The 166488-nt window shown below is 61.8% G+C and carries 157 protein-coding genes, 1 tRNA gene and 1 riboswitch; of the genes, 71 read left to right on the forward strand and 87 right to left on the reverse strand.

Annotated elements, in window-relative coordinates; genetic code table 11:
• Nucleotides 1-510: 510 nt before the first annotated feature.
• Nucleotides 511-1728, reverse strand: coding sequence for a bifunctional glutamate N-acetyltransferase/amino-acid acetyltransferase ArgJ (argJ, locus tag ACFOKJ_RS04710; RefSeq protein WP_390276970.1), 1218 nt, complete (start codon nucleotides 1726-1728; stop codon nucleotides 511-513).
• A gap of 138 nt (nucleotides 1729-1866) precedes the next feature.
• Nucleotides 1867-3666, reverse strand: a complete 1800-nt coding sequence (recQ, locus tag ACFOKJ_RS04715) for a DNA helicase RecQ (RefSeq protein ID WP_390276971.1) — start codon at nucleotides 3664-3666, stop codon at nucleotides 1867-1869.
• Between the two features lie 139 nt (nucleotides 3667-3805).
• Here recQ and ACFOKJ_RS04720 point away from each other — a divergent pair, with 139 nt between their 5' ends.
• From ACFOKJ_RS04720 to ACFOKJ_RS04735, 4 genes are read left to right on the forward strand one after another with little or no spacing between them, the layout of a single operon-like run.
• Complete coding sequence (locus ACFOKJ_RS04720; RefSeq protein ID WP_390276973.1) at nucleotides 3806-4315, forward strand: surface-adhesin E family protein; 510 nt, start codon at nucleotides 3806-3808, stop codon at nucleotides 4313-4315.
• Between the two features lie 42 nt (nucleotides 4316-4357).
• A complete protein-coding gene (locus ACFOKJ_RS04725; RefSeq protein ID WP_390276974.1) occupies nucleotides 4358-5128 on the forward strand; it encodes a ParA family protein in 771 nt (256 codons plus the stop codon).
• 29 nt (nucleotides 5129-5157) lie between these two features.
• Entirely contained in the window at nucleotides 5158-7719 is a 2562-nt protein-coding gene (locus ACFOKJ_RS04730; protein WP_390276975.1) for an ATP-binding protein, read from the forward strand.
• 2 nt (nucleotides 7720-7721) lie between these two features.
• Complete coding sequence (locus ACFOKJ_RS04735) at nucleotides 7722-8642, forward strand: response regulator (protein ID WP_390276976.1); 921 nt, start codon at nucleotides 7722-7724, stop codon at nucleotides 8640-8642.
• Here ACFOKJ_RS04735 and ACFOKJ_RS04740 read toward each other — a convergent pair.
• Nucleotides 8600-10831, reverse strand: coding sequence for a DNA internalization-related competence protein ComEC/Rec2 (locus tag ACFOKJ_RS04740; protein WP_390276977.1), 2232 nt, complete (start codon nucleotides 10829-10831; stop codon nucleotides 8600-8602). The genes ACFOKJ_RS04735 and ACFOKJ_RS04740 overlap by 43 nt on opposite strands.
• Before the next feature lie 93 nt (nucleotides 10832-10924).
• On the opposite strand from ACFOKJ_RS04740, the gene ACFOKJ_RS04745 reads away from it, so the two are divergent.
• Nucleotides 10925-11713 carry a class I SAM-dependent methyltransferase gene (locus tag ACFOKJ_RS04745; protein WP_390276978.1) on the forward strand — a complete coding sequence of 263 codons (789 nt, stop codon included), beginning with the start codon at nucleotides 10925-10927 and terminating at the stop codon, nucleotides 11711-11713.
• Between the two features lie 87 nt (nucleotides 11714-11800).
• Complete coding sequence (locus tag ACFOKJ_RS04750) at nucleotides 11801-12196, forward strand: acyl-CoA thioesterase (protein ID WP_390276979.1); 396 nt, start codon at nucleotides 11801-11803, stop codon at nucleotides 12194-12196.
• 454 nt (nucleotides 12197-12650) lie between these two features.
• Here the strand turns inward: ACFOKJ_RS04750 and ACFOKJ_RS04755 are convergent, their stop codons facing one another.
• Nucleotides 12651-14066, reverse strand: a complete 1416-nt coding sequence (locus ACFOKJ_RS04755) for an MFS transporter (protein WP_390276980.1) — start codon at nucleotides 14064-14066, stop codon at nucleotides 12651-12653.
• 82 nt (nucleotides 14067-14148) lie between these two features.
• Between ACFOKJ_RS04755 and ACFOKJ_RS04760 the strand changes: the two genes are divergently transcribed.
• From ACFOKJ_RS04760 to ACFOKJ_RS04785, 6 genes are all read left to right on the forward strand, one after another.
• Nucleotides 14149-15102 carry a LysR family transcriptional regulator gene (locus tag ACFOKJ_RS04760; RefSeq protein WP_390276981.1) on the forward strand — a complete coding sequence of 318 codons (954 nt, stop codon included), beginning with the start codon at nucleotides 14149-14151 and terminating at the stop codon, nucleotides 15100-15102.
• Nucleotides 15103-15202: 100 nt separating this feature from the next.
• A complete protein-coding gene (locus ACFOKJ_RS04765; RefSeq protein ID WP_390276982.1) occupies nucleotides 15203-15670 on the forward strand; it encodes an outer membrane lipoprotein in 468 nt (155 codons plus the stop codon).
• Nucleotides 15671-15803: 133 nt separating this feature from the next.
• Nucleotides 15804-17432: a methyl-accepting chemotaxis protein gene (locus ACFOKJ_RS04770; RefSeq protein ID WP_390276983.1), complete on the forward strand. Its 1629-nt coding sequence runs from the start codon at nucleotides 15804-15806 to the stop codon at nucleotides 17430-17432.
• Between the two features lie 72 nt (nucleotides 17433-17504).
• Entirely contained in the window at nucleotides 17505-17708 is a 204-nt protein-coding gene (locus ACFOKJ_RS04775; RefSeq protein WP_390276984.1) for a SlyX family protein, read from the forward strand.
• A 150-nt stretch (nucleotides 17709-17858) separates the two neighbouring features.
• The gene (locus ACFOKJ_RS04780; protein WP_390276985.1) at nucleotides 17859-18401 is read left to right on the forward strand and encodes a hypothetical protein; all 543 of its coding nucleotides are present in this window, start codon (nucleotides 17859-17861) and stop codon (nucleotides 18399-18401) included.
• 190 nt (nucleotides 18402-18591) lie between these two features.
• Nucleotides 18592-19323, forward strand: coding sequence for a substrate-binding periplasmic protein (locus tag ACFOKJ_RS04785; RefSeq protein ID WP_390276986.1), 732 nt, complete (start codon nucleotides 18592-18594; stop codon nucleotides 19321-19323).
• Between the two features lie 5 nt (nucleotides 19324-19328).
• On the opposite strand, the gene arsB is transcribed toward ACFOKJ_RS04785, so the two are convergent.
• The 6 genes from arsB to ACFOKJ_RS04815 all read right to left on the reverse strand — a co-directional run bounded on the left by arsB (nucleotide 19329) and on the right by ACFOKJ_RS04815 (nucleotide 23230).
• On the reverse strand, nucleotides 19329-20396 hold the full coding sequence (arsB, locus tag ACFOKJ_RS04790) for an ACR3 family arsenite efflux transporter (protein WP_390276987.1): 1068 nt from the start codon (nucleotides 20394-20396) through the stop codon (nucleotides 19329-19331).
• Nucleotides 20393-20887, reverse strand: coding sequence for an arsenate reductase ArsC (locus ACFOKJ_RS04795; protein ID WP_390276988.1), 495 nt, complete (start codon nucleotides 20885-20887; stop codon nucleotides 20393-20395). Before ACFOKJ_RS04795 ends, arsB begins: the two co-directional genes overlap by 4 nt.
• Nucleotides 20880-21416: an ArsI/CadI family heavy metal resistance metalloenzyme gene (locus ACFOKJ_RS04800; protein WP_390276989.1), complete on the reverse strand. Its 537-nt coding sequence runs from the start codon at nucleotides 21414-21416 to the stop codon at nucleotides 20880-20882. The genes ACFOKJ_RS04795 and ACFOKJ_RS04800 overlap by 8 nt, the downstream gene beginning before the upstream one ends.
• A 14-nt stretch (nucleotides 21417-21430) precedes the next feature.
• Nucleotides 21431-21739: an ArsR/SmtB family transcription factor gene (locus tag ACFOKJ_RS04805; protein ID WP_390276990.1), complete on the reverse strand. Its 309-nt coding sequence runs from the start codon at nucleotides 21737-21739 to the stop codon at nucleotides 21431-21433.
• 68 nt (nucleotides 21740-21807) lie between these two features.
• Entirely contained in the window at nucleotides 21808-22293 is a 486-nt protein-coding gene (locus ACFOKJ_RS04810) for a GNAT family N-acetyltransferase (RefSeq protein WP_390276991.1), read from the reverse strand.
• Nucleotides 22294-22306: 13 nt separating this feature from the next.
• Nucleotides 22307-23230, reverse strand: a complete 924-nt coding sequence (locus ACFOKJ_RS04815) for a DMT family transporter (RefSeq protein ID WP_390276992.1) — start codon at nucleotides 23228-23230, stop codon at nucleotides 22307-22309.
• A 59-nt stretch (nucleotides 23231-23289) separates the two neighbouring features.
• Between ACFOKJ_RS04815 and dapC the strand changes: the two genes are divergently transcribed.
• From dapC to ACFOKJ_RS04855, 8 genes are all read left to right on the forward strand, one after another.
• Nucleotides 23290-24471 (forward strand): succinyldiaminopimelate transaminase, encoded by a 1182-nt coding sequence (gene dapC, locus ACFOKJ_RS04820; protein ID WP_390276994.1) that lies wholly within the window; start codon nucleotides 23290-23292, stop codon nucleotides 24469-24471.
• Nucleotides 24472-24525: 54 nt separating this feature from the next.
• On the forward strand, nucleotides 24526-25347 hold the full coding sequence (gene dapD / locus ACFOKJ_RS04825; protein ID WP_390277271.1) for a 2,3,4,5-tetrahydropyridine-2,6-dicarboxylate N-succinyltransferase: 822 nt from the start codon (nucleotides 24526-24528) through the stop codon (nucleotides 25345-25347).
• Between the two features lie 182 nt (nucleotides 25348-25529).
• The gene (locus tag ACFOKJ_RS04830; protein WP_390276996.1) at nucleotides 25530-26342 is read left to right on the forward strand and encodes an ABC transporter ATP-binding protein; all 813 of its coding nucleotides are present in this window, start codon (nucleotides 25530-25532) and stop codon (nucleotides 26340-26342) included.
• On the forward strand, nucleotides 26339-27124 hold the full coding sequence (mlaE, locus tag ACFOKJ_RS04835) for a lipid asymmetry maintenance ABC transporter permease subunit MlaE (RefSeq protein ID WP_390276998.1): 786 nt from the start codon (nucleotides 26339-26341) through the stop codon (nucleotides 27122-27124). Before ACFOKJ_RS04830 ends, mlaE begins: the two co-directional genes overlap by 4 nt.
• A gap of 13 nt (nucleotides 27125-27137) precedes the next feature.
• Nucleotides 27138-27632, forward strand: a complete 495-nt coding sequence (mlaD, locus tag ACFOKJ_RS04840) for an outer membrane lipid asymmetry maintenance protein MlaD (RefSeq protein WP_390277000.1) — start codon at nucleotides 27138-27140, stop codon at nucleotides 27630-27632.
• 28 nt (nucleotides 27633-27660) lie between these two features.
• Nucleotides 27661-28275 (forward strand): MlaC/ttg2D family ABC transporter substrate-binding protein, encoded by a 615-nt coding sequence (locus tag ACFOKJ_RS04845; RefSeq protein WP_390277002.1) that lies wholly within the window; start codon nucleotides 27661-27663, stop codon nucleotides 28273-28275.
• Nucleotides 28272-28571 (forward strand): STAS domain-containing protein, encoded by a 300-nt coding sequence (locus tag ACFOKJ_RS04850; protein WP_390277004.1) that lies wholly within the window; start codon nucleotides 28272-28274, stop codon nucleotides 28569-28571. Before ACFOKJ_RS04845 ends, ACFOKJ_RS04850 begins: the two co-directional genes overlap by 4 nt.
• Entirely contained in the window at nucleotides 28568-29377 is an 810-nt protein-coding gene (locus ACFOKJ_RS04855; RefSeq protein ID WP_390277006.1) for an MlaA family lipoprotein, read from the forward strand. Before ACFOKJ_RS04850 ends, ACFOKJ_RS04855 begins: the two co-directional genes overlap by 4 nt.
• 421 nt (nucleotides 29378-29798) lie before the next feature.
• On the opposite strand, the gene ACFOKJ_RS04860 is transcribed toward ACFOKJ_RS04855, so the two are convergent.
• Genes ACFOKJ_RS04860 through ACFOKJ_RS04870 form a run of 3 tightly spaced genes read right to left on the reverse strand, consistent with a single transcriptional unit; the run spans nucleotide 29799 to nucleotide 35373 of the window.
• Nucleotides 29799-31178: an efflux transporter outer membrane subunit gene (locus ACFOKJ_RS04860; protein WP_390277009.1), complete on the reverse strand. Its 1380-nt coding sequence runs from the start codon at nucleotides 31176-31178 to the stop codon at nucleotides 29799-29801.
• Nucleotides 31168-34296: an efflux RND transporter permease subunit gene (locus tag ACFOKJ_RS04865; RefSeq protein WP_390277012.1), complete on the reverse strand. Its 3129-nt coding sequence runs from the start codon at nucleotides 34294-34296 to the stop codon at nucleotides 31168-31170. Before ACFOKJ_RS04865 ends, ACFOKJ_RS04860 begins: the two co-directional genes overlap by 11 nt.
• Before the next feature lie 18 nt (nucleotides 34297-34314).
• Complete coding sequence (locus ACFOKJ_RS04870; protein ID WP_390277014.1) at nucleotides 34315-35373, reverse strand: efflux RND transporter periplasmic adaptor subunit; 1059 nt, start codon at nucleotides 35371-35373, stop codon at nucleotides 34315-34317.
• A 426-nt stretch (nucleotides 35374-35799) separates the two neighbouring features.
• On the opposite strand from ACFOKJ_RS04870, the gene ACFOKJ_RS04875 reads away from it, so the two are divergent.
• The 6 genes from ACFOKJ_RS04875 to ACFOKJ_RS04900 all read left to right on the forward strand — a co-directional run bounded on the left by ACFOKJ_RS04875 (nucleotide 35800) and on the right by ACFOKJ_RS04900 (nucleotide 41908).
• Nucleotides 35800-36447 (forward strand): TetR family transcriptional regulator, encoded by a 648-nt coding sequence (locus ACFOKJ_RS04875; RefSeq protein ID WP_390277017.1) that lies wholly within the window; start codon nucleotides 35800-35802, stop codon nucleotides 36445-36447.
• Between the two features lie 47 nt (nucleotides 36448-36494).
• Entirely contained in the window at nucleotides 36495-37400 is a 906-nt protein-coding gene (locus ACFOKJ_RS04880) for an ABC transporter ATP-binding protein (protein ID WP_390277019.1), read from the forward strand.
• Nucleotides 37400-38155 carry an ABC transporter permease gene (locus ACFOKJ_RS04885; RefSeq protein WP_390277021.1) on the forward strand — a complete coding sequence of 252 codons (756 nt, stop codon included), beginning with the start codon at nucleotides 37400-37402 and terminating at the stop codon, nucleotides 38153-38155. The genes ACFOKJ_RS04880 and ACFOKJ_RS04885 overlap by 1 nt, the downstream gene beginning before the upstream one ends.
• 60 nt (nucleotides 38156-38215) lie before the next feature.
• A complete protein-coding gene (locus ACFOKJ_RS04890; RefSeq protein WP_390277023.1) occupies nucleotides 38216-38461 on the forward strand; it encodes a BolA family protein in 246 nt (81 codons plus the stop codon).
• Between the two features lie 8 nt (nucleotides 38462-38469).
• Nucleotides 38470-39726 carry a UDP-N-acetylglucosamine 1-carboxyvinyltransferase gene (murA, locus tag ACFOKJ_RS04895; protein ID WP_390277026.1) on the forward strand — a complete coding sequence of 419 codons (1257 nt, stop codon included), beginning with the start codon at nucleotides 38470-38472 and terminating at the stop codon, nucleotides 39724-39726.
• 202 nt (nucleotides 39727-39928) lie between these two features.
• Nucleotides 39929-41908 carry a methyl-accepting chemotaxis protein gene (locus tag ACFOKJ_RS04900; protein WP_390277029.1) on the forward strand — a complete coding sequence of 660 codons (1980 nt, stop codon included), beginning with the start codon at nucleotides 39929-39931 and terminating at the stop codon, nucleotides 41906-41908.
• A gap of 100 nt (nucleotides 41909-42008) precedes the next feature.
• On the opposite strand, the gene ACFOKJ_RS04905 is transcribed toward ACFOKJ_RS04900, so the two are convergent.
• Nucleotides 42009-42566, reverse strand: a complete 558-nt coding sequence (locus ACFOKJ_RS04905) for an adenine phosphoribosyltransferase (RefSeq protein WP_390277031.1) — start codon at nucleotides 42564-42566, stop codon at nucleotides 42009-42011.
• A 9-nt stretch (nucleotides 42567-42575) separates the two neighbouring features.
• Entirely contained in the window at nucleotides 42576-43868 is a 1293-nt protein-coding gene (locus tag ACFOKJ_RS04910) for an NCS2 family permease (RefSeq protein ID WP_390277033.1), read from the reverse strand.
• A 170-nt stretch (nucleotides 43869-44038) separates the two neighbouring features.
• Here ACFOKJ_RS04910 and gmk point away from each other — a divergent pair, with 170 nt between their 5' ends.
• The 15 genes from gmk (at nucleotide 44039) to ACFOKJ_RS04985 (ending at nucleotide 61325) form a co-directional block, all read left to right on the forward strand.
• Complete coding sequence (gmk, locus tag ACFOKJ_RS04915; RefSeq protein WP_390277035.1) at nucleotides 44039-44665, forward strand: guanylate kinase; 627 nt, start codon at nucleotides 44039-44041, stop codon at nucleotides 44663-44665.
• A 59-nt stretch (nucleotides 44666-44724) separates the two neighbouring features.
• Nucleotides 44725-44931 carry a DNA-directed RNA polymerase subunit omega gene (gene rpoZ / locus ACFOKJ_RS04920; protein WP_390277037.1) on the forward strand — a complete coding sequence of 69 codons (207 nt, stop codon included), beginning with the start codon at nucleotides 44725-44727 and terminating at the stop codon, nucleotides 44929-44931.
• 8 nt (nucleotides 44932-44939) lie between these two features.
• Nucleotides 44940-47090, forward strand: coding sequence for a RelA/SpoT family protein (locus ACFOKJ_RS04925; RefSeq protein ID WP_390277039.1), 2151 nt, complete (start codon nucleotides 44940-44942; stop codon nucleotides 47088-47090).
• Between the two features lie 7 nt (nucleotides 47091-47097).
• The gene (gene thiS / locus ACFOKJ_RS04930; RefSeq protein ID WP_390277041.1) at nucleotides 47098-47304 is read left to right on the forward strand and encodes a sulfur carrier protein ThiS; all 207 of its coding nucleotides are present in this window, start codon (nucleotides 47098-47100) and stop codon (nucleotides 47302-47304) included.
• A gap of 37 nt (nucleotides 47305-47341) precedes the next feature.
• Nucleotides 47342-48139, forward strand: a complete 798-nt coding sequence (locus ACFOKJ_RS04935) for a thiazole synthase (RefSeq protein WP_390277043.1) — start codon at nucleotides 47342-47344, stop codon at nucleotides 48137-48139.
• Nucleotides 48140-48279: 140 nt separating this feature from the next.
• Nucleotides 48280-48492, forward strand: a complete 213-nt coding sequence (gene rpsU / locus ACFOKJ_RS04940; protein WP_088966472.1) for a 30S ribosomal protein S21 — start codon at nucleotides 48280-48282, stop codon at nucleotides 48490-48492.
• A 275-nt stretch (nucleotides 48493-48767) separates the two neighbouring features.
• The gene (locus ACFOKJ_RS04945) at nucleotides 48768-49214 is read left to right on the forward strand and encodes a GatB/YqeY domain-containing protein (protein WP_390277045.1); all 447 of its coding nucleotides are present in this window, start codon (nucleotides 48768-48770) and stop codon (nucleotides 49212-49214) included.
• A gap of 9 nt (nucleotides 49215-49223) precedes the next feature.
• Nucleotides 49224-51002, forward strand: coding sequence for a DNA primase (dnaG, locus tag ACFOKJ_RS04950; RefSeq protein WP_390277048.1), 1779 nt, complete (start codon nucleotides 49224-49226; stop codon nucleotides 51000-51002).
• A 69-nt stretch (nucleotides 51003-51071) separates the two neighbouring features.
• Nucleotides 51072-53000 (forward strand): RNA polymerase sigma factor RpoD, encoded by a 1929-nt coding sequence (gene rpoD, locus ACFOKJ_RS04955; RefSeq protein WP_390277050.1) that lies wholly within the window; start codon nucleotides 51072-51074, stop codon nucleotides 52998-53000.
• 717 nt (nucleotides 53001-53717) lie between these two features.
• The gene (locus ACFOKJ_RS04960) at nucleotides 53718-54245 is read left to right on the forward strand and encodes a fimbrial protein (RefSeq protein ID WP_390277052.1); all 528 of its coding nucleotides are present in this window, start codon (nucleotides 53718-53720) and stop codon (nucleotides 54243-54245) included.
• Between the two features lie 344 nt (nucleotides 54246-54589).
• Nucleotides 54590-55105 carry a fimbrial protein gene (locus ACFOKJ_RS04965; protein WP_390277054.1) on the forward strand — a complete coding sequence of 172 codons (516 nt, stop codon included), beginning with the start codon at nucleotides 54590-54592 and terminating at the stop codon, nucleotides 55103-55105.
• A gap of 55 nt (nucleotides 55106-55160) precedes the next feature.
• Nucleotides 55161-55901: a fimbria/pilus periplasmic chaperone gene (locus tag ACFOKJ_RS04970; protein WP_390277056.1), complete on the forward strand. Its 741-nt coding sequence runs from the start codon at nucleotides 55161-55163 to the stop codon at nucleotides 55899-55901.
• Nucleotides 55902-56008: 107 nt separating this feature from the next.
• The gene (locus ACFOKJ_RS04975) at nucleotides 56009-58525 is read left to right on the forward strand and encodes a fimbria/pilus outer membrane usher protein (protein WP_390277058.1); all 2517 of its coding nucleotides are present in this window, start codon (nucleotides 56009-56011) and stop codon (nucleotides 58523-58525) included.
• A 157-nt stretch (nucleotides 58526-58682) separates the two neighbouring features.
• Nucleotides 58683-59750, forward strand: coding sequence for a fimbrial protein (locus ACFOKJ_RS04980; protein WP_390277060.1), 1068 nt, complete (start codon nucleotides 58683-58685; stop codon nucleotides 59748-59750).
• Nucleotides 59751-60038: 288 nt separating this feature from the next.
• Nucleotides 60039-61325, forward strand: a complete 1287-nt coding sequence (locus tag ACFOKJ_RS04985) for a fimbrial protein (protein ID WP_390277062.1) — start codon at nucleotides 60039-60041, stop codon at nucleotides 61323-61325.
• Nucleotides 61326-61452: 127 nt separating this feature from the next.
• Here the strand turns inward: ACFOKJ_RS04985 and ACFOKJ_RS04990 are convergent, their stop codons facing one another.
• Entirely contained in the window at nucleotides 61453-62691 is a 1239-nt protein-coding gene (locus tag ACFOKJ_RS04990; RefSeq protein WP_390277064.1) for an N-acetylmuramoyl-L-alanine amidase, read from the reverse strand.
• Entirely contained in the window at nucleotides 62652-63140 is a 489-nt protein-coding gene (gene tsaE / locus ACFOKJ_RS04995) for a tRNA (adenosine(37)-N6)-threonylcarbamoyltransferase complex ATPase subunit type 1 TsaE (protein WP_390277066.1), read from the reverse strand. The genes ACFOKJ_RS04990 and tsaE overlap by 40 nt, the downstream gene beginning before the upstream one ends.
• 37 nt (nucleotides 63141-63177) lie before the next feature.
• Between tsaE and queG the strand changes: the two genes are divergently transcribed.
• A complete protein-coding gene (queG, locus tag ACFOKJ_RS05000) occupies nucleotides 63178-64227 on the forward strand; it encodes a tRNA epoxyqueuosine(34) reductase QueG (RefSeq protein WP_390277068.1) in 1050 nt (349 codons plus the stop codon).
• Between the two features lie 29 nt (nucleotides 64228-64256).
• Here the strand turns inward: queG and ACFOKJ_RS05005 are convergent, their stop codons facing one another.
• Complete coding sequence (locus ACFOKJ_RS05005) at nucleotides 64257-64718, reverse strand: GNAT family N-acetyltransferase (protein ID WP_390277070.1); 462 nt, start codon at nucleotides 64716-64718, stop codon at nucleotides 64257-64259.
• Nucleotides 64718-65137 carry a MaoC family dehydratase gene (locus ACFOKJ_RS05010; protein WP_390277072.1) on the reverse strand — a complete coding sequence of 140 codons (420 nt, stop codon included), beginning with the start codon at nucleotides 65135-65137 and terminating at the stop codon, nucleotides 64718-64720. The genes ACFOKJ_RS05005 and ACFOKJ_RS05010 overlap by 1 nt, the downstream gene beginning before the upstream one ends.
• A gap of 294 nt (nucleotides 65138-65431) precedes the next feature.
• On the opposite strand from ACFOKJ_RS05010, the gene ACFOKJ_RS05015 reads away from it, so the two are divergent.
• The 8 genes from ACFOKJ_RS05015 to ACFOKJ_RS05050 all read left to right on the forward strand — a co-directional run bounded on the left by ACFOKJ_RS05015 (nucleotide 65432) and on the right by ACFOKJ_RS05050 (nucleotide 75735).
• On the forward strand, nucleotides 65432-66181 hold the full coding sequence (locus tag ACFOKJ_RS05015) for an electron transfer flavoprotein subunit beta/FixA family protein (protein ID WP_390277074.1): 750 nt from the start codon (nucleotides 65432-65434) through the stop codon (nucleotides 66179-66181).
• 3 nt (nucleotides 66182-66184) lie between these two features.
• A complete protein-coding gene (locus tag ACFOKJ_RS05020) occupies nucleotides 66185-67117 on the forward strand; it encodes an electron transfer flavoprotein subunit alpha/FixB family protein (RefSeq protein WP_390277076.1) in 933 nt (310 codons plus the stop codon).
• Between the two features lie 326 nt (nucleotides 67118-67443).
• Nucleotides 67444-69228, forward strand: coding sequence for an acyl-CoA dehydrogenase (locus ACFOKJ_RS05025; protein ID WP_390277079.1), 1785 nt, complete (start codon nucleotides 67444-67446; stop codon nucleotides 69226-69228).
• A gap of 364 nt (nucleotides 69229-69592) precedes the next feature.
• On the forward strand, nucleotides 69593-70726 hold the full coding sequence (gene carA / locus ACFOKJ_RS05030) for a glutamine-hydrolyzing carbamoyl-phosphate synthase small subunit (RefSeq protein WP_390277081.1): 1134 nt from the start codon (nucleotides 69593-69595) through the stop codon (nucleotides 70724-70726).
• Between the two features lie 14 nt (nucleotides 70727-70740).
• Nucleotides 70741-71391: a leucine efflux protein LeuE gene (gene leuE, locus ACFOKJ_RS05035; RefSeq protein ID WP_390277084.1), complete on the forward strand. Its 651-nt coding sequence runs from the start codon at nucleotides 70741-70743 to the stop codon at nucleotides 71389-71391.
• 33 nt (nucleotides 71392-71424) lie between these two features.
• Nucleotides 71425-74634 (forward strand): carbamoyl-phosphate synthase large subunit, encoded by a 3210-nt coding sequence (gene carB / locus ACFOKJ_RS05040; protein WP_390277086.1) that lies wholly within the window; start codon nucleotides 71425-71427, stop codon nucleotides 74632-74634.
• A 145-nt stretch (nucleotides 74635-74779) separates the two neighbouring features.
• Nucleotides 74780-75256 carry a transcription elongation factor GreA gene (gene greA, locus ACFOKJ_RS05045; protein ID WP_390277088.1) on the forward strand — a complete coding sequence of 159 codons (477 nt, stop codon included), beginning with the start codon at nucleotides 74780-74782 and terminating at the stop codon, nucleotides 75254-75256.
• 47 nt (nucleotides 75257-75303) lie between these two features.
• Nucleotides 75304-75735: a DUF4149 domain-containing protein gene (locus ACFOKJ_RS05050; protein ID WP_390277090.1), complete on the forward strand. Its 432-nt coding sequence runs from the start codon at nucleotides 75304-75306 to the stop codon at nucleotides 75733-75735.
• Between the two features lie 66 nt (nucleotides 75736-75801).
• Here ACFOKJ_RS05050 and yhbY read toward each other — a convergent pair whose 3' ends face one another.
• Complete coding sequence (yhbY, locus tag ACFOKJ_RS05055) at nucleotides 75802-76128, reverse strand: ribosome assembly RNA-binding protein YhbY (RefSeq protein ID WP_390277093.1); 327 nt, start codon at nucleotides 76126-76128, stop codon at nucleotides 75802-75804.
• Between the two features lie 83 nt (nucleotides 76129-76211).
• Between yhbY and ACFOKJ_RS05060 the strand changes: the two genes are divergently transcribed.
• The 5 genes from ACFOKJ_RS05060 (at nucleotide 76212) to ACFOKJ_RS05080 (ending at nucleotide 82024) form a co-directional block, all read left to right on the forward strand.
• The gene (locus ACFOKJ_RS05060; protein ID WP_390277273.1) at nucleotides 76212-76832 is read left to right on the forward strand and encodes an RlmE family RNA methyltransferase; all 621 of its coding nucleotides are present in this window, start codon (nucleotides 76212-76214) and stop codon (nucleotides 76830-76832) included.
• 69 nt (nucleotides 76833-76901) lie between these two features.
• The gene (ftsH, locus tag ACFOKJ_RS05065) at nucleotides 76902-78806 is read left to right on the forward strand and encodes an ATP-dependent zinc metalloprotease FtsH (RefSeq protein ID WP_390277095.1); all 1905 of its coding nucleotides are present in this window, start codon (nucleotides 76902-76904) and stop codon (nucleotides 78804-78806) included.
• Nucleotides 78807-78915: 109 nt separating this feature from the next.
• Nucleotides 78916-79755, forward strand: coding sequence for a dihydropteroate synthase (folP, locus tag ACFOKJ_RS05070; RefSeq protein ID WP_390277097.1), 840 nt, complete (start codon nucleotides 78916-78918; stop codon nucleotides 79753-79755).
• A gap of 71 nt (nucleotides 79756-79826) precedes the next feature.
• Nucleotides 79827-81158 (forward strand): phosphoglucosamine mutase, encoded by a 1332-nt coding sequence (glmM, locus tag ACFOKJ_RS05075; protein WP_390277100.1) that lies wholly within the window; start codon nucleotides 79827-79829, stop codon nucleotides 81156-81158.
• Between the two features lie 245 nt (nucleotides 81159-81403).
• Nucleotides 81404-82024 carry a DedA family protein gene (locus tag ACFOKJ_RS05080; RefSeq protein ID WP_390277102.1) on the forward strand — a complete coding sequence of 207 codons (621 nt, stop codon included), beginning with the start codon at nucleotides 81404-81406 and terminating at the stop codon, nucleotides 82022-82024.
• 70 nt (nucleotides 82025-82094) lie between these two features.
• Here ACFOKJ_RS05080 and ACFOKJ_RS05085 read toward each other — a convergent pair whose 3' ends face one another.
• Nucleotides 82095-82421: an FKBP-type peptidyl-prolyl cis-trans isomerase gene (locus ACFOKJ_RS05085; RefSeq protein ID WP_390277105.1), complete on the reverse strand. Its 327-nt coding sequence runs from the start codon at nucleotides 82419-82421 to the stop codon at nucleotides 82095-82097.
• Nucleotides 82422-82574: 153 nt separating this feature from the next.
• Here ACFOKJ_RS05085 and ACFOKJ_RS05090 point away from each other — a divergent pair, with 153 nt between their 5' ends.
• A complete protein-coding gene (locus tag ACFOKJ_RS05090) occupies nucleotides 82575-83351 on the forward strand; it encodes a DUF2189 domain-containing protein (protein ID WP_390277108.1) in 777 nt (258 codons plus the stop codon).
• A gap of 13 nt (nucleotides 83352-83364) precedes the next feature.
• Nucleotides 83365-84318: a D-2-hydroxyacid dehydrogenase gene (locus ACFOKJ_RS05095; RefSeq protein WP_390277110.1), complete on the forward strand. Its 954-nt coding sequence runs from the start codon at nucleotides 83365-83367 to the stop codon at nucleotides 84316-84318.
• 102 nt (nucleotides 84319-84420) lie between these two features.
• Here the strand turns inward: ACFOKJ_RS05095 and ACFOKJ_RS05100 are convergent, their stop codons facing one another.
• Nucleotides 84421-84897, reverse strand: a complete 477-nt coding sequence (locus tag ACFOKJ_RS05100) for a DUF1841 family protein (protein ID WP_390277112.1) — start codon at nucleotides 84895-84897, stop codon at nucleotides 84421-84423.
• A gap of 52 nt (nucleotides 84898-84949) precedes the next feature.
• Between ACFOKJ_RS05100 and ACFOKJ_RS05105 the strand changes: the two genes are divergently transcribed.
• On the forward strand, nucleotides 84950-85435 hold the full coding sequence (locus ACFOKJ_RS05105) for a glutathione peroxidase (RefSeq protein ID WP_390277114.1): 486 nt from the start codon (nucleotides 84950-84952) through the stop codon (nucleotides 85433-85435).
• Between the two features lie 228 nt (nucleotides 85436-85663).
• On the opposite strand, the gene trmB is transcribed toward ACFOKJ_RS05105, so the two are convergent.
• Both trmB and ACFOKJ_RS05115 read right to left on the reverse strand, forming a co-directional pair.
• Nucleotides 85664-86344, reverse strand: a complete 681-nt coding sequence (gene trmB / locus ACFOKJ_RS05110) for a tRNA (guanosine(46)-N7)-methyltransferase TrmB (RefSeq protein WP_390277116.1) — start codon at nucleotides 86342-86344, stop codon at nucleotides 85664-85666.
• 89 nt (nucleotides 86345-86433) lie between these two features.
• Complete coding sequence (locus tag ACFOKJ_RS05115) at nucleotides 86434-87306, reverse strand: SDR family oxidoreductase (RefSeq protein ID WP_390277119.1); 873 nt, start codon at nucleotides 87304-87306, stop codon at nucleotides 86434-86436.
• 73 nt (nucleotides 87307-87379) lie between these two features.
• Here ACFOKJ_RS05115 and ACFOKJ_RS05120 point away from each other — a divergent pair, with 73 nt between their 5' ends.
• Nucleotides 87380-88408 carry a CDP-6-deoxy-delta-3,4-glucoseen reductase gene (locus tag ACFOKJ_RS05120; RefSeq protein WP_390277122.1) on the forward strand — a complete coding sequence of 343 codons (1029 nt, stop codon included), beginning with the start codon at nucleotides 87380-87382 and terminating at the stop codon, nucleotides 88406-88408.
• A gap of 103 nt (nucleotides 88409-88511) precedes the next feature.
• On the opposite strand, the gene yacG is transcribed toward ACFOKJ_RS05120, so the two are convergent.
• The 8 genes from yacG to ACFOKJ_RS05160 form a co-directional block, all read right to left on the reverse strand.
• On the reverse strand, nucleotides 88512-88697 hold the full coding sequence (gene yacG, locus ACFOKJ_RS05125) for a DNA gyrase inhibitor YacG (protein ID WP_390277124.1): 186 nt from the start codon (nucleotides 88695-88697) through the stop codon (nucleotides 88512-88514).
• 2 nt (nucleotides 88698-88699) lie between these two features.
• Nucleotides 88700-89458 (reverse strand): cell division protein ZapD, encoded by a 759-nt coding sequence (gene zapD / locus ACFOKJ_RS05130; RefSeq protein WP_390277127.1) that lies wholly within the window; start codon nucleotides 89456-89458, stop codon nucleotides 88700-88702.
• Nucleotides 89459-89483: 25 nt separating this feature from the next.
• Nucleotides 89484-90101, reverse strand: coding sequence for a dephospho-CoA kinase (gene coaE, locus ACFOKJ_RS05135; protein ID WP_390277129.1), 618 nt, complete (start codon nucleotides 90099-90101; stop codon nucleotides 89484-89486).
• Entirely contained in the window at nucleotides 90094-90948 is an 855-nt protein-coding gene (locus ACFOKJ_RS05140; protein WP_390277130.1) for a prepilin peptidase, read from the reverse strand. Before ACFOKJ_RS05140 ends, coaE begins: the two co-directional genes overlap by 8 nt.
• Entirely contained in the window at nucleotides 90948-92168 is a 1221-nt protein-coding gene (locus tag ACFOKJ_RS05145; RefSeq protein WP_390277131.1) for a type II secretion system F family protein, read from the reverse strand. The genes ACFOKJ_RS05140 and ACFOKJ_RS05145 overlap by 1 nt, the downstream gene beginning before the upstream one ends.
• A 17-nt stretch (nucleotides 92169-92185) precedes the next feature.
• Complete coding sequence (gene pilB / locus ACFOKJ_RS05150; RefSeq protein ID WP_449369331.1) at nucleotides 92186-93880, reverse strand: type IV-A pilus assembly ATPase PilB; 1695 nt, start codon at nucleotides 93878-93880, stop codon at nucleotides 92186-92188.
• Nucleotides 93881-94047: 167 nt separating this feature from the next.
• Nucleotides 94048-95040, reverse strand: coding sequence for a porin (locus ACFOKJ_RS05155; protein ID WP_390277135.1), 993 nt, complete (start codon nucleotides 95038-95040; stop codon nucleotides 94048-94050).
• A 729-nt stretch (nucleotides 95041-95769) separates the two neighbouring features.
• Nucleotides 95770-96738 (reverse strand): porin, encoded by a 969-nt coding sequence (locus ACFOKJ_RS05160; RefSeq protein WP_390277137.1) that lies wholly within the window; start codon nucleotides 96736-96738, stop codon nucleotides 95770-95772.
• A 301-nt stretch (nucleotides 96739-97039) separates the two neighbouring features.
• Between ACFOKJ_RS05160 and ACFOKJ_RS05165 the strand changes: the two genes are divergently transcribed.
• Complete coding sequence (locus ACFOKJ_RS05165; protein WP_390277139.1) at nucleotides 97040-98425, forward strand: cryptochrome/photolyase family protein; 1386 nt, start codon at nucleotides 97040-97042, stop codon at nucleotides 98423-98425.
• Between the two features lie 53 nt (nucleotides 98426-98478).
• Here the strand turns inward: ACFOKJ_RS05165 and metF are convergent, their stop codons facing one another.
• From metF to metK, 3 genes are all read right to left on the reverse strand, one after another.
• The gene (gene metF, locus ACFOKJ_RS05170; protein WP_390277142.1) at nucleotides 98479-99315 is read right to left on the reverse strand and encodes a methylenetetrahydrofolate reductase [NAD(P)H]; all 837 of its coding nucleotides are present in this window, start codon (nucleotides 99313-99315) and stop codon (nucleotides 98479-98481) included.
• 137 nt (nucleotides 99316-99452) lie between these two features.
• Nucleotides 99453-100853 carry an adenosylhomocysteinase gene (gene ahcY, locus ACFOKJ_RS05175; RefSeq protein ID WP_390277144.1) on the reverse strand — a complete coding sequence of 467 codons (1401 nt, stop codon included), beginning with the start codon at nucleotides 100851-100853 and terminating at the stop codon, nucleotides 99453-99455.
• Between the two features lie 103 nt (nucleotides 100854-100956).
• A riboswitch (S-adenosyl-L-homocysteine riboswitch) is annotated at nucleotides 100957-101021 on the reverse strand.
• Between the two features lie 116 nt (nucleotides 101022-101137).
• Nucleotides 101138-102307 carry a methionine adenosyltransferase gene (gene metK, locus ACFOKJ_RS05180; protein WP_390277146.1) on the reverse strand — a complete coding sequence of 390 codons (1170 nt, stop codon included), beginning with the start codon at nucleotides 102305-102307 and terminating at the stop codon, nucleotides 101138-101140.
• 70 nt (nucleotides 102308-102377) lie between these two features.
• Between metK and ACFOKJ_RS05185 the strand changes: the two genes are divergently transcribed.
• Both ACFOKJ_RS05185 and ACFOKJ_RS05190 read left to right on the forward strand, forming a co-directional pair.
• Nucleotides 102378-103262, forward strand: a complete 885-nt coding sequence (locus ACFOKJ_RS05185; RefSeq protein ID WP_390277148.1) for a lysophospholipid acyltransferase family protein — start codon at nucleotides 102378-102380, stop codon at nucleotides 103260-103262.
• Between the two features lie 10 nt (nucleotides 103263-103272).
• On the forward strand, nucleotides 103273-104139 hold the full coding sequence (locus ACFOKJ_RS05190) for a lipid A biosynthesis lauroyl acyltransferase (RefSeq protein ID WP_390277150.1): 867 nt from the start codon (nucleotides 103273-103275) through the stop codon (nucleotides 104137-104139).
• Nucleotides 104140-104412: 273 nt separating this feature from the next.
• Here the strand turns inward: ACFOKJ_RS05190 and ACFOKJ_RS05195 are convergent, their stop codons facing one another.
• The 18 genes from ACFOKJ_RS05195 to tpiA form a co-directional block, all read right to left on the reverse strand.
• Complete coding sequence (locus ACFOKJ_RS05195) at nucleotides 104413-104709, reverse strand: DUF2818 family protein (RefSeq protein ID WP_390277152.1); 297 nt, start codon at nucleotides 104707-104709, stop codon at nucleotides 104413-104415.
• A 10-nt stretch (nucleotides 104710-104719) separates the two neighbouring features.
• A complete protein-coding gene (gene nuoN / locus ACFOKJ_RS05200) occupies nucleotides 104720-106174 on the reverse strand; it encodes an NADH-quinone oxidoreductase subunit NuoN (protein ID WP_390277154.1) in 1455 nt (484 codons plus the stop codon).
• Between the two features lie 18 nt (nucleotides 106175-106192).
• Nucleotides 106193-107689 (reverse strand): NADH-quinone oxidoreductase subunit M, encoded by a 1497-nt coding sequence (locus ACFOKJ_RS05205; RefSeq protein WP_390277156.1) that lies wholly within the window; start codon nucleotides 107687-107689, stop codon nucleotides 106193-106195.
• Between the two features lie 40 nt (nucleotides 107690-107729).
• Complete coding sequence (gene nuoL / locus ACFOKJ_RS05210) at nucleotides 107730-109778, reverse strand: NADH-quinone oxidoreductase subunit L (protein ID WP_390277158.1); 2049 nt, start codon at nucleotides 109776-109778, stop codon at nucleotides 107730-107732.
• Between the two features lie 36 nt (nucleotides 109779-109814).
• Complete coding sequence (gene nuoK / locus ACFOKJ_RS05215) at nucleotides 109815-110120, reverse strand: NADH-quinone oxidoreductase subunit NuoK (protein WP_174875937.1); 306 nt, start codon at nucleotides 110118-110120, stop codon at nucleotides 109815-109817.
• A 23-nt stretch (nucleotides 110121-110143) separates the two neighbouring features.
• Complete coding sequence (locus tag ACFOKJ_RS05220) at nucleotides 110144-110788, reverse strand: NADH-quinone oxidoreductase subunit J (RefSeq protein ID WP_390277160.1); 645 nt, start codon at nucleotides 110786-110788, stop codon at nucleotides 110144-110146.
• A gap of 9 nt (nucleotides 110789-110797) precedes the next feature.
• Nucleotides 110798-111277, reverse strand: a complete 480-nt coding sequence (gene nuoI, locus ACFOKJ_RS05225) for an NADH-quinone oxidoreductase subunit NuoI (RefSeq protein WP_197693963.1) — start codon at nucleotides 111275-111277, stop codon at nucleotides 110798-110800.
• Nucleotides 111278-111306: 29 nt separating this feature from the next.
• Nucleotides 111307-112353, reverse strand: coding sequence for an NADH-quinone oxidoreductase subunit NuoH (gene nuoH / locus ACFOKJ_RS05230; RefSeq protein ID WP_390277162.1), 1047 nt, complete (start codon nucleotides 112351-112353; stop codon nucleotides 111307-111309).
• A gap of 3 nt (nucleotides 112354-112356) precedes the next feature.
• Nucleotides 112357-114714: an NADH-quinone oxidoreductase subunit NuoG gene (gene nuoG, locus ACFOKJ_RS05235; protein ID WP_390277164.1), complete on the reverse strand. Its 2358-nt coding sequence runs from the start codon at nucleotides 114712-114714 to the stop codon at nucleotides 112357-112359.
• Nucleotides 114715-114717: 3 nt separating this feature from the next.
• Nucleotides 114718-116013 (reverse strand): NADH-quinone oxidoreductase subunit NuoF, encoded by a 1296-nt coding sequence (gene nuoF, locus ACFOKJ_RS05240; protein WP_390277166.1) that lies wholly within the window; start codon nucleotides 116011-116013, stop codon nucleotides 114718-114720.
• Complete coding sequence (gene nuoE, locus ACFOKJ_RS05245) at nucleotides 116013-116513, reverse strand: NADH-quinone oxidoreductase subunit NuoE (RefSeq protein WP_390277169.1); 501 nt, start codon at nucleotides 116511-116513, stop codon at nucleotides 116013-116015. The genes nuoF and nuoE overlap by 1 nt, the downstream gene beginning before the upstream one ends.
• The gene (locus ACFOKJ_RS05250; protein WP_390277172.1) at nucleotides 116513-117766 is read right to left on the reverse strand and encodes an NADH-quinone oxidoreductase subunit D; all 1254 of its coding nucleotides are present in this window, start codon (nucleotides 117764-117766) and stop codon (nucleotides 116513-116515) included. The genes nuoE and ACFOKJ_RS05250 overlap by 1 nt, the downstream gene beginning before the upstream one ends.
• A complete protein-coding gene (locus ACFOKJ_RS05255) occupies nucleotides 117759-118352 on the reverse strand; it encodes an NADH-quinone oxidoreductase subunit C (RefSeq protein ID WP_390277174.1) in 594 nt (197 codons plus the stop codon). The genes ACFOKJ_RS05250 and ACFOKJ_RS05255 overlap by 8 nt, the downstream gene beginning before the upstream one ends.
• A 9-nt stretch (nucleotides 118353-118361) precedes the next feature.
• A complete protein-coding gene (locus ACFOKJ_RS05260; RefSeq protein WP_017509630.1) occupies nucleotides 118362-118838 on the reverse strand; it encodes a NuoB/complex I 20 kDa subunit family protein in 477 nt (158 codons plus the stop codon).
• Nucleotides 118829-119185 (reverse strand): NADH-quinone oxidoreductase subunit A, encoded by a 357-nt coding sequence (locus ACFOKJ_RS05265; RefSeq protein ID WP_390277177.1) that lies wholly within the window; start codon nucleotides 119183-119185, stop codon nucleotides 118829-118831. The genes ACFOKJ_RS05260 and ACFOKJ_RS05265 overlap by 10 nt, the downstream gene beginning before the upstream one ends.
• 93 nt (nucleotides 119186-119278) lie before the next feature.
• Nucleotides 119279-119364 (reverse strand) — tRNA-Leu (locus tag ACFOKJ_RS05270).
• A 13-nt stretch (nucleotides 119365-119377) separates the two neighbouring features.
• The gene (secG, locus tag ACFOKJ_RS05275) at nucleotides 119378-119722 is read right to left on the reverse strand and encodes a preprotein translocase subunit SecG (RefSeq protein ID WP_390277180.1); all 345 of its coding nucleotides are present in this window, start codon (nucleotides 119720-119722) and stop codon (nucleotides 119378-119380) included.
• Nucleotide 119723: 1 nt separating this feature from the next.
• The gene (gene tpiA, locus ACFOKJ_RS05280) at nucleotides 119724-120470 is read right to left on the reverse strand and encodes a triose-phosphate isomerase (protein ID WP_390277182.1); all 747 of its coding nucleotides are present in this window, start codon (nucleotides 120468-120470) and stop codon (nucleotides 119724-119726) included.
• 150 nt (nucleotides 120471-120620) lie between these two features.
• On the opposite strand from tpiA, the gene pstS reads away from it, so the two are divergent.
• From pstS to ACFOKJ_RS05305, 5 genes are all read left to right on the forward strand, one after another.
• On the forward strand, nucleotides 120621-121658 hold the full coding sequence (pstS, locus tag ACFOKJ_RS05285; protein ID WP_390277184.1) for a phosphate ABC transporter substrate-binding protein PstS: 1038 nt from the start codon (nucleotides 120621-120623) through the stop codon (nucleotides 121656-121658).
• A gap of 79 nt (nucleotides 121659-121737) precedes the next feature.
• Nucleotides 121738-122700 (forward strand): phosphate ABC transporter permease subunit PstC, encoded by a 963-nt coding sequence (pstC, locus tag ACFOKJ_RS05290; protein WP_390277186.1) that lies wholly within the window; start codon nucleotides 121738-121740, stop codon nucleotides 122698-122700.
• 51 nt (nucleotides 122701-122751) lie between these two features.
• The gene (gene pstA / locus ACFOKJ_RS05295) at nucleotides 122752-123615 is read left to right on the forward strand and encodes a phosphate ABC transporter permease PstA (RefSeq protein WP_390277275.1); all 864 of its coding nucleotides are present in this window, start codon (nucleotides 122752-122754) and stop codon (nucleotides 123613-123615) included.
• Nucleotides 123616-123628: 13 nt separating this feature from the next.
• Nucleotides 123629-124393, forward strand: coding sequence for a phosphate ABC transporter ATP-binding protein PstB (gene pstB, locus ACFOKJ_RS05300; RefSeq protein WP_390277188.1), 765 nt, complete (start codon nucleotides 123629-123631; stop codon nucleotides 124391-124393).
• Nucleotides 124394-124612: 219 nt separating this feature from the next.
• Nucleotides 124613-126061, forward strand: coding sequence for an inorganic phosphate transporter (locus tag ACFOKJ_RS05305; protein WP_390277190.1), 1449 nt, complete (start codon nucleotides 124613-124615; stop codon nucleotides 126059-126061).
• Nucleotides 126062-126137: 76 nt separating this feature from the next.
• Here the strand turns inward: ACFOKJ_RS05305 and recG are convergent, their stop codons facing one another.
• The 4 genes from recG to ACFOKJ_RS05325 all read right to left on the reverse strand — a co-directional run bounded on the left by recG (nucleotide 126138) and on the right by ACFOKJ_RS05325 (nucleotide 130689).
• Nucleotides 126138-128186 carry an ATP-dependent DNA helicase RecG gene (gene recG, locus ACFOKJ_RS05310; protein ID WP_390277192.1) on the reverse strand — a complete coding sequence of 683 codons (2049 nt, stop codon included), beginning with the start codon at nucleotides 128184-128186 and terminating at the stop codon, nucleotides 126138-126140.
• 132 nt (nucleotides 128187-128318) lie between these two features.
• On the reverse strand, nucleotides 128319-128750 hold the full coding sequence (locus ACFOKJ_RS05315; protein ID WP_390277194.1) for a DUF2147 domain-containing protein: 432 nt from the start codon (nucleotides 128748-128750) through the stop codon (nucleotides 128319-128321).
• A gap of 96 nt (nucleotides 128751-128846) precedes the next feature.
• Complete coding sequence (locus tag ACFOKJ_RS05320; RefSeq protein WP_390277196.1) at nucleotides 128847-129626, reverse strand: metallophosphoesterase family protein; 780 nt, start codon at nucleotides 129624-129626, stop codon at nucleotides 128847-128849.
• Nucleotides 129627-129846: 220 nt separating this feature from the next.
• Nucleotides 129847-130689, reverse strand: a complete 843-nt coding sequence (locus ACFOKJ_RS05325) for a PhzF family phenazine biosynthesis protein (protein WP_390277198.1) — start codon at nucleotides 130687-130689, stop codon at nucleotides 129847-129849.
• A gap of 299 nt (nucleotides 130690-130988) precedes the next feature.
• Between ACFOKJ_RS05325 and sstT the strand changes: the two genes are divergently transcribed.
• A complete protein-coding gene (gene sstT, locus ACFOKJ_RS05330; protein ID WP_390277201.1) occupies nucleotides 130989-132239 on the forward strand; it encodes a serine/threonine transporter SstT in 1251 nt (416 codons plus the stop codon).
• 30 nt (nucleotides 132240-132269) lie between these two features.
• On the opposite strand, the gene ACFOKJ_RS05335 is transcribed toward sstT, so the two are convergent.
• From ACFOKJ_RS05335 to ACFOKJ_RS05375, 9 genes are all read right to left on the reverse strand, one after another.
• Nucleotides 132270-133004 carry an acylneuraminate cytidylyltransferase family protein gene (locus ACFOKJ_RS05335; protein WP_390277203.1) on the reverse strand — a complete coding sequence of 245 codons (735 nt, stop codon included), beginning with the start codon at nucleotides 133002-133004 and terminating at the stop codon, nucleotides 132270-132272.
• The gene (locus ACFOKJ_RS05340; protein WP_390277205.1) at nucleotides 133001-134050 is read right to left on the reverse strand and encodes a nucleotidyltransferase family protein; all 1050 of its coding nucleotides are present in this window, start codon (nucleotides 134048-134050) and stop codon (nucleotides 133001-133003) included. The genes ACFOKJ_RS05335 and ACFOKJ_RS05340 overlap by 4 nt, the downstream gene beginning before the upstream one ends.
• A 10-nt stretch (nucleotides 134051-134060) precedes the next feature.
• Nucleotides 134061-134729 carry a class I SAM-dependent methyltransferase gene (locus ACFOKJ_RS05345; protein ID WP_390277207.1) on the reverse strand — a complete coding sequence of 223 codons (669 nt, stop codon included), beginning with the start codon at nucleotides 134727-134729 and terminating at the stop codon, nucleotides 134061-134063.
• A gap of 21 nt (nucleotides 134730-134750) precedes the next feature.
• Nucleotides 134751-135770: an N-acetylneuraminate synthase gene (gene neuB, locus ACFOKJ_RS05350; protein ID WP_390277209.1), complete on the reverse strand. Its 1020-nt coding sequence runs from the start codon at nucleotides 135768-135770 to the stop codon at nucleotides 134751-134753.
• Nucleotides 135771-135882: 112 nt separating this feature from the next.
• Nucleotides 135883-137148, reverse strand: a complete 1266-nt coding sequence (gene neuC / locus ACFOKJ_RS05355; RefSeq protein ID WP_390277212.1) for a UDP-N-acetylglucosamine 2-epimerase — start codon at nucleotides 137146-137148, stop codon at nucleotides 135883-135885.
• On the reverse strand, nucleotides 137135-138190 hold the full coding sequence (locus ACFOKJ_RS05360; protein ID WP_390277214.1) for a hypothetical protein: 1056 nt from the start codon (nucleotides 138188-138190) through the stop codon (nucleotides 137135-137137). Before ACFOKJ_RS05360 ends, neuC begins: the two co-directional genes overlap by 14 nt.
• 2 nt (nucleotides 138191-138192) lie before the next feature.
• On the reverse strand, nucleotides 138193-139221 hold the full coding sequence (locus tag ACFOKJ_RS05365) for a GNAT family N-acetyltransferase (protein ID WP_390277216.1): 1029 nt from the start codon (nucleotides 139219-139221) through the stop codon (nucleotides 138193-138195).
• Nucleotides 139222-139224: 3 nt separating this feature from the next.
• Nucleotides 139225-140418, reverse strand: a complete 1194-nt coding sequence (locus ACFOKJ_RS05370) for a LegC family aminotransferase (protein WP_390277218.1) — start codon at nucleotides 140416-140418, stop codon at nucleotides 139225-139227.
• Between the two features lie 6 nt (nucleotides 140419-140424).
• Nucleotides 140425-141423 (reverse strand): NAD-dependent 4,6-dehydratase LegB, encoded by a 999-nt coding sequence (locus ACFOKJ_RS05375; protein ID WP_390277220.1) that lies wholly within the window; start codon nucleotides 141421-141423, stop codon nucleotides 140425-140427.
• A 165-nt stretch (nucleotides 141424-141588) separates the two neighbouring features.
• Between ACFOKJ_RS05375 and ACFOKJ_RS05380 the strand changes: the two genes are divergently transcribed.
• A complete protein-coding gene (locus ACFOKJ_RS05380) occupies nucleotides 141589-142419 on the forward strand; it encodes a formate/nitrite transporter family protein (protein WP_390277222.1) in 831 nt (276 codons plus the stop codon).
• 43 nt (nucleotides 142420-142462) lie between these two features.
• Here ACFOKJ_RS05380 and ACFOKJ_RS05385 read toward each other — a convergent pair whose 3' ends face one another.
• The 17 genes from ACFOKJ_RS05385 to smc form a co-directional block, all read right to left on the reverse strand.
• Nucleotides 142463-143332 carry an NAD(P)-dependent oxidoreductase gene (locus ACFOKJ_RS05385; protein WP_390277224.1) on the reverse strand — a complete coding sequence of 290 codons (870 nt, stop codon included), beginning with the start codon at nucleotides 143330-143332 and terminating at the stop codon, nucleotides 142463-142465.
• A gap of 31 nt (nucleotides 143333-143363) precedes the next feature.
• Nucleotides 143364-143702, reverse strand: a complete 339-nt coding sequence (locus ACFOKJ_RS05390) for an EscU/YscU/HrcU family type III secretion system export apparatus switch protein (protein WP_390277226.1) — start codon at nucleotides 143700-143702, stop codon at nucleotides 143364-143366.
• On the reverse strand, nucleotides 143683-145008 hold the full coding sequence (gene fliK, locus ACFOKJ_RS05395; protein ID WP_390277228.1) for a flagellar hook-length control protein FliK: 1326 nt from the start codon (nucleotides 145006-145008) through the stop codon (nucleotides 143683-143685). Before fliK ends, ACFOKJ_RS05390 begins: the two co-directional genes overlap by 20 nt.
• On the reverse strand, nucleotides 145005-145373 hold the full coding sequence (locus tag ACFOKJ_RS05400) for a DUF2802 domain-containing protein (RefSeq protein WP_390277230.1): 369 nt from the start codon (nucleotides 145371-145373) through the stop codon (nucleotides 145005-145007). Before ACFOKJ_RS05400 ends, fliK begins: the two co-directional genes overlap by 4 nt.
• 91 nt (nucleotides 145374-145464) lie before the next feature.
• A complete protein-coding gene (locus ACFOKJ_RS05405; RefSeq protein WP_390277232.1) occupies nucleotides 145465-145788 on the reverse strand; it encodes a hypothetical protein in 324 nt (107 codons plus the stop codon).
• Entirely contained in the window at nucleotides 145775-146209 is a 435-nt protein-coding gene (gene fliS, locus ACFOKJ_RS05410; RefSeq protein ID WP_390277234.1) for a flagellar export chaperone FliS, read from the reverse strand. The genes ACFOKJ_RS05405 and fliS overlap by 14 nt, the downstream gene beginning before the upstream one ends.
• A gap of 8 nt (nucleotides 146210-146217) precedes the next feature.
• The gene (fliD, locus tag ACFOKJ_RS05415) at nucleotides 146218-148218 is read right to left on the reverse strand and encodes a flagellar filament capping protein FliD (protein ID WP_390277236.1); all 2001 of its coding nucleotides are present in this window, start codon (nucleotides 148216-148218) and stop codon (nucleotides 146218-146220) included.
• 15 nt (nucleotides 148219-148233) lie between these two features.
• A complete protein-coding gene (locus tag ACFOKJ_RS05420; RefSeq protein ID WP_390277238.1) occupies nucleotides 148234-148641 on the reverse strand; it encodes a flagellar protein FlaG in 408 nt (135 codons plus the stop codon).
• Nucleotides 148642-148712: 71 nt separating this feature from the next.
• Nucleotides 148713-150164, reverse strand: a complete 1452-nt coding sequence (locus tag ACFOKJ_RS05425) for a flagellin N-terminal helical domain-containing protein (protein ID WP_390277241.1) — start codon at nucleotides 150162-150164, stop codon at nucleotides 148713-148715.
• Between the two features lie 128 nt (nucleotides 150165-150292).
• Nucleotides 150293-152074 carry a tetratricopeptide repeat protein gene (locus ACFOKJ_RS05430; RefSeq protein ID WP_390277277.1) on the reverse strand — a complete coding sequence of 594 codons (1782 nt, stop codon included), beginning with the start codon at nucleotides 152072-152074 and terminating at the stop codon, nucleotides 150293-150295.
• 116 nt (nucleotides 152075-152190) lie between these two features.
• Complete coding sequence (locus tag ACFOKJ_RS05435; protein WP_390277243.1) at nucleotides 152191-152940, reverse strand: S-methyl-5'-thioinosine phosphorylase; 750 nt, start codon at nucleotides 152938-152940, stop codon at nucleotides 152191-152193.
• Nucleotides 152941-153236: 296 nt separating this feature from the next.
• Nucleotides 153237-153779 (reverse strand): hypoxanthine-guanine phosphoribosyltransferase, encoded by a 543-nt coding sequence (locus ACFOKJ_RS05440; RefSeq protein WP_390277246.1) that lies wholly within the window; start codon nucleotides 153777-153779, stop codon nucleotides 153237-153239.
• 68 nt (nucleotides 153780-153847) lie between these two features.
• Complete coding sequence (gene galU, locus ACFOKJ_RS05445) at nucleotides 153848-154720, reverse strand: UTP--glucose-1-phosphate uridylyltransferase GalU (protein ID WP_390277248.1); 873 nt, start codon at nucleotides 154718-154720, stop codon at nucleotides 153848-153850.
• Between the two features lie 54 nt (nucleotides 154721-154774).
• Nucleotides 154775-157210, reverse strand: coding sequence for an NAD-dependent DNA ligase LigA (gene ligA / locus ACFOKJ_RS05450; protein WP_390277250.1), 2436 nt, complete (start codon nucleotides 157208-157210; stop codon nucleotides 154775-154777).
• 85 nt (nucleotides 157211-157295) lie between these two features.
• Nucleotides 157296-158435: a cell division protein ZipA C-terminal FtsZ-binding domain-containing protein gene (locus tag ACFOKJ_RS05455; protein ID WP_390277252.1), complete on the reverse strand. Its 1140-nt coding sequence runs from the start codon at nucleotides 158433-158435 to the stop codon at nucleotides 157296-157298.
• 96 nt (nucleotides 158436-158531) lie between these two features.
• Nucleotides 158532-159242, reverse strand: a complete 711-nt coding sequence (locus ACFOKJ_RS05460) for an energy transducer TonB (protein WP_390277254.1) — start codon at nucleotides 159240-159242, stop codon at nucleotides 158532-158534.
• Nucleotides 159242-162661 (reverse strand): chromosome segregation protein SMC, encoded by a 3420-nt coding sequence (gene smc / locus ACFOKJ_RS05465; RefSeq protein WP_449369332.1) that lies wholly within the window; start codon nucleotides 162659-162661, stop codon nucleotides 159242-159244. Before smc ends, ACFOKJ_RS05460 begins: the two co-directional genes overlap by 1 nt.
• A 192-nt stretch (nucleotides 162662-162853) precedes the next feature.
• Between smc and ACFOKJ_RS05470 the strand changes: the two genes are divergently transcribed.
• Complete coding sequence (locus tag ACFOKJ_RS05470; protein WP_088966357.1) at nucleotides 162854-163414, forward strand: YqgE/AlgH family protein; 561 nt, start codon at nucleotides 162854-162856, stop codon at nucleotides 163412-163414.
• Entirely contained in the window at nucleotides 163407-163838 is a 432-nt protein-coding gene (gene ruvX / locus ACFOKJ_RS05475; protein WP_390277260.1) for a Holliday junction resolvase RuvX, read from the forward strand. Before ACFOKJ_RS05470 ends, ruvX begins: the two co-directional genes overlap by 8 nt.
• Nucleotides 163839-163919: 81 nt before the next feature.
• Here the strand turns inward: ruvX and ylqF are convergent, their stop codons facing one another.
• The 4 genes from ylqF to ACFOKJ_RS05495 all read right to left on the reverse strand — a co-directional run bounded on the left by ylqF (nucleotide 163920) and on the right by ACFOKJ_RS05495 (nucleotide 166027).
• The gene (gene ylqF / locus ACFOKJ_RS05480; RefSeq protein WP_390277263.1) at nucleotides 163920-164858 is read right to left on the reverse strand and encodes a ribosome biogenesis GTPase YlqF; all 939 of its coding nucleotides are present in this window, start codon (nucleotides 164856-164858) and stop codon (nucleotides 163920-163922) included.
• A gap of 3 nt (nucleotides 164859-164861) precedes the next feature.
• A complete protein-coding gene (locus tag ACFOKJ_RS05485) occupies nucleotides 164862-165074 on the reverse strand; it encodes a DUF3820 family protein (RefSeq protein ID WP_390277265.1) in 213 nt (70 codons plus the stop codon).
• Between the two features lie 61 nt (nucleotides 165075-165135).
• Entirely contained in the window at nucleotides 165136-165486 is a 351-nt protein-coding gene (locus ACFOKJ_RS05490) for a DUF4870 family protein (protein WP_390277267.1), read from the reverse strand.
• A gap of 13 nt (nucleotides 165487-165499) precedes the next feature.
• Nucleotides 165500-166027: a hypothetical protein gene (locus tag ACFOKJ_RS05495; protein ID WP_390277269.1), complete on the reverse strand. Its 528-nt coding sequence runs from the start codon at nucleotides 166025-166027 to the stop codon at nucleotides 165500-165502.
• Nucleotides 166028-166488: the final 461 nt, after the last annotated feature.

A 166488-nucleotide genomic window follows, 5' to 3' on the forward strand; every position in this document is an offset into this window, starting at 1 on the left:
GCCGCCAGCGTTCAATCTGAGCCAGGATCAAACTCTTTAGTTCAAATCCAAGCAATTTTTTGGCACGCAAGTTCAAAGAAACCGAATAACAGCCGAAGCTGACATTCGTGTCACTTTCTCTTGCAGTGCAAGTGTCTGGCTCGCCAGGCACTTACACCTATCGGTTATTTGGTTTGTTAAAGAGCGGGCTGACTTCGTTTCGTGTCGTCGTCAGCTGATGGAGCGAACTATACGCATCGCTTTTCGCCTCGTCAACAGTATTTTTTACAAAAACATGAGCATTTGAAAACAAGCACACCTAACACACTGTAAACAAACAAAAATACCAAATGAAAATCACAATTAACGTTTCATCAAACCCTACGATCTGGCCTGATTCGATGCTTACAGCAGCTACTGATGTGCAAATAGCCCGCTTTTCAGTAGTTTTTATTCGACTTGCCGCAAAATGATAAAGGGCCGCATTGGCGGCCCTGGTGCCAGCACCAGCACAGGCTGGTCTGCTATTGCTTAGCTACGGTAGTCAGCGTTGATCTTCACGTAGTCGTAGGAGAAGTCGCAGGTCCATACGGTGGCGCTGGACAGGCCACGACCGAGCACTACGCGCACCGTGATTTCATCCTGCTTCATCACACGTTGGCCGTCTTCTTCCTTGTAGTCCGGGTTGCGGCCACCGTCCTTGGCGACCAGTACGTCGTCCAGATACATCTCCAGGCGATCCACATCCAGGTCGGCGATGCCGGCGTAACCGATGGCGGCCAGCAGGCGGCCCAGGTTCGGATCGGAAGCAAAGAAAGCGGTTTTCACCAGCGGCGAGCGACCGATGGCATAACCCACTGCCTTGCATTCGGCAATGGTGCGGCCGCCTTCTACCTGTACGGTAATGAACTTGGTAGCGCCCTCGCCGTCACGCACGATGGCCTGTGCCAGTTCGATAGCCACGTCCAGCACCGCCGCTTTCAGCTGCTCGTAGGCGGCGGAGGTAGCGCTGTCGATGCGCGCCGCACTGCCCTGACCGGTGGAGATCAGCATGAAGCTATCGTTGGTGGAGGTGTCTCCATCAATGGTGATGCTATTGAAGCTGAGATCGGCCACCTCTTTTACCAGCTGGTTCAGCAGCGGACGGGTAACCGGCGCATCAGTGGCGATGAAGCCGAGCATGGTGGCCATGTTCGGGTGGATCATGCCGGCACCCTTGGCGATGCCGGTGATGTTCACCGTCTGGCCGTCGATCTGGATGGTGCGGCTGGTGGCCTTGGGCGCCACGTCGGTGGTCATGATGGCTTCGGCGGCATCGGCCCAGCTGGCGGCCTGGCGCTGCGGCAGCGCGGCAATGATCTTGTCTACCGGCAGCGGCTCCAGAATCACGCCGGTGGAGAACGGCAGAATCTGCTCCGGCAGGCAGTCGAGTTCTGCGGCCAACGCCTCACACACGGCGCGGGCGTTCTGGCGACCGGATTCGCCGGTACCGGCGTTGGCGTTACCGGTGTTGACTACCAGCGCACGGATCTGCACGCCAGCATCCAGGTGCTGTTTGCACAGCTGTACCGGTGCGGCGCAGAAGCGGTTCTGGGTAAACACACCAGCCACGGTATTGCCTTTGTCGAGGCGAATCACCAGCACGTCCTTGCGGCCCGGCTTCTTGATGCCGGCTTCGGCATAGGCCAGATCCACACCGGCAATGGGAGCGAGTTGGCTGTTGTCCACGGGCTTGAGATTGACTGGCATGGCGATTCTCCGAAATTTGATGTCGCAAGATTGTAACTGAATCGCCGGCCGCACATCACCCGTAGCAGGCATTAACGCTGTCGCGGATCAAAGGCGCAGGCCGATGAGGCGCGGTTAATCAGCGACAGGCGCTGCCTCTCAGCCTTCACCATGCTCGTGGATCAGCCCCAGCAGCGCCTCGCCATAGCGCGCGACTTTCAGTTCGCCCAGGCCATACACCTTTTTCAGCCCGCTCGGCGTTACCGGCCGCTGCTGTACCAGCTCCTGCAGGGTGCGATCGCTGCATACCGCGTAGGCTGGCACGTTGTGCTCGTCGGCGGTGGCCTTGCGCCAGCGGCGCAGCGCGGACCACAGTCGCTCTTCGCGCTCGGTGCGCAGCCAGCGTTCGCTGTGCACGCTCTGGCGCTGGCGGGCCTCGGCCAGCGGGCGCAACTCGATCTGCTGCTCGCCCTTGAGAATGGCGCGGCAGGTATCGGTAAGCAGCAGCGACTGCCCCCGCACGATGTCCACCTGCAGCAGCTTGCGCGCCACCAGCTGACGAATTACCGAACGCCATCCTTTCTGGTTAAGTTCCTTGCCGATGCCGAAGGTGGACAGCTTATCGTGCCCTGCCTGCTGCACATACTGGTTGGGACGCCCCAGCAACACGTCGATGATGTGGCCGGCCGGATAACGTTGGCCGCAACGGTAGATACAGGACAGCAACTTCTGCACCACCACGGTAGCATCGTAGGTGGCAGGCGGACGCAGGCAGTTGTCGCACTGGCCGCAGGGCTGCGCCGCCTCGCCGAAGTAAGCCAGGATCTGCTGCCGGCGGCAGCTGGGGGTTTCGCAGTAGCCCAGCATGGCGTCAAGCTTGGTCAGCTCCACCTGCTTCTGCTGCGCCGGGCTGTCGCCGCCCTCGATCATCTGCGTCAGCTGCACCATGTCGTTGAGGCCGTAACACAGCCAGCTGGTGGCCGGCAGGCCGTCACGACCGGCGCGGCCGGATTCCTGATAGAAGTTCTCCGGGCTCTTGGGCAGGTCGATGTGAGCGACGAAGCGCACGTCCGGCTTGTCGATGCCCATGCCGAAGGCGATGGTGGCCACCATCACGATGCCATCCTCGCGCAGGAAGGTGCGCTGGTTGCGGTCGCGATCTTCGTGGCTCATGCCGGCGTGATAGGGCAAGGCGCGTATGCCGTTTTCGCACAGCCACTGCGCGGTATCGTCCACCCGCTTGCGCGACAGGCAGTAGACGATGCCGGATACACCGGGGTAATCGTTCTCGATAAAAGCCAGCAGCTGCTTCTTGGCGCTGTCCTTTTCCACTACCTGGTAGAACAGATTAGGCCGGTCGAAGCTGGTGATGAACTGGCGCGCATCCTGCAGCTGCAGGTAGTGCAGCATGTCGGCGCGAGTTTCGGCGTCGGCGGTAGCGGTGAGCGCGATGCGCGGCACTTGCGGCCAACGCTGGAACAACTGACCCAGCTGCTGGTATTCCGGGCGGAAGTCGTGCCCCCACTGGCTGACGCAATGCGCCTCGTCCACAGCGAACAGCGCGATCTGCGGCAGGCTGGCAAGAAACTCCAGGAAGCGCGGCGACAGCAAGCGCTCCGGTGCCACGTACAGCAGGTCGAGCTGGCCTTCGCGGGCGAAGTGCGCAATGGCGCGCGCCTCGTCCTGCGTGGTAGCGGAGTTGAGGCAGGCAGCCGCCACACCGGCTTCGCGCAGCGCGGCCACCTGGTCCTGCATCAGCGCGATCAATGGCGATACCACCAGCGCAAGGCCGGGGCGCAGCAATGCCGGGATCTGGTAGCACAGGCTCTTGCCGCCACCGGTAGGCATCAGCACCAGCGCATTACCGCCGTCTGCCACATGGGCGATGATGTCGGCCTGCATGCCGCGGAAAGCCGGGTAGCCGAAGGTATTCTGGAGAAGGGAGAGTGCGTCCTGCATCGGGATTCTTCACGTGAAGCGCGCATTGTACGCAAAAAGCGCCTGATCGCGCGCTTTCCCCCGCCGGCGAAGGGAAACACTACTGCGCCAAGGCCTATCTATGCGAGACTTGCATAGTTAATGCAGCCTGAACCAGATCATGAAGTCTTATTTCCTGTTTGCCCTGGCCACACTGGCCCTGACCGGCTGCGCCACCAGCAGTGGCGTGGGCGGCAAAACCGGCGGTGCCAAAGCCGGCATCCTGACTCCGGCCAAACCGGCACCGCAACAGCGCGCCCCCGTCATCGCCAATGCAGAATGGATCATCCTGGGCGTATCCCCCAGTGGCAACATCCTGCATGAAATCGACCGCCTGAGCATTCAGCGCAAAGGCTCGCTGACCGTGTTCCGCGACCGCAAGACCATCTTCAACCCGAAGAAGGAAAACTTCCTGAACACACCGCAGCACAAGCAGTCGATCAACAGCTGGGAGGTGGACTGCATTGCTTCCACTTTCCGCCTGGCAGCCATGCAGCTGCTGGATGACAGCGGCCGGGTGATACTGAGCCGCAGCTATAGTGACAGCGAAATCCGACCGATGCCGGTGGTACGGCAATCGGCATCGTTCCAGCAAATGGAATACGTTTGCAAACAGGCGCTGGCCGTCTGAAGCAAGCACCGGCCACTGGCCGCGAACTGACAAGGGGTGATCATGCGCAGGGTGGTATTCAATCAGAAAGGCGGGGTGGGCAAATCCACCATTACCGTCAACCTGGCAGCCGCCGCTGCCAAGGCTGGCCGCAAGGTGCTGCTACTGGACCTGGACCCGCAAGGCAATGCCAGCCACTACCTGAGCGGCAGCAGCGTGCCACCGGAGCATGCCAATGCCGCCGCGTTTTTTGGCCAGATGCTGAATATCAGTCTGTTCGAGAAAAAGCCGGCCGAATTCGTGTTGCCCACCCAGCATGACAACCTGCACCTGCTGGCTTCACACCCGGAGCTGGCCGAGCTGATGGTGAAGCTGGAAGCGCGCTACAAGATGTTCAAACTGCGTGAAGCGCTGCTGCAGCTGGAGGCCGATTACGATGAAATCTGGATCGACACCCCGCCGGCGCTGAACTTCTATACCCGCTCGGCACTGATTGCGGCCAACCGCTGCCTGATTCCGTTCGACTGCGATACCTTCTCGCGCCAGGCCCTGCTGGGTCTGCTGGACAGCGCCGCCGAGATTCGCTCGGATCACAACCCGGAGCTGCAGATAGAAGGCATCGTGGTAAACCAGTATCAACCGCGCGCCAGCCTGCCGGCGCGCATGGTGCAGGAGCTGCGCGACGCCGGCCACCCGGTGCTGTCTCCCCCGCTGTCGGCGTCGGTGAAGATCCGCGAATCGCACGAGCGCTGCCTGCCGATGGTGTTCCTGGATGCGCGCCACAAGCTGGCGCAGGAGTTCAGCCAGCTCTACGCCAACCTGGCCCAGCACTGACACCACGACAACCGCCGGTCTTCCCGTCGATGAAAACCGAGCTCAAGCCAGCCACGCTACTGCTTTCCAGCCTGCTGCTGGCGCTATGCCTGTGGTTGCTGGCCATGCTGCTGTTGCAGCAGTCCAGCGAGAAAACCATGCGCAGCCGCCAGCTGGAGCAGGCCGGTCAACGTATCGCCCAGCTCAACCAGCAGCTGCTGCAGCTGATGCAGAACGGCCAGACCGCCACCGAGCTGCTGCTCAGCAGCGATGGCAATCATGCGGCCGACAGCAGTTTTGCCCGCTACGCGCCTTACGTACTGTCCGCCAACCCGGCATTTGATTTTCTGGCCGTGGTGGCAAGGGTGGACCAGCACCAGCGCGAGGCCGTGGAACTGAGCCAGGGCCTGCTGCTGCGGCAGTTCGATGGCAACCGGCTGGTGCCGGCCAGCGTGCGCCCGATTTACTTTCCGGTAGCCGAGCAATACCCGGACGACAGCCAGGCGCTGCCGCTGCACCTGGATCTGGGCGTGCAGCCCGAAGTACACAAGGCGCTGCAGCGCGCCTTCGCCGACGGTTTGCCGACACTGGTGCAACTGCATGCCGGCAGCCGGCAGCGGCTGGCGCTGTTCTTCAGCAGCAAGACCCGGTCGCAGCCGGTGCTGCTGGGCATCGGCATCAACCCTGCACAACTGCTGAGCAACAGCAGCCAGGGGGAGGCAAGAGAACAACTGCGGCTGCGCATTCTGATTCAGGATCGGCAGCAGCCGCTGCTGGCCGACAGCCATCCGGAACTCGCCAGCGTACAGCTGCCACTGCTGCGCGCCAGCCGCACCATAGGCGGCCAGCAGCTACGCTTCGAAATCATGCCGGTCGACAGCGGCGGCAGCGACAACAGCAGCCACCTGCTGGCCGGCACCCTGCTGCTGGCCGCCATTGCCCTGCTGGCGCTGGCCGGCCGCCAGCTGTCACGCCAGAACCGGCAAACCCTGCACTACCAGAGCGGCATGATAGGCCGCCTGCAAGATAGCAACCTGTCGCTGAAAACCCAGCTGGAACGCCAGCGGGAGCGCGTGCAGCCACTGCAGGAAACCGGGGAGCGCTACAGCGCCCTGCTGGCGCAGCAAAGCGATGGCGTGCTGCTGCTGAGCAATAGCGGCCACGTGCTGCTGGTCAACCCCGCAGCCGCCCGCCTTATCGGCCAGCAGCAGGATGCGCTGCTGCAATTGCCAGCCGGCGCGCTGATCAGCGAATTGCACCACCCGCCGCGCAGCAGCTTTGCCGAGCATGTCGCCCCGCTGCTGGGCCATCCGTTCGAGGCACTGCTGATCTGCGACCAGTCCTTCATGCTGCAGGTGGAAATGTCGATCAGCCAGATCCAGCCCGACCATGCCGCGGCGTTCTACCTGGTGGTGTGCCGCAATATCGCGGCGCGCAAGGAGCGCGAAGCCGCGCTGCTGCGTCTGACCGACACCCTGGCCGAGCAGGTGGAAACCCGCTCGCGCCAGCTGTCGGCACTGCTGGACGCCAGCCCGATGGCGATGGCCTACATTGTCGACCGCCATTTCAAGCAGGTGAACAAGGCATTTCTGAGCCTGTTCCAGCGCAGGGAAGACGAAATCCTGGAAGGCTCCACCCGCATCCTGTACGACAGCGATGAACAGTTCCTGCGCACCGGCCGCAGCGTCTACCCGGCGCTGAACAGCGGTGAAGTGACCCAGGACGACATCCTGCTGGTGCGCGGCGGCGGCGACACCATCTGGGTGCGCATGTTCGGTCGCGCGGTAAAGCCGGGCCAGCCTGCGCTGGGCTCGGTGTGGCTGTATCAGGATATTTCGGCGCAGCGCACCACCGAGGAGGCGCTGCGCCGCGCCCGTGACCTGGCCGAGGACACCAGCCGCGCCAAGACCGAATTCCTGGCCAATATGTCGCATGAACTGCGCACCCCGCTGCATGCCATTCTCGGCTTTGCCGAAATCGGCCAGCAGCAGGACGACCCGGCAGCGCTCCCCAAACTGCAACGCTATTTCGAGCGCATCCACCACAGCGGCAGCCGCCTGCTCTCGCTGCTGAACGAACTGCTGGACCTGTCCAAGATGGAGGTTGGCCGCATGGAATACGCCATGCAGCGCCACGATCTGCAACAGGTGATTCGCGAATGCGTGGAGGAAGTCCGTGGCCAGGCGGAACAGCATGCGGTGTCCTTGCTGTTCGTGCCGCTGCCGGATGAACTGCAGCTGGAACTGGACGCGTTCCGTATCGGCCAGGTGGTACGCAACCTGCTGTCCAATGCCGTCAAGTTCAGCCCGCCAGGCGGCCGGGTAAGCGTCACGGTGGACCCTGGGCTCAGCCCGGAATCGCCGGTATGCGTGGAAATCCACGACCAGGGGCCGGGCGTGCCGGAGCAGGAGCGCGACCATATCTTCGGCATGTTCATCCAGGGCAGCCTCACCAAGACCGGCGCCGGAGGCAGCGGGCTGGGGCTGGCCATCAGCCGCGAAATCGTGCTCGCCCATCACGGCAGCATCAGCGTGCGCAATGCTGAAGGCGGTGGTGCCATCTTCCAATTTACCCTGCCGCGCCGGCAGCACGGCCCACACAAGGAGAAATGAGCATGGGCAAGCGTTTGTTACTGGTGGACGACGAGCCGCTTAACCTGGAACTGCTTGGCGAGTTGCTGCAGGACGCCGGTTACGACACCGAAGCCGTGGCCAATGGCGAAGCCGCCTGGCAACTGCTGCAACAGCATGGCGAGCAATACGCCGCGGTGCTGCTGGACCAGATGATGCCGGGCATCAGCGGCTTCGAGCTGCTGCGCCGCATGAAGGCCAACCCGCACCTGGCCTTCCTGCCGGTAATCATGCAGACCGCGGTGGGTGCCGCCGCCAGCGTACAGGAAGGGCTGTCCTCCGGCGCCTTCTACTACCTGACCAAGCCGTTCTCGCGCGACATGCTGCTGGCGGTGGTGGCCGCCGCCACCGTGCACTGGGACCGTCACCAGTACTTCCGCGAGCTGGCCAGCCAGCAAATGGGGGCACTGCAGTTTCTGCAGCAGGCAGAATTCAGCTTTCGCACCCTGCAGGAGGCCCGCCATGTCGCCTCGCTGCTGGCCAAGACCAGCCCGGAACCGGAAAAGGTGGCCACCGGCCTGTTCGAACTGATCGTCAACGCCATCGAACACGGCAATCTGGGTGTGAGCTTCGAAGAAAAAACCCGCTTGCAGCAGCAGGAGCAATGGGAGCAAGAGCTGGAACGACGCCTGAGCGACCCGCAGCTGGGGCAGCGCAAAGTGCGCCTTAGCATGCAGCGCGACGCTCAAGCCCTGAGCTTTGAAGTGCGCGATGAAGGCGATGGCTTCGACTGGCAACAATTTCTGGCCCGCGAACCCGGCCAACTGCTGGCCAGCCATGGTCGCGGCATCATGATTGCGCGCCGGCTGTCGTTCGACGAACTGGAATATCGCGAGCGCGGCAACGTGGTACGGGCGGTAAGCTACCTGCCAGCCGCCTCGGCCGGCCAGGGCGGCAGCCAGTAAGCCGGCTGGCGCCTGGCGCGCAGAACCAGCCCCTGCCCCTGCCCCAGCCGCAACTGCAACGCGCCGTCACGGTCGGTGCGCCACACCGCCAGCCCCCGCTCGGCCAGGCGCTGCAACACCACGGGATGGGGATGGCGGTAACGGTTGCCATAGCCGGCACTGATGATGGCCAGCTGCGGCCGCACCGTATCCAGCCAGGCATCGGCACTGGCACTACGGCTGCCATGATGCCCAAGCACCAGCACCTGACTGCGCAGCGCCGCGCCATAACGCCGCACCAGTTCCTCCTCCACCGCCAGCGGCGCATCGCCGCTGAGCAGCACCGCCTGCCGCCAGGTTGCCACCCGCAACACGCAGCTGTGGCTGTTGTCATCTCCTGCGGTATCTGCATGCGGCCACAGCACATCAAAGCGCACGTCATCCCACACCCAGCTCTGCCCGGCGCGGCATGGCGTGGCGGCATGCTCCGGCACACTGCCCGGCTGGCCGCGCCAGATGCCGCGCACCGGCAAGGCGGCCAACACCCCGGATGCCGCACCATCGTGGTCGGCATCATGATGCGACAGCATCAGCGCCGGCCCCGTCGCCCCCAGCGCTCGCAGCACCGGCAACACCACGCGACCGGCATCTCCGGCGCCGGTATCGAACAGCAGATCGTGCTGCGCCGTCTGCAGCAGCACCGCCAGCCCCTGCCCCACGTCCAGCACCTCCAGCCACAACTCGCCAGCCGGCGGCCGTGGCGCGCGGTACAGCAGCAGCGGCAACAGCAGCAACACCCCGGCCAGACGCAGGCCGCGCGCCAGCGGCAGCAACAAGCACAGGCTGCCCAGCAAGGCAGCAGGCAGCAATAGCCACGGCAGGGCGGGAAACCACCACTGCGGCCCAGCTGCCAGCCAGTCCACCCCCAGCCAGAAACCATGTGCCAGCCAGCCGGCTGCCTGCGCCGGCCAGCCCCAGGGCAATAGCGACAACAGCGCCAGCGGCGTCAGCAACAGCGAAACCAGCGGAATCCCCACCGCATTGGCCAGCGGCGACAACCACGGCCATTGCCCGAACATGGCCGCCAGCGGCAGCAGTGATGCCAGCGTGGCGCGCCACTGCGCCCCCAGCAGCGCCGGCCAGTAGCCAGGGTGGGCGCGCAGGCCGGTTTCACCGGCAATCAGCGCCCCCACCAGGCCGAACGACAACCAGAAACCGGCGGCCAGCGCGGCAAACGGATCGAGCAACAACACCACGCTCAAGGCGGCCAACCATACCTGCCATGCCGACAGGCTGCGCAGTTGCCACAATGCCGCCACCGTGGCTGCCAGCATCCACACCGTGCGCTGGGTAGGTACCGAAAACCCGGCCAGCAGCGCATAGCCCAGCGCCGCCAACAGGCCGGCCAGCAGGGCGAGCCGCTGCGGCTGGCTCTGCGGCCACCGTCGCAGCAAGCGGCGAACCAGCCAGAACACCAAGCCGGCCAGCAGCGAAATATGCAGCCCGGACACGCTGACCACGTGCGTCAGCCCCGTGGCCGCCAATGCCTGCCACTGCGGCCGGCCAATATCCTGCTGCGCGCCCAGCGCCAGCGCCGCCACCAGCGCGGCATCCCGTCCCGGCCCGATCGTCCGGTACAGTCGCGCCACCAGCGCTTGCCGCCACCGATCCAGCCAGCCTGGCCCCCAGGTGGCCGTCGCTAGCGGCTGGCGCAGCTTGCCGATACTGCCGCTGGCCAGCACGCCCTCGCTCCAGTACCAGCGCGCGGCATCGAAGCCGGCCACGTTGGCCGCACCATGCGCCTGGCGCAGCCGCACCTGCAGCTGCCAGCGGCTGCCGGCCGGCCATTCCCTGCCGGCGTAATCGTTCAGCTCCAGCAAGGGTGGCAGCGGATGCGGCCCATCGGCATCCGGCACCAGCCGCAAGCGCACGCCGAATTCGCTGCGCCGCGGCAACTCCACCACCTGGCCACTGATCTGCAGCGGCACGCCAACCAGCGTCGCCGGCAGCCGCTGCGCCAGACGCTGATCGATGCGCCAGCCAGCCCAGGCCATGCCCAGCAGCAGGCACATCAGCAACAGCGGCAAGCGGCGCCGCCACCACAGCGGCCAACCGGCGATCACAGCGGCCAGCAGCAGATGCCAGTCCGGCGGGGCCGGCAGCCACACGCACAGCACCAGCCCCAGGCACAGGGCGATAAGCTTTTCCATCGCGCCATGCTATGCAATACGAATTATTGCCAGCAAGGTTGCCGCTGCCGGCGGCTTGCCGTATCTTCGCCGCCACTTGTCAGGAACCGCATCATGACCACCACCCCGCTGTACTGCGCCGAGCCGGCGCGCCGCGACACCGCGCAACAACTGGCTACCCGCTTTGCCCTGCCGCTGGTCAACCAGCGGCCGCAAGAAGGCTACTGGCTGGAGCTGGGGCCGGAGCGGCTGGAGCTGCTCACCAGCGGAAAGCACGGTGCGGTGTATGCCGAATTTGTCGACGGCGCCGCGCGCCACCGCCGCGAACAGGGCGGCGGCCGCGGCCAGCCGGTGGCCAAGGCCATCGGTCTGAAAGGGGCGAAGGATCTGCCGCGAGTGGTGGATGCCACCGCCGGCCTGGGCGGCGACAGCTTCGTGCTGGCCACGCTGGGCTGCGAGGTGACCCTGCTGGAGCGCTCGCCGGTAGCCGCCGCGCTGCTGCACGATGCGCTGGAGCGCGCGCGCTGGCACCCGGACACCATGGACATCGCCCGCCGCATGACCCTGGTGCATGCCGACGCCCGCAGCTGGTTGGCCGCACAGGCCGAACTGCCGGCGGAGCAACGCCCGGAGGTGGTGTTCGTCGACCCGATGTTCCCGGACACCGACAAGAAAAGCGCCGCCGCCAAGAAAGGCATGCAGGCGTTCCAGCACGTCATCGGCGACGACCTGGACAGCAGCGAGCTACTAGCCGCCGCCATTGCCGCCGCCACCGTGCGCGTGGTGGTGAAGCGCCCGCAACGCGGCCCGGCCATCGCCGGCGTCAAACCGTCGGCGGTGCTGGACGGCAAATCCACCCGCTTCGACCTGTACGTGATCAAGGCGCTGCGGCCAACGCCCTGATGCGGCCAGGCCGGTGCCAGACAAGTATTTCCCCGCTGCGGGCCAAGGCCCGCGCCTTACCTGCCAATTACCCGATGGAGCCAGTGGATGTCTGTTTTTAGTGTTGATTTCAAGGTGCGCGATTACGAATGCGATATGCAGGGCATCGTGAATAACGGGGTGTACTTCAACTACCTGGAACACGCCCGCCACGAGTTTCTGCTGGCGAAGGGCATCGATTTTGCCGAGCTGGCGCGCCAGAACATCAACCTGGTGGTGGTGCGCTCCGAGCTGGATTACAAGGCATCGCTCACCAGCGGCGACCAGTTCGTGGTCACCGTGGCGTTCGAGCCGGTATCCCGGGTGCGCTTCGGCTTCCGCCAGCAGGTGATCCGCCAGGCAGACAACAAGGTGGTGCTGGAAGGCCTGATCATCGGCACCGCCATCAACGAGCGCGGCCGCCCGGCGATTCCAGAGGCATTCGCCGAACAGCTGGCAGGCTGAACCGCCTCGCAAGCGATATGCGGCCAACCCGGCTAATGCCGTTCACTTAAGCAAGTGAACGGCATTTTTGTCTGTGCGTGCAGAGCGATGCCCAACGTTTACCGTGTTGCTTTGCTGTGTTGTCGGGCATGGAATCCGCTACGCGGATAATAATTTTGGTGCCGGTTCCGCCCGGCTGACAGGTTAAGGGGGCCACCGCGGCCCCCTTAACAATCCCCAGCACCCCGGCGGCTGCTCGAAACCCCGAGCAAAACGGCACGCCCCAGGCACCGCCGAACTCGCCGCGCGCTAGCGTCGCGCGGCTCAAACATGCGGCGGCTTAAGACCTGGGGCATACCCTTTTGCCCGGCTCGCGCCAACGGGCTTGGGGCAAATCGTTACTGTTCTAGTTCTCGACGAAATGGAAAAAGCCTTAAGTGAACAGCATTAGGCCACACCGGCCGCATTTTTTCGCCTACACGAAGCGCCGCTGCAAGCGCAGGAACAGCGCCAGCCCCAGGCCCATGGCCGCCAGCAGCCAGAAGAAATCCTGCCCCGCCTGCAGCAGCAGTGGCCCGCTACCGGCGCCTGCCAGCTGCGGCGCATGCGCCATGCTGCGCTGCTGCAGGATGATCACGCCCCACGACAGCCCCACCGCATTGGCCACTTCGCGCATGGCGTTCTTCACCTGGTAGGCGTGGCTGAACACCTGTTCGTCCACTTGGCTGAACGTCGCTGCCGCCGTGGTGCCGAGAAAGAACGGCATGAACAGGCTGTGCAGCAGGAACAGCCCGGCCGGCAGCAGCCAGGCCGGATTCCCCGGCTGCGCCAGCGCCAGCAGCACAGCCGCCGCCGCCAGCATCAGCCCGCCGGCAAACAGGTAGCGGCGCACATTCGGCCAGCGCAGCATCAGCGCCAGGTGCAGGATGGCGAACGGCAAGGCCAGCAGGCCGGTGATGCTCAGCCACAGGCCGCTGTGCAGCTGATCCATGCCCAGCCCCTGTGCCATGTACAGCGGCAGCACATAGGCAGTGCCGGATACCACCAGGTAACCCGCGCCATACACCCCCATGCCCCACAGGTAGCGCTCGCTGGTAAAGCGGTGGTAAGGCACCAGTGGCGTGCGCCGGCGCCATTCGTGGCGCAGATACAGCAGCAGCAGGCCACAGGCCGCCGCCCCCAGCGCCCACAGCGTGGCGCCGTCGCTCCACAGCGCGAAGCGTGCGCGCTCCAGCACGAACTGCAGCAGGAACACGCCGGCTGCCAGCAGGGCAATCGCCCAGGGGTGGGCGCGGTCCGGCCGTGCATTCGCTATCGGCTCATGCACCGGCACCGCGCGCCGCACCAGCCAGTCGGCCAGCCACACCAGCGGCAGCATGACCAGGAACAGCGCCTGCCAGCTGCCCACCGCCAGCAAACCTGCGGCCAACAGTGGCGCCAGCCCGGAGCCCAGCATGATGCCGCCAGGCAGGAACACCATGGCCTGCAGCCGCGACGGCCCCTGGTAATGCATGATCTGCACCCGCGAGGCGGTAAAGAACGCCGCGCCGCCCAGCGCCTGCACCATGCGCGCGGCGATGAAGGCCGCCGGAGTGCTAGCCAGCGCGCACAGCAGCGCCCCGCCGCCGAATGCCAGCAAGGACCAGCGCAACATGCGGCGGTAGCCCAGCCGCTGCACCCACCAGCGGTGGCCGAGAATCATCAGTACCGCCACGGCGGCATAGCAGGCCGCTGCCAGGCTGAACTGCTGCGGCGTGGCCCCCACGCCCGTGCTCACCGCATGCGAGCCGAACGCCAGCATCACGCTTTGCAGATACTCCAGCAGCACCAGCATGCTGATGGCGGCATGGTGCAAGGTGTAGCGGGGCGCGAGCAGGGAGGGACGGGACATGGCGGACAGCACCGGGAGAGAACAGGTCCGCATTATCGAAAACGGCGCATCATCAGGGAAATCGATTGTTATCATACACTTCATGAACAATATCGATTTCAGCCACGACACCCTGCGGCGTCTGGATCTCAACCTGCTGGTGGCATTTGATGCCTTGATGCAGGAGCGCCACGTCAGCCGCGCGGCGGCCAGGCTGTATCTGGGGCAACCGGCGATGAGCCATGCGCTGGCGCGCCTGCGGCTGGTACTGGACGACCAGCTGTTCGTGCGCAGCGGCAACCGCATGCAGCCCACCGCCCGTGCACTGCAACTGGCACCGGCGGTGCGCGCCTGGCTGCAACAGGCGCAGCAACTGCTGGCGCCAGCGGGGGCGTTCGACCCGGCTGCGGCCAACGCCAGTTTCCGGCTGGCGGCGCCGGATGGCATGGAGGCAATGCTGTACCCGTCGCTGATCGCCACCCTGCGGCGGCAGGCGCCGGGGGTGCAGCTGCGCTCGCAACTACTGGAAATCGACCAGCAGCTGGCGGCGCTGGACAACGACGAAGTCGACCTGCTGCTGACCGCGGCACCGCTGGCACTGCACGACTGGCACAGTCGGCTCGCCCTGCACCAAACCGGTTTCAGCGCGGTGTACGCCCCCGGACAACTGACACTGCCGGCCAGCCCTACCCTTGCCGATCTGGCCAGCGTGGAACAGGTGGTGAGCAGCTATCGCGGCACCGCTGCCGGCATCGTCGACCACCTGTTCGCCCAGCATGGCCTGCAGCGCCACATCGTGGCACTGTCGGCCAGCCTGATGGCCATCGGCCACATCCTGCAGCAGGCGCCCCTGCTGTCGATCCAGCCCACGCTGTACCTGCCGCTGTTCCGTCAGCAGGGCGACATCCACTGCGTGCCGCTCCCGGCGGACACCAGCATCCGCATCGACCTGGTCTGGCACCGCCGCAACGATGGCAACCCGCTGCACCGTTACCTGCGCGAGCTGCTCGTGCAGCACTTCCGGCAGCTGTTTCCGTCGGCAGCCGGAGAGAGCTAGCCTGAGTCACATTTGGTCACAAACCGTCATCCAGATTGCGCAAACCCCGCATCGATATTGTGGTCAAATAGCCGCCAATTCTGTCTACGGAGTCTCTGCCATGTCCCGCCTGCGTCTTGCCGCCACCCTGTCCCTGCTGTCCATCACCGCGCTCAGCGGCTGCGCCAATATGTACAGCTCCGAATCCGCTGCCGTGTACAGCAAGTCCGACATGCGCCAGGTCCACGAGGTGGAATACGGCAAGGTGCTGGATGTGAAAACCGTGAAAATGGAAGGCGACAAAAACGACCTGCTGACCCTGGGCGGCACCGCGCTGGGTGGCATCGCCGGCAGCAGCATCGGTCAGGGCCGTGGCTCCGCCGCCGGCGCGGTGATCGGCGCCATGGTCGGCGGCATGGCCGCGCAAACCATGCAGCGCGGCGCCACCAAGGATGCCTACGAGCTGACGGTGCAGACCGACAAGGGTCGCACCATCTCCATCGTGCAGGAAGCCGATGTACCGATCAGCGCCGGCCAGCGCGTGAAAATCCTCACCGGCAACGGCACCGCCCGCGTACTGCCGATGTAATCTCCCTGCCGCCGGGCCCCCGGCGGCAGTTTTCATTTCTCCCTGTCGTTTTTCCCCTCCGTTTTTCCCTGTCATGCAATTCCGGGCGCGGTTTCTATAATTCCGGCACAACGGAGCAGACAAGGAGAACGTCATGCGCTTTCTCGACCACCTGGGGCTGCGAGCCAAGTTCCTGGTCAATTTCCTGGGCAGCGGCGGCGTGCTGGTGCTGGCGATCCTGTACTGCCTGTGGCAGATCCGCGATATCAGCCAGGACACCCGCGTCATTACTACCAATGCACTGCCATCGCTGCAGGCGGTAGCGGACATCAGCCAGCTGCGGCTGCGCTACCGGGTGCGCAGCCTGGAATACATGCTGGCTAGCCAGCCGGAAGAGCAGCTCAAGATGAGCAAATCCATGGATGAGCTGGATGGCTCGCTGACCGAGGCCTTCAAGGCGTACGAGCCGCTGATCGGCAGCGAGGACGAGCGCAAGGTCTACCAGCAGGCCGTTCAGGCGGCGGCAGACTACCGTGCGGCGGTGGCGCAGGCCATTGCGCTGCGTGGCGCCGGGCAGGAGGACGCGGCACAGGCGCTGCGCAAGGGCGACTGGGTGAAGCGCGCCAACGCGCTGCGCGACCAGACCGATGCGCTGAGCAAGCTGAATGCGGCCAACGCCCAGGCGGCCGGCGAGCGGGCGCAGCAGGCGGCGCAGCAGAGTATCCGCAACGGCATACTGGCACTGCTGCTGGGCATTGCCCTGGCGCTGGTGCTGTCACTGTTGATGGCCGGACGCATTGCCGGGCGGCTGTCGCAGACCGTGGACGCGGCGCGGCGCATCGCCAGTGGCGATCTGCGCAGCGAGCTGCCCCCCGGCAGCCGCGATGAAGTGGGCAAGCTGATCCAGGCCATGTCGGACATGCAGCTGGCACTGCGCGAGACCATGCTCGGCACCCGCCGCAATGCCGACTCGCTGCGGCTGTCGTCGCAGGACCTCAACGACTCGGTGCAGCGCATGGAGCAGGCGGTGGAGCTGCAAAGCGAAGCCGCCGCCGGCATTGCGGCCAACGCCGAGGAGCTGACCACCTCGATCAGCCACGTGGCCGACAGCACGGTGGAGGCAGCAGGGCTGACCCACGATTCCGACCGCCAGGCGCGCCAGGGCTACGACTCGCTGCAGGGGCTGATCGACAAGATCCGCCAGGTATCGCAGGTAGTGGAATCCGCAGCCGAGCGCATTGCCCGGCTGCAGGAAGACTCGGCACGCATTTCCAGCATCGTGGCAGTGATCCGCGATATCGCCGACCAGACCAATCTGCTGGCGCTGAACGCCGCCATCGAGGCCGCCCGCGCCGGCGAACATGGCCGCGGCTTTGCCGTGGTGGCGGACGAGGTACGCAAGCTGTCGGAACGTACCGCCCAGTCCACCAGCGAAATCGTGCAGATGGTGGCAGCCATCCAGGACTCCACCCGCGAGGTGGTGCAGGAGGTGGGCAATAGCGTCAGCCTGACCAATGACAGTGTCGGCAATGCCCGCCAGGCCGGCGACATCATGGCGCAGCTGCAACAGATGTCGCAGCAGGTGGCCGGCATCGTCAACGAACTGAGCGCCTCGCTGCGCCAGCAGTCGATCGCCTCCACCGAGGTGGCGCAGCGCATCGAGGTGGTGGTCAACCACTCCGAGGACGTTACCCACATCGCCCACCACGCCGCCGCCACTTCCGGCGTGATGAAGGACGTGGTGGCGGACATGGAAAAAATGGTCGCCCGCTTCCAGGTGTGAGCGCGCCGGCATTCGGCACAACCCTGCGGCCAACATCGCCTACAATGCGCGCAGTTATCGCAAGGAGAAGGCATGGAATCGCGCATTACCGAACTGGAAATCAAGCTGGCACTGCAGGAGGAGCTGATGGATGCGCTCAACCTGACCGTGGCCCGCCAGCAGCAGCAGATCGACCTGCTGCAGGAACAGCTGCGCCACCTGTACCGCCTGCAGCAGGCCGGCAGCCAGCCGGAAGAGCAGCGTTCGCTGCGTGACGACATTCCGCCGCACTACTAACGGGCACCTCGAAAAACTCCAGCTTTCGTCGCGATACTGCGTTGCTCACGAAAAATGTCTCCTTACATATCAAAATATATGCTGCGTCGAAATTTTTCGTTCGCGCCTTGTCTCGCTTAAAAATCCGGGTTTTTCGAGGTGCCCTAAACCATGCAGACACCCATCACCCTTGCCCGCGCACTGGCGCCACGCCTGGCCGGCCTGTGCTGGGGCATAGGCGGCAGTACCCTGCTGCAACAGCTGGAACTGGTAGAGCAGCCACACGATCTGGACATCATCACCAGCGCTCAGGATTTTGCCGCCGTATGCGCGCAGCTTGCTGCCATCGGCAGCGCCATTCCCCCGCCCGCCGACCCGCGCTACGCCACCCGCCATGCGGCCAGCTTCGTCATGGCAGACGGCCTGCAGGTGGATGTGCTGGCCGAGCTGGCACTGCGCCTGGACAAGGGCGTGTTCCACTGGCCGTTCGATGCCGGCGCCATCCGCGAGGCCGACGGCCTGCCGTGGTGCCTGCCGGAAGACTGGGCGCTGCTGTACCGGCTGAGCGGATGCGATGAACAGGTGGAAGCGCTGGACGAGTGGCTGAACGAACACGGTGTGCAACATCCGCAGCGACTGGCGGCCAACCTGTTTGCCGGCTATCCGGAACAGCTGCTGCGGCCAACCCTGCCCTGGTGGCCATGGGACGAATGACAGGCGCCTCGAAAAACCCGGATTTCTAAGCGAGACAAGGCGCGAACGAAAAATGTCGACGCAGCATATGTTTGATATGTAAGGAGATATTTTTCGCGAGCAACGCAGTATCGCGACGAAAGCTGGAGTTTTTCGTGGTGCCCTGACAGTGTTTTGCTATGCTGCCTAGCTGCCAGCCCATTGCGCCGACATGAAGAAACCACTGCTTGCCCTGCTGTTGCTGTGCACCCCGCTTAGCCTGACCGCGCGCGAAATCGTGCTCACCGCAACCGAGTTCCCGCCCTACACCACCACCACCCTGCCGCAGGATGGGGTGATGGTGGCATTGGCACGCGCTGCCTTTGCCCGCCGCGGCTTCGAACTGAAAGTGGACTTTCGCCCCTGGGCACGGGCCTTGAACGAAACGCAAAGCGGCCGTTTTGCCGGTGTGATGGCGCTGTGGTATTCCGCCGAACGCGCCAGCAAGCTGTATTACAGCCTGCCGCTGTTCAGCACCACGGTAGGCTTCTACAGCCGCTGCGACCGGCCGCTGGAAGTGGCGCAGCTGGGCGCGCTGCGCAAGTTGCGCATCGGTACCGTGCGCGGCTACAAGAACCCGGACATGTTTGACCGCGCCGGACTGCAGGGGCTGGATGCCAATGATGATCTGCTGAATCTGCGCAAGCTGGCCGTGGGGCGGCTGGATCTGGCACTGATGGACCGCGAACTCGGGCGCTACCTGCTGCAACGCGAATCGGAGCTGATAGACGCCGAGCTGTGCTGGCGGGAGCCAGCGGTGGAGGTGATGCCGCTGCATATTGGTTTCAGCAAGCGCCACCCGCAGGGCGGCATGCTGCTCACCGAATTCAACAGCGGCATGACCGAGCTGCGCCAGAGCGGCGAGTATGCCCGCATCCTGCGCCGCTACGGCGTCACGCCCTGAGCTGGCTAACCGGCCTGGTACCAGCGCTGGCTACGGTTGACGATGGCCACCACCGACAACATCACCGGCACCTCGATCAGCACCCCCACCACCGTGGCCAGCGCCGCGCCGCTCTCGAAGCCGAACAACGCGATGGCGGTGGCGACTGCCAGCTCGAAGAAATTGCTGGCGCCAATCAGCGCCGACGGGCCGGCCACGCAGTGTGCCACCTTCAGTTTCTTGTTCAGCCAGTAGGCCAGCATGGAATTGAAATACACCTGGATCAGGATCGGCACCGCCAGCAGCGCAATCACCAGCGGCTGGGCGATGATCTGCGGCCCCTGGAAGGCGAACAGCAGCACCAGAGTCAGCAGCAGCGAGCCCAGCGACAGCGGGCCGATACGTGCCATCACCGCGGCCAACCTGGCTTCGCCGCCCTGCGCCAGCAGCACGCGACGCACGATCTGGCTGATGATCACCGGCACCACGATGAACAACAGCACTGATACCGCCAGCGTATCCCACGGCACGCTGATGCTGGACAAGCCCAGCAGCAAGCCGACAATGGGCGCAAAGGCGAACAGCATGATCACATCGTTGATCGCCACCTGGCTGAGAGTGAACTTGGCATCGCCACGGCACAGCCCGCTCCACACGAATACCATCGCGGTACATGGTGCAGCCGCCAGCAGGATCAGCCCGGCGATATAGCTGTCGATCTGTGCCGCCGGCAGCCAGGGAGCAAACAGCTGGCGCACGAACAGCCAGCCCAGCAGCGCCATCGAGAACGGCTTCACCAGCCAGTTGATCGCCAGCGTCACACCGATGCCGCGCGCGTGACGCATCACCTCGCCCATGGCGGCAAAATCCACCTTCACCAGCATCGGGATGATCATCAGCCAGATCAGCACCGCCACCGGCAGATTGACCTCGGCCAGTTTCATGCCGCCCAGTGCCTGGAACACGCCCGGCGCCAGCTGGCCGGCGGCGATGCCCACCACGATGCAACCCAGCACCCACCAGGTGAGATTGCGTTCGAAAAAACCGATGCCGCCCTGCGGCCCCGGCTGTGCAGTGGCTTGCTGTACGCTCATTGCTGACCGATCTCCACCAGTTTCTGTTTCAGTGCCAGCGCATCCAACTTGTCCACCGGCAAGGACATGAACAGCTCCACCCGCCGCTTCAGGATCATGAATGCCTTGGCGAACGCCGCCATCGCCTCTTCGTCGTTGCTACCCACGCCAGCCGGATCATCCACCCCCCAGTGCGCGCGCATCGGGTGGCCTGGCCATACAGGGCAGGCTTCGCCGTCGGCATTGCCGCACACGGTGAACACGAAGTCCATCTTGGGGGCTTCCGGCAGCGCGAACTCGTCCCAGCTCTTGCTGCGGTAGCCCTCGCTCTGCAGGCCATGTTTTTGCAGGGTCTTGAGCGCATAAGGATTGACCTTGCCGGTAGGCTGGCTGCCGGCGCTATATCCCTTGAAACGTCCCTGGCCCAGGTGGTTGATCAGCGCTTCGCCCAGAATGCTGCGCGCCGAGTTGCCGGTGCAGAGGATCAGTACGTTGTACACCTTGTCAGTCACGGGACTTCCTTTCCTTGGAAACAATGGCTTCGATGTTCTTGCGTCCGATCAGCTGGATCTTCTGCGGGGCTGGCGCACAGCAGGCTGCCTCGCTGATGGCGTTGCTGCTTGGTGCGCAGCAGCTGTCCGGGTTGGCCGCAGCAGCAAGCGGTGCGTCGTTGTAGGTAGGTGCGCTGTCCAGCGTGTGGTAAGTCTCCCAGGCAATGCCGGATGGGTCCTGCACCCAGTGCTTGTCGGACTTGGCATAGCAGCAGGTGGTGCCTTCCTCGCTCAGCGCTGCCATGCCGGCCGCGTCGATACGCTGCTTCAGCTCGGCCAGCTCGTCGGCGTTTTCCGCCTGGATGCCCAGATGATCCAGCCCCGCCCGGGCGCCGCGCTGGCTGATGGCGAAGTTGACGCGCGGGTCATCCAGCAGCCACTTGGCGTAATCCGGCTTGTGCACCGTCGGCTCGGCACCGAACAGCGCGTTGTAGAAGCGGATGCTGGTGGCCAGATCATCCACCGAGACGTGAATATGCAGACGTTTCATGACAGTTCTCCTATTCAGCAGCCGCAGCCATCGGCGGATGAGGCGCGGCAGCAGTTTTCGCTTAGATAGCTCAGCAGGCCGTTCATGGTGGCGAAGTTGGCCGCATAGATCACATAGCGGCCCTCCTGCCGGCCGGCGATCAGCCCGGCGTTGGTCAGCTCCTTGAGATGAAAGGACAGCGTGGCTGGCGCGCAATCCAGCGCACTGGCCAGCTCCCCGGCGGCGCGGCCAGCCGGGCCGGCTTCCACCAGCTGACGGAACACCGCCAGCCGCGTTTCCTGCGCCAGTGCGGCCAACATCTTGACGGCTAGTGTCGATTCCATATTTTGACAATCATAGAAATATTGAATGGATTTTGCCGGCCTCAACAGCTGCCGTCAACACAATCTGGCTAGGCCAGCGGCTTGTGCATCACCAGGATATCCACCAGGCCATGTTCACGGTGGCGATAGGCCAGCGGCACGCGGCCCACAATGGCAAAACCCAGCTTCTGCCACAGCGCCACCGCCACCGTATTGCTGGCCACCACGCTGTTGAACTGCATGGCGAGAAAGCCGGCCTCACGCGCCTGCTGCTGCGAGTGTTCGCACATGGCAGCGGCAATGCCACGGCCACGTGCAGCTGGCGCCACCATGTAACCGCAGTTGGCCACGTGGCTGCCAGGCCCGGCTGCATTGGCTTTCAGGAAATAGCTGCCCAGCAGCTCGCCGTCTTCTTCCGCCACCCAGGTCTGCAGCGGCAGCTCGCCCCACAGTTGCCAGCCCTGCTGCAGTGTCATGTCCGGCGCGAAGGCATAGCTATCCTGTGCCGCGATCACGCCCTGGAATACCGGCCAGAAGTGCTGAAAATCCACCGCCGTCATTTTGCGCAACAACATGCTGCCTCCTGGTTCAGTGCTCGGTAGCGGCCATGGCCGCAGCGGCTGCCGGCTTCTGCTGCACGATACGCCCGGACATCAAACTGGCACTGGCAATCAGCAGGCCGCCGATCAGCTCCTGCGGCCGCATCGCCTCGCCGGCCAGCAGGTAGGCGGAAATGGCGGCAAACACCAGCTCCAGCAGCATCAGCGTCATTACCTGGGTGGCCGGCAGTATCGACAGGCCATGCAGCGAGATGATGCTGGTGGCCAGCAGCGTACCGCCCAGCGCCAGCACGATCAGCAGCACATCCGGCTCGGCCAGCAGTGCCATTTCATTGAGCAGCTGGCCGCGCCACAGCAGCGATACCAGTCCGCAGCCGGCCACGCCCAGCCACACCATGGCCGATTTCAGCGCCACCGGCAGCGCATGTGCCTTTTTCGACAGCACATTGCCCAGCGCGAAGCTGATGCCACCCGACAGCGCCAGCCAGTCGGCACGGCTGGAGAAAAATTCGCCGGCGAACAGGCCGGGCCGGTACAGGATCACCACCATGCCGGTCAGCGACAGCGCCACCACCAGCCAGCCGATGCGGCTGAGCCGTTCGTGCAGCAGCAGCCAGGAGAACAGCGCGCTCCACAGCGGAGACAGGTAGAACAGCAGCAGCACGCGCATCACCTCGCCCTCGGACACCGCCCAGGTGTAGGCGAAATTGCACCAGCCATACAGAAAGGCGAGTATCAGCAATATCGGTTCGAACCGTGCCTCGCGGCGGAACACCTCGCGGTAGATCATCACCCCGATGACGGTGGCGACGATGTACACCGACAGCGAGGTGGCGGCGGTGGTGAAGCCGGCGGCGTGCAGGTGGCGGAACGGGTACCACATCAATCCCCACACCAGCGCCGTGGTAATGGCACAGCTGACGGCCAGCAGCTTTTGTTTTACAAAATCCATAGTGTTTTCTTACTATTGCTGTTTTTGTTGCACCGCAAATCCCGCGCAAGGAAACCGCGTTGAATCCGCATCTCGAACTGCTGCACCCCTACCCGTTCCAGCGCCTGCGCCAGTTGCTGGCCGGCGTGACGCCGCCGGCCGGCAAGCCGCACATCAACCTGTCCATCGGCGAGCCCAAGCACCCGACACCGGAGGTGGTGAAACAGGCACTGATCGGCGCCCTGGACGGCCTGGCCGCCTACCCCGCCACACTGGGCAGCGAGGCATTGCGCCGCAGCTGCGCCGACTGGCTGGCACGCCGCTACCAGGTAACCGTGGACCCGGCACGCGAGGTGCTGCCGGTATGTGGCAGCCGCGAAGCGCTGTTTTCCTTCGTGCAGGCGGTGATCGACCCGCGTGGCGAAACACAACCGGTACTGATTTCGCCCAACCCCTTCTACCAGATTTACGAAGGCGCCGCACTGCTCGCCGGGGCAGTTCCGCATTACGTGAACTGTGTTGCGGCCAACCGTTTCCAGCCGGACTGGAGCAGTGTGAGCGAGGACATCTGGCGCCGCACCCAGGTGGTGATCGTGTGCAGCCCGGGCAACCCCACTGGCGCGGTGATGTCGCTGGACGACTGGCGCGAGCTGTTCGCGCTCTCCGACCGCTACGGCTTCGTGATCGCCAGTGACGAGTGCTACTCCGAGATTTACTTCGACACCCCGCCGCTGGGCGGGCTGGAAGCGGCGCGCCTGCTGGGCCGCGGCCACGAGCGGCTGGTGATGTTCACCAGCCTGTCCAAGCGCTCCAATGCACCGGGGCTGCGCTCCGGTTTCGTGGCCGGCGATGCCGCCATCCTGGAAAAATTCCTGCTGTTCCGCACCTACCACGGCAGCGCCATGAGCCAGACGGTGCAGGAAGCCAGCATCGCCGCCTGGAACGACGAAGCGCACGTGGTGGAAAACCGCGCCGCCTACGCCGCCAAGTTCGCTGCGGTCACCGAGCGCATCGGCAAGCTCTTGCCGGTGAGCCGCCCCGATGCCGGCTTCTACCTGTGGGCGGAAGTGCCGGGCGGCGACGATGCCGCCTTCGCCCGCGAACTGTTTGCCCGCGAACACATTACCGTACTGCCCGGCAGTTTCCTGGCACGCGACGCCCACGGCGTGAACCCTGGCGCCGGCCGCGTGCGCCTGGCGCTGGTGGCACCGTTGGCCGAGTGCGTGGCTGCCGCCGAGCGCATCGAACACTTTGTACGCTGAATACTTACCGGATACCCCATGACCACGATCCATATAACTAAAGGACTCAACCACATGCACCCGATCCAGCCCATTATCGAGGCCGCGTTCGAAGACCGCGCCAACATCACCCCGTCCAGCGTATCGCCGGAACTGAAAGCCGCCATCGAGCAGGTAATCACCGAGCTGGACAACGGCCACCTGCGCGTTGCCGAGAAGATCGGCGGCGACTGGGTAGTAAACCAGTGGGTGAAGAAAGCCGTACTGCTGTCGTTCCGCATCCGCGACAACGAAGTGATGGACGACGGCGTGAGCCGCTACTTCGACAAGGTGGACACCAAGTTCGGCGACTGGAAAGAACAGCAATTCCGCGATGCCGGCTTCCGCGCCGTGCCGGGCGCGGTGGCGCGCAAGGGCAGCTTCGTGGCCAAGAACACCGTGCTGATGCCGTCCTTCGTCAACATCGGCGCCTACGTCGATGAAGGCACCATGGTGGATACCTGGGCCACCGTGGGCAGCTGCGCCCAGATTGGCAAGAACGTACACCTGTCCGGCGGCGTGGGCATTGGCGGCGTGCTGGAACCGCTGCAGGCCAACCCGACCATCATCGAGGACAACTGCTTCATCGGCGCGCGTTCCGAAGTGGTGGAAGGCGTGATCGTGGGCGAAGGCTCGGTGATCTCCATGGGCGTGTTCATCGGTCAGTCCACCAAGATCTACGACCGCGAAACCGGCGAAGTGCATTACGGCAAGGTACCGCCGGGCTCGGTGGTGGTATCCGGCAGCCTGCCGTCCAAGGATGGCAGCCACAGCCTGTACTGCGCGGTGATCGTGAAGAAGGTGGATGCACAGACCCGCAGCAAGACCAGCATCAACGATCTGCTGCGCGGCGTGTAAGCAAGTGCTGACAAATGCCCGTCCGCGCGCGTCATCTGTCGGGAAATGGTCACGGACGGTAACACTTTTCCAACAGTGTTAGCGCACTGGCATTTGTCGCACTGCACACAAGGCAGCTAAAATAGCGCACAGGGAGTCGTGAGTAACGGCTCCCTGTTTTTCTGTTACCCACGGGACTGAATGTGTCTTCCGACAGTTTTATCACCCTGCGCAATGTCAGCTTTGCGTACAACGACCGCCCCATCCTGCAGGATGTGTCGCTGTCGATTCCGCGCGGCAAGCTGGTAGCCATCATGGGTGGCAGCGGCAGTGGCAAGACCACGCTGTTGCGTCTGATTTCCGGCCAGATCCGCGCCCAGCACGGCGAAGTGCTGGTGGACGGGCGCGATGTTGGCCACATGAACAATAGCGAGCTGTACCAGCACCGCCGCCGCATGGGCATGCTGTTCCAGTTCGGCGCGCTGTTCACCGATCTCTCCGTTTTCGACAACGTGGCGTTTCCGCTGCGCGAGCTGACGCGCCTGCCGGAAAGCGTGATCGCCGACCTGGTGCTGCTCAAGCTGTCCGCAGTCGGCCTGCGCGGTACCGAGCGGCTGATGCCGGCCGAGCTGTCCGGAGGCATGGCGCGCCGCATCGCACTGGCCCGCGCCATGGCGCTGGACCCGCAGCTGATGCTGTACGACGAGCCGTTCACCGGTCTGGATCCGATCTCGCTGGGCACCATCGCGCTGCTGATCAAGAAGCTCAACGACGCGCTGGGCACCACCTCCATCATGGTGACGCACGACGTGCACAAGTCGCTGGATATCGTCGACCACGTGTACTTCGTGGCCAATGGCCGCATCGTGGCCGAAGGCACGCCGGACGAGGTGCGCCATGCCGAGTCGCCGTGGCTGGCGCAGTTCGTGGCCGGCGAGCCGGATGGCCCGGTACATTTCGCCTACCCGGCCAGCACCTCGCTGGCGCAATCGTTCGGCCTGCGGGAGCAAGCATGATGGACAAACTGCTTGCACCGTTCCGCCACCTGGGCGCGCTGACCATCAATGCCATCTGGCGGCTGGGTTTTGCCAGCCGTTTCCTGCTGGCCATCCTGCTGCAGTCCGGCCAGAGCCTGCTGCGCTTCCAGCTCACCATCCGCGAGGTGTACTTCGCCGGCGTGCTGTCGCTGATCATCATCGTGGTATCCGGCCTGTTCGTCGGCATGGTGCTGGGCCTGCAGGGCTACAACACCCTGGCGCGCTTCGGCTCTTCCGACGCGCTGGGCGCGCTGGTGGCGCTGTCGCTGCTACGCGAACTGGGCCCGGTACTGGCGGCGCTGCTGTTCGCCAGCCGCTCCGGCTCGGCGATGACTGCCGAAATCGGCCTGATGAAGGCTACCGAGCAGCTGGAAGCCATGAGCGTGATGGCAGTGAACCCGATTGCCCGCGTGGTGGCGCCGCGCTTCTGGGCCGGCGTGATCTCCATGCCCATCCTGGCCGCCATCTTCAACGTGATGGGCATCTTTGGCGGCTACCTGGTAGGCGTGGTGATGATCGGCGTGGACGAAGGCACCTTCTGGTCGCAGATGCAAAACAACGTCGACCTGCATTACGACGTGATCAACGGCCTGATCAAGAGCCTGTTCTTCGGCGTCGCCGTTACCCTGATTGCCGTTTTCGAAGGCTACGATGCCACGCCCACCGCGGCGGGCGTCTCGTCCGCCACTACCCGCACGGTGGTGACTTCCGCGCTGGTCATCCTGGCGCTGGATTTCATCCTGACGGCCTTCATGTTCTAGGAATCAACACGAAATGAAACGTTCTACTATTGATCTGTGGGTTGGCCTGTTCGTGGCGCTCGGTATCGCGGCAGTCACTTTCCTGTCGCTGAAGGTCGCCAACCTGACCCCGCAGAGCGACAGCAACACCTACACCTTGGTGGCCGAATTCGACAATATCGGCGGCCTGAAGGTAAAGGCGCCGGTGAAGTCGTCCGGCGTGGTGGTTGGCCGCGTCAGCAATATCGCGCTGGATACCAAGCGCTACGTGGCCAGCGTCACCATTACCGTCAACAGCCAGTACCAGTTCAGTCGCGACACCAGCGCCGAGATCCTGACTGCCGGCCTGCTGGGCGAGCAGTACATCGGCCTGACCCAGGGCGGCGATCCGGACAATCTGCAGAACGGCGATCGCATCACCATCACCTCCTCGGCGATGGTACTGGAGCAGCTGATAGGCAAATTCATGACCAGCTTTGCCGAAAAGCCGGTCGCAGGCGGCAGCAGTGACGCCAGCCAGAGCCAGTAACCAAAACAAATAACGAAAGACACCCATCATGAAAAAACTGTTCACCTCCCTGCTGCTGTTGCTGGGCCTGGCCGCACCGGCCATGGCCGCCGACGATGCCGTCAACCTGGTACAGGACACCTCGCAAAAGGCGCTGGACATCCTGAAGAAGGAAAACGGCAAGAACACCCGCCAAATCCGCGAACAAGTGGAAAACATGGTGGTACCGCTGATCGACTTCACCCGCATGACCGCGCTGGCAGTGGGCAAGGACTGGCGTGCCGCCAGCCCGGCGCAGCAGGAGCAGCTGTCCACCCAGTTCAAGGCACTGCTGGTGCGTACCTACGCCTCCACAATGATCCGCTTCAAGACCGCGCAGATCGACGTGAAGCCGGCGGCCCAGTACAACAACGGCGGCCGTGAGGCGGTGGTGAAATCCGAAGTGACCATCCCGGGCAATGCCGACAAGAAGAACGTCAGCATCGACTACACCCTGTACAAGGGCGCCCAGGGCTGGAAGATCTTCAACGTCAGCGTGGAAGGCGCCAGCCTGGTCACCGTGTACCGTACCCAGTTCGGTGAAGAGATCCGCAAGAACGGTATCGACGGCCTGATCAAGCAGCTGAAAGACAAGAACGACATCGGTAGCGGTAAACCGGCATGAGTCTCACCCGCCCCGCCCCCGGGCAGCTCGCCCTGAGCGGCACCCTCGACATGGACAGCGTGGCCCAGCTGCAGCCGCAGCTGCTGCAGGCCATGCAGGGCGGCAGCCTGCGCCTGGACCTGTCGGCAGTGGCCAAGGCCGATGCCGCGGCACTGGCCATGCTGCTGGGCGCGCTGCGCGAACAGCAGCGGCGCGGCGGAGAACTGTTGCTGGAAAACCTGCCCGCCTCACTGGCCAGCCAGGCACAGCTGTATGGCATCGCCGGCTTGCTGGGCATGTCCGGAGACGCATCATGAAACAGCACCTTGCCCTGACCGTGGCCAGCAGCCTGCTGCTGGCAGCCTGCGCCAGCACGCCCAGCCACCCGCAGGATCCGCTGGAGCCGATGAACCGCGCCATTTACCAGTTCAACGACAAGGCGGATCGCTACGTGATGAAACCGGTGGCCGAAGGCTATCGCTTCATCACCCCGCAGCCGGTACGCACCGGCGTGGGCAACTTCTTCAACAACCTGGACGATGTCTACAACATGGTCAATCACGGCCTGCAGCTGGAAGGCCGCAAGTCGCTGACTGATTTCATGCGGGTAGCCTTCAACAGCACCTTCGGCCTGTTCGGCCTGATCGACATCGCCACGCCGATGGGGCTGCAGCGCGAGCCGACCGGCCTGGGCGACACCATGGCGCATTACGGCTGGAAAAACAGCAGCTACCTGGTGCTGCCGCTGCTTGGCCCTTCTACCGTGCGTGACGGTCTGGGCACTGCGGCCAACCTTACCGTGGCCAATCCGCAAGACCTGGTATTCCATGTCGAGCGCGATGCCAATGCCGCCGGCGTGATCAATGCGGTAAGCAAGCGCGAGCAGCTGCTGGGGCTGGAAGACACCCTGCAACAGGCCGCGCTGGACCCGTATGTCTACATGCGCGATGCCTGGCTGCAGTACCGCAACAAGCAGGTGGGCTACCAGCCGGTTGCGGCACCGGGTGGCGAACCCACGCTGGAAGACGAGAACATCGACGACCTGGTAGCACCGGAAGCCGCCGCGCCGGAAGCGGCAGCCTCGGCGCCGCTGGCGCAGTTGCCGGCCTCCGCCGCGCAGTAAATCAGCAGTCAGTCCAAACAAAAACGGTCACCGCGAGGTGACCGTTGAGAGTGTCGACAAAGCCCTTTTGCCCCGCAAAAGGGCTTTGTTTTGTAAACAGCAAGGCTGCCGATGCAAACACTTAGCTGGAGCGGCCCGGCTTTGCCGGGTCCGGTGACGCGTACGTGAGTTGTTAGCCTGCAGCCTGAACGGTCACCGCAAGGTGACCGTTGAGAGTGTCGACAAAGCCCTTTTGCCCCGCAAAAGGGCTTTGTTTTGTAAACAGCAAGGCTGCCGATGCAAACACTTAGCTGGAGCGGCCCGGCTTTGCCGGGTCCGGTGACGCGTACGTGAGTTGTTGGTCTGCCGCCTGAACGGTCACCGCAAGGTGACCGTTTCTTCATACCGCCGAGCCATTTATGCCATGGCCCGGCTGCCCGGCTTATGCACGCCAGCCGCCGCCCAGCGCGGTATACAGGCTGACCGCCGCCTGCAGCCGCGTCAGGCGCGCATCGGCCAGCGCCTGCTCCAGCTGGAACACGCTGCGCTCGGCATCCAGCACCTCCAGATAGCTGCTGTAGCCGTTGTCGTAGCGCAGGCGCGCCAAGCGCAGTGCTTCGCGCATGGCATCCAGCTGCTTGCGCTGCGCCAGCTCGCTATCGCGGCTGCTGCGTACCGCGCTCAGCGCGTCCAGGGTATCGGCAAACGCCGACTGCACCGCCTTCTCGTAGCCGGCCAGTGCCTGCTGCTGACGCGCACTGGCAGCGGAAACCTCCGCCGCAATGGCACCGTTGTTGAAGATCGGCGCCGCCAGATTGCCGGCAAAGCTCCATACCTGCGCCGGGCCGCTGAACAGCTGCGCCAGTTTCACGCTCTCGCTGCCGATACCGGCCGACAGGCCGATGCTGGGGAAGTAGGCGGCACGTGCCACGCCGATGCGGGCGTTGGCCGCAATCAGCTGCTGCTCGGCCGCGGCGATGTCCGGGCGGCGCAGCAACAGGTCGGACGGCAGGTCGGCTGGAATCGCCGGCACTTCTGCCAGCCGGTCCAGCGGCTTGCCGCGCACCGGGGTCTGCAGCAGCTCGCGCGGGGCACGGCCTAGCAGTACCGCCAGCGCATGCTCGCTCTGCTTCACCGCCTGCGTGAGCTTGGGCACCGCCGCCTGGGCGGAGGCCAGCTCCGCTTCGGCTTGCTTCAGCTCCAGCTCCGAGGTCATGCCGCCGTTGAAACGCTTCTGGCGCAGGCGGAAGCTGTCCTCGCGCCCTTTCAGCGTGGCTTCGGCCGCCGCCAGCTGGCTATCAAAGGCCAGCAGCTGGAAGTAGGCATTGCTCACCTGTGCCGCCAGCGACAAGCGCGCGGCCGCCAGCGTGTATTCGCTGGCCGTCAGGTTGGCCGCAGCCGCTTCCCGCTGGCGGGACAGCTTGCCCCACAGGTCCAGCTCCCAGCTGGCGTTCAGCCCGGCGCTGTGCTGGCTGGCCAGCGCACCGGCGCCACTGCTGTACTGCGAGGTCTGCACACGGGAACTGCCGACATTGGCGGTGACTTGCGGCAGGCGGCTGGCGCGGGCGCTGCCCAGCGCGGCGGCGGCTTCGTCCACCCGCGCCGCGGTCTGGCGCAGGTCGCGGTTGTAGCGCAGTGCCTCGTCGATCAAGGCATCCAGCTGGCTGTCGCCAAAGCTCTGCCACCAGCGGGCATCCACCTGTGGCAGCTGCTGGCCGGCCGGCAGCGCGATGTCCGGACGCTGGTAGTCCGGGCCCACCGCGGCGCAGCCGGACAACGCCAGCGCCACCATGAGCGGCATCAGGGCGTGTTTAGGCGTCATGGTCGGCTCCTTCCTGTTTCTGTTTGCCTTGACTCAGTTGCATGATCAGTTTGAAAAACAGCGGAATGAACAGCGCGGCGATGAAGGTTGCGGCCAACATGCCGCCGATCACGCCGGTACCGATGGCGTGGCGGCTGGCGGAGCCGGCACCGCTGGAAATGGCCAGCGGCACGCAACCCAGGATGAAGGCCAGCGAGGTCATCACGATGGGGCGGAAGCGCAGCTTGGCCGCCTCGATGGCTGCCTGCGACAGGCTCATGCCCTCCTCCATCTTCAGCACCGCGAACTCCACGATCAGAATGGCGTTCTTGGCGGCCAGGCCGATCAGCGTCACCAGTGCCACCTGGAAGTACACATCGTTGGCGAGGCCACGCAGCCAGGTAGCCAGCAGCGCACCGAACACCGCGAACGGCACCGCAGTAAGCACCGCGATCGGCAGGCTCCAGCGTTCATACTGTGCCGCCAGAATCAGGAACACCATCAGCAGTGCCACCACGAACACCATCGACGACGAGCCGCCGGTGGATTTTTCCTGGAACGCCGAGCCGGTCCACGCCAGGGTGTAGCCTTCCGGCAGCACTTCCTTGGCCACCTGCTCCATGGCGGTCAGTGCCTGACCCGAGCTGTAGCCCGGCGCCGGGCCGCCCACGAACTTGGCGGACGGGAAGGCGTTGTAACGCTCGACGATTTCCGGGCCGGTGGTCTGCTGCACGGTCACCAGCGAGGTCAGCGGTACCATCTGGCCGCTGCGGGAGCGCACGAACACATTGGACAGATCCGCCACGCTGTCGCGGTAGCTGGCCTCGGACTGCAGCTGCACGGTGAAGATGCGGCCGAACTTGCTGAAGTCGTTGACGTAAAGCGAGCCGAAGGTGCTGCTCATGGCATCGAACACATCGCTCACCGCCACGCCCAGCGCCTTGGCCTTGTCGCGGTCCAGCTGCACGCTCAGCTGCGGCACCGCTGCCGAGAAGGTGGTCTGCACCCCGGCCAGCTCCGGCCGCTTGGCCGCTTCCATCATCAGCTTCTGCGCCAGGCCAGCCAGCTCGCCGGAGCTGGCGCCGGCACGGTTCTGCAGATAGGCCTCGAAACCGCCGGTGGACGACATACCGGAAATCGGCGGCGGGTTGAACGCCAGCACCAGGCCTTCCGGCACCTGCATGCCCTTGCCGAACACATCGCCCACCACGGCCTGCGCCGACATGCCAGGCGCCTTGCGCTCGTTCCATGGCTTGAGGGTGATGAAGGTCACGCCGGTGTTGCTGCGGTTGGAGCCGGACAGGATGTCGAAGCCGGCAAAGCTCATCACGTCCTTCACCGCCGGGTTGGCCGCAATCTGCTTGTCGAAGCGGTCCATCACTCCCAGGGTGCGATTGATGGCGGCACCGTCCGGCAGGATGGTGGCGGCAATGATGTAGCCCTGGTCTTCTTCCGGCGCCAGCGACGACGGCACCAGCTTGAACAACCAGATCGATGCGCCGATCAGCACCCCGAAGATGGCCAGCGCCAGCACCGCGCGGCGCAGCAGGAAGGCCACGCCACGGCTGTAGCGGCTGGTGAGGCGATCGAACAGGCGGTTGAAGCCCTCGAAGAAGCGGTTGCTGTGCTGGTGCTCCGGCTTGAGCATCAGCGCGCACAAGGCCGGGGTCAGCGTCAGCGCCACGATGCCGGAAATGGTTACCGAGATGGCGATGGTGATGGCGAACTGGCGATACATCTCGCCGGCGATACCCCCCAGGAACGCCACCGGGATGAACACCGCGCACAGTACCAGCACGATGGCCACCACCGGGCCGCTCACTTCCTTCATGGCCTGCAGGGTGGCCTCGTACGGCGGTTTGCCCTCCTGCATCATGATGCGCTCGACGTTTTCCAGCACCACGATGGCATCATCCACCACGATACCGATAGCCAGCACCATGCCGAACAGCGTCAGCGTGTTGATGGAATAACCCAGCAGGTACATGCCGGCAAAAGTGCCGACAATCGACACCGGCACCGCCAGACCCGGGATCAGCGTAGCGCGCCAGTTCTGCAGGAACAGGTACACCACGGCAAACACCAGCACCATGGCCTCGCCCAGCGTCTTCACCACCTCCTCGATCGACACTTCCACGAAACGGGTGGTGTCATACGGAATCACGTAGGACAGGCCCTGCGGGAAGCGGCTGGACAACTCGGCCATCTTGGCTTCCACCGCCTTGGCGGTATCCAGCTGGTTGGCGCCCGGCGCCAGGTTGATACCGATAGGAATGGTCGACTTGCCGTTGTACTTGCCGAAGAAGTCGTACGACAGCGCGCCCAGCTCCACCCGTGCCACATCCTTCAGCCGTACCTTGGCGCCTTCGCTGCCGGCACGCAGGATGATGTTCTCGAACTCGGCCACATCGGTGAAGCGGCCCTTGGTGGTGATGGTGTAGGTGAAGTCCGGCTTGCCCTCGGTTGGCGTGGCGCCGATCTTGCCCACCGCGAACTGTGCGTTCTGCTCGCGGATGGCGCTGGCCACATCGGTAGGTGTCATGCCCAGCTGCGCCAGACGGTCCGGCTTCAGCCAGATACGCATCGCGTAGTCCTGGCCGGCAAAGTTGGTCACCTGGCCCACGCCCGGAATCCGCTTCAGCTCGTCCACCACGTTCAAGAGCGCGTAGTTGCTCATGAACAGGGTGTCAAAGCGCTGGTCCGGCGAGTACAGCGCCACCACCTGCAGGAAGGTCGCTGCCTGTTTGCGCACGTTCACGCCCTGGCGCCGCACTTCTTCCGGCAGCGAGGACAGCGCCGACTGCACGCGGTTGTTGACGTTGATGGCAGCCTGGTCGGCATTGGTGCCGATCTTGAAGGTGACCGTTACCGTGAGATGGCCGTTACTGGAGCTGGACGACTGCAGGTACAGCATGTCATCCACGCCATTGATGGCCTGCTCCAGCGGCGAGGCCACGGTTTCGGCGATCACTTCCGCCGAGGCACCAGGATAGGCGGTGGTAATCGCCACCGACGGCGGCACGATCTGCGGATACTGCTCCACCGGCAGTGCGCGCATGCCGAAGAAACCGGCCAGCACGATGACGATGGACAGCACCGACGCGAAAATCGGCCGGCGAATGAAAAAGGCAGAGAACATGGTGTCAGCTCCCCCGCCTTAACCCTGAGCCGGCGCGGACGCCGGCTTGGCAGCCTGCGGCGCCACGGTTGCGCCCGGGCGCAGCTTGATCAGGTTGTCGACGATCACCTTGTCGCCGGCTTTCAGACCACCCTCCACGATGAAGCCACCGTTATCGGCGGTGGTGTCCGCCAGCTGCAGCGGACGCGGCTCCACTTTATTGTCCTTGCCCACTACCCACACCATCTTGCCCTGCTGGGTGGACAGCACCGCCGGCTGCGGCACCACCAGCGCGCCGACACGGGTAGCGCCCTTGAGCACCACGCGCACGAACTGGCCCGGACGCAGCTGGCCCTGCGGGTTGGCAAAAGTGGCGCGGGTAGCCGAGGTGCCGGTTGCCGGGTCGATCACGCGGTCGGCAAAGTCGATCACCCCTTCACGGCCGTACTGGCTGCCATCCGGCAGTTTCAGCGACACGGTATAACGGTTGCCGGCCGGGAGGCGCAGCTTGCCGTCTGCGGCCAGCTTCTGGGTTTTCAGTACATCGTTGTCGGACAGCGAGAACTTCACGTAGATCGGGTCCAGCTGCGAGATCTTGGTCAGCAGGCTACCTTCGGCAGACTGCACCAGGCTGCCCTCGGAGCGCACTTCAGCGCTGGTAATGCCGGAGATCGGCGCGGTCACCCGGGTGTAATCCAGGTTGATCTGCGCGGTCTTCAGCGCGGCACGTGCCGCGGCCACCGATGCCTTGGCGCTGGCCAGAGCCGCTACCGCATCGTCACGGTCTTTCTGGCTGACGGCGTTCTCCTTGAACAGCGGCAGCACGCGATCGTAATCCTGCTGCGCGCGAATCAGGCTGGCTTCCTGCAGCTTCAGCGCGGCAGCCGCCTGCTCCACCGCCGCCTGGTACGGCGCCGGGTCGATCTGGAACAGCATGTCGCCGGCTTTCACCGCCGAGCCTTCGGTATAGGCGCGCTTCTGCAGGATGCCGGATACGCGGGCGCGCACTTCCACCTCGCGCGAGCCGCTGGTCTGCGCCACGTATTCGGTGCTCACCGGCACATCGGCCGGCTTCATTTCCACGATGGAGACAGGCATGGGCGGCATATTGCCGCCCATGCCGCCCTGGGGTTGTTGTTGGCCGCAAGCTGCCAGCAGCAGCGCTACAGGCAGAAGAACGAGCGAATGTCGGGGCTGGGTGGTTATCACGTAGGGCTCCTTGATGGTGAGGGTCCTGATGGTGCGTTCTTGTTGCTTGAATTGTGGGGCTGGCAGCCGGGACAGCCATGGCATCCCGTTTACTGTAGTCAATGTGGCGCCAGCCATTTGTTTGCTGTTGATCTATCGAATCAGGCCAAAAACATAGCATCATCCATGACATGCGGATAGCACGGCAATGCACATTGGCAATTCGGCAAGAATGGCGAATAATACATACATTCACGCATGTATGTAAACAACGAAGCTGCAGGTTGACGCGTTTGCCGCTATCCTTACGCCCGCCGCAAAAACCCTGTCACCATCATGGCCCGCAAAACCAGAGAAGAAGCCGAACAAACCCGCCAGCTGCTGCTGGACACCGCCGAGCGCGTGTTCCACGAGCAGGGCGTGGCCGCGACCTCGCTGGCAGACATCGCCTCCGCGGCCGGCCTGACGCGTGGCGCCATCTATTGGCACTTCACCAACAAGCTCGACCTGTTCACCGCCATCTGCGACCGCATCAAACCAGAGCTGGACGCCATGGAGAGCATGCTGCATGACTCGCGCCTGACGCCGGCGGCCCGGCTGTGGCAGCACGCTATCGCCCTGTTCGACCTGGTCTACCGCGATGAACGCCTGCGCCGCATCTGCGCCATCCACCATATCGGCTGCGAGCAGGTAGGCGAAATGGCGCCGCTGCTGCTGGAGCAGATCAGCTGGAACCTGGAAAAACAGGGCCAGTTGCGCCTGGTGCTGGAAGAGGCGGCACAGGCCGGCCAGCTGCGCGACGGCATCCAGCCACGGCTGGCCGCACTAGGCCTGCACTCGCTGTACGGCGGCCTCTGCCACAGCTGGATGATCAACCAGCAAGATCACACTGTTCACCAGCATGTCTCTGCACTGTTAAGCCCTTATTTTGTCGGGATTTTCCGCGACCAGTGCTGGCTAGATGCTCCTGCAGCCAGCGATTGATTCGCGTATACTCGCGGGCTTTCCCGCTTTGACAGCCAGATCACCGCATGAGCCACGCGATCAGCATCGAATCGGTCAGCAAGCGCTTTGGCAGCCTGCAGGCACTCGATGACATCAGCTTTACCGTAGCACACGGCGAATTCTTCGCCCTCCTCGGCCCGAATGGCGCCGGCAAGACCACGCTGATTTCCGCCATGGGCGGGCTGTCCCGCCCGGACAGCGGACGCATCCGCATCATGGGCCACGACGCGGTGGCCGACTCGCGCGCCGCGCGCATGAAGCTGGGCGTGGTGCCACAGGAACTGGTGTTCGACCCGTTCTTCACCGTGCGCGAGACACTTACCTTCCAGTCCGGCTACTTCGGCATCCGCAACAACGACGCCTGGATCGACGAACTGCTGTTCAAGCTCGGCCTCACCGACAAGGCCGCCACCAATATGCGTGCACTGTCCGGCGGCATGAAGCGCCGGGTGATGGTGGCACAGGCGCTGGTACACCGCCCGCCGGTGATCGTGCTGGACGAGCCCACCGCCGGCGTGGACGTGGAGCTGCGCCAGAGCCTGTGGGCCTTCGTGCAGGAGCTGAACGACGCCGGCCATACCATCGTGCTGACCACCCACTACCTGGAAGAAGCCGAAACGCTGTGCAGCCGCATCGCCATGATGAAGAAAGGCAAGCTGATCGCGCTGGAAGCCAAGGACAAACTGCTGGCCCGCAGCGCCAGCCGCGAGATTGCGCTGAAGCTGTCGGCGCCGTTGCCGGCAACGTTGGCCGCAAGCTTCCAGGCGCGCGAAGCGGATGGCCGCCACATCCTTACCCTGCCGGATATCGGCAAGCTGGAGCAGGTGCTGCGCGAACTGCGCCTGGCCGGCGTGGAGGTGCGTGAACTGTCGGTGCATGAAACCGACCTGGAACAGGTATTCGTGGAACTGATGAGCGGAGCAAAGAACTGATGCAAGGCTTCCTGACCCTGTTCAAAAAAGAGATCCTGCGCTTCTGGAAAGTGGCGTTCCAGACCGTGGCGGCACCGGTGCTCACCGCCCTCTTGTACCAGCTGATCTTCTCGCACGTGCTGTCGCAGCACGTGGAAGCCTATCCGGGGGTGAGCTACACCGCCTTCCTGATTCCCGGCCTGGTCATGATGTCGATGGCACAGAACGCCTTTGCCAACAGCTCGTCCAGCCTGATCCAGTCCAAGATCACCGGCAATATCGTGTTCCTGCTGCTGCCACCGCTATCGGCACTGGAGTTCTTTGCCGCCTATCTGCTGGCGGCGGTGGTGCGCGGCCTGGTGGTGGGCGCCGGTGTGCTGCTGGTGACCGCCGGGTTCGGCCTGCCGCTGCCTAGCAACCCGCTGTGGGTACTGATCTTCGCCATGCTGGGCTGCGGCGTGCTGGGCACACTGGGCATCATCGCCGGCATCTGGGCCGACAAGTTCGACCAGTTGGCCGCATTCCAGAACTTCATCATCATGCCGCTGACCTTCCTCTCCGGCGTGTTCTATTCCATTGCCAGCCTGCCGCCGCTGTGGAAGGCCGTATCGCACCTGAACCCGGTGTTCTACATGATCGACGGCTTCCGCTACGGCTTCTTCGGCCAGGCCGACGTGTCACCGTGGCTGGCGGCCAGTGTGGTAGGTGGCAGTTTCCTGCTACTGTCCGCCTGGGCCTTGCATTTACTGCGCAGCGGTTACAAATTACGCCAATAACAACGGGGTGATGGCAGCGCCACTGCCTGCCAATCACCGCCTTTCAGACAGGAAACTTCCATGGTTAGTGCAAATTACATTCAGGACGTCATCAGCGCCGGCCTGGCCTGTGACTTCATTCAGGTCAACGGTGACGATGGCACCCACTTCGACGCGCTGATCGTCAGCCCGGAGTTTTCCGGCCGCAACCGCGTACAACGCCATCAACTGGTCTACCAGGCACTGGGCGACCGCATGCGCGCCGAAATCCACGCACTGTCGATGAAAACGCTGAGCCCCGAAGAGTGGGCACAACAACAAGGCTGATTCCGATAATGGACAAACTGGTAATCCAGGGCGGCACCGGTCCGCTCAAAGGCGAGATTCGTGTCTCCGGCGCCAAGAACGCTGCGCTGCCCATCCTGTGTGCCGGCCTGCTGACTGCCGACACCCTGAAGCTGGCCAACGTGCCGATGCTGCGCGATGTGTTCACCACCCAGAAGCTGCTGCAAGGCATGGGCGTGCGGGTGATGACCGACAACGTGCACGAAGTGGAGATCACCGCGGCCAGCCTGGACACCCTGGTGGCGCCGTACGAGCTGGTGAAAACCATGCGCGCCTCCATCCTGGTGCTGGGCCCGATGCTGGCCCGCTACGGTGAGGCTACCGTGTCGCTGCCTGGCGGCTGCGCCATCGGCAGTCGTCCGGTGGATCAGCACATCAAGGGCCTGGTGGCCATGGGTGCCGAGATCTCCATCGAACACGGCTACGTGAAAGCCAAGGCCAAGCGCCTGCGCGGCGCGCATATCGTGATGGATATGGTTACCGTGGGCGGCACCGAGAACCTGCTGATGGCAGCGGCACTGGCCGAAGGCACCACCATCCTGGAAAACGCCGCGCGCGAGCCGGAAGTGGTGGACCTGGCCAACTGCCTGGTGGCGATGGGTGCCCGCATCCAGGGCATCGGTAGCGACAAGATGATCGTGGAAGGCGTGGAGCGCCTGCACGGCGCCGAGTACTCGGTGATGCCGGACCGCATCGAGGCCGGCACCTTCCTGGTGGCCGGCGCCATGACCCAGGGCCACATCGTGCTGCGCAATGCCGCGCCGCGCGCCATGGACGTGATCCTGGACAAGCTGGTGGAAACCGGCGCGGTAGTGGAATGCGGCGATGACTGGATCTCGCTGGACATGAAGCGCCGCCCGAAAGCCGTCAACGTGCGCACCATGCCGCACCCCGGCTTCCCCACCGACATGCAGGCGCAGATGATGACGCTGAACACCATCGCCGAAGGTGCGGCGGTGATGACCGAGACCATCTTCGAGAACCGCTTCATGCACGTGCCGGAACTGAACCGCATGGGCGCCCGCATCGAAGTGGAAGGCAACACCGCCATCGTCAAGGGCGTGGACAAGCTGTCCGGCGCCACCGTGATGGCCACCGACCTGCGCGCCTCCGCCAGCCTGGTGATTGCCGGCCTGGTGGCCGAAGGCGAAACCATCGTCGATCGCATCTACCACCTGGACCGCGGCTACGAACACATCGAGGCCAAGCTCAACGGCGTAGGTGCCAACATCACCCGCACCAGCTAGCCCCCGGCACGCAAAACACCACAAAAGCCCCGCAAGGGGCTTTTATTTTTTTAAACGACAGCTACCAGCTTTGTTTCCAGGCATCTTCGCGTTTAAAATATTTGATCAAACAATGAGAAAATGCTGAATTGCAGCATTCAAATTGCCTAAAAAAGGCAAATCCCACAAAGATCGAGAAATAATTTAAACACGGAGAAACAGCATGCCAAGAAGCATCAAGGCCAAACTGCTGACCGGGGCCGGCATCCTCACCTTGATCGGCTTTGCCGCCATCACCGGGCTGAATGTCTGGCTATCCCTGCAACTGGCCGAAGACAATGTGCTGCAACAGGCCCGCACCCTGGCCGAGGGTGAGGCCAACAAACTGAGCCTGCAACTGGAGCGCAGCTACAGCGCGGTGGAAAGCCTGGCCGCCAGCATGCAGGCCCTGCCGGGCAGTAGCGCCGCACAACCCAGACAGCTGGCCAGCGAAGCCACCAAACGCCTGCTGGCCCATCACCCGGCAGCAGTCGGTATTTTCGCCTTGTGGGAACCAAACAAACTGGATGGCCGCGATGCCGAATTCGCCGGCAAGCCGGACAGCGACGCCAACGGCCGCGCCGGGGTGTACTGGTACCGCAAGGACGGCAAGGAGGACGTGGTCTGGGGCGCGGAAGGCGCTGATGGCGACGAGTACTACGCCGCCCCCAAGGCCCAGCGCCAGCCGGTACTGACCGAGCCATACGAAGACCGCGACATCAAGGTGCTGATGGCCACCCTGTCCTACCCCATCATCCGCGACGGACAGTTTCTCGGCGTCACCGGTATCGATATGTCGCTGCAACAGCTGCAGCAGATTGCCGATGCCGCCCACCCCTATGGCGACGGCTACATGACGCTGTATGCCAACAACGGCATGCTGCTGGGTGGCCCGGACAAGCAGCAGATCGGCAAGACCGATTCGGCCCTGCCGCCGGATGCACTCAGCGCCATCCGCCAGGGCAAGTCGCACGAATACACCCTGGACGGCACCCTGCACCTGCTGCAGCCGATCAAGGTTGGCCGCACCGCCCAACCATGGGCGCTGCGCATCTCGATTCCATTGCATAGCGCCTTTGCCGACACCCGCGCAGCCGCCATCAAGTCCGGCCTGCTGAGCGTGGCTGTCATGCCGGTGATCCTGCTGGCACTAGGCCTGCTGCTGAGCCGGCTGATCGCACCGCTGGGCCGGCTGCAAACCGCGCTGGCGGAGCTTTCCAGCGGCGATGGCGACCTCACCCGCCAGCTCAGCATCAGCGGCAAGGATGAAATCGGCGCCTCGGCCGGCGCCTTCAACCGCTTCAGCCAGTCGCTGCGGCAGATGCTGCTGGAGGTGCGTGAGCGCACCCACCAGGTACACGATGCCGTGGCGGCGCTGGCCAGCGAAACCAGCGACATCAGCAGCCACTCCGGCGAGCAGTCGCGTGCCGCCACCTCCACCGCTGGCAGCGTGGCCGAGCTGTCCGGCAGTATCAGCCGCATTGCCGATGCCGCCACCCAGGCCGAGCGCGCGGTGCACGATGCCGGCGATGAAGCCGAACAGGTGGCCGACAGCGTGCACTCCACCGCTCGCGAGATTGCGCGCATTGCCGACACCATCCGCACCGTCGGCGGCGTGCTGGATGATCTGGAGCAGCGTTCCGAGCAGATCAGCGGCATCGTGCAGGTCATCAAGGACATCGCCGAACAGACCAACCTGCTGGCACTGAACGCCGCCATCGAAGCCGCGCGCGCCGGCGAGCAGGGCCGTGGCTTCGCGGTGGTAGCCGACGAAGTGCGCAAACTGGCCGAGCGCACCGCCGGCGCCACGGTGGAAATCGCCAGCAGCATCCGCCAGATCCAGGAGGAAACCGCCAACGCCACCGGCAGCATGGATGCCGCCATCCGCCAGGTGGAAAACGGCGTCACCCTGGCCGAGCGCGCCGCGGGGGCCATCGAACAGATCCGCGAGCACAACCAGGGCATTCTCGGCACGGTGACCGATATCGCCCAGGCCACGGCGGCTCAATCCAGCGCCAGCCGCGAGATCGCCCAGCACATCGGACACATCCACGCCATGACCGCCGACACCGACGCCTCGCTGCAGCACGCCAACAACGCGGTGGGCGAACTGCGGCGCCTGGCCGACGAACTGCAGAACCTGCTGGCACGCTTCAAGCTGTAAGCACGCCGGGGTTGGCCGCAAGCGAGCATGCGGCCAACCTCCGCACAACAAAAAAGGCGCTGCAGATGCAGCGCCTTTTGCTTGCTTCCGGCAATCCGGCTTACAGGCCGTTGAACGAACACACGGTGAACAGTGGCACCTTGGCGTCACGCATCAGCTTGCCGCCACCCAGCTCCGGCAGTTCGATGATGGCGGCGGCTTCCACCACCTCCGCCCCCAGGCGCTGCAGCAGCTTGTAGCCAGCCATCATGGTGCCGCCGGTAGCGATCAGATCGTCCACCAGCACCACGCGGTCACCCGGCTTGCAGGCATCGGTGTGCATTTCCACCACCGCGTTGCCGTACTCCAGCTCGTACTCTTCCTCCACCGTGGTGAACGGCAGCTTGCCCTTCTTGCGGATGGGAATGAAGCCGACATTCAGCTCGTAAGCCAGCACCGAGCCGATGATGAAGCCGCGCGCATCCAGCCCGGCCACCATGTCGATCTTCTCGTTCATGTAGCGGTGCACAAAGATGTCGATCAGCACGCGGAAGGTCTTCGGATTCTGCAGCAGCGGCGTGATGTCGCGGAACATCACCCCGTCGTGTGGCCAGTTCGGCACGGTGCGAATCCAGCCCTTCAGATAGCTGGCGTAATCCAGATTGCTCAGGTTTTCCATCGTCCCGCCTTAGAACATCGCCAGTTTCACAACCCACAGCGCGGCAATCACCAGCACTGCCGGCTTCAGGTCGGCAAAGCGGCCGGCCAGAATCTTGATGGCAGCATAGCTGATGAAGCCGAAAGCGATACCGTCAGCAATGGAGAAGGTGAACGGCATCGCCACCGCGGTCATTACCGCCGGTGCGGACTCGGTCAGATCGTCCCAGTTGATTTCGGCCAGGCCGCGGGTCATCAGCACCGCCACGTAGCACAGGGCGGGCGCGGTAGCGTAGGCCGGCACGGTTTTCGCCAGCGGCGAGATCCACAGGCAGGCCAGGAACAGGATAGCCACCACCACGGCGGTGAGACCGGTACGACCACCCACCGCGGTACCGGCGGCGGATTCGATGTAGGCGGTAGTGGAGGAAGTGCCCATTACCGCACCGGCGGTAATCGCCACCGAGTCGGCCATCAGCGCGCGCTTCAGGCGCGGCAGCTTGCCGTCCTTGTCCAGCAGGCCGGCGCGGTGCGACACCCCCACCAGGGTACCGGTGGTATCGAACAGATCCACGAAGAAGAACACGAAGATCACGCCCAGCAGGCCGGCGGTCAGCGCGCCATTCAGATCCATCTGCATGAAGGTCGGCGCCATGCTCGGCACCGGCGCTACCACGCCTTCAAACTTGGACAGGCCAAGAATGATGGACAGCGCGGTCACCGACAGAATGCCGATGATGATGGAACCATGCACGCGACGGTATTCCAGCGCCACGATGATGAAGAAGCCCAGGATGGCCAGCAGCACGCGCGGGTCGTGCAGGTCGCCCAGCGTTACCAGGGTAGCCGGGTGATCCACCACCACACCGGCGTTCTTCAAGGCGATGATGGCCAGGAACAGGCCGACACCGGCAGAGATGGCGAACTTCAGCGACTGCGGAATGGCGTTGACGATTGCCTCCCGCACCTTGAACAGGCTTACCGCCAGGAACACGATGCCGGAAATGAACACCGCGCCCAGCGCAGCCTGCCACGGCACGCCCATGCCCTTCACCACGGTAAAGGTGAAGTAGGCATTCAGGCCCATGCCCGGCGCCAGCGCGATCGGGTAATTGGCCACCAGGCCCATGATGGCGGTACCCAGCGCCGCGGCCAGGCAGGTCGCCACGAACACGGCGTTGAAATCCATGCCGGTAATCGACAGGATCGCCGGGTTGACGATGATGATGTAGGCCATCGTCAGAAAGGTGGTAAAGCCGGCAATCACCTCGGTTTTCACGTCGGTGCCGTGCTCTTTCAGCTTGAACAAGCTTTCTAGCAGCATCTTGTGCGCTCCCTCGTCCTCGCAACGGACGTAACATGTTGAAAAACGCGCGATTCTACCTTGAAACGATTGTTTATGGTGTGGCCGCTTGGCCACCAAGCCGTCTTTAATCGCGCGGCGGGCTTGTGGTATCCTGAAATATTGCTTCCGCCAGTTCAGGATTCGTATCAATGTCGCAGCCTCAAGGCACCATCTACATCGTGGTGGCCCCGTCCGGAGCCGGCAAGACCTCGCTGGTCGCCGCCCTGCTCCAGGCCGAACCAGACGTCGAACTTTCCGTGTCCTACACCACCCGCGCCCCGCGCGAGGGCGAGGTGAACGGCAAGAGTTACCACTTTGTCGACCGCCGGCAGTTTGAACAGATGATCGCCGAGGGCGATTTCCTGGAATATGCCGAGGTGTACGGCAACTACTACGGCACCAGCGCCCGCTGGCTGCGCGAAAGGTTGGCCGCAGGTCGCGATATCCTGCTGGAAATCGACTGGCAGGGCGCGCGCCAGGTACGCGAGGTGTTCCCGGACGCCATCGCGGTCTTCATTCTGCCGCCGTCGATCGCGGTACTGGAAAGCCGCCTGCGCGGCCGCGCCACCGACAGCGAGGAGGTCATCGCCCGCCGTCTGTCGGAAGCCCGCTCCGAAATCGACCTGGTAGCCGAATACGACTACCTGATCGTGAACGACGACTTTGCCACCGCGCGCCAGGACCTGATCAGCGTCATCCGCTGCCAGCGCCTGACCGCCAGCAAACAACTGCAGCGTCACGGCAGCAGCATCGCCGCGATGCAAACCGCGCGCTAGGGCTTTATCCCGCGCGCGCAATCTTTTATCGTTACCCATCTAGCTAAGTGAGATCCACCATGGCCCGCATCACTGTTGACGATTGCCTGGAACGCATCCAGAACCGTTTCGACCTGACCCTGGCAGCCGCCTACCGCGCGCGCCAGATCGCCTCCGGCGCCACCTCCTTTGTCGAGCAAGGCCGTAACAAGCCTACCGTGGTCGCCCTGAAGGAAATCGCCGACGGTCACGTCGGCAGCGAGATCCTGCTGCGCAACAAGGCCTGAGTCTGCTCATGAGTCAGGAAACCGCCGCCATCGATTACCACGCCCTCGTCGAGTCCGAGGCGGCGGCCCTGTTCGAGGCGGCGGCGCAGTACCTGAAGCCGGAAGACGTACAACTGCTGCGCCAGGCCTTCCACACCGCCCGCGAGGCGCATGAAGGCCAGACCCGCAAGAGCGGCGAGCCCTACATCACCCACCCTCTGGCGGTGGCGAGCATCCTCACCGAATGGCGACTGGATGCCCAGGGGTTGGCCGCGGCCCTGATGCACGACGTGCTGGAAGACACCGGCGTCACCAAGCCCACGCTGGTAGAACACTTCGGCCGCACCATTGCCGACCTGGTCGATGGACTGTCCAAGCTGGAAAAGCTGGAATTCCAGAGCAAGGAAACCGCGCAGGCGGAAAACTTCCGCAAGATGGTGCTGGCGATGGCGCGCGATATCCGCGTCATTATCGTCAAGCTCGCCGACCGGCTGCACAATATGCGCACGCTGGACGCCATGCGCGAAGACAAGCGCCAGCGCATCGCACTGGAAACGCTGGAAATCTACGCGCCAATCGCCAACCGCATCGGCCTGAACAAGGTGTACCGCGAGCTGCAGGACCAGGCGTTCAAACACCTGTATCCGCACCGCTACCAGGTACTGTCCAAGGCGGTACGCGCCGCGCGCGGCAACCGCCGCGAAGTGGTGGACAAGATCCTGCGCGCGGTCAGCCAGCGCCTGGTGGAAGCCAATATCGAGGCCACCATCAAGGGGCGGGAAAAGAACCTCTACAGCATCTACAAGAAAATGCAGGAAAAACACCTGTCGTTTTCCGAGGTGCTGGATATCTACGGTTTTCGCATCATCGTCAAGGACACCCCCAGCTGCTATCTGGCGCTGGGCGCGCTGCACAGCCTGTACAAGCCCATCCCGGGCAAGTTCAAGGACTACATCGCCATCCCCAAGGGCAACGGCTACCAGAGTCTGCACACTACCCTGTTCGGCCCGTTCGGCACGCCGGTGGAAATGCAGATCCGCACCCGCGAAATGAACGCGGTAGCCGAGGCCGGCATTGCCTCGCACTGGATGTACAAATCCGGCGACGCCAGCATCGATGCCGCCAAGCAGCGCACCCACCAGTGGCTGCAGAGCATTCTCGACATGCAGGCGGAAAGCGAGGACGCGGTCGAATTCCTGGAACACATCAAGATCGACCTGTTCCCGGACGAACTGTACGTATTCACCCCCAAGGGCAAGATCATCGTGCTGCCGCAGGGCTCCACCCCGGTGGACTTCGCCTACGCGGTGCATACCGACGTGGGCCATCGCTGCATCGCCGCCCGCGTCAACCACAACCTGGTACCGCTGCGCACCGCACTGCGCAATGGCGACACGGTGGAAATCATCACCTCCACCCAGGCCAAGCCCAACCCGTCGTGGCTGAATTTCGTGCAGAGCGGCCGCGCCCGCTCCGGCATCCGCAACTATCTGAAGACATTGCAACAGCAGGACGCGATCCTGCTGGGGCAGAAACTGCTGCGCCAGGCTGCCAGCGCGCTGTCGCCGTTCGAGCTGGAGCTCACGGCAGAGCTGGAAGACGCACTGATGCGCCGCCTGGGCGAGCACAATCGCCGCTTCAACGACGTGCTGATCGACATCGGCACCGGCAAGCAGTTGGCCGCAGTTGTGGCGCGCAAGCTGCTGGAACTGTCCGGCCAGCAGCCGGACGAGAGCAGCATCGGCCCGATCGCGGTGCGCGGCAACGAAAGCGGCGGCATTCACCTGTCCAACTGCTGCAATCCGATTCCGGGCGACCAGATCGTGGGCGTGATCCGCAAGGATCAGGGCCTGATGATCCACCGCAGCGATTGCAACAACGTGCGCCGCATCGAGCCGGACAAGCTGCTGGAAGTACGCTGGGAAGCGCAGAAAGAGCGCATGTTCGGCGTCAACGTCAGCATCATCGCCTTCAACCAGCGCGGCGCGCTGGCCGATATCGCCGCCGCGATTTCCCATGCCTCGGCCAATATCGAGACGGTCGACACCCAGGACAACCACAGCAACGACGGCTACATCCATATCCACTTCCGCCTGCAGGTGGAAAACCTGCCCCACCTGGACAAGGTGCTGGCCGCGGTTCGCCTGGTGGATGTGGTGCAGCGCGCTGAACGACGCTAGACCCGCCATGCCCCTGATTACCCTCAACGGCGAAAGCCGCCAGCTTGCCCCATCCGTTACCACCCTGAGCGCGCTGATCGATGCGCTGGCACTGCAAGGCAAGCGCGTTGCCATCGAGCGCAATGGCGAGATCGTACCGCGCAGTCTGCACGCCACCACCCCCCTGCTGGATGGCGATGCACTGGAGATCGTGGTGGCAGTCGGTGGCGGCTAAGACAGACACCAGAATCAATATCTAAAAGGGACAAAGCGTGCAACAAGATGCATTGGTGATTGCCGGTAAGAGCTATCAATCACGGCTGCTGGTCGGCACCGGCAAGTACCGCGATTTCCAGCAAACCGCAGAGGCACTGGACGCCTCCGGCTGCGAAATCGTTACCGTCGCCATCCGTCGAGTCAATCTCGGACAGAACGCCAACGAACCGAATTTGCTGGACTTTCTGCCAAAAAACCGGTATACACTGCTGCCCAACACGGCGGGCTGCTACAGTGCGGACGATGCGGTACGCACCCTGCGCCTGGCCCGTGAACTGCTGGACGATCACAGACTGGTCAAGCTCGAAGTACTGGGCGACCCGACCAACCTGTTCCCCAACGTACGCGAAACGCTGAAAGCCGCCGAAACGCTGGTAAGCGAAGGCTTCGACGTGATGGTGTACACCTCGGATGATCCAATCATCGCTCGTGAACTGGAACAGATCGGCTGCTGCGCCATCATGCCGCTGGCCAGCCTGATCGGCTCCGGCATGGGAATTCTGAATCCGTGGAACCTGCAGCTCATCATTGAGCAATCGCAGGTTCCGGTACTGGTGGATGCCGGCGTCGGCACCGCCTCCGATGCCGCCATCGCCATGGAACTTGGCTGTGACGGCGTCCTGATGAATACCGCCATTGCCGGCGCACAAGACCCTGTGCGCATGGCAAGGGCAATGAAACTGGGAGTCCTGGCCGGGCGTGATGCCTACTTGGCCGGACGAATGCCTAAACGCTTTTATTCGGCGACGCCTAGCTCGCCACGTGAGGGGGTGATCTCTTCCCGTCAGGGATGATGCGCAGTGCACACATTTTATCTTTGCCGCGCATCCAGCTTTTACAAAAGCTACAACCTTGTTTAGAATAGTCATTTTCCTCGGGGCGGAAATGCATTGTCACGCCGCCTCAAGCCAAAGAATTTAAGGACATCTGCTACATGCCGACCATCCGCGTAAAAGAAAACGAGCCGTTTGAAGTAGCCATGCGTCGCTTCAAGCGCGCAATCGAAAAAACCGGTCTGCTGACCGAACTGCGTGCTCGCGAGTTCTACGAAAAGCCGACCGCAGAGCGCAAGCGCAAGAAAGCTGCTGCCGTTAAGCGCCACTACAAGCGCATCCGCAGCCAGCAACTGCCGCCGAAGCTGTACTAAGCTTCAACGGCCGCTCCCTAGAAAATCGCGGGACACCCTGCGATTTTTGAGCGCACTGACAAAGTCCTTCCGCATAGCGAAAGGACTTTGTTTTATTAACAGGAAGGCTGCCGCTGCAAGCACTTAGTTGGGGCGACCCGGCTTCGCCGGGTCCGGTTAAGGTGTAAACGAAGCGCGATATCAGCAGCCTGAAAACCGCAGGGGTGCCCTGCGGTTTTGTCATTTACGTTGGCCGCAAGCATGCGGCCAACTTCGCCTTTAGCCTGGATAAGATCATGAGCCTGAAAGCCCGCATTGCCGACGACATGAAAACCGCGATGAAAGCCCGCGACGCCGAGCGCCTGGCCGCCATCCGCCTGCTGATGGCAGCCATCAAGCAAAAGGAAGTGGACGAGCGCATCGAGCTGGATGATGCCGCCGTCACCGCCGTGATCGAGAAAATGGTCAAGCAGCGCCGCGACTCCATCACCCAGTACGAAGCCGGCAACCGCCCGGACCTGGTAGCCAAGGAGCAGGCCGAACTGGCCGTGTTGCAGGACTACATGCCGCAGCAACTGAGCGAAGCCGAAATCGAAGCCATCATCGATGCCGCCATCGCCAGCAGCGGTGCCGCCGGCTCCAAGGACATGGGCAAGGTGGTAGGTGCGGTGAAGCCGCAAGTGGCTGGCCGTGCCGACATGGGCGCGGTTTCCGCACGCATCAAGGCCAAGCTGGCCGGCTAAACACAAGGCATGATCCCGCAGGATTTCATTGATCAACTGCTTGCCCGCGTCGACATCGTCGACGTGGTGGATCGTTACGTCCCACTGAAAAAGGGCGGCCAGAACTACATGGCCTGCTGCCCGTTCCACAAGGAAAAGTCCCCCTCCTTCACCGTCAGTCCCAGCAAGCAGTTCTATCACTGCTTCGGCTGCGGCGCGCATGGCTCCGCCATCGGCTTCGTCATGGAGTACCAGGGCCTGCCGTTTGTGGATGCGGTGAAGTTCCTGGCGGAAAGCATCGGCATGCCGGTGCCGCAGGAAGAGCGTGCGGCCAACCCTGAGGCCGTTCGCGCCGCGCGCGCCAAGCAACTGTCACTGGAAGACGCCCTCAGTCGTGCCGCCGCCTTCTACAAGCAGCAGCTGAAAAGCGCGCCCAACGCCATCGCCTACCTGAAAGGCCGCGGCCTCACCGGTGAGATCGCCGCCCGCTACGGCCTGGGCTACGCCCCGGACGGCTGGCAGAACCTGGAAGCCGTGGTCAGCGACTACAACGACAGCGCGCTGGTGGACAGCGGGCTGGTGATCGTGGCCGAAGACAGTGGCCGGCGCTACGACCGTTTCCGCGACCGGGTGATGTTCCCGATCCGCAACCAGCGCGGTGCCATCATCGGCTTTGGCGGCCGCGTACTCGGCAAGGGCGAGCCCAAATACCTCAACTCGCCCGAGACACCCTTGTTCGAGAAGGGCCGTGAACTGTACGGCCTGTACGAAGCCCGCCAGGCCATCCGCAACGCCGGCGCGGTGCTGGTGGTGGAGGGCTATATGGACGTGGTGGCCCTCGCCCAGTACGAGGTGGGCTACGCCGTGGCCACGCTAGGCACCGCCACGACCGGCGAGCATGTACGCAAGCTGCTGCGCCATGCCGACCAGGTGTACTTCTGCTTCGACGGCGACAAGGCTGGCCAGAAAGCCGCCTGGCGCGCCCTGGAAAACAGCCTGCCGCAATTGGTGGACGGCAAGGCGCTGCACTTTCTGTTCCTGCCGCAGGAGCACGACCCAGACAGCTATATCCGCGAATTCGGCCGTGAAGCTTTCGAGCAGGCGCTGAAGGAACAGAGCATCCCTCTGTCCGCCTACTTCATCCGCCAACTGTGCAGCGACATCGATCTGGCCGCCCCCGAGGGCCGCGCCGAGCTGATCAAGCAAGCCAAACCCTTGCTGGAGCAGATAGCCGCCCCCATGTTGGGCTATATCATCAGAAAGCGCCTCGCTGAGCTAGCGCAAGTAGATGTCGACGAACTGGACATGCTGCTGGGCAAACCGCGCGCCGAGCGCAAGGGCCGTCGCCACTACCAGCTGCCGCGTGACTCCAACCGCCCCAGCAGCACGCCAATGGTGCGCCGCGAAATCAAATGGGCGCTGATGAACCCGGCCTGGGCGCACGACATCCAGGTACGCGAAAGCCAGCTGTACGAAGGCGAAATGGCCACTCTGGTCGCCATCATCGAGCGCATTCAGAGCAGCGAGCATGCACCCAGCAGCGCCCAGCTGGCGGAGTCATTCCGCCACAGCGAGCATGAAGGGGTGATTGACTCGGTGCTGCAGGAATCCCTGCGCGAGCCGGAAGAGTTCGCCAACCCTGATGAGCGCGACAAGGAAAACTTCATCCACGGCTTTGAACGCCTGATGGCACGCTACGACAACGAGCTGGTCACCGCGCTGTCCAACAAGGGCTATGAACACCTCAGCAAGGAAGAATTGCAATTGTTACGAACCTTGCTTGCCAGACGCACCAGGACAAGCCCCTGACCCGGACGGCGGCCACGGACTTGTGTTATAATCAATTGTTTTTTTCGGCTTTTTCGAGCAGGAAACCAAATGGCGTTATCTCCCGATACCAAGAAACAGAACAACGAACCGGCAACCGAGCCGATGAGCCTGGAAGAGCAGCGCAAACGGCTGCGCCAGCTGATCGCGCTGGGCAAGGAACGTGGCTACCTCACCTACGCTGAGATCAACGACCACCTGCCCGAAGACGTTTCCGATGCCGAACAGATCGAAAACATCGTCACCATGATCGGCGGCCTGGGCATCCAGGTGTACGAAGAAGCACCGGACGCCGAAACCCTGCTGATGTCCGACGCTACCCCACCGGTAGCCGACGAAGATGCAGTGGAAGAGGCCGAAGCAGCGCTGTCGTCCGTGGATTCCGAGTTCGGCCGTACCACAGACCCGGTACGCATGTACATGCGCGAAATGGGCTCGGTGGAACTGCTGACCCGCGAGGGCGAAATCGTTATCGCCAAGCGCATCGAGGAAGGCCTGAAGTTCATGATTCAGGCGCTGTCCGCCTGCCCGGGTTCGGTAGCCGAAGTGCTGGCGCTGATCGAGCAAGTGGAGGCTGGCGAGCTGCGCATCGACGAAGTCATCGATGCCATGATCGACCCGGAAGCGGAAACCGCCGAAGAAGTCGAATTCAGCGAGCCGGCCGTTGACGACGCCGAGGAAGAAGAAGACGCCGAGGAAGAGGACGAAGACGACAGCGTGGATGATGCCGCAGCCGTCAACGAAGCCAACCTGGAAGAGCTGAAGCAGGAAGCTCTCGCTCACTTCGCCCTGATGCGCGAACAGTACAACGCCCTGTTGGCCGCACGCGAAAAGCATGGCTTTGCCAGCAAGGAATACAAGGCAGCGCAGGAAGCCATTACCGAACTGTTCATGGGCATCCGCTTCTCCACTCGCCAGATCGAAAGCCTGTGCGACAAGCTGCGTGAACGCGTGAACGGCATTCGCAAGCTGGAACGTGAAATCCAGGATATCTGCGTGACCCGCGTACGCATGGGCCGCGACCATTTCATCAAATCTTTCCCCGGCAATGAATGCAATCTGGACTGGGTAGAGAAGGAAATCGATAGCGGCAAGAACTGGTCGGAAACCCTGACCCGCTTCAAATACGCCATCATCGAGAAGCAAAGCAAGATCGCCGACCTGCAACAGCAGGCACTGATGAGCATCGAGCAGCTGAAAGAAATCAATCGCCAGATGTCCTCCGGCGAAACCAAGGCACGCCTGGCCAAGCGCGAAATGATCGAGGCCAACCTGCGCCTGGTGATTTCCATCGCCAAGAAGTACACCAACCGCGGCCTGCAGTTCCTCGACCTGATCCAGGAAGGTAACATCGGCCTGATGAAGGCGGTGGACAAGTTCGAATACCGCCGTGGCTACAAGTTCTCCACCTATGCCACCTGGTGGATTCGCCAGGCCATTACCCGCTCCATCGCCGACCAGGCACGCACCATCCGTATTCCGGTGCACATGATCGAAACCATCAACAAGATGAATCGCATCAGCCGGCAGATTCTGCAGGAATCCGGCCGTGAACCGGACCCGGCCGAGCTGGCGGAAAAGATGGAGATGCCGGAAGACAAGATCCGCAAGATCATGAAGATTTCCAAAGAACCTATCTCGATGGAAACCCCGATCGGCGACGATGACGACTCCCACCTGGGCGACTTCATCGAAGACTCGGTAACCGTGGCCCCGGCAGAAGCCGCCATGTACGCCAGCCTGCGCGATGCCACCAAGGAAGTGCTGGACTCGCTCACCCCGCGCGAAGCCAAGGTACTGCGCATGCGCTTCGGTATCGACATGAATACCGACCACACGCTGGAAGAAGTGGGTAAACAGTTCGACGTTACCCGCGAGCGTATTCGCCAGATCGAGGCCAAGGCCCTGCGCAAGCTGCGTCACCCGACCCGTTCCGAGCGCCTGCGCAGCTTCCTCGATAACGAGCCGGGCAACCAATAACGCTTGCTTCTGGTATAATTCGCGTTTTCCGGGCCTGTAGCTCAGTCGGTTAGAGCAGAGGACTTAACGAAACAAGCCTAACCACGTTTGCGCAATAATTAGCGTGCATGGCAAGTTTCCCATGGGTTGCCTGCTGCCAAGTTCACTCTGGCAACAGGTAGAACTGGTCAAATTCGGTGAAAGCTACCCTCCTGCTGGAGCTGCCAATACCGAGCCAAGCTCCCGCCACGCGGGAGAAGGTGTAGAGACTAGACGGCCAGCCTGTAATGGGAAGGTATAGTCCAGACCACAAACCCGAAAGGGGCGGCGAAAGCCGTAGTGGTAAGCATAATCCTTTGGTCGAGGGTTCGAGCCCCTCCGGGCCCACCAATACCAAGCCCCCCAACCATCCTTGTTGGGGGGCTTTTTCTTATTCCCAGCTCTGCCATTGCCCCCACCGGCAACCCCAACACCAGCCAACAGTCGAAACTGATGACTATTGCCAGCATGCCCGTATCACAAACACTTCATTTAAGCACATTCCTAACGAGTAGATAGCCACCTGCGCATTACCATAGACAGAAGCAGTCAGAAGTCGATCAAACTTCTGCGGCAAGAATTACCCGCCACAATAGCCATTTTGATTTTATTTTTGCAATTATTAATTATTGGTTATTCAGTAAATTGACTTTATGCCATTGTTGACGGGTATTTTATTCTTTATTCTGGAGCCATCACATGAAAAAACTCTCTTCCGTACTAGCCATTGGCATGGTCCTGGCTGCCTCGTCGGCATTTGCATCCGATGGCACCATCAATATTACTGGCGAAGTCTCTGCTGTTACCTGCACCATTAATAGCGGCACGAAAAACATCACCGTCAATCTGCCAAAAGTACCCACCACTGCGCTTCCCAGTGGCCAAACTGCTGGCCGCACCCAATTCCAGATTGCCTTGACTGGCTGCACCAACAGCACCGGCAAGAGCGCGCGCGCCTACTTTGAACCGGGTACTGGCAGCGGCGTTAGTGCAGTAGGTCGCCTGCTCAATACTGGCACTGCCACCAATGTTTCGCTGGAATTGCTGGACTCCAACTATGCACTCATCAACCCCAACGACAACATCGACAAGCCTCAATCAGCCCAGCTGGTTCCACTGGTCAGTGGCGCTGGAACACTAACCTATTATGCACAGTATTACTCTTTTGGCACTGTCACCCCTGGTTCGGTAAATGCCAGCATCAACTACAGCATCCACTACCAGTAAGTTGATTTACCAGCCTTAGCACCAAAAAAGCCCATGCCAAACTGCATGGGCTTTTTGTTTCCAAACAAAGCAAAACTCCAGAAAATACATCGCCAGCAATAGAAAATTAGGAACAATCTTTAAGATCGATCCTAACAACAACGCACATCCAGCTCACTACTATTATCGCAAGCAAGCACCAGCAATTCAGCACGTAAAATACGGACCTTCTTATTTTATTGAGCTCACATTAAAAACAATTGCATTTTCTTACGCCGCACCAAATAAATAATATTTTCTGGTCGCCCCTACTGGGTGACCGTTTACCAACCGAACCCTGTTCGGATAACTTCATGGAGCTTTACATGAAAAAACTCGCTACCGTACTGGCTGTTGGCCTGGCCCTCTCCTCCGCCGCTGCCATGGCATCCGACGGCAAAGTGACCATCAACGGTGAACTGAAAACGCTCACCTGCACCATCAATGGTGGCGTTGGTGATATCGTCGTTACCCTGCCGACCCTGTCTACCGCCACCGTGACCGGTTCCGCTACCGGTGGCAGCACCGCATTCACAATGGATCTGACCGCATGCTCCGGCTCCACCGCCAAGGCTTTCTTCGAGCAAGGTCCTAACAACACCATCAATGGCAACCTGAAGAACACCGTTGCCGGTGGCGCCGCCAACGTTGAGATTCAGCTGAAAAACGCCAACGATGTCGTACTGGATCTGAACCAGCCGGCAGCAACCCAAGATAACGTCACCGCCGATATCTCCACTGGTTCCGGCAAGCTGACTTACTTTGCACAGTACAAAGCTGTTGGTACCACCACTGCTGGTCTGGTGTCCTCTAGCACCACCTACTCTCTGGTTTACAACTAAGCGCAATGCTTCCACCCGGGCCGCCCTGGCCCGGGTGATTTCTGGCTGATCCAAGATGAAAAAACTGCTTACCTTAGTTAGCGCGGTAACGGCAATAGTTGCGGCCGTGCCGGAAACCAGTCACGCCAATGTAGTGATTACCGGCACTCGCGTGGTATACCGCCAAAGCGACCGCGAAGTTACCGTCAAGCTCGATAATGTTGGTACCCAGCCGGCGCTGGTACAAGTCTGGGCCGACCGTGGCGATGAAAAGTCCAGCCCCACTAAGGCTGATGCCCCATTTTTGATCACTCCCCCCATTTCCCGGATTGACCCGGCCAAAGGCCAATCCATTCGCCTGATTTTTACCGGCGAAAACCTACCTGCCGACCGCGAAACAGTATTCTGGTTGAACGTGCTGGATGTGCCACCAGTACCCAAAGATGCGGATGCCAACTATATCCAACTGGCCATTCGTTCCCGCATTAAATTGTTTTACCGCCCCAGCAAGCTGCCCGGCACCCCGGACGAAGCCGCCCGCGGCTTGAAATGGAGCCTGGTGAGCCAGGGCAAGGGCATGGTATTGCGCGCGGAAAACAATAGCGCGTATTCGGTATCCATGAACTCCGCGGCAATCGAGGTAAGCGGCCAGCAGTACAAAACAGTTGGCGGCATGGTATTGCCATTTGGCTCGGCGGACTTTGTTGTTCCGGGCCTGAAAGGCAAACCAGCAGTCAACAGCAATTGCACCGTTAAATACGAAGCAGTAAATGATTATGGCGGCCCGGTAGAACTATCCGCGCAACCCAAACTATAAAGAACGATCCCGCGACAGCGTGCAGCACGCTCATCAGCAGGTAACAGAATATGAAAATGAAATCATGCCAGCGGCCCCGTCGCCATTATGTTCTCAAGCCGTTAACCATGCTGTTGCTGGGAGTGTTTGGCTATCAACTGCAGTCGGCTAACGCCGCAACAGCAGAAGCAACACAAGTCGCACTGAATGATGTCGAGTTCAACAACTCGCTGGTGGACTTGCCGGCGGAGAGCAAGGGCAGCATGCTGCAGCGTTTCAGCAATGCCAACACCGCCCTGCCTGGCAGCTACCGGGTGGATTTGTATGTCAACGACTACTGGGTAGCCCGCCGCGATATCCAGGTGCGCGATAACAAATCCGGCGGTAGCTATATCTGCTTTACTCCCGCCCTGCTCACCGACCTGAACCTGGACTACACACGCGTACCGGACGCCAAGACACTGCAAGCTCTGCCTGCGGGTGACTGCATCGATCTGGTTCAGCAATTGCCGGGAGCCGCTATCAGCTTCAACAGCGGGGAGCTGCGCATGGATGTCAGCATGCCGCAGATTTACCTGCGCCGTCAGGCACGCGGCTATGTCAGCCCGGACCTGTGGTCACCTGGTGTACCGCTGGCCGGTTTCCTGAATTACAACCTGAATGCCTCACGCAACAATCCGGATGACGGCGCCACCAGCAGCCAGTACTTCCTCAGCGCTCAGGCTGGTATCAATCTGGGCGTATGGCGCTTACGCCACAGCAGCGCGCTGACACAGCAACTGTCCGGCCCGGATCAGACCGCTCGCTACCAGCGGCTGAGTACTTACGCACAACGCGATTTGCCCGATTGGCACTCTACCCTGACCCTGGGGGAAACCTACACCCCTTCCGAATTCTTCAGTTCCGTGCCGTTCCGCGGCATGCTGTTACGCTCCGATGATCGCATGCTGCCAGATTCGCAAACCGGCTATGCACCAGTGATTCGTGGCGTGGCGGACAGCAATGCCACGGTGACAGTGAAGCAAGGCAAGAACACGGTTTACGAAACCACCGTTCCGCCGGGCCAGTTCCAGATCGACGATATGTACAACTCTGGCTATGCCGGCGATCTGGAAGTGACCATCACCGAAGCCGATGGCCGCGTCAAGCAATTCACCATGCCTTATGCCTCCGTGCCACAGCTGCTGCGCCCCGGCTTCAGCCGCTATAGCTTGGCTGCCGGTGAGTTGTATGCTGGCAGAGGTACACCGCACCCCAGCTTTGTGCAAGGTACCTACCAGCGTGGTATCAACAATAGTGTGACTATGTTCGGTGGCGCCCTCGGGTCCAGCCGCTATTTTTCTGCGGTAATGGGCGCAGCCGTCAGCTCCGACCTGGGGGCATTCGCGGTGGATGTCACCCATTCGCAAGCGCTGTTCGACTCCAATACCCAGGCGCTGCCACATCAATTGCAGGGCCAGAGTTATCGGCTGACCTATAGCAAGTTGCTGAATGCCACCAATACCAACCTGATGTTGGCCGCATACCGCTACTCTACCGAGGGCTTCATGGAGTTCAGCGACTTCAACTACGCTCAGCAATATGGTGCCCGCTATCAGCCGATGAAGAGTCGCTTCACCATCAACATGAACCAGCCGTTTGCCGAAGGTTGGGGCAGCCTGACACTGACCGGCGCGACTCAGGAATACTGGGATCGTAGCGGTCGCGATACTCAGTACATCCTGAATTACAACAACACCTATCGCAAATGGCTGAGCTACGGCGTCACCGCCAGCCGTACCAAGAGTGCCACTGGCGAACACACCAATCAGTACATGCTGAGTGTCAGCATTCCGCTGGAGAAAGTACCGACTTCGCCAATGCTTACCGCCAGTTACAGCAGCGATAGCGACCACAACCGCTCGCAGCAGGTATCCATCAGCGGCACTGCGGGCGAACTACGCAACCTCAGCTACTCGGCCTACGCCAACGGCAGCCACAGCAATAACAGCAATACAGAAAGCTATGGTGCCTATGCCAGTTATGCCGGCAGCAAAGGCACCCTGTCTGGCAGCTTCAGCCAGTCCAGCACCAGTTCACAGCAGATGCTGGGGCTCTCTGGCGGCATGGTATTCCACCCAGGCGGCATCACCCTGGCGCAATCAGTAGGCGAAACCATGGCGGTGATCGAGGCCAAGGGCGCCGAAGGAGCAGCGGTTGGCAATATGCCTGGTACCCGTATCGATGGCAGCGGCTATGCGGTTGCCACCAACCTGCAGCCCTATCGCATGAACGATGTCAGCATCGACCCAAAAGGCATGAGCGATGACGTGGAGCTGCAGTCCAGTTCGGTGTCTATTGCCCCGAACTCCGGCGCCATTGTCATGCTCAAGTTCCCCACCACCTCTGGCAAGGCGGTAATGGTGAACCTGAAGCTGAAATCCGGCGAGAGCGTGCCTTTGGGTGCGGACGTGCTGGCCGAAAATGGCGAAGGCATTACCATGGTTGGCCAGTCCGGCCGTACTTTCCTGCGAGGCCTGGAAGGCAAACTGCTGCAGGCGAAGTGGGGTAACGGTGACAAGCAGCGCTGCAACTTCCGCTATCAGTTGCCAGCGGATAGCCAGAACAACGGCGGCATCCGTAACGCTGAATCGGTATGTGAGTAAATTAAGCAAGTAAATCAACAGTAGCGGGCGCAGCCCGCTACCTGTAGTACCCATTTTGGGTTTTTACTGTAGCGATTGTAGTTGCGGCCAACATAGTTATTGTCATTATTTTTTGATGCGCCGCATATCTATTCATTACTATCAATATCGGATAATCATGAAAACCGCCAACAAATTCTTGATGGCAGGATGCGCTATTTTGGCGCTGCCAATGTCTGCTTATGCCTCGTGTAGCAATATTGGAGGCTACATTCCAGACCTAAGCTTTACATTACCCGCTTCGCTTAGCGTCCCACGTGACCAGTTCAATGTTGGTGATGCAATCTGGACTAGTGCACGGCTTGGAAATTCCGGCCCTATCAACACGATACAGTGCACTGGTGCCGCAACAGATTATTCATGGGGCGTGATATTAAGCGGCCCGATTACCGGATGGCCGATTGCCAGCAATGTTGGCGGTTCACCATCATACCCGGCCCCTAGTCGGGTGGTTTACCAAAGCAATATTCCCGGCATTGGCGTCGCCTTGTATTTCTATGATGATGCCAGTGTACCTGAGACACCATCGCGATTACCTCTTTACTCCTTTGGCAATAAAACCTACTGGAAGACACTATATGTCCCATGGACATATCGCAATGCTCATGACTTTCAGCTACAGCTAGTCAAGACTGGCCCTATTTCTGCAGGCGGGAGCCTCAATATGGCTGGTACCTATGCTGAAGTATGGTATGGGGGAGGCAATGCGCCAGGTGCGGCAGGTAGTGTCAAGTCGACAATATTGCGCTTTAATAGCGACTTTCCAATTACCGTTCCCACCTGCCAGCTTGCCAATTCCATTATCAACGTGCCACTCCCCAAGATTTCAGTCAAAGCGCTCGGCCCTGGTGTTGCCGCAGGCCGGACCAATTTTGATATCCCGATGAACTGCAGCGGCACCAAGGTGTACTACACGTTGTCTGGTAATTTCCAAGCAGACAACTATACATTGCTGATCCCCACCGGCACGGCAAGCGGTGTCAGGCTACAGTTGCGCGACCGGGCCACGAATAACGCTTTGGCGTTGGATGGCATTCAGAAATATTTCTTGGCAGATACCACAGGTCAAAGCAATGTCCAGCAAACTATCAAGCTGGCCGTCCAGTACCATCAGCCGGGTTCGGTTGCGGCTGCGACTCCCGGCACGGTGAATGGCAGCGTCGCGCTGAACATGCTGTATCAGTAACTTCCCCTTCCGGCTTTACTAGTCGGAGCCTTAACACGCCCCTGCGAATGCCGGGGCGTTTTTGTTTTTACCAGCTTGGCTGGCATCCGACAAAGCCGACGCCCCTCTCATACCGCTAAGTATGCATCATTCACTATGCGTACGACATGCCATTCACAGCAACACCGCGTCTGCATGCATTGTCATCCACGATGTCATGGCTATATTGCAATCACTGTTGACACACGAGGAGTGCAGCAGCGATTTCCCAAAATGTCATTGACATTCCCAATTTCATAAAAAATATCAATGGCATGGATAAAATTCTTATTTGAAATCGATAGGACTATTTTTAAGAGTTTGCCGCTACAGGCAAACAAGCGTTTGGCTTATTTTCGCAAAGCTGTGAAAATTCCGTCGTCAATTCGATATGTGATCGCTATGAAACTATCCGTCAAAACGCTTGTTCAGCATTTGCTGACAACTGGCTCTCCCACGCCAGCGCCAAGCTCCGCCCGCGTTTGTTGGCGGGTACCCTCCTCGCAGCCGTTGCGCGCACGCCGCTCACAGCGGTGGCTTGCCATCCCGCTGGCACTGCTGGCATATACCGGTGCTGCCAATGCGGGGTGCAGCAACATAGGGGGGATCTACCCAGGAGTCACCATCAATGTGCCGGCCAGCCTGAGTATTCCGCGTGACAAGGCAAATGGCTTGCTGTGGCAAAGTCCGCGACTAGGAAATAGCACTGTCAACACCATCGAATGCACCCCCACCGCGAGCGATTATGAGTGGGGCCTGGTAACAGGAGGGCCGCTGTCCGGTGCCACTGCCCAATCTGGCTACCCTGGTGGACTGCCAACCATATACAACACCAACATACCCGGCATCGGCATCGCCATCATGTTTTACGATAATGCGGCGAGCCCTTCCACTACCATTGCCAAGCCGGTATATACCACAGCGCAAAAAACCTACTGGAATCAGATTACCGGTACCTATTTCCGTAATTCGGCGGATTTCCAGGTCTCTCTATACAAAACCGGCCCGATTACGCCTGGCTTACTAAGCCTGTCAGGAACAGTTGCAGAGGTATGGTATGGCGGCAACAATGCCCCCAACGGCTCTGGTGGCGTACTTTCGGCGAAGATGTTCATTTCCAATGATGTCAATATCACCACCCTGACCTGTGCGATCAGCAACCCGAATGTCACCGTAGTGCTGCCCAAAGTTGCCAATACGGCTTTACCAGCGGCGGATACCGCTGCAGGCATCACGCCATTCGATATCAACATGGTTTGCAATAATACCAAGGTGTCTTACCGGGTAGATGGCAACCAGTACGACGCTGGCTACACCAGCCTGATCCGCCCAACTGGCACCGCCCAGGGCGTAGCAGTGCAATTGCTGACCCGGCAGAGTTCGCCAACCGTGCCGTTGCCATTGGGTACCAAGAAGCTGCTAACCGATACCACCGGCAGCAGCTATGTGCCGGTAAAGCTGCCCTTGGCCACACGCTATTATCGCCCTAGCGGTGCACCGGCGCTGCAGCCAGGTACGGTCTCAGCAACCGCAACCCTTACCATGTTCTACGAGTGAATCACTGCCCGGCCATGCCGTGCTTACAGATAACGTTTGTCTGCATATGCAAGTCAGTGCCGGGCAGCCGCTACCGCTGGTGGCAAGCCCGGCGCTCTAGCCCTGATGTTGAGCAAGCGGTTGGCACTCAGATTCTGGCGACCGCTGCCCCCTGGGCAAAATAGCTGCGCACACCGGACAGGATGGCATCGGCCATCTGCTGCTGAAAATCGGCGCTGATCAGTTTTTGCTCTTCTTCCGGGTGGCTGATGAAGGCGGTTTCCACCAGGATGGAAGGAATATCCGGCGCCTTCAGCACCGCAAAGCCGGCCTGTTCCACTTTGTCCTTGTGCAGTTTGTTGAGGCCGCCCATCTTGCTCAGTACCGACTTGCCCAGTTTCAGACTGTCGTTGATGGTGGCGGTCTGGGTGAGGTCGAACAGCGTGTGCGCCAGGTACTTGTCCTTACCGCCGATTTTCACGCCGCCCACCATGTCGGCGTCGTTTTGGGTCTTGGCAAGGTAACGCGCCATGGTACTGGTGGCGCCGTTTTCCGACAGCGCAAACACTGAAGAACCGCGAGCGGTACGATTATCCACCGCGTCGGCATGCACCGAGATGAACAGGTCGGCATTCAGCTTGCGCGCCTTGGCCACCCGCACCCCCAGTGGCAGGAACACATCCTCGTCCCGCGTCAGCACCGCGCGCATATTCTTCTCGGCATCGATCAGTTTTTTCAGCTGGCGGCTGATTTTCAATACCACGTCTTTTTCGCGAATGCCGCTGGGACCTACCGCGCCAGGGTCTTCGCCGCCGTGGCCGGGGTCGATGACAATGGTAAGGGTACGGTTGATGCCACCTTTGTCCTTGCCGCCACGCGGGGCGCTGTTGTCCAACTGCCCCTTGTTGTAATCCTCCAGCAGCGCCAGTAGCGGGTCGTCCTGCTGCGCATCCGCCGGGTAGAGATCCAGCACCAGGCGGTGCTGATACTCGCCTACCGGTTTCAGCGAGAACAGTTGTGGCCTCACCTCGTTACGCAGGTCGAACACCAGCCGTACGGTTTCAGCATTGAACTGGCCAGCGCGCGCCATGCGGATGAACGGGTCAGCCCCCTGGATCTGCTTACCCAGGTCCTGCAGCACATTGGTGAGCTGTACGCCGATCAGGTCCACCACCAGGCGATTGGGGTTGGCGAGGGAGAAATGCTTGTAACGCACCTCGCTGCTAGCTTCGATGGTGACGCGGGTATAGGTGGACGATGGCCACACTCGCACCGCCACGATCTGGCTGCCGGCGGCGATGCCGACCCGGCTGACGGTGAGCAGAAAGGTGGCAGCGGCGGCCCCTATCAGTTTGCGGCGGTCAAGGTCTGGAAGCGGCTGAGACATGCTGATCCTGTTTCACTGTGAGCGGCAAGACGGTAGTTGCGACCTTCGCCGGCGACGCCGAGTTCCAGCGTCAGGTCGGCTTGGGGCAGAACGCCCTCTGCTTTCTGTGGCCATTCGACGATACACACGGTATCCGCGGCAAGATAGTCGGCAAAGCCGGCGTCGTACCACTCCCGGGGATCGCTGAAACGGTATAAATCAAAATGATGCACCGTCATGGCCGGCAGCGGGTAGCTTTCCACCAGCGTGTAAGTCGGGCTTTTCACCCGGCCGGCGTGGCCGAGCCCGCGCAGCAGGCCACGGGTGAAGGTGGTCTTGCCGGCGCCAAGGTCGCCGTGCAGCTGCAACTGCAGCCCGGCCTGCAGGCAGGCAGCGACTTGCTGTCCCAGCTGCAGCGTGGCGGCCTCATCCGCGAGAAAGCCTTCGACACTGGTATGATCCGTCGCCATGAATGAAATGTCCGGTAAAAACGAGAATTATCGCCATTTGGCTCACCAAATCAAGGCATGGGCGCTAGAGCTTGGCTTTGCCGAGGCCCGCATCACCCGTGCCGTGCTGCCTGCAGAGGCGGAAACCACCTTGGCCGCATGGCTGGCCGAAGGCTGTCATGGCGAGATGGACTATATGGCACGCCATGGCGCCCTGCGCCTGCGCCCCACCGAACTGGTGCCGGGAACGCTGCGCGTGATCAGCCTGCGCATGCACTACTGGCCAGCCGAGGCGCGGCAGGCAGAGGCGATTCTGGCCGATGGCGCCAAGGCCTATATTTCACGTTATGCGCTGGGGCGCGATTATCACAAGGTAATTCGCAATCGACTGCAAAAACTGGCTGAACGCATCAGCGCAGCCGACCCGGCACATCAGTTCCGGGTATTTACCGACAGCGCGCCGCTGGCCGAGGTAGCGTTGGCCGCACAAGCAGGTATGGGCTGGCGTGGCAAACATACCTTGCTGATCAACAAGCAGCAGGGCTCGCTATTCTTTCTGGGCGAGATACTGACTAACCTGCCGTTGCCAGAGGACGACAGTGAACCCGGTCACTGCGGGCGCTGCACGCGCTGCATCGATATCTGCCCCACCGGCGCGATCGTGGCGCCGTACAAGGTGGACGCCAGGCGCTGCATCTCCTACCTCACCATCGAGCTCAAGGGCGTGATTCCCGAGCCGCTGCGGCCACTGATCGGCAACCGGGTATACGGCTGTGACGACTGCCAGCTGGCCTGCCCGTGGAACCGCTTTGCAGTTCCGACGGCGGAGGCGGATTTCGCCGTGCGCCACGGGCTTGATGACAGCAGCCTGCTGGAACTGTTCGGCTGGGATGAAGCAACCTTCCAGACACGTATGGCCGGCAGCCCGATCTACCGCATCGGCTACGCCAAGTGGCTATCCAATCTGGCAATCGGCCTGGGCAATGCGCCTTACGCCGCCGACATCGTGGCGGCACTGCAATCACGGCTGAACCATGCCGACGAGCGGGTGCAAGAGTCGGTGCGCTGGGCACTGCAACGGCAGTTGCAGGCGGCAGACAGGCAATAAGGTCGGCCGCATGCGGCCAACCCGGCACCTCACGGTAATGGCTTGGTGAAGTGAAACGAAGAGATCACGAAGCCATACTGCAGATACAGCTTGTGCGCCGCGGTGCGCCAGGTGCCGGAATCCAGTACCAGGTAACCACAGCCCAGCGCGCGGGCCTCCGCCTCGCACCAGTCCAGCATGCGGCGGCCCACACCCTGCGAGCGGACGTTCTCGTCGGTAACCAGATCGTCCAGGTACAGGCGCATGTCTTCGTAGGTGTTCTCGTAGACCCGGTACAGCCCAAGCGCCAACACGCGGTCATTGCCATCCAGTGCGGCAATCAGCCTGGCGCCATAGCTGCAGATGCGCGCCATCTTGCCAAGATAGGCATCCGCCGACTCCGGCAGCATCGGCCGCAGCTGGCGGTGCACCGGCAGGGCGTCAGCCAGCAGTGCAGGCTCCACGATGCGCCCGTGCTCGTCGCACAGGCGCACAATGCGCAGCGTACCCATCAGCCGGCGCGCGACGGTGCGATGACCAGCGATTCGCCTTCCAGCACTACCTTGCCCTTCACCAAACACTCGGTAGCGAACTTGACACGCTTTTTCACTGGGTCCAGCTCGGTAACGGTCACCCGCGCGGTAACGGTTTCGCCCAGCTTGACCGGCGCCTTGAACTTGGTGGATTGCGACAGATAGATGGTGCCGTTGCCCGGCAGGCGGGTGCCCACCACGGTGGAGATCAGGCCGGCGGTGAGCATGCCGTGCGCGATGCGGGTCTTGAACATCGAGGCTTCGGCATATTCCTGATTGATGTGCACCGGGTTGTCATCACCGGATACTGCGGCAAACATCAGGATGTCGGCTTCGGTGATGGTCTTGGCGTATTCGGCGCTGTCGCCGAGCTTGATGTCTTCGAAATAAACCGTCATGGAGGCTTCCTGTACAGAGTAAGTGAAAGGGCTGCGGCGCGGGTGATACCCCTGCCAGCGTTTGCTCCTGCCTGTATCTTGTTGTTATGACGACTTCAATGTTGCAGTGCATTCTTGCATGCTTTCCCTCAAATGCAAATTGTGGGGAAATCGCGTAATATCACCCCACCCCTGTTGTACTGCAGTTGCTTTGTAGTCAATCTACCAATTAAACGCTCGTTTTATTTCGTGGCTGACGCCTGTCGCGCGGCACCCGGAACGGGCTGTTTCAATCAGAGAGTTCGCTGGAGGAATATGAAAGCTCTAGTCGCTGTGAAACGCGTTGTGGATTACAACGTGAAAGTGCGGGTCAAGGCCGACGGCACCGATGTGGATGTCGCCAACGTCAAGTTTTCGATGAACCCGTTCGACGAAATCGCGGTGGAAGAAGCCGTGCGCCTGAAGGAAGCCGGCAAGGTCACCGAGATCGTGGTGGTATCGATGGGGGTGAAGCAGTGCGAAGAAACCCTGCGCACCGCACTGGCCATGGGCGCCGACCGCGCCATCCTGGTGGAAACCGATGCCGAACTGCAGCCGCTGGCGGTAGCCAAGCTGCTGAAGGCGGTTGCCGACAAGGAACAGCCGCAGCTGCTGATCGTCGGCAAGCAAGCCATTGATGACGATGCCAACCAGACCGGCCAGATGACTGCCGCGCTGCTGGGCTGGGCGCAAGGCACCTTCGCTTCCAAAGTGGATGTAGCTGCAGAAACCGTGGACGTGACCCGCGAAGTGGATGGCGGTCTGGAAACCGTCAAGCTGCGCCTGCCGGCAGTGGTAACCACCGACCTGCGCCTGAACGAGCCGCGCTACGTCAAGCTGCCCAACATCATGGCCGCCAAGAAAAAGCCGCTGGACAAGACCACCCCGGCCGATTTGGGCGTGGATGCCTCCCCGCGTCTGAAGACTCTGAAAGTGGCCGAACCGGCCAAGCGCTCCGCCGGCATCAAGGTAGCCAACGCTGCCGAACTGGTGGCCAAACTCAAGAACGAAGCAAAGGTGCTGTAAACCATGGCTATTCTCGTTATCGCTGAACACGACAACCAGAGCCTGAAAGCAGGCACCCTCAACACCATCACCGCCGCCGCCAAGCTGGGCGAGGTGCACGTGCTGGTGGCCGGCCACAACGCCGCGGCTGCTGCCGATACCGCCAAGTCCGTATCCGGCGTGGCCAAGGTTCTGCTCGCCGACAGTGCAGCCTACGCACACGGCCTGGCCGAGAATCTGGCGCCGCTGGTAGTGGATCTGGCCAAGGGCTACAGCCACGTGCTGGCGCCGGCGTCCTCTTACGGCAAGAACCTGCTGCCGCGCGTAGCTGCACTGCTGGACGTGGCGCAGATCTCCGACATCATCGCCATCGAATCCGCCGATACCTTCGTTCGTCCGGTTTACGCCGGCAACGTACTGGCCACCGTGCAGTCGTCCGACAGCATCAAGGTAATCACCGTGCGCACCACTGCCTTCGAAGCAGCTGCTACCGGTGGTGCGGCCAACGTGGAAAGCGTTGCCGCCGCTGCCGATGCCGCGCTGTCGAGCTTTGTCGGCCAGGAGCTGACCAAGTCCGACCGCCCGGAACTGGGTGCTGCCAAGATCATCGTATCCGGTGGCCGCGCGCTGGGTTCCGAAGAGCAGTTCAAGGCGGTGATCGAGCCGCTGGCCGACAAGCTGGGCGCTGCCGTTGGTGCTTCCCGCGCCGCGGTGGATGCCGGCTACGCGCCGAACGATTACCAGGTTGGCCAGACCGGCAAGGTCGTAGCGCCGCAGCTGTACGTGGCAGTAGGCATTTCCGGTGCCATCCAGCACCTGGCCGGCATGAAGGACTCCAAGGTGATCGTGGCGATCAACAAGGACGAAGAAGCGCCGATCTTCCAGGTGGCCGACTACGGCATCGTGGGTGACCTGTTCACCGTGGTGCCGGAGCTGATTGCAGAGTTGTCCAAGTAATACCCGGGCACCTCGAGAAACTCCGGCTTTCGTTGCGATTCTGCGTTGCTCACAAAAAATTCCTCCTTACATATCACCCATATGCTGCGTCGGAATTTTTTGCTCGCGCCTTGTCTCGCTTAGAAATCCGGGTTTTTCGAGGCACCCACTCGTAGCACCCATAAAACAAGGCATGGTGCCACGGTGCCACGCCATACAAGAAAGCCGGCCATGACCGGTTCGTCTGGGGAATACCAGCTGCCTTAGCGGCAGCGGGCATGTCCGTTGGCGGACAGCATGGCCGGCTTTTTTGCACGATGAAGGCTTTATATAGAGGAGCTGTACCCATGATCTACAAGGCACCAAGCAAGGACATTCGCTTCGCCCTCAACGAACTGGCGGAACTGCCGGCTATCTGCACGCTGCCAGGCTACGAAGACTGCAGCGTCGAACTGACCGACGCCATTCTGGAAGAAGGCGCCAAGTTCGCCGAAAACGTACTGGCCCCAATCAACCGCAATGGCGACAAGGGCGCCAAGTGGTCGCCGGATTTCAGCGTTACTGCAGCCGAAGGCTTCAAGGACGCATGGCAGCAGTATGTGGAGGCTGGCTGGGTGGGCCTGCGCGCCCCAGCTGATTATGGTGGTCAGGGTCTGCCGGCCCTGGTGGCGATTGCCGCCGAGGAAATGTGGTGTGCGGCCAACCTGGCGTTTTCGCTGGCACCGCTGCTGACCCTGGGCGCGGTGGAGGCCATCAACCACCATGCCTCCGACGAATTGAAAGCCGTCTACCTGCCGCGCATGTCCAGCGGCGAATGGACCGGCACCATGAACCTGACCGAACCACAAGCCGGCTCCGACCTGGCGCAGGTGCGCAGCAAGGCCGTGCCGGTGGGCGACGGCAGCTACAAGATCAGTGGCCAGAAGATTTTCATCACCTGGGGCGAGCATGATATGGCGGACAACATCGTCCACCTGGTGCTGGCCCGTCTGCCGGATGCGCCGGCTGGGGTGAAAGGCATCTCGCTGTTCATCGTGCCCAAGTATCTGGTGAATACCGACGGCAGCCTGGGCGCGCGCAACGACGTGCGCTGCGTGTCGCTGGAGCACAAGCTGGGTATTCACGGCAGCCCCACCGCGGTGATGAGCTTTGGTGATGAAGGCGGCGCCATTGGCTACCTGGTGGGCGAAGCCAACAAGGGCCTTGGCTATATGTTCACCATGATGAACCACGCCCGCCTGGGCGTGGGTGTGGAAGGCATGGCGGTATCCGAGCGTGCCTACCAGAAGGCGGTAGAGTATGCCCGCGAGCGCGTGCAGAGCCGCGCCGTCGGCAGCCCTGACCCGGCTGGCGTGCCCATCATCCGTCACCCGGACGTGCGCCGCATGCTGATGACCATGAAAGCGCAGATCGAGGCGCAACGTGCACTGGCTTACTATGCTGCAGCTGCCCTCGACCGCGCCGCGCGTCACCCGGTGGCCAGCGAGGCCGCGCGCAATCAGGCGCTGGTCAACTTCCTGATCCCGATCGTGAAGGGGTGGAACACCGAGCAGGCCAACGAAATCACCAGCCTGGCCGTGCAAGTACATGGTGGCATGGGTTTCATCGAAGAGACCGGCGTGGCGCAGTACTACCGCGATGCGCGCATCACCGCTATTTACGAAGGCACCACCGGCATTCAGGCGCTGGACCTGATCGGCCGCAAGACCGCGGCGGAAGACGGTGCCACCGCGCGCTGGCTGCTGGAAGAGGTGCGGGTGACTGCCGGCAAGCTGGCCGCAGCCGGTTACGCCAGCATGGCGGCCAACCTTGAAGCGGCGGCGAAAGAAGCGGAACGCTGCGTAGCGTTCATCCTGAACACCTTCGGCGACAAGCCTGCGTTGGCTGCTGCTGGTTCAGTGCCATTCCTCAAGCTGATGGGTATTGTGCTTGGCGGCTGGATGATGGGCCGCGCCGCGCTGATCGCCCGCGCGCAGCAGGGCGATGAAGGTGTCGATATAGAGTTCCTGGCCGCCAAGATCGTCACCGCGCGCTTCTACACCGAGCATCTGCTGCCGCAGGTGGCAGGCCTGGCTGCGGCTATCGTCGAAGGTGCCGACAGCGTGCTGGAACTGGACGAAAGCCTGTTCTAAGTTGATAGCTTCTGCCCCGGCAACGCCGGGGCGCAAAACGGCAGGCCCCTTCTGTCGCGCGAAAGGGGCATGCCGCCAGCTGAATTGCCAGCTGGGGAAGCACTGCCAGGGGCGGCCACGCCGGGTGGCAAGCGCGACATTGCTATCTTCAGGAGGGGGAATGTGTTGTATTGACGTACGCGTCAGCCTGGCTGACGCCAGCGTAAAACTAGGAATTTACCCCGATTGCCCGCCTGGACGGCTTGCCGAAAACGAATTTCGTGTTACAATCGAAAAGTTTATCCGAACGGGACATGCGCAAGCCGCGCGGTGTCCCGTTTGTTGTATAAGTGATTAAAAAAACACTATTTTCAGGAGCCAGCCAGTGACAACCGTACCCGCGATTCTTGCCTTGGCTGACGGCACGCTGTTCAAAGGCGTAGCCATCGGTGCCAATGGCCACACCGTCGGAGAGGTGGTTTTCAATACCGCCATTACCGGTTACCAGGAGATCCTCACTGATCCGTCCTATACCCGGCAGATCGTCACCCTGACTTATCCGCATATTGGTAACGTCGGCGCGAACTCGGAAGATACCGAGTCCCGCGCCGTTTTCGCATCCGGCCTGATCATCCGTGATCTGCCGCTGCTGCACAGCAACTTTCGCGCGGAAGACTCGCTGTCCGATTACCTCAAGAAGAACAATGTCGTTGCCATCGCCGACATCGACACCCGCAAGCTCACCCGTTTGCTGCGCGAAAAAGGCGCCCAGGCCGGCTGCATCATGGCAGGCGAGATCGATGAAGCCAAGGCTATCGAGCTGGCACGCGGCTTCGGCAGCATGGCCGGCCAGGATCTGGCCCAGGTCGTTACCTGCGAGCAGCCGTACCAGTGGAACACCCGCGAATGGCGTCTGGGCCAGGGCTACACCGCCCAGACCGACACCCCATTCCACGTGGTGGCTTACGACTACGGCGTGAAGCACAACATCCTGCGCATGCTGGCCGAACGCGGCTGCAAGCTGACCGTGGTGCCGGCCAAGACCCCGGCCAAGGACGTGCTGGCGCTGAATCCGAACGGCGTGTTCCTGTCCAACGGCCCGGGCGATCCGGAGCCATGCGACTACGCCATCACCGCCATCCGCGAGATTCTGGACACCAAGCTGCCGGTATTCGGCATCTGCCTGGGTCACCAGCTGCTGGGTCTGGCCACCGGCGCCAACACTTCCAAGATGAAGTTCGGCCACCACGGTGCCAACCACCCGGTGCAGGATCTGGACTCCGGCCGCGTGATGATCACCAGCCAGAACCACGGCTTCCAGGTGGATGAAACCAGCCTGCCGGCCAACGTTCGCGTGACGCACCGCTCGCTGTTTGACGGCACCGTGCAGGGTATCGCGCTGACCGATCGCCCAGCGTTCTCCTTCCAGGGTCACCCGGAAGCGAGCCCGGGGCCGGAAGACGTGGCCTACCTGTTCGACCGCTTCATCGCTGCCATGGCTGAACGCAAGACCGCCTGATCAAGGAGCGCATCATGTTTGGCATTACCGACCTGACCACTTACATCCTCGGCACCATCTTCATTGTGCTGCTGCCGGGGCCCAACTCCATGTACGTGCTGTCCGTTGCCGCCCAGCGCGGACTGCGGGCCGGTTTTGCCGGAGCCGCCGGCGTTTTTGTCGGCGACTTCATCCTGATGACACTCGCCGCCACTGGCGCGGCAGGCTTGCTGAAGACATATCCGGCAGTGTTCGCCGTGGTGAAATACCTCGGCGGCGGCTACCTGGCCTGGATCGGCATCAACATGCTGCTGAACGCGTTGCGCGCCATGCGCTCCGCAGGCAAGAACAGAGAAGAAAAACAGGCTCCGAAAGCCGTGAACGCAGCCGCGCCATTTACCCGCGCGCTGGTAATCAGCCTGATGAACCCCAAGGCCATCCTGTTCTTCGTGTCCTTCTTCGTGCAGTTTGTCGATCCTGCCTACGCCTACCCTGCCATCACCTTTGCCATTCTCGGCGGCATCCTGCAGTGCTTCAGCGCACTGTACCTGACCACCATCATCGTGGCCGGCTTCCGCCTGGCGGAGGCCTTCCGCCGTCGTCGCAAGCTGGCGGCGTCGCTGTCCGGCACGGTGGGTGCGATGTTTGTCGGTTTTGGCGCCAAGTTGGCCGCAGCGAGCCTGTGAACTGAAACATTAGAATTGAATTGAGCGAATACGATGCCGAAACGTACTGATATCAAGAGCATTCTCATCATTGGCGCCGGCCCGATCGTTATCGGCCAGGCGTGTGAATTCGACTACTCCGGCGCCCAGGCCTGCAAGGCGCTGCGCGAGGAGGGGTACAAGGTCATCCTGGTGAACTCCAACCCGGCCACCATCATGACCGACCCGAACATGGCCGACGTCACCTACATCGAGCCGATTACCTGGCAGGTGGTGGAAAAGATCATCGCCAAGGAACGTCCGGACGCGATCCTGCCGACCATGGGCGGCCAGACTGCGCTGAACTGCGCACTGGACCTGGCGCGCAATGGCGTGCTGGAGCAATACAAGGTCGAGCTGATCGGCGCCACCGAAGACGCCATCGACAAGGCGGAAGACCGTGGCCGCTTCAAGGAGGCCATGGCCAAGATCGGCCTGTCCTGCCCGCTGTCCTTCGTGTGTCACACCATGGAAGAGTCGCTGGAAGCGCAGAGCAAGGTCGGCTTCCCGACCCTGATCCGCCCGTCCTTCACCATGGGCGGCTCCGGCGGCGGTATCGCCTACAACAAGGAAGAGTTCCTGGCCATCTGCGAGCGCGGTTTCGAAGCTTCGCCGACCCACGAACTGCTGATCGAACAATCCGTGCTCGGCTGGAAAGAGTACGAGATGGAAGTGGTACGCGATCGCAACGACAACTGCATCATCATCTGCTCGATCGAAAACTTCGACCCGATGGGCGTGCATACCGGCGACTCCATCACCGTGGCCCCGGCGCAGACGCTGACCGACAAGGAATACCAGATCATGCGCAATGCCTCGCTGGCAGTGCTGCGTGAAATCGGTGTGGATACCGGCGGTTCCAACGTGCAGTTCGCGGTGAACCCGGATACCGGCGACATGATCGTGATCGAGATGAACCCGCGTGTATCGCGTTCCTCGGCACTGGCCTCCAAGGCCACCGGCTTCCCGATCGCCAAGGTCGCCGCCAAGCTGGCGGTGGGCTACACCCTGGACGAGCTGCGCAACGAGATCACCGGCGGTGCTACCCCGGCCTCGTTCGAGCCGTCCATCGACTACGTGGTTACCAAGATCCCGCGCTTCGCCTTCGAGAAATTCCCGCAGGCCGATGATCGCCTGACCACCCAGATGAAGTCGGTGGGCGAAGTGATGGCCATGGGCCGCACCCTGCAGGAATCGATGCAGAAAGCGCTGCGTGGCCTGGAGACCGGCCTGTCCGGCTTCAACTCGGTAACCAGCAATGAAGAAGCCATCCGCCACGAGCTGGGCGCACCGGGACCGGAACGCATCCTGTACGTAGCCGACGCTTTCCGTATCGGCATGAGCCGTGACGATATCTTCGCCGTCAGCAAGATCGACCCGTGGTTCCTGGCCCAGATCGAAGACCTGGTGGGCGAAGAGCAGGCACTGGCTGGCCGCAAGCTGGAAAACCTGGCCTACGACGAGCTGCGTCGCCTGAAGCGCAAGGGCTTCTCCGACCGTCGCCTGGGCGAGCTGCTGGGTACCGACCAGGCCGCCGTGCGCGCGCATCGCTGGAGCCTCAAGCTGCACCCGGTGTACAAGCGCGTGGATACCTGCGCCGCCGAGTTTGCCACCAACACCGCCTACATGTACTCCACCTACGAGGATGAGTGCGAATCCGCACCGACCGATCGCAAGAAGGTGATGGTACTGGGTGGCGGCCCGAACCGTATTGGCCAGGGTATCGAATTCGACTACTGCTGCGTGCATGCCGCGCTGTCGCTGCGCGAATCCGGCTTCGAGACCATCATGGTCAACTGCAACCCGGAAACCGTATCCACCGACTACGACACTTCCGACCGCCTGTACTTCGAGCCGCTGACGCTGGAAGACGTGCTGGAAATCTGCCGCGTGGAAAAACCGTTCGGCGTGATCGTGCAGTACGGTGGCCAGACGCCGCTGAAACTGGCGCGCGCGCTGGAAGCCAACGGCGTGCCCATCATCGGCACCAGCCCGGACATGATCGATGCCGCGGAAGACCGCGAGCGCTTCCAGCAACTGCTGAACGACCTGGGCCTGAAGCAGCCGCCTAACCGCACTGCCCGCAACCCGGTGGACGCGATGCGCCTGGCCGAGGAAATCGGCTACCCGCTGGTGGTGCGCCCGTCCTACGTACTGGGTGGCCGCGCGATGGAAATCGTGCACGAGCCGGCCGACCTGGAGCGCTACATGCGCGAAGCGGTGAAGGTATCCAACGACAGCCCGGTGCTGCTGGATCGCTTCCTGAACGACGCTATCGAAGTGGACGTTGACTGCATCTCCGACGGCACCGACGTGGTGATCGGCGGCATCATGCAGCACATCGAACAGGCTGGCGTGCACTCCGGTGACTCCGCCTGCTCGCTGCCGCCGTACAGCCTGTTCCCGGCGGTACAGGACGAAATCCGCCGCCAGACCGTAGCCATGGCCCGTGCGCTGAACGTGGTGGGCCTGATGAACGTGCAGTTCGCCATCCAGCGCGACACCATCTACGTGCTGGAAGTGAACCCGCGTGCCTCGCGTACCGTGCCGTTCGTTTCCAAGGTAACTTCCGCGCCGCTGGCCAAGATCGCTGCCCGCGCCATGGCCGGCATCAGCCTGAAAGAACAGGGCTTCACCAAGGAAGTGGTACCGCCGTACTACGCGGTGAAGGAAGCGGTATTCCCGTTCATCAAGTTCCCGGGCGTGGATACCATCCTGGGGCCGGAAATGAAGTCCACCGGTGAAGTGATGGGCGTTGGCCGCACCTTTGCCGAAGCCTTCGTCAAGAGCCAGCTGGCCGCCGGCGACCGTCTGCCGCGCACCGGCAAGGTGTTCCTGTCGCTGCGTCAGAGCGACAAGGAAGGTGGCGTGGAAGTGGCGCGCGAACTGCAGAAGCTGGGCTTCGGCGTATGCGCCACCCGCGGTACCGCCAAGGCGCTGGCCGAGGCCGGCATCGTGGTGCAGGTCGTCAACAAGGTGAACGAAGGCCGTCCGCACATCGTCGACATGATCAAGAACGGTGAAATCGACGTGCTGGTGAACACCGTGGACGAAAAGCGCCAGGCGATCCAGGACAGCCACGCCATCCGCCGCTCCGCGCTGCAGATGCGCGTGCCGCAGTACACCACCCTGGCCGGTGCCAAGGCAGTGTGCGTGGGCCTGTCGCACGTGGACGATTTCGATGTCTACAGCGTGCAGCAGCTGCACGCCGAAGTGCAGGGTTAAATGGCAATGCCTGCGGCCAACCTTTGAACCGCAGGCAAATACCCGTTACAATTCGCGCTGAAAACATTGTCCGCCAAGCCGCCGTCCTGTACGGCGGCTTGCGCTTTTATCATGGGGCGGCACTGCCCCCGGAGAATACAGAATCATGATCAAGACCCCGCTGACCGTGCGTGGCGCCGAGCTGCTCAAGGCCGAGCTGCAGCGCCTGAAAAGCGTGGAGCGTCCGTCGGTAATCGAGGCTATCGCCGAAGCGCGTTCCCATGGCGATCTGTCCGAAAACGCAGAGTACGATGCCGCCAAGGAGCGCCAGGCGTTCGTGGAAGGCCGTATCGCCGAACTGGAAGGCAAGATTTCCAACGCCCAGATCATCGACCCGAACGACCTGGATGCCGATGGCCGCATCGTGTTTGCCGCCACCGTAAAACTGCTGGATCTGGAAAGCGAAGACGAAGTGACCTACCAGATCGTGGGCGACGATGAAGCCGACATCAAGGACGGCAAGGTATCGATCAATTCGCCGATCGCGCGTGCGCTGATCGGCAAGGAAGCCGGCGATGTGGCCGAAGTGCTGGCACCTGGCGGCATCCGCGAATACGAAATCCTGGACGTACTCTATATCTGAGCGCCGCTTGTAGCGGTGCATGGCCAGTAGGCCGGCAGGGGGGATGCATGAACGGTTTGCGTGAAATTGCCCGCACCTTGTGGATAGGCGGGATGTGGGTGGTAGGCATCATCGTGGCGCCGGTGCTGTTTTCAGCGCTCAACAATGCCACCGCCGGCATGGTGGCTGGCCGCATGTTTGCTGCCATCGCCTGGGTCGGCCTGGTATGCGGCGTGTTCCTGATGGTGGAGCTGGTACTGCGCAACGGCGCCCGCGCACTGAAAAGCGGTCCGTTCTGGCTGCTGGTGGGCATGTTGGTATGCCTCATCATCAACCACTTTGCCGTGACCCCGATCATCGCCGGCCTGAAAGCGCAGATGAACCATGCGGCGGAAGGCCTGTTTGGTGGCGGCTTTGGCACCTGGCATGCCATTTCCAGCCTGATCTACCTGCTGCAGAGCCTGATGGGGCTGATGTACATCCTGAGTAACGATAACTGATACGGTAGCCAGCAAAAAAGCGGTGGCATGCCACCGCTTTTTTCTACATGCAAACCTGGCCGCAGCTTACGGGCGAGCCTTCAGCGCCTTCTTGCTTTTGGGCAGTTCGATCAGCTGCTTGTCGGACGGGCGATACAGTACCAGCAGCTTGCCGATGTGCTGCACCTGGCCGGCGTCAAGCTGGTCGCAGATCTGTTCGTACATCGCCACGCGCGCGTCACGGTCGTCGCCTTGCACGCGAACCTTGATCAGCTCGTGGGCATCCAGGCTGATGGCGATTTCGCGGATAACCGACTCGGTCAGGCCGTTGTTGCCGATCATCACCACCGGGTTGAGCGAGTGGGCCAGACCTTTCAGGTATTGGCGCTGGACAGGGGTCAGTTCGATTTTCATGTATTGCTTCAAGTTTCAGATTAAAAAGCAATTTTACTCGAATTTATCTTAATCCCCAACGGGGATTTTCGATGCAGGAATTCATCATGGCACGCAGTAAAACCAGTAATGCCTGGCTGAAAGAGCACGTCAACGACTCCTATGTGCAGATGGCGCAAAAAGACGGCTACCGTGCCCGTGCCGCCTACAAGCTGCTGGAGATCAACGACAAGGACAAGTTGATTCGTCCTGGCACCGTGTTGGCCGATCTGGGCTCGGCGCCCGGCAGCTGGTCGCAGGTGGCGGCACGCATCGTTGGCGACTCGGGCAAGGTGTTCGCGCTGGACATCCTGCCGATGGACCCGATTCCCGATGTGGCCTTCATCCAGGGTGACTTTCGCGAACAGGAAGTGCTGGATGAGTTTGTCGCCCTGCTGGGCGGACGCGAACTTGACCTTGTAATTTCCGACATGGCGCCCAATATCTCCGGGATGAGCAGTATCGATCAGGCCAGAAGTTTTCACCTGACCGAGCTGGCACTGGAATTTGCTCGTGAGCATTTGAAACCTGGCGGGCACTTTCTCGTCAAAGTGTTCCAGGGGAGTGAGTTCCAATCGTATATGCAGGCCATGCGCGAGTTGTTCACCGAGGTAGTGACGCGCAAACCCAAGGCCTCGCGCGATCGCTCCAGTGAAATCTACCTGCTGGGCAAGGGCCGTCGCTGACAGCCTCGCCTGCCGGGTTTACAATCAGATAACCATCTACCTTGTCAGGGCACATAGGAGCACGCTCTTGTGAACAATATCGGTAAGAACATAGCGATCTGGGTGATCATCGGTCTGGTGTTGATGACCGTATTCAATCAGTTCACCAAACGTCAGGAAACCCAGAACCAGGTCGAGTATTCGCAGTTCATGAGCGATGTCGAAACTGGCAAGGTGCAATCCCTTACCATCGAAGGCAATCCGCTGCGCGGGCAGTGGATTCGCGGCAAACGCAACGACGGCTCCCAGTTCAGCACTTTTGCGCCGCTGGATACCAAGCTGGTGGATGTGCTGATCAACAATAACGTGCGCTTCTCCGCCAAGCCGGAAGAAGAGCCGTCCATGCTGATGAACATCTTCATCAGCTGGTTCCCGATGCTGCTGCTGATCGGCGTGTGGTTCTTCTTCATGCGCCAGATGCAGGGCGGCGGCAAGGGCGGCGCGTTCTCGTTCGGCAAGAGCAAGGCGCGCATGCTGGACCAGGACACCAACACCGTGACCTTTGCCGACGTTGCCGGTTGCGACGAGGCCAAGGAAGAGGTAAAGGAGATCGTCGACTACCTGCGCGACCCCACCAAGTACCAGAGTCTGGGCGGCCGCATTCCGCGCGGCATCCTGCTGTGCGGCTCGCCGGGTACCGGTAAGACGCTGCTGGCCAAGGCCATTGCCGGCGAAGCCAAGGTACCGTTCTTCAGCATCTCTGGTTCCGACTTCGTGGAAATGTTCGTCGGCGTGGGCGCTTCCCGCGTGCGCGACATGTTCGAACAGGCCAAGAAGAACGCGCCGTGCATCATCTTCATCGACGAGATCGACGCGGTTGGCCGCCAGCGTGGCGCCGGCCTGGGCGGCGGCAACGACGAACGCGAACAGACCCTGAACCAGTTGCTGGTGGAGATGGATGGTTTCGAAACCAACCAGACCGTGATCGTGATCGCCGCCACCAACCGTCCGGATGTGCTGGATCCGGCGCTGCAGCGCCCTGGCCGTTTCGACCGCCAGGTGGTGGTGCCGCTGCCGGATATCCGTGGCCGGGAGCAGATCCTGGGCGTACACATGCGCAAGGTGCCTATCGCTGCCGACGTGGATGCGCCGGTAATTGCGCGCGGTACCCCGGGCTTCTCCGGTGCCGACCTCGCCAACCTGGTGAACGAGGCCGCGCTGTTTGCCGCCCGTCGCAACAAGCGGTTGGTGGACATGCTGGACTTCGAATCCGCCAAGGACAAGATCATGATGGGTGCCGAGCGCCGCTCCATGGTGATGTCCGAGGAAGAGAAGAAGAACACCGCCTATCACGAATCCGGCCATGCGGTAGTGGCCAAGCTGCTGCCCAAGTCCGACCCGGTGCACAAGGTAACCATCATCCCGCGCGGTCGTGCGCTGGGGGTGACCATGCAGCTGCCGGAAGAAGACCGCTACGCCTACGATCGTGGCTACCTGCTGGACCGCATCGCCATCCTGTTTGGCGGCCGTATCGCCGAAGAGTTGTTCATGAACCAGATGACCACCGGCGCCAGCAACGACTTCGAGCGTGCCACCCAGATGGCGCGCGACATGGTGACCCGCTACGGCATGTCCGACAAGCTGGGCCCGATGGTGTATGGCGAGAACGAAGGCGAGATTTTCCTCGGCCGTTCGGTAACCACTCACAAGAACCTGTCGGAAGCCACCATGCAGCAGGTGGATCAGGAGATCCGCCGCATCATCGACCAGCAGTACTCGCTGGCGCGTCGTCTGCTGGATGAGAACCGCGACAAGGTAGAGGCGATGACTGCAGCGCTGCTGGAGTGGGAAACCATCGACGCCGAGCAGATCAACGACATCATGGATGGCCGCCCGCCGCGCCCACCCAAGCCGGGTGGCGGTTTTGCCAAGCCGGAGCCGAAGACACCGCCGCCGGCACCTGAGGCCAGCGCCACGCCGGCACAGGAAGTGTAAGCGCCTCTGCGCTTGCCAACACCAAGGCCGCAGCCTTAAGCTGCGGCCTTGTTTTTTTGCTCACGCCGCGCCACTCGACGCGGCATCAGTCCTACGCGGTGCGGCCAACATGCAGCCATTTGTTTGCGGGCGTTTCACGCTCGATCTGACTCGTCCCCTGGTGATGGGGATTCTCAACGTTACCCCCGATTCCTTCTCCGATGGCGGCCGCTTTGACCGGCTGGATGCCGCCCTGGCGCACGCCGAGCAGCTACTGGCAGACGGTGCGGATATTCTCGACATCGGCGGTGAATCCACCCGCCCCGGTGCACCGTTTGTCAGCCCAGAAGAGGAAGAGCAGCGCGTGCTGCCGGTGCTGCGCAAGCTGGCGGGCCTGGGCGTGCCGCTGTCGCTGGACACCCGCCGCACCAGCGTGATGCGCGCGGCGCTGGCAGCCGGTGCCGTGGATCTGATCAACGACGTTTCCGCACTGGAAGACGACGGCGCGCTGCCGCTGGTTGCGGCGGCCCAGGTCGGCATCTGCCTGATGCACAAGCAGGGCAACCCGGACAATATGCAGCACAAGCCCGCCTACCAGGATGTGGTGGAAGAAGTCGGTGATTATCTGGCCCGCCGCGTGGCACTGTGCCGTGAGCATGGCGTGGCAGCCGAGCGCCTGCTGGCCGATCCAGGCTTCGGCTTTGGCAAGACGCTGGAACATAATCTGGCACTGCTGCGCGAACTGCCGCGGCTGGAGGCAATGGCTGGCGTGCCGCTGCTGGTGGGCATGTCGCGCAAATCGATGCTGGGCGCCATTACCGGCGAGCAGCAGCCAGATCAGCGCCTGGGCGCGAGCGTGGCGGCAGCACTGTTGGCCGCGCAGCGTGGCGCCAAAATCATCCGGGTACATGATGTGAAAGCCACCAGCCAGGCCTTGCAGGTGTGGCAGGCGCTGGAAGCAGCCGAATAACTGGCGCGACTGTCCGTCAGCAAGACGCAGGCGGTAGAATGGCCGCCATAACGCGATACAAGAGGCAAACAATGGGCCGCAAATATTTTGGTACCGACGGCGTACGAGGCGAAGTCGGCAAATACCCGATTACCCCGGATTTCGTGCTGCGCCTGGGCTACGCCGCCGGCAAGGTGCTGGTGGATCACGAGCGCCAGGAACACCCGACGGTGATCATCGGCAAGGACACCCGTATCTCCGGCTACATGCTGGAGGCGGCCTTGCAGGCCGGCTTCACTGCCGCCGGCGTCAATGTGCTGCTTACCGGCCCGCTGCCGACCCCGGGCATCGCCTACCTGACGCGCGCACTGCGGCTGTCGGCCGGGGTGATGATCTCCGCCTCGCACAATCCGTATCAGGATAACGGCATCAAGTTCTTCGCCGAGGGTGGCAAGAAGCTGGACGATGCGCTGGAGCTGCAGATCGAGGCAATGCTGGATTCGCCGATGGAAACCAGCCCGTCGCGCGAACTGGGCCGCGCTCGCCGCATCGACGGCGCCGCCGAGCGCTACATTGAATTCTGCAAGAGCACCTTCCCCAACGAGCTGGACCTGAAGGGCCTGAAGCTGGTGGTCGACTGCGCCCATGGTGCTACCTACCACATCGCGCCCAAGGTATTCCATGAGCTGGGTGCCGAGTTGATCACCATCGGCGGCGAGCCGAATGGCTACAACATCAACGATGGCGTGGGCGCTACCCACCCGGAAGCGGTGGCGGCGGCAGTAAAGGCGCATGGCGCCGACTTCGGCATCTCGCTGGATGGCGACGGCGACCGCCTGATGATGGCCGACCGTGATGGCCGCCTGTACGACGGCGACCAGCTGATCTACGTGGTCGCTAAAGCGCGTGCCGCACGAGGCCAGCTGCACGGCGGCGTGGTGGGCACGGTGATGACCAATATGGCGATGGAACTGGCGCTACAGCAGCAGGGCATCGCCTTTGGCCGCGCCAAGGTGGGCGACCGCTACGTGCTGGAAATGCTGCATGCCAACGGCTGGCAGGTGGGGGGCGAGGCTTCCGGCCACATTCTGTGCCTGGACAAGCACAGCACCGGCGATGGCATCATCTCCTGCCTGCAGGTGTTGGCCGCATGCCAGGAGCTGGATCAGGACCTGGCCACCATCTGCAGCGACTGGACACCGTTCCCGCAGACCATGATCAATGTGCGTCTGAACGGCCAGGACTGGCAGAGCACCAGCGCCGCGCGCCACGAAGCCGCCAAGGCGGCACTGTTCGGCCGTGGCCGCGTGGTATTGCGCCCGTCCGGCACCGAGCCGGTGGTACGGGTGATGGTGGAAGCGGACGATGCGGCACTGGCCGCGCACTGGGCCGAAGACATAGCTGCCGCCATTCGTGGCAGCTGATGACGAAAGAACGTTGTCCACAGCAAAAAAGCCGCCGCTGGCGGCTTTTTTGCTGGCAAAACCAATCAGCTAGCGCTGGCGTGGCAAACCGGTTTTTCTTGTGCTGCGGCAAGTTCCTTAAGCTGAGTGCCAGATGCCCTGTGTTATGATGGCTGCCGTTTCAGAACTGCCTCGACGTGCTGGCTGCGGTAGATGCCGGCCTGCGTTGATGCGGCTTCGACCGATCAACGGTTTGCCGGGCTGACATGGATATCCTGCAGATTCTCCTCGATTTGTTCACTGGTTACGGTTATCTGGCTGTTTTCCTCGTGTTGCTGGTATGTGGCTTTGGTGTGCCGATTCCGGAAGATATTACCCTGGTTGCCGGCGGCATCATCTCCGGACTGGGCTACACCAATGTGCACTGGATGTTCGTGGTGGGCATGGCCGGCGTACTGGTTGGCGACGGGCTGATGTTCTTTGCCGGCCGGCTATTCGGGCAGCGTGTACTCCGCTTCCGCCCGGTGGCCAAGGTGATGACGCCGGCACGTTTTGCCGCAGTACAGGAGAAGTTCGCCAAGTATGGCAACTGGGTGCTGTTTGTCGCCCGCTTCCTGCCCGGCCTGCGCACGCCGATCTTCCTGACCGCTGGCCTCACCCGCCGCATCCCCTACTGGCGCTTTCTGCTGATGGATGGCTTCGCCGCACTGATTTCGGTACCGATCTGGGTGTACCTGGGCTATCTTGGCGCCCGTAACCACCAATGGCTGATGTCCATGGTGCATCGCGGTCAGGCGGGCATCCTGATCGTGATCGGCCTGCTGGCGCTGGCGCTGGCCGTGGTATGGTGGCGCAAGCGCCGTGCGGCCCAGCAGCAGTCTTCCTGAGACGCCGACCTGCCCGCCATGAAAAATCCCCGCTAGCTAGCGGGGATTTTTGTTGCTGTACAACGCAGGATCAGTCCACCTGCAACAGCTCCACTTCGAATACCAGAGTGGCGTGCGGCGGAATCACGCCACCGGCGCCACGTGCGCCATAGCCCAGATCGGACGGGATGGTGAGCTTGCGCTTGCCGCCCACTTTCATGCCCTGCACGCCCTGATCCCAACCCTTGATCACGTAGCCGGCACCCAGCGGAAAGCTGAACGGCTGGAAACGGTCCTTGCTGGAGTCGAATTTGCTGCCATCGGTCAGCCAGCCGGTGTAGTGCACGGTCACTTCCTTGCCGGCCAGAGCCTCGTTGCCGTCACCCACGACCAAGTCTTCGATGATCAGTTCTGCCATTGTTATGTCCTCGTTGCTGCGGAGAGTCTTGAGCCGGGCATTTTACCCTGTGTACGGCCTGGCGATAAGCCGAATGTTGTCTTTACAGCTCAATGGCTTATAACGATATGAGTCGCGGTTCCACCACGCTCCGACCAATAAAGGGGACAAACCATGGACATTACTCATCTGCCCAGCCAAGAGCATATCGTTGTCCGGCACGTTGCCGTATCCGAACCCCTGCAATGGCTGAAGCTGGGGTGGCAGGATCTCAAACGCGCGCCGGCCGATGCCATGTTCTATGGCGCAGCCTTTGTGCTGATGGGCTATTTGCTCAATACCTATTTCAACTACGCCCCGGAATACATGATTACCCTGGCGGCGCTATTCCTGCTGGCCGGGCCGTTCATGGCCATCGGCCTTTACGATATCGCCCGCCAGCTGGAAGCCTTCAACGGCGGGCGCATCCGCCTGGCGCACAGCATGGCGGCCTGGCGGGTGAATCTGCCCGGCTTCACGCTGTACGCAGCCTTGCTGGCCGTGATGGTGTTCGGCTGGTTCCGCGTGTCGCTGCTGATGTTCGCGCTGTTCTATGAAGGCAGTGTGCCAACGCTGGAAGTACTGGTGGCCAACGCCTTTACCCAGGAAAACATCGGCTTCCTGGTAGCCTGGTTCGGTACCGGCTTTTTCTTTGCCGCTGCGGTGTTCTCGCTGAGCGTGTGCGCCATCCCGATGCTGCTGGACAAGGAGGTAGACACCATCACCGCCATGGTGATGAGCGTGCAGGCGGTGTACCACAATGTGCTGACGATGCTGATCTGGGCAGCTATCATCGTGGCTCTGACCGCGATCGGGTTTGCCACCCAGTTTGTCGGGCTGCTGCTGATCACCCCGCTGATCGGCCTGTCCAGCTGGCATGCCTATCGCGCCCTGATCACCTACGAGCGCTAAACCTGCCTGCCACATGACCGTACCTGCCATCGTGTTTCTGGACCGGGACAGCCTGCCTGTCCCGGTTCCCGTTTGTAAGCTGCCCCACACCTACCGCGAATACCCGGCCACCAGCCGCGAGCAGATCGTGGCGCACTGTGCCGACGCCGATATCGTCATCACTAACAAAGTACCGTTCGATTCCGCCACCCTGGCCGCATTGCCACGGCTGAAAATGTTGGCCATTGCCGCCACCGGCTACAACCATATCGACCTGGAGACCTGCCGTCGGCAGAACATTGCGGTGGCCAATATCCAGCACTATGGTGACAGCACCGTGGCCGAGCATGCCTTCATGCTGATGATGGCGCTGATGCGCAATCTGCCTGCCTACCAGCGCGATGTGGCTGCCGGCGTGTGGCAGAACGCCGCTCAGTTCTGTCACTTCGGTGCGCCGATCCGCGATCTGCAAGGCGCCACCCTGGGCATTTTCGGTAGTGGCGGTATCGGCCAGGCCATGGCTGCGCGCGCGCGTGCCTTCGGCATGCGGGTGCAGTTCGGCGAGCGCAAGGGGGCGGAGATGGTGCGCGACGGCTACGTATCGTTTGACGAACTGCTGGCCACCTCCGACGTGATCTCCCTGCACTGCCCGCTCAACGACAGCACCCGCAAGCTGATCGGTGAACGTGAACTGCAGAAAATGAAACCAGGCGCCGTGCTGGTGAATACCGCGCGTGGCGGGCTGGTGGACGAGGACGCGCTGGTAGCGGCGCTGAAATACGGCCAGCTGGGCGGGGCAGGCTTCGATGTGCTGTCGGTGGAGCCGCCACGTGATGGCAACCCGCTGCTGAAAGCACGGCTGCCGCACCTGATTGTCACCCCGCATGTCGGCTGGGCCAGTCGCGAGGCAATGGACAGGTTGGCCGCACAGCTGATCGCCAATATCGAAGCCTTCCTGCAGGGCGAGCGCCAGCACCGGCTGGATTGACCACGGCCAGACCGGCATGCGGCTTGCAAAAGCCAGGGTGCTTGACCATAACAAAGGGACCGACGTAACGGTCCCTTTGTTGTTACTACTGCCAAGCCGGGCTTAGTCGTCCATATCCTTCAGATTCAGGCGGCGTTCGTGCTCCGGGTCCAGGCCCAGCTTGCCGCGCAGACAGGAGAGGTACACGTTGACGTCCGGCCCGCCGCCATAGCGCTGCGCCTGCCAGATCATCTCGCCCAGGCAGTCGATCACGTCATGCTGTGCATCGTGCTCGTTACCGTGCTTGATCAGCAGCTGCTGGTACAGCTCGCGAATGCCGAAGGGCTGGTCGATGGACAATTGCTCTTCCACTGCCAGGTGCATGCTCATGTGCATGAAGGGGTTGGTTTCGCCCTGCTCCGGCAGCCATTCACGCTCGCCGTACTGTTCGGGGCGATCCAGTATGGCGTGGTATTCAGGGTGGGCGGCAATCACGCTGGCCAGCAGTTTTTCCAGGTCACTCAGCGGGTGACCGGCTTGCTGCTTTTTCCAGGTGTCGAAGAAAAATCGGCGGGCATCCTGCCGGCTGGGTGCAAACATATAGTTGACTGAATAACTCGGAAAATCAGCATTATACGAGGGCTAATCCACCATGACCACGCTTGCCAACTTCACGGCCAACCTGGGTGATGGCCGACCGCAGCCGCTGGCTGACTATGTCGGTCAGGTGGTGCTGATCGTCAACACCGCCAGCGAATGTGGCTATACCCGCCAGTACACCGGCCTGCAGGAACTGCAACAACTGCTGGCGCCGCGCGGCTTCACCATACTGGCGTTCCCCTGCAACCAGTTTGGCGGCCAGGAACCTGGCAGTGCCGAGGAGATCGCCGCCTTCTGTCACAGCAAGTTCGGTGTGGGTTTCCCGCTGTTTGCCAAGGGCGATGTCAACGGCGCGGCGGCCAGCCCGCTGTGGCAATGGCTGACCGGCGCGGCCAACGGCCACCCGCATCCGGTTAAATGGAACTTCACCAAGTTCCTGATCGACCGCAAGGGTCGGCTGGTAAAGCGCTACGAGCCAGCGGCCGAGCCGCACGAACTGCTGCCGGATATCGAGACGCTGCTGCAAGCCGGCGGCTGAGACAACAATGCAAACGGCCAGCCGCAAAGGTTGGCCGCAGGCTGCAGACAAATTATTCATTTACGCGTCACCGGCCCCGGCAAAGCCGGGCCGCTCCAGCTAAGCGCTAGTGTCGGCAGCCTTTCTGCTTGAAAAACAAAGGCCTCCCGCGTAGCGGAAGGCCTTTGTCAATACGCTTCTGCCAACCGCAAAGGTTGGCCGCAAGGTGCGACAGGAACGGGAGCCGGTTTACTTGCGGGTGAACACGATATCCCACACCCCATGCCCCAGGCGGATGCCGCGTGCCTCGAACTTGGTCAATGGCCGGTAGTCCGGACGCGGCGCATAGCCGTCGGCACTGTTCTGCAGTTCGACATTGTTGCTGAACACTTCCATGATCTGGATCGCGTAGTCTTCCCAGTCGGTAGCCGCGTGCAGATAGCCACCCGGTTTGATCTTCTTCACCAGCTTCTCGATGAACGGCGCCTGGATCAGACGGCGCTTGTTGTGGCGCTTCTTGTGCCACGGATCGGGGAAGAAGATGTGCACACCGTCCAGGCAGGCATCGGGCAGCATATGGTCCATCACCTCCACCGCGTCATGGCGGATCAAGCGCAGATTGCCCAAGTTCTGCTCGGCAATCAGCTTGAACAGATTGCCCACGCCAGGCGAATGCACCTCGATGCCCAGATAGTCGTTCTGCGGGTTGGCGGCGGCGATCTCGGCGGTGGCGGTACCCATGCCGAAGCCGATTTCCAGGATCTTTGGCGCTTCACGGCCGAACGCCTGCGTCAGATCCAGCGGCTGCGGCTGGTACTCGATGCCCCAGCGTGGCATGCCTTCATCGATGGCGCGTTGCTGCGAGGCAGTCAGATGGCCCTGGCGCAGCACAAAGCTGCGGATGGCGCGGTTGAAGGCCGGATTTTCCATATGGCTTACTCAAAACGGCAAAAAGATCGCGATGTTACCGAAACTTGTCGCCGGCGGGTAGGGCTGCAAGCATGCGGCCAACCTGCCAATCAGCCACGCAGTTCGCGCAGCAGGATATCCACGCAGGGATAGCGCAGACAGCCCGCCAGCTCGCGCAGCAGGCGGGCATTGCTCAGGCGGCGGGATTCGGCCAGGAACGACCACAGCGCCGGCGAGACCTGCGCCCGTACCTGCTCACGCGGCAGGCGTGGCAGCCGCGGGTAACCCAGAGTATCGGCCAGCCGGTCGTACCAGTCGCCCACCGCCAGCGGCTGGCTGTCGCAAGCGTTGTAGACGCGGATGCCGCCACGCGTCTGGCGCAGGGCTGCGGCGCACAAGCGAGCCAGGTCGTCGGCATGAATATGGTTGCTGATGCTGTCTTCGGCGGCATCGATCAGCGGTGTCTGGCTGGCGAAACGCGACAGCGGTAGACGGTTGGCCGCATAGATGCCCGGTGCGCGCAGGATGGTCAGCGCACAGCCATGCAGCATGGCAAAGGCGCGCAACTGGCGCTCGGCATCGACGCGGCGCCGTGCCCGCGGCGACTGCGGTGCCAACGGGCTACTCTCATTCAGCCAGCCGCCGGCAGCATTGCCGTACACCCCGCTGGTGCTGATGTACACAAAACGCTGTGGTAGACTCGGCGTTTTTGCCAGCTGCGACAATACCTTGCGCAATCTGGGGTCATGCAGGCCGCTTTCCGGCGGTGGCGCGGTGTACAGCACGGCGTCGGCCAGCGCGGCGATACGCCGCAGACTGCTGACATCGTCCAGGTCGGCCAGCAGAGGCACCGCGCCCTGCGCGCGCCACTCGGCAGCCTTTTCCGCGCTGCGTACCAGCGCCAGCACGCGCCAGTGGCCGCGCAGCAGCGGCAAGGTACGGCGGGCGATATCGCCGGCGCCAATGATGAGCAAGGTTCGCATAGCGGTCATTCTATCGATAGGACAGCTGGAAAGCAGGAGCTTTTCGAGCTGTCCGGTAGTTTAAGGGAACAAAATGACGTGTCAGGTAAAGGTGCTGCCCAGCGGCCATTCCTTTGGCGTGGAAGCGCACGAAACCATCCTGGAAGCGGCGCTGCGCCAGAACATCGGCCTGCCTTACGGCTGCCGTGACGGCGCCTGCGGTGCCTGCAAGGGTAAGGTAGTAGACGGCGATGTAGAGCATGGTGGTGCGCAGGAGAAGGCGCTATCCGCGGCGGATCGCGCCCAGGGCTTGGCACTGTTCTGCTGCGCCAAGCCCAAGGGCGACATTACCATCGAGGCGCGCGAACTGGCCGGTATCGGTGACATCCAGATCAAGACCCTGCCATGTCGCGTGGAGCAGATCGAGAAGATTCACGACGTAGCCGTGCTCAAGCTCAAATTGCCGGTATCCGAACGCCTGCAGTTCATGGCTGGCCAGTACATCGACATCCTGATGAAGGATGGCAAGAAGCGCAGTTTCTCCATCGCCAATGCCCCACACGACGACGCCTACATCGAGCTGCACGTGCGCCACCAACCGGGCGGCTCCTTCTCCGACTACGTGTTCAGCGCGATGAAGGAAAAGGAAATCATGCGCTTCAAGGGCCCGCTGGGTTCTTTCTTCCTGCGCGAGGATTCCGACAAGCCGGCGATCATGCTGGCCAGCGGCACCGGTTTTGCGCCGATCAAGGGCATCATCGAGCACGCCATTCATCACGGCATCACCCGCCCCATCGTGTTCTACTGGGGAGCCCGCACCCCGGCCGACCTGTACATGGCCGAGCTGGCCGCCAAGTGGCAGGCCGAGCACAGCAATATCACCTTCATCCCGGTGGTATCGGACGCCTTGCCTGAGCACAACTGGCTTGGCCGCACCGGCTTCGTGCACCAGGCGGTGCTGGACGACTTCGACTCGCTGGCCGGCTACCAGGTGTATGCCTGCGGCGCGCCCATCATGGTGGAAGCCGCACACAAGAGCTTTATCAACGACCGTGCGCTGCCAGAGGAGGAGTTTTTCTCTGATGCCTTCTTCCTGTCCAAGGACATGAGCGGCAACAAGTAAGTCAAGGCAAGCCCGCCTGCCCAATGTAACAATGCCGTTCACCCTCGCGGGTGAACGGCATTGTTGTTTTCGGGCCGCTCATGCAGCCAGGGTTGGCCGCAGGCTATAGCTGCTCCAGTTCCCGCATCGGGTCATCGCCGGAAACTGGCACACGGTAACTTTCATCCGCCCACTGCCCCAGGTCGATCAGGCGGCAGCGCTCGCTGCAAAACGGGCGATACGGACTCTGCGGCCCCCATGCCACCGGCTGGCGGCATTGCGGGCAGGCTACGATCTTGTCGGTACTCATGCTCAGAACTTGCAATAGGTCAGGGTGAAATCAACATCCTGCTCAACCTGGCGGGCGCGTACCTCGCCGGTGCCGGCATGGATGAAACGCACGTTGAGTGCATACTTGTTGGCGGAAATCTCCGGTACGATCTGCAGGCCGTCATCGTAGGTCACGCGGATCAGCTGCACCACCTTGCCACCGGACATCTGCTGGAAGGCACCATGACGGGCCGTGTACTGGTAGCTCTTGCCGCTATCACGCAGCAGTTTCAACAGCACCGTGGCGGCACGCGATGTTGGCATCAACGGCGCCGCCCAGCGCAACAGGTCGACCCGGCGCGCCTCGGTATCGCGCTGCAACCACAGGTGATAGGACGGCAGATCGAACGGGCAGGTGCCACCGGGAATCACCGAGCGCTGCTTGATGCCCATCAGCCATTCGTTCTCGCGCAGATGCTGGCCAAACTTGCCACTGATTTCCAGCAGGCTGCTGGCGGTGTGCTCGATTTCCTCCAGCACCGCGTCCAGCGCATCCTGTGCGATCACCGGATTGTCACGCAGCGCTTCCAGCGCCAGCTTTTGCCGCTCCAGCTCTTGCAGCAGATCGGACTTGAGTTCGGTACGCCCAGCCGCCTCCAGCACTTCAAACAGCGACATCAGCGCCGCATGATGGCAATTGGCCTCATCCTGCGCGATGAAGAACACCAGCCGCTGGTACACCTGCTCCAGGCGCAGCAGGGTGCGAGTGCGTTCGGTAATGGGAAACTCGAAACAGGTCACGACGGGTATCCGTTGGTTCGTCACGTCAAGCCTGGGCCGGCAGGCCAAAGCAGGCTAGATAATAGCGGTGTTTGTCATGGACTTGAAGCGCCAATGCAGCCTCATCGCCACTATTGTCGATGACATCGTCCGCCAGCTGCTGGCGCTGCGCCCGTGGCATCTGCGCCGCCATGATGGCAGCCACCTGCGACGCATCCAGCCCGCTGCGTGCCATCACCCGCTGCCGCTGCACCTCTTCGGCACAATCCACCAGCAAGCTGCGCTGGATCACGCCATCGAACAAGCGGGTTTCAAACAACAGCGGCACGCCCAGCAACACATAAGGCGCCTGCAGGGCTGACAGCTGGCGCAGGCTCTGCTCGCGGATCATCGGGTGCAGGATGGCCTCCAGCCGATGACGCTCTGCAGGGTCGGCGAATACGCGGGTGCGCATCACTGCACGATTCATGGCTCCATCAGCAGTGATGGCATCGTCACCAAACGCAGCCCGGATGGCGGCAATCGCCGCGCCATCCGGTGCCGTCAGCTGGTGCGCAATGGCATCGGTATCCACGCAGGGGATACCCAGCCCGGCAAACAGTTTCTCTACCGTGGACTTGCCGGCGCCGATGCCGCCGGTGAGGCCGACAACCGGGCTAGGCACCCAGATACCAAGCCACGATCGGCTTGCCCCACAGGAAGGCGATCAGCCCGGCTGCCGCCAGATACGGGCCGAACGGCATAGGCTGCGCACTACCCTGCTTGCCCCTGGCCAGCAACGCGATACCGACAATCGCCCCCACCAACGACGACAACAGGATGATCAGCGGAATCATCTGCCACCCCAGCCAGGCCCCCAATGCGGCCAACAGCTTGAAATCGCCGTAGCCCATGCCCTCCTTGCCGGTAGCCAGCTTGAACAGCCAGTACACGCCCCACAGCACCAGGTAACCGACAACCGCGCCAAGCACCGCCTGCTCCAGCGGTACGTGGCCATTGTCCAGATTGAACAGCAACCCAGCCCACAGCAAGGGATAGGTCAGATCGTCCGGCAACAACTGGGTAGCGGCATCGATTGCCGCCAGCACCAGCAGCGTCAGGGCAAAGCCGCTGGCCCACAGCCAGTAACCACCCAGGCCCCAGCGCCAGGCTAGGCCAGCCAGCAACAGGCCGGACACCAGCTCCACCAGCGGGTAGCGCCAGGCAATGGCACCACCGCAACTGGCACAGCGGCCACGCTGCAGCAGGAAGCTCAGCACGGGAATATTCTGCCAGGCACGGATCGGCGCCTGGCAATGCACGCAGGCAGACGGCGGGTAGAACAGGTTGTAGCGAGGTTGCTCTCCGGCGTCACCACCCTGCAGCGAGGTGCATTCGGCCAACCATTGCCGCTCCATCATCTTGGGCAGGCGATGTATCACCACATTCAGGAAACTGCCGATCAGCAGGCCCAGCAGCATGGCCAGCGCGATCTGCATGCCGGCAGGCAGAGTTGTCACAGCATCCAGCATCAGCCCACCACCTGACCCATCTTGAAAATCGGCATGTACATGGCCACCACCAGGCCGCCAATCAGCACGCCAAGGATGATCATGATCATCGGTTCCAGCAGGCTGGACAGCGAGGCCACCGCATTGTCGACTTCCTCTTCATAGAAGTCGGCAATCTTGTCCAGCATGTCATCCAGTGCACCGGACTCCTCGCCAATGGCGGTCATCTGCAACACCATATTGGGAAACAGGTTGCTGCGCTGCATCGAGGCATTCAGCGTCGAACCGGTGGTTACCTCGGTCTGGATCACCTTGGTGGCATCGGCGTACACCTTGTTGCCGGCCGCCCCACCTACCGAATCCAGCGCCTCCACCAGCGGTACGCCGGCGGTAAACATGGTAGACAAGGTGCGGCACCAGCGGGCGATGGTGGCCTTGCGCACCACATCGCCGATCACCGGCACTTTCAGAATCAGGCGATCCAGCCCGTCCTGCATCTTTTGCGAGCGCTTGTAGGAATACGCCACGCCCCAGATGGTGCCAAACAGGCTGCCAAAGATCATCCACCAGTACTCGACGAATACGTCGGACATGGCGATCACGATCAGCGTTGGCGTGGGCAGCTCGGCACCAAAGCTGGAAAACAGCTCCTTGAACGCCGGAATCACATAAATCAGGATCACCGCGGTAATCACAAAGGCAGTAGCGATAATCGCCGCCGGGTACACCAGCGCCGACTTGATCTTGCCCTTGATGGCCAGAATTTTTTCCTTGTACATGGCCAGTTTTTCCAGCAGCGCATCCAGCACACCACCGGTCTCACCGGCAGCGATCAGGTTGCAGAACAGGCCGTCAAAGTACAGCGGATACTTGCGGAAAGCATCCGCCAGGCTGCTACCCGCCTCCACCTCGGCACGCACATCCAGCAGGATGCGGGTAAACAGCGCATTGCTATGCCCCTTGGCAGCAATATCGAATGCCTGCAGCAGTGGCACACCAGCCTTCATCATGCTGGCCAGCTGACGGGTAAACAGCGCTACATCCTTTTCGGTAACCTTCTGCCCGAACTTCACCTTGCGCTTGCTTACCTTGGTGACATTCAGACCCTGGCGGCGCAACTGCGCCTTGGCCACCACTTCGGACTCGGCGCGGATCTCGCCACGTATCGCCTTGCCGGTACGGTCCTTGCCTTCCCACGTCCAGATATGTACTTCCGGCTTCTTGCCTACAGCTCCGGCCATTGTCTTTCCCCGTCGGCTTATTCGTTGGTTACTGCTTCAATTTCCTGCAGGGAGGTAATACCGCGCATCACCTTGAGCAGGCCGGCCCGCCGAAGCTCCACCATACCCTCCGCCCGTGCCAGGTCGGCAATCTGCACCGCATTGCCGTCACTCATGATCAGACGGATCATCGCCTCGGTAATCGGCATGATTTCATAAATACCGGTACGACCTTTATAGCCGGAACCCTTGCAGTGGTCACATCCAACCGGACCGTAAGGCGTCCAGCTGCCATCCAGCTCCTCTGCGCGGAAGCCGGCGCGCAGCAGCGCCTTTTCCGGTATCTCCACCGGCTGCTTGCATTGCGGACACAGCCGGCGCGCCAGACGCTGCGCCATGATCAGCAATACCGAGCTGGCAATGTTGAACGGCGCCACGCCCATGTTCAGCAAACGGTTCAGCGTGGCCGGTGCATTATTGGTATGCAAGGTGGAAAACACCAGGTGACCGGTCTGTGCGGCCTTGATGGCGATGTCTGCGGTCTCGAAGTCGCGAATCTCACCCACCATGATGATGTCCGGATCCTGACGCAGAAAGGCTCGCAGCGCCGAGGCAAATGTCAGCCCGGCCTTCTCGTTGACGTTGACCTGGTTGATGCCCGGCAGGTTGATTTCCACCGGGTCTTCCGCGGTGGAAATATTACTGTCCGGCTTGTTCAGGATATTCAGGCAGGTATACAGCGACACCGTCTTGCCGCTACCGGTCGGGCCGGTCACCAGCACCATGCCATAAGGGCGGGCAATGGCCTGCAGCAGCATTTCCTTCTGCTCCGGCTCGAAGCCCAGTTGCTCGACATCCAGCGATGCGGCGGACGAATCCAGGATACGCATCACGATCTTTTCACCGTAAAGCGTCGGCAAAGTGCTGACCCGGAAATCCACGGCCTTGTTCTTCGATAGCACCAGCTTCAAGCGGCCATCCTGCGGCACCCGCTTTTCCGAGATGTCCATCTTGGACACCACCTTGATACGCGATGCCAGCTTTTCCTTAATTGCCAGTGGCGGTTGCGCCACCTCTTTCAACACCCCGTCAATACGGTAACGGATGCGATAAAACTTTTCGTAGGGTTCAAAGTGAATATCGGAGGCCCCACCGGTAATGGCATCCACCATCAGCTTGTTGACAAAGCGCACCACCGGCGCGTCATCTACATCCGGCAACGCATCGCCAGCAGGCGGAGCATCGGCATCCGCAATTTCCAGTTCGCCGAACTCTTCTGCCGCCAGGTTGTTGATGGCCGACATGCTGCTCTCTGCTAACCGCCCCACCAGTGCGCCCAGCTTGTCGTCTTCCACCACCACGCACTCGACCGTCAGCCCGGTCTTGAAGGTAATCGCATGCAGTGCACTGGACTGCGTCGGATCCGACACCGCCACGAACAGCCGGTTGCCACGACGGTACAAGGGCAGTAGGCGGTTGGCGGCGATGAAATCGGCATCCAGCAGGCCACGCGGCACCGCATCCTGCTGGTGGCGGCTCAAATCGTACAACGGCAAGCCAAAGGTGTTGGCCGCAAACTGCGCCAACTCCAGTGCCGACATCTTCTTGCTCTGTACCAGCTGCTCGGCAAAAGAAATGCCACCTGTCTGCGCCAACTTGACGATGCTCTCCGCATCACTGGCCAGCAACAGCTCATTCTGCACCAATGCCCTGCTCAAGCCGGATATGGCCATAGTCTCCATACGATTACCTGCCACTTGCATGAATTGCATTCGCTAACGGTTATAGCGGCATATTAACGGCTGACACAGTTTTGGCAATGCCCGCCAACATCTGGCTGCAATAAAAAAAGGCTGCCGAAGCAGCCTTTTTCACAACTGAACCAATCATCAAGTGATGATTAGAACTTGTGGTACAGGTAGGTAGCGAAGCCACGTACGTCGTTGTCGGAACCACGACGATCTTCCTTGGACCATTCAACACCAACGTTGGTGCGCTTGGACAGAGCGTAGTCAGCACCCAGAGTGTAGTTCTTGTAACCGTCTTCGTTGTTCACGCCGTCGGTCTTGGAGTCAGACTGCTTGTACCAGCCAGCGATCAGGGTAGCTGCGCCCAGGCTGTAGGAACCGCTCACAGCAACAGCGTGCTGCTTGGTGGAGGAGGAAGCGGACTCGTAGGACTTGTTCCAAGCGTAGCCAACGTTCAGGCCGAAGTCACCGAAAGAACCAGCAGCGTTGATTTCCTGAGCGCGGTCAGTCTTGGTGGTGGACTGGTTCTTGGTGAAGTTACCAGCGTAAGCCACGGTGAACATATCGTTCACAACGTACTTGGCGGCCAGAGCGGTTGCGTACTGGGTACCCAGAACGGTATCGCCGTCCATTTCGTTGTTATCAGCGGTCTTCATGCCGTGGGAAATAGCGGCAGTCAGGCCACCGAAGGTCGGTGCTACGTAGGTGATACCGTCTTTCAGACGCTTACGGCTGGACTTGTAGATAGCGTCGCTAGTGGTAGTGGTGTGCACGCCGAATACGGTCGGCAGGTCAGCCAGGCCGGCTGCGCCGATTTCACGTACGGCGTTGTCGGTACCACCCAGCTGTACGCGACCGAAACCACCGGCCAGACCCATGTAGGTTTCGTAGTTAGTGTCAGCCTGGGCGCGGTTGTCGGTATTGAATACGTGGCTGTACTTCCAGATAGCCTTCAGGCCGTTACCCAGATCTTCGGAACCGGAGAAGTCAACTTCGCCTTCCTGGCTGGTCATGTCATTAACGGAACCAGCATTGCCGGTTTTAACGTTGGTAACAGCCACGCCTACCAGGCCGGAGATGGTTACGTCAGCCATTGCAACTGCCGGCAGGGCAGCCAGGGTAGCCAGAACGATCAGCTTTTTCATGTGTGTTCCTTTCAGAGGTCACGAAGGTTGCCCGTGGATTTTTCCGGAGCCGAAGCTCCAGCAGGGCTGTTCAGACCACCGGCATTCCGGCGGTATCTGCAGCGGACTATAAACGTGACGTTGTAAAAAAACAAATCGACGCCCATAAAAACGCAATGACAAGTAAAGCAAACAAATGTAAGTTGTTGTTTTTTAAGTTTTTCACTGCAAAAACAACACTGTTGCCCCTGAGCAACAAACAAGCCACTACCCGCTGATTCGTTGCGATAGCACGACAGATTGTCTGCTGCCGTGGCCAGACAAACAACAGCGAGAACAAGCTGAGCGCGGCCAAGGAAGTAAGCTGGAGCGGCAGCGCCCAAGAGGAAAAGTCAAGAACTACGGCCGGCACTGCGGTCAGCGCCGCAAAGACACTTGCCAGTGTCCTTTACAGACAGTTCGATATGCCGGGATGACGAACGCAACAGTCAGGCAGCTCAGCTTTAACGCGGCAAAACTGCAGTGCTGTTGCAAAAGACAGGGGATGGGTATGGCGAGTGATGCAGCAATCAACGCCAGCGACTCTCGTATCAGCAGGCGGGCAGACTCAGCCCTGCAAGACCAGAACACATTGGCCGCATAACTGGAACACAATCAAATTCTCGAAACTGATCAAGCAGAACATGCGGGGACAGCAAGACGCAAAAAAGGCTGCCGAGGCAGCCTTTTCACAGCAAGTGCTTCTGGTAATTAGAACTTGTGGTACAGGTAGCTAGCTACGCCACGAACATCGGCAACCGACCCGCGGTAGTCAGCTTTCGCCCACTCGACACCGACATTGGTACGCTTGGACAGGGAGTAATCCACGCCCACGCTGTAGTTCTTGTAGCCATCCAGAACCCGCGCGCCAGTTTCTTTCTTGCCGTCCGACTGCTTGTACCAGCCAACGATCAGCTTGGTTGCCCCCAGCGTGTAAGAACCACTAACAGCTACAGCCCGGCGCTTCTCATAGTTAACGGCACTCGAATAGTCCTTGTTCCAGGCATAGCCAAGATTTACCCCGAAATCGCCAAAAGCGGCAGCAGCGTTTACTTCCTGATCACGATCAGTCTTCCCACTTACCTGCTTCTTGGTGAAGTTGCCGGAGTAAGCCACGGTCAGCATGTCGTTAACGGCATACAAAGCCGCCACGTTGTTGGCATGGCCCATGCCATTATCCGCAGACTTCATGGCATGGGAGAACGCCAGGGTCAAATTGCCGAAATTCGGCGCTACGTAGGTAATACCATCCTTCAGACGCTGACGAGTGGACTTGTAAATGGCATTCTGACCAGAAACCTTATGCACCCCAAATACCGTCGGCAGGTCCGCTAGACCTACAGCACTGATCTCACGTGCTGCATTATCGGTTCCACCCAATTGAATACGGCCAAACTCACCTGACAAACCAATGTAGGTTTCCAGATTCTCATCTGCCGGAGCCCGGTTATCTGTATTGAACTGGTGGCTGTATTTCCAGATAGCATTCAGACCATTGCCCAGTTTCTCAGAACCAGCAAAGTCGATTTCACCTTCCTGGCTACCCATGTCGTTCGCGGAACCAGCATGTCCCAACTTAACGTTTTGAACATTTACACCTACCAAACCAGAGATGGTAACGTCCGCCAGTGCAACTGCCGGCAGCGCGGCCAGGGTAGCCAGTACGATCAATTTCTTCATGTTTAATCCTTTCAGAGGTCGCGAAAGTAGCCCGTGTTCAAGTGGCCAGTGGTTAACACCCCAGCCGGGGCTTTCCAGACCACCGTCATCGCGGTGATGTCTGTTCGGGACGATAAAAGGTGTGTTGCAAAATAAAAAATCACCAACTGTCAACAAAATGCCAATGCAATGCATCCATTTGATTTAAATGGTTTTTTTAACAAAAGCACCAATCGTTAACTAGAGTAAAATGCAACACGCCCCACCGCATCGTTGCATTCACACCACGGATTTTCTCCGCATGTCACATCCAGCTGCCCTTATGTGGTTTCGGCGCGACTTGCGCGCCACAGACAACACTGCGCTGTACCAGGCGCTGCAATCCAGTCCGCAAGTCCATTGTGTATTTGTGCTCGACAGCAACATCCTGCAGCAGCTTCCTGCCGATGATCGGCGACTGGCCTTCATCCACTCGGCTCTGGCGGAGTTGGATACCTCCCTGCGCCAGCATGGCGGCAGCTTACGCGTGTTGCATGGCGACCCGGCAACGGTGATTCCACAGTTGGCTCGTGAGTTGAACTGCCAGCAGGTGTTCTGCAACCGGGACTACGAGCCGTATGCCCGCCAGCGCGATGCACAGGTAGCCGCCAGCCTCACAGCGGAGGGGCGCAGCCTGCACTGTTGCAAGGATCAGGTGATTTTTGAATGTGACGAGATCCTGACTGGCCAGGGCAAGCCATATACCATGTTCACGCCTTATATGAAGGCCTGGCGCAAACGCTTCTCTGCCCTACTGGCCGAGCCGGTACCAGCACCGTTGCAAGGCGCTATTGCTACGGTGCCGGCGGCACAGCAACTTCCGCCGCTCGCCGACATCGGTTTTGCCGGCGCAAGTCTTGAAGGCTTGAAAGTCGCCACCGGTCGCAGCGGTGCACTGGACTTGCTGCAAGATTTTGGCCGGCGTCTCAAGCATTACCGCAGCTGCCGCGACTTCCCGGCGATAAAAGGTGTGTCCTATCTGTCTGCACACCTGCGCTTTGGCACCCTGTCGGTGCGCGAGGCGGTGACACTGGCGCTGGCGGATGGCAGCGATGGCGCCGAGTGCTGGCTGAACGAGCTGATCTGGCGCGAGTTTTACCAGCAGTTGCTATGGCACTTTCCGCAGGTGGCCGAAACCAGTTTCAAGGAGGTGTACCGCGATTTGGCGTTTCCAGGCGAGGACGCCTGGTTTGCGGCCTGGTGCGAGGGGCGCACCGGCTACCCCATTGTGGATGCCGCCATGCGGCAGCTGAATCACAGTGGCTATATGCATAACCGCCTGCGCATGATCGTGGCCAGCTTTCTGGTGAAGGACTTGCTGATCGACTGGCGACGCGGCGAGGCCTATTTTGCCGCCAAGCTGCTGGACTTTGACCTTGCGGCCAACAACGGCGGCTGGCAGTGGGCGGCGTCCACCGGTTGCGATGCCCAGCCCTACTTCCGCATTTTCAACCCGGTGACCCAGTCGGAGAAATTCGACCCGGAAGGCAAGTTCATTCGCCGTTATGTGCCGGAGCTTGCCATGCTGGACAACAAGGCGATTCATGCGCCTTGGCTGGCAAAGTCGCTGCCGGCCGGTTTCCGGCTGGGACAGGACTACCCGGAGCCCATCGTCGACCACGCACAACAGCGCGAGTTGGCGCTGGCGTTGTTTGGCCGCACCCCCTAACCCGAAAAACAACAGCCGCCTGCATGGACGGCTGTCGATATAAGCAGTCGGGTTTACAGGCCAAGTCGTTGCCACACAGTGGAAACAATGCCTGCCTGATTGAGGGTATAAAAGTGCAGCCCTGGCGCACCATTGGCGAGCAAGCGGTCGCACAGCTCGGTCACCACATCCAGACCCAGCGCGCGGATCGACGCGGTGTCGTCCATATAGGCCTGCATGCGCAGCCGTAGCCAGCGCGGCACTTCTGCACCACACATGTCGGAGAAGCGGCACAGCTGACCAAAGTTGGCAATCGGCATGATGCCCGGCACGATGGGCACATCCACTCCGCGCGACTGCACTTCGTCCACGAAGCGGAAATAGGAATCGGCGTTGAAGAAGTACTGCGTCATCGCCGAGTTGGCGCCGGCTTTCACCTTGCGCACGAAATTGTTCATGTCGTCTTCGGCAGAGCGCGCCTGCGGATGGAACTCCGGATACGCCGCCACTTCGATATGGAAGTGGTCGCCGTGTTCTTCGCGGATGAAGGACACCAGTTCGTTGGCGTAGCGAAACTCTCCCGCCTCCACCATGCCGGACGGCATGTCGCCACGCAGCGCCACGATATGGCGGATGCCGTGGTTACGGTATTCATTGAGGATGGCGCGGATATTGTCGCGGGTGGAGCCGATGCAGGATAGATGCGGTGCTGCGGCATGGCCCTCGTTACGGATCTCCAGCACCGTGGCCAGCGTGCCTTCACGGGTGGTGCCGCCGGCACCGAAGGTAACGGAGAAGAATTCCGGCTTGAATTGCGCCAGCTGCTGGCGGGTAGTACGCAGCTTGCTCATCCCCTCGGCCGAGCGCGGCGGAAAGAATTCGAAGCTGAAAGTCTGTTTGCGTTCTGTCATGGCAATTCTGCTCGCTGTGTTCTGGATTCCCTGGGGCGCACCGGTCTGTGCCGCATGTCGCCTTGCGGCCAACCTTGGCCGCAAAAAAGCGGGCAGGAGATTCTAGCTGCCTGCCCGCTTTTTACCGACATCAGATATCAATAACGATAGTGTGCCGGCTTATATGGGCCTTCTTTCGGCACGCTGATGTAGGCGGCCTGTTGGTCGGAGAGCTCGGTGAGGCGAGCGCCGATGCGTTCCAGGTGCAGACGTGCCACCTTCTCGTCCAGGTGCTTCGGCAGTACGTAGACTTTTTTGCCGTACTGGCTGCCGTTGGCGAAGATTTCGATCTGCGCCAGCACCTGGTTGGTGAAGGAGTTGGACATCACGAAACTCGGGTGGCCGGTGGCGCAGCCCAGGTTCACCAGACGGCCTTCGGCCAGCAGGATAATGCGCTTGCCGTCTGGGAAGATAATGTGATCCACCTGCGGCTTGATGTTTTCCCACTGGTACTGGCGCAGCGAGGCAACTTCGATCTCGCTGTCGAAGTGACCGATATTGCACACGATGGCGTTGTTGCGCATGCGCTTCATGTGCTCATGCGTGATTACGCCCACGTTGCCGGTGGTGGTAACAAAGATGTCGGCCTGGTCGGCCACTTCATCCATGCGTACCACGCGGTAGCCTTCCATCGCCGCCTGCAGCGCGCAGATCGGGTCGATTTCGGTAACCCACACGGTAGCGCCCAGGCCACGCAGGCTCTGTGCACAACCCTTGCCCACATCGCCGTAACCCAGCACTACCGCTACCTTGCCAGCGATCATCACGTCGGTGGCGCGCTTGATGCCGTCCACCAGCGACTCGCGGCAGCCGTACAGGTTGTCGAACTTGGACTTGGTTACCGAGTCGTTGACGTTGAATGCTGGGAACGGCAGCGCGCCGTCTTTCTCCAGCTGATACAGACGATGTACGCCGGTGGTGGTTTCCTCGGTCACGCCGCGGATATGCTGCAGGCGCTTGGAGTACCACTGCGGGTCGATGGCCAGGTAGCGCTTGATGGCGGCAAACAGCGCGGTTTCTTCCTCGTTGCTCGGGTGGCTGATCACGCCCAGATCCTTCTCCGCCTTGCTGCCCAGCATCAGCAGCAGGGTAGCGTCGCCGCCGTCGTCCAGGATCATGTTCGCCGGCTGACCTTCCGGCCATTCGAAGATCTTGTGGCTGAATTCCCAGTATTCATCCAGGCTCTCGCCCTTGAAGGCGAATACCGGGATGTTGGCCGCAGCGATGGCAGCGGCAGCGTGATCCTGGGTGGAGAAGATGTTGCACGACGCCCAGCGCACTTCGGCGCCCAGCGCGGTCAGGGTCTCGATCAACACAGCGGTCTGCACGGTCATGTGCAGCGAACCGGCGATGCGGGCGCCACGCAGCGGCTGCGCGTGCTGGTATTCCTTGCGGATCGCCATCAGGCCCGGCATTTCGGTTTCGGCGATATTGAGTTCTTTACGGCCCCAGGCGGCCAGATTGATGTCGGCGACTACGTAGTCTTTGAATTCAGCCATCGTGCAATCCTTTTCACGAAGGCCGGGAGGGATGGCTCACCCGCGCATCCCGTGCCCGGCACGGGTTCCTGGCGGCCTCCGGTCGGGAAGCAGCCAGCCAAATAGCAGGTGAGCGCCGTTTTGAAGGTTCCGGGCCTGGGGCGTAGCCTCGCAGCGCTCCCCGGAATCGGGCGATTATACGTGATTTTTCCGGGCTTTACCGTAGCTTGCGGCCAACCTTCTGCCCCAGCAAAAACAAAAACCGCCAGCACAGGCTGGCGGTTTGCTTTACGGCAGGGATGGACTTACAGACCGGCGTCGGCGCGCAGCGCTTCTACCTTGTCGGTACGTTCCCAGGTGAACTCCGGCTCTTCGCGGCCGAAGTGGCCGTATGCGGCGGTCTTGGTATAGATCGGGCGCAGCAGGTCCAGCATCTGCACGATACCTTTCGGGCGCAGGTCGAAGTGACGCTTCACCAGCTCCACGATCTGCTCGTTCGGGATCACGTTGGTGCCGAAGGTATCCACCGAAATCGAGGTCGGCTGCGCCACGCCGATGGCGTAGGAAACCTGGATCTGGCACTGGCGTGCCAAGCCGGCAGCCACGATGTTCTTGGCCACGTAGCGGCCGGCGTAGGCGGCGGAGCGGTCAACCTTGGTCGGGTCCTTGCCGGAGAAGGCGCCACCACCGTGCGGTGCGGCACCGCCGTAGGTGTCGACAATGATCTTGCGGCCGGTCAGACCGCAATCGCCCATCGGGCCGCCAATCACGAAACGGCCGGTCGGGTTGATCAGGAACTTGGTCTCGGCGGTGATCATCTCCGGCGGCAGTACCGGCTTGATGATGTCCTCGATTACGGCTTCGGTCAGGATCTTGTGATCAATGTCCGGGCTGTGCTGGGTAGACAGCACCACGGTGTCGATACGCTTGGGCAGGCCGGTAGCGCTGTCGTATACGCAGGTGATCTGGCTCTTGGCATCCGGGCGCAGCCACGGCAGGCGGCCATCCTTGCGCAGTTCGGCCTGACGCTGCACCAGGCGGTGTGCGTAGTAGATCGGGAACGGCATCAGCGTCGGGGTTTCGTCGCAGGCATAGCCGAACATCAGGCCCTGGTCACCAGCCCCCTGCTCCAGGTCCAGGCCTTCACCTTCGTTCACGCCCTGGGCGATGTCCGGCGACTGCTTGTCGTAGCCCACCAGCACGGCGCAGCCATGGTAGTCGAAGCCCAGCTCGGAGCTGTCGTAACCGATGCGCTTGATGGTGTCGCGCGCTACCTTGATGTAATCAACGTTGGCCGTAGTGGTGATTTCGCCAGCCAGCACGACGAGGCCGGTATTCACCAGCGTTTCGGCAGCTACGCGAGCGTATTTGTCCTCGCGCAGGATGGCATCCAGGATGGCGTCCGAGATCTGGTCAGCGACCTTGTCCGGATGACCTTCCGATACCGATTCCGAGGTAAAAAGATATTCGCTCATTGTCTTAGGTTCCAGAAAATGGCCAGTGAGTTGGTGATAAAATAGCGCGTTTTTTTGTCCGTCCAAGTCCATGACCCGACTCGCACGTGTTGTTCTGCAGGCGCTAGCCGCCTTACCGCTGCCGCTACTGCATTTGCTGGGCAGTCTGCTGGGGCGCGCCATGTACTGGCTGTCGCCCAAGTTCCGCGCACAAATACGCGCGAACGTTGCGAACAGTAAAACCGCTGGAAGTTATCAGGTTTGTGAACAGCTCGTCAAACAGAGCGCCGCTGAAACCGGCAAGGGCGCGCTGGAGCTGGCCATCGCCTGGTGCCGCCAGCCTGCCTATATCGATCAACTGGTAAAAGCCTGCCACGGCTGGGAGCACGTCGAGGCGGCGCTGGCCGCCGGCAAGGGCCTGATTTTCGTCACCCCGCACCTGGGCAGCTACGACATTGCCGGCCGCTATATCAGCACACGGCTGCCGTTTGCGCTCACCGCCATGTACCGCCCTCCGAAGCTGGCCTGGCTGGAACCGATCATGAACGCGGGCCGTCAACAGGGTGGCACCAAGACAGCCCCCGCCACCTCGACCGGTGTACGTCTGCTGATGAAGGCGCTGAAGTCCGGCGAAGCCACCATCATCCTGCCGGATCAGGTACCTGGTAGTGGCGAAGGCGTTTGGGCGCCATTCTTTGGCAGACCAGCCTTTACCATGAGCCTGCTGCCACGCCTGGCCCAGATGGATAATGTCGCCGTGCTGTGGTTTACCGGTGAGCGCCTGCCGCACGGCCGCGGTTTCGTGGTACACATCGCGCCGCAGTCACAACCGTTCTGCGGCCAACGCGAACAGGATGCCGCAATACTGAATGCCGAAGTGGAGCGCCTGATCGCCCGCTTCCCGTCCCAATACCTGTGGAGCTACAACCGCTACAAGCGCCCTGCCGGCGCCCCGCCCGCTCCAGAATCTGTTTGAAAGATCACGCATGAAACTAGCACTGGCCTTGCTGTGGCTGCTGCGTCTGCTACCCCTGCCCGTCATTCACGCCCTGGCCTGGCTGCTGGGGCAGTTGGTCTACCTGCTGGCCAAGGAGCGACGCCGCGTCGGGCTGGTGAACCTGCGGTTGTGCTTCCCGGACATGAGCCCGCAGGCACGGCGCCGACTGATCCGCCGCCATTGTGTGGAGATGATGAAACTGCTGCTGGAGTACGGCGTGGTGTGGTGGTCGTCACCACAGCGCCTGCGCCAGCTGGTGGAGATTCGCGGCCTGGAACATCTGACCCGGCTGCGCGAGGCGGGTGAGGACGTGATCCTGTTCTACCCGCACTTCGTTGCCTTCGAGATCTGCGCGCTGCGCCTTAACCTGGAAGTACCGCTGGTAAGCGTGTACTCACACCAGAAGAACAAGGTGCTCGATGCGCAGTTCTACAAGGGGCGCAATCGCTTCGACAATGCCTACATCGTGTCGCGTCAGGAAAGCCTGCGCAGCATCATCAAGGCGATGCGCAAGGAGCACACGCCGTTCCTGTACCTGCCGGACCAGGACTTCGGCCCACGCGACTCGGTATTCGTGAAATTCTTTGCTACCGATGCCGCCACCATCACCGGTTTATCGCGCATCGCCACGCTGGCCAAGGCCCGGGTGGTACCGGCGATTGCCCGCCGTGAAGGCAGCAAGTTCGTACTGGACATCCACCCGCCGCTGGAAAACTTTCCCAGCGACGACCTCACTGCCGATACCCGAGCGATGAATGCCTTCCTGGAGCAGCGCATTCTGGAAGCACCGGAGCAGTACTTCTGGCTGCACAAGCGCTTCAAGACCCGCCCGCCCGGCCAGCCCAAGCTGTACTGATACGGCACAAAATGTAAGCGGCCAACCCTTGGCGGGTTGGCCTTTTTTGTCGCTTTCGCCGCAGCTGGCTTCTGCTATTGATGGCGAGCACTTGAGCGTTACAGTGCCGGCTACTGCTTACCTTGTGCCGCAAGCCGGGCCCCAGTAGCAGCGAGGCGCAGGGTGAATGGCAGCTGAAGACAGGCAAGCCCCCCCGTGCCCTGCCCGCCAGCGTTGTCGAGCACAAAGCAAAACAGCCCGCAGTTGCGGGCTGTTTCGATTGCGGCGGAAAGCTCAGCTGCTGCGCTTGCGCCAGAAATAGCGTGCCACGAAGCCGGGGAAGGCAAACACGATGAATAGCGCACCGACTGTCACATAGAACTGCCAGTTCTGCACATGTACCGGTGCAAGACGACCTTCCAGCCAGCGCGCCAGCGCGCCCAGCAGCAGAAACAGCGTTACCAGTTCCAGCAAATGCCAGCCAAAGTGCTTGTTGGCCACGCGCTTGAAGCCGGCAACACGATTGCTGACAAAGGGCAGATTGGCCGCAACAAAGGCGGTAAGCAACAGCACGATAACGCTGGTTTCCACAAACGATTCCTTACAGGGCGGTGAGCGACAGTTTCATCGCTTCGACACACAGTGCCACCAGGCGTTCCGGCATCATGCCCAGCACCAGCAGCGCCACGGCGTTCACCGACAGCACCAGTTTCATGTCACCGGACATGGAGATCGGGCTGTTGTCCTGTACGTCGTCGAAGTACATCACTTTCACGGCACGCAGGTAGTAGAAGGCACCAATCAGCGACATCATCACCGCTACCACCGCCAGCCACACCAAGTTGATGTTCACGATGGCCTGGATTACCGCGAACTTGGCGTAGAAGCCAGCCAGCGGCGGAATACCAGCCATGGAGAACAGTGCCAGCAGCATCAGCAACGCATACCAGCTGTTGCGACCGTTCAGGCCCTTCAGATCGTCCAGGGTTTCGCACTCGAAACCGGCACGGGACAGGCCCAGCAGGATACCGAAGCCCACCAGCGTGGTCAGTATGTAGACGATGGCGTAGAACATCGCGGCAGAATAGCCTTCCGGATTGCCGGCGATCAGGCCCAGCAGCAGGAAACCCATGTGCGAGATGGTGGAGTACGCCAGCATGCGCTTGAGGTTGGTCTGGGCAATGGCGGTGATATTACCGATCGCCATCGACAGCACGGCGATGATGATCAGCATGCCCTGCCAGTCGGCCACCAGTGCGCCCATGCCCTGCACCAGGATGCGCAGCACGAACACGAATGCGGCCAGCTTCGGCGCGGCGCCGATCATCAGCGTCAGCGCAGTCGGCGCACCGTGGTAAACGTCCGGCACCCACATGTGGAACGGTACCGCACCCAGCTTGAACGCCAGGCCGGCAACGATGAACACAGTACCGAATACCAGCAGGGTCTCGTTGGCCTGACCGGAGGCGATGGACTTGGCAATCAGCGCCAGGTCGAGCGAGCCGGTAGCACCGTACAGCATGGACATGCCGTACAGCAGCAGGCCGGAAGCCAGCGCGCCCAGCACGAAGTACTTCATCGCCGATTCGGTAGCCGCGGCCGACTCACGTTGCAGCGCAATCAGCGAATACAGCGCCAGCGACAGCAGCTCCAGACCCAGGTACAGGCTGACGAAGTTGCTGGCCGAGACCATGAAGTTCATGCCCAGCAGCGCGAACAGTGCCATGGTGAAGTACTCGCCCTTGAACAGGCCGCGATCCAGCAGGTACTGGCGGCTATACACCAGTACGGTAGCAGTCACGCCGTACATCGCCACCTTGACGATGTCGGACAGTGGATCATCCACAAACATGCCACTGAAGGTGTAACTGGCGAACGGTTCAAAAGTATTGATCTGCAGGAAGGCACAAACCGCCAGAGTCACCAGGGTAAGACCGTAGGTGATGGCGCGCTTGGCATCCGAAATAAACAGATCCAGCATCAGGATGACCAGCAATGCTCCGAGCAGAAACATCTCGGGCAATGCCGGCATCAGGTTGAGATCAGCCCAATTCATTGCGTTGTCCTTGTAGGCTTAGAGCTTGCTGATCGCAACATGCGCGATCAGGTCGTTGACGGAGAGGTGCATCTTCTCGACAAAAGCCTGCGGGTACAGACCCATGCCCAGTACGGCAAGCGCCAGGATGGCCAGCACCAGGAACTCACGCTTGTTGACGTCGGACAGCTCGGCCACGTGGTCATTGCCGACATCACCGAAGATCACGCGCTTGTACATCCACAGGGTGTAGGCAGCGCCGAAGATCAGGGTGGTGGCAGCCAGCGCGGCAACCCAGAAATTCACCTGTACCGCGCCCATGATCACCATGAACTCGCCGACGAAACCGGAGGTAGCCGGCAGACCGGAGTTGGCCATGGCAAACAGCATCATGAAAGCAGCGAAGATCGGCATCTTGTTGGCCACACCGCCGTAATCGGCGATGTTGCGGCTGTGCACGCGGTCGTACATCACACCAATACAGAAGAACATGGCGGCAGACACGAAACCGTGCGACACCATCTGTACCAGCGCGCCTTCAACAGCCCACGCGTTCAGGTTGCTGCCGGTGAACAGGAACATGCCCAGGGTCACGAAGCCCATGTGCGAAATGGAGGAGTAAGCCACCAGTTTCTTCATGTCGGTCTGAACCAGAGCAACCAGGCCGATGTACACCACTGCCACCAGCGACAGCACCACGATCACCGGCGCCAGTTGCAGCGACGCATCCGGCACGATGGGCAGGGCGAACCGCAGGAAACCGTAGGCACCGATCTTCAGGGTGATGGCAGCCAGGACCATGGAGCCACCGGTCGGCGCTTCCACGTGGGCATCCGGCAACCAGGTATGTACCGGCCACATCGGCACCTTCACCGCGAAGGACAGGAAGAAAGCGATGAACAGCAGGATCTGCACTTCACGCGGAATCTTCACCAGTGCCTGGAAGGCAGCGATATCGAAGGTCTTGCCAGCCTGGAAATACAGGTAGATGAACGCTACCAGCATCAGCAGGGAACCCAGCAGGGTGTACAGGAAGAACTTGACCGATGCATACACGCGACGCGGACCACCCCAGACGCCGATGATCAGGTACATCGGGATCAGCATGCCCTCGAAGAACACGTAGAACAGGATGGCATCCAGTGCGGCGAAGGCACCGTTGATCAGGCCGGACATGATCAGGAACGCCGCCATGTATTGCGCGGTGCGCTTCTGGATCACTTCCCAGCCAGCCAGCACCACCATCAGGGTGGTGAAGCTGTTCAGCACGATGAACAGCATGGAAATGCCGTCCACACCCAGGTGGTAGTTAATGCCCAGCGACGCGATCCACGGCATCTTTTCCACAAACTGCATGCCGCCATGCAGATTGTTGAACTCGGTGAACAAGGGCAGCGACACCAGGAAGCCGACCAGGGCGCCGGCCAGAGCCAGCCAGCGCGCCAGGGGCGCCCGCTGGTCCCCCCCGGTGGCCAGCACCAGCAGGCCGGCCACGATAGGAGCCCAGATCACCAGACTCAAGTTATTAGCAAACATATCGATAACCTATTCTTTTTGCGATTCCGGTAACCGACCCTTAGCGCAGGATCAGCGGCTTCAACCAGTAGGTCATCAGCACCAGCACGCCAACGATCATGATGGCCGCGTAACTGTAGATGAAACCGGTCTGCAGCTTGCGTACCACGCCGGAGAAGAAACCCACCAGACGTGCGCTGCCATTCACCAGCAGGCCGTCGATCAGCAGCATGTCGCCGACTTTCCAGAAGAAAGTACCCAGCAGGCGCGAGCCCTTGGCGAATACGGCGAAGTAGATTTCATCCAGGTAGTACTTGTTTTCCAGCAGGGTATGCACGGCGGAGAACTTCTGCTTGATGGCGGCAGGAATCTGCGGTGCCTTCATGTAGAAGAACCAGGCTACGGCAACACCGGCTGCGGCCAACCAGAACGGCAGAGTGGACAGCGCATGCAGGGCCATGGCCACCGGACCGTGGAACTCGTGACCCATTTCTTCCAGTGCGGGGTGCAGCTCGTGATTGATGTGAATCACGCCCTTGAAGAAATCACCGTACAGCAGCGGATCAATGGCGAAGAAGCCAATCACTACCGACGGAATGGCCAGCAGCAGCAACGGCAGGGTCACTACCCACGGGCTTTCGTGCGGCTTGTCGTTCGGGCCCAGGCCGTGATGATGGTCATCGGACGGTTCTTCATCGTCGTGATCACCGTGGTGAGCGTGCTCGCCATGGTTTTCCATCCAGCGTTCCTTGCCATGGAAAACCAGGAAGTACATGCGGAAGGAGTAGAAGGCAGTCACGAACACGCCAGCGATAACGGCGAAGTAGGCAAAACCGGCAGCCGGCAGGTGCGATGCGTGCACCGCCTCGATGATGGAGTCCTTCGAGTAGAAGCCGGAGAAGAACGGGGTACCGATCAGCGCCAGCGAACCCAGCAGCGAGGTAATCCAGGTAATCGGCATGTACTTGCGCAGGCCGCCCATATTGCGCATGTCCTGGTCATGGTGCATGCCCATGATCACGGAACCGGCCCCAAGGAACAGCAGCGCCTTGAAGAAGGCGTGAGTCATCACGTGGAACATGGCCACCGAGTAGGCGGAAGCGCCCAGTGCCACGGTCATGTAACCCAGCTGCGACAGAGTGGAGTAAGCCACCACGCGCTTGATGTCGTTCTGCACCACGCCGAGGAAGCCCATGAACAGCGCGGTGATGGCACCGGCAGTCATCACCACGTTCAGCGCTACGTCGGACATCTCGTACAGCGGGCTCATGCGCGACACCATGAAGATACCGGCGGTAACCATGGTTGCGGCGTGAATCAGTGCCGAGATCGGGGTCGGGCCTTCCATGGAGTCCGGCAGCCACACGTGCAGCGGGAACTGGGCGGATTTACCCATCGCGCCGATGAACAGCAGGATGCAGGTTACCGTCAGCAGCGACCACTGTACGCCCGGGATCAGCTCGATGGTGGCATCCGCCAGCTTCGGTGCAGCGGCGAACACATCGCTGTAGTTCAGCGAGCCGCCGAAGTAGGCCAGCACCAGGCCGATGCCCAGCAGGAAACCGAAGTCACCCACGCGGTTGACCAGGAACGCCTTCAGGTTGGCGAAGATCGCGGTCGGACGCTTGAACCAGAAGCCGATCAGCAGGTAGGACACCAGACCAACCGCTTCCCAGCCGAAGAACAGCTGGATGAAGTTGTTGGACATCACCAGCATCAGCATCGAGAAGGTGAACAGCGAGATGTAGCTGAAGAAGCGCTGGTAGCCAGGATCTTCCTGCATGTAGCCGATGGTGTAGATGTGCACCATCAGCGACACGCTGGTTACCACCACCAGCATCATTGCGGTCAGCGAATCCACCAGAAAACCGACGGAGAATTCATACCCCCCTACCGTCAGCCAGGTGTACACAGGGCCGTTGAATACCTGGGCGCTGCCATCAAGGAAGCCCTTCAGTACTCCGATCGAAAGCACCGCCGATACCGCCACGCCGAGAATCGTCACAACGTGGGCAGCACGGCGACCAATCGCCCAGCCAAACAGGCCTGCAATCAGCGACCCCACCAGCGGTGAGAGCGCAATCAGCAGGTATAAGCTCTTCATATCCATGTTTGTCGTGCTTTTTAGTATTGAAATCCGGTTTTGTTAGCCTTTGAGGCTGCCCAAGTCTTCCACGTTGATGCTGTTCAGGTTACGGAACAACACCACCAGGATCGCGAGGCCGATTGCCGATTCGGCGGCCGCCACGGTCAGGATGAAGAAGACGAAAATCTGCCCTGCCGAATCCGACAGGTAGTGCGAGAAGGCGATGAAGTTGTAGTTCACCGCGAGCAGCATCAATTCGATGGCCATCAACAGCACGATGAGGTTTTTCCGGTTCAGGAAAATACCCAGCACGCTGATGGCGAACAGGATGCCGGCCAGCACCAGGAAGTGAGTCAGTGTAAGCACGTTTACTCCCGTTGTTACGGCCGTCAGGCCTGTTGCTCGTTGTTAGACTCGGATGCAGCAGCCGCTTCCGGCTTCACCGCATCCATCTTGACGATACGTACGCGATCGTCGCGACGGACACGCACCTGCATCCCCGGATCCATTGCCTTGCTGTCCTTGCGCTGACGCTGGGTAATACCGATGGCTGCCACCATGGCCAGCAACAGGATTACCGCCGCGGCCTCGAACGGCAGCAGGTAGGTGGTGTACAGCTGGCTGCCAAGCACCTTCACGTTGCTGATCTTGGCCATGGTGTCAGCCAGCGGCTGCACCTTGGACAGACCGGCCTCGGGGCTGGACAGCACCAGGATGATCTCGGCCATCATGATCAGCGCCACGATGGCCGCCTGCGGGAAGTGGCTCCAGAACCCGGCGCGCAGCTTCTCCACGTTGATGTCGAGCATCATCACCACAAACAGGAACAACACGGTCACCGCCCCCACGTACACCAGTACCAGTGCAATGGCCAGGAACTCGGCCTGCAGCAGCAGCCAGTGGCCGGAAGCGGTAAAGAAAGCCAGCACCAGGTACAACGCAGCGTGTACCGGGTTCTTCGCCGTCACCACGCGGAAACCCGCGAAGATCAGGATTGCCGACAGAATATAGAAAACGACAGCCTGAAAGCTCATGGGTCCCCCTTAGCGATACTTGGCGTCAGCGGCCTTGTTGGCCGCAATCTCGGCCTCGTACTTGTCACCCACCGCCAACAGCATCGGCTTGGTGTAGTACAGGTCGCCACGCTTCTCGCCGTGGTATTCAAAAATGTGGGTCTCGACAATGGCATCCACCGGGCAGGCCTCTTCACAGAAGCCACAGAAGATGCACTTGGTCAGGTCGATGTCGTAACGCGAGGTACGGCGGGTGCCGTCGTCGCGCTGTTCCGACTCGATGGTTATGGCCATTGCCGGGCACACAGCCTCGCACAGCTTACAGGCGATGCATCGCTCTTCACCGTTGGCATAACGGCGCTGGGCGTGCAGGCCACGGAAGCGCGGCGAGATCGGGGTCTTCTCTTCCGGGAACTGAACGGTGATCTTGCGGGCGAAGAAGTGACGACCAGTCACCATCAGGCCCTGCACCAGTTCTACCAGCAGGAAGGTTTTGAAAAAGTTGCGGATCATTTCCATGCTAATTCACCCAAGCTCCATCACTTCCACAGCGACAGCGGAGACAACATCCACACGCCGAGAACCAGCACCCATACCAGCGTTACCGGAATGAACACTTTCCAGCCCAGACGCATGATCTGGTCGTAGCGGTAACGCGGGAAGGTAGCGCGGAACCACAGGAACATGAACAGCACGACCGACATCTTGGCAAACAGCCACAGAATGCTGCTCGCGCCCAGCACGCCCCACGACGCCGGGAACGGCGACAGCCAACCACCCAGGAACAGGATGGCAGTCAGTGCGGCAACCAGGATCATGTTGGCGTATTCGGCCAGGAAGAAGATCGCGAATGCCATGCCGGAATATTCCACATGGAAACCGGCCACGATTTCGGATTCGCCTTCCGCCACGTCGAACGGCGCACGGTTGGTCTCGGCCACGCCGGAGATCAGGTACACCAGGAACAGCGGGAACAGCGGCAGCCAGTTCCAGGAGAACAGCGAGCCACCGGCAATGCCATGGCCCTGCTGTTTCACGATATCGACCAGGTTCAGGCTACTGGACACCATCAGTACACCGACCAGCGCGAAGCCCATGGCCAGTTCGTAGGACACGATCTGCGCCGAAGAACGCAGCGCGCCCAGGAAGGAGTACTTGGAGTTACCAGCCCAGCCAGCCACGATCACGCCGTACACGCCCATCGAGGTGATGGCCATGATGTACAGCAGCGAGGCATCGATGTTGGTGACGTACAGGTCGTCGCCAAACGGGATCACCGCCCAGGCGGCAAGCGCCGGCATGATCGACAGCACCGGTGCCAACAGGAACAAGCCCTTGCTCGACTTGGTCGGCAGGATGATTTCCTTCATCAGCAGCTTGATACCGTCGGCCAGCGGCTGCAGCAGGCCTTTCGGGCCCACGCGGTTCGGACCGATACGAATCTGCATGTAGCCGATCACCTTGCGCTCTGCGAGCGTCAGGTAGGCTACAGCCCCCATCATCGGGCCAACGATGACCAAGATCTTCAGCAGTGTCCACACTGCGAGACCGGCATCGGCACCCAACAAGCTTTGCAGCAGTTCCATGGATTAACCTCGCTTGATCTGAATCGGTTCGAACAGGCCGCCCAGCGCCACGGTCGCCGGGTGCGCTGCTGCCACGCGGGCCGCGCCCTGTGCCAATGCCTTGTCGGTATGCAGCGTCAGAGCAACTTCGACAGCGCCCTGAGCGACGATCACGGTCAGGCCATCCTGCAGACCCAGACGCTCGGCATCAGCCGGGTGCAGCTGCAGCTGCGGTACGGCAGCAGCGGCGGTCTGTTGCAGCGAATCGGCGCGACGGCAGATCGGGTCGGCGTGGTACAGCGGCACATCGCCGACACGTACCAGCTCGCCGTTACCGGCAGCCACGTTGGCCGCAAGCACGCTCTGACCGTTGTTCAGCTGCGCGGACAGGTCACCCAGTGCCAGCAGCTCGGCACGCACATCTTCGCAGGAGTTTTGCTCGAAGCCGTTCAGGTTCAGCATGTTGCCCAGCACGCGCAGCACTTTCCAGGCCGGACGGGTTTCGCCCAGCGGACGTACCACGCCGTTGAAGGACTGCAGCTTGCCTTCCATATTGATGAAGGAGCCGGCGGTTTCGGAGAACGGTGCGATCGGCAGCAGTACATCGGCGTAGTCCAGCAGACCGGCGCCCTTGTACGAGGTCAGCGCAATCACGGTGGCTGCCTGCTTCATGGCAGCAACGGCTTGCTGGCCGTTGTAGCTGTCGGCTTCCACTTCGTTGTTCAGCAGCACGTAGGCCTTGCGCGGTGCAGCCAGCATTTCTGCAGCGGACAAACCTGCAGTCACGCTCTGGCCAAACGCGCCACGCGCCGGGTTGGCACCAGCGATATCGGCACCCACGCTGTTGGCGGCGGCAGCGGCGATACCGAAGCGCGCACCAGTCAGACGGGCGATTTCCTGCGCCAGCGCCAGCAGCTCGGAGAACGCCGGGTGGTACTGGGCTACGTTACCCAGCACGATGGACGCGCTTTCCGCACCGCACAGGCTGTCAGCAATCGCTTGCGCCTCGGCGGACACGTTGGCCGCAGCCAAGTCGATGGCGGTTTCGCTACCCTTGGCAGCCACCACTGCTTTCAACACCTGGGCCAGACCGTTCACCAACTGTTGCGGAGCCACGATCAGCTTGGCGTTCAGGGTAGTGAACAGCTGGTCGTCAGCCACGTGGATCACGTTCAGCTGACTACCCTTCTTCACTGCCTGACGCAGACGCGAAGCCAGCAGCGGCTGTTCGCTGCGCTGGGTGGAGCCAACCACCAGGATGGACTTGCTGGCAGCCAGTTCCACGATGGAGGAACCCAGCCACAGCGCGCCCTGCTGCTGCTTGGCCACGCGGGCGTCGCTGCGGCGCAGGCCGGCATCAATGTTGTTCACTCCAAAGGCACGGGCCAGTTTCTGCGCCAGGAACAGTTCTTCGGTAGTGCTGTGCGGCGACAGCAGGAAGCCGATGGCGTCCTTGCCGTGATCGGCGGATACGCCGTTCAGGCCTTTCACCACGTATTCCAGCGCGGTCTGCCAGTCGGTTTCGTGCCACTTGCCGTCGAACTTGATCATCGGCTTCTGCAGACGTTCGGCGCTGTTCAGGCCTTCGTAGGAGAAACGATCACGGTCGGCGATCCAGCATTCGTTGATGGCCTCGTTTTCCAGCGGCAACACGCGCATCACTTCGTTGTGCTTCACCTGTACCACCAGGTTGGCACCCAGGCCGTCGTGCGGGCTTACCGATTTGCGGCGCGACAGTTCCCAGGCACGGGTACTGTAGCGGAACGGCTTGGAAGTCAGCGCGCCTACCGGGCACAGGTCGATCACGTTGCCGGATATTTCCGAATCAACGGTCTTGCCCAGGTACGGCATGATCTCGGAGAACTCGCCGCGATTGGCCATGCCGATTTCCTGGAAGCCACCGATTTCCTCGGTGAAGCGTACGCAGCGGGTGCAATGAATGCAGCGGCTCATTTCCTCGGCGGAAACCAGCGGGCCCATGTCCTTGCCGATCACTACACGCTTTTCTTCCTGGTAGCGCGAAGAGGAATTGCCATAGCCTACGGCCAGATCCTGCAGCTGACACTCGCCACCCTGGTCGCAGATCGGGCAATCCAGCGGGTGGTTGATCAGCAGGAATTCCATCACGCCGGCCTGGGCTTTCTTGGCCAGCGGGGAAGCGGTATGCACTTTCATGCCGTCGGTCACCGGAGTGGCGCACGCCGGCAGCGGCTTCGGTGCCTTCTCGACTTCTACCAGACACATGCGGCAGTTGGCCGCAATCGACAGTTTCTTGTGGTAGCAGAAGTGCGGAATATAAGTACCGGCAGCATGGGCGGCATCCATTACGGTGCTGCCCTGGTTTACTGTCAGTTTTTTGCCGTCGATTTCGATTTCAAGCATCGCTCAACACCATTTGTGATCTACCAAAGACTTCTTGTGCTCGATCAGATGCTCGAACTCGTGACGGAAGTGTTTGGTAAAGCTTCGAACCGGGAACACGGCAGCATCGGCCAGCGCGCAGATGGTGCGGCCAGCCATGTTGTTGCCGACGGACTCCAGCAATTCCAGATCGCCCGGACGGCCTTCGCCGTGAGCAATGCGATGAATCACGCGATACATCCAGCCGGTACCTTCACGGCACGGGGTGCACTGACCGCAGGATTCTTCGTGATAGAAGTAGGCCAGACGCTCCAGAGCGGTCACCATGCACACGTCTTCGTTCATCACGATCACCGCACCGGAGCCGAGCATGGAGCCGGCCTTGGCAATGCTGTCGTAATCCATGGTCAGTTCCATCATCACGTCACCCGGCAGTACCGGAGCGGAGGAACCACCAGGAATCACGGCCTTGAGCTTCTTGCCGTCCTTCATGCCGCCGGCCATTTCCAGCAGGTCCTTGAACGGGGTACCCAGCGGAATCTCGTAGTTGCCCGGACGGTTCACGTGGCCGGAAACGGAGAACAGCTTGGTGCCACCGTTGTTCGGCTTGCCGGCTTCCAGGAATTTCTGGCCGCCATCACGGATGATGAACGGTACCGAGGCGAACGATTCGGTGTTGTTGATGGTGGTCGGTTTGCCATACAGACCAAAACTGGCCGGGAATGGCGGCTTGAAGCGCGGCTGGCCTTTTTTGCCTTCCAGCGATTCCAGCAGCGCGGTTTCCTCGCCACAGATGTAGGCACCGTAACCATGGTGAGCGAACAGGTCGAAGCTGAAGTCGGTGCCCAGGATGTTCTGCCCCAGGAAACCGGCCTTGCGTGCCTCGTCCAGCGCCTCTTCGAACTGCTCGTAAGCTTCGAAGATTTCGCCGTGGATGTAGTTGTAACCAGCCTTACAGCCCATGGCGTAGCCAGCGATGATCATGCCTTCGATCAGCGCATGCGGGTTGTAACGCAGGATGTCGCGGTCCTTGAAGGTGCCCGGTTCGCCTTCGTCGGTGTTGCAAACCACGTACTTGTCGCCCGGGAAGGAACGCGGCATGAAGCTCCACTTCAGGCCGGTGGGGAAGCCCGCACCGCCGCGGCCGCGTAGGCCGGAGTTCTTCACTTCCGCGATCACGTCTTCCTGCGGCATCTTGCTGTCCAGGATCTTCTTCAGGGCCTGGTAGCCGCCGCGCGCCATGTAGGCATCGATATGCCAGCAATCCGGTGCGGACATGTCCACACCTTCGAAAATCACGCCTTTGACGAAGATAGCCATTATTCCAACTCCGCCAGTTTCTTATCGATGGCTTCAGGGGTCATGAAGCTGCACATGGAGTGGTTGTTCACCAGCAGTACCGGCGCATCGCCACAGGCACCCATGCACTCGCCTTCCAGCAGGGTGAACTTGCCATCGGCAGTGGTTTCGCCCAAGTGGATGCCCAGCTTCTGGCCGATGTACTGGGCAGCGTTCACGCCGCCACGCAGCGCACAGGGCAGGTTGGTGCAGACGGTGATCTTGTACTTGCCCACCGGCTTCATGTCGTACATGTTGTAGAAGGTGGCGACTTCGTACGCGGCCACCGGCGCAATGCCGATATAGTTGGCCACGAATTCGATCACTTCCGAATTCAGGCAACGCTCTTCCGGCGTTGCACCTTGTTCACGGCGCTCGGTCAGTGCGATGCGCAGGGCGCCCATCACCGCAGAACGAGCTTGATCGGCCGGATATTTCGCCAGTTCGCGATCAATTTTTGCCAGGGATTCAGCGGATAGCATCAGCGGTCGATCTCCCCAAATACGATATCCTGGGTACCGATGATTGCCACCACGTCGGCAATCATGTGGCCGCGCGACATTTCATCCAAGGCTGCCAGGTGGGCATAGCCAGGTGCGCGGATCTTCAAACGGTACGGCTTGTTGGCGCCATCGGACACGAGGTAAATGCCGAACTCGCCCTTCGGATGTTCCACCGCGGCGTAAGCTTCGCCTTCCGGCACATGCATGCCTTCGGTAAACAGTTTGAAGTGGTGGATCAGCTCCTCCATGTTCGACTTCATGTCTTCACGGCTCGGCGGAGCGAACTTGTGATTGTCGGTAATCACCGGGCCCGGGTTGGCTTTCAGCCAGGCCACACACTGCTGGACGATGCGGTTGGACTGGCGCATTTCTTCCATGCGTACCAGGTAGCGATCGTAGCAGTCGCCGGTAACGCCTACCGGCACATCGAAGTCGACACGGTCGTAAACGTCGTACGGCTGGGTCTTGCGCAGATCCCAGGCGATACCCGAACCGCGCAGCATGGCGCCGGTCAGACCCAGGTTCTTGGCACGCTCCGGCGATACCACGCCGATGCCCACGGTACGCTGCTTCCAGATACGGTTTTCGGTGAGCAGGGTTTCGTACTCATCGATCTTTTCCGGGAAGCGCTTGGTGAAGTCTTCGATGAAGTCCAGCATGGTGCCCTGGCGGCCTTCGTTCAGCTTGGCCAGTTCACGTGCGTTCTTGATCTTGGATACGGTGTACTGCGGCATGGAGTCCGGCAGATCACGGTACACGCCACCCGGGCGGAAGTAGGCGGCGTGCATACGGGCACCGGATACGGCCTCGTAGCAGTCCATCAGATCTTCACGTTCGCGGAAGGCGTACAGGAACATGGTCATCGCCCCGATATCCAGCGCGTGCGCGCCGATCCACAGCAGGTGGTTCAGGATACGGGTGATTTCGGCGAACATCACACGGATGTACTGCGCGCGCAGCGGCACTTCGATACCGGCCAGCTTTTCGATGGCCAGGCAGTAGGCGTGCTCGTTACACATCATGGACACGTAGTCCAGACGATCCATGTACGGCAGGGACTGGATGAAGGTCTTGCTTTCGGCCAGCTTTTCGGTGCCGCGATGCAGCAGACCGATGTGCGGGTCGGCACGCTGCACCACTTCACCATCCAGCTCCAGCACCAGACGCAGCACGCCGTGTGCGGCCGGGTGCTGCGGACCGAAGTTCAGCGTGTAGTTACGGATTTCAGCCACCGTAGTTCTCCTCGCGGATGATGCGCGGTGTGATTTCGCGCGGCTCGATGGTTACCGGCTGGTAGATGACGCGCTGCTGGGCAGCGTCGTAACGCATTTCCACGTGACCGGACAGCGGGAAGTCCTTGCGGAACGGGTGACCGACAAAACCATAGTCGGTCAGCAGGCGACGCAGGTCGGGGTGGCCGTCAAACACGATGCCGTACAGATCGAAAGCTTCACGCTCGAACCAGTTGGCCGCAGACCAGATGTCCACAACCGACGGCACGACCGGGAAGCTGTCATCCTCGGCGAAGATACGCACGCGGATGCGCGCATTGTGCTTGAGCGACAGCAGGTGGTAGACCACGGCAAAACGCAGACCATCCCAGGGTTGGTCCTTGTATGCGCTGTAGTCCATGCCACAGACGTCGATACATTGTTCGAACGACAGGGTGTCGTGGTCGCGCAGGGCGGTCATCACTGCCAGGGTATCGGCAGCCTTGCACTCCACGGTCAGCTCATCCAGTGCGATCTTGGCGCTCACGAGCTTTTCGCCCAGCACCGATTCAACCGCCGTCTTGAGCTTTTCCATTTTCACGGACATGGTGTTACCTCAACGGGCGATGGTATTGGTTCGCTTGATCTTGTTCTGCAGCTGGATGATGCCGTACAGCAGCGCCTCGGCAGTCGGAGGACAGCCCGGCACATAGACATCCACCGGCACGATGCGGTCGCAACCGCGCACGACAGAATAGGAATAGTGATAGTAGCCGCCGCCGTTGGCACAGGACCCCATGGAAATCACCCAGCGGGGTTCCGCCATCTGGTCGTATACCTTGCGCAGGGCCGGAGCCATCTTGTTGCACAGGGTACCGGCCACGATCATCAGGTCGGATTGACGCGGACTGGGACGGAATACGATACCGAAGCGGTCCAGGTCATAACGCGCAGCACCCGCGTGCATCATTTCCACCGCACAGCAGGCCAGGCCGAAGGTCATCGGCCACAGGGAACCAGTACGGGTCCAGTTGATGAGCTTGTCAGCCGTAGTGGTGACAAAGCCCTTCTCGAGAATGCCCTCTACTCCCATTCCAGAGCTCCTTTTTTCCACATGTAAACGAAGCCAAGCGTCAGGACAGTGAGGAACTCCAGCATTACGCCGAAACCGTAAACACCCAGTTCTTTGAACACCACGGCCCATGGGACCAAGAAGGCCACTTCCAGATCGAACAGGATGAACAGAATGGCGATCAGGTAATACCGAACGTCAAACTTCATCCGTGCGTCTTCAAATGCTTCGAAGCCGCATTCGTAAGGAGACAGCTTTTCGGGATCAGGCCGATTGGGTGCAACCAGCCACCCTAAAACCAGCGGACCTACCCCGACCAGCAGGCCGACGATGACAAACAACAGAATGGGAAAGTAATTTTGCAGCATTTCCCGAACACCCCTAAAAGAAAGGAGGCCACAGACCTCCTTGACTCCAAACAAAACAGGCCACCGGAATCCCGGCGGCCTGTTTTTTGAATGTGGTGCCGACAGTGAGACTCGAACTCACACAGCCTACGGCCACTACCCCCTCAAGATAGCGTGTCTACCAATTTCACCATGTCGGCAATATCTAGATTGTTACTCCGGAATTACCTTGCCGGAGTTTTGATCCTTTGTTGCGCCGCCCGGGATTTGCGGAGCAACATTTTCGACTGCCGAATCCATCACACCAAGCTTGCCAGTAGAGGCAACATGCAAATAGCTGATCAGCATCAACATCGAAAAGAATACGACAGCCGCCAAAGCGGTAGCCCTACTCAGGAAATTTGCGGAACCTGTTGCACCAAACAGACTGCCGGACGAGCCACTACCAAAGGCCGCGCCCATGTCAGCGCCCTTGCCATGCTGCATCAGGACAAGAACGATAATTGTCAGCGCGGAGATAATCAGCGCGACGAGTGCAAAAGTATTCAGAAGTTCCATATTATAAAATCTTTTTAGCGGACTGACAAATTTTGCCAAAGCCCTTGGCTTCCAGAGAAGCACCGCCCACCAGGGCGCCGCCTACGCTTGCCAGCGACAGAATCGCATCCGCGTTATCAGCCTTGACGCTTCCGCCATAGAGGACGCGAATACTAGCAGACGCCCCATGGCATTGCAACACGCGATCCCGAATCAACTGATGCGCCGCATCAATCTGCTCAATACTGGCGACGCGACCGGTGCCAATTGCCCACACCGGCTCGTAGGCCACCACGTATTCCTGCCCGGCAATCGCATCCAGCGTCTTGAGCTGCTCAGCTACCACGTCCGCGAAGCGGCCGGACTCACGCTCGTCCAGCGTTTCGCCCACGCAATATACCGGCACCAGACCTGCGGCCACTGCGGCCTGCAGCTTGTCGCGCAGGCAGGCATCGTTTTCGCCGAAGTATTGCCGGCGCTCGGAGTGGCCAATCAAGACATAGCGACAGCCGATGTCCGCCAGCATGGCGGCACTGCTCTCGCCGGTAAATGCGCCATCACTGGCATAGCGGCTGACATCCTGTGCCGCCACGGCCAGCGGGCTGCCAGCAAACAGTTGCCCCAGCTGTGCCAGGTACGGAAATGGCGCTGCAATCCCCACTCCATCACGATTGATGTCCGGGTCGGCCAGCATGGCCTGCACCAACGCCACGTTGGCCGCAAGACGGCCATTCATTTTCCAGTTACCCAACACCAGCTTGTTCTGCATTACCTGCCTCCATCTGCCTTGATCCAGTTTCGCCGCGCAGTATATCAGCAGCGGCACACCGCCCAGTATTGTGACGAACTGTAATATTTCTGAAATCAGAAGCCTCTAGCATCCGCTCCATCGAAACACGTCCTTCACCCTGGAGCACACATGAAACTCGCAACTCGTTGGGCTGTTACCCTGGCACTGTCTACTTTTGTTGTTGGCACCGCGGCTGCCGCCGATATCACTGGCGCTGGCGCAACCTTCCCCTACCCGCTGTATGCCAAGTGGGCCGAAGCCTACAAGGCCAAGACCAACAACAACATGAACTACCAGTCCATCGGCTCCGGCGGTGGCATCAAGCAGATCCAGGCCAAGACAGTGGACTTCGGTGCCTCCGACATGCCGCTGAAGCCGGAAGAACTGGACAAGGCCGGCCTGACCCAATTCCCGACCGTGATCGGCGGCGTGGTACCGGTAGTTAACCTGCCTGGCATTACCGCCGGCCAGCTCAAGCTGACCGGTCCGCTGATCGCCGACATCTACCTGGGCAAGATCAGCAATTGGAACGATGCCGCCATCGCCAAGCTGAACCCGGGCGTAAAACTGCCGGATCAGAAAATTACCGTGGTACGCCGCTCCGATGGCTCCGGCACCACCTTCGTGTTCACCAACTACCTGTCCAAGGTCTCGCCGGAGTGGAGCAGCGCCATTGGCTCCAACACCGCGGTTAACTGGAAGACCGGTGTAGGCGGCAAGGGCAATGAAGGTGTGGCCAACTATGTAACCCGCATCAAGGGCGCCATCGGCTACGTGGAATACGCCTACGCCAAGCAGAACAAGATTGCGCATGCCGCAGTACAGAATGCCGCCGGCAGCTTTGTACAGCCGGATGACAGCACCTTCAAGGCTGCCGCCGCCGGTGCCGACTGGGCCAAGACCAAGGATTTCTACCTGATCCTGACCAACCAGCCGGGCAAGGACAGCTGGCCTATCGCCAGTGCCACCTTCATCCTGATGCACACCAAGCAGGACAAGCCGGCACAAGGCACCGAAGCGCTGAAGTTCTTCGACTGGGCCTACAGCAACGGCGATGCCACTGCTGCCCAACTGGACTACGTGCCGATGCCGGCTAATGTGAAGGCACTGATCCGCAACAGCTGGAAGCAGATCAGCAGCACTTCCGGCGCCCCGGTGTGGAAATAAGCTGGCAGTTGTAACCGCCAGATGAAGCCGGGAGGACAACTCCCGGCTTTTTGTCTGCCTTACCGCGATTGTGAGCAAAATGGAAAATACCCATAACGCAGCGCACCTCAAGCGCCAGGTGCTGCTGGATGCCCTGTTCCGGCTGCTGACCAAGAGCTTTGCCTTCCTGGTGCTGGCCTTGCTGCTCGGCATCCTGCTGTCCCTGCTGATTGGCGCCATGCCCAGCATCCAGCATTTTGGCCTGGGCTTTCTGACCAGCAGCGACTGGGATCCGGTAGCTGAAAAATTCGGCGCCGTAGTGCCCATCTTCGGCACGCTGGTGACGTCCTTCATTGCGCTGCTGATCGGTGTGCCGGTGAGTTTCGGCATCGCCCTGTTCCTGACCGAGCTGTGCCCGCCGGTGCTCAAGCGCCCGCTGGGTATTGCGGTGGAACTGCTGGCCGGCATTCCCTCCATCATTTACGGCATGTGGGGCCTGTTCGTGTTTGCGCCGCTGTTCAGCGAGCATGTACAGCCGTGGGTGCTGGAAAACGTGGGGGAGCTGCCGCTGATCGGCTTCCTGTTCCAGGGCGCGCCGATGGGTATCGGCATGTTCACCGCCGGCCTGATCCTGGCCATCATGGTGATTCCGTTCATCGCTTCGGTAATGCGCGACGTGTTCGAAGTGGTACCGCCGATGCTGAAAGAGTCTGCCTACGGTTTGGGCGGCACTACCTGGGAGGTAGTGCGTTACGTGGTACTGCCCTACACCAAGACCGGCGTAGTCGGCGGCATCATGCTGGGGCTGGGCCGCGCACTGGGCGAAACCATGGCGGTAACCTTCGTGATCGGCAACTCCTCCACCTTCTCCACCGGCCTGTTCGATGCCGGCAACTCGATTGCCTCCACCCTGGCCAACGAATTCGCCGAGGCCAATGGCGAGCTGTACCTGGCATCGCTGATTGAACTTGGCCTGATCCTGTTCTTTATTACTTTTGTCGTGCTGTCCTGCTCCAAGCTGCTGCTACTGCGCTTGAAGAAGCAGGAAGGCCACGCATCCTGAGGAGGCAACATGACGATGACTGTTGCCCGCAATGACAAGGCAGAGAAGCCCATGGCAGCTCCCGCACACCGCAGCCGCGCGATCTATGCGCGCCGCCGCCTGATAAACAACTTCAACATGCTGGCCGCAACCCTGGCCATGGCTTTCGGCCTGTTCTGGCTACTGTGGATCCTGTGGACGCTGCTGCAGCACGGTCTGTCCGGCCTGTCGCTGGATGTGTTCACCAAGGTTACCCCGCCGCCGGGTTCGGCTGGCGGTCTGGCCAATGCCATTGCCGGCTCGCTGCAGATGACTTTCTTCGGCACCCTGATCGGCACCCCGATCGGCATCATGGCCGGCATCTACCTGGCGGAATTCGGCGACCGCGGCTGGCTGGCACCGGCTACCCGCTTCATCAACGACATTCTGCTGTCGGCACCGTCCATCGTGATCGGCCTGTTCATCTACGAGGTCTACGTGATCTCGGTGGGGCATTTCTCCGGCTGGGCCGGCTCGCTGGCTCTGGCCTTGCTGGTGATTCCGGTGGTGGTACGCACCACCGAGAACATGCTGCGCCTGGTACCGGGCAGCCTGCGCGAAGCCGCCTATGCACTGGGCGCGCCGCAGTGGAAGGTTACCCTGTACGTAACGCTGCGCTCGGCCAAGGCCGGCGTGATCACCGGCATCCTGCTGGCAGTGGCGCGTATTTCCGGCGAAACCGCACCGCTGCTGTTCACTGCGCTGAACAACCAGTTCTGGAGCAACATGAACCAGCCGATGGCCAACCTGCCCATCGTGATCTTCCAGTTCGCCATGAGCCCGTACGAAGACTGGCATGCCCTGGCCTGGGCCGGCTCCATCCTGATCACCTTCAGCGTACTGGCCCTGAACATTCTCGCTCGCTGGCTTGGCAGCCAGAAAACCCAATCCCATTGAGGCTTGACGACTCATGACTACTACCGACATCAAGCTGCAGGTCAAGAACCTGAACTTCTACTACGGCAAGTTCCACGCACTGAAGCAGATCAACCTGGATATTCCGGCCGGCAAGGTCACCGCCTTCATCGGCCCGTCCGGCTGCGGCAAGTCCACCCTGCTGCGCACCTTCAACCGCATGTTCGAGCTGTACCCGGGCATGCGCGCCGAGGGCGAGATTCTGCTGGATGGCAGCAACCTGCTGGCCAAGAGCGTGGATGTGAACATGCTGCGCGCCAAGGTGGGCATGGTGTTCCAGAAGCCCACGCCGTTCCCGATGTCCATCTACGACAACATCACCTTCGGTGTGAAGCTGTACGAAAACCTGTCGCGCGCCGAAATGGACGACCGCGTGGAATGGGCACTGCGCAAGGCGGCGCTGTGGGGCGAGGTGAAAGACAAGCTGAAGCAATCCGGCAACTCGCTGTCCGGCGGCCAACAGCAGCGACTGTGCATCGCCCGCGCCGTGGCCACCCGCCCGGAAGTGCTGCTGCTGGATGAGCCGACCTCGGCGCTCGACCCGATCTCCACCGGCCATATCGAAGAGCTGATCCACGAGCTGAAGCAGGACTACACCATCGCCATCGTTACCCACAACATGCAGCAGGCGGCACGGGTGTCCGACTACACCGCCTATATGTATCTGGGTGAACTGATGGAATTCGGCGATACCGACAGCATCTTCACCGCGCCCAAGCGCAAGGAGACCGAGGACTACATCACCGGTAAATTCGGCTAATATTACAGATATATTACAAAGCCCTTACGGTTTGCGCCGCAAGGGCTTTTTTCTTTTTGGATCAAGCATCTACAGCACAAGCAAATACGCCTTTGTCAAGCCGGCGGCGCAGTTTTTTGGCAACTAGTCGACATCCGGCAAAAAGATTATTACAGCCTCTTGACGTGTCATGTTCCAACCCCAAGAATCGCGGCTTTCCTAATCTCTGCAGCCCAAATCATGCTGGAATTGCTCACAGGACTCGACACCTCGCTGGCCGTGGTCCTCGTTCTTTCCGTCGGCTTCGTGCTGGCTTTCGAATTCATCAATGGCTTCCATGACACCGCCAACGCGGTGGCAACCGTGATCTACACCCAGTCGATGAAACCGCAGACTGCCGTACTGCTGTCCGGTTTCTTCAACTTCCTTGGCGTGTTCTTCGGCGGTCTGGCCGTGGCTTATGCCATCGTGAACCTAATCCCCACCGAGATGCTGCTGAACATCCAGTCCACCCAGGGCATGGTGATGGTGTTCGCCCTGCTGGCATCGGCCATCGTGTGGAACCTGGGTACCTGGTACTTCGGCATCCCCGCCTCCAGCTCGCACACCCTGATCGGCTCCATTCTGGGCGTGGGCATCGGCAATGCGCTGATTACCGGCGACTCCATCGCCAACGGCATCAACTGGAGCAAGGCCATCGACGTGTTCCTGTCGCTGTTCGTGTCGCCGCTGTTCGGTGCCGGCCTGGCTGGCCTGATGCTGTTCGCGCTGCTGAAAATCCGCCCGCTGAGCAATATTCACAAGTCGCCATTCCAGCGCCAGCAGATCGAGGGACGCAAGCATCCGCCGTTCTGGGCGCGCTTCATGCTGATCGTGTCCTCGATGGGCATGAGCTTCACCCACGGCTCCAACGACGGCCAGAAAGGTGTCGGCATGGTAATGCTGGTGCTGATCGCGCTGGCGCCGGCACAGTTCGTGGTGAACCTGGACGCCGAGCCGATCCAGATCGAGCACACCAAGATTGCCGCCGTGCAGCTGAAGGAAATGTATCAGCGCAACCAGGCCATCATTGATGCCAAGTACCCGGCTGGCGGCACCCACACCTGCGAAGTCAACAAGGTCGTTACCGAAAGCGGTGCCCTGCTCTCCGCCATCGGCGATGCCAAGTCCCTGCAGCAACTGCCGGAAAACTCCCGTGCCGATGTCCGCACCCAGCTGATCTGCCTGGCCGATGCCGCCAAGAAGATCGCCAAGGTGCCGGGTATCAGCGATGTGGACCAGAAACAGCTGAAGGGCCTGCAGAAAGACCTGGCCGCCACCACCGAATACGCCCCGACCTGGGTGATTGTCGCCGTGGCGCTGGCGATCGGTCTGGGTACCATGGTGGGCTGGAAGCGCGTGGTACACACCATTGGCGAGAAGATCGGCAAGCAGGACATGACCTACGCCCAGGGTATGTCGGCGCAGACCATGTCGGCCGCCGCCATCGGCCTGGCCAGTGTGATCGGTGCACCGGTATCCACTACCCAGATCCTGTCCAGTGCCGTAGCCGGTACCATGCTGGTGAACCGTGCCGGCATCCACTTCTCTACCGTGAAGACCATCGCCCTGACCTGGGTGCTGACGCTGCCGGTGAGCATGGGCCTGGCCATCAGCCTGTACTACTTTGGCGTGAAGCTGTTCGTATAAGCGGCAGCGACACCATGCACAAGGGCTGCCACCGGCAGCCCTTTTTGTTTACCCGCCAGTTGGCCGCAGGCCAGTCTTACGCCTTGAGGAAGTGCTCGCGTCCGGCCAGCCAGCGTGTCAGATGTGCATGCGCCTGTTGCGGCCAACGCTGCAGCAGTTGCGGCGCCAGCTGGCGGGCCGCCTCGAGCAGCTCGATATCCGCCTCCAGGTCGGCAAAGCGCAGCATCGGCAGGCCGCTCTGGCGCGCACCCAGGAACTCGCCCGGGCCGCGGATGTTCAGGTCCTGGCGCGCAATCTCGAAGCCATCGGTGTTCTCGTAGATCACCTTCAACCGCGCCTTGGCCAGCTCTGACAGCGGCGTCTCGAACAGCAGCACGCAGGTGGATTTAGCGGCGCCACGCCCTACCCGGCCGCGTAGCTGGTGCAGCTGTGCCAGGCCCATGCGTTCGGCGTGTTCGATCACCATCAGGCTGGCATTGGGCACGTCCACGCCTACCTCGATCACCGTGGTAGCTACCAGGATGTGCAGCTCGCCGGCAGCGAACTGCGCCATCACTGCCGCCTTTTCCGCCGCCTTCATGCGGCCGTGCACCAGGCCGATACGCCACTGCGGCAGATCCTGCTGCAGCACCACATGGGTATCCACCGCGGTCTGCAGCTGCAGCGCTTCCGACTCCTCAATCAGCGGGCACACCCAGTACACCTGGTTGCCCTCGCCGCAGGTCTTGTTGACGTAGCCCACCACCGCATCGCGGCGCTCGGCGCTGATCAGCTTGGTAACGATGGGCGTGCGCCCCGGCGGCAGCTCGTCGATTACCGATACGTCCAGGTCGGCGTAGAAGCTCATCGCCAGCGTGCGCGGAATCGGTGTGGCCGACATCATCAGCTGGTGCGGCTCGGCGCCCTTCTGCTGCAGTGCCAGCCGCTGGCCAACGCCGAAGCGATGCTGCTCGTCGACAATCACCAGCCCCAGGCGCTCGAAGCTCACATCGTCCTGGAACAGCGCATGGGTGCCTACCGCCAGCCGTGCGCTGCCGCTGGCGATGTTGGCCGCCATCTCGCCGCGCGCTTTCTTGCGCAGGCTGCCGGACAACCAGGCCACCTCGATGCCCAGCGGCGCCAGCCAGGCGGACAGCTTGAGGTAGTGCTGCTCAGCCAGAATCTCGGTAGGCGCCATCAGTGCCACCTGGAAGCCGGCCTCGATGGCGGCCAGCGCACTCATCGCCGCCACGATGGTCTTGCCGCTGCCCACATCGCCCTGCAGCAGGCGGTTCATCGGGTGTAGCAAGGCCAGGTCGGCAGTGATCTCGGCCAGCACTTTCTGCTGCGCGCCAGTGAGCGCGAAAGGAAGGTTGGCCGCAAGCCGGCTGCGCAGGCTGCCATCCCCGCTGATTACCGGCGCAGTGCCTTCGCGCCGTGCACGGTAGGCCAGCCGCATCGACAGCTGCTGCGCCAGCAGTTCGTCGAACTTCAGCCGCTGCCAGGCCGGCAGATTACCGTCGGTCAGCTGGGTGGCGGAGTATTCCGGGCCGGGCCGATGCAGCAGCTGCACCGCGTCGGCAAACGGCATCAGCCCCAGGCTACGGCGCACTTCATCCGGCAGCGTTTCCGGCAGCGGCAGCGCCTTGAGTTCGGCATGGATCAGCCGGCGCAGCACCGGCTGGGTCAGCCCGTTCACCGTCGGGTATACCGGGGTGAGGCTGTCGGCCAGCGCATCGCCCTCGCGCACGCTGCGCAGCTTGGGGTGCACCATCTCGTCGCCGAAGAAGCCACGGCGGATTTCACCCAGCGCCCGCACCCGGCTACCCTTGGCCAGCGCCTGCTGGGTGTTGGGATAGAAGTGGATGAAGCGCAGCACCAGCTTGCCGGATTTGTCCTCGATCTGCGCCACCAGCTGGCGGCGCGGGCGGAACTGCACCTCGCACTGCGTTACCTCGCCCTCCACCAGCACTGCCTGGCCATACGGCGCCTGGGCTATCGGGTAGAGATGGGTTTCGTCCTCGTAACGCAGCGGCAGGTGCAACACCAGGTCGAAGCGGCGGCGGATGCCCAGCTTTTCCAGTTTCTTGGCGGTAGCGGCCGGCGCCGCAGGCGGCTGGCTGGCGATGTCGACGGGATGGTTCATGCCGCGATTGTACCCAAGAACCGCCAGCGGCCAAGGTGCTCGCCCGGCGACAATGGCGACAAAATGCAAACGGGACGGCTCATGCCGTCCCGCGAATGCTGCCAGCCTGGCTAGCGCCAGGCACCTGCAGCCTTACTGCCGTTCCCACACCTGGGTGCGACCAAGCAGGGAGATGCCAAGGAAGCCACGCACTTCCAGCTTCTTGCCGCCTTCGATCAGCTTGGCCTTGGCGCTGTATACCTTGCCGGACTTGGGATCCAGGATCTTGCCGTTCTCCCAGTCGTCGCCGTCCTTCTTCAGGCCGGTCATGATGGTCAGGCCGACAATGGGCTTGCCTTTCAGTGCACCATCACATTTGTCGCAAACGGCATCCGGATTGTTGAACAGCTTGATTACCTTGCCGGTGAGCTCGCCGTTGGGCGCCTCGCTGATTTCCACCAGCGATTTGGCTTGCTTGGTTTCGTCATCAATGGTTTTCCAGGTGCCGGCGGCGGTGGCAGCCATGGCGGCCTGGGTGGCCAGCAGCAGCGCCGTCATGGCTACCAGTTTGCTGATTGCGTTCATCTGCGTATCTCCCTCGTGTTGTCTGGCGCGGGCACCCCTCATGCCTTTTCAAACGCCAGTTTGGTGTCGCGGCTCTAACCGCGTTACGCAAAACTATCAGTCACTTGTATGAACGTCAATGTCGGGGCCGGCATTCGGCACCATGCCGCTTTGCAGCCAGGCAGCCCAATCCGGCCGGCCATTGCGCAGCGCTTGCTGTGCGGCCAGTGACCAGTCGTAGACGATACGCAACAGTTGCAGCTGCCAGCCGCCCGCCACGCGTTCCACGATGGCATAACTGGCGTGCGGCACACCGGTCTGCACCCGGTGATAACCGCCGTCGTGGTCCTCGTAAGCCGGTAGCCCCACGCTGCCGGGGTTGAGCAGCAACGGCCCGCCCGGCAACTGCAGGATGCGTGGCATGTGGCTGTGGCCACACAACACCAGCGTGGCCGCGCTTGGCCCCAGCCGCCCTGCCACGGTTGCCGTGCTGGCCGGCACCAGGTTGGCCGCAGCGATGTCATCCAGCAGGTACTGCAGATCGCTGTGCGGCGTACCGTGGGTAAGCTGTACATCGCCCAGCTGCAGCGCCCGTGGCAGCGATGCCAGCCAGGCACGCTGCAACGGCGAGGTCTGCTCATAGGCATACTGGTCGGACGGGCCTCCGGGGCGTTGCTGACAGGCCAGCAACTGCCGTTCGTGGTTGCCGGCGACAGTGGGCAGGTTCAGACCCATCAGCAGGTCTGCGGTTTCCGTCGGCCACAGTGGCCCGGACAGGATGTCGCCCAGGTTCAGCGCGTGCTGGACGCCGCGTGCATGCATGTCAGCCAGCACCGCCTGCAACGCCGGCAAATTGCCGTGGATGTCGGAGAGAACAGCGAAGCGATCGGGCAACATGGCGATTACCTCAACGAAAAAGCGGCCAGAGGCCGCTTGAAAGTGTAGACAACGCCCTTTCGCCTTGCGGAAGGGCGTTGTCTTGTAAACGGAAAGGCTGCCGATTGAACAAGCTACTCGGGGCAGCCCGACTTTGCCGGGGCCGGTAGCTGCCAAGTGCAGCACGCTGCTGCAGCCTGAAGCGGCGGACCGGTCGCTTGCTGGTGGAAACTGCTGCCGTTCAGGGCAGGTGGAAAATGCCCTCACCCAGCTGCTGCACCTTGCCGCCTACCTGTACCGCGCCGTTGGCGGCCACGTCCAGGTACAGCACATTGGGACGCTGGATCGCCTCGCCCTGCTCGATGCGCCACGACAGCGGCGCCAGGCCGTTCAGCGCGCACCAGCCGCCCAGGTTGGCGCAGGCGCTGCCAGTGCCCGGGTCCTCGATAACGGCGCCCTGCTGTTCGAAAAACAGCCGCACGGTGGCGATGTTGTCCGCCACGTGCCACAGGTAGGCAATACTGCGTCCCGGGCGCAAGGTAGCGTGACGCACGAACAGCTCATGCAGCGGCCGCGCCGCCAGTACCGCCTCGCGGCTGGCCAGGCGGATCAGCAACTGCTCGCTGCCGGCGTTCACCCACATCGGCTCGGCGGCGATATCTGTAGCAGCAATGCCCAGCATCGCTGCGGCATCGGCGGCGGCAAGGTTGGCCGCACGCTGCGTCGCCGGCACCGCGGTGAGACGGAACACGCCATCCTGTCGCTGGATCGGGATCAGCCCGGCCCGGGTGCGCAGCGTGAAGCTGTCGCCCAACCCCTGCCGCGCATGCAGCACCGCGGCGCTACCGATAGTGGGGTGACCAGCGAATGGCAACTCGTAGCTGGGGGTGAAGATGCGCAGGCTGGCCACGGCCTCGGCATCGCCCGGCAGCAGGAACACGGTTTCCGACAGGTTGAACTGGCGCGCGATCAGCTGCATGTCGTCGTCGCTCAAGCCTTGCGCGTCGGTAAATACCGCCAGCGGGTTGCCGCCAAAGCGGCTTTCGGCAAACACATTGACGATCTGGTAACGGTAACTGCTCATGCGGAGGCTCCTGCCGGCTATGGTCAGCCTGGATTAAGCCATGCCAACGGCACAGAAAACAGCCGTTACCGGCAAACAGTCTGTTTCGGCCGCTGCCGCAATGGTGACAGTTGCTCGGTTTTGGATACTGGATTCTGTCACCAACAGAATTTTGTTACACTGCGCCCCGGTCGCATTTGGACTGGCTGTACCTGCTTGATTGTTCGGCGGTTTCCGGATTGTCAGGCGGTTGGTCGCAAAGCGGCTGGTCACGCGCCCGGCGCGGGCCATAACCATAACGACAGCTACGTGGAACTGAAATGCAGCAAAATCCTACCCTACTCGGCAAGCTCATGAACGGCAGCATCGTGCTGCAGATCATGCTCGGCATGCTGGCCGGCATTGCGCTGGCGGTCATCTCCCCCGATAGCGCCAAGGCGCTTACCTTCCTGGGCACCCTGTTCGTCAAGGCGCTGAAAGCCGTGGCACCGGTACTGGTGTTCGTACTTGTGGCCAGCGCCATCGCCAGCAAGAAACAGGGCGTGCAGAGCAATATGCGCCCGGTACTGGCGCTGTATCTGGTCGGCACCTTCCTTGCCGCCCTCAGTGGCGTCATCGTCAGCTTTGCCTTCCCGACCCAGCTGACACTGGTGGCGGCAGCCAGCGGCACCACGCCACCGGCCGGCATCGGCCAGGTGATCAACAACCTGGTGTTCCAGATCGTGGATAACCCGGTGAATGCCATTGCCAGCGGCAACTACATCGGCATCCTGGCCTGGGCGGTAGCACTGGGCATGGCACTGCATGCCGCGTCCGACGGCACCAAGCGCGCGCTGGGCGAACTGTCCGACGCCATCAGCCGCGTGGTGCAGGTGATCATCCGCTTCGCCCCGCTGGGCGTGTTCGGCCTGGTGGCCGAATCGGTAGCCACCACCGGCCTGTCGGCACTGCTGGGCTACAGCCAGCTGCTGCTGGTACTGGTGGGCTCCATGCTGTTCATCGCCCTGGTGGTGAACCCGCTGATCGTGGCACTGACCATTCGCCGCAACCCGTACCCGCTGGTCTTCACCTGCCTGCGCGAAAGCGGCATCACCGCCTTCTTCACCCGCAGCTCTGCGGCCAACATCCCGGTAAACATGAACCTGTGCAAGAAGCTGGGGCTGAATGAAGACACCTACTCGGTATCGATTCCGCTGGGTGCCACCATCAATATGGCCGGCGCCGCCATCACCATCTCGGTGCTGAGCCTGGCAGCGGTGCACACCCTGGGTATCGCCGTGGACCTGCCCACCGCGCTGCTGCTGTCGGTGGTGTCCGCCATCGCCGCCTGCGGCGCCTCCGGTGTGGCCGGTGGCTCGCTGCTGCTGATTCCGATGGCCTGCAGCCTGTTCGGCATCGGCAACGACGTGGCCATGCAGGTAGTGGCAGTGGGCTTCATCATCGGCGTGGTGCAGGATTCCGCCGAAACCGCGCTGAACAGTTCCACCGACGTACTGTTCACCGCCGCCGCCTGCATTGCAGCTGGCGATGTCTCCGAGCCTGCCGCGCAGCTGGCCAGCAACGAGATCTGATTCAGCGCCCGGCACAGTTAGGCCGCCGGTTTACCCCGGTTGGCCTGCTGTGCTGCTTTCCCCAAAACGCAGTGCGGCAATCGCCTCTGCCCGCATCCAGTCGTAGATATCATCGATATCACAGTCATAGACCGGGTCCCCGGACACCACCCCCTGCAAGTCCGCGCCGCCCAGGCTGGACGTCGCCAGGAAGCGCGACACGCCGATCACGTAGAAACTGCCACTGGCCTGATAGGCCGCCGGCAGATCCTGCGAGCGGCTGACCTCCTGCGCTGCGGCGATGTAAGGGCGGAAATGACCGCCATCGGCAGACTGGTAGCACCACTGCGGATGCGTCTGTGCCGCCGCAAACGCCCATACCGGCGCGCCATCGGCCGCCATGCAGCGCTGTAGCGCCTCGCGCAGCATCCCGGCATCGCGAAATGGCGTGGTAGCTTGCAGCAGCACCAAATAATCGTAATGCTCGCCAGCTATCGCCTGTGCCTCTAGCGCATGCTGGATTACCGCCACCGAGCCGGCCGTATCCGATGCCAACGGCGCCGGCCTCAGCCAGGGCACCTGCGCTCCGTACTGGCGGGCAATCGCAGCAATCGATTCCGCATCGGTAGACACCAGCACGTCACTCAGCTCCGGCTGCTGGCAGGCGAATTCGACAGTCCAGGCCAGCAGGGGCTTGCCATGCAAGGGCTTGATATTCTTGTCTGCCAGCCGCTTAGACCCGGCCCTGGCCGGAATCAGCGCCAGTACGCGAGGCGCCGCACTCATGCAAACACCCCGACATATTCCTCACACGCGCGCTCGAAATCCTCGATCCGCCCGATATCGATCCAGTACTCGTGCACCGGGAAGCCACTGGTAGGCAGGCCCTGCCGGATCAATTGCTGGAACAGCATCGGCATGTCGTAGAACTCGCCGGGCGGAATCATCGTCAGCACCTCCGGTGACAGCAGATAAATACCGGCACTGACAAATACCTTGTTCTCCGGCTTCTCCACGATATCCACCAGTTTGTGCTCATCCACCGTCACCACACCGTAAGGAATGGTATGGCTGAATTGGCGCATGGCCAGCGTGGCCGTGGACTGGTGTTGCAGGTGAAACGCCAGCATGGCTTCGAAATTGAGCTTGGCCAGAATATCGCCGTTCATGACAAACAGCGGCAATTGTGGCGTTTCCGGCAGCAGGCTCAGCGCCCCTGCCGTGCCCAGGCGCTGGTTCTCTTCCAGGTAGGCAATTTCTACCCCCCAGCGCGAGCCGTCGCCGAAATAGGCCTTGATCTTGTCCGACATGTAATTGACGGAGATGTAAAAGCGGTGAAAGCCGAACTCGATAAAACTGCTGAGGATGGTTTCCAGAATCGGCCGGTTTCCCACCGGCAGCAGCGGCTTGGGGCAGTCATCGGTCAGCGGGCGCAAACGGCTGCCCAGCCCGCCGGCCATCAGCACCACGATATTGTCGCGACGTTGCGGGCTGAGCAGCGCGTGAATGGTTTCGATACCGATGACCACGCGATTGCTGTCCACCACCGGGATATGGTTGATGCGCCGGCTGCGCATCATCGCCAGCACCAGCTGGCGGTCATCCTCCGGTGCCACGCATAGCGGACTGGTATTCATCAGCCCTGCCACCTCGCTATCCAGCGAGCAGCCGCGCAGAATGCCACGCCGCACATCGCCATCGGTCAGGATGCCCAGCAACTGGTATTGCGGGGTGGTCACCAGCGCGATCTGGCAGGCGCCACGGTCAATGGCGGCGATGGCCTCGCGCAAGGTGGCAGTCGGCGCCACCACGATATCTTTCCAGTTGATCATGCTCGCCCCATCACGCCTTGACACCCTCGATCAGCCACTCGGCCACCACCTGCTCGCCACCGCCATAGCTCACGGTGGTTTTTTCCACCTGCAGCTGCCCAAAAGGCTGGAACAGCGTGTCCAGCTGTTCGCGGCGGGTGAAGCGGGAGGCCCCCTTGTGCGCCAGTGGGCCATCGCTACAAATATAGTAATCGTCCTCCAGCCGCTGCCCGCTGCCCATGCCCCAGGTTTCCGCACTGAAGGTACGGGCAAAGATGCGCCCCCCCGGCTTGAGCAGCTGCCAGGCTTGCCGGTAGATGCTAAGCGCCGAGTCGAAGGGCATGCAGTACACGCACTCATTGTCGATCACAGCATCGAAACTCTCTGTCGGCAGATCCAGCATGGTGACATCTGCCACCAGCAACTGCCCGCGCTCACGCCAGCCCGGACACTCCAGATCCAGCCGCTCGCCAGCCTGCCGAATCGCCGTAGGCGAACCATCGACACCGACAAAACCAAAGCCTTCACGTGCCAGAAACCAGAGGTTTGCGCCAGGGCCGCAGCCCAGTTCCAGAAAGCGGATCTGACTACGCTCGGTCTGGTAATAGTTTCTGGCCACAAAGCGGATCAAGGGCTCCGCCGGATATTTGCCCCAGGCCTGTTGCGAGAAAACCGTCTCCCAGGTCGGATTCCACTGCATATTCTTGTTTTCCTTTGCAAGTCAGACAGCCGACAGTAGCGACCAGTCGATGGTGTCGTCCGCCACCAGCGGCTGCAGCAAGATGCGGCCAACCACGCTATCCACATGCTCTGCATACAGGCCGCGGTCGGCGCGCTTGAAACACAAATCCTCCAGCCGCAGGCGGGTGCCAGCCGGCAGCGCGCTGGCTGCCACGATACGGCGCCGCACCAGCGGCTTGATCCGCTCCTCGCTGGGGTTGGGCCACTTCACGCCATCCCCCAGCGCCTGTTCGATGGAACGTATCTGCCGCACCATCTGCGCGAATTCATCCGGCGCCATCGAGGCGGCATGATCCGGCCCGGTCATGCCCTTATCCAGGGTCAGGTGCTTCTCGATCACCTGCGCGCCCAGCGCCACCGCCGCCACCGGCACTTCGCAGCCCAGCGTATGGTCTGAGTAGCCCACCCGCAGCCGGAATGCTTGCTGCATGGTCTGCATCGCACGCAGATTGACCTCCTGCGGCGGGCAGGGGTAGTTGGTAGTGCAATGCAGCAGCAGCAGTTCCTGCTGGTTGTGCTCTCGCAATAGCCGCACCGCGCGCTCCACCTCGCCCAGGGTCGCCATGCCGGTCGACAGGATCATCGGCCTTTGCTTGGCGGCGATACGGCGCAGGAAAGGCAGGTTACTCACTTCGCCGGAGCCGATCTTGATCCACGGCAGCTGCAACTGGTCGACCAGGAAATCCAGGCTGTCCTCGTCGTCCGGCGTGGACAGAAAATCGATGCCCACTTGCCGGGCGTACTGCTGCAGCTCGGCAAAGTCGGCATAACTCAGTTCCAGCGCCTTCACCATCTGGAACTGGCTATCGCCGCCGCCCAGGTTCTGCTGCTGGTAGGTCGCCATCGGCGTGTGGCGGGTAAGTATCTTTTCGGTCTTGAAGGTCTGAAACTTTACCGCGTCGGCACCGGCGGCCCTGGCCGCGTCGATCAGCTGTCGCGCCAGCGCCACGCTGCCGTTATGGTTCACGCCGGCTTCGGCAATGATGTAGACCGCGCTCATCTTGATTTCCTCAGGCTAACGGGCACCTCGAAAAACTCCCGCTTTCGTCGCGATACTGCGTTGCTCACGAAAAATGTCTCCTTACATCAAACATATGCGGCGTCGACATTTTTCATTCGCGCCTTGTCTCACTTAGAAATCCGGTTTTTTCAAGGCCCCCTAACAGGCTGTTCCAGTCGTCGGCATGCAATGCGGTGTCGAAGCGCTTGCGCCGCAGCTGCTCGCGGCTATAGCGCTCTAGCGCATGATCAATGGCCTGAACGATGCGCAAGGCATTATTACCGTCCAGGAAAGGGTCGTACGGGTTGGGGCACTGGCGGGCAAATGCCTGGAATGGTGCGGACAGTACCTGGCGCAGGGCCGCGACAATCTCGCTGGCGACATAAGGCAGATGCAGTACCGACTCCGCCGCCAGCCGGTTCTGCTGGCGGGCGCCGATATTCAACGCCGGCACGCCGAACGAGGCCGCCTCCACGATGCCGCTGGAGGAGTTGCCCACTACCGCCCTGGCACGGCGCATCACGGCCAGATAGTTGCGCCGGCCGAAATGCGGCACCAGCCGGCTGTTGTCGTGCTGCTGCACGAAGTCCTGAATCGCGGCCAGCACAATATCGGCGCCCTGCTCGGTAGCGGGGGCGGTAAACACAATCTGCAGCTCGGGAAACGCCTGCAATGCGGCCAACAGGCTGTGAATCTGCGTGGCCACCGGCGTAGCGCTCTCCAGCGTAGACGGGTGATAGGTCACCAGCAGCGTATCCCGCGTCAGGTCCACGCCAAATTGCTGTTGTACCTCGGCATCGCTGGCGATGTCGGCCTGATGGATCACGTCCAGCCCGCACTCTCCCACCACGCTGATGCGCCAGTCCTCCTCGCCCATGCTGCTGAGGTTGCGAGCGTAGGCTGCCGCAGCGGCAAAGTGCAGGCTGGCAAGCTTGCTATGCGCATGGCGCACGCTGTCGTCGATCACCCCTTCGGTCACTTCGCCGCCGCTGATATGCGCCAGCGGAATGCCATGCAGGAAGGCCGGCAGCGTCACGCCCCACAGCTCCCAGCGATCCCCAAGGAACAGCAGCAACTCTGGCGACTGGCTGGCAAACCAGTGCGACGCGGCCAACTGCATGGCTGCCACGGCGGCCACCTGCTGCTCAGCGGTGGTGACATTGAGGGCGATATCGAATGGCACCACGTTCAGCTGCGGCATCTCCAGCCGGGCGGCCTCGATTTCGTGCAGCGACGCTTGCTGGCCACCGAAAAAATGGGCGCCGCTCACCAGCAGGTCGACGCTGAAGCGCGTCACCGCGTGACGGATTACCGGCAGCAGCAGGCCGAAATCGGAACGGGAAGTAGTAAGGATGGCAATACGTTTAGCGGGTTTCATCTTGGATCACGGACAGGATGCGCTGCATGTCTTCTGTGCGATAGCGTGCATCGCAGGGCAGGCTGAGTATACAGGATGCCAGCGTATTCACCACCGGCAAACCGGCCACCGGCCAGTGAATCGGCGCGAAGCAGCCCGCTGCCGCCAGGCGGCTGCGCACCTGGTCGCGCTGGGCGCTGCTGGCAAATGCGCACAGGGCATGCAGCGGGTAAGAGGCGGCAGCATTCAGCAGCTGACAACTGGCCGGCAGCCCCTGCCGCAGGGTTTGGAAATTCACCGCCATGGGCGCCAGCTGCTGCTGCGGCGCCCAGCCGGCCAGCAACTGGCGTGACAGATAGCTGCAGGCATGCGCGCCGGCTGGCGCGCGGTCCAGCAGCGACTCGGCCTCGCGCAGCCAGGCCAGGTTCTCGTTGTCGGCAAAGCCCTGGCTGGCGGACAGACCACGCAAGAGCAGGCCGGCTGCGCGCAAGGCCACGAAATCTAGCCGGCCCGGCAAGTCGGCCTGCGGCAATGCCTGGCGACGGGATGCCAGCAAGCCGCCATCCGGCCATGGCCCGCTCTTGCGCAGGCTGGCGAACACATAATCCGATGCCTGGTTACAGGCCTGCAGCGCCGCCGCATCGAACAACAGGTGGGTGACATCGCTGAGCACCGTCAGCCCGCGCTGCCCGGCCCAGGCCGGCAGTAGCGGGTTGTACACGCCAAAATAGTGAATCACCACGATCACGGCGTTGGCCGCATCCATCGTCAGCGGGATATCGCGTGGCAACAGGTCCGCGCCAACGGCATAGCTGCACACCTGCTTGCCCGCCTGCCGGCAGGCGGTCACCAGCGACAGGCACACCAAGTCGGGCAGCCACACTGTTGGCTGCGGCAACGCCTGCAGCACGGCGAACAGCGCATCGCGACCGGTGGCGAAATACTCGGCCGGCCCCAGCACCTGGCTCAGATAATCCGGCTGGCTGCCGGCCTGTTCCGCGGCCAGTTCCGCAGCCTGTTCCACGCTGGGCACCAGCCAATATTCGCCACCAATGACCTGCATCCTCATGCTCCTCTGGCGTCGGCAATCAGGAAAAACTGCGCATGCCGCAGCGGCAACCGCTGGCGCTCTGCCTGATAGCCGGCCTCGTCGGCAAGCAGCCGGGTGATATGGAACGGCAGCCGCCGGGTGGCGAACTTGCGCTTGAAGCGGCTCAGGCCATCGCTTTCATCCAGCTGCAGGCCACCGCCCAGATGCAGCTGGCGGTACCCCTGTGCCCCGAAATGCTGGATGGCCCCCAGCAACAGGTATTCCATCGCCTGCAGCTGCATGCCCCGCTCACTGGCTGCGCTGAGGTGGTAATGCACCCAGCCGCTGCTATCCGCCAGAAAGAACGCCGCCGCCAGCAGCTCGCCACTGCCCGGATCGCGCACCTCGGCCAGCTGGCAGGCCGGCCCCAGCTGCTGCACGTGGGCGGCAAAGAAATCCGGCGAGAACAGGTAATAGTCAGCCGTGCCCTTGGCGCGCATCAGCGCGGCGTACAGCTGGTAAAACCCGCTGCAATCGACATTGGCGGCAAACGGCTGGAAGCGTAGCTGCAGGCCGGCACGGCGCGCGTAGTTCAGCGACCAGCGCAGTTTCTGCGGCAGCTGCTGCACATAGGTCTCAATATCGCTAGCCTCCGGCAGCTGGCAGGCATAGGTCCAGCGATTGAGCTGCAACTGCTGCTGCCAACCCTGCTGGTTGTCGAGAAACGGCGCATGCCGCAGGAACAGCGCCACGATGCCCTCGGCCGCCAGCGTGGCGCGCAAGCCATCCAGGGTTGGTGCATCCAGCAGCAGCGGCCCGCTACAGCCGCCATAACCATAGGCCGAATACGCCTCGTAACGGCCAGGCCCGATTTGCCGCTGCAGCAACGGCAGCGCCCACTGTTGCCCGGCGCTATCGCGTATCCCGAGACAACGCGCCACGCTGCCATCCTGCGCGGCAAACAGCCGTTGATAGGCGGCTTGCAGATAAATGCAGGGCGTCAGCGCATCGGCACTGTCCGCCCAGTACCACGCGCTGGCCTGCTGCGGCGGGCAGAGCGGCATCGCTCAGCCCCCTGCCGCCAGCAGTGCCGGGCTGCTGGGGATATTGATCAGGGCATCTTCGATGCGCTGTGCCTGCGGCAAGGGCGCAGCCGGGCAATGCTGGTACATCGGCAGCTGGTTGAGCAGGGTCCAGGCCGGACGCGACATCAGCCCGGCGGCATTCAGTGCCTGCAGCAGCGCGTCGCGCAGCTCACGTTGCGGCGATGTCAGCATGATGGCGTTAAGCCAGTAATTGCTGTGGCAGTCAGCCGGCTCGGTCAGCAGCCGCACGCCCTCAACATCGGCCAGCGCCGCCTGGTAGCACGCCGCCAGCGCCCGCTTGCGCTGCAGCATGTCCGGCAGCCGCTCCAGCTGCGCACAGCCCAGCGCGGCGTTGAGATTGGGCATGCGGTAATTCCACGCCACCTCGTCATGCTGGAACGCCCAGGCATGCGGCAGCTTGGCGGTGGTGGTCAGGTGCTTGGCCCGTGCGGCCAACACCGGGTCGGCGGTCAGGATGGCGCCACCGCCGCCGGTGGTCATGACCTTGTTGCCATTGAAACTCAAGGCCCCCAGCAGGCCGAAGGTGCCGGTATGCCGTTGCTGGTAGCGGCTGCCCAGCGATTCGGCGGCATCCTCCACCAGCGGCAGGCCGAAGTCTTGTGCCAGCTGCAGCAAACCCTGCAGATCGGCCGGGTGGCCGAACACATGCATCGGCACCAGGGCGGCGATGCGCCGGCCGGTGAGGCTGTTGATCAGCTGTCCGTGGCGGTAATCGGCAATGCGCTCCAGGTACAGGCGCAGGGCCTGTGGATCCACGCCCAGGGTGCGGCTGTCACTGTCGACGAAATGCGGCACCGCGCCCAGGTAGGACACGGCATTGGCCGTGGCAACAAAGCTGAGCGCCGGCACCAGCACTTCGTCGTCGCGGCCAACCCCGGCCAGCAGCAGCGCCATGTGCAGCGCCGCCGTACCGTTGACGGTGACCACCGCATAGGGCGAGCCGGTGTATTCCGCCAACGCCTGCTCGAAGCGATCGACATACTTGCCTACCGACGATACCCAGCCGGTATCCAGGCATTCCTTGACGTATTGCCACTCGTTGCCGGCAAACTCCGGCTCATGCAGCGGGATGAAATCGCGGCTGGGCAATACGCCATGTACAGCCTGCACCACGGCCGAAACCCATTCGCTTTGCGTGTGTTCGATATGTGGCATGGCAGCTCAGATGTTGTAGCGATCGGTTTTGTAGGCCGCCAGGTTGCCCGGTTCGGTAAACCAGGCCACGGTGTGCTGCAGGCCACGGCGCAGGCCTTCGTGGCCGGCAAATGCCGGCTGCCAGCCAAACAGCGCGCGAGCCTTGTCGTTGCTGGCCCACAGCCGCTCAACCTCGCTGTTTTCCGGGCGCAGGCGCTGGCTATCGGTTTCGATACTTACCTCCACCCCCATTACCTCGGCAATCAGCGCCACGGTATCGCCAATGGAAATCTCGAAACTGGAACCCAGATTCACCACTTCGCCAATGCCGTTTTCCGATTCGGCGGCGGCGATAAAACCGGACACGGTGTCCTGCACATAATTGAAATCCCGCGTCGGGTGCACCGCCCCCAGACGCAATACCCGCTGCCCGCTGGCAATCTGGGTAATGATGGTAGGAATCACCGCCCGCGCGGATTGGCGCGGCCCATAGGTATTGAATGGCCGCACGATGCTGACCGGCAGGCCGAAAGACGCAAAAAAGGAATACGCCAGCTGATCGGCGCCGATTTTGGAAGCGGAATAAGGCGACTGCCCCTGCAAGGGGTGCGATTCGGTAATCGGCACAAACTGCGCAGTGCCGTACACCTCGCTGGTGGAGGTGTGCACCACCTTCACGCCGCCCAGCTCCCGCGCGGCCTGCAGCACATTCAGCGTGCCCTTGATATTGGTGTCGATATAGGTATCGGGCGAATGGTAGGAATACGGTATGGCAATCAGCGCCGCCAGGTGCAATACCGTATCGCAGCCCTGCATCGCCTGGCGTACCCCGTGCGGGTCGCGAATATCGCCGGCAAATACCTCCAGCTGCGCCCGCAATTCGGCACTGGCGTGATCCAGCCAGCCCCAGGAATTGAAAGAATTGTAGAGAACGAATGCGCGCACCTGATAACCACGTCGCAGCAATTCTTCCACCAGGTGAGAACCAATGAATCCATCCGCCCCGGTTACCAATATTTTCTTCATCGCCATTCCATTTTGAAAACGCCGCCCCACCCCAGGCCGCGACACTGCCAGAAAGCCAGCGGCAGGCTGGTTTGTCCCATACTCTATAGTATCGCGTGGCTACAGCCATAACAGCAGCAATCAGTATGCAGCACGCTTCTAACCGTGCTTTTTCCCGGGGGCAATATGGCCTTATATGGTTTCGATGCCTTTTCACCCGCCCAGATTGCCGACAAGGTCGAAGCCATCGGCGTCAGCAAGGCGCGGCTGCCGCTGCGGCAGATGATTCCGCTGGGCGTGCTGGCCGGTGCCTTCATCGCGCTGGGCGCCATGTACTACGTGCTAGTGCTGAGCGATGCCACGCTGGGCTTTGCCGCCAACCGGGTACTGGGCGGCGTGGTGTTTTCCCTGGGCCTGCTGCTGGTGGTGGTAGCCGGCGCCGAGCTGTTCACCGGCAACAACCTGCTGGCGATGGCCTGGGCAGATGGCCGCATCAGCAGCCGCGAGCTACTGCGCAACTGGCTGATCGTCTGTGCGGCCAACTTTGCCGGTGCCGCCGGCATGGCGCTGCTGATCTGGCTGTCCGGCCATGGCGCCATGAACGGCGGCCGCGTGGCACAGCAGGTGGTGCTGATTGCCGGCGCCAAGTGTGCGGCACCGTTGGCCGCATTGTTCTGGAAAGGCGTGCTGTGCAATATCCTGGTGTGCATGGCGGTGTGGATGGCGTTGGCCGGGCGCAGCGTGACCGACAAGTTCATCGCCATCGTGTTTCCGATCTCCGCCTTTGTCGCCGCCGGCTTCGAGCACAGCATCGCCAATATGTATCTGATTCCGCTGGCGCTGCTGCTGCGCGACAGCGTGCCACCGGAGCTGGTATCCCCCGCTCTGGGCGTGGCCGGCATGCTGCGCAATCTCGCAGCAGTGATTGCCGGCAACCTGCTGGGCGGCAGCGTGCTGGTGGCGCTGGTCTACTACCTGATCTATCGGCGTGGCACGCCGCCGGCAAGCCCACAATGAACAAGGCCGCCCAGGGGCGGCCTTGTGAGTGGCAGAACACGAATCAGCGGTTGTCGGCCCAGATCAGGCGGGCAATTGCCGAGGAATCCAGCTCGCCCTCGCCTTCCTGCACCAGCTCGCCGATCAAGCCGGCCACCCGCTCGGCTTCCGGCAGCTTGATGCCCAGCGATTGCGCGGTATCCAGCACGATGCCCATATCCTTGAGGTGCAGCTTGGCCTTGAAGCCAGGGGCATAGTTGTCGTCGATCATGCGCTGGCCGTGCACGTCCAGCACGCGGCTGGCGGCGAAACCGCCCAGCAACGCCTCGCGCACCGGCGCCGGATTCACACCACAAGCCTTGGCCAGTTTCATCACCTCGGCCACGGCTGCAATGCCGACGCCGACAGCGATCTGGTTGCAGGCCTTTGCCACCTGGCCGGCCCCGCTATCGCCGATGTGGGTGATGGTCTTGCCCATCGCCTCCAGCGTCGGGCGTACCTTTTCCAGCGCCTCTGCCTTGCCACCCACCATGATGGTAAGCGTGCCGTTGACGGCCCCCACTTCGCCGCCGGATACCGGGCAGTCCAGGAAATCGATGCCCTGTGCGGCCAACTTGCCGGCAATTTCCCGCGCGCCCAGCGGCGAGATGGTGCTCATGTCCACGCATACCAGCCCTGCCGTGGCACCATGTACCACGCCCTGCTCTCCCAGCAGCACCTGCTCCACGTCGGCGGTATCGGAAACATTGCTCACCACTACCTCAACCTTGGCCGCCAGCGCGGCCGGGCTATCCGCCCAGCTGGCACCGGCATCCAGCAGTGGCTGGGCCGATTCGCGCCGCCGCGCCCAGACTGTCACCTGATGCCCCGCCTTGAGCAGATTGCGTACGCAGGGGGCACCCATGATGCCCAGACCGATGTAACCGACTTTCATTGCTTCCCCTTGGATGGATGTAAGGTGCTGCTCAGGGCGATACCGCCGCCGGCTGCTGCCGCATGGCCAGCCATTGCGCGAAATTGACCTGCTCGCCCTTGGCGTGTTGTTCCAGAAAATAGATGAAGGCCAGCACTTCGGCCACGGCGCGATACAGCTCCGGCGGGATATGGCTGTCCAGATCCACCTGCAGCAGCAGGTTCACCAGCTCGGGGGAGTCGTGCACGAACACCCCCGCCTCCCTGGCCTGCTCGATGATGCGCTCGGCAGTCTGGCCATAGCCCTTGGCCACCACATGTGGAGCGTTGTCGCCCTCACGGTAGCGCAGGGCTACCGCCGAGCGGCGATTGTCAGTTCGTGCCTGTTTCATGCTTCACCAGCAGACTGGCCAGCGACAGGCCGGCAGCTTCCATCGCCCCGGCCAGCTGCAGGCGATGGGATTCGATCAAGGCCCCAGCCTCGTCACTATCGGTGGCAAACACCAGCTGTACCTGATTGCCTACCATGCGCAGCCGTGCGGCCAACCCTCCCAGCTGCGGCAGCTGCAGATTGAGCTGGGTATGCCAGGCGCGCATTTCCTCCTTGCCGTCGCCTTCGCGCTCCTGGGATTCGTCGGCCTGGATCTGCCACTGCACCTGCTGGCCCGGCCAGGCCAGGCCGTTGTAGACGAACTGGCGCTGCTCCAGCGTTTCCAGCTGACGCTGCACCAGCTGCCCCATTTCGCCCTGGCGGTTGGCCGCCTCGCCCAGGCGTGCCTGCGGTTCCTGACGCAAATCCTCCAGCGACAGACGGCCATCCACCCAGGCCTTCTGGTGCGATTCATAGAACAACCCGCTTTTTTCCACGGTCTGGCGCAGGCTGTCGCTATGGCTATCGCCGGGCATCGCCGGGTCGTTCAGCAGCGCCTTGTTGCCTGCCGCCACGCCCAGGCTGCCACTGTCGTAGGCATTCGCCAGCGCGGCAGCCGTCGCCGATAAACGCCCACCATGCTGGTTGGCTGCCTGTAGCAGGCCATTCAGGTAGCGGGTGGCATCGCTCAACGATACCGGTGCCGATTTGGCCAGGTCCGGGTCCTGCTCCAGCGTGACCTGCACGAAGCTCAGTTGCGGCTCGGTACTGCGCACCCTCAGCAGCAGCGGGTCGGCATTCAGCGCACCGGAGCCGGGAGGCGCCTGCAGGTGAAAGGCGGCATTCTTGGCCAGCACCACCGCCGAACCATCCGGTAGCCGCTCCGCCACCCGCGCATGCAGCCATTCACCGGCCTGGAATGCCGGCAACTTGCCGCCAGGCTGCTGCAGGGTATCTAGCAGGGTTTCCTGCTGTACCGCCAGCTCCTGCGCCGCCTGCTGCTGCACATCCACCAGCGCGAACGCCAGCGGTTGCATGCTGGCCACCCGCAGATTGAGCTGGCTGCCGGCCTGGGCCAGATTGCCGGCCGGAACATTCAGCAAGAAGCTCTCCCCCTTGATCAGCGCTGTCAGCTTGCCATCCGGCAGGCGTTCGCTGACGCTGGCACTGACCAGCTCGCCGGCACTCAGGGATGGCATGCGCGCCGGCTGGCTGCTGACCTCAATCAGCGCACGGCCTTGCTCGCGCTCCAGCCGTGCAGTCTGTGCCGGGCTGAGTGCAGCATCCGTCGCGCCACGCGCGGCACCGGGAAGCAGTGGAGAAATCATGAGGTGGGGCTATTGCGGTACAGCGACAAAATCAGCTCGGCCTCGCTGCGCGAAATGCCGCAGCGCTCCGCCACATCTGCCGGACTGAAGCCGCGCTTGAACAATTCGATGGCCTGGTTGTACGGGCTGGCCCCTTCCGCCGCTGCGGCGGGCTGGCCATTGCGCAACACGCGCGGTGTCTGCAGCTGCTGCTGGGCAATCAGCGAGACATCCTGCAAGCCGCGCTGCAGATGGCTGACCTGACGTTGCAGCTCTTCCAGATGGTGCAGACTGAACTCCAGGTAGGCAATCCTGCGGTAGGCACGGAACAGCAGATAGCCGCCGACAGCGGCCAGGATGACCAGACCCCAAACGATGTATTCCATCTCACACCCCTGGCAAGTGAACTAGGTTCTCTCTGAAATCTAGCATCCCTACACCCGGGTGGCAGCGCGAAAAATGGATAGTGTGATGAAGCTATTGGCCATAGGTGGAGTCGAGCTTGTTTTGCGTGCTCATCAGCTGCAGGTGTTCGGCCAGTTGCTGTTTTTCCTGCAAGGCCAGCTGATTGACTTGCGCCAGCAACTGCTGGGCCAGCAGTGCATCGGCACGCAGACGCTCTGCGCCAGCGGCATCCAGTTCGGATAGTGGCTGGACACGGTAGTCGAGTCGTGCCAGCTCTACGCTCTTGCTGATGAAGGCGTCCCACTGCTGCTGCTGTGCCAGTTGCAGCAGCTCCTGCAGCAGCGGAATCAGCTGGCTGGCCGGAGATTGGCTGGCCAGCGGATCAGACGGCACCATAGTTCAACCCGGGCTTACCGGCATCGCCAGCGGCAGCCTGCGGCTTGCCGATCTCTTCCCAGGCTCCCTTCAGCTCGCCCAGCAAGTTGGCCACTTCATCCAGCGCGGCACCATCATTGTTGCGGTTGGCCGCAAACAGGCGCTCGCAACAATAGGTGTACAGCGCCGCCAGATTGTCGGCCAACTCGCCGCCGGCCTTGCGGTCCAGCGCGGCCAGCAGGCCTTCGTCCACGATGGCGATAGCCTTGCTGATCAGGCGCCCCTTTTCGGCGACATTGCCGTTTTCCATATGAAAGCGGGCCTGCTTGACCGCCTGGATGGCGCCATCGAACAGCAGCAGGATCAGCTTGTGCGGCGAGGCGCTTTCAACTTCCAGCTCCAGGCTTTTCTGGCCGTACGCTTTGAGCGCATGTTTATTCATGTATTACGTCAACTCGATTTTGTCAGCGCCGCCAACTGCTGCGAGAGATAGTTACCGGTACTCTGCATCTGGGCAACAGTGGCATCCAGCGCGGTAAATTGCTTGCGGTAGCGTGCCTCGGTCTGCGTCAGCCGGTCGGTCATGCGTGTCCGCTGCTCGCCAATGCGCTTCACGGTACTGTTCAGGCCTTCCGTCTTGGCATCAATCACGCCTGTCTTGCTGGCCAGCAGGCTGCTGAGCACGCCATCCAGCGCAAAAGCGAAACCCTTGGTGAATTCCATGGTGCCACGGTCGCCGATAGTACCGCCATTTACCGTGATTGACAGCCCCTCCACCGGCGTTCCCGCAGCCCCGGTCAGCTTATTGCCATCCGCCAGGGCGGCATAACCGCCAATGGTACCGGCCACCTTGTCTGCACCAGCCACGCCAGCGCCATCATCAAACAGGTTGATATTGCCGCTGGGATTCAGGGCAACATTACTCAGGCCGGTAACTTCAACCGTGGATGTCGTGCCGGTCTTGGCCGAGGTCAGCAGCAACTTACCGGCGTTGTCGACCGCCACCGTCACCTTGTCGCCCTTGGTGGTCAGCGTGCTGTCGGCGTTGATCAGGTCCTGCAATTTGCTGGCCAGGGCGGCAGGGGTATACGTCCCGGCCGGCAGGGTCAGCGTTGCACTGCTATCGCCATTGATCTTGACGGAAAAATCGGTATTGCTTGCCACTGCCACCGAGCTCGGCAAGACCGTCGCCCCCAGCTTGGTGCCGTTCAGCACTGCAGTCAGATTGATGGCGTAGTCACCAGTCTTGGTCTTGCCGGTAGCCGCGGAGAACTTGATATTACTGTCGGTGGGCGTACCTACCGAGCCAAACAGTTTCAGCACATCGTCCGGATTGCTGTCGATGGCCTTTTGCAGCTTGGTGCTGTCCAGCGCCAGACTGCCCTCCTTGTCGAATGCCAGGCCGATCTCCGCCGGGCGCTTGTAGGCGCCATCCACTTCCTGAATCGCCGAGAAAGCCGTGCGGATCTGATTGCGTATCGAGCGAATGCTGGCATCCCCTGCCAGCGGTGGCACATTGCGCTTCTGGCCCTTGGCCGGGGTGGTACTGGTATCCACCTTGCTGACATCGTCCAGTGTCTTTTCCAGCGCGTTATAGGCCTTCACAAAGTCCTGGATCGCCTTGGAAATACCCGAGCTGCTGCGGCTGACATTGATCCCCGTCGGCGTATCGGTAACCGCATGCGGTTTGACCAGCGTGAATGTCAGCCCATCCACCGCATCGCTCACGGTGTTGCTCTGCTTGGTGATCATCATGCCATCCAGCTCGAACTTGGCATCTTTTGCTGCCTGGACCTCAGTCAGCTTGGTACCGGCCGGATCATGGGCAAATGCCGACAGGCTGGCATCGCTGGATTCGACTTTCAGTGTGCTCTTGCTGCCCGTGGCCGAGGTATACACCAGGCGGTTACCGCTACCGTCGTTGACGATGCTGGCGGTCACACCGATATTGGCCTTGTTTACCGCATCACGAATACCCGTCAGGGTGGAACCAGCCGGAATCGTTACCGATTTTGGCACCTTGTCCGGGTTCAGGGCAAAGCTGGCACCCGAGGTGGTGCCAAAACTGAAGGTCAGCGTGCCACCACCAATGGCGGTGGTGGTACTGGCAAAGGTGGAAGTTGCCAGTTTCTGGCTCTGCGCCAGCTGCTCTACCCGCAGCAGATAGCTGCCGGTACCGGCAGTATTGGAGCCCGTCACCTTGACGTAGTCTTCGTCGCTACTGCTGGCTACGATGGCGTTGAATTTGCTGCTGTCCTGCAAAGCCTGGGCGGCAGTCTGAAAAGCGGACATGGCCCCTTTTACCTGACCCAGTGCAGAAATCTGGGACTGGAAGTTGGCCTCTTTGACATTGAGCTGCTGCAGCGGCTTGGACTCCACCGCCATCAACTTGCTGATCATGTCGTCAATCGGCAGGTTGGAACCGATGCCTGCAGAACTCAAGGTAGCCATGGTATTACTCCAGCATCAGACTTTCTGTTCAAACAACACGCCCAGCACCTTGTCCAGGTTCTTGGCAATTCGCAGCACTTCTTCGGACGGAAACTGACGGATGACCTTGTCGTTGGTGGTGTCCATCACTTTTACCACCTGGCGCCCGGAGTCTTCGTCTATGGAAAAATTCAGCTCGCTGCTATAGGCCTGCATCGCTGAACTCACCTTTTCCACTGCCTTGCGCAGCTCATCATCCGATGGCTTGCTGCCGGCACTCTTCTCCGCCACATCGGTGGCCTGCACCGCCTGCGGTGACACGGCCACATTCGGTGCGGCTGAGCGTGGCGAGGCTACAGCCTGGCCACGTGCCGCCAGGTCGGAACTATTGCCGCTGGCCGTAGGCAGTACGCCCGGGCCGGGCAGATTACCCAGAATATTCATGATCACTCTCCATGGGCAAAAACCCGGCAGCAAGGCTGCCGGGTTCAATCATACCTAGACTACCGGCCCGCTTAACGCAGCAGGGACAGTACGCCCTGCGGCAGCTGGTTGGCTTGCGCCAGCATTGCAGTACCAGCTTGTTGCAGCACCTGGCTCTTGGTCAGCTTGGCAGTTTCGGAAGCAAAGTCAGCATCCTGGATGCGGCTGCGGGAAGCGCTCAGGTTCTCGGAAGACACTTGCAGGTTCGAGATGGTGTTCTCGAAGCGGGACTGCAAGGCACCGAACTGTGCACGCTGGCCGTTGATCGCCTGCAGTGCCGAGTCCACGATCTGGATCGCTTTCTGCGAGCTGGCGAAGCTGGACACATCCAGCGAGGCAACAGTCTGCAGCGTGGAGTTCGATTGCGACACCAGACCAGTGCTATCAACGATACCGAAGGACTTGTCGGAGTTCAGGGTCAGCGAACCAGCGATGATGGCGGACTGACCGGCAGTCGAGGCTGCGGTCTGGCTAACGATACCCCCGGTATTCGGGTCGTAGGTAGCAATCTTGGCGCCACCACTACCATCAGTCAGGGTGATATTGTTACCGTTCTGGTTAGTCAGCTTGATACCGCCATTGGCACTGTCGTACTCGGCAGTCACACCGGTTTTGCCAGACTGGGCATTGATCGCACTCACAGCCTCGGCATAGTCGCTGGCACTGGAGGTGCCGCTACCCATACTGAAGGATACGGTTACCGCGCTGGTATTATCGGAAGTCAGCTGCAGCGAGTAGTTGGTACCGGCGCTGAAAGTCACGTTGGCTTCGGTTTTTGCGGAAGCGGTCACACCGGTGTCGGAAACGTGGGAGTTGATTTCCGAGGCAATGCTCTGCGCAGTGGAGGTGGCAGTGGCAGTCTTGGTGGTGTAGGAACCCAGCGAACCGTTGATCACCATGGTGCTGGCAACGATCGGGGTAGTACCGGTTGCGGACCAGCCAGTTACTGCCGGGGCACTGCCAGCAGTAGTGTTGTTACCGTAGTTGGAAGTACGGAAGTTGGAGCCGGTAGCGGAAATGGTCTGGTTGGCGTTGGCGCCGACCTGATAGGTCAGGGTGCCGGAAGTACCATCCAGCAGTTTCTGGCCGTTGAATTCGGTGGTCTGGGAAATACGATCCAGTTCGGCAGTCAGCTGGCCAACTTCAGCCTGTAGGGCCTGACGGTCGGTACCGGAGTTACTGGCGTTGGAGGACTGTACTGCCAGTTCACGGATACGCTGCAGGATGTCGCCGGAAGAAGACAGGGCGCCTTCAGCGGTCTGCGCCATGGAGATACCATCGTTGGCGTTGCGGCGCGCTTGATCCATACCGCGGATCTGGCCAGACATACGCTCGGAAATTGCCAGGCCGGCGGCGTCGTCCTTGGCGCTGTTGATGCGCAGGCCGGAAGACAGGCGTTGCAGGGTGGTACCCAGGGCATTCTGGGAGCTGGACAGGTTGCGTTGCGAGTTGAGGGAAGCAACGTTGGTGTTGATGGTAAGCATAATTCAGGTCTCCTTAAAGACTATAGATCGGCACTCCAGACCTCACCGCCCGCTTTGCTCTTGCACTCGTCGGTAGCCTTGCCTCCTACAAGTTATCGACGCTGGCTGAAGATACTTTAGAATTTTTTTCACACTTGGCCAGCATCGTTTACCAGCTGCTCCACTACGCCCACTACCTGGCGCACCGAGTCCGTCCACGGGGCCTCCGGCTGCTTGCCGAACAGCGTCATCATCGGCAGCCACGGGCTGTGTTGTTCCCCCAGGTGGATGCCTTCCACCGCTACCGCCATCAGATCCAGCACCGGCACGCCTGCAGCTGCGGCCAACGCGGCGGTAGAGGTACTGGGCGACACCACGATATCGCAGGCTTTCATCATGGCGATCGAGGCGTCCAGATCATTGAAATGATCTATCTCGCAGAAATCGTGGAACCGGCCGGCAGACAGTTCGTGCACCTGGGCAACTTCTTCTGGTGTCACCTGGTACTGCAGATTGATGAAACGCACCCCGGGCAGAGCAAGCAGCGGAGCCAGCGATTCGATGGACGGATAGAAGCGGGCGCGATCACCTTCCACATTACCGCTGCGCCAGGCCAGGCCAACCTTGATCTCCTTGCCCAGCAAGGCAAAACGCTGGCGCCAGTGGTCGGCACGCGTGACGTCCACCGCAAAGAAACTGGGGCGACCACGCGCAAAATCGCTACGGAATGGGCGCAGATAGGTCGCCAGACTGCCGATGGGTAGCTGGTAATCGTATTCTTCGAATACCAGTGGGTGCGAAACCGGCGCATCGGCAACAAAAATGATGTTCGGGAACGAGCGCGCCAGAATGGTAAGCAGCTTGTGATGGCAGACATACACAATGCTGTCGAACAGCTCGCTCAGCTCATCGAACATCGATGCCCAGAAAATTTCGTCCCCCAGCCCCTGCTCGCGGTACAGCAGCAGACGGCCACCGGTTTTCTCGCCGCGCCACTCCGGCCATGGCAGCTTCGACTTCTGCCCGGTAATCGGGCTGGCCCAGCGCCCTTCGTACAAACGCCAGGCTACGCGCAGATCGTCACTCGCCGCCATCGCGGTCAACGAGGCACTGTGCTGGTATTCACGGTTTTCCGGCTCCAGCCGCAATGCTTCCTGATGCATCTTGAGCGACTCCATCACCTGGCCGCTATCGAGCAACAGGTTGCCCAGCAAACTCAGGGCAATCGGCACCTCCGGCTCCAGAGCCAGCGCACGCTGCAGCGCCTCTATCCCCCGATGCACCTCGCCCTGGTAGCGGTAGTACTGCGCCTGCAGACGCAATACGTGCGCCTCGGTCGCGCCGGCCTGCTGCAACAGTTCCAGGTAATGCGGCGCCACCGCCACCCTGCCGGTTTCCATCACTGCGGCAATCAGCATCGAATACATATGTATCTTCAGCATCTTGTCCAGTGCCAGTTGCTCTGCCTCCCGCTCGAAGCCGGTCAGAAAGTCATACAGCAGCGAATACTGCGCCAGCTTGATCAGCAAGCGGGCATAGCCAAGACGCAGCTCCGGCGCCGTGTCCTGGCGCCCCATCCAGTCATGCATGATGCGGTAATCGGCATCCGGGCAATCAAAGTCGATCAGCACCCCCAGATAGGTCTGGTAGATGAATGCCGGGCACTGCGGCTGGACGATGGCTGCGGCCAGCACCACACACGCCTCTTGATAGCGCTGCTGCGCCACCAGTACCCGAGCCAGCGCATCGGCCACCACGAACAGCTCAGGGTGTTCCTCCAGTAGCGGGCGAGCCAGGTTTTCCACCTGCTGCGGATGCTGCAGATGCACATGGCACAGGATTACCTGCTGCCGCACCGACAGCTCGTGCGGCGTTGTTTCCAGAATCGCTTCAAATATTTCAAGTGCCTGCGCATACTCCCCCGCGGCCATCAACGCCACGGCCCGCTCCCCTTGCAACCGACCGCTGGTTACGGGTTTCTGCATCACTGCTTGCGACTTTTTGTTCATAGAAATCTCATGCCATTGTTGATCGCGGCGCTCTCGCCTTAGCTGTCAGTACCTGCTGCGTCACCACTCAGCGCCGCCAGCAGCGCCTGCACCTTGGCCATGCCATCAGCCAGTGCATCGTCGGCAAACAGAATGTGCTCGCGGCTGCTGCCCTTGCCTGCCGCCCAGTTGGCGATATGGCACACATGCAGGTACTGCAGCCCCATTTCGCGTGCCAGCGCTGCTTCCGGCATGCCGGTCATGCCCACCATATCGGCACCATCGCGCTGCAGGCGCAGGATTTCTGCAGCCGTTTCCAGGCGCGGCCCCTGGGTTACCGCGTATACGCCGCCATCGATGCACGGCACCTGCCCGGCCTGCGCTGCGGCCAACACCACCTGGCGCAGCTCGGCATCATACGGATGGGTAAAGTCCACCCGTACCAGCGGCCGATCCGGACCTTCGTAAAAGGTATGTTTGCGACCCCAGGTGTAATCGATGATGTTGTCCGGCACCACCAGCATGCCGGGCGCCATGTCCGGGCGGATGCCGCCAACGCTGCCGATGGCCAGCACTTTCTTGGCCCCAACACTGTGCAGCGCCCAGATATTGGCACGGTAGTTGATCTCGTGCGGCGCGATGGAGTTGCCATAGCCGTGGCGGGCCATGAACACCACGTTCTGGCTGCCGATACGGCCAAAGGTCAGTGCGCAGGACGGGTCGCCAAACGGCGTACGCACGATCTGGCGATGGGTGACCTGCAGGATGGGTAGCTGAGCGAGGCGGCTGCCTCCGATGATGGCGAGCATGACGTTCTCCTTGTTATGTGCTCGCTGTGGATTTTAGCCTGTGGGCATGCAAAAAGCCCACTGCCAAACAGGCAGTGGGCTGAGGGTGTTGACAAAGCCCTTTCGCCACGCGGAAGGACTTTGTTTTGCAAACAGAAGGCTGCCGATGCAATCGCCTTACTGGAGCGGCCCGGCTTTGCCGGGTCCGGTGGCCTGTAAATGAAGCGTTTGGTCTGCAGCCTGGGCCCACTGCCAAACAGGCAGTAGGCTTTGGATGATTGACATACGCCCGCATCATACCGCAGGCGTTGGCCGCATTATTTCAGCGCATGAATCGCCGGCAGGTTGCGCCAGGCACCGCGCACGTCCATGCCGTAGCCGAACACGTAGCGATCCGGCACGTCGATGCCCACGAAGTCGGCGGCGATCGGTTTTTCCTTGCTGATCAGCTTGTTGGCGAACACACCGCTATAGAAGGCCTTGGCGCCCATGGCCAATACCTTGTCGCGGATGGCAGCCATGGTGTGGCCCTCGTCCAGGATATCGTCCAGCACCAATACCACGCGGTCGCGCACGTCTTCCTTCGGCGCGGTCTTCCACACCAGCTCGCCGCCCTGGGTCTTGTCGCCGTAGCGGGATACGTGCACGTAGTCGAAATCCAGCGGGAAGATCAGCCGTGGCAGCAGCTGGCCGGTGAATACCACCGCACCACCCATCACGGACAGCACCAGCGGGTAGGTTTCCCCCAGTTCACGGGTGATCTCGGCGGCCATGCGGTCTACTGCCGCATCGACTTCCTGTGCAGAGAACAGAATGTCGGAGCTGTTGAGAATACCGCGTGCTTCGGCAACGTTCGGCATGATGTTTCCTTTCCAAATACCAGCGCCGCCTCTGTCGGCAAGGCGGCGCAAAAAAAGTCTATTAGATATTACTTCTGCTGCAAGCCGGCGAGGTAGGCAGCAAACTCGCGGCCAACCTCGTGGTGCTTCAGGCCCAGCTCCACGGTGGCTTTCAGGTAACCGATCTTGGAGCCACAGTCATAGCGCACGCCATCAAAGGCATAGGCCAGCACCGGTTCTTCTTTCAGCAGCGCGGCAATCGCATCGGTAAGCTGGATCTCGCCGCCGGCGCCGGCCGGAGTGTTGAGCAGCTTGTCGAAGATGCGCGGCGTCAGAATGTAACGCCCCACCACCGCCAGATTGGACGGCGCCACATCCGGATGCGGTTTTTCCACGATGCTGCTTACCTGATCACGGCCCTGCGCATTCGGCTGGATCTCCACGATGCCATAGGAGCCGGTTTCCTCGCGTGCCACGGTTTCCACCCCCAGCACCGAGCTGTGGGTCTCGTTGAACACGCGCACCATCTGCTCCACTGCGCCCGGCTCGCCGTCGATCAGGTCATCGGCCAGAATCACCGCGAACGGCTCGTCGCCCACCACCGGCTTGGCGCACAGTACGGCGTGGCCCAGGCCCAGTGCCTCGGTCTGGCGGATGTAGATGCAGCTGACGTTATCCGGCACGATGCCCTGCACCAGCTCCAGCAGCTTCTTCTTGTTGCGGTTTTCCAGCTCGGTTTCCAGCTCGTAGGCCTTGTCGAAGTGATCTTCGATGCTGCGCTTGTTACGGCCGGTGATGAAGATCAGCTCGGTAATGCCGGCGGCCACCGCCTCTTCCACCGCGTACTGGATCAGCGGCTTGTCGACGATGGGCAACATCTCCTTGGGACTGGCCTTGGTGGCCGGCAGAAAACGGGTGCCCATACCGGCAACCGGAAATACGGCTTTGGTGATTTTTTGCATATTGGCTTGATTTCTCGACACAAGCAGTCACAAACGGCCGCCATTGTAGGCGTTTTAGCCGCCACTCTCCAGCAAGGCCAGCAGCCCCGCCTCATCCAGCACCGCCACGCCCAGCTCCAGCGCCTTGTCGAGCTTGCTGCCCGCCTCGGCGCCGGCCACTACGTAGTGGGTCTTCTTCGACACACTGCCGGACACCTTGCCGCCAGCAGCCTCGATCAGCGCCTTGGCCTGGTCGCGGCCCATGGTGGGCAGGGTGCCGGTCAGTACGAAGGTCTTGCCGGCCACCTCGGCATTGCCGACGCTGGCCTCCGCCTGCGGCGCAGCCGTCAGAATGGCGTCACGGTAGGCGGCAATGGCCTGCAGCGCAGCGCGGTTACCTGCCTCGTCCAGCCAGTCGGCCAGCGCGTTCACCACCTCGGCCGGGAGGTCGAGCTTGATGATGTCCACCCGCGAGCATGCGGCCAACGTTGCCAGCTCTCCCTGCTGCGCCGCCAGCTGCTGCGCGCGCACGTCGGTGAGGCGCGGCACGCCGAGACGGGCGTAAAGGTTGGCCGCAGCCAGTTTGTCGTGCAGCTGCGCCTTGGGCGCATGCTCGTCCGCCGGTGCCACGCCGGCCGCCAGCAAGGCGTCGATTACCAGCTCGTTCTGCGCCTCGGCAAAGAACTCGGCAATAGCATCGGCCACTACGCCGCCGATGTCCGGCAGTGCCGCCAGTACCGCGCGCGGTGCGCGGCGCACGTTGTTCAGCGTGCCCAGCCAGTCGGCCAGGGTCTTGGCGGTGGATTCGCCCACGTGACGGATGCCCAGCGCAAACAGCAAGCGTGCCAGCGGCGGCGTCTTGCTCAGCGTGATCGCCTCGATCAGGTTTTCTGCCCACTTGGTAGCGACCTTGCCGGCTTTTACGGTTTCAGGCGTGACGCCTTCCTGCTCGTCGGCGCGGCGCTTCATCTCCAGCAGGTCATCCAGCGTCAGCCGGAACAGATCGGCCACGCTGGCCACATAGTCGAACTCCACCAGCTTTTCGATGTAGCGCTCGCCCAGACCATCGATGTCCATCATGCGGCGGCCGGCAAAGTGCTGAATCGCCTGCACCCGCTGCGCCTTGCACACCAGCCCGCCGGAGCAGCGCGCGATCGCCTCGCCTTCCTCGCGCACCACGTGGCTGCCGCATACCGGACAGGCGGTAGGCAGACGGTAGGCAGGGTACTGCGGCTCCTCGCTACTGCTGAACAGGTCACCGCCGGATGTTGGCCGCATTGGCCGCTCGGCCAGCACTACCGACACCACTTCCGGAATCACGTCGCCGGCACGGCGCACGATCACCGTGTCGCCCACGCGCACATCCTTGCGCCGCACTTCGTCTTCATTGTGCAGCGTGGCGTTGGTCACCGTGACGCCGCCGACGAATACCGGCTGCAACCGTGCCACCGGGGTAATCGCCCCAGTGCGGCCAACCTGCTCCTCGATCGCCTCCACCCGCGTCAGCGCTTCCTCGGCCGGAAACTTGTGCGCAATCGCCCAGCGCGGCGCGCGCGACACGAAGCCCAGCCGCGCCTGCAGTGCGCGGCTGTTCACCTTGTACACCACGCCGTCGATCTCGAACGGCAAGCCGGCACGCTGCGCCAGCACACCTTCGTAGTAGCCGGCCAGGCCGGCTGCGCCCTGCACCACCGGGCGCAGCGCGGTGGCCACTACCGGGAAACCAAGTTCTTCCAGCCAGTCCATCTCGCCGGCATGGGTATCTGGCCAGTCGGCACCTTCCACCTGGGCAATGGCATAGGCAAAGAACGATAGCCGGCGCTGCGCGGTGATGCGCGAATCCAGCTGCCGCAGGCTGCCGGCGGCGGCATTGCGCGGGTTGGCGAAAGTCTTGTCGCCGCGCTCGCGCTGTGCGGCATTGAGCTTGTCGAAGTCCGCCTTCAGCATCAGCACCTCGCCGCGCACCTCCAGCAGCGCGGGAAGCTTAGCCGCATGCAGCTTCAGCGGCAGCGAGCGCACGGTGCGGATATTGGCGGTAACGTTCTCGCCGCTGGCGCCGTCACCACGGGTGGCGGCCTGCACCAGAACGCCATCGCGGTACAGCAGGCTCACCGCCAGGCCGTCGAACTTGGGCTCGGTGGCGTATTCGACGTTGGCCGCAGCCAGGTCCTTGCTCACCCGCTCGTCAAAGGCGATCAGCTCGGCGTGGCGGCTGGCGAAATCCGCCAGCTGCATGTCGGAAAAGGCGTTGGACAGCGACAGCATCGGCACCGTGTGGGTAACGCTGTCGAACGCCGGCAGCGGCGCGCCGCCCACACGGCGGGTGGGCGAGTCCTCGCCGTGCAGCGCCGGGTAATCGGCCTCCAGCTGCTGCAGCTCGCGGAACAGCCGGTCGTACTCGGCATCCGGCACCGTGGGCGCATCCAGCACGTAGTACTCGTGGTTGTAACGCTCCAGCTGTGCGGCCAACTCCTTGGCACGAGCTTCAATCTCGGGGGTAGGCTTGGTCATGGTGGTGCCTCAAATGCAGCACGCCGGCGTCGCCGGCGTGTTTATTACAGACTAGTTGTGCTTAGCGCTGAGCGTGTTCACACTCTCAGGCAAACAGCCGCAGCGCAGCAACACTACCCGGCGCAATGCCGCGGTCGTCCATGCTGCCGTAGATGCGGATCAGCTGCTCGCGGATATGGCCGATGCCGTTGTCGCTCAGCTCGCGACGGTTGTCATCCATCAGGCGAGCATTGAACTCCTGCGACAGGTGACGGGCAAACATCATGGCGCGATCGAACACCGCCACGCCGCCGGCCACGCGCGGCACGTCGAACAGCAGCGTCAGCGCTGGAAAGTTCTTGTCCAGCAGCGTGTGCATGGTGAACGGCGTCTGGTCGGCGGAAGCCAGCGAGAACAGGGTATTGCCGGAATCGGACAGGTAGTGGAACTGACCGTCCGGCTCCAGCTGCAGACCGGCGGCCTCGGCCACGCTGCGCAGGCGCGCACCGGAAATCGGCGAAGTCGGCACGATGCTGATGCCGATCAGCACGTCGACATCGACACAGAAGCGATCCAGCTCGCGCGCGGCCACCAGCTTCTGCTGGCGCTGCGGAAAGCTCACCTGTGCGCCCAGCTGCTCGGCGTAATGGCTTACCTGCTGACAGAAACTGGCCAGCTCCTGCTCGGTCACCGCGCCGCCGCGGTCCACCAGTTGCAGGCCGAAGTTCACCTGCTTGTAGCGGTTACCCGGCACGATCTCGCCCGGTTTCCACAGCCCGCGCTCGGTGCGCAGCAGGGTCTGCACCCGCTTGGCCACGTTGAAACGCGGCAGGGCGGTAAGCGCATGCGGCTGCGGGAACACCACTTCAGCGATGAAATCCAGCGACGGATCCAGCAGCGACACCACCAGCGCCTGATGGTCGGCGCTGTCGAGCTCGGCGGCTGTGTCCTCTTCCTGCAGCAGCACTGGCTCCGGCTCGTGGCGCTGGATGCTGGGAGGCGGCGGCTCGTCGTTCAGGTAGGCGGGCGTGTCGTCATCCTCATCGGCCAGCAATACCGGCTCCAGACGCTCATGACGGCCGTCGCGCACATTGTTCTTGGGCACCTCCAGCAGTACGTCTGCATGGTGGGCAAAGGCCTGACGCGTTTTCTTGCGAAAGCGCCATTCCTGATAAAAATTGAGGCCGTATACCAGCGCAATCACCAAGGCGCCGAGCAACAGCAATCCGATTTGTATTTCGCTCATTGAGCTTTATCCACAGCGGCAACCAGTCTATAGGTCGGCAGTATAACAAATGCCGGCGCGGGCACGCGGGCCGAAACCGCCCGTCATGCCTGTTTTTTATTCAATTTCCTGCAAGCTGAAGCGTACCGGTTGTTCGGTCTCGGCGACAACCGCCTTGCCTGCCTCCAGTTGCGGCGCAAAGCGCCATTGCCACACCGCTGCCTGCGCCGCCTTGTCCAGGCGGGTAAAACCGCTGGAGCGCAGCAGCGTGACCGCGCTTACCCGTCCTTGTTCATTCACCGTCAGCCGCAGCCACACCGTACCCTCCTCACCCAGCTGGCGCGCCAACGACGGGTAGTCCGGCCTGCCTACAGACAGTTTGCGCAGCGCGCGAGTTTCCCCCGCCGCCACATTAGCGTTGGCCGCAGCCGTAGCGGCTCCTGCTGGCGCGGCCTGGGCCAACCCAGCCACCGCTGCACCGGCATGCACGGCAGCAGGCGGCACGGCATCGCCCTGTTGCAGCGTTTGCGCCGGCAACGGCGGCTGCGCGGCCCTGGCAGCCGGTTGCGCACTGGCAGCGCTTGGCTGCACATGCTGCGGAGCCGGTGCCATGCGACTGGCCTGCGCGGGCTGACGCGGTGGCGAAGCAGGTTCCTGCCGTGGTGGCGTGGCAGCCGATATACCGTCACCGGAGCCAGTCGCCCGCTCCACCCGCAGCTCCAGCATGAATGGCAGCTGCGGAGCCAACGGCAGGCTAAAGTTGTGCGCCAGCGCCACCAGCAGCAACAGGTGCAGCAGCAGCGATAACAGCAGCGCCTTGCGCAGCATCAGCTACTTTCACGCATTTTCAGCGCTTCCACGATATCCACCGCCACGATGCGGCTCACACCCTGCTCCTGCATGGTCACCCCCACCAGCTGCTCGGCCATTTCCATGGTCAGACGGTTATGGCTGATGTACAGGAACTGGGTGCCGGCCGCCATCTGCTTCACCAGGTCGCAGAAACGGCTGGTATTGGCGTCGTCCAGCGGCGCATCCACCTCGTCCAGCAGGCAGAACGGCGCCGGGTTGAGGCTAAACAGCGAGAACACCAGGCTCATCGCGGTAAGCGCCTTCTCCCCGCCGGACAGCAGGTGGATGGTACTGTTCTTCTTGCCGGGCGGCTGGGCGATGATCTGGATGCCGGCAGACAGCAGGTCTTCGCCGGTCAGCACCAGCTCGGCGCGGCCACCACCGAACAGCGTGGGGAAGAACTCGCTCATCTTGGCGTTCACCGCTGCATAGGTTTCCTGCAGCATGTCGCGGGTTTCGCCGTCGATCTTGGCGATGGCCTCTTCCAGCGTCGCCATCGCCTGCATCAGGTCGTCGGTCTGGCTGGCCAGGTAGTCGCCGCGCTTCTGCGCCTCTTCCAGCTCCTGCAGCGCCGCCAGGTTGACGGCCCCCAGACCTTCGATGGCGCGCGCCAACCGCGCGATCTCCGCCGCCAGCGCATTCGGTTTCACATTGTCGTTCAGGTGTGGCAGCAGCTCGGCCTCGTCGGCGCCGGCGGTCTGCAGCTCCTCGTTGAACCGCTCCAGGTTGAGGCGCGCCTCCTGGTGCTTGAGCAGCCATTCCGAGCGTGCCTCGCGCAGCGCCGGCAGCGCGGCATTCACTTCCTGCTGCCGCTGACTGTGCTGGCGCAGGGTTTCGGTCAGCGCATTGAGCGCATCGCGTGCTGCGGCCAACCCTTGCTCGCGCGTTTCCCGCAGCGCCAGCGCCTCCTGCAGCGCATCGTCCGGCGCGGCCTCTTCCACGCTGTCGGCCTCAATGGCCAGCGTTTCCAGCCGCTCGGCCAGCTGCAGATCGCGCTCTTCCAGCTCGCGTGCGCGGCGCGCCAGCTCGGCCACTTTCTGCTCGGCGGTAGCCAGCGCCAGGCGGATCTCGTGCACCATGCGCTCGGCATCGCGGGTGCGGTTGCGCGCCAGCTCCAGCCCGGTTTCGGCATTCAGCCGCGCCAGTCGCGCTTCTTCCAGCGTGTCCTGTAGCTCCTCCAGCTGCATGGCGTTTTCTTCAGCCTGCAGCTCGCTTTCGCTGATGCTGTCCTGCGCCAGGCTGCGCTCGTCGGCCAGCCGCGCCTGCTCGGCATGGATGGCCGACAGGCGGGCGGCGCCCTGGCGCGCAGCCTGATCCAGCTTGACGTGCTCAAGCGTGGCGGCGTTCAGCTCGCCCTCCAGCCGCGACAGCGCGCCTTTCTGCGCGCGCACCACCTCGGCCAGCATGCCCAGCGTGGCGACCGCACCATCGCGACGGCGCTGCAGCTGGGCGATTTCCGGTTCGATGCCCGCCAGCCGTTCGGCGGCAGCATCACGCGCCGCCTTGCGCGCCATCATGCCGTCGCCACTGCCGGCGGCGTGGTAGCTGATACTGTTGCGGCCAACCCGGTGGCCTTCGGGGGTGATCCAGCACTCGCCGGCAGCCAGCTCCTGACGGCGGGCAATGGCGGCAGGCAGGCTGTCGGCGCAGTACACGCCGTGCAGCCAGTCGGCCAGCGCGGCGGCAAAGGGCGTAGCCACCGTTACCTGTGCCAGCAAGGTTGGCCGCACGCTGGCGCCAACCGCTGCCGGCGCATTGCCATCCACCAGCGTCAGTGGCGCCGGAGGCATGGCGTCCTGCAGTGCGGCGGCGCGCGCCGCCAGCCTATCAGCCAGCAACGCTTCCAGTGCCACGCGCCAGTGTTCGTCCACCTGCAGGCTCTGCCATAGCGCCGGTGCGCTGGCCAGTTGCTGCGCCTCCAGCCAGCCGGCCAGCTGTTCGCCGGCAGCTTCGCGTGCCAGCACGGCGTCCAGCGCCGTGACTTCGGCTTCAGCACGAGCCGCGTCGGCGCCCAGCTGCGCCAGTTGTTTGTCCAGCTGCTCGCGCTCGGACGACAGATCGGCCTGCTTGGCTTCATCGGCGGCCAGCCGGGCGCGTACTGCATCCAGCGCGCTCTGTGCCGCCGCCATCTGCTGCTGCGCGGTGTCGAGCGCGGCAGCATCCGGCAGGTTGAGGGCGGATAATTCCTGGCGCAGCGCCTGTTCACGTGCGGCCAACTGTTCAATGCTGCGGCGTTGGTGCTCGCCCTGCTGGCGTGCCAGATCGCGCTCGCGGGTGAGATTGGCGATCTGCGCCGTCATCTGCGTCAGGCGCTGGTCGGCAACGCGGAACTCGGCCTCGGCGGAGGGCAGGCTGTCGGCGCCGTCCTCCAGCCCCATCTGCGCCTCTTCCATGCGCAGCTGCGCTTCTTCGCGGCGCGGCAGCCAGTCGTCCAGCTCGGCGGCCACCTGGCTGCGGTTTTCCGCCAGCAGCTGGCGCTCCTGGCGAGCGTTACCGAGTTCGCGCTCCAGCCGCTCGCGACTTTGCAGCTGGTGGCGCTGCTGCTCTTCCAGCCGCGCCAGGCCGGCATTGGCCTCGAACAGTGCCTGCTGCGCCTCATGCACCGCGTCGCTGGCGGCGTAGTGCGTCTCACGCACGGTTTCCAGCTCGGTTTCCAGGTGGGTGTGGGCGGCTTCCAGCGCGGCTTCTTCGGTTTCGATGCGCGCCAGCTCGCCGCGCGCGGCGGCCTCCTGCCGTGCCGCTTCCTCGCGCCGCGCCAGCGCCAGCAGGTTCTGCTTGAAGGTTAGCGCGCCGCGCATGTCCTGGTAGTTGGCCGCCACCTCGGCCTGCTCGGTCAGGCGTTCCACCTGCCGCGATAGCTCCAGCTTGAGGTCTTCGATGCGGGTTAGGTTGTCGCGGGTGTCGGCCAGACGGTTTTCGGTTTCGCGGCGGCGCTCCTTGTAGCGCGACACGCCGGCGGCTTCTTCCAGGTAGGCGCGCAGCTCTTCCGGCCGCGCCTCGATGATGCGCGAGATCATGCCCTGCTCGATCACCGCGTAGCCGCGCGCGCCCACGCCGGTGCCCAGGAACAGGTCGGTGATATCGCGGCGGCGCACCTGCTGGTTGTTGATGTAGTAGCTGGATTCGCCCTGGCGGGTAAGCACGCGCTTGATCGCCACTTCGGCGTACTGCCCCCACGGCCCGGTGAGCTGGCCGTCACCGTTGTCGAACACCAGTTCCACCGAGGCACGCGACACCGGCTTGCGGGTGGAGGAGCCGTTGAAGATCACGTCCTGCATCGACTCGCCACGCAGCTGCTTGGCGGAGGATTCACCCAGCACCCAGCGTACGGCGTCGATCACGTTGGACTTGCCGCAACCATTGGGGCCGATCACCGCCACCAGCTGGCCGGGCACGGCGATGTTGGTGGGGTCGACAAAGGATTTGAAGCCGGCAAGCTTGATATGGGTGAGGCGCAAGGCGTGATCCGCGAATGGGTTGATTCAGCCGGGCATTTTAGCAAGCCCGCCGCCTGCTGCGGCCAACCTTTATATCGCGGCGCCGCAATCGGCTTTGCCCGCCATGACATTGGTTGCCATAATGCAGCCATGGAAACACTTACCCTTGCCCATCATTTCCTCATCGCCATGCCCGACATGGCCGACCCGCTGTTTGCCAAGAGCATCGTGTACGTCTGCGAGCACGGCGAACAGGGCGCGATGGGGATCATCATCAACAAGCCGTCCGGCATCGTAGCCGCGCAGCTGCTGGAGCAGATCGACCTGCCACTGCCGGAAGGCGACGCCAGCACCTGGCCGGTGTTCTTCGGTGGCCCGGTGCAACCGGATCGCGGCTTCGTGCTGCACAACCCGATCGGCAACTGGCAATCCACGCTCACCATCACCGACGACCTGGCGCTAACTACCTCCAAGGACATCCTGGCGGCGGTCTCGGAAGGCAAGGGCCCGGACAAGCTGCTGATGAGCCTGGGCTACGCCGGCTGGGAAAAAGGCCAGCTGGAAGAGGAAATCGCCAACAACGGCTGGCTGACCGTGCCGGCGGAAGAATGGGTGATGTTCGACACGCCGGTGGAAGATCGCTATAGCTGCGCCATCAAGCTGCTGGGCTTCGACCCGGCGCTGCTCAGCACCGTTTCCGGCCATGCATAAGGGCACGGTGCTGGGGCTGGACTTCGGCGAGAAGCGCATTGGCGTTGCCATCGGTGAGCCGGAAGTGGGCATCGCCACCCCACTGGAAACCATCCGCAGTGAAGTCAACGACGTGCGCTTTGCCGCCATCGGCAAGCTGGTGGAAGAGTGGAAAGTCACCGGCTTCGTGGTGGGCCTGCCCTGCCACATGGACGGCGGCGAGCACCAGCTCACGGCGCTCTCGCGCAAGTTCGCACAGCGGCTGCACGGCCGTTACAAGCTGCCGGTTTGGCTGGTGGACGAGCGACTGACCTCGGTAATTGCCGAAGGCTTGCTGGAAGAAGCCGGCGTCTACGGCCGCCGCCAGAAGGAAATGCTGGACCAGGTGGCGGCTCAAGCCATCCTGATGGGCTGGTTTGAACAACCGGGCGAGCCGATTGGTTGAGGCAGAGTTGGCCGCAAGCAGCAAGGCGGCAAGACATGAAAAAAGGCGGAACATTCCGCCTTTTCTATTACAGGGGCAAGCTTACTTACGCACGCCCTTTTTCTTTTCCTCGCGCTCCAGCCGCGCATTTTCCTTTTGCGCCGCGCGCAGCACTTCGTGCTCTTTCGCCGCTTTCTCCCATGCGGCCCACTCTTCCGGCAGCTCCAGCGAGATGCGGCCGATATTGCCATCGCGGAAGTCTGTCAGCACGATCTCGGACGCTTTCTGGATATTGATGCGCCCCCCCGGCAGCACTGCCCCGCGCTTCTTGCCGATCAACTCCAGCACCTGCCAGTCCTGCAGGCCATCGATATCGCCAATCTTGTAGCGCGCATCCAGTGCGGTGGCATAGCGCTTCATCAGGTACACGAGCAGCTCGAGCGCCACTTCCTCCTCATCCAGCGCATTGCGGCCAACCGCGCCGCTGGCGGCCAGGTTGTAGCCGCCCTGAGGAACGATGATCTTCGGCCATAGCATGCCGGGGGTGTCGAACAGCTCGATATCGTCGGCCAGCATGATGCGCTGCTGGCCCTTGGTAATGCCCGGTTCGTTGCCGGTCTTGGCAATGCGCTTGCCCATCAGGCTGTTAATCAATGTGGACTTACCCACGTTGGGAATGCCGCAAATCACCACGCGCAACGGCTTGTCGATGCCACTGCGATTGGGTGCCAGCTCGCGGCAGGCAGCTACCAGCTTTTGCGCCGGCGCACTGTCGGAAGCATCCAGCCCGATAGCCTGGGTACCTGGCTTGCTGCGATACCACTTCAGCCATTGCTCGGTGCTGGCTGGGTCGGCCAGATCCTGCTTGTTCAGCACTTTCAATGCCGGCTTGCCGCGCGCCAGGCGGGCAATCATCGGATTGGCGCTGGAGCCAGGCAGGCGGGCATCCAGCATTTCGATTACCACATCGATACTGCCAAGGCGCTCTTCCAGCTCCTTCTTGGCTTTGTTCATGTGGCCAGGGAACCATTGAATGGCCATTGGCTATCGCTTTCTGAGTGGGTCGAGCAGGTGGCTCAGCCCGTTGTGATCCAGTTCATGCATCAGCGCCAGCAGGCGGCCGATCTCGCCGGGCGGAAAGCCCTCGCGCGCGAACCAGTTCAGGTAGTGTCCGGGTAAATCGGCAATCACCCACCCCTTGTACTTGCCATAGGGCATGGTGCGGGTCAGCAATAACTGCAGGTGGTCGGCATCCATGGCGGGTCATTCCGTGCGAAGCCGCGCATTGTGCCAAAAAATCATCGACTTGGCAGCTAGATCAGGGCAGTTCCTTGCCATCGTTGAACGCCAGGTAGCCTTTTACCACCCTGTAGATGCTCCATACCCACACGCCGAATGCCAGCACGGCACCGAGGCCGAACAGGAAAAACAGCGGCCCGGAAATGATATAGCCCACCAGCGCCAGCCAGAAGGTGCGGATCTGCCAGCGGAAGTGGCTTTCCCAACGCGTGCCGCGAGCGTCATCAAGCTTCACGTAGTTGATGATCACGGCCACGATGGCCGTCACCCCCACCAGCAGGCTGCAGGCCTGCAGTACGTAAACCACCAGCGTCAGATTACGGATCGAATCATCCTCGCGCGGCATACGCTCGATATAGCCATCACGCATTACGGTTTCCTTGTTATCTGGAGAAGATAGTTTGTAGTTTAGCCAGATGCGGCGCCAGATCACGCCGCAACTGCTGCGACTGCAGCACCGGGGATCCCTGCTTGGCCTGCTGCGGGAAACGCCCGGTAGCAGCAACAGCGGTACCCGTGGTAACGCTGATGGCAAACGACTGCAGCGGCACCAGTTCCAGCCCCAATCGCTTTGCCAAGCGCTTCAGACTGGCATTGATCGCATCCATCTGCACCAGTTCCGTACAGCCCAGCATCAGGTGCTCCAGCTGAAATACCACCACGCGTGCGGCCAACCAGTCAGCCGTTGTCGGCACACCGGAAGTCGCCGCGACGTAGGCCAGTGCCCGCACCTCCGGGAACAGCGACTCCATCACACATGGCAACTGGCGTTGCTGCCATTGACCCAACTGCGCCAATACATCATGGGAGACACTGCCGGACAAACGCTCGGCATCGCAAAAAATATTCAGGCTGACAGCTGGCATACCTTGCGGCAAGGTGCCGGACCAGAGACGACTGTTTTCCATCATGTTTGCTCCTTGAGCCGTAACCGGGAAATCAGCCAACCTACAAAGACCAATGCCGCCAGTTACGGCGGCATTGTAGAAAATTCGGGGTATTTCAGAGCACGAAGTTTCCTGGCGCCGCCAGAGAGAAGCGGTAGCCATAATAGTAAGCAACGGAAACAATGCGGCTGAAAGTAGTCATCTGCCCATGATGAGGGCCGCAGCCCGAATCGTCAACCTTTGCGTGCCAAAGCACATCCAATAGCTGAGCGTATTTCTGTAATGCGGGAGGGTAAATCGACTTGAGGCCAACGTAGGCCGCAAGGGTGGCGGCGGAGTGCCGAGGCATGAGGCTTGCTGTGGCTGTTTACGCCACCCCAAAAGCACAAAGCCCAGCTCGTCTGAGCTGGGCTTCTTGTGGGGGAGTCTGGCGGTGTCCTACTTTCACACGGGTATCCGCACTATCATCGGCGCTGAGGCGTTTC

This window comes from Vogesella amnigena, assembly GCF_042648905.1.
Lineage (GTDB): Bacteria > Pseudomonadota > Gammaproteobacteria > Burkholderiales > Chromobacteriaceae > Vogesella > Vogesella amnigena.

Excerpts from the sequence above, each read along its gene's own strand:
- nuoH (WP_390277162.1), bottom strand. The coding sequence starts at position 112,353 with ATGGAACTGCTGCAAAGCTTGTTGGGTGCCGATGCCGGTCTCGCAGTG.
- ACFOKJ_RS04990 (WP_390277064.1), bottom strand. The coding sequence starts at position 62,691 with ATGTCTCAGCCGCTTCCAGACCTTGACCGCCGCAAACTGATAGGGGCC.
- ACFOKJ_RS05420 (WP_390277238.1), bottom strand. The coding sequence starts at position 148,641 with ATGAATATTCTGGGTAATCTGCCCGGCCCGGGCGTACTGCCTACGGCC.
- ACFOKJ_RS04900 (WP_390277029.1), top strand. The coding sequence starts at position 39,929 with ATGCCAAGAAGCATCAAGGCCAAACTGCTGACCGGGGCCGGCATCCTC.
- ACFOKJ_RS05005 (WP_390277070.1), bottom strand. The coding sequence starts at position 64,718 with ATGGGTACGCTGCGCATTGTGCGCCTGTGCGACGAGCACGGGCGCATC.
- secG (WP_390277180.1), bottom strand. The coding sequence starts at position 119,722 with ATGGAACTTCTGAATACTTTTGCACTCGTCGCGCTGATTATCTCCGCG.
- ACFOKJ_RS04750 (WP_390276979.1), top strand. The coding sequence starts at position 11,801 with ATGTCTGTTTTTAGTGTTGATTTCAAGGTGCGCGATTACGAATGCGAT.
- ACFOKJ_RS05260 (WP_017509630.1), bottom strand. The coding sequence starts at position 118,838 with ATGGGAGTAGAGGGCATTCTCGAGAAGGGCTTTGTCACCACTACGGCT.
- ACFOKJ_RS05160 (WP_390277137.1), bottom strand. The coding sequence starts at position 96,738 with ATGAAGAAATTGATCGTACTGGCTACCCTGGCCGCGCTGCCGGCAGTT.
- nuoG (WP_390277164.1), bottom strand. The coding sequence starts at position 114,714 with ATGCTTGAAATCGAAATCGACGGCAAAAAACTGACAGTAAACCAGGGC.
- ACFOKJ_RS04870 (WP_390277014.1), bottom strand. The coding sequence starts at position 35,373 with ATGCCTGTCTCCATCGTGGAAATGAAGCCGGCCGATGTGCCGGTGAGC.
- ACFOKJ_RS05205 (WP_390277156.1), bottom strand. The coding sequence starts at position 107,689 with ATGTTTGCTAATAACTTGAGTCTGGTGATCTGGGCTCCTATCGTGGCC.
- ACFOKJ_RS05140 (WP_390277130.1), bottom strand. The coding sequence starts at position 90,948 with ATGCTGGATGCTGTGACAACTCTGCCTGCCGGCATGCAGATCGCGCTG.
- ACFOKJ_RS05100 (WP_390277112.1), bottom strand. The coding sequence starts at position 84,897 with ATGTTTGCACCCAGCCGGCAGGATGCCCGCCGATTTTTCTTCGACACC.
- ACFOKJ_RS05440 (WP_390277246.1), bottom strand. The coding sequence starts at position 153,779 with ATGCCGAACGTTGCCGAAGCACGCGGTATTCTCAACAGCTCCGACATT.
- ACFOKJ_RS05385 (WP_390277224.1), bottom strand. The coding sequence starts at position 143,332 with ATGAAAGTCGGTTACATCGGTCTGGGCATCATGGGTGCCCCCTGCGTA.
- pilB (WP_449369331.1), bottom strand. The coding sequence starts at position 93,880 with ATGGCCATATCCGGCTTGAGCAGGGCATTGGTGCAGAATGAGCTGTTG.
- leuE (WP_390277084.1), top strand. The coding sequence starts at position 70,741 with ATGTTTGGCATTACCGACCTGACCACTTACATCCTCGGCACCATCTTC.
- ACFOKJ_RS05305 (WP_390277190.1), top strand. The coding sequence starts at position 124,613 with ATGCTGGAATTGCTCACAGGACTCGACACCTCGCTGGCCGTGGTCCTC.
- ruvX (WP_390277260.1), top strand. The coding sequence starts at position 163,407 with ATGCATAAGGGCACGGTGCTGGGGCTGGACTTCGGCGAGAAGCGCATT.
- mlaE (WP_390276998.1), top strand. The coding sequence starts at position 26,339 with ATGATGGACAAACTGCTTGCACCGTTCCGCCACCTGGGCGCGCTGACC.
- ACFOKJ_RS04890 (WP_390277023.1), top strand. The coding sequence starts at position 38,216 with ATGGTTAGTGCAAATTACATTCAGGACGTCATCAGCGCCGGCCTGGCC.
- ACFOKJ_RS04980 (WP_390277060.1), top strand. The coding sequence starts at position 58,683 with ATGAAAACCGCCAACAAATTCTTGATGGCAGGATGCGCTATTTTGGCG.
- rpsU (WP_088966472.1), top strand. The coding sequence starts at position 48,280 with ATGCCGACCATCCGCGTAAAAGAAAACGAGCCGTTTGAAGTAGCCATG.
- ACFOKJ_RS05025 (WP_390277079.1), top strand. The coding sequence starts at position 67,444 with ATGATCTACAAGGCACCAAGCAAGGACATTCGCTTCGCCCTCAACGAA.
- ACFOKJ_RS05165 (WP_390277139.1), top strand. The coding sequence starts at position 97,040 with ATGTGGTTTCGGCGCGACTTGCGCGCCACAGACAACACTGCGCTGTAC.
- ACFOKJ_RS05380 (WP_390277222.1), top strand. The coding sequence starts at position 141,589 with ATGGCCTTATATGGTTTCGATGCCTTTTCACCCGCCCAGATTGCCGAC.
- ACFOKJ_RS05050 (WP_390277090.1), top strand. The coding sequence starts at position 75,304 with ATGAACGGTTTGCGTGAAATTGCCCGCACCTTGTGGATAGGCGGGATG.
- nuoL (WP_390277158.1), bottom strand. The coding sequence starts at position 109,778 with ATGGATATGAAGAGCTTATACCTGCTGATTGCGCTCTCACCGCTGGTG.
- ACFOKJ_RS04880 (WP_390277019.1), top strand. The coding sequence starts at position 36,495 with ATGAGCCACGCGATCAGCATCGAATCGGTCAGCAAGCGCTTTGGCAGC.
- galU (WP_390277248.1), bottom strand. The coding sequence starts at position 154,720 with ATGCAAAAAATCACCAAAGCCGTATTTCCGGTTGCCGGTATGGGCACC.
- arsB (WP_390276987.1), bottom strand. The coding sequence starts at position 20,396 with ATGAGCGTACAGCAAGCCACTGCACAGCCGGGGCCGCAGGGCGGCATC.
- ACFOKJ_RS04785 (WP_390276986.1), top strand. The coding sequence starts at position 18,592 with ATGAAGAAACCACTGCTTGCCCTGCTGTTGCTGTGCACCCCGCTTAGC.
- ACFOKJ_RS05265 (WP_390277177.1), bottom strand. The coding sequence starts at position 119,185 with ATGCTGCAAAATTACTTTCCCATTCTGTTGTTTGTCATCGTCGGCCTG.
- ACFOKJ_RS05020 (WP_390277076.1), top strand. The coding sequence starts at position 66,185 with ATGGCTATTCTCGTTATCGCTGAACACGACAACCAGAGCCTGAAAGCA.
- ACFOKJ_RS05155 (WP_390277135.1), bottom strand. The coding sequence starts at position 95,040 with ATGAAAAAGCTGATCGTTCTGGCTACCCTGGCTGCCCTGCCGGCAGTT.
- greA (WP_390277088.1), top strand. The coding sequence starts at position 74,780 with ATGATCAAGACCCCGCTGACCGTGCGTGGCGCCGAGCTGCTCAAGGCC.
- ACFOKJ_RS04775 (WP_390276984.1), top strand. The coding sequence starts at position 17,505 with ATGGAATCGCGCATTACCGAACTGGAAATCAAGCTGGCACTGCAGGAG.
- ACFOKJ_RS05365 (WP_390277216.1), bottom strand. The coding sequence starts at position 139,221 with ATGCCGCTCTGCCCGCCGCAGCAGGCCAGCGCGTGGTACTGGGCGGAC.
- ACFOKJ_RS05015 (WP_390277074.1), top strand. The coding sequence starts at position 65,432 with ATGAAAGCTCTAGTCGCTGTGAAACGCGTTGTGGATTACAACGTGAAA.
- ACFOKJ_RS05320 (WP_390277196.1), bottom strand. The coding sequence starts at position 129,626 with ATGTTGCCCGATCGCTTCGCTGTTCTCTCCGACATCCACGGCAATTTG.
- ligA (WP_390277250.1), bottom strand. The coding sequence starts at position 157,210 with ATGACCAAGCCTACCCCCGAGATTGAAGCTCGTGCCAAGGAGTTGGCC.
- ACFOKJ_RS04860 (WP_390277009.1), bottom strand. The coding sequence starts at position 31,178 with ATGACGCCTAAACACGCCCTGATGCCGCTCATGGTGGCGCTGGCGTTG.
- ACFOKJ_RS04925 (WP_390277039.1), top strand. The coding sequence starts at position 44,940 with ATGAGTCAGGAAACCGCCGCCATCGATTACCACGCCCTCGTCGAGTCC.
- ACFOKJ_RS04970 (WP_390277056.1), top strand. The coding sequence starts at position 55,161 with ATGAAAAAACTGCTTACCTTAGTTAGCGCGGTAACGGCAATAGTTGCG.
- ACFOKJ_RS05115 (WP_390277119.1), bottom strand. The coding sequence starts at position 87,306 with ATGCGAACCTTGCTCATCATTGGCGCCGGCGATATCGCCCGCCGTACC.
- nuoF (WP_390277166.1), bottom strand. The coding sequence starts at position 116,013 with ATGGCTATCTTCGTCAAAGGCGTGATTTTCGAAGGTGTGGACATGTCC.
- rpoZ (WP_390277037.1), top strand. The coding sequence starts at position 44,725 with ATGGCCCGCATCACTGTTGACGATTGCCTGGAACGCATCCAGAACCGT.
- ACFOKJ_RS04765 (WP_390276982.1), top strand. The coding sequence starts at position 15,203 with ATGTCCCGCCTGCGTCTTGCCGCCACCCTGTCCCTGCTGTCCATCACC.
- metF (WP_390277142.1), bottom strand. The coding sequence starts at position 99,315 with ATGACAGAACGCAAACAGACTTTCAGCTTCGAATTCTTTCCGCCGCGC.
- ACFOKJ_RS05335 (WP_390277203.1), bottom strand. The coding sequence starts at position 133,004 with ATGAGTGCGGCGCCTCGCGTACTGGCGCTGATTCCGGCCAGGGCCGGG.
- ACFOKJ_RS05085 (WP_390277105.1), bottom strand. The coding sequence starts at position 82,421 with ATGGCAGAACTGATCATCGAAGACTTGGTCGTGGGTGACGGCAACGAG.
- nuoE (WP_390277169.1), bottom strand. The coding sequence starts at position 116,513 with ATGCTATCCGCTGAATCCCTGGCAAAAATTGATCGCGAACTGGCGAAA.
- ACFOKJ_RS05255 (WP_390277174.1), bottom strand. The coding sequence starts at position 118,352 with ATGTCCGTGAAAATGGAAAAGCTCAAGACGGCGGTTGAATCGGTGCTG.
- ACFOKJ_RS05400 (WP_390277230.1), bottom strand. The coding sequence starts at position 145,373 with ATGGAATACATCGTTTGGGGTCTGGTCATCCTGGCCGCTGTCGGCGGC.
- fliD (WP_390277236.1), bottom strand. The coding sequence starts at position 148,218 with ATGGCTACCTTGAGTTCTGCAGGCATCGGTTCCAACCTGCCGATTGAC.
- ACFOKJ_RS04855 (WP_390277006.1), top strand. The coding sequence starts at position 28,568 with ATGAAACAGCACCTTGCCCTGACCGTGGCCAGCAGCCTGCTGCTGGCA.
- ACFOKJ_RS04815 (WP_390276992.1), bottom strand. The coding sequence starts at position 23,230 with ATGGATTTTGTAAAACAAAAGCTGCTGGCCGTCAGCTGTGCCATTACC.
- trmB (WP_390277116.1), bottom strand. The coding sequence starts at position 86,344 with ATGGAAAATCCGGCCTTCAACCGCGCCATCCGCAGCTTTGTGCTGCGC.
- recQ (WP_390276971.1), bottom strand. The coding sequence starts at position 3,666 with ATGCAGGACGCACTCTCCCTTCTCCAGAATACCTTCGGCTACCCGGCT.
- ACFOKJ_RS05095 (WP_390277110.1), top strand. The coding sequence starts at position 83,365 with ATGACCGTACCTGCCATCGTGTTTCTGGACCGGGACAGCCTGCCTGTC.
- neuC (WP_390277212.1), bottom strand. The coding sequence starts at position 137,148 with ATGAAACCCGCTAAACGTATTGCCATCCTTACTACTTCCCGTTCCGAT.
- ACFOKJ_RS04720 (WP_390276973.1), top strand. The coding sequence starts at position 3,806 with ATGAAGTCTTATTTCCTGTTTGCCCTGGCCACACTGGCCCTGACCGGC.
- ACFOKJ_RS04805 (WP_390276990.1), bottom strand. The coding sequence starts at position 21,739 with ATGGAATCGACACTAGCCGTCAAGATGTTGGCCGCACTGGCGCAGGAA.
- ylqF (WP_390277263.1), bottom strand. The coding sequence starts at position 164,858 with ATGGCCATTCAATGGTTCCCTGGCCACATGAACAAAGCCAAGAAGGAG.
- pstA (WP_390277275.1), top strand. The coding sequence starts at position 122,752 with ATGGCAGCTCCCGCACACCGCAGCCGCGCGATCTATGCGCGCCGCCGC.
- ACFOKJ_RS04945 (WP_390277045.1), top strand. The coding sequence starts at position 48,768 with ATGAGCCTGAAAGCCCGCATTGCCGACGACATGAAAACCGCGATGAAA.
- argJ (WP_390276970.1), bottom strand. The coding sequence starts at position 1,728 with ATGCCAGTCAATCTCAAGCCCGTGGACAACAGCCAACTCGCTCCCATT.
- ACFOKJ_RS05090 (WP_390277108.1), top strand. The coding sequence starts at position 82,575 with ATGGACATTACTCATCTGCCCAGCCAAGAGCATATCGTTGTCCGGCAC.
- tsaE (WP_390277066.1), bottom strand. The coding sequence starts at position 63,140 with ATGGCGACGGATCATACCAGTGTCGAAGGCTTTCTCGCGGATGAGGCC.
- carB (WP_390277086.1), top strand. The coding sequence starts at position 71,425 with ATGCCGAAACGTACTGATATCAAGAGCATTCTCATCATTGGCGCCGGC.
- ACFOKJ_RS04885 (WP_390277021.1), top strand. The coding sequence starts at position 37,400 with ATGCAAGGCTTCCTGACCCTGTTCAAAAAAGAGATCCTGCGCTTCTGG.
- yhbY (WP_390277093.1), bottom strand. The coding sequence starts at position 76,128 with ATGAAAATCGAACTGACCCCTGTCCAGCGCCAATACCTGAAAGGTCTG.
- murA (WP_390277026.1), top strand. The coding sequence starts at position 38,470 with ATGGACAAACTGGTAATCCAGGGCGGCACCGGTCCGCTCAAAGGCGAG.
- ACFOKJ_RS05490 (WP_390277267.1), bottom strand. The coding sequence starts at position 165,486 with ATGCGTGATGGCTATATCGAGCGTATGCCGCGCGAGGATGATTCGATC.
- ACFOKJ_RS05145 (WP_390277131.1), bottom strand. The coding sequence starts at position 92,168 with ATGGCCGGAGCTGTAGGCAAGAAGCCGGAAGTACATATCTGGACGTGG.
- ACFOKJ_RS04910 (WP_390277033.1), bottom strand. The coding sequence starts at position 43,868 with ATGCTGCTAGAAAGCTTGTTCAAGCTGAAAGAGCACGGCACCGACGTG.
- ACFOKJ_RS04735 (WP_390276976.1), top strand. The coding sequence starts at position 7,722 with ATGGGCAAGCGTTTGTTACTGGTGGACGACGAGCCGCTTAACCTGGAA.
- ACFOKJ_RS04755 (WP_390276980.1), bottom strand. The coding sequence starts at position 14,066 with ATGTCCCGTCCCTCCCTGCTCGCGCCCCGCTACACCTTGCACCATGCC.
- ACFOKJ_RS04745 (WP_390276978.1), top strand. The coding sequence starts at position 10,925 with ATGACCACCACCCCGCTGTACTGCGCCGAGCCGGCGCGCCGCGACACC.
- ACFOKJ_RS05375 (WP_390277220.1), bottom strand. The coding sequence starts at position 141,423 with ATGAAGAAAATATTGGTAACCGGGGCGGATGGATTCATTGGTTCTCAC.
- ACFOKJ_RS05080 (WP_390277102.1), top strand. The coding sequence starts at position 81,404 with ATGGATATCCTGCAGATTCTCCTCGATTTGTTCACTGGTTACGGTTAT.
- ACFOKJ_RS05345 (WP_390277207.1), bottom strand. The coding sequence starts at position 134,729 with ATGCAGTGGAATCCGACCTGGGAGACGGTTTTCTCGCAACAGGCCTGG.
- ACFOKJ_RS05340 (WP_390277205.1), bottom strand. The coding sequence starts at position 134,050 with ATGATCAACTGGAAAGATATCGTGGTGGCGCCGACTGCCACCTTGCGC.
- ACFOKJ_RS04985 (WP_390277062.1), top strand. The coding sequence starts at position 60,039 with ATGGCATGGATAAAATTCTTATTTGAAATCGATAGGACTATTTTTAAG.
- ACFOKJ_RS05370 (WP_390277218.1), bottom strand. The coding sequence starts at position 140,418 with ATGCCACATATCGAACACACGCAAAGCGAATGGGTTTCGGCCGTGGTG.
- ACFOKJ_RS04865 (WP_390277012.1), bottom strand. The coding sequence starts at position 34,296 with ATGTTCTCTGCCTTTTTCATTCGCCGGCCGATTTTCGCGTCGGTGCTG.
- neuB (WP_390277209.1), bottom strand. The coding sequence starts at position 135,770 with ATGAGCGCGGTCTACATCATTGCCGAAGCCGGCGTGAACCATAACGGC.
- ACFOKJ_RS05470 (WP_088966357.1), top strand. The coding sequence starts at position 162,854 with ATGGAAACACTTACCCTTGCCCATCATTTCCTCATCGCCATGCCCGAC.
- ACFOKJ_RS04960 (WP_390277052.1), top strand. The coding sequence starts at position 53,718 with ATGAAAAAACTCTCTTCCGTACTAGCCATTGGCATGGTCCTGGCTGCC.
- ACFOKJ_RS05105 (WP_390277114.1), top strand. The coding sequence starts at position 84,950 with ATGACCACGCTTGCCAACTTCACGGCCAACCTGGGTGATGGCCGACCG.
- ACFOKJ_RS04965 (WP_390277054.1), top strand. The coding sequence starts at position 54,590 with ATGAAAAAACTCGCTACCGTACTGGCTGTTGGCCTGGCCCTCTCCTCC.
- ACFOKJ_RS04845 (WP_390277002.1), top strand. The coding sequence starts at position 27,661 with ATGAAAAAACTGTTCACCTCCCTGCTGCTGTTGCTGGGCCTGGCCGCA.
- fliS (WP_390277234.1), bottom strand. The coding sequence starts at position 146,209 with ATGAATAAACATGCGCTCAAAGCGTACGGCCAGAAAAGCCTGGAGCTG.
- pstC (WP_390277186.1), top strand. The coding sequence starts at position 121,738 with ATGGAAAATACCCATAACGCAGCGCACCTCAAGCGCCAGGTGCTGCTG.
- ACFOKJ_RS04730 (WP_390276975.1), top strand. The coding sequence starts at position 5,158 with ATGAAAACCGAGCTCAAGCCAGCCACGCTACTGCTTTCCAGCCTGCTG.
- pstB (WP_390277188.1), top strand. The coding sequence starts at position 123,629 with ATGACTACTACCGACATCAAGCTGCAGGTCAAGAACCTGAACTTCTAC.
- folP (WP_390277097.1), top strand. The coding sequence starts at position 78,916 with ATGCAGCCATTTGTTTGCGGGCGTTTCACGCTCGATCTGACTCGTCCC.
- ACFOKJ_RS05405 (WP_390277232.1), bottom strand. The coding sequence starts at position 145,788 with ATGGTGCCGTCTGATCCGCTGGCCAGCCAATCTCCGGCCAGCCAGCTG.
- tpiA (WP_390277182.1), bottom strand. The coding sequence starts at position 120,470 with ATGCAGAACAAGCTGGTGTTGGGTAACTGGAAAATGAATGGCCGTCTT.
- ACFOKJ_RS04905 (WP_390277031.1), bottom strand. The coding sequence starts at position 42,566 with ATGGAAAACCTGAGCAATCTGGATTACGCCAGCTATCTGAAGGGCTGG.
- ACFOKJ_RS05495 (WP_390277269.1), bottom strand. The coding sequence starts at position 166,027 with ATGATGGAAAACAGTCGTCTCTGGTCCGGCACCTTGCCGCAAGGTATG.
- recG (WP_390277192.1), bottom strand. The coding sequence starts at position 128,186 with ATGAACCATCCCGTCGACATCGCCAGCCAGCCGCCTGCGGCGCCGGCC.
- ACFOKJ_RS04975 (WP_390277058.1), top strand. The coding sequence starts at position 56,009 with ATGCTGTTGCTGGGAGTGTTTGGCTATCAACTGCAGTCGGCTAACGCC.
- ACFOKJ_RS04810 (WP_390276991.1), bottom strand. The coding sequence starts at position 22,293 with ATGTTGTTGCGCAAAATGACGGCGGTGGATTTTCAGCACTTCTGGCCG.
- ACFOKJ_RS04850 (WP_390277004.1), top strand. The coding sequence starts at position 28,272 with ATGAGTCTCACCCGCCCCGCCCCCGGGCAGCTCGCCCTGAGCGGCACC.
- sstT (WP_390277201.1), top strand. The coding sequence starts at position 130,989 with ATGCAGCAAAATCCTACCCTACTCGGCAAGCTCATGAACGGCAGCATC.
- mlaD (WP_390277000.1), top strand. The coding sequence starts at position 27,138 with ATGAAACGTTCTACTATTGATCTGTGGGTTGGCCTGTTCGTGGCGCTC.
- ACFOKJ_RS05315 (WP_390277194.1), bottom strand. The coding sequence starts at position 128,750 with ATGAACGCAATCAGCAAACTGGTAGCCATGACGGCGCTGCTGCTGGCC.
- ACFOKJ_RS05485 (WP_390277265.1), bottom strand. The coding sequence starts at position 165,074 with ATGGATGCCGACCACCTGCAGTTATTGCTGACCCGCACCATGCCCTAT.
- dnaG (WP_390277048.1), top strand. The coding sequence starts at position 49,224 with ATGATCCCGCAGGATTTCATTGATCAACTGCTTGCCCGCGTCGACATC.
- gmk (WP_390277035.1), top strand. The coding sequence starts at position 44,039 with ATGTCGCAGCCTCAAGGCACCATCTACATCGTGGTGGCCCCGTCCGGA.
- ACFOKJ_RS05425 (WP_390277241.1), bottom strand. The coding sequence starts at position 150,164 with ATGCTTACCATCAACACCAACGTTGCTTCCCTCAACTCGCAACGCAAC.
- yacG (WP_390277124.1), bottom strand. The coding sequence starts at position 88,697 with ATGAGTACCGACAAGATCGTAGCCTGCCCGCAATGCCGCCAGCCGGTG.
- ahcY (WP_390277144.1), bottom strand. The coding sequence starts at position 100,853 with ATGGCTGAATTCAAAGACTACGTAGTCGCCGACATCAATCTGGCCGCC.
- dapD (WP_390277271.1), top strand. The coding sequence starts at position 24,526 with ATGCACCCGATCCAGCCCATTATCGAGGCCGCGTTCGAAGACCGCGCC.
- pstS (WP_390277184.1), top strand. The coding sequence starts at position 120,621 with ATGAAACTCGCAACTCGTTGGGCTGTTACCCTGGCACTGTCTACTTTT.
- ACFOKJ_RS04770 (WP_390276983.1), top strand. The coding sequence starts at position 15,804 with ATGCGCTTTCTCGACCACCTGGGGCTGCGAGCCAAGTTCCTGGTCAAT.
- ACFOKJ_RS05430 (WP_390277277.1), bottom strand. The coding sequence starts at position 152,074 with ATGGCCGCGGGGGAGTATGCGCAGGCACTTGAAATATTTGAAGCGATT.
- ACFOKJ_RS04780 (WP_390276985.1), top strand. The coding sequence starts at position 17,859 with ATGCAGACACCCATCACCCTTGCCCGCGCACTGGCGCCACGCCTGGCC.
- rpoD (WP_390277050.1), top strand. The coding sequence starts at position 51,072 with ATGGCGTTATCTCCCGATACCAAGAAACAGAACAACGAACCGGCAACC.
- ACFOKJ_RS04800 (WP_390276989.1), bottom strand. The coding sequence starts at position 21,416 with ATGAAACGTCTGCATATTCACGTCTCGGTGGATGATCTGGCCACCAGC.
- ACFOKJ_RS05455 (WP_390277252.1), bottom strand. The coding sequence starts at position 158,435 with ATGAGCGAAATACAAATCGGATTGCTGTTGCTCGGCGCCTTGGTGATT.
- glmM (WP_390277100.1), top strand. The coding sequence starts at position 79,827 with ATGGGCCGCAAATATTTTGGTACCGACGGCGTACGAGGCGAAGTCGGC.
- ACFOKJ_RS04740 (WP_390276977.1), bottom strand. The coding sequence starts at position 10,831 with ATGGAAAAGCTTATCGCCCTGTGCCTGGGGCTGGTGCTGTGCGTGTGG.
- ACFOKJ_RS05185 (WP_390277148.1), top strand. The coding sequence starts at position 102,378 with ATGACCCGACTCGCACGTGTTGTTCTGCAGGCGCTAGCCGCCTTACCG.
- ACFOKJ_RS05190 (WP_390277150.1), top strand. The coding sequence starts at position 103,273 with ATGAAACTAGCACTGGCCTTGCTGTGGCTGCTGCGTCTGCTACCCCTG.
- ACFOKJ_RS04875 (WP_390277017.1), top strand. The coding sequence starts at position 35,800 with ATGGCCCGCAAAACCAGAGAAGAAGCCGAACAAACCCGCCAGCTGCTG.
- ACFOKJ_RS05325 (WP_390277198.1), bottom strand. The coding sequence starts at position 130,689 with ATGAGCAGTTACCGTTACCAGATCGTCAATGTGTTTGCCGAAAGCCGC.
- thiS (WP_390277041.1), top strand. The coding sequence starts at position 47,098 with ATGCCCCTGATTACCCTCAACGGCGAAAGCCGCCAGCTTGCCCCATCC.
- ACFOKJ_RS04760 (WP_390276981.1), top strand. The coding sequence starts at position 14,149 with ATGAACAATATCGATTTCAGCCACGACACCCTGCGGCGTCTGGATCTC.
- metK (WP_390277146.1), bottom strand. The coding sequence starts at position 102,307 with ATGAGCGAATATCTTTTTACCTCGGAATCGGTATCGGAAGGTCATCCG.
- ACFOKJ_RS05460 (WP_390277254.1), bottom strand. The coding sequence starts at position 159,242 with ATGCTGCGCAAGGCGCTGCTGTTATCGCTGCTGCTGCACCTGTTGCTG.
- ACFOKJ_RS04725 (WP_390276974.1), top strand. The coding sequence starts at position 4,358 with ATGCGCAGGGTGGTATTCAATCAGAAAGGCGGGGTGGGCAAATCCACC.
- ACFOKJ_RS05220 (WP_390277160.1), bottom strand. The coding sequence starts at position 110,788 with ATGAGCTTTCAGGCTGTCGTTTTCTATATTCTGTCGGCAATCCTGATC.
- fliK (WP_390277228.1), bottom strand. The coding sequence starts at position 145,008 with ATGATTTCTCCACTGCTTCCCGGTGCCGCGCGTGGCGCGACGGATGCT.
- ACFOKJ_RS05010 (WP_390277072.1), bottom strand. The coding sequence starts at position 65,137 with ATGACGGTTTATTTCGAAGACATCAAGCTCGGCGACAGCGCCGAATAC.
- nuoN (WP_390277154.1), bottom strand. The coding sequence starts at position 106,174 with ATGAATTGGGCTGATCTCAACCTGATGCCGGCATTGCCCGAGATGTTT.
- ACFOKJ_RS05435 (WP_390277243.1), bottom strand. The coding sequence starts at position 152,940 with ATGCTCGCCATCATCGGAGGCAGCCGCCTCGCTCAGCTACCCATCCTG.
- ACFOKJ_RS05390 (WP_390277226.1), bottom strand. The coding sequence starts at position 143,702 with ATGAAACAGGCACGAACTGACAATCGCCGCTCGGCGGTAGCCCTGCGC.
- ACFOKJ_RS05360 (WP_390277214.1), bottom strand. The coding sequence starts at position 138,190 with ATGCAGGTCATTGGTGGCGAATATTGGCTGGTGCCCAGCGTGGAACAG.
- ACFOKJ_RS05120 (WP_390277122.1), top strand. The coding sequence starts at position 87,380 with ATGACGTGTCAGGTAAAGGTGCTGCCCAGCGGCCATTCCTTTGGCGTG.